The sequence below is a fragment of the Cyclobacteriaceae bacterium genome (genome assembly GCA_030584025.1).
In the GTDB taxonomy this organism is placed as follows: domain Bacteria; phylum Bacteroidota; class Bacteroidia; order Cytophagales; family Cyclobacteriaceae; genus UBA2336.
This window is the reverse complement of sequence record CP129487.1, coordinates 57,672-288,357: the sequence shown is the minus strand read 5'-3', so window position 1 is coordinate 288,357 and position 230,686 is coordinate 57,672. Positions and strand designations below refer to the sequence as shown.

Below are 230,686 nucleotides of genomic sequence, written 5' to 3'. Positions count from 1 at the left end.
GGGCGACACCACACAGGCCAAAGCCGGTTTTAGTAGATTGGCTCATTATAATCCATTTTTTGAAGATGGTGTAATAGCTGCAGCAAATTTCTTTCGCAAACAAAACCCTGATGCGTTCACTGCCTATAATATTCTTGCAGAAGCCGTTCAGATAAACACGACTTCGTACAAACTTTGGATGGCATACGCTGAAGAAGCTACGCGGGTCGGCTTTGATAATTATGCAGTAGTTGCCTTTGAAGAGGCTGAATCCTTAAAGCGAAGAAGGTAAACAAGCTTAGTGCACGTGTGTGTCCACACGCTTGGCAGTTTTTCGCTTGTAGTGCTTTTTGGTTTTGCCTTTGCTCTTCTTTTCAACGCGCTTTTCTTTCTTTGCCAGATTGATATTCTCACGGATGGTCTTCCAATAATCCGGACCATAATCCACAAAAATCTCTGCCCCCTTTGGTATATCGCGCTTGGATTCAATATAGGCTTTGAGGCCATCGGTTATATAATCGCAGTTGTTGCGCAAACCCTTTACCTTGGAAAGGCCCTTGGCATCATTGGCATAACGCGCCAGGTGTTGCGGGGTTTTCCAGGCATCAATAACATGGTAGCGCTTTACATAAAAGATATATCCGTTTTTGCCGTCATCATCTTTCACCTCTTTCCAGGTGGTAATTTTGCCCTTGTACTCCACAATGCGTGTTCCCTTGGGAATTGCTACTTTAGTGAATAATCCTTTACCGGCATTGGGTAGTGTAGACTTCTTTATGTACAGGTGTTTTTCGAGTAGTGCCATTTCGTTTAAAAAATCGGGCGTGAAGATAGAGGAATTTTAACTGGCAGAAAATTTATTGTGTATGTATCTCACTTTTCTTTTCTCAAATCAAGATTATGAAATACAAAAACACGTACTGCGTGTGCATTTGTGAATGTATAAGGAACCGGTTGCGCCACAAATACATTCAGGTAGCCTATTTGTGCGTTTAGTGATTTGGTAAACTGGTACCCTACACCCGCAAAGAATCGGTTTTGATCAAAATAATTATTCAAAACTTCCTTTCCGGCATTGATGAGAATTTCATTGTTGACAAAGGCAAAAGGCGTTTTGGGTTGCACTCCTCCCGCTTTAAGCGGGATGGTGAATGCGATGTTGTAACGGAAACGATAGGTGAACAAGTAATCATCCAACAACTCAGTTCCATTTGATTTACGCCTGAAACGCTCCTCCAGACGTACATACTGCATCATACTAAAATGCTTGCGCTTGTCGAACCACTGTATCTGTTGCCATGGGCGGTGCTCAGGTATGTTGGGTACCTCATCCGAACCGGAATAGGCGGTGATGTACCCATATCCGGCAGTTAGTCGCACATTGTCATTCAAAAAATAAATATAGCCGGCACGAAGAATGGAAATACCGGCACGATCAACAAAATTATCCGTAAGGCGAAGTTGTGGATCAAGCCAGATTCCGGAGCGGTCAGTGAGGCGGGTTTGGTTAAAATACCCCAACCAGGCTTGTTCAACGGCACTTACCGTCTTCACCTGCGCCTGTACACTGAGAAATAAAATATGGAAACAAAAACCTAAAACTATCTTTCGCATGAGCTCTTATTAAGTGAATCATTAATAAGCTGCGAAAGATAGTCATTGAGTAATTTTTGTCAAGTATTTATATTTAACTGGTTAAGGTTTCCGTAAATACACCTTTCCGTATTTAGACTCCAGCATGTAACGCGGACCGCTTCCGGGCTTTACAGATATTTGTGTCCATTTGTTGTAGTTGGAATCTCCATCTTTCGATGAGTCAAATGGCAGATCAAGGTTGGTTAGTATTTCACCATAATGTGTCCGTGCAACCAACTCGCCCGTAGCTCGTGCGTTAATGGTGGCATCCACACCTCCATATTTTGCTTCAACCGTAAGCGGAGCATTGAACCCCAATACTTCAACCAATCCATACTTGGCCAGTATGGAGGTTTCCATGCCAACCGGCACGAAAATTTCCAATTGAATCTCTTTGATGACTCCCGAAGACATATACGTATAGTTTCCACCATGCTCTTCCAGGAATTTTTTCACTTCAGGGTCTTTATAGTCCTTGCCCTTAAAAACGTATTCGGTATCACCCTTCTTAATCACAATCCGTTTAGGAAGATTATCCATGTCTTTTATAGTAGACGACACATTAACCGAATTGCCATTGGTTTGTGTAACCAGTTCAAAAGCCTCATCATTCTCACCTTTGTTTATACTCACCGTGCCCTTGATCAATACTTCCTTTCTATCCCAGGTTTGAATTTTAATTAATTCAGGATAATCAAAATCAAACGCAAGTTTTTGTCCTGCTTGTACAGGAACAACTTTTTCAATCTTAGTTTGAGCAAAAACCGTCACGCCCAGGACGATCAGTCCCAGTATTAGTTTTGTTTTCATACCGTTAGGGATTATGTAGTCCAGATCATCCAGTAAATTTTATCAGGATGATCTGGACGACTGGTTACTTCTTACGTAAGTAGATGTTGTTGTGAGTAGATGACAGTTGCATTTCCAGGCCTCCACCATTCAGTTTGCCATTCACTTTGTTGGAGCCGTATTTCTTCCATTCACCCTGACCATCAAATTCAATTTTTATGGCCGGGTCAACAAACATCTCTCCCCAGCTTGTACTCATAGCCAGGTTGGCCTTGGTAGTAGCAGGCAGCGTTACGTCTACTGCACCGTGAACCGACACAATTGAAATGGGGTTGTTGATGGTAACCCCAAAGATCACATCAATGCTTCCGTGTACGGTTTTCACCATCAACGGACCGGTCACGTTATCCAGGTGAACACTGTTGTGCAACGTAGAGATTTCAATTTCGTTAGCTACATTCTTGAACTTTACACTGTTTCCGTAAGGCGATGAATGCGAATACAAAATGGATACGCCTTTAGGAACAAGTATTTTTACTTTAGGGCCATCCATTTTTTTCATTTGATACACCTCAACGGTGTTTCCATTATCCTTCACTGACAAACCTATACCGGTGTTATCTTCCAGGCCCATGGCGCTGATGGCACGCAGGCCTTCAGCACGCTTGTCTTTTTCCTTTACTCCGTCCATAGACGAAAACACGATTTCCTTTCCGTCATACCCTTCAATGGTTACGTTGTTCACTTCACTGATCATCAGTTTGCCTGATGTTTTGGCCAACTTGTACTCCTGGGCAAAAACCCCGGTGGCTACAAGTAGTAATGCTATTGCTAAAATTTGCTTTTTCATTTTTTTAAAGAGTTAAATAGTAATCAAACATTTATATATACATCGCGAATGTTTCTAGGATAGTTTAAAAATTCCTGCGTGCGCTTCATCTTTTACCGCGGGTAACACCTGTTCATCATCAATAATCTGTTCAAAAGATTTTACAGCTCCTTTCTCTTTCATCTGCACCAACAATTGAATCAACGCAATCTGAACTACAGGGTCCTTTTGTACCGACAAGGATTGAACCAATGCTTTTCGAACATTCTCTTCGCCCGTAAACTTGCTCAACGCTTCAATCGCTGCCAGCCGCACATTGCTGTTACCGTCATTATTCATAGTGGTTACAAGTGCCTCCACAATTTCATCGTCCGGCTTATTGGCTTGTACTGATTCATATGCCGCCATAACTCCCAACATGCGTTGGCTGGCCGACTGATTATTATTCATTTGTGCAAGAACAAGTCTGCGTGTTTCTTGCATTTCCAATTGTAATGCCGCTAACTCGCTCCGCTGCTGATTTTGCTGGCTGATCCAATACCCTACCCCACCCCCAACAATGAGCAACGCTGCAGCAGCAGCTGCGCGATACCAGGCCGGTGTAAAGAATACAGTTTTTGATTTTTGTTCCTCATTAATTTCAACTTGCAAGGCCGCTTCAAATTTCTGCATGAGTTTTTCAGAAGGCTCAAGTTTTTCTGATTTATCCATTACCTGCATCACTTCCTTCAACTGCTCATACAGCTTGTAAGCATCAGCATTTTTCACAAGCTCCTGCTCGATCACCTGTTTATCCACCTCGTTTAGCTTCCCATCGATGTAATCGATGATCATGCCCAATAATGTTTCCTGATCCATATTCATATCCTTTCCAGTTGAAAGTAATGCTCCCTTAATTTTTGAATGGCTCTATGCACTTTCACTTTTATGTTGGCCACGGTAGTATCCATAATCACAGCCACCTCTTCGTACTTCATTTGCTGAAACCGGGTAAGCACCAAAAGTTCACGTTGTTCATCGTTAAGCATCGCCAATGATTTATGTAATAACTTTTCACGTTCATCCTGTTCATGGCTTTCGTACGAATCCATTATTGTTTCACCTATTTTTTCTACATCTACAAAACCCGAAGTTTTGTTTTTCGCTGCCTGGTAATGATCCGAAAATACATTGCGGGCCACCTGGTAAATCCACGATTGAAACCGCATACCATCGCGGTAACTCCCGCGGTATTTGATGATGCGCAGAAACACATTCTGCGTAAGGTCTTCTGCCAGCTCACGGTCCATAGTCATGCGGGCCAGGAAGTTGAAAATCCGCTTGTTATAGCGGTCAAAAAGCACAGATGCTTGCTGCAGGTTGCCGTTTTTTACAGCCTCCATGAGGGTTTCGTCACTCATCAAATCAATGCTTTTTGTCAAGTTTCGTGTTAGTTACTGGATAATAGTTGAAAGGTTACAATGTTGAATTAAGCCAATTTTGGTCTTTTTATTTATATTTGACTATTGACAGTAAATAGTCAAATATCAAATGACTATAAAATTTGCGCTAATTGAGCTCTTTAAGCACAACAGGGAACTCACCATAAGGAGATAACTGCCCGACTTCAGGTCTCCAAGCAAATGGTTCACATTGCCATCAATCAACTTGTTGATGAGAGGCATCTGGAAAAATTAGGTCGTGCCCCAAACGCCAGAGGGTATATGAAGTTAGATTATATCCACAGTAAGGATTCTTAAATTTCATTTTACTTCAAATGTAAATGTGGCACTTGCTGGCAATCCTTGTGATGACAATCCTTCAAGTAATATCCTGTAAAGGCCAGGTAAATCTGAAGTATAGAATGATAGTTTTTCCGGAGCTTCGCCATGCAGGGTTACATTTGGAGACCAGAAAAGAAGGTTACGTTGATCGGGTAAATGGTTTTTCCGAGATTTTTCATCACTGTAGATCGGTGAATAAAACTGACGGCTGAATTGCAGACCTTCATAATTTGTAACATGTAAAGCAGGATCAAGGGTAAATCCTGCAAGATCTCCAGTATAGGAAGTAAAGCTAACAATGCCCTGGGTTACCATAGAACCAATGTGAAATTGCCTATTCAGTATTTCGAGTTTTTTAATTTTCAACGGATCTAAAATCATGACCTTATTCACATCAAATACTAATAGACCGTCTAGGAGGACAAGAGGATGATCTGGCAACACACTATTTCGTACTCGATCCGGGAGAATAAACTGAAAATTATCTTTCCGTTTTCGAATGAATACACCCTTTACATATTCTCGCATCACCTCTTCCATAACCGGAAACCTAGTATAGCTATCAAGTGAATAAGTTTCGTCTGCTATTCCATAGAATGCACTACTGTCGATTCCTGAATACCTATTCTTATTTGAATCGCTTGGATAATAAATATCCTGCACCTGCATGCTAATACTTTTTTGGATTAATGTATTTTGATTCAAAGACAAAAAATCGGTTGGTGGAAGTAAACGTGACACATAGTCTTTAGAAAATGGATTTTGTATATGTATCTCATTCAAACCACTGCTTTCTTGAGAATTTTGAATAATTACTTTCTGAGGTCCATAAAAATCATTCATTTCGTAAACCGTAGTTCCATCAGCTGAACTGGTGGCGGCTTTAAACTTTATTAATTTACCCAGAGCAGATAAATATGTTTGAACTCCACCAATGTTATTCCCAGTATGATCTGATACGGATGCCTGAATGATATGGCCTCTGGTCTCAGGGATAAACTTCTTTTGTTCTTGGCGCCCAAGTACATCTGACCACAAAAATCTTCTCCAACCATGTGTCAGCATTAAATTATCGGTTGCTATTTTAGATATGGAGTCACTTGCAGTAAGATAATATTCCGGTGATTCAATTTCGCCCTTCAGATCAGAACTTAGCCATAGAAAGTCTTTAAGGCTGATCCGAATCGGTTCTGCCAAAGAATCTATTCGATGTACAGCAATTGAGGCATCAAGAATATCTGTAGAAAGCCCCTTACAAATCAGTTCAAGGTCAACTTTTCTGCGGGTACCATAAGTAAGATGGTCTACCTGGACTTTCAAATCCAAATCCTGTTGAGGTCTCTTAAAATACAAACGCTCAGCTACAGGATGAAGATTTTGATCAAGTACAGTAATATGAGAAATGCCATCTGCGAAAGCAGAGTCATCCAAAAGGAGGGAAGCCACTCTGTTTTGTAAGAATTGAACCTGAATTTTTTTTATGATTTGTCGAGTATGGATAAAAACATAAACATAGGATGCGTCATTTAATGTCGTCTCTATTTTTATTTGAATTGGTTTATTCCCCAATACCGATAGAGCATAGCCAGCGGATTGTGCGATTGGTAAATTAAAAGTATAAATTGCTCCAGATTCATCCTTGAGCTGCGCGCGGTACGTACTTCCTGGTTGGGGAGTAAATTGAAAACTCCCAATACCAAATTTTAGGGTACTGAATGATGAGACCTTTTGATCGTTTTGATCAAGAATTTCACCGGTTAACGTAACTCCTTTCCCCAAATTGTCGGTTATTTGAAAGGCTACCTTCGTTAAAATACCTTCTATCAAATTACCTCCTTCTGGAAAGAATTGAATCATAGGAATCTTGCTATTCTCAGATACCGCTGGAGTTTCGGGTGAGGTGAATGGATTGATAATGGTAATCGTGGAATAAAAAAAGAAATCTGGACTAAAGTTTTTCATCCAGCGTGTGTACGCCCTTAAGGTAAAGCTTCCTGAATTAATGGTAGCAGGAATAAACAATGATCCACTTCGATCATTATTTCGAAGGTCGATCTTTGTTTGAATGACGGGATTGTTCTTACTATCTAGAATCTCAACATAGCAAACACTGCTCAAGTCAAGCGGTTGGTGGTGATAAGCATCTGAATAATAAATTTTGAACCAAATTGTTTCACCCGTTAGGTAAAGGGTTCTATCGTGATGTACATAAATTTTTTCTTGTAGAGATTGAAATCGATAATCATTAAATTTTTCATATAGTCTATCTAGACCCGCTTGTTGTCCAACAACTAAAGAACCGCTAATAATCACGAACAATAAACTGAATATAATTCTCACGGTAATACAGGTTATATCTTATTCTTGCCAAAATAGAGGTTTACTAGTCACTCCGCCAAGCGCTGTGCAATCCACACATTGCCTCGATGAAACAAAGTAGCCAATAGGATCAGGAGAGGTTTCGCTTGCATACGTATCAATCAAATATCCCGGAGCATAGAGTCCTTCACTAAGAGGTACTGAATCCAATTTACAACTTGCCATGCCCTGATACTTTGGATAATCCTCTTGTAATTCGCTTTGATCAATATAAATTCTGTGCTCCCTAACTGAAACGATATTGAAATACCCAAGAACAGGATATTGAGGTTCTGTTATACAAGTTATGTTACCCCTTACCTGCCCTGGCAAGGGATCAAATAAGCCTCCGAGATCTTCTGTAGTCTTTTGAATTTGTGTCCAATAGGTAAAAGCTTCCTCAGTTAATACTTTCTGTTTAACGAGGATGCTATATCTGGATGTCATTTTGATCGAACCAGGCTCAATCTTTATTAATTCAAAATCTTGAACAACATCTGTACTTAAGTGCGAAGTTGTATTCAAAAGAACACTTTTAGATGAAGTGGTGCGCCAACATGCATCAATCATTTCAGAAGGCTCCCTTTCGCGAACAATATTGGCAAGTTTGTCTGCAATGAAAACGGATCTATAATTGGAACGATAATGCCATGTTTCTTCAAAGCTCCATTGATAAAATCTACTTTCACCACTCTCGTCATGTGTATTTACAAAAATGGTCACACCATCTTGACCGGCACGCCAGGTGACGCTGTCAATAGCTGGACTTTGTTTAGGCCGAACAAAATCAGATTGATAAATTTTACCATTCATAATTTGGACTATGAGTCTGTATTGCGAACTGAAATCAATATCCAAATTATCGGCTTCATAATTCCCAGACATTGACTCCGTTAAAAACTGGGAGTTACCGAATTCATCCTCAATGAAAACCAAGGCGCCTGTTTCTGGTGCCGGGGGTTCAACAGACGTAAGTGAAACAGCATGTGTAATCTTTATGCGAGCTGATTCAGTAGTAGCATCAACTTCTCCATCAATGACAAGTATATCAGGAGCATCAAGTGTAACGCTAGGTGTATATGGCTCAACACACCCAACAAGCTGAAAAACCATCTGAGCAAAAACGAGCATCAACCCCAAGTTTTTCATCATTGTTAAAATTTTAAATTATACGTAAGTGTTGGAACTGGATACGCAAAAATGGAAAGTTGATAGCCCTTGATAACTCCAGTGACTGAATTAAAGTAAACTGAATAAGGATTATTTCTTCCAAAAAGATTGTAAACCGCCAACGTCCACGATCCATGAGCTAGTTTTTCTATTCTGTGATTTCCTTCAATATTGATAGAAACATCCGTTCTAAAATAATCAGGAATTCTACCCTCATTCCGATCTGAATAATAAACTCGCTGAACACCCCCAATATCATATTTAAGAAGGGGTACCGTAATAGGACGGCCAGTGCTATACACAACATTGATAGAAAAATTAAATCTTCTGCTAATCTTATAATTCCCTATAAAATTAACAGCATGCGGCTTATCATAATTGGTAGGATAAAATTCCCCATCATTAACATTCTCACTTTTATAGGGGCTAGAAGTTTTTATCCACGATCTCGAGTAAGTGTAGCTCACCCAGCCATTAAGCTTTCCTGAGTTCTTCTTTATAAGAAATTCAATACCGTAAGCCTTTCCCTGCGCATCAAGAATTTCAGTTTCAAGGTGATCATTTAATAGAAGCTCAGCTCCATCCTTATAATCAATCGTTTCCTGTGTAATTCTGTAATATGCTTCAATTGAGGTTTCAATCTTCTTTAAATTTTTGTAGAACCCGACTGCATATTGATCACCAACTTGAGGTTTGAAATAAACATCACTCAACTTCCAAGTATCAGTTGGTGCTATTGCTGTATTATTCGTTAACATTTGAATATATTGTCTCATCCGGTTATAACTTGCTTTTATAGAAGTGGATTTAGCAAGTAAATACCGGATTGAAAACCTGGGTTCTATTCCGTGGTAATTTTTAATGACTCCCCCTTTATGCAGCACAGTATCAATAATAGAACTTACCCGCAGTGGTTGGTCAGGTGCATACTTGTAAAATTCATTGGAGCCAAGTAAAAAATAGAGTGAATACCGAAACCCTCCATAAATTGATAACTTGGGTGTTGCATCAAAACTGTCACCTACATAGATAGCACTTTCAAGCCCTTGTTCTTTATTAATCGTTCTATTCACAACTAAGGATTCTTCATGGGCTGGGCTAATTTTTCCTGGCGCTAACGAATATCGAGTGAATCCTAAACCGGCTGTAATCGTGTGTTTGTTATTCAAAAAAAAATTAATGTCCTCATAAAGACCCAACTGCCTTATCCCAAAACTCATAACAAAAGCCTCAGTAGGAGTTTTAGAATTAGTAAATTCATTCACGTATTCGCTGAACGTTCCTTTTAATACGCTATACAATTTATTGTTTATATCATGTTTCCATTTAACAGACATATTGCGGTCTGAGTAAGCATAAGTGGTATCCTTACTAAATCCAAATTTATCCTTACTTAAATACCCTGAGAAATAAAGATTATTTTTATCATCTATTTTGTGTGTCACCCCAAGATTGACATCGTAAAAGGAAGCCGTACTGTTTTGTAAATCTTTATATTTTACTTTGTTTAGTAGCCAATCGGAATACGTTGAACGAAAACCAACCAGAAAGGAAGTGATATCTTTCTTTATAGGTCCCTCCACCACAAGCCTCATTGTAATGGGGCTAATTCCCGCAGAACCGGAAAATTTCTTTGCATTCCCTTCTCGCATGTGAACATCTAGGATGGAGGATAATCTCCCTCCAAAATCAGCCGTGATGCCACTTTTGTAGAGTTCAACGCTTTTGATAACATCAGGATTAAAAGTTGAGAAGAACCCAAATAAATGAGAGGGGTTGTAAACAACCGCATCGTTATATAAGATTAGGTTTTGATCGGTGGCACCACCCCGGACATTAAGTCCAACGGTACCTTCTCCAACAGTTTGTACTCCGGGAAGTGTAAGTATTGCTTTGATAATGTCAGTTTCTCCAAGCGCAAGCGGAATCTGCCTCATGGTTTTAATATCAAGACGGTCTAAACCAATCTGAAGGCCGTCAACATTCAAATCCCTCCCCGATTGAATGGTCACTTCTTTTAGTGGTGTAACCTCTTGCTCAAGTTCAACATTTAATTTCCCATCGCTGTAAAGCATGATTTGACGTTTAGTTGATTTCATGCCAAGGCTTTTGATCTGGATCTCATGCCGCCCTTTCACCAACGCGAGGGAGAAGACCCCAAACTCATTAGTAAATGCTCCGGTAGAAGAGTTTTTCGTCATCACCATTGCTCCAATGACCGGCTCACCAGAATCAACTTCACTAATTTTTCCGGAAAGGATCGAATAGCCAGTTCGATCACCCGTGTCAGACCCGATGTAGAATATTTTTTCCTCTGCAGATTTTTGTTTTCGATCTCGGCTTTCATAATCACTGTAGTCAAAGAAATTAGAGTTTCCTGTAACTTGCTCTTCTTTCTTACCTAATCCTGGAGGCAACTCTGTTAGTATTTCCCTGCCAGAAGTCAGATAAACAGCTAATTGCTTTTCAATAATGAAATACCGAAGTTTTGTACCTGTGACGAGTTTATCGAGTACGTCATAAAGTAGTTTGCGCTCGACTGAAAATACAATGGATGTGGTGTCAACCCATTCAAGATTATAATAAAATTGATAACCAGAAGCAGACTCAAGTTGAATGATGACCTCTTCAAAAGAACCAGAAAATGTACCGGTAATAAGTTTACCATCCTGAGCAAAGCTTAAATAGGGCAATGTTATTATTAAACAAACGATATAGATTTTTATCGATCGCTTCATGAACATGATTTACTGTTTCTGTGAATCATAAAACTGCAGGATATTACGTATCGCTTCTTCTCTATGATGATTAAAATGTATATCGGATGCTCGGATATACTTCTTTAAATTTTGTTCTTGATCAAGCAAAGCAGATAAAACTGATTTCTTTGATTGAACCTTGTAAAAAGAATCACCCTTTACAATAAAGAAAATATCCCTTTGACTATAATTAACTTTGACACCCCCTCGTTCAACTATTTCTTTGGATACCTTCACACGTTTTGCTAAAAATTTTGTTTCTCCATCATATAGGATTTCGTAAAACCCAACTTGATTTTTTCTTTCTGCTAAATTTGAAAAACGCTTAAACTTATGTCCGTTAAAACTGAATGCGCTTACACTTTGACTTACTAGTTCAATTAGAAAACCTTCATAGTGTTGAATGATTAGCTTATCTCGGTGGACATCATACAAAAGGGACACATCATACCGTTCGCCTTGATATATAATTTCTCCTTTGCTTAAACTACTTGTTAAAAAGTAGGGAAAGGTTTCATCAGAAGTAGCCCTCGCCAAATAATGACTGCCTGTATACAAGCCCCATTCTCGGTAGGTGACTTCATCATTGAGCTTCCTAGCATAGTTAATAGCAGAGCGAATAAATAAAGTGTCAGCAGAATTGTTCTGGGCAAAAACCGTGGATGTTGCCCCAGCAAAAAGAAAATGAATCAATAAGAACTTCCTCAGCATGAAGCTTAAACTATCTATAAAAAATTCATCAATGATAGTGATTTTGATGATAACTATTCAGCAAAAAGTTCGCTTGGCCTTCTCATGAAAGAAAAAAAGCCCTACCAAAATGGTCAGGCTTTTTAATTTTTGTCGGGGCGACTGGATTCGAACCAGCGACCTCTTCGTCCCGAACGAAGCGCGCTACCGGGCTGCGCTACGCCCCGATCAATTAAGGAGGCAAAATTAATCAGTCTTATATAATTTTTCCACAGGGCGGCAATTCAAAACCTCATTTCTTATCAGATTTCGATACATTTGACCTTTCTTTAAAACTACTATGGACATCAAACAAATTCCGCTAAACGATTTACACGTAAAATTAGGTGCCAAAATGGTTCCCTTTGCAGGATTCAACATGCCGGTGCGTTACTCCTCTGATATTGAAGAGCACATGACCGTTCGAAACGGAGTGGGCGTTTTCGATGTATCGCACATGGGTGAATTTACTGTAAAAGGTCCAAAGGCACTTGATTTAATTCAGCGCGTTACGAGCAATGATGCATCCAAACTAATAGATGGCCAGGCACAATACTCCTGCCTGCCAAACGACAAGGGCGGTGTTGTGGATGACCTGATCGTATATAAAATCAAGGATGAAGATTACCTGCTGGTGGTAAATGCCGGTAACATTGATAAGGACTGGAACTGGATCAGCCAGCACAACACACAGGGCGCTGATCTCAAAAATATTTCAGAAGACATCTGTTTGTTCGCTGTACAGGGACCCAAGGCTGTAAGCACATTACAAAAATTAACCTCAACTGATCTAAGCGCCATCAAATACTATCATTTTACCCAAGGTGAGTTTGCCGGAGTGCCGGATGTGATTATGTCGAACACGGGATATACCGGTGCAGGAGGTTTTGAAATCTATGTACACAAGAACCACGCTGAAAAAGTATGGCATGCCATTTTTGAAGCCGGAAAAGAGTTTGACATCAAGCCCATAGGTTTGGGTGCCCGCGATACCTTGCGCCTGGAGATGGGTTTCTGCCTGTACGGCAACGACATTGATGATACAACTTCTCCATTAGAAGCAGGCCTGGGATGGATTACCAAGTTCACCAAAGACTTCACCAATTCTTCCAATATCAAAAAGCAAAAGGAAGAAGGCGTTAAGAAAAAATTGATTGGTTTTAAAATGATTGATAAAGGCATTCCCCGCCACGATTATTTGATTAAAGATGCCGCAGGAAACACCATCGGAAAAGTAACATCAGGAACCATGTCGCCCATGCTGGGAATTGGTATTGGGTTGGGATACGTTGCAACTGAATTATCATCACCTGGAAGTGAGATATTTATTGATGTAAGAGGTCGTGCATTAAAAGCTGAAGTAAGTAAACCACCCTTCGTCTGAACCATGATTGGTGTGATACCTTTTATCTTTCATGATTAAACCCGAATGGAGGCGTATAATCTGGAAGTAGGTTTACTTATCAATTTCGGTAACACAAAACTTGAATTTCATCGCCTTCAGAATAAGAAATTTAATCCATCATGAATATCACAAATATCAATCAAATCAAAGTTCTGACAGTATGAAGACCATTGACGTTTGCCTTAGTCCGGATTTGATGCATCTGTACCCTGTACATGATCGGGTTGTGGTAGTAGTAGATATTCTTCGTGCTACATCTTGTATGGTTACGGCACTGGCACATGGCGTACAAAGCATACGGCCATTTGCCGATTTGGAAGCTTGTCGCGCGATGAAGGCTCACGGATACTTTACGGCAGGCGAACGTAATGGCGAAAAAGTAGAAGGATTCGATTTTGGTAACTCACCTTTTGAGTACATGATCGAAAAACTGAAGGGTCAGAAAATAGCATTCACGACTACCAACGGTACGCAAGCGATTGCCAAATCGCAAGGCGCAAAAGAAATTATCATCGGTTCTTTTCTTAATCTCACTGCAGTAACTGAATATTTAAAAAGAGGTAACGATAGTGTACTGGTTGTCTGTGCAGCATGGAAAGGAAAAGTAAATTTAGAAGACACGCTTTTTGCTGGTGCCTTGGTCGAGAACCTGAAAGATCACATTGAACCAGATTGTGATGCACCTTTGGCTGCACAGCGTCTATACAATCTTGCTAAGAAAGACATGGTTGATTTTTTAAAAGACTCCAGTCATGTGAAGCGTTTGAACCGGCTTCATGTTCACAAAGACATTGCGTTTTGTGTTACACCTGATCAGTATCCCGTTGTTCCGCGACTTGTTAACGATGAACTGATCCTTACTCAATAGCACTCGTTGGTGGCTTCAGCATAATACCGGTTTCCGTTCAGGTAAATTCCGGTTCCTTTGTTTCCCTGGCCATATTCGATTCTAAATTCTGCTTGCGATCCATCCTGACTAGTAAGCGTTAACGTTCCTACATCACCCTGACCTTGTGCCTTCCATCGTCCATAATCGGTAGAATTTAATGAGCCCGTTCCGGTAACGCCACCAGAATATGTCCGCTTCTTTCGGGCGTATGAACCATCTGAGCAAAGCGTTATAAAATCAGAATCGCTGAAATCACCTTGCGTATAATAGTATTTTAACGACTTGTGCTTCAAATACTCATTCCACGGTTGTGTAATTCCAGCTGCTTGTGTATTCGTAGTGGGTACAATCGGTTTTGCAAAAGTCAAGCTCTGCAATAACTGACTTGCTCCTTGCTTGCCACGCTCTAACGCACCCGGTAAAGCAACTACAATGCACCCCACACCAACCCCGTGATCACCCAGACGCGCCTCTACATAGCCCTTCATTTCCTGTGCAACACCATCCACACGGTAATTTCCCCACCAGCGTTTTCCTTCCTTCTTTACCAATCCAATTGGTGAAATGGAGATACCACCATCAATCGGAATTTGCTTTTGTAATTCGCCAAAAACACTTTGCTCATCCATTTCACTTGCAGTCACAATCAGGGTGATTTCATTGGACGCTTCTGCCAGCACCATGACAGATGAACCTTGAGGCACGCCACCCATCCAGCCAGAGGGAATGGTAAAAGAAATACCGAGTGATGAAATTTTTAGCTGCCTATTGCCTTCGTACTGTACATTTTCACTGAGTTCAGTTTGAGCAACTGAAACGAATGATACGCAAAGCAGGGCAAGAAGTATGTTTTGCTTCATGAGTTGAAGGTACAAAACATGAAAAGGTGAGCCAATAAAAATTTAATTTTTAAGCTTTGGATTTTGACGATGCCGGTCTTTATCGCGTGTATTCTTCTTTTCAAGATTTTTTTGAAACGCTTCCGTAAGGTTAACACCGGTTTGATTGGCCAAACAGATCAACACCCACAGCACATCAGCCATTTCATCCCCAAGGTCTTTATTCTTATCACTTTCTTTTTCAGATTGTTCGCCATACCTGCGCGCGATGATGCGCGCCAACTCACCCACTTCTTCCGTGAGCATGGCCATGTTGGTGAGTTCATTGAAGTATCGCACCCCTACGGTTCTAATCCATTGATCGACTTGTTGTTGAGCTTGTTCGATGGTCATGTAATTCAGTAAATTTCCAGGATTCCTATTTCTCTGTTCTCCACCAGTTCATGAATTGATTGATGATTGTCTATTAATTTAGATAAAACAACCTCCGTGGAAGTATTTCCGGTTCGTAGCCAAATAATTTTTGGTGGAAATCCATTTATGGATTGTAGTTCACGAAAATCTTCGTCAAACGTAACAATAAGATAATTCTGCTTCCGAGCGTAATAAAATATTGCCAAATCATCTTTTAGCTTTGGCCTAACACTGGTTACATGTAAACTGTTTGGAAATGCTTCAAGAGACTTTTTAACAATGCGGTAGGATATATTTTCATCAAACAAAAGTTTCATGAATCAAGAAGTAACCACCTTTACTTTTCTCTCCTTATCAGCAGCATAAGCTAAACAAGCCAGAATATGTTCCTGTTTAAGCTGAGGAAAATCGGCAAGAATTTCTTCGTATGTCATGCCTGAAGCCAGCCATCCTAATACATCGTATACAGATATTCGAGTACCCTTAACACAAGGTCTGCCAAATCGAATGGCCGGGTTAATCTCAATGTATTCCCTATAGTCCATAATCAAAATTAAACATTTTTATTCAAGAAAACTGATCGAAAAACCGCTGAATAGGCACTATTCAAGTTCTTCAAAATCAATATCCATTACCTCAAATTTCTGCCATCCGTTAAAATCGAAATGCCACCATTCGGAAGGATTTACTTTAAACCCATGCTTGTGCATAACAGAAATAATCAGGTCACGATTTTTTCTAATCAGTGGATCTTTCACCGGTGTGGTTGGCCAGGCTTCATTCTTAAACGAATCATACTCAGTTGGCATCTTTAACTCTTCACCGGTTTTTAAATCGATTAATGTCATGTCGATAGCACAGCCACGATTATGTCGTGACCCTTTGTAGGGTGATGCCACATAGGTCGTATCGCGATACACTTCATAAAATTTAACGGTAGCCGAATACGGCCGATAGGCATCGTAGACTTTTATACCAACACCATGTTTTGAAAATTCCTCCTGTGCCTTTTTCAGCGTTTCGGCAACAGGTTTACGGGCATAAGCTCTTGGGAGATTATAGATTACTTCTCCGGTAAAATTATTTGTAGTGGCGTATCGGATATCTAAAACTATTCCGGGAATGGCTGTTGCCAGGTTTACCAATTCCTTTTCAGAATCACCCTTTACTTGTTGCTGATATTGCTGCAGCGTAACCGGAGTGAGTCCGTATTTATACTGGGCTTGTAGTAGCGCAGGAAAAAAAATCAAAAAGAACAGAATGTATTTCATACTCTATTTTTTGTGTCGATAACTATTGTAACCGGTCCGTCATTAACCAAAGCAACTTTCATGTCCGCCCCGAACGACCCGGTGTGTACAGGTTTTTCAAGTACCTCACCGATTACACGAACAAACTTCTCATACATCGGAATGGCAAAGTCGGGTTTGGATGCTTTAATGTAAGAAGGTCGGTTGCCTTTTTTTGTACTGGCATGCAACGTAAACTGGCTTACCACCAGAATATCGCCACCATCGTCCTTTACGCTTACATTCATCACGCCATCAGCATCGTTAAAAATGCGCAGGTTTACAATTTTAGTAGCCAGCCAGTCGATGTCTTCATCCGTATCAGCATCTTCAATGCCTAACAGTACCAGCAAACCTTTTTGAATGGAGGATTTAACAGACTTCTCAATTTCAACTGAACAGGAAGAAACGCGTTGGATAACGGCAATCATTAGCTTAAAATGAAAACCTTAAAATACAGAAATTTCTCTGTGCCTCTATGAAATACGTTAGTGACCTTCGTAGTTAGTGTACTTTTACCACAAAGAACACGAAAGTCAGCACAAAGTATACAAAGGAGTTATCGCGCTTTTTTATTGCCCAATTGTTGTTGAAGTCGAAGTACCTGTAAGGCCAGTTGTTCGGTTAAAGGTGTGGCTGTGCTATCTCCTTCAGGAAGTTTAGCAGAGTAGTAGCCACGCACACTCCACATTTCGAGCACATCAGCAGCTGCAATGGCATAGGGCTCATACTGTCGGTTATCCGAAACAAGCAGCAGTTTACTGTCATCATCATCAAACCGGAACACGCGTTTAAATACAATACCCTCCTGTTGCGTGACCAGCACATAGGACTTCCCATTTTTTACTGCGTCCAGACTTTCCACATATTCACCAAACAAAACGGAGCCGGGTTGTATGGGCAGCATGGAATCGCCCTGAATTTCAAAAGCACGATACGTTTTGTTTTTAGGCAGAACTGGCAAATTAATTTTTGGAAGTTCGGCTATGAATTCCGGATCCTGGTAGCCGGCCAGGTAACCGGCTGATGCCTTTTGCGAAACAAGCTCCACGTTTTCACTTCCGGAAGCATCAACGGTAATGGCCAACACTTCTTTTGAAGGCGATGAGCCCTTCCATTCCTTTTCAGAAAGTTTACTTAAGTCTTTTCGCGTCAGCACATCCATACTCACTTTATACAGATTAGACACATCCAGCAGAACAGCCAGTGGCGGTGTGGCACGCTCTTCTTCGTAGGCACCGATAACGGATTGTTTCAACCCCAGTTTTTCAGCGAACTGCTTTTGGGTGAGTTCATGTTTGAGGCGGAGATACTTAAGATTTCTATTTACGATAGTCATACGTTATAATGATTTAGAGTTACAACTACCCGAAACTCGGGCAATTATACACAGTGAAGTCCTTCGGACTCATTGATTCACAAGGATAAGCAGAAGCCCGAAGGGCTTCAATGTTCCCAACCACGAGTGTAACTCGTGGTTAAAAAAGAAAAGTCTGCCCAACCCCGAAGGGGTTGAATGTACCACCCTACAATAAATATCGCTCATCAAATTCTATTTCGTGTTCAGTCAACAAATTCTTATACTCATCAATAAACGATTTCTTTTTATGATGTTCCTTTTGGTTTTTAATGTAGTTAATAATCCGATCACGACTGCGTACTGAGCACGTAAATGCTCCATACCCCTCCGCGCTGGCGATCAGGGGGCACGCCCAACTTAAATCACTCACAACGCACCCATAACTACAAAGGAATGTGAAGGTAGTCCCGTGTAACCGGGATTACCCACAATTCCAGCGCGCTATGGCAAGCACATCACAAAACTAAAATATTTAGTTTAATAGTAAAACTTATTACTAAAATTTTTAGTTAATATCGCACTGTGGACAGAAACATTATACACCTTGATTTGGATGCCTTTTTTGTGGCTGTAGAGTGCAAAAAGCATAAGGCGTTAAAAGGAAAACCTTTAATTATTGGCGGCCAAAGCCGCAGGGGTGTTGTGGCTGCGTGCAGCTACGAGGCCCGCAGGTTTGGGGTGCATTCGGCCATGCCCATGTACCTAGCCATGCAACTGTGCCCCGATGCATTAGTGATTTCGGGCGACATGGAGGCGTACAGTAAAAACTCACACCTGGTTACCGAAATCATTGCCGACTCGGTGCCGATGTTTGAAAAATCATCTATTGATGAGTTTTACATTGATGCCAGCGGCATGGATAAATTTTTTGGCGCATTTAAATGGGCGAAAGAGCTGCGCAAGAAGATTATAGACAACAGTGGGCTTCCGATTTCGCTGGGTATGTCGGTGAATAAACTGGTATCGAAGGTTACGACCAATGAGTTTAAGCCGGATGCTGAGAAACAAATTCCGGCCGGTGAAGAAAAAGAATTTCTGGCTCCACTGGCGGTAGAAAAAATTCCGATGATCGGGAAACAGACTTCTGCCTTCTTATATGATATGGGTGTGCGCACGGTAGCCACGCTGCGCGAAATGCCATTGAAATTTTTAGTAAGTGCATTTGGTAAGAATGGCATTTCGTTATGGAATAAAGCACACGGCATTGACGACTCGCCTGTGGTGCCGTACAGCGAACAGAAATCCATTTCAACAGAATGCACCTTTGAGAACGATACGATTGATGTAAAAAAACTCAAATCGATTTTGATTGCCATGGTGGAGAAGGTGGCGTTTCAGTTGCGCGAGCAGAAAAAACTCACTTCGTGCATTACGGTAAAAATCCGCTACGCCAACTTTGATACAGAAACCAAACAAATCCAAATTCCTTACACTTCGTCCGACCATGTGCTGCTGCACACCGTAACACAACTCTTTGATAAACTTTACAACCGCAGAATGCTGATACGCCTGGTGGGGGTGCGCTTAAGCGGCCTGGTGCACGGCAATCACCAAATCAGTCTGTTTGATGATACAGCCGAAGGCATCCGGTTATATGAAGCCATTGATAAGATCAAACACAAGCACGGATCGGAAAAACTGGTACGGGCCACTACCATTGGCGTAAGCCGCAGGGTTAGAATGGAGATGAACATGTTTAAAGGGAATTTACGATGAAACCAAGAATGACACAAATTGTCAAAAACCGGGATTATGTTCGTAGTATGAAAACAACACGAACCATGAGAACAGCAGCGATTAAAACCCAGAGCCCTGTACAGGAATTATTCTTTATGATTGCTCCGCCCCGGCACATTGCCAGCGATGTGGCCGTATTGAAAGATGATGTGCATTACCTGATCGGGCACGACTTTGAAGACCGGTTTTCGAAAGCACACATCTCATTATTTAAATATACAGGCGAACACACAGAGGACATGATTCAATTTGTAGAAGAAAAAGCATCTTCGTTTGAAGCCTTTAATGTGTTTCTGAAAGATTTCAATGTATTCCATAACGGTTCAAAGCGTACCATTTATATGGATATTGTAAATAAGTACCCAATCCGTGAATTGTTCGAAAACCTGGTGAAAGAAGACCGTGATTTCACACCACACATTACCATTGCCAAAAATCTTTCTTCTGAAGATTTCTTAAAGTGCTGGCCATACCTGAAAGAACTGAACTACAGCAACCAACATTTTCTATGCGACCGCATTACCGTGCTGACGCGCAATGGTAAGAAGTGGATGCATTATAAGGATATCTGTTTTGGGAGGTAAGCGAATAACTACAATCAACCCGGTCACTGGCAACCGGCAACCTGTTTATTATGTTCCTCAACTGCCATACCGCCTACAGTTTCAAATACGGCACCCTGCCGGTAGAAAAACTTTTTGAGGAAGCACGCAGGTGTGGTGTGCATAAACTCATCCTCACCGAAATCAACAACACCGCTTCCTACATTGAAATGCTGAGGCTGTGTGAAGAGCGAAAACCCGGCTCACCATTGGCCGGAAATAACCCTTACGATCTGGAGATTGCAGTAGGCATCGAGTTCCGGCAAGGACACGACTTACTCTATATCATCATTGCACAGAATAACAACGGCTTCGAAAAAATCAACCGGTTTCTCTCCCATCACAATCGTGAAAATAAAAAATTACCGGAGCGTGCTCCCGAAATTGAAGATACGCTTGTCATCTATTCATTTGGAAAAGCAGAACCCGAACGGTTACGTTCAAATGAATTTATTGGCATTCGCAAACACCAACTCAATCAATTTGCGCTATACACTTCCCGAAAAGAATTTCCTGAAAAATTCGTCATTCTTCATCCGGTAACGTTTGCTTCCAAAACCGATTTCAACACACACCGGTTGTTGCGCGCCATCGATAACAATACATTGTTAAGTAAACTTCCTGCACACGAACAGGCTCACCCCGAAGAAGTGATGATGAAGGAAGAAGAACTGGAATACCATTTTCGTGCTTACCCGGAGCTGATCCGGAACACCAGGAAAATCATGGATCAGTGCTCCATCCACTTTAATCTGAAAGAAGATAAAAACAAAAAAACAGTACTGGGCTCAACGCGGGCCGATTGGGATTTTCTGGTTACACATGCGTGGGAAGGTTTTCAAAGTCGCTATGATGTGGGCAATCCTGATTTGCGCGAACGCTTTGAACGGGAACTGAACATCATCAAGCGTAAGGGTTTTGGCGCCTACTACCTCATCGCCTATGATCTCATTCGGTTTGCCAAAGAACGTGGTTTCGAATACGTAGGCCGTGGCAGTGGAGCCAATAGCGTAGTGGCGCATTGCCTGGGCATCACCAACGTTGATCCCATTGAACTTGATCTTTATTTCGAGCGGTTTTTAAATGTGGAGCGCTCTTCTCCCCCGGATTTCGACCTGGATTTTTCATGGGACAACCGCGATGAGGTGTACAATTACCTTTTTCGAACGTACAGCCAAGATCATGTTTGCCTGCTGGGCACACACGTTACCTATCAAAAACGATCGGTACTGCGCGAGCTTGGAAAGGTATTTGGTTTACCGAAAGCAGAAATTGATGCGATCGTTGAAGAGCCGCATAAATTCAAAAACCGTGATCACATCACCGAATTGATTTTTCGATACGCAGATAAAATGAAAGACCTACCCGCCAACATCTCGATCCATGCAGGCGGAGTGTTGATCACGGAAAAACCCATTTACGCCTACACGGCTCTTGAACTCCCACCCAAAGGCTACCCGGTTTCACATTTTGAAATGCACAATGCTGAAGACATGGGCATTTACAAATTTGATATTCTTAGTCAGCGGGGATTGGGACACTTAAAGGAAACCGTAAAACATGTAAAACGAAATCAAGACATTGATATAGATATTCATCGCTTCAATGATTTTAAAAAAGATGAAAAAATCAAAGACCTGATGCGTCACAGCAAGGCCATGGGTTGCTTTTATGTGGAGTCACCCGCCATGCGCATGCTGTTGGGGAAGCTGCGTTGCGATGATTACCTCACCTTAGTGGCTGCCAGTTCCATCATCCGCCCCGGTGTAGCCCGATCCGGAATGATGCGCGCTTACATTGAACGTTTTCATGCCGTGCGAAATGGTGGAATGTATGAAGCCATTCATCCCTTAATGGATAAACTCATGAAGGAAACGTATGGCGTAATGGTATATCAGGAAGATGTGATTAAGGTGGCACATCACTTTGCCGGGTTAACCTTAACCGAAGCTGATGTACTGCGCAGGGGCATGTCGGGTAAGTACCGATCACGCGAAGAATTTAAACGCGTGCAGGATAAATTTTTTGAGAACTGTCGTGCACGCAACTACCCCGAACACATCATTGAACGGGTGTGGTATGAGATCGAAAGCTTCTCCGGATATTCGTTTGCCAAAGGTCACTCGGCCAGTTACGCGGTTGAAAGCTACCAAAGCCTGTACCTGAAAGCACACTATCCGTTAGAGTTCATGGTAGGTGTGATCAACAACTTTGGCGGCTTCTATAAAACGGAATTTTACTTTCACGAGGCCCGCATGAATGGCGCCATCATTAAAGCACCTTGTGTCAATAAAAGTGAATACCTGACGACTATCTATGGAAAAGAAATCTACATCGGGTTTATTCATTTGAAAAGTCTGGAGACAAAAGTGGCCCAGCAAATTGCTATAGAACGAAAACACGGTGCTTACCGCAGCCTGAATGATTTCATGCGCAGAATACCCATTGGATTGGAACAAATACGCCTGCTCATTCGCATAGGCGCCTTCCGGTTTACCGGAAAATCGAAACAAAAATTATTATGGGAGGCCATGCTGTATTGCAGTAATACAAAAACCAAAAACAGGAATACATCGGAATTATTTGATACCGAACCCAGCGAATATCCACTGCCTGTTCTTCAACGAAACGAATTGGAAGATGCCTTTGATGAAATCGAGCTGCTGGGCTTCCCGCTGTGCGATCCATTTAAACTGGTAGCTACTTCTAACTTCGGTGATACCAAAGCCCTGGAACTACTGACTAAACTCGGAAAGATAGTAACCATACTGGGATACGTAGTAACCACGAAAAATACAGGTACTATAAAGGGGGAACTCATGCATTTCGGTACGTTCTACGACCAGCAAGGTGAAGTATTCGATACGGTGCATTTTCCGGATGTTGCTAAAAAGTTTCCCTTCCGGGGAAGAGGTTTTTATTTCATTAAAGGAAAAGTGGTGGAAGATTTTGGAATCGCTACGATTGAAGTGAGCTCTATGGAGAAGATTCCCTTATTGAATAAAAAGGAACTGCCTTATGAGCCGCTACATCATACGCAACCTAAAACTGCTGAAGTTCCTTCGACTCGTGGATAAACTTACCTTTCGAATTTTGTTTTGCGAAATGGAGCATCGCTTTGGCTACTTTTATTGAATCAATCGCCTTATACTTGAGCGGAATCAAGAATCCTAATGCTTTATACACCACGGTTGCCGCACCTTCTCCTGCGCGTTTCTCCGTGCGCTCACCCAACAACAACGAGGGTCTGAAAATGTGATACGAATCAAATCCAACCGCATCAATGGCTTGCTCAATTTCACCTTTTACTTGATTGTAAAAAATTCCGGATTTCGGATCGGAGCCCAACGCAGTAATGAGCAGGTATTGTGTTGCTCCCTGGTTCTTTGTTAACTTGCCCAACTCAAGCGGATACTCAAAATCCACTTTTCGAAATGCGGCCTGACTGCCAGCTTGCTTGATGGTTGTTCCCAGACAACAAAACACATCATCTGCCTTCAACTGATCATGATGTTTGGTAAGTGTGTCGAGGTCGGCTACAATGTTCTGAAGTTTGGCGTGTTGAATGGCCAGTGGTTTTCGACTGATGGCCTTAACAACCGTATAATGCGGATCATCCAGCAACAATTCAAGCAGTTGCTTTCCAATCAATCCGGTAGAACCGGCCAACAAGGCTGTTCTCATGAAAGTTTAAGATTGGATTCCTCCCAGATCAGAAACTTATCAATTTCAGTTTGAACAGAGCTGTACACCCATACTAAAATTGAAAAATCATCGGTTAACCCAACCACAGGAGCAAGATCAGGAATAAGATCGAACGGGTTTACGAAATAAATGATGGCCGCTAAAATCATGGCGATGGTTTTCCACGGAATGTTCCGGTAACTGCCCTTCGTATATGATTTCACAAGCCTTACCAATACATCGAGTTTGGACTTTACTTTCCGAAAACTCAAATCATTTTTATTCATGCGACCTACCTTAATGGCCAACTGCGAAAGCAGCATGGCAATGCGCCCATGGCGACCGAAGAAGCCGGAAGCTTTGTGTAAGGCCGATTGATAAAAAATATTGGTCATGTTAAAAGGTCTGTTGTATCTCCCGCTTTATTTCCACCAGCGCATGCGCAATGGAGTCGTGTTTGTTAATGATCTTTTCAAAAATCTTTTTCGACAAATCCAGACTGGTAGCCTCCTGCCCCACTTCCGATGCCGCCTCGTTAATCGTTACCACCAAATCTTCCTTCGCATTACGAACAAGTTCCCAGCTGTTTTCGCTCATAAAAATCTGCTGCGAAACGTTATGGTTATACTCATTGCGTATTTCGCTGAGCAACACCTGGTGAAACTCGCGAGCTGGTATAGCACCCGGATTCAGGCGTACTAACAAATTTTGCGGACTGATTCGTTCCAGAAACAGGCACATTCTTTCATAGGCCTGTAAACGCAACGGCAACACCGTTTCAATGCTGCGACTGCGAATTTCAAGCTTTTTCAGTTCAATTTCTTTGGCCAGAAACGACCGTACCAACAAGTATGCCGCATACAACACTAACGAAGCGGGGATCAAAATCTTGCCAAAATCAATAAGAGCATCCATACGAAATCAATTTCAATCTAATTGTGTTTGAAATTTAGATAATTTTGGCCGACATAACCGCGAATACTTGCAGATGATTGATTTTCAACCCGTAACACTTACCCCAAAAGCTGCTGAAGAAGTACGCAAAATCATGCAGACAAAAAACATTCCTGCCGATTACGGCTTGCGGGTTGGGGTTCGTGGTGGGGGTTGTGGCGTTTCCCTGCTCATTGGGTTCGACAAAAAGAAAGAAAACGATCAAAGCTATACGATTGAGGGTATACCCGTTTTGGTAGACAAGCGCCATACCATGTACGTGGTGGGCAAAGAAATTGATTTTTATGAAGGCGATGAGGGTCGCGGCTTCATGTTCACCGATCCAAAAGCAGCTACTTCAGAGGCTTAAACTCAGCAAGTTTCAGGTTTTACACCCCATACGAACCCACGATTTTTACAGCATAATCAAACAACTACCTTTATGCTGTTGATCAGTCAGGAAAACCATATTAATTACCAGCGCATTGCGCAGGCCATCGAATACCTGGAAAAAAATGTTCATCGCCAGCCCGAACTGGATGAAGTGGCGGAACAGGTCCACCTCTCGCCTTTTCATTTTCAGCGCATGTTTACCGAATGGGCAGGGATAAGTCCGAAGCGGTTTTTGCAATTTTTAACCACCGATTTTCTGAAAGGCAAATTACAGGAAACCAAAAACCTGGAAGAGTTGGCGCAAACTGCCGGCTTATCAGGCCAGTCGCGGGTGTACGATTTGTTTACCACCCTTGAAGCTGTTACCCCGCAAAAGTATAAGTTACGCGGATCGGGCATTCAGATTGAATTTGGATTTCATCAAACACCTTTTGGCAACTGCCTGATTGGTGTTACGGAACGCGGGGTTTGCTGGCTTTCATTTTTTAATGTGGATGATGATGGACGGCATGAGTTGGAAAGCATGAAAGCACATTGGCATAATTCTGTTTTTCATCAGGATCAGGGCTTAACGAAAAATTTTGTTGAATCGATTTTTAATCGTAATAACGCAGGCCTGCCTGCCGGCAAAGCAGGGGCGCAAAGAAAACTCCACTTATTTGTAAAAGGAACAAATTTTCAGATCAAGGTTTGGGAGGCGTTGCTGAGAATACCGATGGGCGATGTAACTACGTACCAACAGATTGCTGAAAAAATTTCAAACCCGAAAGCGATGCAAGCGGTAGGCTCTGCAGTAGGATCGAATCACATTGCCTACCTTATCCCTTGTCACCGGGTAATACGCAAAGATGGCATCCTGGGTGAGTACCGTTGGGAAGCCACACGCAAGAAAAGCATCATCGGTTGGGAGATGGCCAAAGCATCGGGTTTTTGAAACCTGGTGAATTTTGCTCCGCTTAGTAAAGTCAACCAAGACCCTATGAAGTACAGCATTGATACACCAACAAAACACGACTATCCTGAACTCATTGATGTATGGGAAAAATCCGTTCGGGCTACGCATCACTTCCTGCCGGAAGAATATATTCAATACCTCAGGCCACTAATTCTTGATAAATATTTTGATGCCGTTTCGCTACTCACCGTCCGGGATAAGCAGAAAAAAATTATGGGATTTATGGGTACATCCAACGACAAAGTGGAGATGTTGTTTATTGATCCAGTATATCGTGGAAAAGGAATCGGAAAATTATTGATGGACCATGCCATTCAGGAATTGCATATTCGCAAAGTGGATGTTAACGAGCAAAATGAGCAAGCCGTTGGCTTCTATGAGAAACTTGGATATACCGTAATCAAACGCCTGGAGGTTGATAGCTTAGGGAAGCCCTACCCTATTTTGGAGATGGAACTACTCTGAAATATGGTATGGCAGGCAAAAAGTCTTTAAATTAGGGACTATGAAAGCTAAAGTGCATGAAATGAATATCGAAAAAGACAAGCTTGAAATTATCAAGTGGGTGACAACTTTAAAGGACGAGACCTCAATAGAAAGACTCAAAATGTTAAAGGACAGCCGTTCCAAAACAGACTGGTGGGATCAGATTTCAGACGAAGAAAAAAATGCGATTGAAAAAGGGTTAGCAGATATTAAAGCTGGCAGACTAAAACCGCATAAAGAAGTTAGAAAACTCTATGAGAAGTGGCTATAGGATTCAATGGACGGAAAGGGCGATATTCGACCTGCAAAACATCATAGACTATCTTCTATACAAATGGACAGAAAAGGAAGTCAAGAATTTTGTACGAAAACTAGATAAGCGACTCGAATTAATTTCCATCAACCCAAGACTTTTTCCTAAGACTAAAAAGAGAAGGAATGTAAGGCGATCTGTACTGACAAAACATACAGTAATTTACTACGAGACATCCACAGACACGATTAGAATAGTGACGTTGTTCGATCCAAGACAAGACCCCAGGAAATTAAAGATTTAGCAAAACCGCGTTGCCCAACACGGTTTGTTTATCTCTGGCGAATCATCCATAACAAGTAATCACCCCGTCTCATCTATCACCTTCACATACGCATCCCGGTAATGCTTAATCAGATTCTGCCAGTCGAACTCGGCTGAGTGGTTCTCCACATTGTTACGCTGCATGATGCGCTCGCGCCTGGTCTGTTTTAAAAAAGCATACAACGCATCTGCCAATTGGTTGGCCGACCACTCAAAGGTTCGCTTGCCGCGTTCAATTACGTACAACCCGTATTGTGCTGGATCGGTGGAGTGGCGCAGAATATAATCGCCAAAGCCGGATAAATCGCTGGTAACAGCCGGCACACCACTGGCCATACACTCCAACGGGGTATACCCCCACGGCTCATAATAACTCGGGAAAATCCCTAAATGACAACCGCGAACAAACTGGCTGTATTCAATACCGAACAACGGATTAGAAGTGTTGATAAAATCGGGGTGGTACACAATCTTAACTTTGTCCGACTGATGGTTTAACAAATTGTGCTGATGTACATATTGTAAAATCTCATCGCCTTGTTCATCTACCAGTTTGTGCGTGTACACCAGCGGTGGTTTATTGCTCTTCCACGATTGTATCGTTCTGCGGTAGCGCAGCTTCCAGTATTCGTCCACAAAATCATTTAAGTTGGGCAACCGGTTATCCTGACTGGTGGTGCTGGCGTAAAACAGTCGCCTGCCCACTTGTTTTTGAATCGCATCACACGTTTGCCGCACTTCTTCCATCACCCCACGCGATTGCAGTACTTCTGGTTTAATGCTGTAGTAATCCCGCTTGGTTACAAAAAACATCACCACTGTTACATCAACCTGGTCTTTCTTCAAGCGTTCGTTGAGTAAGCGCAGTGCCTGAAGGGTTAAATCAAATCCTTTGTTCTTATACTCGTAACGGCCCGAGGTAAAAAAGTAAATGGTCTTGTCCAGGTCAAACGAATAGGATTGAAAGAAATGTCCCATCACAAACTGGTGAATTTCTTCCTTGTATTGCGCATGCAGGTTTTGGAATTCGTGCAGCGCAACAAACCGCTCAATGTTCAGTCCGTTGGGTAGAATAACTTCAGGAATACGTTTTAGCAGGTGCTTGCATTCCCGTGCGGTAACATCACTTACCGTAGTTAAAACATCGGCATGGTTGGCGCAGTTAAATTCAATTCGGGCTTCCGTTTCAATGCCGAATTTTTTTGCTTCTGTTTCCCACTTAAAAAACGGGAGATGCGCATAGAACTGTGGTGAGTTAATGGCCAGATGCCTGCCCAGTTGTGTAGCATGGGTAGTGAATATGGTGCGTACCGGTAATTTCTTCTTCTTGATGTCCAAAATAGGAAGCCCAGCCATCCACTCATGAAAATGTGCAATGATCGGTTCTTCCTTATCAGCAAACTGAATGAAGGTTTCGATGAACAACGAAGTTAAATAACTAAAAGCCACCACACGGTTAATCAGCTCGTTATTTTCAGGCATGCCAATGCCGAAATCTTTCCACCAGGTGTAACGAATCTCCCGAACCTGATCAGTCGTAAGGCTATCCGGATTTAATAAGATTACTTTTGGTCTTCCCGTAACCAACCATTCGGCATAATATGCTTCAATACCTTGCTCGCGTAAATGTTGAACGGCCAATCCAAAAGCATCACTTAAATTTTCCAATGGTTCAATTTCCGCCAATATGTTTTTCGATAGGTACGGGCCAATCAAACAATACGGCCCGTTTTTGTGCTCCATCATGGCTGGCACCTTCGATCGGATTACCGTGTAAATCCCTCCCACCTGGTTGCACACTTCCCAGGCTACTTCCAGCACCGTGGCTTTCGGAAAATCGCTTGTTTCGGCTTGCTTTCTTTTTGGCATAAAAGGCTGTTGTATTAAGTCAAAATGACCGTAACAGGTTTCTAAATCTAAAAATTTAATGACAAAAATTCCTGAAAGTTGATCAAACTTTCAATGGATTGTGTTTTGTGGAAAGAGCGTGAGAGAACACATTTATGAACTTCGAGAAATTCACCATTAAATCGCAGGAAGCGTTACAGAAGTCGGCAGAGATTGCCATGGGTTTGCAGCAACAAGCCATTGAACCCGGGCACGTATTGAAAGCCATTTTTGAAACGGATGAAAACGTTACTGCCTACCTGATTAAAAAGTTAGCCATCAACACTGGGGTTTTTCAAACCCGACTGGAAGAGTTGTTGAATTCCTATCCGAAAGTATCCGGCCAACAACCGTATTTATCATCTGCAACCAACACGCTTTTACAACAAGCAGAAAAAGAACTTCGCGAATTCAAAGATCAATACATTGCCGTTGAACATTTGCTGTTGGCACTGCTTGCAGGAAAAGACAAGGCCGCGCAGGTAATGCGTGATGTGGGTTTTGAACGATCAACATTGTTAAAAGCCATTAAAGAATTGCGTGGTGGATCATCGGTAACGGATCAAAATGCCGAAGCGAAATACAAATCGCTGGAGCGTTACTCCAAAAACCTGAACGAGTTGGCTAAGAAGGGTAAAATCGATCCGGTAATTGGTCGCGATGAAGAGATCAGACGGGTATTACAAATCCTCTCACGCAGAACCAAAAACAACCCAATCCTTTTAGGTGAACCAGGTGTAGGTAAAACCGCTATTGTTGAGGGCATGGCGCAACGTATCGTAGATGGTGATGTGCCTGAAAATCTAAAAACTAAAATTATTGTTTCGCTGGATATGGGCTTGCTGGTAGCAGGTGCCAAATACAAGGGCGAGTTTGAAGAACGATTGAAAGCCGTTATCAAAGAAGTTACCGATTCGAACGGACAGATCATTTTGTTTATTGATGAAATTCACACGCTTATTGGTGCCGGAGGTGGTGGTGAAGGGGCGATGGATGCGGCCAACTTACTGAAGCCAGCATTGGCGCGGGGCGAATTGCATGCCATCGGTGCCACTACGTTAAAAGAATATCAAAAGTATATTGAGAAAGATAAAGCGCTGGAACGCAGGTTCCAGTCGGTAATGGTTGATGAGCCTTCGGTGGAGGATTCGATTTCCATCCTTCGCGGAATAAAAGACAAGTACGAACTGCATCACGGTGTGCGTATTAAAGACGATGCGGTAATTTCTGCAGTAGAACTTTCGAGTCGCTATATCAGTGACCGTTTCTTACCAGATAAGGCCATCGACCTGATGGATGAAGCTGCCTCCAAACTTCGGTTGTCGATGGACTCGTTGCCGGAAGAACTGGATGAGCTCAACCGAAGAATTATGCAATTGGAAATTGAGCGCGAGGCCATCCGTAGGGAAAAAGACAAAGAGAAGGAAACCACACTCAGCAAGGAAATTGCTGACCTGTCGGAAGAACGCAATACCCTGAAAGCAAAATGGGAAAGCGAGAAGGAAGTGGTGCAGGGAATCCAAAAAACCAAGGAGGCGATTGATAAACTAAAGTTTGAGGCCGAACAAGCTGAAAAAGCTGGCGATTATGGAAAAGTTGCTGAAATCCGCTACGGTAAAATAACGGAAGCAGAAAAACGTCTTAATGAATATCAGCAACAGATGAAAGAAATGCAGGGCGAAAAATCCCTGTTGAAGGAAGAAGTGGATAGTGAAGACATTGCTGAAGTAGTGGCCCGCTGGACCGGCATACCGGTTTCGAAAATGTTGCAGAGTGAGCGCGAGAAATTATTGAGTCTGGAAAAGGAGTTAAGCAAGCGCGTTGCCGGACAGGAAGAAGCCATTCAGGCACTAAGCGATGCTGTACGGAGAAGTCGTGCGGGTTTGCAAGACCCCAAACGCCCGATTGGTTCGTTCATCTTTATGGGAACAACCGGTGTAGGAAAAACAGAGTTATCGAAAGCGTTGGCTGAATACCTGTTCAACGATGAGCATGCGATGGTGCGCATCGACATGAGTGAGTATCAGGAGCGCCACAGCGTGAGCCGATTAATTGGTGCGCCTCCGGGCTATGTGGGTTACGATGAAGGCGGGCAGCTTACCGAGGCCATTCGCAGAAAACCATATTCAGTAATTCTGTTGGATGAAATTGAAAAAGCGCATCCGGATGTGTTCAACATTTTGTTGCAAGTATTGGATGATGGAAGGTTAACGGATAATAAAGGTCGTGTAGCCAACTTTAAGAATACCATCATCATCATGACCACCAACATTGGTTCGCACATCATCCAGGAAAACTTCGAAAAAATAACGGACGAAAACTATTTCGAAGTAATCGAGGGTACGAAAGAAGAAGTGCTGACGTTATTAAGGAAATCCGTTCGGCCGGAATTTGTGAACCGCATTGATGAGATCATCATGTTCCGTCCGTTGAGCCGAAAAGACATCCGCAAGATTGTAGATATCCAGGTTGACCTGGTACGCAAGCGGCTGGAGGAAGCCGGAATTAAAATAGAAATTTCGGATGCAGCGCGTGACCGGCTGGCGAAAATCGGGTACGACCCGCAGTTTGGCGCCCGGCCGTTGAAACGCGTTATGCAGCGCGAGGTGCTGAATGAGCTCTCGAAACAGATATTGGCCGGAAAAGTTCACAAGGACTCGGTTATTTTCATCGATATCAAAAACGAAAATGAATTCGTTTTCGAGAACCTTGAGGCGGCCACCATTGTTAATGAATTGAGTTAAGGATTGACATTCTCCGTAGCCGGCCTGTCCGGCATTCCCCTCGCGGAGAAATTCTGCGAAAGCAAGGATTGAGGGTTTGGTTAGAGGGGTTTGGTTGAATACCCCGCTTGGGAAACTGAGCGGGGTTTCTTTTTATAGCTGATCAAAGTTTTGGCATCTTTGAGAGATATTTAAACCATGCGCTCCTACATAAAAGTCTTTTTCATCGGGTCGTTTTTTTTCATAAACACCCTTACCGCCTTTGGACAGGCCGAAATTTCTCCTTCACCTTATTTTACCTACGGCAGCGGACTGGGTATGATTTCTCCCGACAGCCTGTTTATGCTGAATATCCGCTTCCGGATGCAAAACCGGGCGGCCTTTACCACGGTTGACGAAAATGACTTTTCCATTGACCAGGTTGAGGCGCGTGTAAGGCGATTGAGACTTCGTTTTGAGGGGTTTATTTATACACCCAAATTATACTACCTGATTCAGCTTGCCTTTTCCCGGGCAGATATGGATTACGATGATACCGGGTTCCCGAATGTAATTCGTGATGCTATGGTGATCTATCGATTCAACGAACACTTTGCCATTGGCCTTGGCCAGACCAAACTTCCTGGAAATCGTCAGCGGGTAAACTCATCGGGCGATCTTCAATTACCCGATCGGTCCATAGTGAATTCAACGTTTAACATCGATCGTGATTTTGGCGCACAGGTTTACTATAACAACAACATTCAGGGTTTTCACTATGTAGTCCGTGGCGCTATCTCTTCGGGTGATGGACGAAACATTACCGCATCTGATCGCGGCCTTGCCTATACAGGCCGATTGGAATTGCTGCCGCTAGGTCGCTTTACCAATGGTGGCGATTATTTTGAAGGCGACCTGGTACGTGAACCCAAGCCAAAAATTTCGGTGGGGCTAACACTCACATCCAACCAGGATGCCATTCGTACAGGCGGCCAACTCGGAACATTTTTGTACGAACCACGCGACATCGAAACACGCATGATCGATTTTCTTTACAAACATAACGGTTGGTCGTTGTCCACTGAATTTTTGAAACGCACTTCTCCAAATCCGCTAACGCAAAACACGGATGGTGACATCCGTTACGTTTATGCGGGTCATGGCGAGAATTACCAGGCCAGTTATCTGTTCAAGAAAAACTATGAATTAACCGGAAGGTTTTCGCGGGTTCGTCCGGATGTACCCATTCAATTATTTGAGGAAGAAGTGAAGCAATACACCTTAGGTGCTACCAAATATATTCGTGGGCACCGGTTAAAATTGCAGGCCGATGTTACCTATGAACAAAACCATTGGCTTCAGGATACGAATACTGATTTAAACCGCTGGCAGCTTCGCTTGCAGATTGAAGCGGGTATCTGAAACTGTTAACCGATTTTTTCTACGCCCAACCCGGGTTTATCGGAGCAATACATGATTCCGTCCTTCAGGATAAAGCCGCCTTTCACAACATCGTTGCCTAGGTCAAGACTTCCATCCAGGTCGATGTATTTTGTATTGGAGCAGGCAAATGCTGCGTGTAAAGCAGCTGTAATGCTTACAATGCTTTCATCGTTACAACCCCAGAATAAATCAATGCCCTCATGAAGAGCGATGTCGGCAATTTTTAAGCCTTGCGAAACACCGCCACATTTCATCAACTTAATATTAAATATACCGCAGGCCCGTGGAGGCTTAACCAACTCAAGAGCATGCACAGGTGAAATCAACGATTCATCGGCAGCAATTACTTCACGAACTTCATCGGGCAGCGCTTTCATTTCCGAAATCGCTTTAGCTGGGAGTGGCTGTTCAATCAACTCAATTTTTAAATGCTTAGTCTGTTGATAAAAGGCAATGGTTTGCGCTGAATCATACCCCTGGTTGGCATCAATGCGAATGGCATAATCATACCCGAATTGCTCACGCATTTTAACCATGCGTTCAATATCTTCTTCCAGGTCTTTACCCAACTTTACTTTAATGGCCTTAAATCCTTGTTTCAAATAATCATCAGTCTCTTTAAGTGTTTCCATTACGTTCTTAATGCCGATTGTGTTTGATGTTGGCATTGACTGAATTTTCTGCCCAAGGTATTTTACCAACGGAATGCCCAGAAATTTGGTAAACGCATCGTGTAAGGCAATATCCAATGCGGCTCGTGCAGCCGGGTTTTTTGGAAACTTCTGCCAAACCTCAAACGCGAGTTGCTTCATTTCCCGAATATCACGACCAACCAAAAACTCAAGATTTCTTTCCTGAAGCGCATCCAAGGTTTGAGTCAGGTTCTCTCCCACTACATATTCGCTTGGATTGCCCGAGCCAATACCGGTAGTGCCATCTGCCAATGTAATTTCCACAAAGGCATTGCGCACTTCATCCACAGTTTTAAAAGCAATGGTATATGGCTTTGTGTTGCCCAGGTCTGCACTCCAGATTTTTATATCCTTGATTTTCATGATTGCGATTTGAGTTTGTAGTTCGGATTAACCTTTACGCTGCTTCAACAGATTTGCGAAAACCGTTACCAGCTTGTCAACACCATCTTCAAGCGGAAGTACCACCGGAATGTTCAGTTCTGCTTCCGTTTGTTTCGCCCACTCGCGTGCTTCTTCGGTTTTCATTTTCATGGTGTTTACGGTAATACCAACCGTGTTGGCTCCGTAAATTTTTATCAGATCAATTTCATCTTTCACAGCAGGAATGTATGCCGGATAGTATTCCATGTCTTTGTATTGCTTACGTGCTGGATTGTGTTGCAGAATAACCACATCTGCATCAGCCGATACAATCCATTCGGCACCAGCTGGTCCGCTTGGGTTGCGCAAAGAAGACTGACCTTCAATAAACATAATATCGGGTTTTACATCCTGATAGCATTGCCAGATGGCATGCTCCATCTCGCCTGAGATAAAATCATTCAGCGTTGAATCGAAAATGAAACCATACTTCGCACCTTGCATCCATCCGGTTTGACCGGTGTAAATCATTTCCGCTTTATAACCCGCTTTGGTCATCGCTTCGGTAAGAATACGCGAAGTGGTTCGCTTGCCTAAAGCACAGTCGGTGCCGAGTACTGCCACCTTGAGTGATTTCACTTCCTTGATCTTCCCGTTCCAGAAATGGAGATCTTTGAATTTTTTCGGCTTACGAACATCTATAATTTCAAGGCCCTTTGCTTTCGCCAATGCAGCCAGCTCTTCATGATCAGACACATAATCATGCAGACCGTTGACTATACTCAGGTTGTTTTCAAGGGCTTCTTTCAGCATCGCCATGAGCGACTCCGGTATTACCCCTCCTTTTGTAGCCACACCAATAACACAGTATTGTGCCTTCTCAGGAGATTTTTTTACAAATTCAGAAATCGACTCATAAATAGGCATGTTCCGGTTTTTGCCATCCAGCACCTCACCGGCATCCTTTCCAGTCAATTTATGATCGATAAAGCCAAGAAGATTGAAACGCTCCGTTCCACGAATAAGGCCGTGTGCGGTTTTTGCGTTGCTGCTATCCAGATAGCCGCCTGTAATAACAATTGCGTTGGTTTTCATAGGGTTTGGAAAAAGGCGAAAATCAGGGATAAATAAGAGTTTTCAAAGGGCAGCGCGGGCTATTTTCACTAATTTTGCAGAAAGGAAAGGAGGCCTTATGAAAGGACTAATTACGGTGTTGGTGTTGCTTGTTTCGCTTTGCGGATACACCCAACAAATTACCGGAACATGGCAGGTAAGCCAACAGGCTAACTGCATGAGTGGCGAACTGGGCGAAGTCTCTGAAACCGAGGAAGAGCTTCTTGGAGAGATGGCTTCACGCTCAGGCAATACCCCAAAAACCTTCACCTTCAATAGCGATGGTACCGGAACGGAGAACTGGCGCACATACGGCAAGCGAAAACCTTCCGCTAAAGAAAAATTCCTCTATCGTTATTCAGAGGGTATGCTGTACCTGCTCGACAAAAAATCGCGGTTGATTACGGGAACCTATATCATTGAAGAAATAACCGCTTCTTCATTGGTCATTATCAACAAAGATCGCACGTGTGAGCGCGTGGAGTTTGTGCGAATTCAATAACATGACCGTCAGCACCGAAAAAAGAGATATCCGCAAGCTTACACTTGACGAGCTGAAAACCTTCTTTATTGAGAAAGGAGAAAAAGCCTTTCGGGCGCAGCAGGTGTACGAATGGCTATGGAAAAAATCTGCCAAGGATTTTAACCAGATGACCAACCTATCGGTGCAAACCCGCGACATGCTCAATGAGCATTTCACCATCAACCACATCCGGGTGGATAACATGCAACGCAGCGAAGACGGCACCATAAAAAATGCAGTAAAGCTGTATGATGGTTTGGTGGTTGAGTCGGTTTTAATTCCCACCAAAGACCGGATAACCGCATGTGTGTCATCACAAGTGGGGTGCAGCCTCGATTGTAAATTTTGTGCCACTGCCAGACTGAAACGCATGCGTAATCTTTCACCTGATGAAATTTATGATCAGGTGGTGGCCATTAAACAACAAGCCGAATTATTTTTCAATCGCCCGCTCACCAATATTGTGTTTATGGGCATGGGTGAGCCGTTACTGAATTACGCGAACGTGATCGAAGCCATCAATAAAATCACGTCACCTGAAGGACTGAACATGGCTTCTAAACGCATTACCCTCTCAACGGTAGGCATTGCCAAGATGATCAAAAAAATGGCTGATGATGGTGTGAAGTTTAACCTGGCCGTTTCGCTTCATGATGCCATAAATGAAACACGCTCGGCTATTATGCCCATTAACGAAACCAACCCGCTGGAAGAATTGGCAGAGGCTTTGAAGTATTGGTATAAAAAAACAAAACGAAAAGTTACCTACGAGTACGTAGTGTGGAGAGGGATCAATGATACCATTGAGCATGTTCAGGCCTTGGTAAAATTCTGTAAGCACATTCCCTGTAAAGTAAACCTGATCGAATACAACCCGATTGATGACGGTGAGTTTCAGCAGGCCTCACCCGAAGCCATCCAGCTATACCAGACAACGTTGGAAAGAAATGGTATCATCGCACGCATTCGAAAAAGCAGAGGTAAAGATATTGATGCCGCGTGTGGGCAGTTAGCGAATAAATCCTAATAGCTATTGCTTCTTACTCGCATTAAAAAGCTTCTCTTTCTCCTCCTTGGTCAGGCTCTCGTAACCGTGATCTGAAATCTTATCCAGAATGGCATCAATTTCTTCCTGAGAAGTTTTAGCAGCCTTTTTAGCGCTGCTTTTTTTTGGTTCTTCGCTTCGGTAGGTAACTTTTACTTTTGGTTTCTCCTTAAAGAGATCTTTAAACCAATCCAACGTTACGGTTATCCAACCACCCCAGTTTACACCGGCCTGTAGTTGCTTGATGTAAATGAAACCCATCAATGCTCCGCCCAAGTGGGCAATGTTACCACCTAGGTTTACACCCTGACGAACATAGAGCAATGAAAGTACCACATAGAACATGGCGATATATTTGATCTTAACCGGACCAAAGAACAAGAGAAAGAACGTGTAGTTCGGAAGTAAAACTGCCGTGCCGACTACAATAGCATAAATCGCACCTGATGCACCAACCATCCCGGCATTACCAAAAAATTCAGGATTTAGATTATAAATCAGCAAATACGCAATGCCACCAGTAAGCCCGCCTAGTATATACAACGCAATCAGTTTATCACTTCCCAGGTATTCAACAAACACACGCCCGAACCAATACAACACCAACATGTTAAACAGAATGTGAAAAATATCCCACATGCTGTGTGCAAACATGTAGGTAATGAGCGTCCATGGCCGAGTAATAAATTCAGAAAGACCGGAAGGGATGGTGAACTGTTTATAGATAAATTCAAAAACAAACTCAGTACCGGGAATTCCACTAATTAAAAACAGCACCACCAGGAACAGGTAGATCACCACGTTCACAATGATCAACTGAACGTGAGCGTTGTTGTACCGGTTAAAAGCGCTTTTGAAATCGTCAAACATACTTGCTTACTTAATAGTATGAGCCCCCTCGTCCGCCCCAGAATTTGATAAAAAGAAATGCTACCACTATTCCACCTAAGTGTGCAAAATGCGCCACACTTCCGCTTCTGTCCATGATAAACGTCAACCCAAACAAAAAGAATACAAGGTACTTGGCCTTTATCGGAATCGGGGGGATCAGCAATTGAACTTCCATATTCGGAAACAGCATACCAAAGCCCATCAAAACTCCATAAATCGCACCAGAAGCACCCAGCATCCCACTACCTCCTCCTGTGTAGAGATCAATCAACACACTAAAAATTGCAGCCCCTACCCCAGTAACAATATAGAAAAGTAAAAACCGCTTTGACCCCCAAAAGGTTTCGAGTATTGGGCCGGTAAATGCCAACATTAGCATATTAAAAAAGATATGCATGAAGCCCCCATGAATAAACATATAAGTAAAGAGCTGATATGGCTTAAAGTATTCACTGTTTACAGTATGTAGTAATAAATAAGATGTTAATACGTCTTTTGTTAATACTTGTCCGAGAAAGACAATCGCATTAATCATCAGCAAATTTCGAACAACAGGGGTAAGATTAAACATGAATTATCAACGGTTACTTTTGTCTAAAGTACATTCCAATTTTAGCCAAATCAAAAATAAAATACGTGGTTTCTCCATCTGGCGAATACCCGGGCGCTTTGCAGGCCATCAGGTTAGTAACAAGGGCCTGCATGGCTTCAGGTGTAAGCTTTTCACCTGCTTTAATGGATGCCCGCTTTGCTAACGACCGGGCCAGGTTTTCCTTTACCGGCAACGCCAATTCGGCCTGATTTAGCTTAAACTGGTCCATTAACCCCTCAAATAATTTCTTCGTTTGATTGTCATCAATACCAGCGGGTATACCCTGAACCACAACGGTATTTTTTCCGAAAGGTTCAAACCGAAAACCCAGTGCTGTAATTTCCCTTTCCATCTCCATTAACATGGCAAAATCCCCGGCAGTAAAGGATATGGTTTGTGGAAACAGGCTCTGTTGGCTCTCGCCTGCATTCCGATTTAATCGATCCATGAATTTTTCAAACAACACACGTTCATGCGCAGCTTGCTGGTGAATAATCATCAAGCCGGCTTTTACCTGGCGTACAATGTATTGGTTGTGCAACTGAAATAATTGTTCACTTGCTGATGAAGTAAGTTCGTGCTGCTCTTTTGATTCCAAAAATTCCAATTCCTTCGCTGAAAGCTGCTGACTTACCTCTTTACCTCCGCCTACCTCACCATCAAACAATTTTTCCCACTCCTGCTGACTTGATCGCTTGAATGATGTTTGGAAGCGCTCTTCAAAATACACTTCACGTGCAGCTTCTTTAGATGTACCCGATAGTTTGGTAATGATGTTTACATCTTCTGCAAAATCCAATGCGGGTGCCAGGTTGTGCGAGCCCAATGCCTGCCGTACGGCTGAACGCACCACTGCATAAACTGCGCGTTCATCATCAAACTTAATTTCTGTTTTTGTGGGATGAACGTTTACATCAATGTGCTTCGGATCGATTTCAATGAACAACACATAAAACGGAAATGAATTTTCAGGCATCAACCCTTCAAATGCATTCATCACCGCGTGGTTCAGGTAATTGCTACGAATAAACCGGTTGTTCACAAACAGAAATTGTTCACCACGTGTTTTCCGGGCAAATTCAGGCCGGCCAATGTATCCGCTCACTTTAACGTAATCCGTTTCTTCCGTGCAGGACGCCAATTGTTCCTGGTATGATTTTCCAAAAAGATTAACAATGCGGTGACTGAGCTTACCCGGTGGCAAATCAAATACTACCTCATCACCTTGAATAAAAGAAAATGAAATAGCTGCATGTGCTAATGCCAGACGCTGAAACTCATCAATGATATGCTTAAGCTCAACTGGATTTGATTTTAAAAAATTTCTGCGGGCCGGAATATTATAAAAAAGATTCTTCACGCTGATGCTCGTGCCCTTGTCACATGCAACAGGCTCTTGCCTTTTCACTTCCGATCCCTCCACTACCAGCAACGTTCCCAACTCTCTGTCGGCCAACCGCGTTTTCATTTCCAGTTGTGAAACAGCGGCAATGGAGGCCAGGGCTTCACCACGAAAACCCATGGTACGGAGTTTAAACAAATCTTCCGCTGAGCGAATTTTCGATGTGGCATGTCTCTCCAAACTCATGCGGGCATCGGTTTCCGACATGCCCATGCCGTTATCAATTACCTGGATTAAACTTTTGCCTGCATCTTTTACAATCAGTCGAATATTCGTAGCGCCCGAATCAATTGAGTTTTCCATCAACTCTTTCACGGCCGAAGCAGGACGCTGCACCACTTCACCGGCAGCAATCTGATTGGCTATAGAATCGGGCAAGAGTTGAATGATATCGGGCATCTTTGGAATTTATTTGCGTACAAATCGTATCCAAAGATAAACCGGAATGATCAGCGCCAGAAAATAAATGGAAACGTTACCGTAATGCAGGTAAGCAATAACAAACAACACCAATATCATGATAATCACCAGGCGCAGAATATTCGCTGACGGATCAAAGTTTTTAGTCTGCTTACCTCTCGCTGTGCGGAATGACCCGGATATCCGTGCACGGTATGCCCTTAATTTTTCCTCATCCTCATCAGCTCCATTTACCTCCTTTTGAATACGCTCTTCACGAGCTCTTCGTTCTTCTTCCTGCGGATCGTAATGCCGGGGAGTAAAATTAAACCGCTTATGTCTCGGTGTTTTTGTAAACAGGGTAGGAAACTTCATGGTAGATAAATTTGGTTGCCTTCCTTATAATGCAACTTTTTATGCTGCGTCACCATTGTTACCTTAGGCACTGAAATAATGTATAAAAGGCTCACAAAAATGCCTCTATTCAACTGGAATTACAAAAAAGCAAACGGTCTCACAGGTAAAAAAGTTTGCGCAGTCATATTTCTTCTGTTTACCGCCTATTTTGAACTTTTTGGGCAAAATGACAGAGAAAAATGGATCGACAGTGTTTATAACCAGCTCACCCCTGAGGCAAGGATTGGTCAACTGATTATACTGCCTGTGGATGGTGCCTCTGAAAGTTCTGTTGAGCGCGCCCGAGACCTTATTCACGAATACAACATCGGAGGAATTGTATTTACAGGAGGCGGACCGAAGCGGATTAGTTCTTTGGTTAGCCAGCTAAAGCACACAGCCCTATTACCCGTTTTGGTAGGACTTAATGCAGAAGAAGGTCTGGGCTCTACACTGGACAGTACCATGACATTTCCAAACTCATTGATGATGGGTGCCATTCAGCAGGATAGCCTGGTGTATCACATGGGATATGAAATTGGTAAGCAGTTAAAATCATTAGGCATACACATCACTTTCGCACCTACGGTGGATTTGAGCACTGCCTTTCAATCTGAAAATTTAACAAACCACACTTTTGGTGATAACCCACAGCGTGTGGCTGCACTGGCCACGCTTTATATGAAAGGATTTCAGCATGCCGGAATAATTCCGGTGGCCAAGCATTACCCGCATTATGACCTGCGGGTGAACGGATACGCAAAAGGAAAACCGGTGATGATGGTTGCCTCAGATGACGATCAAGCCTTGCTTCCGCTGAATGAAATTATAAAACAAGACTGCCCTGCTATTCTATCGTCATACCAGCACGATCCCATTTTTCCGGATAAGCGCAGTATCCTGAAAAAGAAAACTAAGATAATTTCCGAAGCGCTGCCAACACTGTACACAGCTGATTATTTAAAGCAGAGCTTAAAATTCAAGGGATTAGTTTTCAGTTATGTCCCTGATATAAAATCACTTCTTCGTAAAAATCAACCCGGTGATTCGGAGATGTACGCCTTTATGGCGGGTAATGATGTGTTGCTGTTTCCCGAAAATGTACCTGCTACGGTGCGTAAACTGCGCAAACAACTCAAACGCAATTCATCGTTACAGGCACAGTTTACGGTAAGCGTAAAAAAAGTTTTGGGCTTAAAATATGATGCAGGACTCTATCATGCCAACACTACCCCTGCAGATCATTCGGATCAGCTTCATCCCATTGAAGCCCGGGTACTCAAACACACCTTGTATGAAAATGCGGTAACGATTGTCAAGAATGACCAATCACTACTTCCCATAAAAACATTGGAAAACAAAACCTTCGCGTCATTATCCATCGGGCAACCTACAGAAAATGAATTCAGTGAGTTTCTTTCAAAGTATACAACTGTTGATCACTATGCACTTCCCTACCCGGGGAAAAATGCAGGCGAACTAATCAATCAACTAAAAAATTACGATGTGATTCTTGCGGGAGTTTTTCTTACAGCGGGAGGACTGGAGGAAACCTATCCTGCTCTACTTGATTCACTGGCATCGTATACCCAGGTAGTGGTAACTAATTTTGGACCACCCAACAAACTCAGCTTAGTTGATAAGGCTCCTCATTTGATCCAGGCATATGTGGATGACCCCTTAATGCGACAGGTTGTACCCCAAATAATTTTTGGCGGGTTACCGACAGTCGGGAAATTACCACTGAAAGTAACAGAGGCATTACCCGAAGCCACAGGCATACATGCGCCTTCATTAGGCCGATTGTCATATGCCTTACCAGAAGCAGCGGGCTTGAACAGTCAATCGCTCGAAAAAATTTCGGCTATTGCGCGCGAAGCGATTGATGGACAATCAACTCCAGGATGCCAGGTGTTGGTAATCAAAAACGGAAAGGTTGTATACGATCGCGCATTTGGTTGGCATACTTACGAGAATCAGGTTCCGGTTACTTCAGAAACCATTTACGACCTAGCCTCGCTAACCAAAGTGATGGCCACATTACAGACGATTATGTTTCTGTATGATCGGGGACTCATTGACATTCACAAAAAAGCTTCGGTTTATCTGCCGGAGTTGGCTGCAACCAATAAACGCGACATTACACTTAAGGATATCCTTACACATCAATCCGGATTGGTGCCTTTCATCCCCTTATGGGAGCAAACCTTAGTTGATAAAAAGTTTTCTCCACAATTCTATAACGATACAGAGTCTGAAAATTTTCCATTCCTGGTCTCTCCGGGATTATATGGCTCACAGGCACTCAAAGATTCCTTATGGAAATGGACATTCGATTCAAAGCTATTGGAGAAACCGGCCCGAACACCGCATACCTTGCGGTACAGCGATATCGGGTTTTGGATTTTGCATCGTCTTGCTGAACACATGTTGAATCAGCCGATGGAAGATTTTCTGAACCAAAACTTATATGAACCACTGGGCGCTTCAACAACCGGCTACCTGCCCTTGAAAAGATTTGGCGCGTCACAAATTGCACCCACAGAAATCGATACCCTTTTCAGAAAATCATTGTTGGTGGGAACCGTACATGATGAACGGGCCGCCATGCTGGGCGGTGTTGCAGGCCATGCCGGACTTTTTAGTAAGGCGCTTGATATCGGAAAACTGGGGCAAATGCTTTTACAAAAAGGCGCTTACGGAGGCTATCAGTACCTGAAACCTGAAACCATTGAGCTATTTACCACCAAACAGTTCGACAATAGCCGCAGGGGACTAGGTTGGGATAAACCCGTACAAAGCGATTGGGCTACACCCACCTCCTTATTTTCATCACCCAAAACCTTTGGCCACACCGGCTTTACCGGCACCTGCATCTGGATAGACCCGGAATTTGACCTGGTTTATGTATTTTTATCAAACCGGGTACATCCCGTGCGGAACGGTAAACTTATTTCCACCAATATCCGTTCTCGCATACAAGACATTATTTATCAATCGATATTCGATTATTGCCAATACCAAACCGAATTTTTGTGGAGCAGATCAAAATAGGCATCGTATGTTACCCCACTTTTGGTGGTAGCGGTGTAGTAGCTACTGAGTTAGGAAAAGCCCTTGCTCAGGAAGGCCACCAGGTTCATTTTATCACGTATTCACAACCGAGCCGGTTAGACTTCTTAAACGAAAATATTTTCTACCATGAGGTGGAGTTCAGGTCATACCCCCTGTTTGAATATCCACCCTATGAATTGGCACTTGCCAGCAAAATGGTGAGCGTGGCCATGAATGAACGTTTGGACCTACTCCACGTGCATTATGCCATACCACATGCTTCTGCGGCTTACATGGCCAAACAAATTTTAAAAACGCAAGGCATCGTTATTCCGGTAGTCACTACCCTACATGGTACAGATATTACGCTGGTGGGAAAAGACGCTTCGTATGAGCCCGTTGTAACATTCAGCATCAATCAGTCCGATGGGGTTACAGCCGTTTCGGAAGACTTGAAGCGTGAAACCTATGAGTACTTTAAGATTACCAACGAGATTCAGGTAATCCCCAACTTTATTGACCTGGAGAAATTTAAAAAGCAAAAGAAAGATCACTTCAAAAAAGCCATTTGCCCGGAAGGTGAAATGTTAATTGTACACACATCAAACTTCCGAAAAGTAAAGCGCATTCAGGATGTGATTCAGGTGTTCTATAATATTCAAAAGGAAATTCCTGCCAAATTATTACTCATTGGCGATGGGCCCGAGCGTGTTCATGCCGAACAGCAATGCCGTGATCTGAACATCTGTCATAACACACGCTTTTTGGGAAAACTGGAGGCTGTTGAAGAAGTCCTTTCTGTAGCCGATCTGTTTCTGATGCCTTCCGAAAAAGAAAGCTTTGGATTGGCGGCCCTGGAAGCCATGGCCTGCGAAGTTCCAGTAATTTCGTCCAATACAGGAGGTATTCCTGAACTCAATATCCAGGGAGTAACCGGATTTATGAGCAACGTGGGCGATGTGGAAGATATGACCCGCAACGCGCTGTTCGTTCTTGACAAAAACAACCTGCCCAAATTCAAGGCTAACGCCCTTAATCGGGCTAAAGAATTCGACATTAGTCGCATTTTACCCCAGTACGAATCCTATTATACCAAAGTAATCGAAAAAACGAGAGTTAAAGCGCTGGGATAGTGCATAGAGTGGTAAGCAATTATTATTTTTGTTTTGGTAAAAAATCCTTCTTTAAGTTATGGCAGAGGTAATTCCTAAAAACAAGGGTACAAAACAGTTATTCAAAAACCCGATCTTGGAAAGATTGACCCGGACGCACATTGCCGTTCCGATTACCATCTTTTTCGTATACGCTGGCGCGCTACTTTATTGGAGCGTTATCAACACGTCACTAAGTCCGCTGTTAACAGTTACACTTTTCTTTGCCGGATGGTTGGTTTTTACATGGGTTGAGTATAATGTGCACCGCTATTTGTTTCACATGGCTACTTACACCAAGGCTCGTGAAAAGTTTCAATACACCATGCACGGTGTACATCATGAATTTCCGAAAGACAAAGACCGGCTGGCGATGCCTCCGCTTTTAAGCGTAACCGTATCCACCATTCTATTGCTCCTGCTCAGGTTAGTAATGGGCGATTTCGTTTTTGCTTTCTTGCCCGGTTTCCTGGTGGGGTACGCGTGTTACCTTGGTGTACACTACATGGTGCATGCTTACCAGCCTCCTAAAAATTTCCTGAAAGCACTTTGGGTAAACCACGGCATCCATCATTATAAAGATGGTGAAATTATTTTTGGTGTTTCGTCTCCGTTATGGGATTACATCTATGGCACCATGCGCGATAAAACAAAGTCAGTTGCTTAATAAGCTGAGCACGAATTGAAATAAAAAACCCCGCCATTAAGACGGGGTTTTATTTTATATACTGTGTTCCTGATCACATCTTCTTGCCAGGGAAGTAAGCTACTTCGCCCAATTCCTCTTCAATGCGAATCAACTGATTGTATTTTGCCATGCGGTCAGAACGCGAGGCCGAGCCAGTCTTAATCTGACCCGTATTCAAAGCAACCGCCAAATCTGCAATGGTGCTATCTTCTGTTTCACCTGAACGGTGCGACATCACACTCTTATACGCATTGCGTTTAGCCAGGTTAACCGCATCAATCGTTTCAGTAAGCGAACCAATCTGATTTACTTTAATCAGGATGGCGTTTCCTACTCCTTCATCTATCCCTTTTTGCAAACGCTTCACATTGGTTACAAACAAATCATCACCAACAAGCTGAACCTTGTCTCCGATTTTCTCGGTCAATGCTTTCCAACCTGCCCAGTCATCCTCAGCCATACCATCCTCCAGGGAAATGATTGGATATTTCTTAGCCCAGTTGGTCCAATACTCGGCCATTTCCAAAGGCTTCAGTTTTTTACCAGATGATTTTTTGAAGTGATAAACTTTTGCCTTGCTATCGTAAAATTCAGAAGCTGCCGGATCAAGGGCGATGAAAATGTCAGAACCCGGTTTGTAGCCTGCTTTTTCAATCGCCTTTAATACCACTTCAATCGCCTCTTCGTTTGATTTAATGTTAGGAGCAAATCCACCTTCATCACCAACGTTTGTAGAGAGTCCTTTATCGTGCAATACCTTCTTCAGGGTATGAAATACTTCCGCACCCATCTGTAACGCTTCAGAAAATGTATCAGCACCAACGGGCATCACCATAAATTCCTGAAAATCGATGGCATTATCAGCGTGACTACCTCCATTTAAAATATTCATCATCGGAACAGGCAACGTATTGGCATTTACCCCACCGATGTAACGATACAAAGGAAGACCTGCTTCCATGGCAGCTGCTTTGGCAATAGCGAGTGACACGCCTAAAATTGCGTTCGCTCCCATTTTGCCTTTGTTGGCTGTACCATCCAGTTCGAGCATAATTTTATCCAACAGGTTTTGCTCGAATACGGAAAAGCCAACTACTTCAGCTGCAATTTTGTTATTGACGTTATCAACTGCTTTCAATACGCCCTTGCCGAGGTATTTCTTTTTGTCGCCATCACGCAGTTCAACAGCTTCATGGGTTCCGGTTGAGGCTCCGGATGGAACTGCAGCACGGCCATACGCGCCACTGCTGGTCACCACATCAACTTCAACAGTAGGGTTACCACGGCTATCCAAAATCTGGCGGGCGTGAATACTTTCAATCAATGACATAGGTAAATGGATTTATGATTAGGTTCTGATTACTTACTAACTGTACTCAATTGCTCTTCACGGATCATCGCAACAAACTCATCAAACAGGTAGCGCGAGTCGTGAGGGCCAGGTGAAGCCTCAGGGTGATATTGCACGGAAAATGCCTTTTTATCTTTTACCCGTATGCCCATAATGGTATTATCATTCAAATGCACGTGAGTCACCTCCACATTGGCATTCCCTTCAATGTCTTTCTCACCTACAGCAAAGCCGTGGTTTTGCGAAGTCATTTCACCCAAGCCGGTAATCAGGTTCTTCACAGGATGATTTAACCCACGATGACCGTGGTGCATTTTGTATGTAGAGATGCCATTTGCCAGAGCGAGCAATTGATGCCCGAGGCAAATACCAAAGGTGGGTTTACCCGTCTCTAAAATTTGCTTCACCGTTTTAACAGCGTATTCCATCACAGCCGGATCACCAGGGCCATTCGAGAGGAAGTAACCGTTCGGTTCCCATGCTTCCAACACATCAAACGAAGTTTTGGCTGGAAATACCTTAATGAAACAACCGCGGTCAGCCAGGTTGGTGAGAATGCTTTTCTTTATTCCAAAATCCAATGCCGCAACACGGAAGGGCGCATCTTCATTTCCAACTGTATATTCCTTTTTGGTAGTGACTACCGAAGAAAGTTCAAGGCCGTTCATAGACGGAACATTCTTAATCTCCTTCTTCATTTCATCCGGAGTAAGCTCGGATGAAATGAGCGCATTCATGGCACCTTTACTACGGATGTACCGCACCAGCATGCGGGTATCAACCTGCGCGATGCCTGTGATACCGTGCTTCTCCAAATAGTCTTGCAGACTTTGGTTAGATGTTTTACGGCTGAATTCAGATGAAAACTCGTTTACCACCAATCCGCTTATTTTCGGGGTTTCGGATTCCTGCTCCGTGTCCACGGTTCCATAGTTTCCGATGTGCGCGGTAGTGTTAACGATAATCTGGCCGAAATACGATGGATCGGTATAGATCTCCTGGTACCCAGTCATACCCGTGTTAAAACAGATTTCGCCACCGGTAGTGCCCGGTTTACCGATCAAGATGCCCTCCAGCAGAAGGCCGTCTTCCAATAATAAGTAGGCTTTTTTGCTCACGTGATTTAGTGGTTTTACAAAAATAACTTCAAAGCGTAAATCCGAGGGCTAAACGCTTAACTTTTTCGCATCAAACGTTTTAAATGCTCCAGATCAACTTTTTACACAATAAAAAAGGGATTGAATTAGCTTCAATCCCTTTCGATATAGTTTTAAATACATCACTATCCTTCTGCCTCGCTATCAGCTTCAGCCTTTTTCGAACGCTTCTTAGCCGGCTTTTCAGCCTTCTCTTCCACTGCTGCCTCTGCTACAACCTCAGCACCTTCAGCTTTTTTACCTTTGGCGGCTGTACGGCTTCTGCGGGTCTTCGCCTTTTTAACTGCGCCTTCTTTCTTATAGATGTCGTTGAAATCTACCAGTTCAATCAAGCACATTTCTGCATTATCACCCAAGCGAACATCTCCCATTTTAATGATACGGGTATATCCACCCGGACGCTCAGCTGTTCTTGACGCCACGGTACTGAACAGTTCTTTCACCGACTCCTTATTCTGGAGGTAAGAGAATACTGTTCTGCGAGAATGCATGGTGTCATTCTTGGCCTTGGTAATCAAGGGCTCAACATATTTACGCAAAGCCTTTGCCTTTGCCACTGTGGTGGTAATGCGTTTGCTAAGAATGAGCGAAGAGGCCATGTTCGACAGCAATGCGCTGCGGTGACTGGCGGTTCTTCCTAAATGATTTACTTTCTTACCGTGTCTCATTTCTATTAATCTTCTTCCAGTTTATACTTAACCAGGTCCATACCGAAGGTAAGTCCTTTTTCGGCAACCAGTTGCTCCAATTCAGCCAGCGACTTCTTACCGAAGTTTCTGAACTTCATCATATCAGAGATTTCAAGTTCTACCAGGTCACCCAGTGTTTTCACATCAGCAGCCTTGAGGCAGTTGTACGCGCGTACAGACAAATCAAGATCGTGAAGCGGAGTTTTCAGAAGCTTGCGCATGTGCAGCAATTCTTCATCTACCTGCTCAACCTCAGCATCTTTTCCGGTTTCAAGCTCCATCGACTTATCCGAGAATAAGGCGAAATGCTTGATCAGGATATAAGCTGCACCTTCCAATGCCTTCTCAGGGTGAATTGAACCGTCTGTTTGGATTTCAAGAACCAACTTTTCGTAGTCAGTCTTCTGCTCCACACGGGTATTCTCCACGCTAAACTTCACATTCTTGATCGGGGTGAAGATGGCGTCAATTGGAATAAAACCAAATACTTGCTCTGCTGGCTTATTTTCTTCTGCAGGAAGGTAGCCTCTTCCCTTTTCAATTGTCAATTCAATTTCAAAGTTCGCTGACTCATCCAGGTTACAGATAACGTGCTCAGGGTTCAACACTTCAAATGCTGAAGTGAACTTGGTGATGTCACCAGCCTTAAATTGCTTCTGCTTCTTGATGTTGATCGTAACTTTCGTATCGAAACCATCAGTTATTTTCTTAAAGCGAACCATTTTCAGGTTCAGGATGATTTCTGCCACATCTTCTACTACACCTTCGATGGTAGAGAACTCGTGCAATACACCAGGGATTTTAATACCGGTGATCGCATAGCCTTCCAACGAAGACAACAGGATTCTGCGCAGAGCATTACCAATGGTAACACCGTAGCCCTTTTCCAACGGCTTAAAGGTGAAGGTGCCGTGAAAATCATCGGCCTTTTCCATTACAACTTTATCCGGGATCTGAAATGCTAATATTGACATAATGCGTTCTGATTAATGGTTAGAATTACTTCGAGTACAATTCAACGATCAATTGCTCATTGATGTTCTCGGGGATATCCTGACGAACCGGAATGTGAATAAGTTTTCCTTCCAGCTCCGAACCATCCCACTCCAGCCAAGGGTATTTTTTAACACCCTGGATAGACAAGCTATTTGTAATGGATTCCAAAGACTTTGATTTCTCACGAACGGCAACTTTATCGCCAGCACGTAACGTAAATGACGGAATGTTCACCACCTCGCCATTCACCAGAATGTGCTTATGCGAAACCAATTGACGTGCGGCACGTCTTGTAGGGGCAATGCCCAAACGATATACAGTGTTGTCCAAACGAGCCTCCAGCAATTGAAGGAGAACCTCACCGGTAATACCCTTCTTACGGGATGCCTTATCGAACAACTTTGCAAACTGACGTTCCAGCAAGCCGTAGATATACTTCGCCTTCTGCTTTTCAGCTAACTGCGTAGCATATTCAGATTGCTTTCTCTTTTTGCCACGACCGTGCATACCGGGCGCATAGTTCTTCTTTTGGACGGCCTTATTCTCACCTAAGATAGGCTCTCCAAATCGTCTTGAAATTCTGGCTTTTGGGCCTGTGTATCTTGCCATGTTACTTTATTCTCAATAGTTTATACTCTTCTCTTCTTGGGCGGACGGCATCCGTTGTGCGGAAGTGGCGTCATATCCTTGATGGAAGTAATCTCAATTCCAGCAATCTGAATGGTACGGATAGCCGACTCGCGTCCGGCACCTGGACCTTTCACAAAAACTTCAACCTTGCGCAAGCCAAGTTCAAAGGCACGCGAAGCACAATCCTGGGCAGCTACCTGAGCAGCATACGGGGTGTTCTTCTTGGAACCTTTAAAGCCCATTTTACCGGCTGAAGACCATGTAATAACCTGACCGGTTGAGTTGGTCATAGAGATTACGATGTTGTTAAACGTAGCGTGAATATGGGCCTGACCCATAGCTTCAACCTGTACTACGCGCTTCTTGGCTTTATCTTTTCTTTTTTCAGAGGACATTACTCTTAGTTATTTATATCCTGTCAATGATTATCCTTTCGTAGCCTTCTTCTTGTTCGCTACAGTCTTACGCTTTCCTTTACGGGTACGGGCGTTGTTCTTGGTTGTTTGACCACGAACAGGCAGTCCCTTACGGTGGCGAAGGCCGCGGTAACAGCCAATGTCCATAAGACGCTTGATGCTCAGCTGAACTTCAGAACGCAATGCACCTTCTACGCGAATGCCTTCGGAGATGATGGAACGAATTGCGTTTGACTCTTCGTCCGTCCAGTCTTTCGCCTTCTTACTCCAGTCTACACCGGCATTGGTTAAGATTTTCTGTGCGGTTCTTCTGCCAATACCATAGATGTACGTAAGGCTGATTTCGCCTCGCTTGTTATCTGGAATATCAACACCTTGTATCCTTGCCATGTTGTTTTATTATCAGTTTCTGTTCAAAATCTCAATTAAAGATTAACCCTGTCTTTGCTTGTAACGAGGGTTCTTCTTGTTAATCACATACAATTTGCCTTTACGCCTGATGATCTTACAATCCGCGCTACGCTTTTTTATGGATGCTTTTACTTTCATTTCCCTAATCGTTTGTGAGACTTCTTATCTCCGTCTCTCTATTTATATCTAAATACAATTCTTCCTTTTGTCAAATCGTAAGGCGACATCTCCAACCTTACTTTATCACCCGGTAAGATTCGGATGTAGTGCATCCGCATTTTACCGGAGATGTGTGCCAACACTTCGTGGCCGTTTTCCAACTGAACACGAAACATGGCATTTGATAACGCTTCCGTTATCGTTCCATCCTGTTCTATCGACTTTTGCTTCGCCACTTAAATGAATAATTTTCTTCTATATACTTATGTGTTGTTAACACTTCAGTTTTTTCCTTCTTTATGGCCACCATGTGCTCAAAATGAGCGGATGGCCGTCTGTCGGCTGTGCGAATTGTCCATCCATCCCGCTCCTGAACCACATTCCGTGTGCCCTGGTTAATCATGGGTTCAATCGCGAACACCATACCGGGAACCAACTTCACGCCCTTACCCCGCTTTCCGTAGTTCGGCACTTCCGGATCTTCGTGCAGGTTTTTACCAACACCATGACCAACCAACTCGCGAACAACTCCATAACCAAAGCTCTCCACGTAGCTTTGAATGGCGTGGCTCACATCGCCCATCCGGTTACCGGCTTTTGCCTGTTCAATACCCCGGTAGAGCGATTCGTAGGTTCTTTCCAACAACAACAAAGTCTCTGCTTTTGCCCCCTCCAACGGATAGGTATAAGCCGAGTCGCTGTGGTAACCTTTGTAATACACTCCGCAGTCAACAGCAATGATGTCCGCTTCGCGTAGCTCATAGTTACCTGGAAATCCATGAACCACAACTTCGTTCACTGAAATACAAAGCGATGCCGGAAAGCTTCCGTTGTAATTCTTGAAGGAAGGAACTCCTCCATGATCACGGATAAACTCTTCAGCCACTTTGTCCAACGAGGACGTTTTAACTCCCGGTTTTACGAGCCGGGCCACTTCACCATGAGCTTTGCCCAAAATCTGGGCGCCCTCTTTGATGATTTCTATTTCCTCGTCAGTCTTTAAGTGAACCATCTAGCACTTAAGCCGCAGCAAATTGAGAACGACCTTTCACACGACCGGACTTCATCATTCCCTCATAGTGGCGCATCAACAGGTAGCTTTCAATTTGCTGTAATGTGTCGAGGATAACCCCAACCATAATCAGCAAGGAAGTACCACCATAGAATTGCGCAAAATTCTGACCGACACCGGCCCGCACTGCAAACGCAGGAAGGATGGCTACGATCACCAGGAACAACGCACCCGGAAGTGTAATTCGTGATAAAACTGTATCAATAAATTCAGCTGTTTGCTTACCAGGCTTAATACCCGGAACAAACCCACCGTTACGTTTCAGGTTATCTGCGATATCATTCGAGTTAATGGTAATTGCAGTATAAAAGAACGTAAAGATCAAAATCAAAGAACCAAAAAGCAGGTTGTACTGCCACGTGGTGAAATCAGAAAACGTTGAACCAATGTAGGCTCCAATGTCACTGTCTCTCCAGATACCCGCCAACAAGGCCGGGATGAACATCAGCGCTTGCGCAAAAATGATTGGCATTACACCGGCTGAGTTTAGCTTAAGCGGAATGAAATCACGCTTACCACCATACAATTTATTTCCAATCACCTGTTTAGCGTACTGTATCGGAATTCTGCGCGTGGCTTGTGTTAACAAGATCACACCCATCACTACAGCAAACAAGGCGAGTAATTCAATAATAAATAACAACGCGCCATCCAACCCACGCTGGTTCACGGCCTCATCAATGATAGCACCCGGGAAACGAGATACGATACCAATCATGATCAACATGGAGATACCGTTACCAATACCTTTGTCGGTAATGCGCTCACCCAACCACATACAGAACATTGTTCCGGCAATCAGGATAATGATTGAAGATGCATAGAAGAATAATCCCGGATTGGTGATTGCCTCTGTAGGTATTGTACCGCGGATATATCCGTATGATTGAAAGCCCGTGATGAAAATGGTCAATACACGCGTAATCTGATTCAAACGCTTACGGCCAGACTCGCCTTCTTTCTGCATTTTCTGGAAATACGGAACGGCAAATCCCAACAACTGCACAATAATAGAGGCAGAAATGTAAGGCATGATACCCAATGCAAAAATGGAAGCTCTGCTGAACGATCCACCCAGAAATGTGTTCAACAAATCAAAAATACCACCTGATACTGCGTTTTGCTCCAGGATTACCGGATCAACGCCAGGCAATACAATAAAAGAACCTAGTCTGAAGATGATCAGGAATCCGATGGTGTTCAGAATCCGAACCCGTAGGTCTTCAATTGAAAAAATATTCCGTATGGTGGTAAAGAAACGCTTCATTATTATTTCACAGGGGTTGCTGATCCGCCAACTTTTTCAATAGCCTTTACAGCTGTATCAGAAAAAGCATGAGCCTGAACGTTCACTTTTGATTTTATCTCTCCTCTTCCGAGAACTTTAATCTTATCTTTTTTACCCACGATACCGTTATCGATGAGCACCTGCACACTGATGTCGGCTGAGTTAAGCTTAGCTGCCAGGTTCTCAAGAACATCAAGGTTTACCGCTTTGAAGTAAACTTTGTCGTTGTTCTTAAAACCAAACTTAGGAACCCTGCGCTGCAACGGCATCTGACCTCCTTCGAAACCGAATTTCTTGGAGTAACCAGAGCGGGATTTTGCACCCTTATGACCGCGACCTGCAGTTGTTCCACCTGAGCCCTGACCACGGCCAAGACGCTTGTTGGTTTTAACGGAACCTTCGGCAGGTTTTAATGTATGTAACTTCATCGTATTAAAGTTCTTGTACCGTAATCAAATGATTCACTTTGTTGATCATACCGGCAATCTGGGGAGTCAACTCCACCTCTACCGATTTGTTCACTTTACCAAGACCCAACGCACGCAACGTACGCTGCTGTGTTTCTGGTCTTTTAATATCGCTTCTCGACTGTGTAATCTTTACTTTACCCATGGCATTAACCATTAAACACTTTAGATAATGATACACCTCTGTTCTTAGCAACCGTTGCCGCATCACGCATGTTAGTTAAAGCATTGAAAGTTGCTTTCACCACGTTGTGCGGGTTTGAAGAACCTTTTGACTTAGCCAATACATTGTGGATACCGGCACTTTCCAAAACGGCACGCATCGCACCACCGGCAATTACACCTGTACCAGGCGCAGCAGGCTTAAGCAACACTAAACCACCACCAAATTTTCCGATGGCTTCGTGCGGAACAGTACCTTTTGAAATCGGCACCTTTACCAGGTGCTTCTTGGCATCGTCAACGCCTTTGGTAATGGCATCGGTTACTTCGTTGGCCTTACCCAATCCATATCCAACCACACCATTGCCATCTCCCACCACCACAATAGCAGCAAAGCTGAATCTACGTCCACCTTTTACCACCTTGGCTACACGTTCAATGGCAACGACCTTTTCTTTCAAATCGATTTCGCTGGCCTTAACTGTACTGATGTTGCTAACTGACATATTTCTTTTCTTAGAATTTCAATCCACCTTCCCGTGCACCTTCGGCCAGGGCTTTAATATTTCCGTGGTACAGGTACCCGTTACGATCAAATACAATTGAATTGATGCCGGATGCAACTGCCTTTTCAGCAATTTTCTTACCCACGTTCTTAGAGTTCTCCATGTTCAGGGATGCATCCTTTGCGATTTCAACTGAAGAAGCTGAAACCAGGGTTACACCTTTCTGATCATCGATGATCTGTGCATATATACCGCGGTTGCTCCGGAATACGGATAACCTTGGTCTGTCAGTCGTTCCTGAAATCTTCTTCCGAACGCCTTTCTTAATTCTTTCTCTTCTTTCTGTGTTCTTGCCTGCCATAGAGGTAGTTGTTTTCTATGATGCTTAATTATTTAGCAGCAGCCTTACCAGCTTTTCTGCGTACATGTTCACCGGTGAAGCGGATACCTTTTCCTTTGTAAGGTTCAACTTTACGCAGCGACTTTATCTTAGCGGCCACCTGGCCAATCAATTGCTTATCAATACCTTCCAGGATGATGGTTGGGTTAGAACCTTTCTCCTGAACAGCCTGCACCTTCAACTCTTTCGGCACCGCCAAAAAGATGTTGTGTGAATAGCCTAAGCTCAGTTCAAGTACGTTTGCCTGGGCACTCGCCTTGTAACCAACACCTACCAATTCAAGCTGGTGCTTATATCCTTTATTCACGCCTTCAATCATGTTGGCAATCAATGCGCGGTAAAGTCCGTGCATAGCCTTATGACGCTTTTGCTCAGTTGGGCGCTCAACAATCAGTTCATCGTTTTCCTGCTTCACTGTAAAGTCAGCATCAATAACCTGTGTAAGCTCACCTTTCGGGCCTTTCACTGAAACCGTGTGACTATCCTTATTGAAGTTAACCGTAACTCCCTGAGGTAATTCAATTGGTAATTTTCCTATTCGTGACATGGCTTCAGTCGGTTAATACACGTAACACAATACTTCACCACCCACATTCAATTTGCGGGCTTCCTTATCGGTAACTACACCACGTGAGGTTGAGATAATCGCCACACCAAGTCCGTTCATCACGCGAGGAAGGGTACCTGTATTGACATACTTTCTCAAGCCGGGTGTACTTACACGCTGCAATCGGGTTATGGCCGACTCACGCGTTTCAGGATTGTACTTCAAGGCAATCTTGATTGTACCCTGTGGCGTGGGGCCTTCCTCAAACTTGTAGTTAAGGATATAACCTTTGTCAAATAACACCTTGGTTATTTCTTTCTTCAGGTTGGACGCAGGAATCTCTACCACTTTGTGGTTGGATTTGATTGCGTTACGCAACCTGGTCAAATAGTCTGAAATAGGATCAGTCATTTTCTATTTCTTTACGCTCATTAAAAAAGCAAACCCGTTCTTTTAAACGGGCTGCAAAGATACCTAACAATTTTTGTTATGCAAACTGTTACCTGGTTTCGTCCCAAAACTATTGGGAGACCTTGATACTCAGCAACCTAATATGTCTTTTTCGAGCTGTTTTACCAGCTAGCCTTGGTTAAACCCGGGATTTTACCCGCAGAGGCCATTTCACGGAAAACGTTACGGCAAACGCCAAACTTTCCCATATACCCCTTCGGACGACCCGTAAGTTTACACCTGTTTTTCAGGCGCACCGGAGAGGCGTTACGTGGAAGCTTATCCAGCGCCAGGTAGTCACCGGCTTCTTTCAAAGCCTTGCGCTTGGCTGCGTGAACCGCTACCAACTTCTCTCTTTTGGTTTGCCTTGCAATTACAGATAATTTAGCCATAGCAAATTTTTAATTCTTATTAGCATTAGCGAACGGCATCCCGAAAGCTTTCAGGAGCTCGTAACTTTCTTCATCAGTTTTAGCAGTCGTCACAAATGTGATATCCATACCGCTGATCTTATTCACCTTGTCGATGGAAATCTCAGGGAAAATGATCTGTTCTTTTACACCAAGCGTGTAGTTACCACGGCCATCAAATCCTTTAGGATTCACACCGCGGAAGTCACGTACACGGGGAAGCGCAATGTTCATGAGTCTGTCGAGGAACTCATACATTTTGCTGCCGCGAAGGGTAACTTTCACACCAATCGGCATGTCTTCACGTAACTTGAAGTTAGAAATCGCCTTCTTTGACTTGGTAGCCACGGCCTTCTGACCGGTAATGGCGGTAATTTCTTCAAGCGCTACATCAATCAACTTCTTATCGGTTACGGCAATACCCATACCCTTGTTGATGCTGATCTTTTCAATTTTAGGAACCTGCATTACCGAGCTGTACTGAAACTTATCTTTCAGTGCCGGAACGATTTCCTTAACGTACTTTTCTTTTAATCTTGGAGTAGCCATTATTTTATCAATTCTCCGGTTTTCTTCGAATATCGTTGCAGCTTACCCTTTTCGTTTAGCTTTCGGCCAACGCGGGTAGGATTACCACTGGCAGGATCAAGGAGCATCAGGTTGCTGATGTGAACACCTGCTTCAGTCTTCTTAATTCCTCCTTCAGGTTTACCTGCTGAAGGTTTCTCATGCTTCGTAACAATGTTGATACCCTCAACGATGGCACGATTCTTTGCGGTTACAACTTCCAATACCTTACCGGTTTTGCCTTTATCGTCTCCGGCAATAACCTTCACCATATCGCCTTTGCGAATGTGCAGCTTGGGTTGCTTGTTAAACTTTCTGTTCATGGTATTAAATCACTTCAGGTGCCAATGACACTATTTTCATAAACTGCTTCTCTCTTAACTCACGAGCAACTGGACCAAAAATACGGGTTCCGCGAGGTTCATCTTGAGCGTTCAAAAGAACGGCAGCGTTATCTTCAAAGCGAATGTAAGAGCCGTCTTTTCTTCTTACTTCCTTGGTGGTTCTTACCACAACAGCGCGTGACACGGTACCTTTCTTTACCTGGCTGCTCGGCATAGCCGACTTAACCGTCACCACAATTTTATCGCCTACTGTTGCATAGCGCTTGCTGCTTCCACCTAAAACGTGAACACAAAGCACTTCTTTGGCACCGCTGTTATCTGCAACAGAAAGTCTTGATTCGGTTTGTATCATGATTACTTCGCTTTTTCGATAATCTCAACTAATCTCCAACGCTTGCTTTTGCTCAACGGACGTGTTTCTGAAATCAGCACGGTATCACCAATGCCCGCTTCGTTCTTCTCATCGTGAGCCATGAATTTGGTGGTTTTGTGAACGAACTTACCATAGATCGGGTGCTTAACCTTACGGTCGACCGCTACGGTTATGCTCTTCGTCATTTTGTTGCTCACCACTTTACCAATTCTCTCTTTTCTAAGGTTCCTTTCCATAGGAATTATTTTTGACGTTCTTTAGCGCTCAACTCCGTGTTCAGGCGGGCAATGAGCTTTCTTGTTTCTCTGATCTTCATCGGGTTTTCAACAGCTGAAACCTGATGCGCAAATTTCATTTTGCGAAGTGTTTCCTTCTCACTGGTGATTTTCTCACGCAGCTCGGTCACATTTAATTCTTTTATTTCGTTGCTCTTCATGGCTCGATTATTCTACGTAGTCGCGTCTTACTGTAAACTTGGTTTTAATAGGCAGCTTACCTTCGGCAAGGCGCAAAGCTTCTTTTGCTGTAGCCATGTTCACACCACCTGCTTCAAACAAAATGGTACCCGGCTTAATTACTGCTACCCAATATTCAGGCGCACCCTTACCCTTACCCATACGAACCTCTGCAGGCTTCTGTGTGATGGGCTTATCTGGGAAAATGCGAATCCAAACCTGACCTTCACGCTTCATCGCACGCGTTACGGCAATACGAGCAGCTTCTAATTGGCGGGAGGTTATCCAGCCACCTTCCAGGCTTTTCAGACCAAATGAACCGAATGCAATAGTATGTCCGCGTGTGGCAATACCTTTCACACGGCCTTTCTGCATTTTTCTGAACTTGGTACGTTTCGGTTGTAACATTGCTACCTAACTTTAATAAGTCTCTTTATCTTAACGTTTTTCTCTGCGATTTTCACCACCACGACCGGTGCGACCTCCACGGCCCTCCTGTCTTCTTCTTCCGCCACGATCACCACCGCGCTCAGCACCAGCACCCTGGCCTGCACCTGCGTTGCTTACCACACCCACATTAGGTGACAGATCGCGCTTGCCATATACTTCACCTTTGAAGATCCATACTTTGATACCGATCTTACCGTAAACAGTCTGTGCCTCTGAAATGGCATAATCAATGTCAGCGCGCAGGGTGTGCAAAGGAATACGTCCTTCTTTATATTGTTCTGTGCGGGCCATATCGGCACCGGCCAAACGACCAGAAACTTTAATCTTGATTCCTTCTGCGCCTACACGGATAGCAGAGGCAATCGCCTGCTTCATGGCACGCTTGTATGAAATACGCGCTTCAATTTGTTGTGCTATTGATTCGCCGACAAGTTTAGCATCCAATTCAGGACGTTTGATTTCGAAGATGTTGATCTGAACATCCTTACCGGTGATCTTTTTCAACTCCTCTTTAATCTTATCTACTTCTGTTCCGCCTTTACCGATAACCACACCCGGACGAGCCGTGTGAATGGTAAGGGTGATGCGCTTTAACGTGCGTTCAATAACAACTTTGGCGATACCACCTTTTGGGATACGGGCATCGATGTACTTTCTGATCTTCTGATCTTCAACCAACTTGTCGGAGAATGTATTTCCGCCATACCAGTTGGAATCCCAACCGCGAACGATACCCAGACGAAGTCCTATAGGGTTAATTTTTTGTCCCATCTATTCCTTAGTTTCTTGTTCAGTTGCTACGCTTTCATTTTTCTTCAGGCTATCCAACACCAGCGTTACGTGGTTGGAACGCTTACGGACGCGGTGTGCTCTTCCCTGGGGAGCCGGACGGAGTCTCTTTAAAATACGACCACCATCAACCCAAACATCCTTTACATATAAGTCTGCTTCTTCAAGCTTGGCTTCCTGGTTCTTGTTCTCCCAGTTTGCAATAGCAGAAAGAAGAAGTTTCTCCAATTTGAATGAACCCACTTTAGGTTCATACTTAAGTATATTGAGGGCTTTGTTCACGCGCTCACCACGGATCAAATCGGCAACCAGCCTCATTTTACGTGGCGATGTGGGGACATTCTTCAACTTGGCTACAACCTCTCCGGTTTTAGCTGCTTCTTTGCGTGCATCACGCTTCTCTCTTTTTACGACAGACCTTTTAGTCTTTTTCTCTACAGCTTCCATGACTTACTAAGCTTCTTTTCTGTTACCGGAGTGACCTTTGAACGTGCGGGTGGGTGCAAATTCACCTAACTTATGTCCCACCATGTTTTCGGTTACGTAAACCGGAATGAATTTATTTCCATTGTGAACCGCAAACGTGTGGCCGATCATCTCAGGGGTAATTGTTGATCTGCGTGACCATGTTTTGATCACCGATTTTTTACCTGACTTCTCGGTTGCCTCTACTTTCTTAAGCAGACGGAAATCGCAATACGGTCCTTTTTTAATCGAGCGTCCCATTATTTTTTCCTCCTGGATATGATTAATCGATCAGAATACTTTTTAGGATGACGGGTTTTCTTACCCTTGGCAATCAAGCCCTTGCGCGAGCGCGGGTGACCACCTGAAGCACGTCCTTCACCACCACCCATCGGGTGATCAACAGGGTTCATAGAAACACCACGGTTACGAGGTCTTCTTCCTTTCCAACGGGTGCGACCAGCCTTACCCACACTTTCGTTCATGTGATCAGCATTGGAAACCGCACCTACAGTAGCCATACATACTTCCAGTACGTTACGCATTTCTCCGGAAGGCATCTTCAATGTTGCCAAACCGTTTTCACGAGCCAACAATTGAACAAAAGAACCGGCACTGCGTGCAATTGCACCACCTTTGCCAGGCTTCAGTTCAACGTTGTGAACAATAGTACCTAACGGAATTTTTGCAAGCGGCAGTGCATTTCCTACTTCAGGAGCAACTTCAGCACCTGAAACAACCTGCTGGCCGGATTTTAATCCGTTCGGAGCAAGTATGTATGCCTTTGCACCATCTGCATAGTGCAACAAAGCAATACGCGCAGAGCGTGTAGGATCATACTCAATCGACTTCACCGTAGCCGGAACACCAGCTTTTTCACGCTTGAAGTCAATGATTCTTATCTTCTGCTTATGACCACCACCAATGTAGCGCATGGTCATCTTACCGTTATTGTTTCTTCCCCCGGTTTTCTTACGCGTAGTAACCAGCGACTTCTCAGGAGCTGAGGCCGAAATGTCTTCAAAAGACGGGGCCAACCTGTGTCGTGTGCCTGGTGTTACCGGTTTTAATTTCTTCAACGCCATTGTTCAATAATTATACGTTGCTATAAAAGTCTATTACTTCACCTGCGGCCAATGTTACAATGGCCTTCTTGTAGTTGGGCTTGCGGCCGGTTAGCACACCTGCTTTGGTGTAGCGGGATTTTTGCTTACCCATTACACGCATGGTGTTCACCTTCTCAACCGTTACGCCATACTGCTTTTCAACAGCCTGCTTGATCTCTACTTTGTTTGCTTCAATATCTACAATGAAGCCGTACTTACCCTTTTCATTCAGGGCAGATACTTTTTCTGTTACCAGGGGCTTCTTCAGTACGCTCATGACTCTTTATTTAAAATGTTCTCCACTTTGCTTACTGAGCTCTCAACAAAAATGACGTTATCGGCATTCATCACATCATATGTGTTGATCTGATCGGCAGTGGTAATTTTTGCCTGCTTCAGGTTTCTTCCTGAAAGCACCACACCCTTATTGCTTTCCGGCAATACCAACAAAGTCTTCTTATCAGCTAATGATAATGCCGACAACATGTTGAGGTACTGCTTGGTTTTGGGTGCTTCGAAATTGAAATCTTCAATAACGGCAATGGCGTTATCCTTTGCCTTATAAGTAAGAGCCGACTTACGCGCCAGATCCTTTACTTTCTTGTTCAATTTGAAAGAATAATCGCGGGGTTGAGGACCAAATACACGTCCACCACCTTTGAACTGAGGGTTCTTGATGTTACCCGCACGTGCTCCTCCGGTACCTTTCTGCTTCTTGATTTTCTTGCTGGAGCCCGAAATTTCGTTACGCTGCTTCGACTTGTGCGTACCCTGACGCTGATTGGCCAGGTAACTTTTCACGTCCAGGTAAATGGCGTGGTCGTTTGGCTCGATGGCAAATACGGCATCGGAAAGACTCACTTTCTTACCGGTTTGCTCTCCGCTATATTTTACTACACTTACTTCCATTACTTCTGCAGAATTACAGTTGAGTTTTTAGCTCCCGGAACAGAGCCACTTACAATGATCAGGTTTTGATCCGCCATGATTTTCACCACACGCAGGTTGGTTACTTTCACACGATCGTTACCCATACGGCCCGCCAGGCGTTTGCCCTTTGGTACACGGGAAGCAAATGAAGCGTTACCCATAGAACCGGGTGCACGCAAACGGTTATGCTGACCGTGGGTGGCTTCACCCACACCGCTAAAGCCGTGGCGCTTAACAACACCCTGGAAACCGCGACCTTTGGAGGTGCCTACGGCATCCAACCAATCGCCTTCCTTAAATACGTCTTGCACACGAACCTCCTTACCTAATTCAATGATGCCATCGAACTCTGCACGGAAATCGCGAAACTCAACGGTGTTGCGCTTAGGGGTGGTGCTTGCTTTTTTGAAATGCCCGATAAGAGCTTTCGGTGTGTTTTTCTCTTTGGCCTCGCCAAATGATAACTGAACTGCACGGTAACCGTCAGTGTCAGCGTTTTTTACTTGAGTGACTACGCAGGGACCAGCTTCGATCACCGTGCAGGCGATGTTCTCACCTTCAGGGCCATAAACGCTCGTCATTCCTACTTTTCGTCCTATAATTCCAGGCATGGTTGAAACCTTTTTATGCTGTTTTTCAGGATTTTGCGCCTTCTTGACGCAAAAAGGACTGCAAAGATATGACATAAAGGATAGTTAGCAAACCCGCCTTTTAAAATTTTTAGGGCCTTACAGGGCTTTAGGAAAAAACTGGCTTGCCAAACCAGTCGGCCCTTTCCTTAATGTTGCTGAAGTGCTTATCATTGCCGGGGCGCTGAACCATGAAAAAAACCCTTAAAAAACATCCCTGGCTCATTCTTTCGGCACTTTTGGCCGGGCTTATCGTCCTGAACCTGTCGCAGGGAAGCGTGCAGATTTCGGTTTCAGATTGGCTGGGGTTGGCAGGTTTGGCGCCAAATTCAAATCCGGTTATTCGTGATATAATTGTTGATTTCAGGCTAACCAAAACCCTGACTTGCATCCTGGCCGGGGGTGCCCTCGCTTTAGGCGGGTTAATGATGCAGACCCTTTTCAGAAATCCGTTGGCAGGTCCCGATGTATTGGGACTGAGTTCTGGCGCAAGCCTGGCGGTGGCTCTTTTGGTAATGGTCGGCAATCCCTTCATCCATAACCTGGGTGGATCATTTGTAATTTCTTTGGGCGCAACCGTAGGTTCTGCATCCATTCTGCTTCTGATTCTGGCGGTAGCCAATAGAATAAAGGACAACACTTCACTTTTATTAATCGGACTGATGGTTGGGGCTACCACGGCTTCATTAGTGAGTGTCTTGCAGTTTGTTAGTCGAACGGAAGATCAACACTACTTCCTTATCTGGACTTTCGGCAGTATGGGGGGGCTGAATTGGAGCGAATTGATGGTGCTGGGTGGTGTTCTTTTAACAGGCATCGTACTGGCATTTTATGTATCCAAACCGCTAAATGCCTGGCTCTTGGGCGACAATTACGCCCGCAGCCTCGGTGTTAACCTCGCCTCTTTACGTTTTTTGATCATCCTGGCCACCAGTCTGCTGGCCGGATCGGTTACAGCCTTTTGTGGCCCGATTGCCTTTATCGGTCTTGCCGTCCCCCACCTTACCCGGCTCCTTATTAACACAACTAACCACAGAATATTGATACCCGGTGTACTGGTAATGGGCGCAAGCGTGATGTTGTTTTGCGATACCGTTGCCCAACTTCCCGGAAACGCTTATGTATTACCGATTAATGCCATCACTGCGTTGATTGGGGCACCGGTGGTTATTTGGGTAATTGTGCGGGCTAAGAAAGTTGTGGTATAAATTATTGATTCTGAACCCAGACTTGAAATAGTTCGATCTTCTCCTGGTTTGCTTCCACCCACTTTATTGGGATTTCATTTTTGGAGGCAACGGCAGCCTGGTAACATAATACCTCTGTGAACCCGGCCTTACCCAATTCATAAAAAAAATCAACATAATAATTCCAAAGATCAGCTGATTGGGCTTGTTCTTTATCTTTCTTCTTGTTCTTTTTCTTTTTGGATTCCTTCTCTTTTAGCTCGCCCAGTATTTGAAAGAAGCTGTGGGTATCAGCCGCAAATCGCTCAAATTCGTTTTTGTCCTTATGCTTGTCCAACGAAGCAGCTGCAATTACCGAGAGCATAAGCTCACCCGAATCAAAACCTCCTTTGTCATTTGCACTCAGATTAATAGTAATGTTATTAGGATTTTCCGCATCACGTTTAACACCTTTATAGAAAAGATTGACCAATTGGCTGTATGCTTCAGCGGCACGCTCCGTGTTGTTTTCCAGCATCATGAAAAAATACAAACTTAGTAGAGCCTTAATGCGATCTCCCTTCTCCTTCTGAATATAACCCAAACGCAAATGACTACTGGCATGGCCCAAGTTAACACTGATACCGCGAATCAATGCTTGTTCAGCTTCATCACGCTGGTTTAGTCTGAGGCTACTGATGGCATAATTAAACAGAAGCAAATATTCGTTGGGGTATTTCTCCAATGCCTCTTTATATAACTCAACGGATTCCCGGGTTCTACCCGAATCATCAAGTGCAGAACCCATTACAATAATAGCCGACAGCGTGATATTATCGTTTTGATCGATTGCAGTCTTCGCATGAAAAATTACTTTTTCGTATTCTTTCATGTGGTAATAAGTTAGCGCCATTTCATAATGAACTAATGATGACGCTGAATCCAGCTTAAGCGCTTCCTGATATTTGGCAATAGCTTCCTCGTAGTTATGTGCATCATGAAGGGCAATGCCCTCACGTACGATGTCCTTTACAGCATCCGACTGTGCAAAGGATGAAAACGAAAAGAGAAGAAAAAAAACAGCGGCAGTTGCTCGGGCCATAGTAAAAAGTTAAGTTCCAAAAGCAAAGACACCATCTTTCAAAGTAATTTGCAAACCAAAACAGCCAGAATACCTGCAATCGTGTACGAACCTGAAAAAATATTACTGACCACCCGGAATCTCAGTATCGGGTATTCTGCTGCACAACCCTTGTTTAGTGAATTGAATCTCTCTTTGTTGGCGGGCGAATTGGTTTGCTTCATGGGCCCGAATGGCATTGGAAAATCAACCTTAATAAAAACGCTGGCGAGACTTCAGCAACCACTGCAGGGAACCATTACCATTGGATCCGCTTCCGTGGAAATTGAAAAAAAACTGTCGGTTGTACTTACGGATCGCATTACGGCTACCAACATGACCGTGAAAGAACTGGTAGCCTATGGCCGATATCCGTACATGAACTGGTCGGCCAAACTTACCAAACAAGATGAAGAGGCGATGGATCAGGCGATTGCCTTGACGCGCACTCATCAGTTGGTGAACAAACAAATCGGCCAGCTTAGTGACGGGCAGATGCAAATGGTGATGATTGCACGTGCACTGGCGCAGCAAACGCCTCTATTATTATTGGATGAACCCACTGCCCACCTTGACTTGAATAATCGGGTGGAGATTATGAATTTACTTCGGGAACTGGCACATACCACCGGCAAAGGAATTTTAATTGCCACGCATGAGCTTGACCTCGCGCTTCAAACAGCCGACCGCATTTGGCTAACCGGAAAAGAACAAAACCTGCTGACGGGAATTCCGGAAGATTTGGTGCTTGACGGATCATTCGATGAGATTTTTCGGTTTAAAGGATTTGATTTGAAAACCGGAAAAGTGTTTCACAAACCCTGGCGAGGTGTCTCCATTAAAGTAGAGGGAAGTGGCTACGAACTGCTCTGGACAAAAAATGCGTTGGAACGGAATGGATTCATTGTTCATGATCATGCAGATTATCAAATTGAAATTATTTCTGACGCCCAGCACGTAAACTGGCGCTTTCAAGACAAATCATATGCAACGCTTTATGATTTATTGGACTCGCTCTCGCAGCTAACCTGATTTCTTTTTAGGTTCAAACGATTGCAATAATCCCTTCAAAAACTTCTCAATCATTTCGCGGTTGATTTAGTAGCTTCGCACCTTTACTATTCAACCTATGTTTGACCTGAACAGTCTGTTTCCTTACAAAATCAATAAGAAGTATTCAAAACCCGTGGCGTATTTCTCTATGGAGTTTGCCATCGACCAACCTTTAAAAATCTATTCGGGCGGATTGGGATTTTTAGCCGGCTCGCACATGCGTAGTGCATACGAGTTAAAACAAAATATGATCGGCATTGGCATATTGTGGAAGAAGGGATACTACGATCAGGAGCGCAACGAAGACCAGAGCATGCGGGCGGCTTTTCGAAATAAGGAATATTCTTTTCTTACCGATACCGGAATTTTATTTCCCATTACCATTCATGGCGCGCGTGTGTATGTGAAAGCCCTGCTGCTGAAACCCGAGGTTTTTAAAACGGTGCCCGTGTTTTTACTCACAACCGATATTGCAGAGAACGATCACCTGGCGCAAACCATCTCCCATCGCTTATATGATCCCAATCAAACAACGCGTATTGCGCAATCTATTTTACTAGGAATTGGAGGCGCTAAACTGCTGGAAGTGCTTGGTCGCGAAACGGAAATCTATCACATGAATGAAGGGCACTCCCTTCCGTTGTGTTTCTATTTACTCGATAAATACAAAAACCTGGATGAAGTAAAAAAGCGTGTGGTGTTTACCACGCACACACCGGAGAAAGCCGGTAATGAAGAACACAGCATTCCGTTGCTGGATCGCATGAGTTTCTTCAACGGACTTTCCGTTCAGCAAGTCAACAGCTACATCCATCCTGAAAATGGTGTGTTGAATTATTCACTCTCTGCGTTACGCATGGCGAAGAAAGCCAATGGGGTTTCACAACTACATGGTGAGGTGGCGCGCAAGATGTGGGGATCTTATTCCGGTATTTGTGCTATTGATGCCATTACCAATGCACAAAACAAAACATATTGGCGTGACTACATGCTGGAGAAAGCGCTTGCCAAAGATGATGACGAGAAGTTGGTGTTGCGAAAGAAAATGCTCAAGAAAAAATTATTCCGGGTGGTGGCCAACCAAACCGGAAAACTGTTTGATGAAAACGTGCTGACGCTGGTGTGGGCCAGAAGATTTGCTCAATACAAACGCGCCAATTTATTGTTGCGTGATTTCGACCGGTTTACCCGATTAGTTTCCAATAAGGAATTTCCGATTCAGATTATCTGGGCAGGCAAGCCGTATCCGGAAGATTTCGACAGCATCAACAACTTTAATGAAATCCATTGGAAAATTCGCGGCTTTAAAAATTGTACCATTCTTACCGGCTATGAATTGTGGTTATCCGGTCACTTAAAGCGTGGATCAGATGTTTGGTTAAATAATCCCCGCTTGTATCATGAAGCATCAGGCACTTCAGGCATGACGGCTGCCATGAATGGCTCTATTAATTTTTCCATTCCGGATGGATGGATTCCGGAGTTTGCCAAACACGGCAAAAACAGTTTTATCATTGAGCCCACAGCAGATAACCTTTCGCAGGATGAGCGTGATAAAATTGAAGCCAACCGGCTTTACGATCTATTGGAAAACGAAATCATCCCGATGTATTATAAAAATCCGACAAAGTGGGTCAAGATTATGAAAGCAGGAATGAAGGATGTTGTGCCCTTTTTCGACTCAGCCCGAATGGCGGATGAGTACTACGAGAAGATGTATAGCTAGCTCTTAATCTCTTGAAATGGGGATGAGCTTCGTTGTGAAACTCATATTGCCTGGATCACGCATATTCTTTAATTTTTTCACGCTAAGTCGCAAAGAGCGCAAAGAAAAACGCAAAGCCTTAATGAATTTCGCGTTTCATTTTACTTCTTCTCTTTGTAAAAAGTAAGTGACACCGAATTCACGCAATAGCGCTTACCGGTAATCGTGGGACCATCATCGAACACATGGCCTAAATGTCCTCCGCAATTGGCGCACATAATTTCAGTACGTGTCCAGCCATGTGATGTATCTACTTCATATTTAATTTTACCACCAGCCATAGCCTGATCAAAACTTGGCCAACCGCAATCCGAATCAAATTTCATGTCAGATGTAAACAACTCGGCATTGCAGGCCGCACAGGAGTAAACCCCCTTATCACTGGTTTTGTAATACTTTCCGGTAAAGGGGCGTTCAGTTCCCTTTTCACGCAAAATGTGATATTGCTCAGGCGTGAGGATTTTCTTCCACTCCTCTTCCGTTTTAAAAACCTTTTGCTCAGCCACCACGGGCTTTTCTTTTTCAATAATCTTTGATTTCATGTCTTGTCCGAACATACAGGAGGAAAAAATTAAGCTACTAATGAAGAAAAGAATCTTTTTCATGCTCATAATAACGTCTGCTAAGGTAAAACAATTTACGTGTCTAAAAGTTTCCCTGATGTCGTGCATATGACAACAAGGGGCTTTACTATTTTAGATTAGACAAATCGCGGATCAGAATTTTCTTCCTGTCGAAATAAATCAGGTTTTGTTCTTTTAACTCATTTAAAATGGTTGTCACCGTTTGCCGGGATGTTCCCGTAAGGGCGGCAATGTCTTTATGGGTAAGCTTTGTGGGAATCATCGTTTCAAAACCCACCTTTTTTCCTTTCCACGAGGCAGCGTCTTTTAAGAACTCAATGATTCGTGTTCGCGCGTCTTTAAATACCAGTAACTCAAGTTTCCGTTCAAGGCGCATCAGGCGCAAGCCTACCAACTTCAGCAACCGAAAACTCAACTCTTTGTCTTCTTTCATTAAGGATTTTAATTCATCAATACTCAACGGACAAATCTGCGTATCGTTATCCATCACCTGCGCGAAGTCTCTTCGCTTCTCCTCACCCGCTAAAGCGAGTTCACCAAAAATTTCTCCGGTAGTTAAAATGGCGCTCACCACCTCCTGTCCATCATCCAGGTAATGCCCTATTTTAACACGACCTTGTGCAATCATGTAGAGGTGACTAGCCTCCTCATTGGGAATATAAATGAACTGATCTTTCTTAAAGCTTCTGAATTCATGTTTCTGGTCCATCACTTTTGTTTTGTGCGGACACAACACATCAAACAGATTAACACTTTCGAAATACCATAAAGAAGCCGTGTTACTCATACCGCGTTGGTATTTTTGATAAGTTAGCAAAAAATTCAGCGCAAAAGTTCATGAGCACATTGCGGTTAAGTGAAATCTGGATCTACCCAATCAAATCCTTAAGTGGGATACGTGTGAACGAAGCCACTGTGTTGAATAAGGGCTTAACGTTTGACAGGCGTTGGATGCTGGTGGATGAACACAATCGATTTTTAACACAACGCGAATATCCGCAGATGGCTTTGTTCCAGGTAAGTCTTAACAATCAACAACTGCATATTCTACATCGAAAGAATAGTGCTGATATTGAATTCCCGGCTTTCGCCACAACCGGAACAGAATACAAAGCAACCATCTGGGACGATGAAGTGACAACCCTCGAACCAAGCCCTGAAGTAAGCACATGGTTCTCCGATCAATTGAACATGAATTGCCGGCTGGTTTATTTTCCTGAACCTAACTCACGGCCAGTTGATGAACGCTATGCTACAAACCATGAGCATGTGAGTTTGGCAGACGCCTATCCTTTTCTGGTTATCGGCCAGGCTTCTTTAGATGACCTGAATACGCGATTGTCATCTCCCGTTCCAATGAAACGATTCCGGCCCAACTTTGTATTTACCGGAGGCAAGCCGTACGAAGAAGATCAATGGAGGGATTTTTCGATTGGTGAAATGAACTTTACCGGTGTTAAAAACTGCGCCCGCTGCGTGCTTACTACAGTTGATCCGGAAACCGGAACAAAAGGCAAAGAACCCCTCGCCACGCTGAGTCAATATCGAAACCAGGGAAATAAGATTCTCTTTGGACAAAATGCTGTAGCCCGATCTACCGGAACGGTTCGGGTGAATGATCCTATCTCAGTTTATCCCATTTAAAACATTTAAATTTTTCGGTATTCCCCTCAACCATATCTTTGCGCAACCTGTTATGTGTTTGCCAAGATGTATCGCGCTATGAAGAAAATTCTAATTCTATCTGCACTTGCTTTATTGCTTCTGAATTGTACGCCTAAAAAGCAAAATGAAAAACTCCCAATTCTCGGTTACCGCGAAGTGGTGGCCAAAGAAGTGGAGGGCAAAAAAGTGATCGATACAGTTTATCATTCCATTGCTGATTTTCAATTTGTAAATCAGGACAGCGCCCTGGTGACCAACGAAACCTTTGCCGGAAAAATTTACGTGGCCGATTTCTTCTTTACTTCATGCCGTACCATTTGCCCGGTTATGAAAACACAGATGCTTCGCGTATACGAAGCCACCCAGGATATGCCCGATGTGGCCATTCTTTCACACACCATCGATCCGGAACATGACACGGTTGCCCTGCTTCATGATTTTGCGGATCGCTTAGGCGTTTCCAGCAGCAAGTGGCATTTCGTTACCGGAGAGCAAGATAACATTTACGACATCGCCCAAACGAGTTACTTCGCCACCGCTATGGTCGACAAAACCGAACCCGATGGTTTTATTCATAGCGGTGCTTTTTTGCTGATTGATAAAGAGCGAAGAATTCGTGGAAAATATGATGGCACCCTGGAGGAAGATGTTGACCGGTTGATAAAAGACATTGAGCGATTAAGACGGGAGTATGATCAATGATTTACGATTTCGAATTTGGGAATTTAGATTTTGTATTGTCTCCTGCTTCCTGCTTTTAGTTTTCATGCTGAGTTGCAATCAACCTAAAACCAGAGACTCCAATAAATTCACGAATTACTTTCGTCAAGGCGAACTGCTTTACACCAAACATTGCAGCAATTGTCATCAGGCTGATGGAAGCGGATTGGGAAGACTTTATCCACCACTCAAGCAATCTGATTACATGAACGACAACTTTGAGCAGGTGCTTTGTCTCATGCGCAATGGCATTCAAGGAGAATTAACAGTTAATGGTGTGCAGTATAATCAGGCCATGCCAGGCGTTCCCACGCTAACCGATTTAGAGATCGCGGAAATTGCCACATACATTTACAATGCCTGGGATAATGAACGCGGGTTGGTTGATGTGAAGGAAGCTGAAAGAATTTTGAACACATGTGCGGTAGAATAAAGCTGTTGATTGTTTTTGTGGTGATTTTATCACCACTTATCGATGTGCATGCACAATACGGTGATGCATTTGAAGAAGGTCTTGCACTGGGGAAAGCATTTAAAACGGAATCCGCCCTGCAAAAATTTGAAGCGGCCATCAAAGAAAATCCAAAACACCCGAAAGCCTATACCCATGCCAGTCGCATGTTATCCAATGTTGGTGGGCGGTTGGCTATGGACAAACAGGAAGAAAAACGAAAGTATTTGGAAAAGGCGCGCAGCTATGCGATAAAAGCCATTGAATTAAATCCCGATGATCCTGATGCACGGTTGGCTCATATTATAGCATTAGGATTGCTTTCAGAAATCTCGCGCAACCCACGCGAAAAAGTACTGGATGCCAAACTCATTCATGCGGAAGCAAAAAAAATTATTGAATTGGACTCACTTTATGAAGAGGCCTGGTTCGTACTTGGAAAATGGCAATTGGAATTATCGCGGTTAAGCTGGATTGAGTTGTTGGCGTGTAAACTCCTCTTTGGTGGATTACCGGAAGAAATTTCGAAACAGAAGGCGCTCGAATACTTTAATAAAGGTCTTGCACTAAATCCTAACAGCATCTTGTTCCTGTTCGGCCAAGCTTCTGTTTATGCCGATCTGGACGAAAAAGAAAAAGCCATTGCTGCACTGGAAAAAGCGCTTAAACTTCCACTGGCCGAACCCGATGACGAACAGCGAAAAGACCGGTGCAAAAATCTGTTGCGCCAGTTGAAAGAAACCAATTGATCCCCTCCTCCCGCACGCCCGAACGACCGCTCACATACAATTTCGGGCACATTTCACCCGTCAAAACTTTTAACAAAATATTCATGGAAGGTGCCTTGGATAATTCGTACCTTACTTCATAAACTTTTTGCTTATGGCGTCATTCAATTTAAAAATCAACAAGAAAAAATACACGGTTGAAGCGGACCCGAACATGCCCTTGCTGTGGGCGTTGCGCGATGTCATCGGCTTAACCGGTACCAAGTTTGGCTGTGGCATTGCCCAATGTGGTGCCTGCACCGTTCACCTGAATGGCGATGCGGTTAGGTCTTGTTCACTTCCCATTTCGGCCGTAGGCGATGGTGAGGTGGTAACCATTGAAGGCCTGTCCGAGAATGGAGATCATCCCGTGCAAAAAGCCTGGGAAGAAGTTGATGTGATGCAATGCGGTTACTGCCAGGCCGGACAGATCATGTCGGCAGCAGCCTTATTGGAGAAAAATCCGAATCCGAGTGATGAAGAAATCTCCTCGGCCATGAACGGCAACATCTGCCGGTGCGGTACCTATGTGCGCATTCGCGAAGCCGTAAAAAAGGCTGCAACATTAAAGTGATTTGTTCCCGATTAATTCATAAAGAACAACCAACATGGAAATCATTAAAACACATTATAACAGAAGATCATTTTTAAAAGTATCTGCAGCGGCCGGTGGTGGCCTGATGATCGGCTTCAACTGGCTGATGTCGTGTGCGCCTTCGGATGAAAAAGGAACGTTGGCCATGCCCGATGAATGGTTCGACATTAACGCGTACCTGAAAATTGGCAATAACGGTGTAGTTACTATTTATTCACCCAACCCGGAAATCGGACAAAATGTGAAAACAGCCATGCCGATGATTGTAGCGGAAGAATTGGATGTGGATTGGGCAAATGTGTTAGTGGAGCAAGCACCACTGAATACAATAAAGTATAAGCGACAATTAGCTGGTGGAAGCCAATCCATCCGGCAGGAATGGAAAACCTTACGCATAGCCGGAGCAACTGCAAGACGCATGTTGATGGAAGCCGCTGCCCAAAAATGGGAAGTGCCTGTTTCAGAATTAACAGTTGATAAAGGAATTATTAAAAATGCATCAGGCAAAACACTGGGCTTTGGTGATGTGGCTACACTGGCTGTTTCCGTTGAAGTTCCAGAAGAAGTTCAACTGAAGGATCCAAAAGATTTCAAGATCATCGGCAAGCCCACAAAAAATGTTGACGGTAAAAAAGTTATTAAAGGTGAGCCCTTATTCGGTCTTGATATTAAACGTGAAGGCATGTTGATCGCGATGATTGCACATGCACCAGCATTTGGCATGCGACCGAAATCTGTGGATGATTCAGCGGCACGCAGTATGCCCGGCATTAAAGATGTGTTCACTATTACCACTTTGCCCGATGGTATAGAGCCACAGTGGTCGGATGTAAATGCGTTTAAAGAACTTGTTGTTGTGGTGGGCGACAACACATGGAATGTTATACAGGCCAAGAAAGCCTTAAAGATTGAATGGGAGGCCACTTCGGAATTAATGAGCACGGAAGGTTACGACAAGGCCCTCTCGGATTTGTTGGAAAAGAAAGCTGATGAGCCTGCCCGAAAAGATGGAAATCCAGATGAAATATTTAAAAAGGCAGCCAAGATTGTTGAGCGCACCTATTCTGCTCCGTTCCTCGCACACAACACGATGGAGCCGATGAACTTCTTCGCGCACGTTACAGCCGATGGTGCTGAACTTCTGGGGCCTATTCAAACCCCTGAACAATTACGAACAACTACTGCAGCTGTACTGGGTTTACCTGAAGATAAAGTCACCGTTGGCATGACTCGTCAGGGAGGTGGTTTCGGTCGCAGGCTGTACGGACATTTTGGTGTTGAGGCTGCGGTGATTTCCAAACATGTAAACGCACCGGTTAAACTGGTGTACACCCGCGAGGATGACATGACACAGGGCACGTACCGACCTGCCTACAAAGTGAAGTACCAGGCAGCGATTGATAAAGACAATAATTTATTGGGCATAAAAATTCGCGGAGCGGGTATACATGAAAGTCCGGTGTTTGCACATCGCTTTCCGGCTGGTGCGGTTGATCATTACCTGGTTGAAAATCATTCGCTCGATTCAAACATCAGTACAGGTGCGTGGCGCGCACCACGCTCAAACTTCATGGCGATTGCCGAACAAAGTTTTTTAGATGAAGTTGCGGAAGTTGTGGGTAAAGACCCGATCGATTTCCGATTGGAATTACTTGACCGTGCTGCTACCAATCCGGTTGGTGAACGTAACGATTACGATGCTGCACGCTATGCTGGTGTGTTAAAACTGGTAAAAGAAAAATCAGGCTGGGGCGAAAAGAAAGAGGGTGTGCATCGGGGTGTATCGGCCTACTTCTGCCATAACAGCTATGTGGCTCAGGTGATGGATGTGGTGGTGAAAAATTCCAAGCCCGTTGTTCAGAAAGTGTGGTGTGCTGTTGATTGCGGCATTGTGGTTAATCCGGAAGGAGCTAAAAACCAATTGGAGGGCGGCATTGTAGATGGTATTGGACACACCTTATACAGCGAAATGACTTTCAAAGATGGAAAGCCCGACCAAACCAACTTCCATAACTATCGATTGATCCGGAACAGTGAAGCTCCGCTTGAAGTTGAATGCTTCTTTGTAGATAATGGCATAGACCCAACCGGGTTAGGCGAACCGGGCTTACCCCCGGCAGGCGCTGCACTAGCCAATGCATTATATGCGGCAACCGGTAAGCGCTTAACTACACAACCTTTCGCCAAATCAGAACTGGCCATCACACCTATGTAATAGGATTAACTCCCAGGAAATAAATACCTATAAAAGGAATTTATTTCCTGGAAATACCTCAATCGGTTTTACAAAACCTTCATTTTGTTTTGCCTTTTGCGATAGACTCAAAATTTTTTATTGTCTATTAACCTGAGTGTATTTTTTCATTCGGTAAAAAGTTTATCTTCACTGCACCTAAAACCATTAAAACCTATGAAGAAAAAACTCTTAGCATTGGCCACCATATTTGGGGCCGTGATCCTCGTTTCATGTGAACTGAATGAGGCACCTCAACAAGAACTGGTTAGCGAAGCCACGTTATCCAAAATCAGCGCCATGGGCTTCAGTACAGAAAATGTACAACGTACCGATGGCGGCTACCTGGTAGAAGGTGACATTATTCTCCACGATCATGATTTGACAGGCAACCATGATCATAAAGACTTGCGCATCGCGGAAGTTGAACAGTATCGCACTTTTAATCTGGTTACTGGCTTACCCAGAACAATTGTTGTTACCACCAGCGGACGTAACATTACTCAGCGACTCTCTGATGGTATAAATGCTGCCATTGCCCGGTACAATGCCCAAAACCTTGGAATTACCTTTGTGCGCGGAGGTTCATCCGGTGGCGGAAATATTAATATCAGGGTTGTAAACACCAACCAATACATTGCTTCTGCAGGTTTTCCAAGCAATGGCAATCCTTATAACACAGTTAGTTATGCTCGCAACTATACCAACTACTCACTTGGATTTGTAACGACTGTTATCGCCCACGAAATCGGGCATTGCATTGGTTTCCGTCATACCGATTACATGAACCGCGCCTATAGCTGTGGATCAGGTGGTAACGAAGGCCAGGCAACTTCAGGCGTGGGTGCCATTCATATTCCAGGCACTCCTACAGGTCCTGATTCAGGTTCATGGATGTTGGCTTGCTTGAGCAGCACAACCGACCGTCCGTTTAACAACAACGATAGAGTTGCCTTAGATTACTTGTATTAAGATTTTAATATCTCACGCAAATAAATGCCGGGGCTCACTCCGGCATTTTTTTTATTCGGTGATCACTACCCGTGAGGTTAAGAAAGTACCAGTATCAAGTTTGATTTTTAAAATATAAATGCCGGTCTGAATCGAACGCACTTCGGAAATATCCAACACCTTCACATCCCCTGAAATCTCCTGCCGCAGAACCACTTTTCCCAAAGGATCAATCAATTCGGCTTGCACAGTTCCCTGATCGTTACTGATCACACTCAGTACATCCTGCTTGTTTAATAGGTTTGGAAACACATATAAATCGGCAGGACGAACAAATAAGATTTCTTCCTCTTCGCTGAGAATATTTTCTTGAGCAGTCGTGACCAGTCTTGCACGATAAATGTTAATGCCAGCCCGAGGCGAAGCATCTGTCAGTAAAAAATTGTTGGATTCAAGTACCGTTAGGGATTGCACCGGTTCAAACGTTGATCCGTTCAATCGCTCCAACACGACCGATTGCAGATTAAAGGTTGTTCCAAGTGACACGTCAAATTCAGCCTTTTCATTCACCACGTAATTGCGGGCAACAAACGACCGGAAATAACAACCGGTTCCCTGGGTATTATAATCAATCGTAAACTCGCGACTTCCTTCCACCGCACCAAACACAGGCGCTACGGTAAAGTAAGCCGTTTCTAATTCCGATTTCTGAAAAATTGCAAATGTATCCGTTGTAGTAAGAATCGGCTCCAGGTACTTTTCACCAACCTCATAAAGCCGATATTCATCGGCTGCTTCTTCACGATTCCAGGTGAACATTACTGCCTCCTCACAATTAAACCCGACTGAAAGCCGGTCGGGTTTTGAAATCGAAAAAATTTCAGAATCAAAATAATTCGCTCCAACAACCATCCGAAGGCGATACAAACCAATAACAGGCGGAGTATTCCATTCAAAAGCCTGATCGGTTAAGTCAACATTACCTATGGTTTGCCAGGAAACGTCATTAACGGATTGGTATTGCAACAGGCCTGTTTCAGCAGAACCATACCAACGCCAACGGATAAAATTAGCAACATCGGTTTGAAGCGGGTCAGTGGTAAATGGATAACGCCACTCAAATCCGGAATTGATTTCATACGCGATGCTGAACGGTTGTGTATTCTGCACTTCATAACCATGTATCCTAATTTCATACTCCCCTTCTGAAGGAAATGACACGGTAATCTGCTCCACATTATTCAGTCGATCTTTTCCTCGTTGCGCCAGACTTTGCAAGTTCGTGACAGTTGGAGCACTGTTTAATACCCATGGCTCCCAAATTTCATTTGCCGTAATATTTCTGATTGTTAGGTCCAAATCGTTAACCAAGGCTTTTTCAGAAAATGGATCAGCGGGGAGATCATTCCACGCCACGGTTACTTTCAGTTCTTCGGCTTGTGCCGGAACAACTATCGAAAAAAGCTTAGAATCCTCATCCCCAACTTCATCCAGAAAAAAATTTTCAGTTTCAATTGTACGAATCGCATTCAAAGCATCTACATTTCCAAAGCCTGTTTCAAAATCCACCTGCGGCCTGCCCACATCGCGGGCGCTATTAATCAATACTGCCTTTACCAGAGAAGCATCCGGAAGTACTCCGAATTTTTGTTTATACGCATCCTGAATCACCAAAGCCGCACCGGAAACTACAGCAGCAGCTTCAGACGAACCGGCATCACCAAAAGCAATCAGCTCGGGTTTTACCCGTCCATCATGGGCCGGACCTTTTGAACTTAACGAAACATAATTTCCAAAACGATCGGCCGAACCCACCGTAAGTACATTTTTGGCAACCTTGAACTGCCCGGTAAGATTGGCAAATCCACTTACACCGTTATATGCCCCCTCCACCGGAGTATCAGTTCCCCTGTTTCCCGAAGAAAAAACGTGGAGAATTTCCGGATGGGTAATGCCAGCCTGATCATAGGCACTCGATTCTATTCCATAATAATTTTCAAGCCCTACACCATAAGAATGATTTTGAACAGAGACGCCAGCCTGTGTAAGTTCGTCTCCATCATCCGGCAGCAACTGATCAAAATCGGAAGTGGTTACGCTTGCTTGCCACGCTACCCCTTTGGCAAACGGAGAGGTGTTGCCCGCCCCGACTGCTATAGTAGCCATAAACGTAGCATGAAAAGTAGAGGCTTCGTCAAACTGATCATTCAGCACAATACGTCCTTTTAAATCGATATCCTGTTGATCGAATGGTTTTTCTTTAATGGAAACCAGCGACCCACTACCGGCAGCATCGGGAAATAAGGCATGTACTGCTGTTATTCCATTTACAGAAAGATCGAAATCACCCAACACAACTTCCTCCTTTGCTTTTCGGATTCCGCGGTCAATAAACTTCACACCCGGTACTTTCTTTAATAGGTCGAGCTTTTGATTATTGAGGTTGGAAACCAGGAAATAGTGGTCGGAAACTTTCTTATAATGCATTGAATGTGTTGCCAACCATTGTGTAAACAACTCCTGATTATCAGTGTATACGGTTACACTAAACCCATTACTTTTCTCCAGTTTCAACGGGCCAACCTTGGCCGGTAAGGTATCCATAGCGGGCACGTTCTGACCAAAAGCCCGCATCACCACGACCAGCATAAAACAGAAAAGGATCTTAACCCGCCACATGCTACTGAAAAATATTCACCCTGAAATTCACCCTATGCAAAGTAACACTTTGGCATCATTCCCCGATGGTGGAATCGGCATAGGATATTTTTTGATTCATTAGTACATTCACCGATCGGTATTATGAAGGAACTCAAAACCATACTGGCTACATTCAACAACGTTGATTTTTCGCAACGCAAGGCGGCCTTGGCTACCGTGGTAAATGTCAGGGGCTCCTCGTACCGAAGTCCCGGGGCGCGCATGCTCATTACCGATGATGGAAAATGGGTGGGCTCCATCAGTGGTGGATGCTTGGAAGGGGATGCCCTTCGAAAAGCACGCCAGGTGATGACGGACAATAAAGCCATGACCATCACCTACGATACGCGGGAAGAAAGCAACCAAAACCTCGGAATCGGGTTGGGGTGTAACGGGGTGATTGATGTGCTGATTGAACCGGTTTACGAAGGATCAGATACAATTTCATTGATTCAAAAAATCGTAACCCAAAACGAGCCGGTGGCATTGGCCACACGAGTTCGTGGAGAATTTGCGGGAGAAAAATTTTTATTAGATCATCATCTTCAACCTCAATCCGAATTTTCTGATAGCCAATTAAACTCATCGGTGCTTCAGGCATTGACTGCGGTTTTCACGCATCACCGCAGTGAAACCAAAACCATTCTTGGTGAAGAAATTTTTATTGAGTTGATTCAACCCGTTGTTTCCCTTATCATTTTTGGTGGAGGTTTTGACGCACGACCAGTCAGTACACTGGCTAAATCGCTGGGTTGGGATGTTCAGGTAACCGATGAATGTGTGTCGCACATTGCTCCAGTCTTTTTCCCATCAGCTGATAAACTATCACTTTGCCAACGCGAATTTATCGATCGGGATTTTGTGATTACCCCTCACACCGCTTGCGTGCTTATGTCACACAATTATGAGTACGACCGGGATGTATTGAAGAAACTTATCCAAACAACTACACCGTATATTGGCATACTCGGGCCGCGTAAGCGATTTGATAAGATGGTAGCAGAGTTTGAGACACAAAATATTGTCTTAACTCCTGAAGACCTCCAACGAATTCACTCCCCCATTGGCCTGGACATAGGTGCAGAAACACCAGACGAAATTGCGTTATCCATCCTTGCAGAAATCCAAAGCAAGTTTGCCAATCGTTCGGGCGGGTTCCTGAAATACAGAAGCGGACCCATTCATGAACGAAAAGGTGATCAGGTTTTCAAACAGGTATACCTTCACAACGAAACCGAGAATAAATCCGTTAACGGATAAAAATTTACACGCATGAAGAAACTAATATACCTGTGCCTGGTGGGGCTTACAACAACTGTGTTTGCCCAAACACCACAACAGGAAATCAACGAACAGGTTTGGAAACCGTTTACCAAAGCCATCATGAATCAGGATGTGGCCACATTTGCCTCCCTGCACTCAACCGATCTGGTAAGAGCGGAGCGAAATTCAGGAAAAATTCTCGACCTCACCGAGTATCAAAAAAATATGGAAGCGGGTTGGCCGGGATGGAAAGAGTCGTTAGCTAAGAATAAAATAGATTATACTTTTGAGCTTCGCTTCACAGAAAGAATCAGCAATGGAAACCTGGCATACGAAGTAGGGTACTTCAAAAATGAATCAGTTAGCGCAACTGGAGAAAAACGAATTGGCTATGGCCAGTTTCACGTTACTCTTCGAAAAGAAAATGGTATTTGGAAAATTCTGGTCGACTCGGACTCTAATCTGGGTGGAACCATTACGGAAGAAATGTTTCAGGCAGCCAAACCGCTGGAATGAGTTCAGGGAATGAACTTCAGCAAAAGCATGCGGATAAAATCATCATGCTTATCCTGGCGGCAGGCTCCTCCTCCCGCTTAGGGCAATCCAAACAACTTATCAAGGTAAATGGTGTACCCTTGTTACGAAAAACAGTTTTAACCGCACTTGAAACTGATTCGCAACACGTTACGGTTGTACTTGGGCATAATTTCGAACAACACCAGGAAGTCATTCAGGACTTGAACATTGATGTGCTGCATCATGTTGACTGGCAAAACGGAATGGGCAGTTCCATCAAAGCAGGTGTATCACACATTTTAAAAACACGTGGCGATACACAAGCCATAGTCATTCTGGTTTGTGATCAGCCTTATTTAACAGCCGAGCATTTGAATTTGCTCATTACAACGCACAGAACTTCCAAGGCGACAATCGTTGCATCCGCTTATGCTTCTACAACCGGAGTACCCGCTCTATTTGACAAAAGTATGTTTGCGGAATTGCTCGAACTAAAAGATGACCAAGGCGCTAAAAAGATATTGGAAAAACATGCCGGAAGCATTGTTGAAATTAAGTTTCCGTCAGGTGAAATAGATATCGATACACCTTCAGACTACGCCAGGCTTACGCGTTAGTTATCAAAATCCTGATCAAAGCCATTGCGTTCGCCATCACCTTCCTCTTCCTTTTCACCAAACTGCCTCTGATTTATTCTAAACACCAGACTAGCGGTAATGGTGGTGAAAGCACGTTGGAACCGGTTACGGAAATAAAAGTCGTCACCTTCATTAACGGATCGGAAGATGCGGGTATTAAACACATCACGAACATTAAGCGAGAAGGTCGCCTTATTCTTCCAGATGTCCTTAGTGAACCCGAGATCAAGGGTGTAGAATGCTTCTCTGCGCCCCTGAGTAGTTTGCTGTGGCGCACGGTAAAAAACAGTTGCCTGCAAATTGGTTCGCTTACCCAAGGTAAACCGGTTACTCACCCGTGAATTCCAGGTATATGTGTCCCGATCAAATGATTCTCCCTCGTACTCACCCTCAGTAATAGCCCTGAAAAAATTTGCATTGCCATTAATGGTCCACCATTTTGTGAAATCCTTACTAACATTAAATTCAAATCCATAAAATTGTTCCACGCCCAGGTTAGTGGGTATAATAAATGTTGTATCACGAATCGGTGGACGAGTAACTGTAATACGCTCAGTGACATCTGTTGTATAGCGGTAATAAATTCCACCGTAAAAAGAATACGTATCACCATTCGCTAGATATCCGGTTTCATACGAATCGGTGAATTCAGGATCAAGATCCGGATTACCGATTCGGATATTTCGTGCATCGGAGAATGAAGAGAACGGATTCAGTGACCAAAAGCCCGGACGACTCACCCTGCGGCTATAACTTACCTGAACTGAATTGTTATTGTTGATGTGATAATTGGCGTGAATGCTGGGAAAGAAATTTGCGTACGACTTGTTATTAACAGGTTCATTCCCACCAATCAATTCTGAGAAGTTCGATAACTCAGTCCGTATGTCGGTATATTCCATGCGCAATCCTAACTCGTAAGAAATTTTACCAACATGATTCCCCATCAATACATACAGCGCCTGAATATTCTCATCATATTGAAAGGTATTTGAGAAGTTCCCAAAGTTTACCCACTCACTATCATTGATGAATTCCTCTATCAAATAATCCGTATTGATTTCCCTAATCGTTCCGCGATATCCTGTTTCAAACTTTCCTTTTCCGCCATTAAACGGATGAATGTAATCCAATTGCAACAGTGTATTTTGTTCCGACTCTTTGTTATAAGAGCGCTGAGGGTTCTCTAATTCTCCATCTGGATAGAGATTTAAAATAACGCGTTGCCTAATGGATGATTTTTCGGTTTCCGCATTATTCCGGTATTGACCGTAGAACGTAAGCTTCCTTCCTTCCTGATCAAACAACTTCTCATAGCTGAGGGTATATTCCATGTTTTTTTCATCCTCAGCTTCGCGATCATTTCGAACAAATTCCCGGCCTAGTTCATCGAATAAATCATAATCGCGGTAGGTGATATCGGTAAGGTTCATGTTATCGCCAACATTCACCAGAAAAGCAGCTGTGAATGTATTCTTGTCGTTGATCATGATGTCGGTTCCTGCCCGAAAATTATGCGACCACCCTGTTCGAAGAAAATCACGGGTTGAGCGCGTGAAATACGTTGTATCGTTTGGTGTGAATTCCTGATAAAGGCTTGCACGTCCGGGGCGCTCACGGTAATTGGAACTGTAGTTCAGAAAGTAATTCATTTTCTTCTTTCTGAAATTCATGGTGGTGCTGATTCCTGTATTAAGCGGGTGTGCAATGGTTCCTTCAATCACCGCATTCAGTCCATCCTGACGTTCTTTCTTTAAGATGATGTTGATGATGCCGGCATTTCCCTCAGCTTCATACCGCACTGACGGATTGGTCACGACTTCAATGCGTTCAATCATGCTTCCTTGGAGAGCCTGTAACGCATCGGTACTGGAGATGCCCGCTAACCCGGAAGGCTTGCCGTCAATAAGTATCCGCACATTCTGACTACCGCGCAGCGAAACCCCTCCATCCTGATCGACAACAATAGAAGGAAGGTTATCCAGAATTTCAACTGCATTTCGCCCAACATTACTCAAATCTTCAGAAACATTGAAAATGCGCTTATCCAGATCCATCTGCATGAGTGATCGTTCCGCGCTCACCACTACTTCGTTTAAGGTTTGAACATTAGCAACCAGTTCTATTTTACCCAGGTCAGTTACCGCTTGTGAATACTGCCGCAAAGGAACAAACTGGTTTCGATAGGATACCACCTGAACTAAACCATAGTAAGACCCCGGCTTCGTGCTAACTTCAAATGCACCATTCATATCGGCTATTCCTCCGGTAATCAGCGATGAGTCAGCCGAGTACAACGAAAACGTGGCAAAGGGAATAGGCTCTGATGTTTCTTTATCTAAAATGCGACCCTTGATGCTGATGCTTTGACTCCATGCACTGGTAACAAAGCCTAAGGCCGTCACAAAGGTTAATATAAACAGGTTTTTCTTCATTTGAACTGCAAAGATACCTTTTAACACTGCCGGAACATAAATGGTTTTTCACTTTCTGATAAGCGGCACTATACCTCCATTAAGTGTTTGATACCAAATACTATATTTGGGACCGATGAAGAATTTTCTTTTGGTGATTTTGGTGCTCGCAACATCCGCTTCGGCATATGCGGAGTCTTACAAAAAATTTGAAGAGGGCGGAAAGTTTGGCGTAAAAAATGAAAAAGAAGAGATTCTTATTCCAGCAATTTACGATGCCGTTGGGTGGAGCAATGAAACGTTCACCGTTATCAACCAGGTAACAGGCTACAAACTTGGCGACCAATGGGGCATCATCAGCATAACAAATAAGCGAATAACAGATCCGGAATACTTTTCTTTACTGCCTGCCAAAAACAACTTATTGATTGTTACCAGGCGCTCACCATTGTCGTTCAGAATTACCACAGGCTGCCTGGATACAAAAGGCAAGGTAATCATACCATTGGAGTATGCAGGTTTAAGAATCGCTGGACTTCGTGCCATCGTTTATACCCTACACGAAAATCAATTTCGCTATGGCTTGATTGACCTTGAAAACAAATTGCTCATTCCGCAAGTCTATAAAAACATTTATCCGCTCGGCAGTTTGCGATATGCCGTACAAAATCGTGAAAACAAAACCGCCTTGTTCACGGAAAACGGAAGACAGGTAACACCTTTTTCCATCGACAGCCTGTCGCAACTCAATAATAATATCGCCATTATCTATCAGGATGGAAAGCAAGGTTTGATTAACCGCGATGGAAACATCCTGAAAGAACCCGTGTTTCGTGAAATAACAATTGAAAACAAAACGGTAAAAGCACGCTTACCCGATACATGGAAAATTCTTGATGCACAAAATAAACTCATTCGTGAAATTGAAGCCGACTCATTGTTGCCCCTCGGAAATGACAGGTTGAAAATGACCAATGCTTTTGGTAGCCAGTTGTGGAACACACAGTTTGCCCCGATAGCACAAACTTATTTCACGCGTCTAAATCAATTTCAAAATGATCAAACGCTTTTCAGTGTAGGAGAAAGATGGGGCGTACTCAATCGTGATGGAACTATAATACTTCCTGCCGAATACGATCAAATTATTATGGATGATGATCACTTTCTCGCTTCGAAACACCTTCCGGGAAAACAATGGTGGATTCTGTTTGATAAAAACGGAAAGGCACTGACAACCAAAGCCTACGAACAGATAGATAAATTTAACGGAACATTTTTTCCCGTTCGGAAGAATGGTTTCTATGGTGGCGTGAATTTATACGGTCAAGAAATAATCGCATGTGTGTTTGATAGTATTTCAGGAACGAATCAAAACCTGGTAGCCGTAAAGTTCAGAGGTCAGTATGGAATTATGGATACCGATGAACGATGGGTTGTTACCCCACAGCCCAATCCAATCTCATTGTTAAATGCTGAGCGATATTTTGAAAAGTCGGGCAACATTACCTTCCTAAAATCAATCACCGGAGAAATTATCTATTTCACCACCAACCCACTTACCATTCAGGATGATAAGCTATTCGAAACCATTTCATCAGGCGGAAAATGGACGATCAACTTTGATGGACAAATTATTCATCGGGAACAACCTCATAGTGAGCGCTCAGAGGAAATTTATCCGTCAAGCGAAGGGTATCGCGGGCTTAAGAAAAACGGACGTTATGGATTTATTGATGACCAGGGGCGTTTACGCATTGCCAACCGGTATGAGGGCATTCAACCTTTCAGCGAAGGACTGGCTGCAGTAAAAATCAGGGGAAAGTGGGGATACCTGAACAAAGAAGATAAAATTGTGGTACAGCCCGTTTATGAAGAAGTCTACCCCTTTAATAAAGGTTACGCGGTGGTTAAGCAAAATGGCAAATACGGACTCATCTACAGTAATGGAAAAATTGCACTGGATGTACGCTATAATAAAATAGAACTTCAGGAGAATGGTCGTATAAAAATTTTCATCGGAGATCAGATCGGTTTGGCTGATGATGGTGGCAATATCTTACTGCAACCGAAATATGAATCCGTTGAAGACCTGAACAACGGTTATGCAATCGTAAAGCAACATGAAAAATTTGGATTGGTAACTTTGCAGGGCATCAGTACCATTCCTATTCAATATGATAAGTTGTTGTTTGAAAAAAATCGGCAGCTCTACCTGGCGCTTAAGAAAAATGAATTTCAGGAATTGAAATTTTGAAATAAGGATTCAAATAAAAATGCCGGACATTGCCCGGCATTTTTTATATACAGATTTATTCAAATCAATCTTTCTTCGGAGCATTGCTCGGACCTGATCCTTTTCCGGAATCAGAAATCGATTGGCGCATGCCTGTATCAGCCTGAATGTTTTGCATGCGGTAATAATCCATTACGCCCAGGTTTCCTTTTACAAAGGATTCCGCAATGGCTTTAGGAATTTCCGCTTCAGCTAAAATTACTTTGGCCCGTGCCTCCTGTGCCTTTGCTTTCATTTCCTGTTCTTCTGCTACCGCCATCGCTCTGCGCTCTTCCGCTTTTGCTTCCGCCACTTTTAAATCGGCTGATGCCTGATCGATTTGCAGTTTGGCACCAATGTTTGCGCCAACATCTACATCGGCAATATCAATGGAAAGAATCTGAAACGCTGTACCGGCATCCAAACCGCGTGACAACACAACTTTTGAAATTTTATCCGGGTTCTCCAATACTTCTTTGTGCGATTTTGCTGAACCAATGGCGGTAACAATACCTTCTCCCACACGGGCAAGAATGGTATCTTCACCGGCACCACCAACCAACTGCTGTATAGCTGCCCGCACCGTTACCCGCGCAATGGCGATAAGCTGAATACCATCAGCGGCAACCGCAGCCACCTTAGGTGTAGTAATCACTTTTGGATTTACCGAAATTTGTACGGCCTGAAACACATCGCGACCAGCGAGGTCAATCGCAGTAGCTTGTTTAAAATCAAGGTGAATGTTTGCTTTTTCTGCGGAGATAAGTGCACGAATTACATTGGGTACATTACCACCGGCCAAGTAGTGCGTTTCCAGTTCGGTGGAAGTCAGCTTTAAACCTGCCTTTGTTGCCGTAATTAACGACTCAACAATAACGCGTGGCGGAACTTTACGAATGCGCATGAATACCAGTTCGAACAAACCCACGCGAACACCGCTGAAGAGTGCGGTAATCCAGAGGTTGATTGGTACGAAGTAAAGGAAAACAAAAAATAGAATTATAGATGCAAAAACAACTATAAGGAGCATGGTACCACTCAGTTCTGCCATATTGATTTATGTTTAAGTAACGGGTTCTACTAAAATATCGTTGGGTTGAACGTGAACAACTTTCACGGCTGTACCTGCCGCAAGATAATCGCCCGAGGTTTTAACTTCAACCATTTTACCCTCGAATTCGGCTGTGCCCATGGGCCGCAAAGCCGATACGGCTACGCCCTCCATTCCCACTTTCAAATCGGCATTAGCGCCTTCATTTACCCTACTGTCAATGCTGGTTTTAAGTGAAAATTTTTTCCAGGCTCCTTTTCGAAAACTATAGTATAAGGCTGCCGCGAGAAACAAGCCGGTACCCAACAGCACATACGATCCACCTTCACGGCCAAATTCACCATAACTCACCACCACGCCAATAACGGTAAACGCCAATCCCAATAACCCAACCACGGTGGTACCCGGTATAAACACCACTTCAACAATTATCAGTACAACACCTGCCAGAATTAAGGCAGCAATGGCTAACCACATGATCATTCAGTAAATTCGAAAGGAATCAAAAGTACAAAAGAAAGGGTGACCTCCGTGCGGAAATCACCCGATTAATTTATTGACTAATTTCTTTAATAAGCGCGGGCAAACAACACCCTGCGGGAAGAAGGCTTGCCGCTGTAAACACAAGCACCCTGTTCTTCGGTTGCATCCAATGGAATGCAACGGATGGTAGCCTTGGTTTGCTCCTTGATAGCCGCTTCTGTTTCTTTTGTGCCATCCCAATGCGCTTGCACAAACCCTCCTTTTTCATCCAGCACACGCTTAAAATCTTCAAAAGAATCCGCCTTAGTAATTAAGCTGTCGCGGAACGACTTAGCTTTTTGAAAAATATTATTTTGAATATCCTCCAACAAGGCAGGGATTTTCGTCTCTACTTCCTCCAGCTTCATCACTTGCTTTTCCTTCGTATCGCGTCTGGCCACTTCAACGGTTCCGTTTTCCAAATCACGCGGCCCAATCGCCAGGCGAACTGGCACACCTTTCAATTCCCACTCGGCAAACTTAAACCCGGGTTTGTGCGTATCGCGGTTATCGAACTTCACAGAAAGACCTTGCTTGCGTAGTGCCGCAGACAGCTCATCTACTTTCGAAGTAATTTTTGCTAGTTCTTCTTCGCTTCTGAAAATCGGAACGATCACCACATGTATAGGTGCCAGTTTAGGCGGAAGTACCAATCCATCGTCATCCGAATGCGCCATAATCAGCGCGCCCATCAAACGCGTGCTCACACCCCACGATGTTCCCCACACGTAATCAAGCTTGCCATCTTTACCAGTAAACTGAACATTGAAGGCATTGGCAAAATTTTGTCCGAGGAAGTGTGATGTTCCAGCCTGCAGCGCTTTTCCATCCTGCATCATCGCCTCAATGCAATACGTATCAACGGCACCCGGAAATTTCTCGCCTTCTGACTTTTTACCTTTAATTACAGGCATCGCCATAAACTCTTCCGCGAAAGCGGCATAAACACCTAACATCTGAATAGTTTCTTTCACAGCTTCATCGGCTGTGGCATGAGCGGTGTGGCCCTCCTGCCAAAGAAATTCTGCCGTGCGTAAAAACAAACGCGTGCGCATTTCCCAACGCACCACGTTAGCCCATTGATTGATCAATATGGGTAAGTCGCGATACGATTGAATCCATTTTTTATATGTATTCCAGATGATGGCTTCACTGGTTGGACGCACCACCAGTTCCTCCTCCAGTTTTGCCTCCGGATCAACAATCAGCTTTCCTTTTGTATTCGGATCATTCTTTAACCGATAGTGCGTTACAATGGCACATTCCTTGGCAAAACCTTCCGCATTTTGCTCTTCCGCTTCGAACATGCTCTTCGGTACGAACAACGGAAAATACGCATTTACGTGCCCGGTGTCTTTAAACATCTTGTCGAGTGCTTGTTGCATTTTTTCCCAAATGCTGTAGCCATACGGCTTAATCACCATACACCCGCGAACATCGGAATGCTCTGCCAGATCGGCCTTTTTTACTAACTCATTGTACCACAGCGAGTAATCTTCACTGCGCGATGGAATTTCCTTTCCCATGTTGGTATAATTCTTGTTCTAATTTAAGGAGCAAATATACGGCAGATAAGACCCTGAAGATGCCGCCAACGCATTTTTAACGGAATTAATGCCCGGAAATTCGTACTTTTAGTGAATACTTTTGCCGCTTTTAAACGTTAGTTAAATAAACGGATCTAAACACCACGATTATGAAAACGAAACTGATTTTAGGGTTGACCATGCTAACGGGTGTGGCGGCTATCGCTCAGGAGAATGATGATCTGTACTTTCGTTCGAAAGATCGTGAGAAGCTTGAGGCTAAGCGGGCAACCGAGCAGACTTACGTTTCCAATTACGATACCTTCAAGAAGAAACATTTTAACGAGCCAACCGAGTTGGATGAGTACACCAATCCAACCGACAGCTATTCGGCTCGTAACGTAAACCCGGAATACATTTCGCGTTCGTATTCTGATCAGGTAAGCGAAGATGAAGCAAACTATTTTGTGGAAGGCTACGCACCCGCCACAAATAATTTCAATTATAATTCAGGCTACTACTATAACGGTTTCAATAATAACGCTGGCTGGAACAGCTGGTACGGACCTCAATATTACAACACATGGGGCTCACCGTATGGTTGGAATGATCCCTGGATGAATGCGGGTTGGGGTGGTAATCGTTGGATGAACGCGTACTGGGGCAATCGTTGGGGAAGCGGATGGTCACTTTCGGCCAGTTACTTCTGGGGTAATTCCTGGGGAAATAATTGGGGCAATAACTGGGGTTGGGGATGGAATGATCCGTTCTGGAATCCTTACAACAGTTGGGGATCGTCCTGGTCAAATTGGAACAATGGCTGGTACCGCCCTACAACGGTTGTTGTAGTGGGTGATGACAACCGCCCGAATTACGGCAAACGTCCTACCCGCAGCTCTGCCGGTGTTACTGAAGTAACCAATGCTTATGTTCGCCCGAGCCGTTCAAACAGCAATGTGGATTCGGGTAACGGTGATGCCGGTGGTCGAAATAAAACTTCGAATGATTACTATGTTCGTCCGAGCCGCAGAACAACAACGAATACATCCGGATACAGCAACTCCAATTCTTCATCGAACTGGAATAATTCGAACTCCACTATACGTCAGAGTCGTTCATCCACCTTTGACAATTCGGGATATTCGCCTTCAAGAAGTTCGGGCAACAATAACAGTGGCTATTCTCCGAGCCGTAGCTCCGGAAACAGCAACAGTTATTCACCTTCCCGCAGTTCCGGAAGCAGCAGTGGGTCACCAAGTCGAAGCTCTGGCTCTAGCGGAAGTAGTGGATCTTCATCCAGACCATCTAGAGGCGGGAATTAATTAACCATAACATTTGGGTATGAAATTCAGGGTTTTTATACAACTCACAGGCATCGTGTTGTCTCTTTCAACTGAACTGGCTGCCCAAAGCTTTGTGGAAAATGCCTTACTGTTCAGTCGCACGCGACCTAATGGAAGCGCCCGCATGCAGGCAATAGGCGGAGCCCAAATTGCGTTGGGTGGCGATTTTAGTTCAGCGCTTTCCAACCCGGCAGGATTGGGTATGTATAACCGATCCGAGTTCACTATTTCTCCTGGATTAAATTTTTATAATACCGAAGCTGATCACCTCGGAACATCTCAAAAAGAAGCCACCAGTAAGTTTACGATTCCAGGCTTGAGTTACGTTTTTAATTCGCCAAACAACAAAGATGGTTTTTGGGGCGGATCGTTTGGGATAAGCATGACACGTACCAATGATTTTAACTCATTCATGCGGTACAGTGGTGACGATAATGTTTCATCTATTGTTGATTGGTTTATTCAGGATGCACAAGGATTGAGCGAAAATGATTTATTAAGTAGTGACTTCCCAACAGGACTCGCTTACAGCAATTTTCTTTTCGAAGATTCAACTTTCTACGATGGACCACAGGGATACTACTTCTCTGTGCTTGGTCTGTATCCTGATCCTGAAGACATTCGCCACCTGAGAAGACAAGGGTCTATTAAAAATAAAGGTGCTCAATACCAATGGTCACTTGCCTATGGTGGAAACTATAAAGACAAATTCTTTTTTGGCGCCAATGTTGGAATCTCCACATTGAGGTATACGTTTTCCTCTACGTATTCCGAATCAAACTTCTTCTTTGAACTTGATCCGGATTTCAACCCATTAGACAATCTTTTGCTGGAAGAAACGATCGACATTGAAGGAACGGGTGTAAACCTCACACTGGGTGTAATTTTCAGGCCTGTAGACTTCCTTCAGGTGGGTGCTTCTTTTGCAACGCCAACATATTATCAAATTACTGATAGCTATTTCGCAAGGTTTAGCACGTTGTGGAATAATTATGATTACCTGGGAACCGGAACAATCCTTAACTCCGAAAGTTTTGAATCATTTGAACCCGTGATTGCTGAGTACAACTTTACCACCCCCATGAAACTTAGTTTAGGCACCGCATTCTTTATTACGAACTACGGTTTTATTTCCGGTGATGTTGAATTTGTGAATTACAGAAAAGCCAAATACGAATCCGATATCAGTGGTATTTCGTTCGATGGTGACAACGATGCTATTCTGGCATCCTATCAAAACACCATCAACTACCGTATTGGTGCGGAGTTCCGCTATGAGGCTTTGAGATTCCGTGCAGGTTATCAGGTTCAAAGCAATCCGTACAACACTTCCACCATTGATACGGATCGGAGTATCCAAACCCTTAGTGGAGGATTGGGACTGCGTTTAACTAAATTCTTTATCGACTTTGCGCTGATGCGTTCAGCCGGAACAAGTGAATACAGTCCCTATGTATTTCAAAATAATACTGGTCCGCGGGTTGATCTGAACAATGCCCTTACAACCGGCATGGTTACCGTAGGCTTTACGTTTTAACGCACAAGCCTGGTTATGATCGTCATCACATCGGGATTGTCTTCGTGAATAACAATGCGTGCCTGCTCATAAAATGATATCCGCGCTTCGCGCAAGGCGTTTAATGTTTCCGTAATTGATTTTGATCCTGCCAGTAAAGGTCGACTTTGTTTTTGCTCTGTTTGCAGGCGTTTCTCAAGTTCATAAACCGGAACGTCCAGAAAAACAGTTACCCCTGCCTGATTCATTATACCGATCCCGTTATGAAAGCAGGGTGCACCGCCACCTGTTGCCATTACAAAATCGTTGTGATCAGTGATGATTTTCTGCAGTGTGACGGATTCTATTTTACGAAAAGCAGCTTCGCCTTCATCAGCAAAAATTTCAGGAACGCGCTTGCCGGCCGAGCGTTCTATCACTTCATCTAAATCAAAAAATGGAAGTTGCAGATATGTGGCTACCTTCTTTCCGAGTGTAGTTTTTCCGGAACCGGGTAAACCAATTAAAAATATTCTCACGAACCTGAAATTAATTTCTTAAGCTCATCCGCTTCAGGCACGTCATTGTAATGCCACATGCCTTTTACCGTGCCATCAACCCAAAGGGTAAGGCCGGGGTTTGACCGAATGATAGTCTTTAACACCGTGGCATCAGCAAAGTAATACGGAGCTGCCCATTGATGTTCATGCCGGAAGGCCTCTACTTCGGACGAAGAAGACGAGGTAAGAATAATTGATTCGGCAGCGCCCTCCATGTCCTTAATCAATTTGGAAATACGATCAGCATTTTTTTTGGAAGCATGCTGCGCGTTGTCCATCACAATTAAAAGTTTGGCACCTTGAAAGGTTTGTTGCGTGTAATCCTCCCCTTCCGGACTTTCAATCCGGTAATCGATAATTTTAGGACGATCGCCTTCACGAATCACCTTATCCACCCGATCAATGAATGTATAAGTGGAGTCAACCTGACTGAGTTGATCCATGGTAAACTCCTTGCGCACACCTGCCTGTTCATAAATAAAAGTCATCACCACACTGTCGCGCTTGGCATCGGGTGGCAATTTCATTTGCTCCGGAATGTTATTCCCGATTTTGTAGGCACGGAAATCAATAAAAGGCAAATGGCGAATCGCATAGATGCCCAGGAAAAAACTGATCAAGGTAACGCCAAGAATCACGGCATGCCCCTCACGGGTACGCAATACCGGATCATACGATTTGCGATACCAAAACAAATGCAGGATGAACACAATCAGTATGAGATCTTTATAAAATGATTGCCACGGAGTCAATTTAATAGCATCGCCAAAGCATCCGCAATCGGTTACTTTGTTAAGGATGGCCGAGTAGCCTGTTAAAAACGTGAAGAAAATAATGAGCAACAACAGCACCGTTGTGGTTAGTCGCATGCGGTAATTAATGAGTACGGCTACACCCAACACAACTTCAAGCACAACCAGCACCAACCCGATATGCAGGGCATACGGAATAAACACCTGAAAAAAAGAGCCAAAGTCTGCTGAGAATACCTCAAAATATTCTTCAAGCTTAATTTCAGTTCCAACCGGATCATTCAGCTTAATCAATCCGGAAAAAATGAATAACCCACCAACAAAAATCCGTGAAAAGATGTCAATGTATTTTCTCATACGCTCAATTTTCTTTCAGCTTGATTAAACAAAATACCGCATAGTTGATCATATCCTGGTAATTGGCTTTTACCCCCTCACTTACCAGTGTTTTACCTTCGTTATCTTCAATTTGTTTCACCCTTAACAATTTCATAAGAATAATGTCGGTCATGGATTCTACGCGCATATCGCGCCATGCCTCTCCATAATCATGGTTCTTATCTTGTTGAAGGGCAAAGGTTTCATTTATGGCTGCATCGTAAAGTGGTTCTACCTCCTCAACCGTTAATTCAGTTTTAGTTGACTCCTGAAGTTGCAATTGGAGCAAGGCAATCACGCAGTAATTGATGATGCCAATAAACTCATCGGCAACGGGGTCGCCCACGCGCTGCGCGCCCTTTTCCTGAATGCTACGGATACGTTTGGCTTTGATAAAAATCTGATCGGTAATGGCAGGCAGCCGCAAAATGCGCCAGGCCGTTCCATAATCTTTTGTCTTCTTAAGAAACAACGCTTTGCAGGTGGCGATCACCTGCTTATATTCGGTGGCAGTTTTTTCGTGTATCATGATTTCAGCGGGGCAAAATACGGCATTTTCAACAAACAAAACACTGAACATAGGCGGGCGATTACACTCCCTGAATACTCCGCTGGTTATGGGTGTTATTAACACCACTCCCGATAGTTTTTATGCCGGTAGCCGACAAATGGATGAAAAGGAAATCCTACATAACGTTGAAAAAATGTTGACGGATGGCGCTTCCATAATCGATATAGGTGGGTACTCTTCGCGACCCGGAGCCGAACACATTTCAGAACAAGATGAAGCACAGCGCACGTTACACCCTATAGCTGCAATTCGAAAAAGATTTCCGGAAATAATCATTACCGTTGACACCTTCCGATCGGCCATTGCCCGAAAAGCTGTGGATGCCGGGGCGGATATGATCAACGACATTTCGGGTGGTGAACTTGACCACGAAATGCACCACACGGTTGCCCAACTTCAGGTGCCGTATATCTGCATGCACATGAAAGGCACACCCGAAACCATGAACAGTCTGGCAAACTATTCAAACCTGGAGCATGAAATCATCGCGTACTTTCATCAGAAAATTGCTACCCTGCAAAAAGCTGGCGTGAAAGATATCATCATCGATCCCGGATTTGGCTTTGCCAAAACCATTGAGCAGAATTTTCAATTGATGAATAACCTGAACCTGTTAAGCCTGCTAGGTAAACCTTTGTTGATTGGCATCTCCCGTAAATCCATGATCTGGAAAACCCTGCAAACTTCGCCCGAAGAAGCACTGAACGGAACCACTGCACTGAATATGGTGGCGTTGATGAAGGGTGCATCCATTCTGCGCGTGCATGATGTGAAAGAAGCCGTTGAAACCGTGAAACTTTTTACACACCTCACCCAAGCTGTAGGCAGAGTTTAGTACCTTTACCTCAATGATCTTTCTGTTCAAAATCGGCTTTCTGGATGTTACATGGGTTGACCTGGTGGATATTGGCCTGGTGAGCATTTTGTTGTACCAGGTGTACAAGCTGATTCGCGGAAGTATTGCCGTAAACATCTTCTTAGGCATACTAGCGCTTTACCTCATTTACCTGATTGTGCGTGCCGCGCAAATGGAACTGCTGGCCACCATTCTCGGTCAGTTTATGGGTGTAGGTGTGCTGGCCATGATCATTCTCTTTCAACCGGAAATACGAAAATTTCTGTTGGTGATCGGAAGAGGAACAGAATTCAGGGAAAATTTTTTAAAGACATTGGCGAACTGGCGGGGTGAATCCAACGATGAAACGGATGTGCACCAGATTATAGAAGCCGCTAAAACATTGAAAGGCACCAAAACCGGAGCATTGATTGTGTTTACACGCGATACCGCACTGAAGTTCTATGCAGAAACCGGAGATCCGTTGGACGCTGAAATCACCAAATCGCTTCTTCTTTCCATCTTTAATAAAACCAGCCCGCTGCATGATGGTGCTGTTATCATCTACAAAGGCAGAATAAAAGCAGCACGATGTGTGCTACCAGTTAGTGAAAACGATCACCTGCCATCGCATTTTGGAATGCGCCACCGTGCAGCAGTGGGCATGTCGGAAAGCACCGACACATTGGTGATGGCCATTTCAGAAGAAACAGGAAGATTAATTCTTGCCCGAAATGGAAAATATTTAAAAGCGCTCAGGCTAAAACAGGTTGAGCAGAAAATAATGGAATACCTCAATAATAGCGAGCCTTCAAACTGGGATCAGACTATTGTTGAGGAAGAAGCACCTGCTACAAAGAATGGTGTGAAAGCGTAGATTCATTATCTCCTTAAAATAAGTTTTATTATGAAAAGTATTTTTACCGCATGCACCTTGCTGTGTGTGAGTACACTGGTGCATAGTCAGCAACTGGAAACAATCATTCAAAAAGGACACGAACTGGCCGTGGTTTCCGTTGCCATCAGTGCCGACAGTAACTTTATTGTTACCGGAAGCAAAGATAAATCAGCAAAACTTTGGGATGTACGTAATGGCCGCGAAGTAAGAAGTTTCCTGGGGCATGAGCACACCGTTACCGCCCTTGATCTTTCGCACGATGGAAAGTATTTGATAACCGGTAGCTATGATAAAACTACCCGGCTTTGGGAAATCGCCACCGGAAAAGAAATTGCTGTTATTCCAAATGTTGACAATGGCATTGTTACCGATGTGGCTTTCGATCCGTTACAACGATTCTTTGTAATTGCCGCCAATAGCACCTCGGGTTATGGCGATACGGCCCGTGTTTATGATTTCAAAACAAGACGAGTGATTGCCAAACTCCGCATCAATCCGGATAAAGGATTAGGGCGCGGGATTGATATTGCCATTAGCCCCGATGGAAACCTGATAGCGATGGGTGAAGACAATCGCGTGGCTAATGTTTATAAAACTTCCGATTGGACAAAGGCGCATACCTTCGAGATCAAGGAAGGATTTTGTGGTGGATGCGCCACGAAAGTAGCGTTCAGTCCAGATAATGCATTTCTCTATACAGCGGCTCATCGCGGTGCCGTAAAAAAAATTCGCTTATCGGATGAAACAGTTGTCAAGCAATACGAAGAAGATCCGGATAACGAATTAACCTCATTGGCGGTAAGTGGTGATGGAAAAAAAATTGCCCGTGCTACAGAAAAAGACATTCGCATATGGGATACAGAATCAGGTGCAGAATTGGCCCAACTAACAGCCGAACGTCAGGCGGATTTTCATCACATTGCTTTTTCACTTAACAGCAATTCGCTGATCATCACCAGCGACAACAACACGGCCTTTGTTTGGGATTTCGTTGCAAAAAAAACGGTTCAGGAATTTACTGGCCTGCTCAATCAACGTGATAAAGGTGGTTTGAACTACGATGCGAATTTTGTCTGGCAGTCGGCCATAGCCAAATATGTACGCTTTAAAAATCACCTGATGATCACCAACGATGGCAAACAGCTCATCAAAGGGAAATTCGGAACAAAAGTAAAACGATGGGACATCGCCAGTGGACAAACCGCTATGGAGTACAGCGGCCATGCTAAAGCCGTGCTATGTTACGACCTGTCGAAAGACGGAAGATTTATGCTCACCGGTGGCGGTGATGGGAAAGTGATTTTATGGGATATTGCCCGTGGTGATTCAATAAAAGTATTCAAACCTCATCGGGAACCGATTTTTGATATTCAGTTCAGCCATGATGAAACCATGTTTGCCTGCTCGAGTTGGGATGCCACCATGCGCGTTTATGATTTGAACCTTGACAAAACGATTCAGTACTGGGATTATCAAAACAACTCGGTGTATAACCTGGCGTTTCATCCAAACGACTTGTACCTATTCACCGCGCAGTTGGATAACAGTCTTCAGATGACGGAGTTGGACACCCGCACCTCCGTACGCTCCTTTGTTGGGCATACCGATGTAATTGCCTCAATACAGGTAAGCCCAGATCAGCAACAACTGCTTAGTGCCAGTTGGGATGGTACCGTTCGCCTTTGGGACATTGCCACAGGGCTCATGACAAAAAAATTCAGAGATCATCGTGCCGCAGTTCATGTGGCCATCTTTAGTACTGATGGAAAATTTATTTATTCGGCCGGTGCCGATCGAACCATCCGAATGTGGGACATTAATACCACGAAAATTGTACGGAAGTTTGAAGGGCACAATGCCGAGATCACCTCACTTCTGATCAGCCCTGATCAGAAAATGCTGATCAGCCACAGCGTAGATGGCGTTACGAAATTCTGGGACTTAACTACCGGTAAGGAATTTTTCGAGCACATTCACCTGGGTGAACGCGACTGGATGGCAAAAACACCGGAAGGATATTTTAGCGGCACACAGGATGCGCGTAAGTACATCCATTTTGTTAGCGGCATGACTACCTATTCGGTTGATCAGTTTTTTGAGGAATTCTATCGGCCTGATTTATTGCCGCGATTATTTCAAACACGTGGATCAGGAAACCTTCAGGGCATTCAAGGAAAACTCAACAAATCACCATTACCAACAGTACGGCTGGCCACACTGCCTGCTTCTGACCCTTCTCAAATAGAAGTGTACGTAAAACTAACTGACAATGGCGGTGGCGTTGAAAATTTTCGATTATTCCACAATGGAAAAAACATTGCAATCAACCGCACAGAACTGAAGTTACCCTCCGGTAAAGATGCATCCACCACGTATAAACAAGTAATTAACCTGGTGGGAGGATCAAATACATTTACGGCCATTGCCGCTAACCGTAGTCGTGTTGATTCTGAACCGGCCACGGCAGAGCTTATTTCCGATATCGTAACACGAAACAGCGTGTGCTACATTCTGGCTGTGGGCATCAATCAATACAAAAATCCACGACTTAACCTGAACTACGCCAAGCCGGATGCACAATCGTTCATTGAGGTTATGGATGAGCGTTCTAAAAATCTGTTCAACCACATTGAACTTCACACCCTATATGATGATGAAGCCTCACGTGCTAACATATTGAAAAGCCTGGAGGATTTGTCGAAAAAAATTCATCCGGAAGATGTTTTCATTTTCTATTACGCGGGTCACGGTAGCATGGTTGAGGATCGGTTCTTTCTTATACCAACTGAAAGTTTACGTTTATACGATTTAGCTGCCTTGCAAAAAGAAGCATTGGAAGCATCTGTGCTTCAGGAAAAATTCAAATCCATTAAGGCATTGAAACAATTGATTGTGATGGACGCATGTCAATCCGGTGGCTCGGTTGAATTGTTGGCTAACCGCGGTGCGGCTGAAGAAAAAGCCATTGCACAACTTTCACGAAGTGCGGGCATCCATGTAATGGCCTCGGCTGGCAGCGAACAATTTGCTACGGAGTTTGCTGAGCTCGGGCACGGATTGTTTACGTATGTATTGATTCAGGCGTTGAGTGGTGAAGCCGATGGTGCTCCTCGCGATGGGAAAGTGACCATTTACGAATTGAAATCGTACATCGATGATCAGGTTCCGGAAATGACTAAAAAATTAAAAGGAAAGCCCCAATACCCCTACACGTTTTCGCGCGGGCAGGACTTTCCAATTATTTTAGAGGAGAAGTAACCTAAAACGGAATTTCAAAAATTCTCCATGTCAGCCTGAGCTTGTCGAAGGCTGACTTTTATTCCTTCCAGATCGCTCCAACACCAGCTGCCCAAAACTTCTGATTCATAGTCGGGATGTCTTTCTCCAGCAACTCCTTTGCCCGAGTGTGCAATGCATTCCATTCTTTGGTAAGCTCATCCAATCTGTCTAATGAAGGTTTGTTAACACGCGGAATATCGCTCTCTGTTTGGTTAATCATAAACAAGTAGTTGGCTGTAAACTTGTTGGGAAAGTTCTCCACATCATCGTACGCCTTTGATTTGCGTTGCACCATATCGTCATCCCACGCCTTCAATTTTTCTATCAATGCTCTCCCTTCACTTTTTAGTGCATTGAATTTCTCATCAGCAGGAAGGGATGATACCAATTGATTTAGTTGATTTTGTTTTTCAAAAAGGGTATTTACCAGATTGTGCATGGTGAAAACTTCTTTTTCCATTTTGCTCATTAAAACATGGTATTCCTGATAGGTGGCGGCATCTGTTGGATATAATGGATTCGGAAGAATCTGAAAGTCGACCGTAGATGTTTGACCTCCTGCATTTAGTGTAGCTGAATATTTTCCAGGAATGGCTTTGTGGCCACGGAAGCTGCTTTCAATGTAAACACCATGCGCACCCGGCATAGTAGGATAACGCATATTCCAAACAAAGCGGTTAAGTCCTTTCGCCTTTGTCATGACCGGCTCTGGCGAGGGACCACCATCATAACTTTTAAACGTTGAATCTTTAACAGAAGTATACGAACGAACCAGATTGCCTTGCGCATCCTTTATTTCCAACGAGATATGCTCACCCGCTTTCATCTCAGGAAGATTATAATACAACACCACACCGGTTGAAGGATTAACACCATAATACGGATGTGTTCCGTCAAATTCCGGATCGTTTCGATCCAACTGACTTGAGCCATTCACCAAAACAGCATCAGCAGGTTTAAACAAGGCAAATGCGTTTGTTTCGTTCTTGAACTGCCGTAACAGACTTAAATCGTCAAGAATCCAAAATGATCTTCCTGATGTTGCCGCAATCAAATTACCCTGATGAACTTTCAAATCGGTAATGGGTGTAATCGGTAAATTAAGTTGGAAGGGATGCCAATCTGCGCCACCATTCCATGAAATAAACACACCTAATTCCGTACCGGCAAAAAGTAATCCTTTACGCACATCATCTTCACGTACTACGCGTGTGAATGCATTGTTGGGAATTCCCTTCGAAATGTTCGTCCAGGTTTTTCCATAATCTGTTGTTTTATAAAGACCAGGTGTATGGTCGTTAAACTTGTAGCGCGTAGTGGCGATGTAAGCCGTTGCCGGATCATGGGGAGAAACATCAATGGCGTTGATCAAACATTCTTTTAATCCGATTGGCGTAACATTTTTCCAGCTAGCACCTCCATCGCGCGTCAGGTGAACTAAACCATCATCGCTGCCTGTCCAGATCACACCCTTCTCATGAGGTGACTCGATCACATAACTTAATGTACCATAATTTTCAGCACCAACCGCTTCGTTTGTATAAGGTCCACCCATTTTTCCTTGCTTCTCTTTTTCGTTACGGGTTAAATCAGGTGAAACTTCCGACCAGGTTTTACCCATGTCGGTTGTCTTCAACAATACTTGTGCTCCGTGGTAATACGTGTTCGGTTCATGCTTTGACCAGATGATGGGTGCATTCCAGTTGTAGCGATACTTCATATCTTTTGAATCGCGACCTAAATATTGAATGGGTGCAGCCATGATGTTGGTACCGGCTTTGGCCTTCGTATCCAACACTTCAATAGTACCTAAGTAACTACCTCCCAACACATAGCGCGGATCATCCGGATTGAATGCCAGGAAGGCGCTTTCTCCTCCAGCCGAGGCTGTCCAGCTTTCGCGGGAAATACCACTGCTGCCCAACTCACGGCTGGCTATGGCTACCGAAGAGTTGTCTTGTTGGCCAGCATAAATGCGATAAGGAAATGCGTTATCCACATTGATGCGATACAACTGTGCCGTTGGCATGGTACTTTGAAACGACCATGTTTTAGCATAATTGAAACTAACCGTGGCTCCACCATCATCTGCCATCACCATATTTTTTGGATTGTTGGGATTAATCCATAAATCGTGATAATCACCATGAACACCTGGCAGATCCTCCCACGTTATGCCACCATCCAATGAGCGAAGTGAAGGAGCACTAAGCACATAAACAGTAAGTTCATCTTTAGGATCAATGTATAACTCAATATAATACCACGCGCGTTGTATTAATCGGTGATCATTCGTTACCCTTCTCCAGTTTTTTCCGGCATTATCGGATACGAACAAACCGCCTAGTTCACGATCAGAATCGCTTTCTATTAATGCATACACTTTTTCTGAATTCGACCGACTTACTGCAATGGACATCTTCCCCAATTCTTTCGGAAGACCTTCATGAATTTTTGACCAAGTTTCACCACCATCAACGGATTTATACAAACCACTTCCAGGACCTCCGCTGATTACTTTCCATGGCTTCCGACCATGTTCCCACATGGCCGCATACAATACCTGCGGATTATTAAAATCGATGGAAAGTTCAGCAGAACCGGTTTTATCATCTACATACAAAACTTTTTTCCATGATTTACCACCATCGGTAGTCTTATAAATTCCGCGTTCTGTGGAAGAACTGTACAACGCCCCTTGCGCTGCTACCCACACGATGTCGGGATTTTTTGGATGGATGACCACACGCGCAATGTGCTGTGTAGCTTCCAACCCAAGTTTGATCCAGGTTTTACCTGCATCATGCGATTTATACATGCCATCGCCATGATGCGTCATCACACCCCGAATGGCGTGCTCGCCCATACCTACGTACACGATGTTCGGATCACTTTCAGAAACGGCTATCGCTCCCACCGAGCCGGTTTTCATGTATCCATCTGAAATATTTTTCCAGGTAGTTCCGGCATCATCCGTTTTCCAAACGCCTCCACCGGTAGTACCCATGTAATAGGTTGCCGGATCACCCACAACACCGCTAACCGCATTGGAACGGCCTCCACGAAATGGACCGATGCTTCGCCATTTCATGGCTTTGAAGTATTCGTTAAAGTCTGTTGAAGGTGCTACCGGAGCAGGCTGTGATTTTGTGCGCTGCGCTTCTGTTGAAAAACAGAAAACAATAAGCACTAAGAATAATGTTGCAAACTTTCTCATGATTTAGGTTTTGTGCCATTCAAGATAAGCACTTTCAATAACCTAAACCATGAACTTTGATAAGTGGAATAAATTATTTTAAAAACTTTACGACACGGCCTGAATCTCACCTACCGGTTGCGCATCATGAACTTAAATTAACACTATTTCAAAACACCCAACTCCTTACCTACTTCGGTAAACGCTGCAATGGCTTTGTCAAGGTGGTGCTTTTCGTGAGCTGCAGAAAGCTGTACGCGAATACGGGCCTTTCCTTTTGGTACTACCGGAAAGAAGAAACCGATTACATAGATGCCCTTCTCCAATAATTTTTCAGCAAACTTTTGCGCCAGTGGCGCTTCATACAACATGATTGGAACGATTGGGTGTTCACCTGGTTTTATATCGAAACCGGCTTTTGTCATTTCACTGCGGAAATATGTTGTGTTTTGCTCAAGCCTATCACGCAATGCCGTTGTTTCCGAAAGCATGTTAAACACTTCAATGGAAGCACCTACAATAGAAGGAGCCAGCGTATTGGAAAATAAATACGGACGCGAACGCTGACGCAGCATTTCTATAATTTCCTTCTTACCTGAAGTAAAGCCACCGGAAGCTCCACCTAAGGCTTTGCCCAACGTTCCGGTAATGATATCCACCCGATCCATCACCCCACAATATTCGGGAACACCTCGGCCAGTTTTGCCCAAAAAACCAGTCGAATGACATTCATCGGTCATCACCAATGCTTCATACTTATCGGCCAGATCACAAATTTTATCCAGTTGAGCAATCGTGCCATCCATTGAAAAGGCACCATCGGTTACAATGAGTATTTGTTTTGCGCCCGCAGCCTTTGCATCCTGAAGTTGCTTTTCCAGATCGGCCATGTCGTTGTGCTTGTAGCGATAGCGCATGGCTTTACACAAGCGAACACCATCAATAATGGAAGCATGGTTCAGTTCATCAGAAATGATCGCATCTTCAGCGCCCAGCAACGGTTCAAACACACCACCGTTTGCATCAAAAGCCGCAGCGTATAAAATGGTATCTTCCATGTGCAGGAATTCCGAAATCTTACGCTCCAGTTCTTTGTGAATATCCTGCGTGCCGCAAATAAATCGCACGGAAGACATGCCAAAACCATGCGTATCGATAGCACGTTTGGCTGCTTCTATTACCCGCGGATGCGAAGAAAGTCCGAGGTAATTGTTGGCACAGAAGTTAATGACTTCTTTGCCACCCTCAATTTTTATATCTGCCCCTTGCGGAGAGATGATGATGCGCTCTTTCTTAAACAATCCAGCTTCTTTAATAGAAGCCAATTCCTTTTCTAGTACGGGTTTTAATTTCTTGTACATAACTGAATTAATTGTCAGCCTGAGCCTGTCGAAGGCTGACGTTAGCTAACATGCCAGGTTTCGACAGGCTCAACCTGACATTAGTTGTGAGGTCGCAAAGTTAATCGCTTCCCCGAAAACTGGGCCTAACAACCGATAGGAAAAAAGTAAAATTCTGTAACTTTCGGCCCCAATCACTACCATGAAGAAGCACAAGATTTTAATTATAGGCGCAGGCGGACAATTAGGCTCTGAACTTACACAAGGACTTTGGAACCTGTACGGAAAAGAAAATGTAATTGCCACGGATATAAAAGACCCTCAGGGTATTCTCACCCAGGGAAATTTTGAAATCCTGGATGTGTTGAAGCAAAAACCACTGTTTGATTTCATTAAGAAAAATGAAATCACGCAGGTATATCACCTCGCTGCTGTGCTTTCAGCTACAGGTGAAAAGAACCCGAAATTTGCCTGGCATTTAAATATGGATGGATTGGTTCACGTGTTGGATGCGGCTGTAGAATATAAACTCGACCGCGTGTATTGGCCCAGCTCCATTGCAGCCTTTGGCCCTACAACACCCAAAAAGAATACACCACAGGACACGATCATGGATCCTACTACGATTTACGGCATCAGTAAATTTGCCGGTGAACGTTGGTGCGATTGGTACTTCAGAAACAAAGGCGTAGATGTTCGCAGTTTGCGTTACCCCGGACTGATTGGCTACAAAACAAAACCCGGTGGTGGAACAACGGATTATGCGGTTGATATTTATTTCAAGGCTTTGACAGATAAAACGTTTGAGTGCTTCTTAAAAGAAGATACCTACCTGCCCATGATGTACATGGATGATGCGGTTAAAGCCACGCTTGATTTGATGGAAGCTCCAGCCGAAAAAGTTAAAATCCGATCCAGCTACAACATTTCTTCTATGAGCTTCTCGCCAAAAGAGATTGCAGCCGAAATAAAAAAACACATTCCTGAATTTACGATTAGCTACAACCCTGATTTTCGCCAGGCTATTGCCGACAGCTGGCCTCAATCCATTGATGATTCAGCAGCACGTAAAGATTGGGGTTGGCAACATCAGTTTGGATTGGCTGAAATGACGGAAGAGATTTTAACAAAACTTCCTGAGCTGTTGGCCCAGGAAGCTTAATAAAACCAACTATCTTTTACGATTAATTAATTACGTACCAGCAAGCGCTCAGTATGCTTAAAGCCTTGTGCATAATAGGTTACCAGGTATATACCGGGCTTCAATTGTGTTGAAAACTCAACCTCAACCTCAATACCGGATACAATCGTTTCGGCCACTACCGTTCCGGTTAAGTCACTCACCTGAATTTTTGCGTGATTCAATGGTTCAAAGTTCAACTGGGTTGTTATTCTTCTTCCATCAGAAGGATTCGGATAAATGTTCAGTTGCTTATCCGCTTTTATTTGAGCAAAAACAATATTGAAGTATTCAAACGATCCATCTAAATCAACTGCCTTAAGGCGGTAATAGTTTGAACCGCTGATCGGGTTTACATCAGTAAAGCTATATTGTTGCAGACTCTCGGTATTATAACCTGCACCTGCTTGGGTTCCGATTGCTGCAAAGTCGCTTCCGTTGGTTGAGCGCTCAATTTCAAAATAATCGAAATCCTGCTCCATTGATGTTGCCCAAATCAGTTCAACCTTGTTGTTATCCTTAACCTCAAGTTGAAAATAAACCAACGTTACCGGCATGGGGCTGTTAGGTTGAGACGCAACCCATGTAAAGAAATCCGGGTTAGTATCCTCCATGGTTTGTTGATCGCCCATGTTTGCAGTTACTGATCCTCCACCACCGGTTGAGGTTGCTGTTCCATTCACATATAAACCGTATGGGTTTGTTGTGTTATTATTCTGAATGTTACTACCGCCACCAGAATATGTAATATCGCCATGTACATATGCTTGCCCACCGTTGTTAACTCGTATAAAAGTTCCTCCTCCTCCACTATCGGTTACATCACCAAATACGGCAAGCCTTCCGTTTCGATTAATGGTCACATCACCACTGCCTTGTTGAATGAGGTTTTGATATATTATCATGTCCGCATATGGAGGTGGAGCTACAGCGGTTCCAATCGTTAAATAAGTTGAACTTACTACGGTTACGCTTCCTTCCACAACTACCTTTCCTCCCGGATGTACACGCAGGTTTGCATTGAGTTGAGCATTACCAGAAATGATAAGCGTACCATACACATTTACAGTGGCACCACCGCTTATGACCAGGTTGCCGGTAGCCGTTACGGTTCCGTTAATATTGGTTGTTCCGTTAGAGGCCGTAAAGTTTCCGGTTACGTTCAAATTGCCATTTATATTGGCTGTACCATTTGAAATAGTAAAGTTGGCATTTGCGGTAATAGTAGCGCCCGAGGCAACATTAAAACCAGATCCACCAAAAGAGGCTGCACTGGCAATGGTCATGTTATGGTTAACATTGATAGTACCTGAAGTGTACGACAAAGAAGGTGTGGCTCCACCCCCGCCTGATGTATTGTTCCAATTTGCAGCGGTAGTCCATGCACCGCTGGCAACAGACGTATAGTTTTGGCTATATGAAACCTGTACAGCTAACAGAAGCAGGACCGTCCAGCCGATATTTTTAGCACTAATTTTATTCAACATATTTTTCATTTCTGTGGGATTGTTTGGAATGGGAAGTCCGAAAACAATGCCACGGAAACAGGCTGAAATGAACTAGTGTGGTTTGAGGGTTATTTAGAATATTATTCTATCAATATTGATTATTGCAGAATAATAATTCGAATTAATTAATACGTATCAACAAAGCTTTCCCAATATTCTGAGAATAATTCCAATATTGGGATATGGTGAGTGTCTAATTCACAATGAATTTTCGAATCTCGGTTAGCTCTCGGGACGTGAATTTGAGCATATACATACCGGGTCTAAGTGCGTTCAATGCAATGTGATTGCTCGGACCTATACCCGTCATGTTCATCACCTCAACACCCTGACTATTCAAAATGGCCAGTCGTGATCCTTCAGAAGGATTGAAGTTCAGGTCGACATTAATAAAATCATCAGTTGTGGGATTCGGGTAAACCTTCACCCTACGTGCACCAGAGAAAACCTGGGCGATCGGTCCGAAGTATTCATAGGAGCCATCCAGATCAACTGCCTTTAAACGGTAGTAGTTGGTACCCACAACCGGGTTGTTGTGTTCATACAAATATTCCTTATACGTGTCGGTATCGTAACCAGCCCCAGGCAACATGGCCAGGTCAGAAAAATTGTTTCCGTCATTTGAATGCTGAATCAGGAAGTAATCAAATCCCTCTTCTTTTGAGGTTGCCCAGACTAATTGAACAGCGTTAAGAGAAATTTTCGAAATAAAGTATAACAATTCAATTGGTAAGAGAACTTGGCCTCCGTTGTTAATGAATTCATAAACATCAGGTAGATCATTTAAAAGATCAGAGCCTGTATTCTTCTGATCTGCTGGTGGTACCCAGTTATCTCCATTTGGCAAATCAAAACTGCCGGCATAAATATTCCCCCCTCCTGTATAGCTTCCTTGATTATTTGCTCCTGTCTTTTCAAAGGTTCCAGTAACGACAATATTACCACCAGAACTGACTTCCATTTGATTACCCAGAGTAAGATCACCAAAAACAATTAGTAATCCACCACTGGCTATTACAAGATTCATCGACTTGTTAGCCATTGTGAAATCCCCGAAAATAACAAGGGTATCTGTTACAGTAAAAGAATACGCATCTTTGTTATTGGCAAATGTAACATTAGTGGGTGCGGCCGGAGCAGGGCTGCCCAAAGTAATATAACCTTGAATATTAAAATTAACATTTGTACTTCCAATATTGGTAAATGCCGGGGCTGAGTTATCTACCCAAGAGTTATTGACAGTCCATGAACCTGTGTAATTGTTTTTGGAGGTTTCCTGAGCTAAAAGGAAAAAAGGAAAAGAAGTGCAAAAAACAATAAGTAAAAATCGTCTGATAATTATAAAACTTCTTTTTGCAGCATTTTGCTGATCAATTGTATTCAATCTCTTAGGTAATTTCATAAGCTCAAATGCCTCAAAAATAGGACTTTCTCCTATTTATGTGACAATAATGGCTCCAATCTTTCTCGTGTACGATTCATGTACAATAAGGCCTGTTTGACTTTTTATTGTGGTGGAATGGTGTGTAAAATTGCCAAATTTGGACAATTAATTACCAATTTGGGATGTAATGAGTAACCTTAAAAAGCTCGCAGGCGATACCATAATTTACGGAGCAAGCAGTATTCTTGGCCGGTTACTCAACTACCTGTTGGTACCCTATTACACCTATGTTTTTGCCACTGGCGAATACGGTGTAGTAACCGAAATCTATGCGTATGCCGCGTTTTTCAATGTTTTATACACCTACGGACTGGAAACCGCCTATTTCCGTTTTGCTACCCTGAACAAGGAAGAAGAGCCCCACATTTTTAACCTCACCACCAGTTGCATTCTCTTCTCCAGCTTGCTTTTGTCGGGTGCGCTTATGCTGTTAGCCACGCCTATTGTTACCTACCTGCAATATCCAGGCAAGGAAAATTTCATAATCTGGTTTGCTTTTATTCTGGCCATTGATGCTATACTGGCCATTCCGTTTGCCAAACTTCGGCTGGAAGGAAAATCCAAACAGTTTGCTATTGCCAAATTCGCCAACATTGGGTTGAACATCGGGTTCAATCTTTTCTTTCTAAGCCTTTGTCCGGCCATTTCACGGGGCGATGTATTTGCTTTCCTTAAACCGTACATCCATACATTCTATGATGCGTCACTTGGCGTGGATTACGTGTTTCTCTCCAACCTGTTGGCCAATGCCGCGCTGATCTTCTTTTTGTGGAGCGTATTGCGGAAACTGAAAATCACATTTCAATGGGATAAACTCAAACCTTTGCTGGTGTACGCCTACCCTATTCTGTTTGCTGGTTTGGCGTGGGTTACCAATGAAATGCTTTCGCGTACAACTCTACGCCATTGGTTACCCACTGATTTTTATCCAGGTTATACGAGTGAAGAAGTGGTCGGGATTTTTGGAGCTGTTTATAAATTCTCCGTATTCATGACGCTGGCCGTTCAAGCTTTTCGGTATGCTGCCGAGCCCTTTTTCTTTTCGCGTGCAGCTGATAAAAACTCACCCGAATTGTTCAGCAGAGTTTCGCATGGTTTCATTCTGTTTGGTTGTATCATTTTGTTAGCCGTAAGCATCAACCTAGATGTGCTGGAACACATCCTCAGGCGACCGGAATACCGAACCGGTATGCATGTTGTGCCCATACTATTATTGGCTAATCTTTTTCTCGGCATCTATTACAACGTATCCATATGGTATAAGCTTACCGATAAAACACACTTCAGTACGTGGATTGCCGGAGGTGGAGCGTTGCTCACTATTGTGTTAAACTACATACTCATACCCATAGCGGGCTACGAAGGCAGCAGTTGGGTTACGCTCATCGTTTATTTTTTAATGGCCGCTGTTTGTTATGCTTTGGGGCAACGGCATTATCCGATTCCATACCCAGTGCTGAAAGACCTCACCTACATTGCCGTAACCATTTTGCTTATTTACGTTTCGACCTTGATCTCTACCGGCAGTTTTTGGTTAAACATGCTCCTGCGTTTTGTACTGATCGTAGTATTCTGCGGAAGCATTTACCTGCTTGAACGAAAGCAGTTTTTGCCCGGAAAGGCCTGATTTTTGTCCTGTTAAATAACGATGCGGGCAGTCATCACGAATACGCGGTCGCTGCCGAAAAATGATTAATTTTACAGGCTGATTTTTATCCAATTTATACGTGATCTTCCGAAAACTTCATATCGCGCTTACCCTTCTGTTTTTAGTGACAACATTTGCCGCTGTTGCGCAAAAGAAAAAGAAGGCAGACCCGGGAACACCCGGAAGTTTAAAGGCACGGGAAGCTGAATTTTATTTCACGGAAGGCGAGAAATATTTCATCCTGGAAGATTTTGCCAAAGCCCTGGTGTATTATCAAAAAGCATTGGACATCCTTCCGGAAAATGGAACCCTGCATTACAAAGTTGCCGAAGTACTTTCCATGGGGAGCAAGGAGGATGACATGATCCGCGCATCCCTGAGCATTGAACAGGCCTTGAAGTACGAGCGCAAAAACAAATTTTTTTATTTGTTGGGTGCTTCCATCTACTCCAACCTCTCGCGATACGATCGTGCTGCACAGTTATACGAAACCATGCTGGCCGAAGTGCCCGGCACGGAAGAATACCTGTATGAGCTTGCCGCCATGTATCAATATGCCGGTAAACCGGCTGAGGCGATCAACGTGTACAATCGGGCAGAAAAGTTTTTTGGTGTGAATGAAACCTCATCTACCCAAAAGCAACGCATTTTCTGGGAGATGAATAAAATGGAGGAGGCCATTGAAGAGGGTGAAAAACTGGTGAACACCTTTCCGGACGAAGAGCGATATGCCGTTGGCTTTGCCGAATTTCTTTCGCAGAATAAAGAGATGGAAAAGGCGGTAGCCGTTCTGGAAAAATTTATTCGCGAAAACGCATCCGCGCCTAATGCTTCCATGTTATTGGCTGGTGTTTATCGCGACCTGAACCAGGAAGAAAAAGCTCGACAACTTTTACTGAGCATTTTCGATAACCCCGAAGTGGAGTTTAACAGTAAACTTATTGTGTTGAGCACATACAATGCGGAACTCAATCAGGCCAAAGCAAAGCAAACATCAGACACCAATAAAGAAAACTTTGCTATCGAATTGTTCACCAGGCTTGTGTCACAATTTCCCAACGAAGTTAACACCCACATCCTGGGTGGCGATCTGTATTTATCCTTATCCAAAAACACGGAGGCTGAACGTCACTACCTAAAAGCCATTGAATTGGGTGAAGTGAATTTTGAGGTTTGGCAAAACCTGCTTTACCTGCAGATACAACGCGAAGCCTTTGATGCGGTAATTGACAACTCTGAAAAAGCACTTGAATATTATCCCAACCAAAGTATGTTGTACTACTTCAATGGCACAGCACATCTTCGGCAAAAGCGCTACAAAGCTGCGAGCGCTTCGCTTGAGCAGGGCAAGAAGCTGGCCGCTTCAAACCCGGGCATGACCAGCGAGTTAAACGCCATGCTGGGCGAAGCGTACAACGGCACACGCGAATATGAAAAATCGGACAAAGCCTTTGATGAGGCACTCTCATTTAATCCAAACAATGCGATTGTTCTGAACAACTACAGTTATTATCTGGCGTTGCGTAAAGCATCGCTCGATAAGGCAGAAAAAATGGCAACATTGTTAATCAAAAATAATCCTGATAACGCCACGTTTCTGGACACCTACGCGTGGGTACTCTACACAAGGGAAAAATATCGGGAGGCCAGAAAAATTATGGAGCGTGCCATTGCTACCGGAAATGCCAATGCCACGCACATTGAACATTATGGTGATATCCTTTTTAAATTGAATGAGGTTGATCTTGCTGTGGAGCAATGGGAGAAAGCCAAGGGCATGCTGAATGCCAGTAATGAAAACCTGAACAAGAAAATTGCGAACCGGAAAATCTATGAATAAGCACCTTTGGCTTTTGCTCGGTATTGTTTGCTTCGTGCTGGCTGCGTGCAGCAAGAAGACAACGCCTACCACCGAACGAACTACTCCCAAATCATCATTGGCCATTGAAGAAATCGACTTTGAATACTTCCAGGGCAGAGCCCGGATGTTGTTGAAAGATGGCACCAAAGAACGCGATGTGAAGGCGGTTATTCGCGTACGCAAAGACAGTGTTATATGGATGAACTTCACGGTAATTGGGGTGCAAGGTGGTCGCGCACTGATTAATAAAGATTCCATTACCATCATCAGCAATGTAGATAAAGAGTATTACGTGTTCGACTACAAAGAACTTTCGCAGCGCTTCAACTTTGAAATTAACTACAACGTAATCCAATCTGCATTCTTAGGAAATACATTGATGCCCAGAAAAGAATCTGATGAGGTGGAGGAAAAGAGTCTTACCTTTCTGTTAAAGCAATCTTCCGGCACGGTTGACGTTATGAACTACATCAGCGCCAATACGATGAAGATTCAGAAAGTGGAGTTGAAGGAAAGTGATACACACAACTCTCTGACTATTAACTATGGCAATTTTCAGCCCGTTGGCGGAAAGAATTTTCCGTACAATGCCACCATCTCCTTGTTGTACAAAACAGCAGCCGGATTATTGAATACCTCCATTATATTTGAATACAATAAAGCCGAAGTAGGCGATAAGGAATTGAAATTCCCGTTCAATATCCCTAAAAAATATGACCGCAGGTAAGACAATACTTCTACTCGTTATACTTGCACTCGCCTCTCTTTCTGCCTCTGCGCAGAAAACAAAGGCTCAACTTCAAAAAGAAAAGCAACAGAATCTTGAGAAGATCAAAGAAGTTGAAAAAATTCTGGGGGAAACCACCGCACGCAAAAAGAATTCACTGGGTGAGCTGGCTGCCGTGAATCAACGCATTCGCGTTCAGGAAAACCTGATTCAATCCATCAAATCCGAAATTTCACTCCTGGATAAGGACATCAGTGAAAACAACGGGATTATTAAAGCCCTCGAAGATGATTTGGAGAAATTGAAAAAAGAATATGCGGCCATGTTATTTGCCGCACAAAAAGCCAACAATGGTGCCACCCGACTCACCTTTCTGTTTTCTGCTCAATCATTCGATCAACTGGCTATGCGCCTTCGCTACATGCAGCAGTATGCCGAACGAAGAAAATTACAAGTTGCGGCCATTACCAGTGTTCAGGCAGAGCTTGGGCACCAGGTAAAAGAAATTGAAGTGAAACGTTCGGAGAAAAATACCTTGTTAGATCAGGAAGTTGCTGAAAACAACAGTTTGGTGAACCTGAAGAAAAAACAAAACGACCTGGTGAGAACATTAGCAAAACAGGAAAAATCTCTTCGAAAGGATTTGGAAGACACGAAAAAAGCACTGGCTACACTCGATAAAAAAATCAACGAAATCATAAAAGAAGAAATGGAGCGGGCCGCGCGTGAAGCAAAGGCTAAAACCAGTACCAGCACTGCCGCGGTTGCTCTGTCCAGTTCATTTGAGGGTAACAAATCAAAATTTCCGTGGCCGGCATCTGGGTTCGTTTCCCAGCGGTTTGGTAAACAAAATCACCCGGTTATCAAAAGTGTCATTATTCAGAATGACGGCATCAACATCCAAACCAAAGAAAACGAAAAAGTGAAGAGCATTTTTGAAGGCGAAGTGCGATCCGTTTCCTTTTTTCAGATTCTGGGATACGCTATTATCATCGGCCATGGTGAGTACTTTACCGTGTATTCCGGCTTGAAGGAGGTGTACGTGAAAAAGGGCCAAAAAGTGAGCACCAACCAGGAAATCGGGCAGGTGCTTTCCAATGCCGATGGGATCTCGGAATTACGCTTTCAATTGCGCAAAAACACCACGGCACTCGATCCGCAGGCCTGGTTGAGGAATTGATTCTGAGGCTGTTAACCGCTTATCCCCTTTATTTTTTTGATTCAGATACTAAGTTCTATCTTTACCGGACAATTACATTAAAAACATGAATTCAATTTTTTTGCTTGGAATGCCGGGTGGGATGGAATGGGTACTCATTGCACTTGCCGTTTTGATTTTCTTTGGAGCGAAAAAAATTCCTGAATTCGCACGCGGTGTTGGCCGTGGCATACGGGAATTCAAAGACGCTGTGAAGGATGTGAAAAAGGAAGTGGATGAGGCCGGAAAGGAAGTTCCGAAAAAAATAGAAGACTGATATTGAATGCTTACGCAACACTCCGCGAAATACAACATGATCTCTTCCGCGGCACCATCACTTGCGAAGATTTAGTCAGGCACCACCTCTCCGTTATTAAACACCACGAACACCTCAATGCTTTTTTGAGTGTGTATGAAACCGATGCGCTCGCATCTGCTTCAGCCATTGATCAGAAAATTTCCAAAGGAACAGCTGGGAAACTGGCCGGCCTTGTTGTTGGGCTAAAAGATGTACTTGCCTACAAGGATCATCCCCTTCAGGCCAGCAGTAAAATGCTGGATGGTTTTCATTCGGTATATAATGCCACGGCCGTTCAACGCTTGTTGGATGAAGATGCCATCATCATCGGGCGGCAAAATTGCGATGAATTTGGCATGGGGTCGTCCAATGAAAACTCGGCCTTTGGTACCGTGAAAAATGGCACCAACCCGGATCGTGTGCCCGGTGGATCTTCAGGCGGTTCGGCTGTTGCTGTTCAGATGGGCATGTGCCGCATCTCGCTTGGATCAGATACAGGCGGATCGGTTCGGCAGCCGGCAGCATTTTGTGGCGTTATCGGACTTAAACCAACCTACTCGCGCATTTCGCGATACGGATTAATCGCCTACGCCTCATCATTTGATTGCATTGGAATACTGGGTACATCTACCGAAGATGTGGCACGCGTGTTGGAAGTGATTGCTGGTGCTGATGCATACGACAGCACTGTTTCAACTCTACCCGTTCCAAAATTTTCAGATGACCTACAATCAGCTTCAGAAAAAAAATACCGCATTGCGTACATCCGCGAAACAATAGAATCGGATGGGTTGCAGCCGGAAATAAAAGAAGCGCTGCAGCATAAACTCAAGCGACTAAAACAGGAAGGACATACCCTTGAAGCAATCGACTTTCCTTTATTAGAATACAGTTTGCCCACCTACTACATTCTGGCCACTGCCGAAGCAAGTTCAAACCTTTCGCGTTACGATGGGGTTCGGTATGGCCACCGAAGCGCCAACACCACCAACCTGGATTCACTGTACAAGAAATCACGTACCGAAGCGCTTGGCAAAGAAGTACAGCGAAGAATTTTACTCGGAACCTTTGTGTTAAGCGCCAGCTATTACGATGCCTATTACACGCGTGCACAAAAAGTACGGCAATTGATCCGGCAGCGCATGCTTGAAATTTTCAAGCAACACGATTTCATTTTGTTGCCCACTGCCCCAACAACCGCCTTTGCATTGGGAGCAAAAACCACCGACCCGCTGCAAATGTACCTGGCCGACCTCTACTCCGTGGTGGCTAATGTTTCGGGCATTCCGGGTATTTCCGTACCTTGCGGTAAGGATAATATGGGTTTACCCATTGGTTTGCAGGTTTTGGCCGAAGATTTTCAGGAATCGGCCTTATTAAAGTTTTCCGACCTGCTGTTGAAACTGGATTGATATGAAAAAACTTCTTGTACTGCTGTTAATCGTTTGCGCGCTCAACACCTGGGCTCAAGAGGAAGAATCTGTTCCGGATTCAGTTGAAGTGGCAATGGCTGAAGAGGAGATGTTATTCAAAGAAGATTCCACCAGCTTTGCTTTTTACTCCCTGCTCTCCGATGTTGAATTTATTCCGGGTGATGATCGTCCGGACATTATTCAGGATCGATTGAGTTGTTTAGAGAAAGAAATTCCGTTACACTATAATCCTCGTATTCACTCCTTTATTAATTACTTTACTGTACGCGACCGTGAATACACACGCATGGTCATTCGCAGAAAACATCTCTACTTCCCCATTTTCGAAAAATACCTGAAGCAATACGGATTGCCCGATGAACTCAAATATTTATCCATTATTGAATCGGGTTTAAACCCAAAAGCGATTTCACGTGCACGTGCCGTTGGGTTATGGCAGTTTATGTACGCAACCGGCAGGCATTATAAACTGCACATCGATTGGTACACCGATGATCGTATGGATTTTGAAAAATCTACCGATGCCGCTTGCCGTTACTTACGCGATTTATACGGCATGTTCAATGATTGGGAACTGGCACTTGCTGCCTACAATGCCGGGCCAGGTAATGTAAAAAAGGCAATCCGCAGATCAGGCTATAAAAAAACATTTTGGGAAATTTACAATTACCTGCCCCGCGAAACCCGTTCGTACGTGCCGCAATTTGTGGCCATGATCTACACCATGAACTACCTGCCAGAACATAATTTTATTGAACATGAGCAGGAAATGCTGATGCCGTACGATACGGTAATGGTGAACAAGTACGTTCACTTCAATACGCTGGCAAACCTTACCGGCATTTGTTTGGATGACCTGCAACTTCTCAATCCGGGCATGTTACGCAATGCCGTTCCGGATGCTACAAAATATTACGCGATCCGAATCCCTGTCATCGCAAAAGAAGTTCTCAGTCAAAACAGATTAGCCATTCTTGACTCCGCTTCAAAAGTTGGAAAAAAAGAAATGGAGTTGTTGGCTAAAAATACGGAAGGCAGCACCTATGGCCGCGACCGCATTGTGTACCGCGTAAAGAGTGGTGATGTACTTGGTTCCATTGCCATGCGGTATAAAGTTCGGGTAGATGACATTAAACGCTGGAACAATCTTTCGGGAAATACCATACGGATCGGTCAGCAACTTACCATCTGGATAAAGGAGCCAGCAAACCATGAAGTTACCACGGCTGCTGCCAAGCCAAAGCCAGTATCGCCCATTCAAATTCCGGCATCCAAAACCTATGTGGTGCAACCAGGCGATACCCTGTGGGACATTTCACGAAAATTTGAGGGACTCACCATCGAAAAGATAAAATCACTTAACAACCTGACGGGTAATAACATCAAGCCCGGTCAAACGCTGGTCATTGCGTTATAATTTCGTTCGGATAAAAAATCCGTGACGAAAGTAGAGGTTCTTGGATTATAGATTTAAACTTGCGCTATGAGGAATCTGCTTTTAATCCTTATCATCATTATACTGGTTGTTGCATGCAATACATCGGAGAAAACCCGTGTGGAGAATCTTCCTTCCATGTCGGGTAAGTCGGGTGACATGATTTTAATTATGGACTCCGTGCAATGGAACGGTGAAGTGGGCGAACAACTGCGCGATATGTTTCGTGCAGAAGTACCGGGGCTTCCGCGCGAAGAGCCGCTATTCAACCTGATTTATGTTCACCCACGAAAGGGCTATACCTTGCTAACGCAAATTCGTAACCTCGTTTTTGTTTTTACGCTGGATCAGCAAACCGCAGGTTCAAAAATTTTAAAAGAAAGTTTCTCTGAAGAAACCCTGGAGCGCATCCGTACCGATTCTTCCTTTTTCCTGGTAACTACCAAAAATGAATACTCACGCGGGCAGGAAGTGATGTACCTGTTCAGTGATACACAGGAAAACCTGTTAAAAAAAATTAAGAGCAACAGTCGGGCGATTGTAAACTTCTTTAACGAAGTTGAAAAGAAGCGCTTGTTTGAAAACCTGAATAAAGTCACCACCACAAAAGAATTGACGGATGCCTTGCGCAAGGAAAATGGAGTTGAAATAAAAATTCCATTTGGCTTTAAACTTGCTGATAAGCAAAAAGACTTTATCTGGTTGCGGTTAATGGATGCCCGCGTGGATAAAAATATCTTCATCAGTTGGAAACCGTATGAAAGCGAATACCAGCTTCTGCCCGATAGCTTAATCGCCTTTCGAAATGACATCGCCCGCAAATACCTGTTTGATGATCCGATTAATCCGGAAAGTTATGTCGTAACCGAAACGTCTATTCCGTTTAAACCATTAAAAGCAACACAGGTAAATTTCAACGGAAAGTTTGCCATGGAACTGCGGTGGTTGTGGAAGACGAATAACAATACCATGGGTGGGCCCTTCATCAGCTACGGATTAGTTGACGAAGAACAACAACGCCTGTACTACATTGAAGGCTTTTGCTACAGTCCGGGTAAAGATCAACGCGAAACCATTCGCGAATTGGAAGCCATTTTGTGGACGTTTAAATCGGGTGTAACCTCCCCCGCAAAATAAGTACGAATCTTCATCAGCAGACGTGTGCATATTTTTATGCCCGGTAGGTCATTTACCTGATAGTATACTATCTTTGGTGGCTTAAGTTTTTCCTATGTCATTGAAGATTCGCAAACAAGATGCCCTGAATTATCACACCCAGGGACAACCCGGTAAAATTGAAGTTGTACCCACCAAAGTACTCAGCTCACAACTTGACCTGGCGCTGGCGTACTCACCCGGTGTAGCCGAACCCTGCAAGGAAATTGCCGCCAACAAAGAAGATGTGTACAAGTACACTTCGAAAGGAAACCTGGTGGCCGTAATCTCAAACGGAACAGCCGTACTCGGTTTAGGCAACATCGGCCCGGAGGCATCCAAACCCGTGATGGAAGGAAAGGGCGTACTCTTTAAAAAGTTTGCGGGCATTGATGTGTTCGATATTGAAATTGCAGAAGAAGACCCGGATAAATTTATTGAGATCGTAAAATCCCTGGAGCCTACGTTTGGTGGAATAAACCTGGAAGACATAAAGGCACCGGAGTGTTTCAAAATTGAAACAGCCTTGCGCGAAAAGATGAACATTCCGCTGATGCACGATGATCAGCATGGAACCGCCATCATTTCAGGTGCTGCATTGCTGAACGCCTTGGAGTTGGTCGGAAAAAAAATTGGAGATATAAAGGTAGTGGTGAACGGTGCGGGTGCTGCAGCCGTAAGTTGCACGCGACTTTACCTGCACCTGGGCGTGAAGAAAGAAAACATTGTGATGTGCGACAGCAAAGGTGTTATTCGCAAAGACCGGAAAGGACTGGATGACATTAAAAAAGAATTTGCTACCGATCGTGATCTTACTACGCTAAGTGAAGCGTTGAAAGGTGCCGACTTCTTTATCGGGTTATCGGTAGCTGATATTTTAACACCAGAGGATATTTTATCGATGGCCAAAGATCCGATTGTGTTCGCGTTGGCTAACCCCAATCCGGAAATTGCTTACGACCTGGCAAAGAAAACGCGGCCCGACCTAGTGATGGCCACTGGTCGTTCTGATCATCCCAACCAGGTGAATAACGTGTTGGGCTTTCCATACATTTTCCGTGGCGCACTTGACGTTCGCGCAAAAGAAATTGATGAACCCATGAAGCTGGCGGCTGTGCGGGCTTTGGCTGAACTGGCAAAAGAACCCGTACCGGAAATGGTGGTGAAGGCTTACGGCTCCGATAAGATTACGTTTGGAAGAGAATACCTGATTCCGAAACCGCTTGATCCGCGTTTGATCACCACGATCTCTCCTGCTGTGGCCAAAGCTGCTATGGAATCGGGCATGGCTACGCGGCCCATTGAGGACTGGTCGGCTTACCACCAGGAATTGTTGAACCGCATTGGCATCGATCAAAAACTAATGACGCGTATCATCGATCGCGCCAAGCAAAACCCGAAACGAGTGGTGTTTGCCGAAGCGCATCATATCAAAATTCTGAAGGCTGCTCAACAACTCATCGATCAACACATTGCACAACCCATTTTGCTGGGCGATAAAGATGAAATTGAACGTTTGATTCAGGAACACAAACTTGAGCTGGATTGCCCGATCATCTATCCACGCAGGGAACACCAGCGTGTAAATGAATACGCAGAAATCTTGTACAAAAAACGCCAACGTAAAGGACTTACCTACCGCGATTGCCAGCAATTGATGCGCGACCGGAATTACTATGCCGCCATGATGGTGGAAGTGGGTGATGCGGATGCTGTGGTTTCGGGATTGACAAAAGATTATCCGAAAACCATTTTACCCTCGCTGCAAATCATCGGAATGGCCGAAGGTGTTGAACGGGTGGCCGGTATGTACATCATTATGAATAAGAAAGGCATTTACTTTTTTGCCGATACAACCGTTAACCTGAATCCGAATGCTAATGAGTTGGTGGATATTATTTCGCTGACCGCACGTGGCGTTCGCTTCTTCGATATGGAGCCACGAATTGCTGTGCTCTCCTACTCCAACTTTGGTTCATCGCGTGGAGAAGTTCCGGAGAAAACCCGTGAAGCCGTTCGATTAGCAAAACTGAAACATCCTGATCTGATTATTGATGGAGAAATTCAAGCCAACGTAGCCTTGAATACCGAGATACAAAAAGAAACCTATCCGTTTAGCGCATTGGCAGATGGCGGTGCAAATACGCTCATCTTCCCTAACCTGGCATCTGGAAATATTGCCTACAAGTTGCTGATGGAAATAGGCGGAGCGGAAGCCATCGGACCGATTTTGTTGGGTATGAAAAAACCGGTGCATGTGCTTCAATTGGGAAGCTCCGTTCGTGAAATTGTGAACATGGCTGCCATTGCCGTGGTGGATGCACAGTTGCATGAGCAGAATGACCACTTGTAGCATTTACGATTTCGGATTTTAGATATTTGATTTATCAGCGTTCACCCGAGTAATCAAAATCCGAAATCTAAAATCACAAATCCAAAATCATCATGATTTCATTTCTCAAAGGAAGGCTGGTCCAAAAAGATCCCACGCATGTGGTGATTGATGTGAATGGTGTAGGTTATCATGTGAACATTTCCCTGCAAACCTTCAGCGGTATTAAAGATCAGGAGAATACCCTGATCTATACCCACCTGGCCATTCGTGAAGATGCGCACGTGTTGTACGGCTTCAGCACGGAAGCTGAGAAAAAACTTTTTCAACAACTGATTTCTGTGAATGGCGTTGGGCCCGGTACGGCCATCGTTATGCTTTCCTATCTTTCTTCTGAAGAATTAAAGGCGGCCATTGTTCAGGAAGATGCCACTACCCTGCAACGCATAAAAGGCATTGGTGGTAAAACGGCTTTACGGGTAATCATTGAACTCAAAGACAAGCTTCGGAAAGACCTTGCCGAAGACAGCGTTTCAACAATTCCGGGCCTCAAACACAATACCCTCCGGAGCGAGGCGTTATCTGCTCTAATCACCCTTGGCATAACCAAAAGTGCTGCGGAGAAAAGTGTGGATGCCGTCCTGAAAAAGTCGGGAAATACCGTTACTTTGGAGGATTTAGTTAAACAAGCTTTGAAAAACGCCTAAGCCTGCGTGACGCTGAAGACTTTATCGTTTCTTACCGTTACAGCCATTACCCTGCTTTTAACCGGGCAGCCCATTGCTGAGGTTCATGCTGACATACTTTTTCAGCAGCAGGATACGGTGCGTACCAACCGGGCTGATACCGCACGGCAACAACCCTACCGCCCAAGCTTCAGGCCAACGTTTCAATTGCGCGACCGATACGGTGATCCATTTTCGAACACCACTTCCAAATCACCACTCTTCTTAAAAGACCCAACCAAAGTCGGCTATGAAATCCAGCTCGACAGCAGTCTGAATTATACCATTTATGAAAAAGTAGGCGACCTGAACTACCGCCCGGTAACATCCATGTCGTTTGAGGAATTTAAAGCGTACCAGGACAGGCAAATGCTGAAAAGCTATTGGCAGGGAAAATCCAGAAGCCTGGATGGCGAAAGTGCGGTAAGCGGAAGAAGCCTGATTCCAAAATTGTATGTGAGCCCGATACTTGACCGCATTTTTGGTGGAAGTTACGTGGAGTTGGTACCACGTGGTTTCGTTACCCTTGATTTCGGTGTGGCTTTTCAGCGCATAGATAACCCGAACATTCCCATTCGCCAGCAACGCAACGGAGGTTTTGAATTTGATCAGCAGATCAACATGAGCGTAATCGGTAAAGTAGGTGAGAAACTTGCCGTAAGTGCCAACTTCGATAACAACAACTCCTTCGATTTTCAAAACAACATGAAGGTGGAGTACACCGGTTTCAAGGAAGATATTTTAAAGAAGTTGGAAATCGGTAACGTGAGCTTGCCGTTGAACAACACGTTGATACAAGGCTCGCAAAACCTGTTTGGTGTAAAGGCTCAACTTCAATTCGGAAAATTATTTGTGACCACCGTAGCCTCCACACAACGTGGTAAAGTTGCTTCCATTGAATTGCCGGGTGGTAACAGCGGACAAGGCAGGCCGTTTGAGTTGGTAGCTTCCGGGTATGATGAAAACCGCCATTTCTTTTTGGGGCATTTCTTCCGCGATAATTTTGAGCGATGGTTGGGAAACCCACCACAAATTTATTCCGGCATTAACATCACACGCGTTGAGGTCTATATCCTGAACCGCAATAACGATACACGTACCCTTCGTAATGTAGTAGGCCTGATGGATTTAGGTGAACCACGCAGGGTTTACAACAGCTCCGTTACCGGTTTAAATGCGTCCTCACCAAATGCCAATGAGGCTAATGAGCTTTTTAATGATGTGCGCAACTTTACTAGTGGTCCAAACGGTCGTGATGCAGATGGCATAAACGCATTACTCGATAATTACTTTGATGGAGAAGGCAACAACGGCACCGACTACGAAAAAATTACAGGAGCGCGTATTCTTAATCCAACCGAATATACTTTTCACAAACAACTGGGCTACATCACACTTACGCGAAAATTGCAAAATGATGAAGCGCTTGCGGTGGCCTATGAATTTACATACAATGGAAGAAGCTATAAAGTTGGCGAACTCTCCGAAGATTACGCCAGCCGACCAGACAACGAAGTGCTATTCTTAAAACTCTTGCGTCCGCGTAAAGTAAGTATCCGCGATCAGCAACTCAGAATCATACCCACCTGGGATTTGATGATGAAGAATATTTATTCATTAAATGTTTCCCAATTAACACCCGAAAATTTTCAGCTGCGCATCATCTACCGCGATGACCGGTCGGGTATTGATAACCCACAACTTCAGGAGGGACAGGATGTGCGCAACCGCCAACTCATTGAAGTGTTTGGCCTGGATAAACTCAATCCGGTTAACGATCCGCAACGGGATGGCAATTTCGATTTTGTGGAAGGCGTTACCATCAACACCCAAGCCGGAATAATTATTTTTCCATTTCTCGAACCATTCAGCAAAGCCTTGCGCGATGCATTTGAAAATGATCCACAGGAAAGTTTTTTAATTCAGAAGTATGCGTTCGATACATTGTATCGTACCACACGGGCCGATGCCGAGCTCATCGCTACCAAAAATAAATTCTGGCTGGTGGGCACATACTCGGCCGGATCATCAAAAGAAATTCTGATTCCGGGTTTTGGTGTTTCTCAAGGATCGGTGCGGGTATATGCGGGTGGCACTCCGCTAATGGAAGGAACTGATTACACAGTCGACTACACCTTTGGGCGTGTAACCATTTTAAGTGATGCCATTCTAAGTTCCGGTAAAAACATCAGCATACAATACGAACAGTCCGATCCGTTCGCCTTTCAAACCCGATCGTTGTTGGGTACACGGTTCGACTACCAGGTGAACGAGAACCTGAGCCTGGGCTCAACCGTACTCTATTATAATGAGCGGCCACTGATCACCCGTAACGCTATTGGTACTGAGCCTGCACGAAATCTTCAATATGGGCTCGACTTCAACTACCGCAAAGACAGCAGGTTAATTACCAAACTGATTGATGCGATACCGGGTGTTCAAACGAAAGAATTATCCTCCATCAATTGGAGTGGCGAGTTTGCACAATTGCTACCGGGTACTTCAAATATTGTAGACGATGAGGGGACCGGATATATCGATGATTTTGAGAACACGGCAACACCTTATTCATTGATGAGTCCTCAAGCGTGGAAACTGGCGGCCACACCAAAAGATCCAGATTTCGATCTTAGTGATGGAATCCAAAACGATTTACGTGCTGGATTCAGACGTGCCAAACTCGCCTGGTACATAGTAGATAACCAGTTTTACCGCGATGGTGGCCAGTTTAAGCCCGCGAATATTTCAAGCAGCGATTTAGAAAATCATTATGTGCGTGCCGTTCAACCCACTGAAATTTTTCCCAACCGCATTCCACCACAAGGAAATTTTTGGGAGCCGGTTTTGGATATTGCATACTATCCTACCGAACGAGGACCCTATAATTACGACACACTTAGATTGGGTAGTGGAAAAACCGAATACACCCCACTAGAAGCTCCAGATAATTGGGCGGGATTGACAACTGCAATTCGAACCGAAGTAGATTTCGATAAAGCAAACATTGAATATGTAGAGTTTTGGATGTTGGATCCCTTTATCAACAATTCCGATAGAGGAAGAATTATCGATGGAAAGTTTAACAACTTCAATACTACTGGAGGAAAACTGATTTTTCACTTGGGAAGTATTTCGGAAGATGTTATACGCGATGGTAAACATGGGTTCGAAAATGGTTTACCCCCAGACGGTAACCTGGCTGAAGCTACACAAACCCCATGGGGATATGTAACCAATCGCCAATACATTACTAACGCATTTGATAATTCTGCTACAGCCAGAGCAAACCAGGATGTGGGTTGGGATGGTATCGGAAATGAAAATGAACGTACAAAGTACAGTAGCTTTGTCAATCTTGATCCAGAGTTTGCGCTAGATCCATCCGCAGATGATTTTCAATTTTATTTTGGTAATGAGCTTGATGCCCGTGATGCACAAATTCTGGAACGCTATAAAAATTATAACGGCCTTGAGAACAATACACCCATCAACACCGGTAGTGATATTCCACGCTCAAACGGTTTTCTTCCGGATAACGAAGACCTGAACGCGGATAATACCTTAAATGAACTGGAAGAATATTACCAGTATAGCATTGAGCTGGAGCCGGGCGATCTGGATATTGGTAAACATTATATCGTAGATAAAATTACACCAGCACGACTATCCGAAACAAACAATAACCCGGATGGCGCGACCTGGTATCTGTTCCGCATACCGGTACGAAATTTTGAAGAACGTGTAGGCAACATTGAAGGATTCAAGTCCATTCGCTATGTGCGCATGATCCTCACTGAATTTCAGCAACCCGTGGTGCTGCGCATGGCCAACTTCCGCCTGATCGGTAGCCGATGGAGACGCTACCTGGAAAACCTGGAAGCAGGCGGACTGGTACCTGATCCGGAACCAGACTTTGACAACTTCACTTTATCGGTGGTAAACATTGAAGAAAACTCCGCACCCGATCCGGCCAGTGGTAAACCTCCCTACGTGTTACCTCCCGGGTTCATCCGCGACCGCGATAATACGTCTTCGGTTTACCGCGAACTGAATGAGCAATCCGTTCAGGTGTGCATTGAAAATTTAAAAGATGGTGATGCGCGTGCCATCTATAAAAACGTGACCATGGATTTTTTCAACTATGGCCGCATTAAAATGTTTGTACACGCCAACAGCATCAACGCACAAGATGATGACTTAACCGTATTCATGCGTCTCGGTACGGATTTCAATGAAAATTTTTACGAAGTAGAATTACCTTTGAAGATTACACCAGGTTCTGCCTCAGCAGCAAGCGACATCTGGCCGTCAGCCAACGAGTTTGATTTTGCCTTGAAGGATTTGTACGGGCTGAAAGCCAGGCGCGATCGCGAGGGGGCTTCGTTGGATATCCCTTTCCCCGCAGAAGGCCCCAGCATGGTGGGCAGGCACGGTTTACGTGTGGTGGGACGGCCCGATCTGAGTCAAGTGCAATTAATCATGATTGGTGTGCGTAATCCAAGAACCAATGATGTACGCTCCTATTCTGTCTGTGTTTGGGCCAATGAATTGCGCCTTACTGATTTTGATCGCACGGCTGGTTATGCCTTTAATACAAGCTTCAACGCCAAGCTTGCCGACTTCGCCACGGTATCGGGTTCGATGCGGTACATGACTTACGGCTTTGGAAGCGTGAGTTCCAAAATCAGCGAACGTACACGTGAAGAAACATTTGCCTATGACGTAACAGCCAATGTAAACATCGATAAACTCTTACCGGGAAATCACGGTATAAAAATTCCGATGCTGGTGAGTTACCAAAACACTACCATCAATCCGAATTACGACCCGGCTAACCCCGACCAGAAACTGGATGCCGCCCTGGCTTCGTTCAACACCCAACAGGAAAAAGATGACTACGTAAAACTTATCCGCGACCGGGAAGTACGCAGAAGTTTAAATTTTACTAACGTTCGAAAAATCAAAGTCAACCCTGAAGCCAACTCACACTTATGGGATATTGAAAACCTATCTTTCAGCTACCGCTACAGCGATAACGTGCGCAGAAGTTTTACCATTGCTGAATCCTTACGAAAAGACATTGGCGGTTCTGTAGCGTATAATTTTTCACCCAAAGGTGCAGGTTTTGAACCATTTAAAAACAGTGACGGATTCAAATCGCCCTGGTTCAAATTCATCAAAGACTTCAACTTTAGTTTACTCCCATCTAGCATAATGGTGCGGGGCGATCTGGATCGCTCCTTCTCAAAAATCATTTATCGCAACTCGCTTTCCAATTCTGAATCAAACTACCTGAAGTACTTTACTTTCAATCGTACCTACAATGTTCAGTGGAACCTGACCAAGAGTTTGACTTTAAATTACAGCTCGCGCGCCAACGCCATCATTGACGAACCTGAAGGTGATATTGATACACAAGAGAAACGTGATAGTGTGATGAACAACCTGAAACGCTTTGGCCGGATGAAAAATTTCGATCAGACCATTACGGCTAACTACGTTGTACCGCTGGATAAATTTCCACTCACCGATTGGGTGGGTGCCGAATATCGCTACCAGGTGAACTACAATTGGAAGGCCGGCCCAATTGATCAACTGGATTTACCCGGTGAAGTAAGGGGCATACCCGATAGCTTGAATTTCAGAAACACCATACAAAACAGTCGTGATCAAACCTTATCCGGTCGGTTGGATCTGGTGAAACTGTATAACAAGATTGGCTTCCTGAAAAATATTAACAGTCCGCCCCGGCCTGCCACCACACGTCCGCAGCCCAACCAAAAAGCAGATACGGTGAAAACGCCCACCACACCTCCTCTTGTAAAAGGATTATTACGGCTGTTGATGTCTGTTCGATCCATAAACGGAACCTATACCGTTACGGAAGGCACCATGCTTCCCGGCTTTGAACCAACGCCTCATCTGTTTGGGTTAACGAAGGGATTTGATGCTCCGGGATGGGATTTTGTGTTGGGAGGGCAAAGTCCGGGTATTCGTACAAAGGCTGCAGAAAATAATTGGCTGGTTCGTTCTACTTCGCTGACAATACCATTTACCCAAACCTCAACGAAATCACTGACCGGCCGCGCCAACATTGAGCCATCTCCGGATTTGAAAGTTCAACTTGATATCAAAAAGGATGTGACTGATGGCTATCAGGAAATTTTCAGATTCGATGATATGCAGAATGATTACATATCATTAAACCCAAGCCGTTACGGCAGTTATAAAATATCTACTCTATCAATCAATACTGCCTTTCGTTCTGATAATGACGAACTGGTTTCATCTGTGTTCCAACAATTTGAAGAGAACCTGTTAACGGTGCAACAAAGATTTGCAGCGGTAAACCCTGGTTTCGAGTACGATTCAATCAGTCAGGATGTAGTCATACCAGCCTTCATTTCAGCTTACACCGGAAAAAGTGCCGAACAGATAAGCCTGAGTCCGTTCCCGCGCACACCGTTTCCATCCTGGCGTGTGGATTACAATGGCTTGAATAAAATTGAAGCCTTCAAGGATATTTTTCAGTCGATTACCATTACACACGGATACTCGTCCACGTATTCGGTGTTGAATTTCTCAAACTCTTTACAATATGAAAATCCGGGAGATGTAGGGTTTAACGTGCCCATTGAAAAATATAACAACGGCATATTCTCTAACCTGACCAACGATAACGGCAGGCCAATACCTATTTACGTGATCAGCCAGGTATTGATTGCCGAACAATTCTCGCCTTTAATCGGTGTAAACCTCCGCACCAAAAACCGCTTAACCGCACGAGCCGAATACAAAACCAAACGCGAACTGGCATTGAACATTGCCAATGCACAGGTAACCGAAGTAAGCAGCAAAGATGTTACCGTTGAAATCGGATATACCAAAAACAACATGAAACTGCCAATCAAGTCGCAGGGACGAACCATTGTGTTGAAAAATGATGTCACGTTCCGCATGAACATGACCATCAGCAACCAGTCCACCATCCAGCGAAAAATTGAAGAATTGAACGTACTCACCAATGGAAACATCAACTTCCAGTTGAGGCCTAACATTAGCTACGTGGTTAACCAAAAGTTGAACGTGCAGGCGTACTTTGAGCGCACCATTAACGATCCACAGGTTTCCAACTCCTTCCGCAGGGCCACTACCCGCTTCGGATTCCAGGTGCGGTTTAGTTTGGCGCAATAGGTACTGAGGCACAGCCCTTTTACCTCGGTATTTAAGGGCAAACTTTTCCTTCGATTCTTGAATTAACTCCTTATTTTTGGGCACTAAAAATCAAACACCAGCTATGAATATTCCTGCCGACCTCAAGTACACCAAAGACCACGAATGGGTAAAAATTGATGGAAATACCGCCACCATAGGCATTACCGATTTCGCGCAAAGCGAATTGGGCGACATTGTTTATGTGGATATAAACACGGTTGGACAGGAGGTAAACCAACACGATGTGTTTGGTACCGTTGAGGCGGTTAAGACCGTATCTGATCTGTATATGCCTGTAAGCGGAAAAGTAGTAGAGTTTAACTCAGCCCTGGATGGCAGCCCTGAAAAAGTAAATGCCGATCCGTACGGTGAAGGCTGGATGGTAAAGGTGGAAGTAAAAAATGCCGGTGAGGTTGATGGCTTGTTAACAGCCGACCAATACAAGGAACTTATCGGTAAGTGATTTGTTTATAATACGTGATTGAACTGCCTACCATATCGCCCGAGCAAACTAAACCACGCAAACCCAATTGGCTGCGTGTAAAATTGCCGGTTGGCCCGGAATATGCCAAAGTGCGCAGGCTGGTGGATGAACACAAGCTGCACACCATCTGCGAAAGCGGCAATTGCCCCAACATGGGCGAATGCTGGGGTGCCGGTACGGCCACATTCATGATTCTTGGAAATGTATGTACACGTAGTTGTACGTTCTGTGCCGTAGCAACAGGCCGGCCACCGGAATACGATACAGACGAACCAAGGCGTGTAGCCGAAGCCATCAAACTGATGGGCGTGAAACATGCTGTCATCACTTCTGTAAATCGCGATGAACTGAAAGACCGCGGTGCAGAAATCTGGTATCAAACCGTGGTTCAAACCAAACAGGTAAGCCCTGAAACTACAATTGAAACACTCATTCCGGATACAAAAGGAAACTGGGATGCCTTACACCGCATGATAGAAGGCGGACAGGAAGTAGTGAGTCACAACATGGAAACGGTTGGCCGTTTGTATCGCATTGTGCGCCCGCAAGCTAAATACGAACGCAGCCTGGAGCAGATCAAGCGCACACGCGAAGCCGGTAAACGCACCAAGTCGGGCATTATGCTTGGGTTGGGCGAAACCAAAGAAGAAGTGTTTAAGGCCATGGACGATCTGGCCGAAAACGGATTAATGATTCTTACGCTCGGTCAATATTTACAGCCAACCAAAATGCACATTGAAGTGGCCGAATTCATCCATCCCGAAACCTTCGACATGTATCGTGAAGAAGGATTGAAGCGCGGACTGAAATACGTGGAGTCTGGTCCACTGGTGCGCTCCTCCTATCATGCCGAACGGCATGTGAATGTGCCAATGGATTGATTTTTTAACTTTGCACCAATAGCGATTAGCTATTAATATTTGATTCTAATATTTCAGTAGCGTAAGTTACTTGATGTAAGTATCAGGAGTTGAACTCAAGCATGATTGCGAAAACAACCACGGAAAACAATCCATTTAAAAAAGCATAAAATGAAAAATTCGATCTTCACTCTATTAATTTTAGCTCCGCTATACCTATTTGCCCAAGGTTCCGATTATAACGTTTACTCCTATCTTACTCAGGGCACAAAGGCACCAAATACCCATTACATCGGGGAGGCATGGTTAAATGCCATAATCCGTAATGATGCTGATTTGGGTTATAACATTACAAAAGCAACCTTTAAAGCCAACTCCACCTTGGATTGGCATAAACATAGTTCTGTGCAGGTTTTAATAATTGTAGATGGCGAAGCCTATTATCAGGAGAAAGGAAAAGAGCCAGTAATTCTAAAAGAAGGTGACATAATTAAATGTGCGAAAGATATCGAGCATTGGCATTCCTCTACTAAGGATAAAGATGTAACCTACCTGGCTTTCTACGGTGGTGAACAGCCCACTATTTGGACAGAGGTACTAACACAAGAATATTATGATAGGGTGGCTGAAAAGCTAAAAAGTAAATAATTAGCATTAAAAATTATCAAGCAGCCAAAAAAATAGAAAAAGATTAACTTCACCTAACATAATGCATAGTTCACTGCTGTGATTTTGTATTCAATAATTTATTTCACGACCAGTGATTGCACAGGTGAGAAAACGGCCCTTGTATCGTTTGTCCATAGCGAATATCTTAGTCGCAGTAAAAATCCATTTATCAAATTAAACCTTCTCGTATGAACCGTTTTATTCGTTCTTTTCTGGTACTGATTACGCTGGTTTTGATTTCCTGTGGTGGTAAGCAGGAATCGACTGGCGAAACAACCACTGCTTCAAAAGAAGTGGATACAGAAACCCTGAAAGCAAATCTGAAATCTCAGATTTGTGATTTTCTCACTACCGATGAAGTAAAAGGAATCGCAGGTATTGCGGAAGAAATGGAAAGTGTTTCCGGGTATGATGGTACAACCGGGCATTATTGCTCATACAACTGGAACGACTTCGGAAAGGAGATAAAATTCGCGTACGTATTCAGCACCGTTGGCAACGCGGAAAAAGTAGCCGAGTCGCTGGCCATGTTCAAGGCTAGTGATTCACTTGAACCGGTGACCTTACATGTTGGTGAGGTTGCTGCCTTTTGGGGCGAAGGCAACTCCCGTCTGAGCATATTTTACAACGATGTACAATTGTATATCGATATGCGCAAAACAGATTTTGCCGACAAGAAATCCATCGCCATAAAAATGGTAGAGCAGGCGCTTGACTAGCGCCTACTTCACTTTTTTGCCGGGCATAGCCCTGCCGCCCTGGAACAAGGTCATGTGTGTAACTTCACCTTGCTCATTGCGACTGAATTCAATCTGAGCGTCCACCACTTTCAAGAAGAATTTGGTTGCACTCTCCGGAAACATATCAAATGAAGGTTGACCGGTAGCCTGTGCCTTGTAATTGCTTTCCTCGCGCCATACCTTGATCAGAAAACCAGGAGCCAGTTCATATTCACCCACAAACACATCGAAGTCAGTTGGGTTTAAATTGAAAACTGTACGCTCAGCCGGAATCGGCTTATTTGTTTTCACCGCACGTGAAGGTACAAACGAACGATCCTGCATTTCCATTTCGGATACGTTACCTGATGCATCGCGCGTGAACTTTATTTTTGTGTTTGATTCCGTAAAGGCAAATTGATCAGCGGCATATGGATAAATCTCAAACTTGGTTCCACCTGCGCGTTGGGAAAAATATTGATTCCCATTTCGCGTAATCACCCGATCTTCACGATCATTGATTTTGTAAACACCCACATATTGGTCACCTGCCTCTGCTGCTAAGGTAATTGCTTCTGGCTTATCCCCCCGAATACCAGCCACTTCTTCCGCCAAGGTATAGGCAATATCTTCCGGGTTTATGGATGTTGTGTTCGCCAACAGTGCTACATATATTTTCTTTTCAGGAACATACAACTCAAACGACAGGAACCCATCAATACCGCCACCATGACCAATGGCCTTGGCATCACCAACTTTTCCCAATTGCCAGCCATATCCATAGCTTTCAACAGAACCATCGGTGGTTTTGGTTGGCTCCCATGCTTTTTCAAGAAGCTCCTTCTTTACCAACTTATAGCTGAACACAGCCTGGTTCCATTTCCATAAATCATCCACGGTTGAAAAAATTGAACCAGCCGAATATGGAATAGAAGGATGAACGTAATCGGCCATTACAAATGCATCACCTGAGCCTTTGGTGTAACCTGCTGCCTGCTTCGCAATGGGCTTACTGTCATCCGGATAGGAAGCTGTCATCTTTAATGGCTTGAAAAAAGTCTGGTTGATGTAATCGCCATAGGTTTTGCCTGTAACTTTTTCAATTACTGCACCTAGGAGAAAATAAGCTGAGTTATTGTACAGCCACTGCTCACCGGGTTTGAAATCAATGGGATAGCCTTGAATATAACCCATCATCTCGGCTACACTTACTTTAGTTTTCTTTGCTTCGGTAGTCATGCGTTCCGGTACACTGGTATAACTTTTTATACCGGATGTATGGTTTAGCAACTGTTCAATGGTGATGGGGTTTTGCGTTTTAAAATCCGGAAGGTATTTGTTCACATTATCTTGTAAAGAAAGCTTTCCCTCTTCAATCAATTTTAAAATAGCCGTTGAAGTAAATTGCTTGGTGATGGATCCAATCCGAAAAACCATATCAGGTGATACCGGAACTTTACGGTTGATCTCGGCAATGCCGTATCCTTTGCGCAACAATACCTTATCGTTTTGCACAACTAAAACCGCTGCACCGGGATCGGTGGCAGAAAAACGTTCATTCAGGATTTTATCCAGGTTATCAACCGTGCTTTGTGCAAGAGCAGCACATGAATAAAGAACGAAAACAAGTGACAGGATTTTACGGATCATAATGTTTGTGGGTTTGGGGGTTAGACGCAATAAGCGCTACAAAGGTTTCAGATTTATAACTCAACGAGCAGGCTTCAACACCACCCCATTTCGAACACCCGTATGTTTGCCCTGTTCCGCTGTAATTTGTCCGTTAACAATAATGTATTCAAATCCTTCCGAATAGGCATGGGGTTTATCAAACGTGGCACGATCGCCTACTTTGGTTTCATCAAAAATCACCACATCCGCTGCCATGCCCTCACGCAACAATCCACGATCGCGAATATTAAACCGCGAAGCAGGTAATGATGTCATTCTGCGAATGGCTTCTTCCAATCGGATAATTTTCAAATCGCGCACGTACTGACCAAGCACACGCGCATTGGTTCCATAAGCGCGTGGGTGCGGCATACCTGTTCCATAGCGACTGATGCCGGCATCGGAAGCAAACATGTTAAAGGGGTATTGTAAAATTCTGCGAAGATCTGATTCTTCCATGCTGAAGTATACCATCTGTACACGCTCGGTAGAAGCGATCAGCTCCAGAATGGTTTCTGCTTCCAGCATGGGTTTGGTTTTTCTTCCTTTCAGCTTATTGACTTCAGTAATGGTTTTTCCATTGTATGTACTGTCGGGCGCATAACGCGCAACCAGTGCGTAGTTATAGTTTTTAAGTTTTTTACTTTTTAGCGTTTCCACCATTTCTTTCTTGATCTGCTGCCGGGTGGACTTATCATTCAATCGCCACTGCAGGGAATCTCTGCCTCCAGAAAACACCCAGCTTGGTACGGTGGTGCTTAATGTTGTACTGCTCGCCACATACGGATATTGATCTATTGTAACATCAACTCCCCGAAGCCTTGCCCCTTCAACTTGCGCCAGCGTGTGTACCGACCGACCCCAATTAGGTTTGTAGGTTACTTTAAAGTGTGAAATTTCCACGGGCATGTTTGCCACTTCACCAATGGAGATGGCTTCGTCAATGGCTTCGGTTACGTTGTCGCCTTCACTGCGGATGTGTGAGGCATATACCCCTCCAAATTTTGATGCCGCTTTGGCCAGCCCAACAACTTCTTCTGTTTTGGAATAGGTTCCGGGCACATAAATCAATCCGGTAGATAACCCTACAGCACCATCCTGCATGGCTTTCTCCACCAACTGTTCCATTTGAAGTTGTTCTTCAGGTGTGGGGTCGCGTTGGTATTCACCCAACACTGCTCTTCGCACGGTGTTATGCCCGATGAGCGTTGCTACATTAATGGATGTTTTTACACTGTCTATTTTTCGGAAGTACTCAGCAATATCCAATGAAGAACCTCCGCAGTTGCCTGTTATTACAGACGTAACCCCATCCAATATGAAATTACCGGCTGTTGGGATGCGTATTTCACTTCCTTCAATGTGCGTGTGCACATCCACAAATCCAGGAGCCACAACCAATCCTTTTGCATCGATTACTTTTTCTGCAGTGGCCTCACCAAGATTTCCGACTCTGACAATTTTACCATCTTTAATGGCTACATCGGCTATAAACCACGGGTTGCCCGAACCATCCACAATCTTTCCATTGCGGATGATGATGTCATAAAACGATTGTGCCATGCCCACAATCGGGAGCAGGGCAACAATCAGGATTATCAGATAATGTTTGTTACTGCTTAAACGCATAGCGCTTATTTAGCATCTGGCGCAATGCGCTTGTCGCGGTTGGCGATTTCCCAAGCCGTATAAAATACGCACTGTGCACGCTGGGTCAGTAAATCAAATTCAATTTTATCTACTTCATCACTTGGCTGGTGATAGTCTTCATGAATTCCATCAAAATAGAAAATAATCGGAATATCATTCTTGGCGAAGTTCCAGTGATCAGAACGATAGTACAAACGATCGGGGTGATTCTGATCGTTGTAGGTATAATCAAAAATCAACTTAGTTGTGTTCTTGTTCACTTCCTCGCTCAGGTTGTGCAACTCTGTAGAAAGTTTATCAGAACCAATCACATATACATAAGGGGCGCTGTCTTTATGCTGGGGATCGCGTCTGCCCACCATGTCGATGTTCAGGTTAACCACCGTTTTATCCAATGGATAAACCGGACTGATGTCAGCATAATACTGTGAACCCAACAATCCCTTTTCTTCACCGGTAACCAACATAAACAAAATGCTTCTGCGTGGGCCTTTGCCTTCATTCTTCGCTTTTACAAAAGCGTTGGCAAGAGCCATCACCGCTACGGTTCCGGAGCCATCATCATCCGCACCGTTGTTGATCAAATCGCCTTCGCCACTATCACGCTTACCGATGTGGTCGTAATGCGCAGTGATTACAATCACTTCATCCTTCTTATCCGTTCCTTCCAAAAAGCCCAACACGTTGGATGTTTTTACCTCAGTGTGTTTTGGCGTGATGGTAAAACCAACTGTAGTGGGCTTAACCTTGGCAAGTTTTTTACCTTCAGCGGCCTGCTTCAATTTTTCCGGTGTAGATTTGAAAATCTTTCCGGCAGCAGCGGGCGTAATCAGGAATATACCCAGGTTGTTGGAGGCTCCTCCTTTCTTCAGGCTCATTCTTCCTCCGCCAAACATGCGGATTTGACCCGCTGTGGTTTTGAAATCATCTTCGCTGTTCATGGCTAAAATCACCAGCTTGGCTTCCTTCTCGCGAAGTTTGCCCATAGCAGGGTTGTTGCGCAGAGAAGCAACCGCATCCATCATAATGACAACGGCTTTTCCTTTTACATCAACCTGAGCGAGGTCGGCATCAGAGCCGGTTCCGCCAAAAACCAAAGGCAGTTCCATCAGTCCGGACGTTTCTCCTGAACCAAAATAGATGTACTCCTCATTTGTAAGAGCAACACCACCGGCATTCAGGCTCACCTCAGGCGTGCTGGATGCGTATAGGGTTACGGGCTGGTAGTAACTTCCGTTTACCGGAGGCTGTAAACCCAATTCTTCAAAATGCGAAGCGATAAATGCGGCTGCCATGCGCTGGCCGCGGGTTCCGGTTTCACGTCCCTCAAGGGCATCAGAAGCTAAAATGGTGAGGTATTCTTTCAAATCAGATGTTTTCACCTCATCGCCATACTTTTTAACGCTGGCATCCTGGGCAAAAACACCTGTGGCAAGCACCATCAGTGCCAGCACCAATAATCTGTTTTTCATGGGTATTTAAGAGTTAAGATTCAGTCAAATATAAGGATCGTAAAACAATACAAAAGCCTTAAAATCTGATGGAAACAAACGGTAACGTAAGCGGTTAAACAAGGTGACAGAAATCATGGCAGGCGGTGTAGAATTGTGTGCTTCCTGATTTACCTTTGTGGCCGAAAATTCCTTCCTAAAAGCGATTTAGATACTTACTGACTATGACGATTAATCCACTGTATTCCGAAAAATTTGAAAACCGACATAACGGACCTGATGCAGCGCAAATTGCCGAAATGCTTAAAACGGTAAAGGCCTCATCAGTAGATGAACTGATTGACCAGACTGTTCCCGCCAATATCCGCCTGAAAAAGCCATTGAACCTGCCGCCAGCCCAAACCGAGCAGGCGTTTCTAAAAACCTTTAAAGCCCTGGCATCAAAAAACAAGGTGTACAAATCCTTCATTGGCATGGGGTATTACAATAATTATACTCCGGGAGTAATCCTGCGTAACATTCTGGAAAACCCGGGATGGTACACGGCCTATACGCCTTACCAGGCTGAAATTGCACAAGGCCGGTTGGAAGCACTGATTAATTACCAGACCATGGTGATTGATTTAACCGGAATGGAAATCGCCAACGCTTCGTTGCTGGATGAAGGAACGGCTGCTGCAGAAGCCATGCACTTGCTTCACGCATCGTTAAAGCCAGCCAAGAAAAACGCTTCGAAATTTTTTGTTGATAAAAATACATTTCCACAAACCATTGATGTGCTGAAAACGCGCTCAGCCCCGTTGGGCATTACGTTGGTGGTGGATGACCTGGCCAAGCTGGATGTTACCGATCCGGATTTATTCGCGGTATTCATTCAATACCCGGATAGCAACGGTGCCATTGCCGATCACGCAGCATTTATTCAAGCTGCGCATGAGAACAATGTATTTGTCGCGATGGCTGCCGATTTGCTTGCGCTTACGTTATTAAAGTCGCCTGGTGAAATGGGTGCCGATGTTGTGGTCGGTTCAAGTCAGCGTTTAGGTGTGCCGATGGGTTTCGGTGGACCGCATGCTGCCTACTTTGCTACGAAAGAAGAATTCAAACGCCAGATGCCAGGCCGTATTATCGGTGCATCGATTGATGCGCAGGGAAAGCCTGCGTATCGTATGGCTTTGCAAACACGCGAGCAACACATCCGTAGAGAAAAGGCAACCTCCAACATTTGTACCGCACAAGTATTGTTGGCGGTAATGGCTGGCATGTACGGAGTGTATCACGGTCCGGAAGGATTGAAAAAAATTGCTGGTCGTGTGCATGGCCTTGCCGTTATGTTAAATGACGGACTGAAAGCCAAAGGTCTGAAACAAGTAAACGAACATTTCTTTGATACGCTTAAAGTTGAAGTAAGCGATAAAGTTTCCATTAAACGCGAAGCCGAAAAGCGTGAGCTCAACTTGCGCTACTTTGAAAGTAACCATGTGGGCATTTCATTGGATGAAACCACCACACCGGAAGATGTAAACACATTGCTCGAAGTTTTTGGAGCTAAAGCGGGACAACCAAAAGTTGTGGCTGCCATTCCTTCTTCGTTGCAGCGTATGTCATCCTTTATGACGCACCCCGTGTTCAACAGTTACCATGCTGAGCACGAAATGCTGCGGTATATCAAGAAATTAGAGAATAAAGATTTGTCGATGGTGCACTCGATGATTTCATTGGGATCATGCACGATGAAACTGAATGCCACTACCGAAATGATTCCGGTAACGTGGCCTGAGTTGGGCGGCATTCATCCGTTCGCTCCGGCTGATCAGGCAACAGGTTATGCAGGCATGACCCAAAACCTGGAAGCATGGCTGGCAGAAATTACAGGGTTCACTGGAGTTTCTTTACAACCAAACAGTGGTGCGCAAGGCGAATATGCCGGACTTATGGTGATTCGTGCATACCATCAGCATCGCGGTGATCATCACCGAAACATTTCATTGATCCCGGCATCGGCACATGGCACCAACCCGGCCAGTGCAGTAATGGCTGGCATGGAAGTGGTGATTGTAAAATCAGATGCCGAAGGAAAAATTGATGTAGCCGATCTGAAAGCAAAAGCGGAACAGCATAAAGAAAAACTTTCGTGCTTGATGGTGACCTATCCATCCACACATGGAGTGTTTGAAGAAGCCATTACAGAAATCTGTGAAACCATTCACGCCAATGGCGGATTGGTGTACATGGATGGTGCCAACATGAATGCACAGGTTGGTTTAACTTCACCCGCCAACATTGGTGCCGATGTGTGTCACCTGAACCTTCATAAAACATTTTGCATTCCGCATGGCGGTGGCGGCCCCGGCATGGGCCCGATTTGCGTGAATGATAAACTAAAACCTTTCTTACCCGGACATGCCGTGGTAAAAACCGGGGGCGAACATGCGATTAACGCAGTGTCGGCTGCCCCATGGGGAAGTGCCAGTATACTGGCCATCTCCTATGCATACATTGCCATGATGGGTGGTGAAGGATTAATGAATGCCACAAAGCTGGCAATTCTCAATGCCAACTATATTAAAGAGCGACTGGAAGGCCATTATAAAATATTGTACACCGGAACCAACGGTCGCTGCGCACACGAAATGATTGTTGATTGTCGTGATTTCAAAAAGGCGGGTATTGAAGTGGAGGACATTGCCAAGCGCTTGATGGATTATGGATTCCATGCACCAACGGTTTCATTCCCTGTTGCCGGAACACTGATGATTGAGCCTACCGAAAGTGAAACCAAGGAAGAGCTTGATCGTTTCTGCGATGCGCTAATTGAAATCAGAAATGAAATTCGTGAAGTGGAGGAAGGAAAAGCTGACAAAGAAGACAACGTGTTGAAGCACGCACCGCATACCGCTTCGGTAATCACTGCTGATGTTTGGGAGCGTCCGTACAGCAGGCAGAAGGCCGCTTATCCACTTCCTTATGTACGCGATGCGAAATTCTGGCCAAGTGTTAGTCGTGTTGACAACGCCTATGGCGATCGCAACTTAGTGTGCAGTTGTTTGCCGCTTGAGCTTTATGAGAAGGCTGAAGCAACGGTAGCTTAAGAAATTCGTTTATTTGTCTACAAGTTTAACCACAAAGGGACACAAAGAAGGCACAAAGTACACAAAGAAAAAGCTCAATCAGATCTTTGTGTTCTTTGTGAAAAACTTTGTGCTCTTTGTGGTTTGAAATATCAGCTTTAAAGAAATTATCAAGTCGACATGAAAAAACTTTTGTTCATTTTGGTGTGCTTACAAGTGAGCGGATTTGTTCAAGCTCAAGGTAAAAATAAATACCAGGGCTTTCCATCTCTCGTGTGGCCAAAGCTGTACGACATCCAATATGAAAAAGCACACGATGACAATGGCGAATACGAAAAACCCATCTTTAGCGCGGCAGTAAAATCCTTAGCGGGAAAATCGGTGGTGTTGCCCGGCTATATGGTTCCCTTTGATAGTGGAACCAAGGGCACGATGTTTATGCTCACTTCCCTTCCGTTAAATGCCTGTTTCTTTTGTGGTGTAGGCGGACCGGAATCAGTCGTGCAGGTGTTTCTGAAAAAGCCAATCACCTATACAGAAAAACCAATTGAAGTAAAGGGAGTACTTTTATTGAACGATAAAAATCCAGATCAGATGATGTATATCCTGGAACAAGCTGAATTTCTTGGTGAGATTGATTACTAATTCACCTGACACAAAGCAGCCACTTCAGAGAAATAAGTAATAGCTGGCCAGGAATACAATCAAGGCCAGCAATGTTCCGATAATCACCTTAACTACCAACGAATCTGCCCGTTCAGATGAGCGCACAATGCGTTTGATCCGCTCCTGTACTAATTTTCGTTTCGCTCCGGTTTCTTCACTCATACTGATACATGAATAATTGTAGGCTGTTTCTGGTAACCTTTTTCAAGGTACACGCAAACAACTACTCAATCAAGTCCATAACGGTCAATGAGATAAATTATTGCCGCCATGGCCGCAGCGCCTAACTCCAGTTCACGTTTATCTACCTTGTCAAAGGTATCTTCAGCGGTGTGATGGAAATTAAAATACCGTTGCGAATCCGGTAAGTAACCCATAAGCGGAACACCTTGTGACGCCAACGGACTGATATCGGCACCACCACCTTCCTGACTGAAATCAGAAAGACCGTAAGGTTCTAACAGTGGTTTCCAACTTTGCACTTTTGCTTTTGCCTTTGGTTGTGTGGGCACGGTAAATCCGCGAGGCGTAAAACCTCCCCGATCGGATTCGATGGCTGCGATGTGTTTTTCATTTTTAAGTTTGGCCTGATTGGCATACTCCACTCCACCACGCAATCCGTTTTCTTCATTCATAAACATAACTGCACGAATGGTGCGTTTGGGTTTGTAGCCTATGGCTTTGAAAATGCGTAGCACTTCAATCGACTGCACACAACCCGCGCCATCATCATGCGCGCCTTGTCCGAGATCCCAACTATCCAGGTGTCCACCAACTACAACAATCTCCTCCGGTCGTTCTGTTCCCTTCAGCTCACCGATCACATTAAAAGAAGGCGCATCGGGTAAAGTTTCGCAATGCGTCTCAAAATAAAACTTCAGGTCTTTATCATCTTTTAATAATTCACTCAGCACCACGGCATGACGAGTAGCAATGGCTACTGCCGGAATTTTCGGAACATTTAACGCATAACGTAATGAACCGGTGTGTGGGTAATCTTCCAGGTTCACGCCCATCGAACGAACGATTACACCAATTGCACCAAGTTTGGCTGCTTCTGAAGCTCCGTTGGCACGCTGATCAACCGCCCCGCCATACGAACTGAACATCGGTATCAGTTTCGGATCCATGGGGCGATTAAAAAAAACGATCTTTCCTTTCACACCTTTTTCTCCCAATAGCTTCAGTTCGTCCCACGTTTTCACTTCAACCACGTTGGCCAGTACACCACTTGCACCGGTTCCTACCGAACCACCCAACGCGCAAATGTTCACCGCTTCCGATCCTAACTTCTTTGAATTAACAATGCGACCGATTTCCTTTTTGCCGCGCACCCAATGCGGCACCATAACCGGTTGCAACCACACCGAATCAAAGCCATACGCCTGCATCACCTGCCTGCTCCACTCAACCGCAGCCGCTGCACCCGGTGAACCACTCAGGCGTGGACCAATCTTCGTGCACAGGTGCTCCAGCATTTCATACGACTGCCCCTTTGCCAGCGCCTCATCATAAATTTTGCGAATGAATTGCTCATCAGTCGACTGAGCTCCTGACACCAGAAAAGCGAACATTAAAACACCAAGCAAAAAGTATCTCATAAAATCTTCAAAATTTCAAATCAATCCATTTTCAAATTAACCCATTTTCAAATCTTCAAATTAACTCATCAACGAATAACCGAATCAACACATCATTCGATCAATTTCGCATCTTTAATTATATACATATGATGATCCGGATCGGATTCATTCAAAAACAAAATCCCCTCCATCACAATCTGCCGTGTAACAAATTTTATATTCTGTTTGGTTTGCACTTCAACCACGGTTTCAGGCCCGGCACCTCCGCAGAAATAACACTGGTTGAACGGAAGCGATGACAGCATGTATTCATTTCGTCCACCAAGTTCAGCCATGGGTATCAAATAACCCTTTACGCGAACTACCTTGCCGTTATAACTCCACAACCGCTTGCTGAATTTTGGTGATTCAATTTCAAAGCCCGTCTCCCGACTAGGTTTGCTTTCATACCCCACTTCTGCAAGTACCTGCCACACATCGGGTTCCTGGGCAAAAACAAGTGATGTGCAGAAAAGGAAAAGAAAAGTAAGTTTATACATCTGATGGTTTTAACTTTGGAAATATACTCGCTTTCTCTCGTTCGATGATAGAAAATTTACTTCTGGGCATAGCCGGATTGATTGGCGGCTTCATTGCGGGACTAACCGGAATTGGTACAGGCTTTATCATGCTCAGCATTATTCCGTTGGTGCTCACACACTACGGGGTACCCGAAAGTTATGCCGTAAGCGTAACCATCGCCAACTCCATCTTTGCCACCATGGTGTCATCTTTCGCCAACATGGCCACCACCATCCGGCAACGCGCATTTTATCCGAAAGAATTGCTCTGGACTTCCCTCAGTGCGGTGATTATCTCATTCATTGTTTTTGAACTGGTGGCCAAGAGTGAACTCTACTCTAAAGATTTTTTCAATGCCGTAGTGGTGCTCTTTATGTTCATCATCATCTTTCAAACGTTTAAAAAACTCAGGCTATCAAACCCGAAAGATGAACACGTTACTACCGTAAAATTATTGGTTACCGGGGGCACTGCCGGTGCTGCTGCAGCCCTTACCGGCTTGGGTGGCGGCACATTGATCATTCCACTATTAAATCTCTGGCAACGAGTAGATATCCTAAAAGCCAAGTCCATTTCCTTCGGAACCATTTTCGCTATTGCCTTGTGGCTATCCATCAACAATTTATTTCTGGAACCGGTCAACACCATTCCGCATAGCAAAGGCTTGATTGTATTGCCCATGATCCTTCCCCTTTCCATAGGTGTACTCATTGGCTCACCATTAGGCGTACTTTCCAGTCATAAAATTTCTTCACGTGCCGTAACCATTTTATTCCTGGTCATCATCAGCCTGGTGGCCATTCAAAAAATTGCCGAACTGGTGTGGTTGGAGAATTGAAAATTCTACCTTTTCAAATATGTTTGTAAGAAGTCTAATGCACTTCCCAACCTATGAAATTCCGATTCCCTACGATAAAAACTGAAGTGGCCGTTGCCTTTGCAGCCATCTTTGTGAGCACCGCCACCTTGTTTGTATACATCTACCAGGCGCGCATTATGCAAACGCAACAACAAGTAGCGGTGTGGCCGTATGTAGAATGGCTGCCTTCCTGGGGAGATCACGGCCTTTACATAGAAGTATCGAACAAGGGAATAGGGCCCGCGTTGGTGAAGAAGGTAACGATCAGGTTGGATGGTCAAGAATTACAGAGTCTTTCCGAAATGTTCAACATGCTGACCGACTCTACTTTCCGAGAGTATGGTTACAGCACCATTCAAGGTCGGGTAATTGCTGCAGGTGAACAGATGAGGGTATTTGAAATTGGGGATAAAGCTATTGCCGACCGTATTCGGGCGGAGCTTATGAAAAGAAATTTCGAATACGAAATATGCTATTGTTCCGTGTTTAACGACTGCTGGACCTCCACAGGAATGGAGATTACCGAAAGCACCTGCGACTGATTTTTTCTTTCGTACATTTGAAATGGTTAACGGCTTAAACCCGATACTATGGCCTTCTTTTTCGATTCATTCGCCAACTGGAAAAAATACGCAACCGATAACAACCTGTCGCTGGTACAGGTAGTATTGGAGTATGAGCAGTCTCAAAAGAATCGCACCGAACAACAAATTTGGGATGGCCTGGAAAAAGCATGGACGGTGATGAAGGAAGCCGTAGTTACCGGACTTACTGAAGACATGACCTCGCGCTCGGGCATGGTGAACAATGGAGCGAAGAAAGTATACAACCATCCACAAACGGTTCTATCCAGAGAATTTCAAAATCTGATTTCGCGCGCGTTGGCCGCGAAAGAAGTAAACTCGTGCATGGGGCGCGTGGTGGCTGCACCAACAGCGGGCGCCAGCGGCATTATGCCTGGCGTACTATACACGCTACAGGAAATTCACCACGTTGACGATAAAAAAATTCTCGAAGCCATGTTGCTTGCTGCCGGTGTGGCGCTGATCATGGAACAGAAAGCCAGCATTGCAGGTGCTGTAGGCGGTTGCCAGGCCGAAACCGGTACGGCTGCCGCCATGGGCGCTGCCGCCATTGTGTTTTGTTTGGGTGGCAACACCGACCAGATTTTTAACGCGGTGGCCATTACCGTTCAGTGCATGCTTGGGTTGGTGTGTGACCCCGTAGCCGGACTGGTTGAAGTACCCTGCATTGTGCGCAACGCCAGTGCGGCAGCCATTGCTTTTAGCTCTGCACAAATAGGGTTAGCCAACGTAAGCAGCGTGATACCCGTTGATGAAGTAATTGAAGCCATGGGCGAGATTGGTGCCAGCATGGAAACACGCTACAAAGAAACAGCGTTAGGTGGCTTGGCCGCCACCAAAACCGGACAAGCCATTGCAAAAAAAGTATTGATTCACGATATTGAGATGTTGCCGGATGAGGAGGTGAAATAGTTAAACCCAACTCGCATGAATTCCTGGATTATACCTACAAAAAAGCAAGTTCTTTTCGTTTGTGGACTAACGGTATTGCTGTTTTTAAGGATAATGTCAACCACGGATCTTCTTTCCAGTGAAAAATATTCTAATAGGCAATATTTAATTTTTGGGGTGCTAATGGCATTGGCGTTTTTAACTTCGATTGTCGCGATTGTACTTTATAAGACAAGGAGAGTTAACAACGTAAAATGAATTTCCATCTCCTCAACGCAATTTTATAACAATCGAAGAGTCCCGAAACGGAGACTCTGTAAAGAAAAAATCATGATAAACAATTCAGCAACCGGCTACTAATTTCAATGGTAATGAAAATCAAAACTTACAATCTCTTCAACAATATCTTTACAGGCAGGTATCTGCTGGCAATACTCTCAATTCTTTTCATTGCATCTTGCGAAAATGAAGATGAATATCTAAAAGAGAGCTTTTATTTTCAGGACTATTCTTTCTCCGGGAATATTGAATGTTACGATACCCTTGGCAACAGATTTGATTCTTTGTCCTACAGGTATTCGCAGAATCAGTTCATTTTTTCCGATGACTTTAAACTTCCGTATGAAAAAGCTGAGATTTACTGGAATAAGACGATGACCTTATTTTACAAAGATGGCGATATAAGAAAGGGTAGGATTTTACAAAAAAATGATACGCTGTATTTCTATTTAAATGATTCAGATACTGACCATCCCTTTTTGAAAGGGTTACTTGATAACAATCAACTAAGAATACCGGGCTACGGCCGTATATACTATACATCTTTGAGCAATCGCTTTATCAAAGAGACACATGAGGACAAATTAATCAGGCTTGGGATTCCTGATTTAGAGATTTTAATCCAGGATTTTCCCACAAATTTCATGAATGATGTCGAAATGGATGCTCAGAATTTGTATCTCCAAAGATTTGACTTGGTGTATACGAGGAGGGTTGATTAAAATCACTCATTCTCCGCAGGACTCCCGTGAGATTAAGATTGCAAGGTGACAGGGACTCTGCACTAAACGTAATTCTTTCAAACAATCACAGAGGGCGACCGAGAGTAATCATTTTGTCACTTTCGTGTAACAAACCAAAGACTTAAAAGTCTTGGGTTAAAAGTTTACTCCATGTTTCGGAAACTGTTCAACTCCTTCTCACTCGCCTTTGCCAACATCCGGTCGAACGTACTGCATACCTTTCTCTCCGTATTGGGTATTGTCATTGGCGTGGCTGCGCTGGTTTCCATCCTTTCACTGATTGACGGCATGGAAGAATTTGCCCGCGACCAGATTTCACAAACCACTTCCCTCAACGCCATCATCATCCAAACGGAAGCCTACAAGCGGGTAAATGAAGTGCGCATTCGCAAAGACAGCATCCGTGTGATTGACTACGAACGTTTCAAACAACTCACCGAAAATTTAAGTAAGGCGGCTAAACCCTTTATTCGCTCTACGACTTCCGGTGAAGCAGAGCTCGCATCAGGTAAAAAAATCGGGGCGTTGATGCTGGCCACCAGTACAACGCTTGAACCCACCTGTGTGGTCTCAACAGGTTCGACCTTTACAGAAGAAGACTTAAATGAAAAAAGAAATTATGCCGTGGTGAATCATGCTTTTTTAAAAGCTGCTGAGTTGAATGAAACCACTGCATTAGAAACTATCATCACCGTTAACAACAAACCGCACATTATAACAGGCATACTCCAGGAAGATGTGGTAAACACACCCAAAATTTATTTTCCAATAACCACGCTGAGCCAAACCGAACTGCAAGGCGCACCACCGGAAATTATCCTGGAAGCTGAAAAGACGGAAGAAATTCCTGCACTTTCAGCCTTTGTTGGTGTTCTTCACCAACAAAGCATCTACAACACTACATCTTGTTGGAGAAGATTCTGTCCGCTGCAAGCTGGCTCCACTAAGGCGAGGTAATTAGGTAAGAAGTTTTTGAAGAGCAAAGTCACAGATGATTATCTCCTTCTCTGTATCCAAATACGCCACCACATACTTTTTTCTGAAATTCGCACATCGGTAACCCTCCTCGCGCCATGCCGTGAAGCTACAAGGTCTATGCTTCATCCTGCTGTTTCCAAGCTTTTGGAAAAATGAGAAAGCTTCATTTACAAATTTTTTAGCGGTTGCAGGAAGCCCTTTCGATTCTATAAAATAAGCAACATAGGCAACCTCCTCAGCGGCTTTGTCAAGGATGCTTACTTTTCTGTGTGCCATTTGTCAATAAGCTTGTAAGCCAGCTTTTTGCCTTCAGCAAGGCTCAATTTTCGGGCTGTCTGCTTTTTTGATGCGGCTTTTTCTAAAAGTTTTTCGTACTCGCGTTGTGCTACCAGTACATATTTTTTCTTGTCAATAACCAGCGTGTTCATATTTCCCGAATTATACTTCAAATGTAACGAATGGAAAGAAAACGTTCAACTCCTTCTGAGTATACAACAGAGTGTGCTGCAGAATTTAAGCCTTTGATTTCTATTTTCACAACAAAGCATTTTCATAACAAACCTTATTGGTGAAGTACTCCTACGCAACAAAATTCAATTGCTTACTTTCGTGTAACAAACTAAAGACTTAAAAGTCTTGGGTTAAAATAAGCATCCATGTTTCGCAAGCTGTTCAACTCCTTCGCCCTGGCCTTTGCCAATATCCGGTCGAACGTACTGCATACCTTTCTCTCCGTTTTGGGTATAGTCATTGGCGTAGCCGCGTTGGTTTCCATCCTTTCGCTTATTGACGGCATGGAGGAATTTGCCCGCGACCAGATTTCGCAAACTACCTCGCTTAACGCCATCATCATTCAAACGGAAGCCTACAAGCGGGTAAACGAAGTGCGCATCCGCAAAGACAGCATCAGCGTAATTGACTATGCACGTTTCAAGCAACTTACTGAAAACCTGAGCAAGCCGGCTAAACCTCATATACGTTCCACATCTTCCGGTGAAGCTGAACTTATATCGGGTAAAAAAATCGGGGCGCTCTTACTGGCCACCAGCGCAACGCTTGAACCCACCTGTGTGGTCTCAACAGGTTCAACCTTTACAGAAGAAGATTTAAATGAAAAAAGAAATTATGCCGTGGTGAATCATGCTTTTTTAAAAGCTGCTGAGTTGAATGAAACCACTGCATTAGAAACTATCATCACCGTTAACAACAAACCGCACATTATAACAGGCATACTTCAGGAAGATGTGGTAAACACACCCAAAATTTATTTTCCAATAACCACGCTGAGCCAAACCGAACTGCAAGGCGCACCACCGGAAATTATTCTGGAAGCTGAAAAGACGGAAGAAATTCCTGCACTGAAAACCGACATCAACACCTGGCTGGAAAAACACGACAAGGATGCCAAAGAAAACTTCCGCATCATCACCAACGAGTTTCGCATTGAACAAGCCACCAAAGGCTTTTTGCTTTTCCGGGTAATCATGGGATTAATTGTGGGAATTTCCGTTTTGGTGGGCGGTATTGGCGTAATGAATGTGCTGCTCATTTCCGTAACCGAACGCACAGCCGAAATTGGCATTCGCAAAGCCACAGGCGCAAACAGGCGCGACATCATGTTGTTATTTCTTTCTGAGTCGATTACCGTTTCGGCATTTGGCAGTTTTTTAGGGTTGGTGTTGGGCGTGCTCGGCACCATGGTCATCATTCCCATCATTAAAGCGATTACCGAAGTACCCTTTCAGGCCGCATACACCTGGAATACGTTTTTGGTAATTACGGTGCTTTCCATTTTAGTGGGCATCGTCTTTGGCACCTACCCGGCCATACGCGCTTCGCGGTTAAATCCGGTGGAGGCGATACGGCATGAGTAAATTCATCTTAATAAATTCTAATCATATTCTAATCTGATTATTCCAACACGCACAACAGGCTTGCGTATACAACATAGATCTATTTTAAATCTATTCGTATGCGACTTATACTGTATGTAACCTTGATGGTCATGCTAGGTTCATGTGCCGTCATCAGGCAAGGTGAAGTGGGTGTTAAACGAAAGTTCGGCAAACTCGAAACCCAAAGTCTGGGGCCGGGCATGTACTCGGTTAATCCGTTTTTTGCACGCATGCTGAAAACCAGCGTGCAAACAGAAAACCTGGAAGTGCGATTGCGTTTGCCCAGCAAAGAGGGCCTCACCATCAATTCAGAAATTTCCATTCTGTATAGTGTACAGAAAGATAAAGTGCCGCAAATTTTTACAGAGATCGGATTGGATTATGAAAACACCGCCATCCTTCCGGTGTTTCGTTCTGCCGCTGCGGATGTATCAGCCAATTTCATGGCCAAGGATATGCACTCTGGTCAGCGCTCGGTAATTGAAACGCAGATTAAAAAACGAATGGAAGAAGTATTGGCGGGTCGTGGCTTTATAATTGAACAGGTGTTGATGAAGAGCATTGAGCTGCCCACGGAACTTTCGCGCGCGATAGAACGCAAACTGGAAGCCGAACAGGAATCGCAGCGCATGGAGTTTGTGCTGGACCGTGAACGCAGGGAAGCTGAGCGTAGAAAAATTGAAGCTGAAGGAACACGCGATGCACAACAAATTCTTTCGCAAGGCTTAAGCAAGGAGATTATTGAGTTACGCAGCATTGAAGCGTTTCGGGAGTTGGCCAATTCGCCCAACACAAAAATTATCATTACTGATGGCAAAACGCCTTACCTGATACAACCGAAAGAGTAATTAAATAGAAAGTTTGCGGATGCCGGCCTAAACAGTCGGCATTCTTTTTTATTCCGGACGGACAAAATCAGGTATAACGGCTTCACCAAAACTGTACACGGCCACCGAAAACAACACGGCAAAAAACGAGGCGCTGATAAACATGTAAAACAGTATTTTTTCTTTCGGTGCCCCGAAACTCACGGCAATGATGGTGCCGCCAATGGGTGTAAACAACAAAGGTGTAAGCACCGCAACGCCAGCCAAACCAAACCGTTGCCAAATGCGAATGGCCCTGCGGTTTCCGGGCGTAAATTTTTTTCGGTTGCGCATCCAGCGACTCAATAGTTTAGTGCGCAGCCAATCGCCAAAATAGGTAAACGCCACCACGCTGGTCATCATACCCAGCACGGTAGTAAAAATGGTGGTCATGATGTGCAGCCCTACCCCGTACCCTGCAATCGGGCCAACGGCAAATTTCAACAAGCATGAAAAATAAATCGGCAACGCCTTCAGCAGTTCTTCAATCATAAAACGTTTACCCCCGTTGACATGGAATTATAATTTTTCACCAAAACACAAATCTCCTGCATCGCCCAACCCGGGCACAATGTACGATTGGGCATTCAACTTTTCATCGAGGGCGCAAGTATATACAGAATAAGGCAACTGAAGTTTCTCCTTTAAAAAAGCAATCCCTTCCGGTGCAGCTACTAACGCGGCAATATGCACATGCGCGGGCTTGCCATGCGATAACAAGGCTTCGATTGATTTCACAAACGATTTTCCCGTAGCCAACATGGGATCAATCATAATTAAGTGCTTACCGGTGAGATCGGGCGCTGCCAGGTACTCCAGGTTAATGGCAATGTCTTCTCCGTTTTCTTTCCGGTACGCCCCGATAAATCCGCTATCGGCTTTATCAAAAAAATATTGAAAACCCTGAAAGAACGGCAGGCCTGCACGCAACACCGTAACCAACACCGGTTGCTCCGACAAAACCGGAATAGTTGAAATACCCAAAGGCGTTTCAATGCGCTCAGCAACATAAGGCAATTGCTTTGAAATTTCATAGGCCAGTATGGAACCCAGCTTCTCTACGTTTTGCCTGAATCGGGCGCGATCCTGTTGAAGGCTTTTATCTCGCAATTCTTTTAACATGCCATTGGCAACGGAATTAACCTGATTTAAAATGAATGTCATGGCGCTGTGCTTTTATATCAAAATTTACTTCTACTTTAACAGAATAGGAAATCTAAGCAGTAAACATCAAACTTAATTTTCTACTTCAAATATTTTCAGTGTGCTTGGGCTACGCCTATTTCTATCTTTGGCCTGGCAGTGGGATGCGCGGATAGAAATCAGCGTTGACCAAGCACACGGGGCCATGCGGCCCTGGAGCAAATATTTTGTCACTCAAAATCGTAAGTTGCATACCGAATACTATGCCGCGGAATAAAAAAACAGAAACTACTGCCGGAAGCGAATACCGGCTGCTCAAGCAACTGTGCGAAGTGCACGCCCCATCGGGTGAAGAGTTCGCATTAAAAGACTTTTTATTGAAGTACATCAGCAAAGCAAAAAAATCATGGAAAACGCAACCGGTAATTATTCACGGTGAAGATGAATTTCAGGATTGTTTGTTATTGAAATTTGGTAAACCCCGCACAGCCATTTTCGCCCACATGGACAGCATTGGGTTTACGGTGCGGTATTTCAATCAACTCTTACCCATTGGAAGCCCCGAAGCCGACATGGGCACCAAACTGGTTGGCCACGACAGCAAAGGACCGATTGAGTGTGAGCTTGAATACGATAAAGAAAATCATGCCTTTTATCGTTTCGGGCGTTCCATCGATCGCGGCACTTCGCTCACCTATAAAATCGATTTCCGCGAAACAAAGCAATACATTCAAACTGCCTATTTAGATAATAGACTTGGCATTTATGTAGCACTAAAAATTGCAGAGACATTAAAAGATGGTGTTATCGCCTTTAGTTGTTGGGAAGAACATGGCGGAGGCTCCGTTCCGTATCTCGCCAAATACATGCACGAGCAATGGGGTGTACGCCAGGCACTCATTGCCGACATCACCTGGGTTTCGGATGGTGTAGAGCCTGGTAAAGGTGTGGCTATTTCCATGCGCGACCGGAACATTCCGCGAAAAAAATTTGTGAATCGGATTATTGACATCGCCCAGAAACATAAACTTGAGCACCAACTGGAAGTGGAAGGCATGGGCTCCAGCGATGGACGCGAATTACAAACGTCACCCTATCCATTCGACTGGTGTTTTGTAGGTGCGCCTCAACAAAATCCGCACACTCCGCATGAGCGCGTGCATAAACATGACATTAAAAGTATGATTGCCTTGTATGAGAAGTTGATGAAAGACTTATAGCCATGAAAACCAATCGCAGAAAATTCCTTCAAACCACAGCCCTGGCTGGTGCAGCATTTTCCATCCTTCCTTCCTCTTCATTGTTTGCCCAAGATAAAACACAAAAAGTAAGGCTTGGATTTATTGGTGTTGGCTTACGCGGACAAAATCACCTTGATCTCGCATTACGCAGAAACGATGTGGACGTAGTGGCCCTATGCGACATACAACAACGCATGATGGACATGAGCCTGAGCCTGGTGCAAAAAGCAGGAAAGCCGAAACCACAGGTAATTCTGGAAGGACCATACGGGTACAGAAAATTGTTGGAGAACAAAAACATTGATGCGGTCATTATCTCCACACCGTGGGAATGGCACACCATACAATGCCTCGATGCCATGAACGCTAAAAAAATTGTAGGATGTGAAGTAATTACTGGCAGTACAGTCGAAGAATGTTGGGAACTGGTGCAAACATCCGAACGAACCGGTATGCCTTTGATGATGCTGGAAAACGTTTGCTACAGGCGCGATGTGATGGCGGTGATGAACATGGTGCGACAAAATATTTTTGGCGAGTTGATTCACCTGCAAGGCGGCTATCAACATGATTTGCGCGAAGTGAAATTCAACGATGGCGTAAAACCCTATGGTGGTGGCGTGGAGTTTGGTGAGAAAGGATTTTCGGAAGCACAATGGCGAACGGAACATTCTATTCACCGCGATGGTGACTTGTATCCTACGCACGGCATCGGTCCCATTGCCATGATGCTCAACATCAATCGCGGCAACCGGTTTACCGAATTGGTTTCGTATTCATCAAAGGCACGCGGACTACATGATTACATCGTAAAAACCGCTGGCGAAGATCATCCGAATGCAAAAGTGAATTTCAAGTTGGGCGATGTAGTCACCACCATGATCAAGTGTGCGAACGATGAAACCATTTTGTTGCAGCACGATACCAATTTGCCACGACCTTATTCATTAGGCTTTCGTGTTCAGGGCACGAATGGCCTGTGGATGGATTTGAATAAATCCATTTACATTGAAGGCAAGAGCAAACAGCCACACCGGTGGGAAGAAGCGCAACCGTGGCTCGATCAATATGATCATCCGCTGTGGAAAAAATATGCGAACGATGCAGCCGGTGCCGGCCATGGCGGCATGGACTGGTTTGTGTTGAATGCATTTATTGAGTCCATCAAACGCAAAACACCACCACCGATGGATGTATATGATGCCGTAACGTGGAGCGCCATTACACCTTTATCAGAAACCTCCATACGAATGGGTGGCGAAACTGTAGCCTTCCCCGATTTCACCAAAGGTCAATGGATGTTTCGAAAAAATACGTTTGCAATCGATGACGCTTACTGATAAAAATTGAAAAAACAGAATCCGCAAATTTCTTCTATTTTTGCGCCCCTATGAAGATCAAGGATCTGACCTTTAAAAAGTTTATTTCCGCTGAAAAAATTGATGCGAAAGTAAAGGAAGTGGCGCAACAACTTCGTGAAGACTACCACGACAAAACACCTTTGTTTTTACCCATTCTCAACGGTTCATTCATTTTCGCTGCCGATTTAATCCGGCATGTTGACTTGCCCTGTCGGGTTTCGTTTGTAAAACATTCTTCCTACCAGGGTACCGCCAGCACCGGTCAGTTGAAAACATTAATCGGCTTGAATGAAAGCATCTTCAACCAGGATATCATCATTGTTGAAGACATCATGGATACAGGCCTTACGTTAAGTAAAGTAGTGGAAGAACTCCGAAGTTTAGGTACGCGCTCCGTTGAAATTGCAACGCTTATCCGAAAGGCACCTGCTCGTGAACACGCGATTCAGCCCAAATATGTTGGCTTTGATATTGACGATGAGTTTGTGCTCGGCTACGGCCTCGATTATGAAGGGCTTGGCCGCAACTTGCGCGATATTTATAAACAATCCGTATAGCGGGGTCAGACTCACCGGCACTGATTATCCGGTTTAATTGCCAATTCATCACTATCTTGCACGCTTTACAATTACGATAACCTCATGATTAACCTTGTACTCTTTGGCCCTCCAGGTGCCGGCAAAGGCACGCAAAGCGCTAAACTCATCGAAAAGTATCAGCTCATTCACATCTCTACAGGTGATTTATTCCGCAAACACCTCAAAGAAGGAACACCTCTTGGTAAGCTTGCGCAGGAATATATGAGCAAAGGAAACCTGGTACCCGATCAGGTAGTGATTGATATGGTGGATGATAAAATCAAAAACAGTGGTAACATCAGCGGTATCATTTTCGATGGGTTTCCACGCACGGTAAAACAAGCCGAAGCACTGGATGCTTTACTGAAGAAGAAAAATACAGGCATCACCACACTGGTTGAGTTGATGGTGAACGAAGATGAGTTGAAGAAACGCCTGGCTGAACGGGCACACAAAGAAAACCGGCCCGATGATGCCAAACCGGAAGTAATTGAAAACCGGATTGCCGTGTACAAAGCAGAGACAGTTCCGGTAGCGGAGCACTATAAAAAACTTGGTAAGTATTCGGCTGTGGTAGGTGTGGGTGATATTGAACAGATTTTTACAAACCTGTGTCGCGAAATTGATAATCACCTTTTGTCATAACATCACGTGTCATCTCCAAACTTTATTGATCACGTAAAATTCTGCTCCCGGTCAGGAGCTGGCGGTGCTGGCTGTTTGCACTTTCATCGCGAAAAGTTTGTACCAAAAGGCGGGCCGGATGGTGGCGATGGAGGCCGCGGTGGTCATATCATTTTAAGGGGCAACAAACAAATGTGGACGTTGCTCCACTTAAAATACCGCAAACACATTATTGCTGAATCGGGTAAACCGGGCGAATCACAAAACTGTACTGGCGCAGAAGGAAAAGATGAAATTATTGACGTGCCCCTCGGCACCGTAGCACGCGATGCCGAAACCGGTGAAGTGCGTGTAGAAATTACAGAAGACGGACAGGAATACATTCTTACCCCTGGTGGTCGTGGGGGAAGAGGAAATTTATTTTTTGCAACCTCCACGCGGCAGGCACCCAATTTTGCACAACCCGGAGAGCCCGGCAAAGAAGAGTGGATTGTTCTCGAACTGAAATTATTAGCCGATGTCGGACTGGTAGGTTTCCCGAATGCGGGTAAGTCAACACTGCTCTCCGTTGTATCGGCAGCCAAACCAAAAATTGCCGATTATCCGTTCACTACACTCACACCAAATCTGGGTGTGGTTTCTTATCGCGATGAAAAATCGTTTGTGATGGCCGACATTCCCGGCATCATTGAAGGCGCTGCAGAAGGTCGCGGGCTAGGAATTCGTTTTCTCCGCCACATCGAACGCAATTCGTTATTGTTGTTTCTGGTGCCAGCCGATTCAAAAGACATCCGACAGGAATATGAAGTGCTGTTGAATGAATTAAAGAAGTACAATCCCGAGCTGCTTGATAAAAAGCGTCTGCTCGCCATTTCCAAATCCGATATGCTGGATGAAGAGTTGATGGAAGCCATCAAAAAAGAACTTCCCACTGATCTGCCCACCGTGTTCATTTCATCGGTTACAAACAAAGGCCTGACCGAACTGAAAGACCTGATCTGGAGAAATCTCCACTAAAAGTTATAGTCAATGGAAGGTCAGTCGATAATCCATAGTCGGATCATTGTTCATTTTTAAACTATCGACTATTGACCAATTGTGCCACTCTGGCACCAATGCGGCAATTGGCAGAATTATTGACAAATTGCAGGCTAAACGTAACGTTAAGCACTGTTGATCATGGAAAACAACCCGCAAACTGAACAGGATTTGCAGAAAGAGACTATGCCCGAGGGGCCTGAAGGTGTAACCCCTGAGGATTCACCCGAGTCGTTTGAAACGCTGAATGGTGGGGATGAGTCTAAATTTCAGTCAGAAATCAAAAAACTACAGGACGAATTGGCAGAGGCGAAGGATAAATATTTACGCTTGTATTCTGAGTTTGAAAACTTCAGGCGCAGAACCTCAAAGGAAAAACTGGAGATGATTCAGGTAGCCAACGAGCAACTGGTGGTTTCGTTATTGCCGGTTATGGATGATTTTGAGCGCGCGGAAAAAGCATTCCAGGGAACCGAAAGTAAAGAACTGGAAGGTTTCATGCTTATCTATAACAAGTTCAAAAAAACGTTGGAGCAAAGCGGTGTTAAGCCGATGGATATAAAACCCGGTGCCGATTTTGATGCTGATGTGCACGAGGCCATCACACAGGTACCCGCCCCGGAAGAAAAACTAAAGGGAAAAATTGTTGACGTGGTTGAACGCGGCTATGTATTGAACGATAAAGTTATTCGCTACGCCAAAGTAGTGGTTGGTCAATAAGGTTATGGCAAAAAGAGATTATTACGAAATACTGGGCGTAAGCAAAGGCGCAACTCCTGAAGAAATCAAAAAAGCCTACCGCAAGGTGGCCATTCAATTTCACCCCGATAAAAATCCGGGCAACAAGGAAGCCGAAGAAAAATTCAAGGAAGCTGCTGAAGCGTATGAAGTATTAAGCGATGCCGATAAGCGTGCGCAGTACGATCGCTTTGGTCACGCACGTGGCAACGGTGGCTTTGGCGGTGGCCACACCATGGACATGGAAGATATCTTCAGCCAGTTTGGCGATATCTTCGGTGGCGGAAGTCCGTTCGACAGTTTCTTTGGGGGAGGTGGTGGCCGCAGGCGCCAGCGCAAAGGATCGAATCTGCGCATCAAGCTCAAACTTTCGTTGGATGAAATTGCCAACGGTGCAGAGAAAAAAATAAAAGTAAACCGGCTTGTTCAGGCCGAAGGGGTAACCTTTAAAACCTGTACTACCTGCCAAGGCACCGGCCAAATGCGCAAAGTGGTAAACACCATGCTCGGCCAGATGGTCTCCACAACAACTTGTCCGCAGTGTAATGGTAATGGCCAAACCATTGATAAGCGGCCTGCAGGTGTTGACAGTTCGGGGTTAACATCCAAAGAAGAAATCATCTCCGTAAAAATTCCTGCTGGCGTAAGCGATGGCATGCAACTCTCCATGTCAGGCAAAGGAAATGAAGCGCCCGGTGGTGGCATAGCAGGCGATCTTTTGATCTTGATTGAAGAGCAGGAAGACAAAGTACTAAAGCGCGATGGCAACAACCTGATTTACGATCTGCACATCAGTTTTATTGATGCTGCATTGGGAACTTCGGTTGAAGTGCCTTCCATTAGTGGAAAGGTTAAAATCAAGATTGATCCGGGAACACAAAGCGGCAAAATTTTACGCTTGCGCGGAAAGGGGATTAAAGACATCAACGGCTATGAAACCGGGGATCAGCTCATTTATGTAAATGTGTGGACCCCAAAACGGTTAAGTCCCGAAGAAAAGACCATTCTCGAAAACCTTCGAAATTCTCCCAATTTCACCCCTCATCCGGATGCCTCCGACAAGGGATTTTTTGAGAAAATGAAGGAATTTTTCCATTGATTTTCGGAACCCTGCCCCAAATTGCACCGTATAAACAAGGTTAAAGGGAGTTTTTTTAACTATTTTCTAAATAATCTTACAAGCCGCAACCCTGTGGGCTGTGGCTCGTTTTATTCGGCATGCAGAGAGTTTTAGGCCTTACAGGGGTTTGTTTACTATTTTCCGGCTTGGCCATTGGCCAGATCAAGAATCAATTTACGGTAGAAGATAATACCGCATGCGAAAGCATTAAGCTTCAGATCAAAGCCAATAGCGGAAACTGCTTTATCAAGCCAAGCCATAATCCCGAGGTACTGAACGTGTTCAGCAATCAGCAGCCGGGTGCTTACTCTCACCAATTCCGCAAAGAAGTTAAAGGTAAAGTTTGTGAAGTCTTTTTGGCGTTGGAAGATGCTGCCAACCAGGGTTTCAGCCAATCCATTTCATACAAAGTATTCAGCTCAGAAAAACCCACGTACGACAAGCTGTGGAAAATGTACCTGACTGATAATAAGCCCTACGACCTTGAACTGTTTTATGGTTTGGGTATGGCCAACATCGACCTGTCAGGGCTTTCCGTAAAGAATTTAAAAATCAATACGGCAAGTGCTGATGTAACCATTGGCTACTACAACCAGATTGAAAACCTGATTCAGATGGACACCCTTGCCCTGAAAGTTGATTTAGGTTCTGTGAACGCCAAGAACATTAGCCTCGCGAAAAGCAAATACATCCTGGCCGATGTGGGTTTCGGCAACATCATGCTCGACTTTAGTACAACACCGGTTGCAGGAAATACAATCAAAGGAAGTGTTGGAGCAGGCAATTTAGTGATCATTCTGCCAACAAATAACCAGGCTCCCGTTTCAGTTAAGATTAAAGAGTCGTGGTTGTGCAGTGTGAAAATGCCTAAAGCATTCACCAAGATGAGTGACGGCTCATATGCCAACGATGCCTACCAGAAAGATTCGAAAAATGCCCTCAATTTTGACTTAGATGTTTCCATGGGCAACATCGTTTTCAAGCAAATCAGTCAGTAATCCCTGCGGCTTTTTGTAATTCCTCCCTATCTTTTGGCACTAATTAGTGTCAAAAAAGATAAAACTCTGTGGAAGCCTTAACCGCCAAAAGCGTTACCAAACGCTACACGCAACACACTGCGCTCGATGATGTATCCATCACCATCCCTGAAAAAAGTATTTACGGCCTTTTAGGACCCAATGGTGCAGGAAAAACAACCCTGATCCGGATAATCAACCAGATTATTGATTCCGACAGCGGTGACATTTCCATCTTCAACGAAAAACTTAGCCCGAAGCACATAGGTACCATTGGCTACCTGCCGGAAGAACGCGGCTTATATAAAAAGCTGAAGGTAGGTGAACAGTTGTTGTACCTGGCACAGCTTAAAGGCATGACGAAAGCCGAAGCGTTAGACAAACTGAAAGTGTGGCTCACCAAGTTTGAAATCAAAGATTGGTGGAACAAAAAAGTGGAAGACCTGAGTAAGGGTATGGCACAAAAAGTTCAGTTTGTAAGCACGGTGCTGCATGAACCAAAGCTTATCATTTTGGATGAGCCTTTCTCAGGATTCGATCCGATAAATGCCCAATTAATCACGAACGAAATTCTCGAGTTGCGCGATAAGGGTTCTACCATCATTTTTTCCACGCACCGCATGGAAACGGTTGAGGCTTTGTGTGATCACATTGCGTTGATCAATAAGTCGAAGAAAATTCTGGAAGGACCCAAGAAGCAGATCAAAGATGCCTACAAAACCAACACGTTTTTAGTTGAACATATCGGAAATAATTTTAGCCTGCCGGCTGATCAATACGATTTACTCGAGCAACATCAGGTAGAAGATAATTATCATCATTCCACCATTCGCGTACGGGGTGCAGGCAGCCCCAACCAATTAATTCGCGACCTGGTAGATCGGACCGAAGTGCACAGCTTTGTAGAAAAAATTCCAACCATGAGCGAAATTTTTATCAGTCTGGTAAAAGAAGATCCATCCCTGTAAACCTTTCAATACTAAATACCTATGAACAAGATATGGCTTATCATGCAGCGTGAATTTCTGAATCGGGTTCAGAAAAAATCGTTTCTCGTTGCCACCATTTTAGTACCGCTGATTTTTCCGGCTGTTATAGCCATCATGGCTTTTATTTTAATGAAGCAGGAAAAAAGTGCAGGCGTATCCGTAATTGAGGTGTTGGATGAAAGTGGAAAAATGAGCTTTGAAAATTCATCGAAGTTTGAATTTGTTCCGATTTCCGGTACACTCGAAAGCGCCAAAGTTACATACAACGAATCTTCGCACTTCGCCTTGCTATATATCCCCGCTTTTGATCTTACCAAGCCAGAGGGAATGGTACTGTACACCAAAGAAAACCCCAGCGTTCGAAAAATCGGTGACCTCGAAAATATATTGGAAGGAAAAATCCATGATTTGAAACTCGAACAATTTAACATCGATAAGGAGACACTTAAAGGGTTGAAAACTTCCGTTAGCCTGAAGTCGATAAGCTTGAGTGAATCAGGAGAGGAGAAAGACAGCAATACGGGTATGCTATACATTCTCGGTTTTATACTGGGTGTGCTCATTTACATGTTTGTATTGATTTATGGCATGCAGATTATGCTAGGTGTGATCGAAGAAAAGACAAGCAAAATTGTTGAAGTGATCGTTTCTTCCGTTAAGCCTTTTCAATTAATGATGGGTAAAATACTCGGTATTGCCTCTGTGGGATTGCTTCAGTTTTTCATTTGGGCGCTACTCATCAGCGTACTTTCTACCGCAGCGATGAGTTTGTTCGGCTTAAACATGCCGCAACAACAAGCCATGGAACAAGTAATGAATCAGGTCGATGACCCGGAAGTGGCGGAAGCCATGCAATCCAATGAAAAGATAATGAACGTTATGAAGTCGGTTAGTGAAATACCGTACACCTACATTGTGTTCAACTTTGCATTTTATTTCTTAGGCGGTTATTTACTATACGGTGCATTGTTCGCGGCCGTTGGTTCAGCGGTTGATTCACAACAAGAGGCTCAACAATTTACGTTCCCCATTACGTTGCCATTGATTATCGCCTACTTTGGGTTGTTCATGTTTATCCTGAATGATCCGCACAGTACGGCTAGTTTCTGGTTTTCCATAATACCCTTTACCTCACCGGTTGCTATGGTAGGCCGTTTGGGTTACGATCCGCCACTGTGGCAATTGATACTTTCTCAAGTACTCCTGATTGGCGGTTTCATTTTTACCACCTGGATTGCCGGAAGAATTTACCGCGTGGGTATTTTAATGCACGGCACCAAAGTAAACTACAAGGTGCTGGCCAAGTGGTTTATGATGAAAGGATAAACTTCAATCAAGAACAGTTAGCAAATAGCGGATGCAGTCATCCGCTATTTTTGTTTAATTTCATACCGAATGAGCAACCGCACACCGGCACCTTCAACAGAATTTTATGAAAGCAACACCAACGTAAAGTGGGTGGTGCTGATTGCATCGGTATTAATCAGTGTGGGCTCCATCTATTATACCAACGTACTGGTTGATCAGCTGAAGGAGCGCGAACGCCAGCAAGTGGAGTTGTTTGCTCGTGCGCTGGAGTATATACCCAATTCAACATCCGAATCTTCAAGCGATATAAATTTCATCGCCCAGGAAATTTTATACCAAAACACTACCATCCCTATTATCCTGCTTGACTCTACAGGCGCCATCATAAACCATAGAAATATTCAGGTCAATAAAACCTGGAAACAATCGCGCAAAGATGAGTTTCTACAAAAAGAATTAACACGCATGCGCAATACGTACGATCCAATTGAAGTGCCGCTGCGTGATCCGGAAACAGGTGAGAATTTTGGCTTAAACTACGTCTACTACCGAAACTCCTTTTTGCTCACCCAGCTTACCACCTATCCCTACATTCAGCTTTCTGTAATTGCCATTTTTGCCTTTATCGCCTACCTGGCCTTCAACTATTCGAAAGTTGCTGAACAAAATCGGGTGTGGGTTGGTCTGGCAAAAGAAACGGCACACCAATTGGGTACGCCTTTATCATCGCTGATGGCCTGGGTAGAAGTATTGCGCGATGACCCGAACATCAAAAACAAAGAGATTGTCTCCGAACTGGAGAAAGACATCACCAAACTGACCACGGTTACCGAACGCTTCTCCAGCATTGGTTCGGTGCCTTCATTAAAACCTGAAAATGTAGTTACACTGGTGAACAATGTGGTTCACTACTTGCGTCCAAGAATATCTTCCAAAATCAAAATTGAAGTCTTCACCCTATCCGATAACATTCAGGCCATGATTCATGCACCCTTGTTTGAGTGGGTACTGGAAAACCTGTGCAAGAATGCCGTGGATGCCATCGGGACTTCCGGCACCATTGCCATCAAAATTCTACGGGGCAGTGACAGCAAGGTGTACATTGATGTTTCGGATACCGGAAAGGGCATACCCCGATCGAAAGTCAACATGGTTTTCAGACCCGGGTTTACCACCAAAAAGCGGGGCTGGGGTCTGGGCCTGGCTCTGGCCAAACGCATCATTGAAGCTTACCATAGTGGACGAATTTTTGTGAAGGCCTCCGAGGAAAATCAGGGTACCACGTTTCGCATCATGCTTAACGCCATTTCAGCCGAAAAACTGCAAGCGAATTGATGCTTAAAAAGGCCTTTTGCGCAATAAAAATGGGCTTTTTTTCGATTCACCTTTATTCTTAATCGGGTGGAATAATTCAGGATAGGAGTTTTGTACTTCCTCCCTAAAATTCTACTTTTGCGGTCGAATTTTTAAGCATCAAATACTCAATTAAATCAATCATACAACATGGCAAATATTGGTAAGGTAACCCAGGTAATCGGCCCCGTGGTAGACGTTGCATTCGATGAACCGGGTTCAAAAGTTCCTAACATCCTTGATTCATTGGAAGTAACCAAAGCTGACGGCACCAAAATCGTTTTGGAATGTCAGCAACACCTTGGCGAAGACCGGGTGAGAACCATTGCCATGGATGGTACTGAAGGGCTGGTTCGCGGCATGAAGGTAATTGATACCGGCTCGCCCATTCAAATGCCCATTGGCGAAGACATCAAAGGCCGTTTGTTCAACGTGGTTGGCGAAGCCATTGACGGTATCAAACAACCTAAAGGCAATAAATCACTTCCCATTCACCGCCCTGCCCCCGCTTACGAAGATTTGTCAACCTCAACGGAGGTACTTTATACTGGTATTAAAGTAATTGACCTGATTGAGCCATACGCAAAAGGTGGTAAGATCGGGTTGTTCGGTGGTGCCGGTGTGGGTAAAACCGTATTGATCCAGGAATTGATTAACAACATCGCGAAAGCATACTCGGGCCTTTCTGTGTTTGCTGGTGTGGGTGAACGTACTCGTGAAGGAAACGACTTGCTGCGCGAAATGATTGAAGCCGGAATCGTAAACTACGGTGAAGAATTTCTGAAATCACTTCATGCTGGTGGTTGGGATCTTTCAAAAGTAAAAGAAGAAGAGCTGAAAGAATCAAAGGCAACCTTCGTGTTTGGTCAGATGAATGAACCTCCCGGAGCACGTGCCCGTGTGGCGTTGTCTGGTCTTACCGTTGCAGAATATTTCCGCGATGGTGATGGCACCGGCAAAGGCCGCGACATTCTGTTCTTTATCGATAACATTTTCCGTTTTACACAGGCAGGTTCAGAAGTATCAGCCCTTTTGGGCCGTATGCCTTCTGCCGTAGGTTACCAGCCTACCTTGGCAACTGAAATGGGTGCCATGCAGGAACGCATTACCTCAACGAAGAACGGTTCAATCACTTCGGTACAGGCGGTTTACGTACCTGCCGATGACTTGACTGACCCTGCTCCGGCTACCACATTTGCTCACTTAGACGCTACTACCGTATTGAGCCGTAAGATTGCCGAGCTTGGAATTTACCCGGCTGTGGATCCGTTGGATTCAACTTCACGTATTCTCCGTGCCGACATCGTGGGTGATGAGCATTACAACTGTGCGCAGCGTGTGAAAAACATTTTACAGCGCTACAAGGAACTTCAGGATATCATCGCCATTTTGGGTATGGATGAACTTTCTGACGAAGACAAGCAGGTGGTACACCGCGCAAGACGCGTACAGCGCTTCTTGTCGCAACCATTCCACGTGGCCGAAGCCTTTACCGGTTTGAAAGGCCAGTTGGTAGACATCAAGGATACCATCAAAGGCTTTAACATGATTATGGATGGTGAATTGGATCACCTGCCTGAAATGGCCTTTAACCTGGTAGGTACCATTGAACAAGCCATTGAGAAGGGTGAGAAGATGATGGCGGAAGCAAAAGGATAATTAATTTGTTAATGTGCTGATGGTTTAATTCGTTATTCATCAGCCCATTAACGAATCAATAAAATAACGAATCAGCCCTATGCATTTAGAAATATTAACACCTGAAAAGAAAATTTTTGAAGGAGATGTAAACATTGCCACCTTTCCGGGTGCTGATGGTTCTTTTCAGATTATGGACAACCACGCCCCGTTGATCAGTTTACTGAAGGAAGGCACCGTGGAGTACAAAGACAAAGGCACTGCCCAAAATATTCGTATCACAGGTGGTGTTGTGGAAGTACTCGGTAATAAAGTGATTTTACTCGCTGATGGGATTGTGGAATAAACTTTCCCGTTAACAGCAAAGAAAAAGGTTGTTCATATTGAGCAACCTTTTTTGTTTTCAATCCTTTCGTCCTCCGAAAATCCGTTTGAAAAACTTCTTCTCAAATTCCCAGAAAAATTTGAATTGCCCGAACACAAATCCGTAAAACAACAGAAACACATTGTACACAGGAAGGATCAAAATGAAATAGGTAATGGAGGCCCACAACGGCTTTTCACCATCCGGAAACCAATAGGCAAACAACGGCCGTTTGATCAGCAACACGGTGGTTCCCGTACAGGCAAAAACAATCAACACAATAATCACCTGTGTAGTGCTTTTCAAATTCCACCGATTTTTCAGCTTTTCAATCCACTGTGCCATAGTTACTATTCAGAAGCCGCAAAGTTAGCCCATAAGCCTGTATCCGGAAGGGCTGCCACAATTTTCAGCGACTCTTTTTTTACCGGATGAACAAACGTGAGGGAACGTGCGTGAAGATTAATATTGCCATCATCATTGGGCAACGGGTAACCGTATTTCACATCCCCCACAATCGGACAACCCATGCTGGCCAACTGTACGCGAATCTGGTGCGGACGACCCGTTACCGGTTTTACCTCCAGTAAATAATAATCGCCCTGCTGGCCAATGATGCTATATGACAACTCCGACCGAAGGGCATTTTCCGTTTCGCGTGAAAACGCGGTGGTTTTGTTTTTCTTTTCATCCTTACGAAGCCAATGAATGAGGGTGCTCTCGTGCTTGGGTGGTTTGGAGCTTACAATTGCCCAATACACCTTTTCCGTTTCGCGATCTCTGAAGAGGGCATTCATGCGCTCAAGTGCCTTTGAGGTGCGGGCAAAAACAACCACCCCACTCACCGGCCTATCCAGTCGGTGCACTACACCTAAAAAAACAGCTCCCGGTTTTTGATACTTATTTTTAATGTAGTCCTTGCCCCATTCAACCAACGGCTTATCGCCCGTAGAATCGCCTTGTACCAATATTCCTGCGGGTTTATTGACGATCAGCAGGTGATTGTCTTCGTATAAAATTTCAGCAACCGGCATTTCAATCAAAGATATTCAATTGAAGAAAGGAATGATTAACCGGAATGGCTATTTTCGGAAAATCATTAAACCAGGTAACACCATGCGATTCATTTTTCTTTTACTGATTCCAATTTTAGTTGGCTGCACCAAACCCTCAGCACTCGAAACCCTGAAGCTTGAAATTGATAAAGAGCTATCCAAAAACGAAGGTACTTTTGCCGTAGCGTTTAAAGATTTGCAAACCGGTGATACCCTGTTTATCAACGCGCGTGAAACGTTTCATGCCGCCAGCACCATGAAAACCCCGGTCATGATTGAGGTGTACAAACAAGCCCAAGAAGGCGTGTGGTCGCTTGCCGATTCTGTTGATGTTAAAAATGAATTCAAAAGTATTGTGGATGGAAGTTTATACAGCCTGGACAGCACCGATGATAGTGAGCATGAGCTATACAAAATGGTAGGTAAAAAAAGGACTGTCGCTGATCTCACGTACGACATGATTATTGTAAGCTCAAACCTGGCTACGAACCTGGTTATTGAATATGTAGACGCAAAAAAAGTAACGCAAACGATGCGCGATTTAGGCGCAAATGACATTCAGGTGTTGCGCGGTGTGGAAGACAACAAAGCCTACCAACAGGGATTGAACAACACCACCACCGCGTTCGACCTGATGCTTATTTTTGAACACCTCACAAAAGGCGAATTGGTGAGCAAGGAGGCTTGTGATGACATGATCCGGATTTTGCTCGACCAGAAATTCAAGGAAATCATTCCGGCAAAATTACCCGAAGATGTGAAGGTTGCGCACAAGACCGGATCCATCACGGGTGTTCGTCATGATTCAGGCATTGTCTTTCTGCCGGATGGAAGAAAGTACGTGCTTGTATTGCTTTCCAAAGAAATGAAAAACGCTGATGTCGGCATTAAATCAATGGCAACAGTATCGCGTATGATTTATGATTACGTTACCCGCGATTAATCTTTGAACTCAGAAGTAAAGTGGAAGTGAATGTCAGGAAAATTTTCCTGAACCATTTGCAACCATCCTTTTGACTCGGCCATAAACACCAGCTTGCCATCCTTATCGCGTGCAATGTGGCGTTGCTTCGAAGCGATGAATTCATCCAGCTTCTTTGGGTCTTTACTGCTGATCCAACAGGCCTTATAAATATTTTGCGGTGAGAACTGTACCGTAGCGCTGTATTCATTTTTCAATCGAAATTGAATCACCTCAAACTGCAGTGCACCTACCACGCCAACTACTTTTCTATTGCCGAGCTCATACGTAAAAAGCTGCGCTACGCCTTCCTCCATTAACTGTACCAAGCCTTTTTCCAACTGCTTGGTCTTCATGGCATCGAGGTTCTGAACCTCTTTAAAAATCTCAGGCGAGAAACTGGGGATACCCGTATAGATCATCTTTTCTCCTTCTGTAAGCGTATCGCCAATTTTTAAGTTGCCGGTATCATAAATACCTACAATATCTCCAGGCCAGGCCTCCTCAACCGTCTCACGATCTTGCGCCATAAAAGCAGTGGCATTTGAAAAGCGAATGCTCTTGTCCTGCCGCACATGATAGTAGTTGCTGCCCCGTTCAAACTTACCGGAGCACACGCGTAAAAACGCTATACGGTTGCGGTGCTTCGGATCCATGTTCGCGTGTATCTTGAAAATGAATCCAGTGAATTTATTTTCATCCGGTTCCACAATACGCAACGTAGTTTCGCGGTGAATGGGCGGTGGTGCAATGCGAATAAACGTGTCGAGCAATTCTTTAACACCAAAATTATTTACCGCACTACCAAAGAAAACCGGAGCAACTTTTCCGCTTAGGTAATCCTTCACATTAAAATCAGGATAAACACCTTCGATCAACTCCACATCGTGGCGCAGTTGTTTGGCGTTGTTTTCACCAATCAGCCTATCCACTTCTTCGTTGTTGATGTCTTTGATTTCAATGCCTTCTTCAACGGTAATTTTACTGGGTGTAAACAAGTGCAGGCTTTTCTCATACAAGCTATACACCCCTTTAAATGTTTTACCCATGCTGATGGGCCAGCTGAGTGGCCGCACCTTGATGCTTAGTTTTTCTTCAATCTCATCCAGCAGATCAAACGGATCGCGGCCTTCACGATCAAGCTTGTTGATAAAACAAATTACCGGGGTGTTGCGCATGCGGCAAACCTCCATCAGTTTTTCAGTTTGTATCTCCACCCCTTTCACGCAATCGATCACCATGATGACACTATCCACAGCTGTAAGTGTACGGTAGGTGTCTTCAGCAAAATCCTGGTGACCGGGCGTATCGAGCAGGTTGATTTTTACATCTTTATAATTGAAGCCCATTACGGAAGTGGCCACGGAAATACCGCGCTGCTTTTCAATCTCCATCCAGTCGCTGCGGGCATGGTCTTTTATTTTCGATGACTTAACAGCGCCCGCTTTTTGGATAGCGCCCCCGAATAACAGAAGTTTTTCCGTAAGCGTGGTTTTTCCGGCATCCGGGTGGCTGATAATACCAAAGGTTCTGCGTTTTGCTATTTCTTGGTCCAATGTCATAACAGGGCGCAAAACTACTTAATTCTGGCATCCCTGAAAGAAAGATAAACTGACATTTATGCCATTGTGTCACCTAAAAGGGTCTTAAATCCCCATGGCATACCCATTGATAAGCCTTTTTAGGTTTTAGAAATCTGAATCTATAAATACAGCATATCATGGGAAAAATTATTGGAATTGACCTGGGTACGACCAACTCCTGCGTAGCCGTAATGGAGGGAAACGAGCCCGTTGTTATACCGAACAGCGAAGGTCGCAGAACAACGCCATCCATCGTGGCTTTTTTAGATGGTGGAAAAGGGGAACGCAAAGTGGGTGATCCGGCCAAACGCCAGGCCATTACCAACCCCAAAAACACCGTTATGTCCATCAAGCGTTTTATGGGCAAAAAGTTTAACGATGTTGGTGAGGAGAAAAAAATTGTAACCTACCAGGTTGAAAGTGGCAACAACGACACCGTGCGCGTGCGCATTGGCGATCGTCTTTATACTCCTCAGGAAATTTCTGCTATGATTCTTCAGAAAATGAAGAGCACAGCCGAAGACTACCTGGGCACTACCGTAAACGAAGCCGTTATTACTGTACCGGCTTACTTCAACGATGCTGAACGCCAGGCCACCAAAGAAGCCGGCCAGATTGCCGGGCTGGACGTGAAGCGCATCATCAACGAACCTACTGCTGCTGCGTTGGCGTATGGTCTTGATAAGAAAAACAAAGACATGAAAATTGCCGTGTACGATCTGGGTGGTGGTACATTCGATATTTCCATTCTTGAACTGGGTGATGGTGTATTTGAAGTGAAATCAACCAACGGTGATGTACACCTGGGTGGTGATGACTTCGATATGAAAATCATTAACTGGCTAGCTGATGAATTCAAATCTGAACGCAACATCGACTTGCGTAAAGATCCGATGGCACTTCAGCGTTTGAAGGAAGCTGCTGAAAAAGCTAAGATTGAATTGTCAAGCTCACAGGAAACAGAAATCAACCTGCCGTACATTACTTCTATCGATGGAGTGCCTGAGCACTTAGTGAAGAAGCTTACCCGTTCAAAATTTGAACAATTGGTGGATGACCTCGTACGCAGAACATTGGAGCCTTGTCGTAAGGCGGTTGAAGATGCGGGCGTTTCCATAAATGATATTGATGAAGTAATTCTGGTGGGTGGTTCAACCCGTATCCCACGCATACAGGAAGAGGTAGAGAAGTTCTTTGGCAAGAAGCCTTCAAAAGGCGTTAACCCGGATGAGGTAGTAGCCGTTGGTGCTGCCATTCAAGGCGGTGTGTTAACCGGAGAAGTGAAGGATGTATTGTTATTGGATGTTACTCCGCTGTCGTTGGGTATTGAAACCCTTGGTGGTGTGTTCACCAAGTTGATTGAGAGCAACACGACCATTCCTTCTAAAAAATCAGAAGTGTTTTCAACAGCGGCTGATAACCAGCCTTCGGTAGAAATACATGTGTTGCAAGGCGAGCGCCCGATGGCGAAAGACAACCGCACCATTGGTCGCTTCCACCTCGATGGTATTCCACCGGCACCGCGTGGCATTCCTCAGGTTGAAGTAACGTTTGATATTGATGCCAACGGTATCCTGCACGTTTCTGCAAAAGATAAAGGAACCGGCAAGGAACAGAAGATTCGCATTGAAGCTTCCAGCGGATTAACCGATGCTGAAATCGAAAAGATGAAGCAGGAAGCACAGGCGAATGCGGAAGCAGATAAGCAAGCAAAAGACACTGCCGAGAAAATCAACCAGGCTGATTCGCTGATTTTCCAAACAGAAAAACAGTTGAAGGAATTTGGCGACAAACTCTCCGATGGCAACAAGTCGGCCATAAACAGTGCGCTTGAAAAACTGAAGGAAGCCCACAAGAACCGCGACCTCACCGCTATTGAGGCCGGTATGGCTGCCCTAAATGGCGCATGGCAAGCGGCTTCTCAGGAGATTTACCAGGCACAGCAAAATGCCGGTGGTCAGCCGGGTGGTAATGCCGGAGCAAGCAACAACGGTTCTGGTGCCGATAATGTATCGGATGTAGAGTATGAAGAGGTGAACGATAACAAGAAATAAGGTTCACTTGACTTATAAAAAAAGCCCTGACGAAATTGGTCAGGGCTTTTTTATTAGTAACAAACGGCATCAAAAAATTCTAATCATCATACCGAATAAAATCACCTGTACTGCTAAACACGATTTCAAGACCGCCTATTAAGTACACTTCGTAGTTTCCTCGATCAATCTCCAGTTTTGTTATTAGTTGAGTTGAATGATTATCAGACACATATGCAAGAATAGAGGGTGGAAGTTCATCTTGAATCGTTAAAGGTATCTCTATACCAAAACCTTCAATTTCTCTCCATTCTCCTGCGCTGTTAAATTCAAGTTTAAAGCCGTTACTTAGCCGAACGTCATATTCGGTTTTGCCTTCCGTATCCTTCACCGCGCGAGTAATGGATTCTCCAGGGAAGTGAGTACTTATAAATGCTTGTGCCGCCTGAGGCAAGTCACTCCCACCAATAACTTTTTCATCATCGCATGATGTAATAAAAAAGAATAAGCATGATGCTACAACTAATTTTAACTTGTTCATGATTCTAAAGGTTTATTTTCCACCAAGACGAAGCCCTTGACATGAAGGTTGGAACCAGCTAAAACTATTTCAACCGATATTTAATAGCAAGCGAAAGACCAACTGAAGCCGTGTGGGTCTTGTTGAATTCTGACGGAGAATCAACAGATCCCGAATAAATGTTTCGCGCACCATAAGAACCTCTAATACCAGGGATTAACCACAAGTTTGGTCGAAGTAATATCTCCGTATCAACACCCATTACAAGTCCATAGTCCCACGGTGTATATTGCTGCGTTATTTTTACATCATCACTCCCGATGCTCGTATGGGCGCTGTTAAGCCTCGAAAAATGAATTCCGCTTAACCCATAGATGGGCAAATTGCGTATAGCAAATGCTTTAGTGCGATAAATCAATTGAAGTTTAAGGTACTTTAGTTCAGTATCTCGTCTTTGATATAAAACATTAATGTACTCTTGATAGCCTTGATTTATTTCAGAATAAAAATAAAGTTCACCTTGCAGTGATGAGTGATCTCCAAGTTGTCGTTGCACGAAAACACCAAATTCTTTACCATAGGAAAGCTGAGTATTAATCAGACTGTATGATTTTAAGCCATTTTTAGTTTGATTGTTAACCAGCCAGGTATTATTGATAGAGCCTATGGCACCAATGCTCCATCCAGCATTTTTCTTTTGATTCTCAGAATTGTTGACAGTTTCTGAGAATTGCTGATTTGCAGAATCCTTTTTAACAGCTTTATGCTCTACCAATTGGGGGATAGTATCCAGCGTCTGTGAAACAATTGGTGACTGAGTAAGGTGTCTGGGCTCTTGAGTTAATTGGTCATTACGGGAAGTTTCATTAGCACGAATTGCTGCCACCCCAGAAGTCTTATTCTTATTCTTCTCCTTTTCAATTAAAGGAACAGGAACAGCATGTGAATGCTTTAATGTTGAGGTTGTGGATACTTCATCTTCTTTGTGATCAGATCTATGATCAGAAGTTGTCACTAGCTCCTGGTTCGAAATTTTAGTATGAATCGGCTTTGCATTTTCAGTTTCCGGAACAGGAGTCGTCAAAGTAAGCAAAATAACAATAGCCACCAGCCAGTAGAATTTTGAGAACCGAAGTGGCGTATGGTCAGTAATCATAACAGGTCCCACAGGTAACTCCTGTTGCACGTTACCCCAAACCTCTTCCAAATCAAGCTCTTGCTGAATAGCATCCCAGGTTTGGTCAATGTCCAGTTGATCCGCAATAGCGTCCCAGGCTCCGTCAGGAGCTGACTCATTTAACCCATTGAGCCATTCTTTATATGCTATGGAAATTCTATCATTCATGTTTACGATAGAGATAGCCACTCCTGCAGTAAAGTGCGTGCACGATTAAACTGTGATTTGGATGTTCCTTCACTTATACTAAGCTTCCCGGCAATTTCTTTGTGCGAATATCCTTCAACAGCGAACATATGGAACACCAGTCGAGCACCTTCTGGCAATCGCTTTAAATGATGCAATATATTTTCAGTACTGAACGCTGTTAATTGATTAGCAGGTGTAGAAATGGACTCTATAGAATCGCTTGACTCGCTCTGAAAAAACCTGATTCGCTTTTCCTTCCTATAAAAATCAATTGCTGTATTGGTAACAATGCGCCTCATCCATCCTTCCAGCGATTTTTCTCCACTGAACGTATGAATACCCTTGAATATTTTCACGAAAGATTCCTGAAGTATATCTTTTGCTGAATCTCTATCGGCTGTATATGACAAGCAAATGTGAAACATCTTTGCAGCATATTTCCGGTATAAGATTTCCTGAGCTTGTCGATTATTATCACGACACGCCTGTAAGATTTCACTTTCAGAGGAACCCTGTGCAATCATAAAGCTTCAAAGGTTACAGAAGCGGATCCCTCTAGTCTACCGGCTATCAGATTATGGAGATTTTCATTATAGTCCTCACTAATCACCACTGCATCCTCTCCGTTTAATGGAAAGGTGACAGCATTCTCAAGCATTGTAGTAGTGATAGCCGTAAACCAGTAAGCTGGATCAATCAAAACAGTAGCCTGAGAAACCATCTCCTTCCTAAGTACCACAGTCGATGAACCTGCCTGACTTACTTCAAGTGCAAATCTGCGGATATCGTCATTCAACGAAATAATAACTGGAAAACTTACCGAACCATTGGTATATCGGGCAACTACGAGTACACCTGGTTTTGCATTTAACAGGTACTCAGCTAAATCCCCGGTTTCGTCATCTTCTCCTACACTGCCGTACTCAAATTCATAATCCTCTTCGTTGGGAGTCAAATAAAAAACCAATGATTCATAGGTTCCCTGCGGAATTTGCAGTCGTGTTGAGGAGGCTTCGGTTTGAAGTAATTGAAAATTGCCTGACAGCTTGTCGAACTTCCGAGAAAAAAACATGTCATTTTCCCCTGATCTCCTTCCGCTAATGTCAAGCCTGGAAAGATTAAGATCAATCCGCTCAAAAACCAAAGCCCCGCCCATTGGAATTTGGCTCTCAACCTGAAAGGTACAAACAACCGTTGCCGGCTCCGTGAGTTCATCTTTGCCACAGGAAACCAATAAGCAACACCCAAGTACCAAAATACATGCCGTATAGATTAATTTCACTGGTTTCATAAAAATGGAAGGATAGCCCCCGCAAGACGTAAAGAACACAAGATAGGTTGGAATGGTTATAAATTATTTTTACCCAGCTATCCTTTTGCCAAAATCTCATACCTAAATTTGCCGCCTTAACAAAAGCATATGCTGGTATTGAAATTTGGCGGCACTTCGGTTGGCAAGCCGGAGCGGATGAAAAAGATTGCAAACCTGGTAACGGAAACACCCGGACGAAAAATTGTTGTCCTGTCCGCTTTGTCGGGTACCACCAACGCGTTGGTAGCCATTGGCGATCACTTACTGAAAAATGATCTGGCTGCTGCTGAGAAGGAAATTTCAACACTTGAAAAGCATTACCAGGCATTCATTGCTGAGCTTTATGCCTCCGAAAACTTTAAGGCCATCGGCCAGGAAATTGTAAGCCGCTTTTTCATTTTCATGCGGCTGCTGGCTGCCGGTCAGTTTGATGACAAAAGCTACCGTGAACTACTGGCGCAAGGCGAATTAATTTCTACCGAATTATTTTACCAACACCTGCAAGAACGAAAAATCAATGCGCGCTTGCTCCCTGCGCTCTACTTCATGTCGATTGATGAAAATGAAGAGCCGGAGTTGGAAAAAATTGCGCAACGCTTAAAGCCGCTATTGAAATCACTGGAGCACGTTGATATCATCATCACACAAGGCTACATCTGTCGGAACCATAAAAACGAAATCGACAACCTGAAGCGCGGAGGCAGTGACTACACGGCTTCGTTAATGGGTGCAGCCATCAAAGCCGATGAGATCCAAATCTGGACTGATATTGACGGCATGCACAACAATGACCCGCGCGTGGTAAAGAAAACCTATCCAATCTCTGAACTTACGTTCGATGAAGCTTCGGAGCTTGCCTACTTCGGGGCAAAAATTCTTCACCCGTCTACTATTGTACCCGCACAGAAGTACAGTGTTCCGGTTCGGCTCAAAAACACCATGGATGAAAAAGCGCCTGGTACAATTATCAGCAACAAGGAAACAGAAAGCATATTCAAAGCGGTGGCCGCTAAGGATGGCATCACGGCCATTAAAATCAAATCATCGCGCATGTTGATGGCCTATGGCTTTTTAAGAAAGGTGTTCGAGATTTTTGAACAGTACAAAACACCCATTGATATGATCTCTACCTCCGAGGTCGCTGTATCGCTCACCATCGATCAGGATGCGAACCTGGATAAAATTGTAAATGAACTGAACGCCTTCAGCAACGTTGAAATTGATCGCAACCAAACAATTGTATGTATTGTTGGGCATCGGATCGGCAACCAAAAAGGGGTGCTCGATAAAATTTTTCATGCCCTTGCTGAAATTCCTATTCGGATGGTATCCGTAGGCGGCAGCTATAACAACATATCCATTCTGGTCGACACGCAGTACAAAGAACAGACGCTTATTCAGTTGAACAAAGGAATTTTTAACCTGGGCTAAAAGCATAAACCGCTTAAAACATTCTCAAAATTTCTTTCAGAAGGGCAATTTTTTGCCCATCTTCCGTTAATCACAATTTAATTTGGTGATACTGCCCTGATGGCGTAATATTATTGCCAACTGAGACTAAACCTATTGGATTTAATGGAACTGGTTATTGTTGTCATCTTCATTCTCGGGTACCTGGCCATTGCCTTTGAGCATCCCATCAAAATCAACAAAACGGCCTCCGCCCTGCTTACGGGTGTAATTTGCTGGACACTTTTTATGGTGGCCGATTCGCCTGACACGCTGCTGCAAAGTTCACATTACCAACACTTTATTGATGAGCTTAAACGTACAGTTGCCGACTTCTCAGCGCTTTCCGTAACGGACATACATCGCGAGTATGTGGGTGAACAATTGGGAGAACACCTGGATGAAATTGCCCAGATTTTATTTTTCCTAATGGGCGCTATGACCATTGTTGAGTTGGTAGATGCCCATCACGGTTTTAAATTCATTACCGATCGTATTCGTACCAAGAGTCCGAAAAAACTATTGTGGATTGTTTGCGGAGTAACGTTTTTCCTCTCCGCTATTCTGGATAACCTCACCACTACCATTGTTATGGTTTCGCTTATCCGCAAGCTCATACCAAACAAGGAGATGCGACTCTTTTTTGCCGGTATGATTGTGGTTTCTGCCAACGCAGGTGGCGCGTGGTCGCCCATTGGTGATGTTACCACCACCATGCTCTGGATTGGCGGACAGATAACGGCTTTCAACATTATTAAAACCTTGCTGCTTCCCAGTATCGTTTGTGCCATTATTCCCCTTATCTATTTAACGTTTAAAATGAAGGGTGAACTCGGCATCGCTGAAGCAAAATCAAAATCCGAAGAAGAGACCAGTGGTGGAGGTACCATTATGCTCATCGTAGGTGTGAGTGCATTAATTTCTGTTCCCATTTTCAAAACCGTTACACACCTGCCCCCTTACCTCGGCATGATGCTTGGCTTGGGTGTGCTTTGGGTGGTGTCTGAATTGATCAATCCGGATATGGATGAATCGGTTAAGAAAAAATACACAGCAGCGCATGCCCTTACACGCATCGATATGCCCAGCGTACTTTTCTTCTTAGGCATTTTGTTGGCCGTAGGTTCACTGGAGGCGATGGGCACACTGCACAATTTTGCCGCATACCTTTCGGACACACTCGGTGATGATCGCGTGATCATTACGTTAATCGGTATCCTGTCATCCATTGTTGATAACGTGCCCTTGGTTGCCGCCAGCATGGGTATGTACGATTTAACAACCTATCCACCCGACAGCATGATTTGGGAATACCTGGCTTACTGTGCCGGTACCGGAGGCAGCATGTTGATTATCGGATCAGCTGCCGGTGTTGCTGCCATGGGTATGGAGAAAATCGATTTCATCTGGTACCTGAAGCGCATTACGCTGCTCGCGTTGATGGGTTACTTTGCAGGCGCCATTGTGTACCTGTTAACCTGGCCGTTCTTCGCGGTACACTAAGCTTGTATTATACGAGTTGTTGCAAGGCAATTTCAAATGATGCCTGGGCTATTCCGGTTTTATCGGGGTTAACTGCTTTCGTTTTTTCCAACGCTTTGCGGATGGTGTGTGAGATGTCGTCAAAAATAGATTGATCATCCATGGACACCTCGCGCTCCATAAAGTGTGCAAACACGCGGGCCATGCCGCAGTTGGCAATGAAATCCGGGATAACCGAAAATTTCTGGTCGGCATATAAGCCGGTAGCACCAAAAAAGATTTCCGGATCGGCAAACGGAACATTGGCACCACATGAAAATACTTCCAGACCTGATGCCATCATCCGGTCAACCTGTTCGCGCGTTACCAGACGCGAGGCTGCTGCCGGAATAAAAATTTCAAATGACTGATCCCAGATTTTTTCATTCACTTCTTCAAACGAAAGCAATCCCGGTGCATGTAATTTGTTTTGAACCCGGTTTACCACCAGTTCAGCAATCTCCTCCACCGAAAAACCCTGATCATTCAACAACCCGCCTTCCCGCGAAATTATACCCACAATCTTTACCCCCATCTTAGCGAGATAAAAACCAGCTGCCGCGCCCACATTGCCCCAGCCTTGCACTACGGCACGCTTTCCTTTTACATCGCCTCCCCACAAATTATAAAAGTGTTTCACGGCTTCAGCCACACCATAACCGGTGCACATATCGGCAATGGTATATTTTTTTGAAAGTGATGGCGTAAAGCGTTCATCTTCAATAACCTTTATAACGCCTTGCCTTAACTGACCAATGCGATTTACTTTTTGTGCTTCGGTAGGTTTATAGTGCCCGGTAAATACACCTTCCTGTGGATGCCAGATGCCCACATCTTCCGTGATGGGAATTACTTCATGAATTTCATCGACATTCAAATCACCACCGGTACCATAATAATATTTGAGCAAAGGCATAACAGCCGCGTACCACCGTTGCAATACACCTGCTTTGCGCGGATCGTTTGGATCGAAATTGATACCTGATTTTGCGCCACCAATCGGAGGACCCGAAACGGTAAATTTCACCTCCATGGTTTTGGCCAGTGATTCCACTTCGCGCTTATCTAATCCTGCACGCATGCGTGTTCCTCCACCAGCTGCTCCACCGCGTAGCGAGTTGATCACCACCCAGCCTTCCGCTTCGGTTTCAGCATCTTTCCATTCAAATACAATTTCGGGGCGTTTATTCTCAAACTTTTTAAGCAGTTCGCGCATGGTTTTGGAATTATGGCGGCAAAGATGGTAAAACCCTTAGAAACCTACCAACACACCACTGCTGCTATCACGCGATGCACGCGTTACTGATTTCAGGCAATTGATTTCGTTTCGCACACGCCTGATCCCCAGAAAAGCAAAAACGAGGGCTTCCTTAAACTTAACTACATCTGCATCGGGCACAACCAAATCAGCCCGGTCGCCACAATGCTCAATCATTCTGTACAACAGGTAAGCGTTAAATGCACCTCCACCGGTACACAACACCGTAATACGCTTTTTTGAATATTGAAGCGAGGACGCGACCGCAATCGCGATGGATTCAGTGAACGTGTGCAGCCGATCGGACAAAGAAATTTCTTCCCGATCAAGTATGGGCTTTATTTTCTGTTCAAAAAATTCGCGGCCTAACGAAGGTCTTTCCATATTGATTTTGCTGTACACTTTCCCTAGCGCAGAAAGCATACGCGAATCCAACTCACCATCAGCAGCCATTTTGCCTCCCGCATCATATTCCTTACCTGCTTTTGATGCCAGGTAATTCAAACCCATGTTGGCAAAACAAACATCAAAAGCCATTCGCTTGCCTTTAACTTGTTGCGAGATGTTGGCAATACCGCCAAGATTCAGGCAAACATCATACTCTTGAAAAAGCAACTGATCGCCAATGGGTACTAACGGAGCACCCTGCCCGCCTAAAGCAACATCCAGGCTTCTGAAATCAGAAACTACGGGTTTACCCGATGCCACATGCTGCGCATGAAGATCGCCCAACTGAAACGTAAACTGTTTATCGGGCTGATGAAAAATGGTATGCCCATGAGACGCGATAAAATCAACTTGCCTGATGCCATAAAGCTGCATGAATTTTTTGCAGCGCTCACCCAGGTACGTACCATAAGCAGCATGCAATTCAAGTAACTGCTCACCCGATAACAAATGTGCAGTTGATAGTTTTGCTATCCATGAGGACGTGTAGGGAATGGTAACAGCCTTCTCAATTTTAAATTGCCATTGTGCTGATTTGAGTTGAAATGTACAACAAGCAATATCAACCCCATCCAAAGATGTGCCCGACATCAGCCCCAATACTTTATATTTCTGTTTCGAATCCATACTTTTATCCGTTCCAATTTACGCATACCATGAACCTGGTAATTGATTCCGGCAATACATCAACGAAGGTAGCCATTTTCGATCAGGAAAATCTTGTTGAAAAAAGAGTGTTGTCATCTGTTGGTGAGTTGGAAAATTATCTTCAACAAACAAAAGCAGAAAACCTGATTGTGAGTTCTGTGAATGCGGATGCAGATCACCTGATAAACCTGGCGACACACGTCAGAAAAAAAATCAAACTCACCTCAACGTTGCCATTGCCCGTCAATAACCTTTACCAAACGCCCAACACATTGGGTGTCGACCGAATTGCCGGAGCATGCGGAGCGATACAACTTTTTCCCTCAAAAAATACTCTTGTCATAGATGCAGGCACGTGTATCACGTACGATTTTGTGGATAGCAAGCATAACTACCATGGCGGTGGCATCTCGCCCGGATTAGCTATGCGCTTTAAGGCTGTGCATACGTTTACTGCTAAACTGCCGTTAGTAGTGCCTAAAGCTGATCCGGAGTTGATCGGAAATAGCACCGAAAGCTGTATTCAGAGTGGCATAACCTTGGGTATGGTTGATGAAATTGATGGTATAATTGACCGATATCGGGCAAAATATCCCGAATTACAGGTGATTTTATGTGGTGGAGATGTACCCTTTTTTGAAAACCAACTGAAAGCGGCCATATTTGCGTGCCCAAATCTGGTGCTGATAGGTTTAAACCGAATTTTATTACATAATGTCGTTAACTAAGTCGTTTTTCCTTTTTCTGATTTTATCGGTTTTATCCTTCTCTGTCTTCAGTCAGGCCACGCGCTCACCCTTCTCAACATTTGGCATTGGTGAGCCTTACGGAAATGCGCTCATACAAAATCAGGCTATGGGTGGAACAGGTGTTAGTCAGCCCCAGTTCTGGTTTGCCAACAATCAAAATCCAGCCTTGCTTGTTTTTAACTATTATACAGTATTCCAGGCTGGTGCACTGCTGGAATCGAAAACCATCTCCGGTGACACCATTAACTCGCAGAACACAAATGGTAATTTGAATTACCTCGTTACTGCATTTCCGGTTAAGCCCGGCAAGTGGTCTACTTCGGTAGGATTAATGCCATTAACCAATGTGAATTACCGGTTGGAATATTTACAGACTGTTGAGGGTTCCAATGATCAGGATACGGTTTCCATAACCGAGCAGGGAAGTGGCGGACTCTCACAATTATATTGGTCGAACGGTGTGCGTATACACGATAACTGGTCGGTAGGTATAAAAGCCGCTTACTTATTCGGATCCGTAATCAATGACTTTACCAATACGCTGGCTGATGTATCGCAACCGGTTGGATACACCGTTGCGGTGAATGAACAAACGTACATTAAAGATTTTCAGTTTACCGGTGGCTTGTCATTCTCACAAGACTCAATCGGTAAACGAGATGAGTACCGGATCAGTGCTGGTTTAACCTACAGCCTGAGCACCGACATGCGTGCACGAAAAAGAACTGTGTTTCAACGCAGATTTGTAAGCGGCACACCTACTACCTCTGATACGCTGGTGGAAACACGCGGAACCATTAAGTATCCCTCATCACTCACAGCAGGTTTTGCCATCAGCAAAGGCACCAAGTGGTCGGCCGGAGCAGAATATACGATTCAGAACTGGTCTGATTTCAGCAGTTTAAATGACGAGGACACCCAGAATTTGGGTGAGTATTGGCGATTCTCCACAGGAGGCGAGTTTACTCCCGACCCGTTGTCCGATAATTATCTGAAAAGAATCACCTATAGAGCGGGTATTCACTACGAAAACGCACCTTTTTTGATAAATAACAATCAGCTTAGGGATTTTGGCATTAATTTTGGGTTTTCCATGCCAGCTGGCCGTTCAAGTCTTGATTTTGCCTTTAGCACAGGCAAACGAGGCGATAGATCAGAAAACGTTTTAGAAGAGTCGTATTACCGAGTTTACTTTGGCATCACGTTTAACGACCAGTGGTTTATTAGAAGAAGATTTGATTAGAAACTAAAAGATGATGAAAAAGTTAGTAGCGCCCATTTTTCTGTTTGTAGCTCTGTTTGTGAGCCTTACCCCTGCATTTTCACAATGCAAGGAGTGGAAATTCCCGGAAGATCCCGAGATGAAGGCCAAAGCAGAGGAGAAAATTTCACTGTATGATGATTATCGTAAGAACAAAGAATTTGCAAAGGCCAAGCCACACCTGGATTGGCTGTTGAAGAACACACCTGATTTAAATACCAGCATCTATATCAATGGCGCTGAGATTTATCAAAACCTGGCCCGTGCCGAAAAAGACAATGCGAAGCAAAACGTGTTGGTTGATTCCCTGCTTTTGATTCATGATTTACGTATCAAATATTGCGGTGAAGAAGCAAACGTGATTAACAGAAAAGCTTTAGCTGCAGTTATTTTCTGGGCAAACGAAAGTGGTAAAGAAAGATTTGTTCTTGATCTAATGGATCAGGCCTTCAAGCTTAACGGCAACGACATTCTTGATGGAACACTCATTCCATATATGCAGGTTGTGAGAATCAATAAGCTTAAATTGAAAAACCTGACAGATGATGAAGTGCTTGAACGTTATGACGTAATTCAAAGTATTCTTGATACGAAAATTAAATTGGCCTCAAGCCAAGGAAAGAACGAACTTGTTACCCGTTACAGAACATGGAAAGAAGAAGTTGATAAAATCTTATTTGGTTTGATTGAGATTAATTGCGATTTCGCAAGAACCAAATTGGGTCCAAAATTCAAACAAAATCCTTCTGACCTTGGTCTTGCAAAAAAAATATTCGTATTCATGCTGCAGGACAAGTGTACAGATGATCCATTGTGGTTAGAAGCAGCTGAAAGAATCATTCAAGAAGAAAAGGATTATGGAATCTTGAAAAATGTCGGTATTCGTTACATGGCAATGGAGAATTTCTCCAAGGCATCTGAGAAGTTTAAGCAAGCACTGGAAGTAGCACCCGGTAACTCTGAAAAAGCTGATATCTTAATATACCAAGGAACCATCGAATCCCGAAACGGCTCAAAATCAGCAGCCCGCGATTTGTTTCGTCAAGCATTGGCCGCAGATCCTTCCAAGAAGGAAGCGTACGAAAGAATTGGCGACCTGTACTACGGAAGCTTTAATGACTGTGCCAAGAAGGAAAGCATGGCAGAAGATCGTTTGGTGTATTTAGCTGCTTACGATATGTACCAGCGTGCGGGTGAAGCCAAGAAAATGGCCATGGCTAAAGACCAATTTCCTTCGAAAGAAGATATCTTTTTGGTGAACTGGTCGGCAGGCGATACCCAACGCGTAGGCTGCTGGATTGGTGAATCGGTAACCATTCGTACAAGAGACTAACCACATTCGATATTATCAAAAGGCCATAGTTCAGCTATGGCCTTTTTCATTTATGCTTAGAAAAATTTACATAGCGTTTGCACTGCTTTACCTTTTCGGTTGTGGAAAAGGAGAATTGACGCAGCCCGTAGAATATGACGGTCCGTATCGTGAAGCTGAGAATGTAGAATTATTCTATAGCGAAAATCAAGCGGTTAAAGTAAAAATGCTGGCCGATAGGGTATACGAATACCAGAGTGGTGATCGGGAATTCCCGAAAGGTATCTACCTGGAGTTCTTTGGCGAAGATGGCACGCTCACCTCTACGTTGCGCGCAAACTTTGCCTACTACACCAAGAAAGACAACCTCTGGAAAGCTACCGGTAAAGTTGAAGTGATAAACCTGGATAAGAACGAACAGCTTAACACCGAAGAGCTCTTTTGGAAACCTGAGAAAGAAGAGATTTACACCGACAAGTTTGTAACCATACGCATGCAAACGGAGGTGATTTATGGTGAAGGCCTGGAAGCCAAGCAAGACATGTCGGCTTACACCATCAAAAAGCCTCAAGGTGAATTTACCATTGAAGAAGGCGAGCCAGCAACCATACAACGGCAATAGCGCTTCAAATTCACTATCTTTGCATAGGTTATGAAGTTACCGGATATATTGTTGCTGTCCCTTTCTGTTGTGTTTCTGATCATCGGCATTCATCAGATTATGACGCTTGGACTTGGCCACGCCTACTGGGCGATTATGCTCTCCATTATTTTCTTTTTTGTACTTACTTATCGTAAACGGAAGTAGTATGGATCCGCTGCTGATCACGTTGATCCTCATTTCATTGGTTTTTTCCTTCTTCTTTTCAGGAATAGAAATCGCCTTTATTTCGGCCAATAAGCTTCAGTTAGAACTGCAAGGAAAACAAGGCATTCTTTCGGGCAAAATCTTTTCGAAATTCATTAAGAAGCCTTCGATGTTTATCGGCACAACGCTGATCGGTAACACCATCGCCCTTGTGTTGTATGGAATTTTTATGGCCCAATTGCTGGAACCGCAACTTCAGTTCGTGCTTCCGGATGATGTGCAGAATGATGCAACCATCATGATTATACAAACCATGCTGGCAACCGTAATTGTTCTTTTTACAGCTGAGTTTCTCCCGAAGAGTTTATTCCTGATCAATCCGAATTTCATGCTTACGGCTTTGGCCGTTCCTTTCAACATCATGTATTACGCACTGTTTCCAGTGGTGATCTTCATCGTATCCCTATCCAAATTTGTCATCACTAAAATTTTCAGAACAGAATATTCCGATGAAAAGCCGGTGTTTGGTTTAACCGATTTGAATCATTACCTCAAAAACATGCAACGTGTAAAGCATGAGGATGAAGACATTGAACTGGATAAAAAGATTTTTCACAACGCCTTGGAATTTAAGTCGGTGCGTGTGCGCGAATGCATGATACCCCGAACAGAGATCGTAGCGGTTGACGTACAGGATGGAATTGAAAAACTTCGTCAGGCTTTTGTGGAAAGCGGGCACTCAAAAATTCTTATTTACAAAGAAAGTATTGACGATGTAATCGGGTATTGCCACTCTTCAGAGTTGTTCAAAAAACCAGAAAAAATTGAAGACATCCTCACGTCCATCATCATCGTGCCCGAAACCATTCTCGCCAACGAGCTGATGATTCGTTTCATCAACGAGCAAAAAAGCCTGGCGGTTGTGGTAGATGAATTTGGAGGCACTTCCGGCTTGGTGAGCATGGAAGATGTGATTGAAGAAATTTTTGGGGAGATTGAAGACGAACACGATGAGGATGACCTGACTGAGCAACAACTGGATAAAAATACGTGGCTGCTGAGTGCGCGCCTCGAAATTGATTACCTAAATGATGCTTATGGCTGGTCCCTTCCAGTTGGGGAATACGAAACCTTGGGAGGGCTTATTCTCAATTACACCGAGAATCTTCCGGATGCCGGAGAAACCATTTACATACCCCCGTTTACGTTTACCGTGCAATCTACCCTCGACAATCGCATCGATACGGTGTTGATGACTTACCAAGCCGAGGATTAGCTTTTAAAAGCCTCATTTTCAGCGAATTACTACTACAATAATTCTCCGTTTATTTTCAAAAACCTGTTTTTCTAATCCATAAAGCGGGTTAAATTTGCGGTCTTTAAAATTTGACTTATGGCATTTATTGGAACGTTGAGAAGTAAGATGGGCACCTGGGTGGTGGTTTTTGTATTTGTAGCCATCTCAGCCTTCGTTTTAGGCGATCTTTTCAGCAACAACTCTTTTCTCTTCGATGATGATTCTGTTGGCGAAATTGCTGGCCACACCGTTACCTTGAACGAATACCAGCAGGCAGTGCGCGAACGCGAGGCCAACTACATGATGTACTTCAACCGGCAGCCGGGCGATGCTGAAATGCCAACCCTGCGTGAGCAGGCTTGGGAAATGCTGATTCTCCGCCATGCCATTGAACCACAGTTCGAAAAATTGGGTGTAACCGTTACCGATGATGAAATGGTGGACATGATCACCGGTAAAAACATTAACGAAGGCATTAAGCAATCGTTTACCAATCCGGAAACCGGTCAGTTTGATCGTAGTCTATTGAGCAATTACATCTCCAACATCAAGCTGGCTCCGGAAGCTTCGCCTGAGCGCATGCAATGGGAAATCTTCCAACGTGATTTACAACCTGGTCGTCAGCGTATCAAATATGAAAACCTGTTAATCAAGAGTGCATACATCACCTCGGCAGAAGCCGAAAAAGAATATCACCTGCAAAACGATGTAGCTGAAATTAAATACCTGTATGTTCCTTACTTTTCAGTAAGCGATACCGCAGTAACGGTTAGTGATGCTGACTTGAAAGCCTATTACAACAAGAACAAAGAAAAATACAAGAGCGAGCACACCCGCGACATGAAAGTGGTAAACTTTGAAGTGGTACCCTCTGCTGAAGATTCGCTTTCTTTCCGCGAGGAATTGTCTCGTCTAGCTGCCGACTTCAAAACAGCAGAAAATGATTCCATTTTCGCATTGATCAATGCCGATAATGCGGAAAGTGCTTACACCCGCTATACCGCTTCTTCACTTCCTGAGAGCATCAGCTTAGCTGAATTCACCGTTGGAGAAGTGAAAGGTCCGCTTTTGGATGGGGGTTCATATAAGCTGATCAAGCTATCGGAAATAGGAAAAGACACCATTTTCAATGCACGCGCAAGTCACATCCTTATTCGTTGGGATGATGACAGTGAAGCCTCCAAAAAAGCAGCAAAGGAAAAAGCACGTGAAATTCTGAAAGACATTAAAGCAGGTGCCGATTTTGCAGACAAAGCACGCGAGTTCGGAACAGACGGTACAGCTACCCGCGGTGGTGACTTAGGTTGGTTCAGCAGCGGTGCTATGGTTAAACCCTTTGAAGAAGCTGTTTTTGCTGCTACGAAAAAAGGTGTGTTAAATGATGTTGTTGAAACCGATTTTGGATACCACATCATTGATGTAACGGAAACCAAGGACAACAACTATTATGAAGTTGCGGTTATTGATCGCGACATCATACCCAGTGATGCGTCCATCAACAATGCCATTCGCAAAGCCGAAATGTTCGCCAGCGAACTCGGCAGTGAGAAAGAATTTGTTGAACGCGCACAACAAGAAGGCTACGTGGTTTTTGAAGCTAAGAATGTAAAGCCGGCAGATCGCAGGGTAAGCAATTTGGGCGAAGCACGTGCCTTGGTACAATGGCTGTTCCGTGATGCAGAAGTTGACAAGGTTTCAGAAGTATTTGACCTTCAGGATCAGTATGCTGTAGCCGTAATGACTGGTGAAATTGAGAAAGGTTATAAGCCGCTTGAGGTTGTTAAAGAGGAAATTACACCGGCTGTTAAAAATGAGTTGAAAGGAAAAATTATTACCGATAAGCTTAACAAGCTTCAGGGAACCCTGGATGAAATGGCTGCAGCTTATGGCAAAGATGCTACGGTATACACCAATAGCAGCTTGAAGTTGAACACCAATACCCTCACCTCAGCTGGGTTCGATCCGGTAGCGGTAGGCATGGCATTTTCTCTTGAGGATGGTAAGCGCGCAGCACCTTATGCCGGTGAGAGTGGTGTACTACTGATTGAGACGCAAACCAAGACATCAGCTCCCGCTGTTGGCGACTACACCTTATTCAAAACCCAATTGCAGCAAAGCGCGGTGAATAGAAATACCAGCAGCATTGCAGAAGCAATAAAGCAAAACGCACAGATCGTTGATAAACGTTATAAGTTTTATTAATTTAAGTTAACACCTTAGGGAACGTCCGGGGTGAACCTCCGGACGTTTTTATTTTATGGACCACTCAGTTGAATCTTTCCGTACAAAACTTGACCAACACTATAGCTGGCCATCGTTGTATATGTTTAAATTCATTGTTCCAAAAGGCAAGGAGATCGAAGTAAGAAACATTTTCCCAACACACGATATTACCGAAAAGGCGTCCAGCCAGGGTAATTATACCAGTATTACCGTTCAGATTATGGCCCCCTCCAGTGATGTCGTTATCGAAATCTACCAGAAAGCTGCCACCATTGAAGGATTGATTGCCCTCTAGGCCTGTATTGGCAGTCAAATTTTGTAATTTCGTCTCTAATCAAAATAGGATAAGGAAATGTGGAAGACGGAAAACAATAAATTGATTAAGAAATTCGTATTCAAAGACTTTACTGAGGCCTTCGGATTTATGACGAAAGTGGCATTGGTAGCTGAAAAAATGAATCACCACCCCACCTGGTCGAACACCTGGAATACCGTAAGCTTTGAACTATGTACCCATGATGCCGGTAACACCGTAACCGAAAAAGATTTAAAACTGGCTGAAGCCATTGATGCATTGGCTTCATGACCGCACTTGCATCATCGCTATATATTATTCCAACTCCCATTGGCAATTTAGGGGATATTACCCTTCGCGCGTTGGAGGTGCTCAAAGCTGTTGATTTGATTTTGGCTGAAGATACACGCACCTCCGGAAAGTTGTTAAAGCATTACAGCATTAGCCGGCCGCTTCAAAGCTTTCATAATTTTAACGAACATAAAGTTGTTGAAGGACTGGTAAAGCGTTTGCAGCAAGGTGAAACAATGGCGCTGGTAAGTGATGCGGGAACACCGGGAATTTCCGATCCGGGCTTTTTGATTGTTCGGGCAGCCCTTCAGGCAGATATAAAAGTGGAATGCCTGCCAGGGGCGACAGCTTTTGTTCCGGCCCTTGTTAAATCTGGACTGCCCTGCGATCGTTTTGTGTTCGAAGGATTTTTACCACACAAGAAAGGCCGGCAAACGTTGCTAAAAAAATTGGCAGAAGAAGAGCGAACCATGGTGTTCTACGAATCACCACACCGGTTGGTAAAAACGTTGGATCAATTTAAAGAATATTTCGGGGCCGATCGGCCCGCATCCGTTTCGCGGGAATTGACGAAACTCTATGAAGAGACAAAAAACGGAAGCCTGGAGGAAGTTCATGCGTGGTTTTCGGCCAAAGAAGTAAAAGGAGAAATTGTAATTGTTGTAGGTGGAAAGCCTTAAAACATTTTGGGTAGTACTGTGTTCCAATTTTATATACGTCTATGATACCGTTGGCTGCTTTAGAAAAAGATGTAATTCAACTTTGTCGCGAGGTGGGCGCTTTCATCCGCAAAGAGGCTGCTGAATTTGATCGTTCAAAAATTGAATTTAAAGAGGGCTTTAACAACCTGGTTTCTTATGTAGATAAGGAAGCAGAATTCCGCCTGGTAGAGGCCTTGAAAAAATTTATTCCAGCCAGTGGTTTTGTTACGGAAGAAGGAACGGCTGATGCATCGAAAGATCAGGAATACATCTGGATCATTGATCCGTTAGACGGAACAACCAACTTTATGCATGGTTTACCGGTATTTGCCATTAGCATTGCCTTGGCCTACAAGAACAAAGTAGTATTGGGTGTAGTGTATGATGTTTCGAATAATGATTGTTACCATGCGATTGAAAATCAACCGGCCTTTTGTAACGATCTTCAAATTCATGTTTCATCTGTTAACACCTTGCGCGAAAGTTTGCTGGCAACGGGCTTCCCATATTACCACTTCGATAAGCGCGATGTATACCTGGATATCATAAAATTATTTCTGGAAGAAACGCACGGCATACGCAGGTTGGGCAGTGCCGCTATGGACCTGGCATATGTGGCCAGCGGAAAAATGGATGGTTTCTTTGAATATAACCTTAATGCATGGGATGTTGCCGCAGGTGCATTCCTTGTTCAACAAGCCGGTGGAAAAGTTACAGACTTTTCAGGCGGTGATAATTTTTTGTATGGTGGAGAGTTAATTGCTGCAGGAGGTGTGCACGCCCAGATGCAGGAAGTGATTCAATCGCGGTGGTTTAAGAAGTAACCCCTGGTAATCCGAAAGCCTCGCAGAGAGATGAGGCTTCCAGACCACCAAAGGAAATGTTATTCATAGCGCAAAGAGTCTACCGGATTAACCGTAGCCGCTTTAAACGATTTATACCCAACTGTCAGCAACGCAATAATCAAGGTAATGCCAATACCCACAAGAAAAATTACGGGGCCTAATTCAATTCGGTACGCAAACTGATTCAGGTATTCACGCATTAAAAGCCACGCTGCTGGGGCCGCCAATACAAACCCCAAACCAATCAGTAAAACAAATTCGCGTGAAAATTTGAGGATAATGCTATTCACAGAGGCACCCAATATTTTTCGTATACCAATTTCTTTTGTTTTCTGCGTGGCCATGAAGGTGGCTAAACCGAACAAGCCCAGGCAACCTATAAAAATAGCCATGGAGGTAAAGATGGTTAGCAGTATTGAAATTCTTCGTTGACCATCATAGAAGGATCGGATTTGCTCATCTAAAAATTCATAGCTGAAAATATGATCCGGATAAGTTGCTTCCCACTTTTTTTGAATTGTGGCAATGGTCTCCTGAAAATCCGCTCCATTCAACTTAACAGATAAATTTCCATAGTTCGATATCCGGTTAAACATCACAACAGGCTCTATAGGTTGCGATAAGGACACCGTATTGAAATCCTTCACTACACCAATTACCGGAAGTGTGTTGCCCCATACGCTCAGTTCTTTTCCGATAATTTCGTGAATGTCGTTGATGCCAACCGTCTGTACCAACTTCTCATTAACGATAAAACCTGTTGCCGTATCGCCATCTGCCAGTTTGGTGCCGGCTAATAATTCAAGTTGAAATAAATCGAGGTAATTGCCGTCCACCAACTTGAGTTGTGTCCCATAATTTTCGTCACTGCCCGCTATGGTAAAACCGGTACCAGAAACACTACCAGAAGCCGGTGGTGTATTGTTCAGGCTTACCAGATTTATGCCCGCAAGTGCTGCCAATTCATTTCTTAACGTTCGCATCTTGCTGGAGCCATCATTGTCCTCAGGATTCTCCCGCTCGGGAATAGGAACCGAAATAATGGCCTCCTTTGCAAATCCCAAATCGCGTTGCTGAATGAAATCCATTTGCCGGATCAGCACAATCGTACCTATAATAAAGAACTGTGAAATGAAGAATTGAAAAACTACCAGGCTTCTGCGAAGATTATAACCTGAGGAATTTTTATTACTGATCAGATTTTTCAACGCCAATGCCGGGTTATACCCCGAAACAACAAAGGAAGGATACAAACCCGACAGCAAGGATACCACAACGGTAATGGTGGTTAAGAATACCCATACATAAGGATCAGTGCTGAGGTTTAAGGCCAGGTTCTTTTCCATAAATGGATTTAAGAAACTCAGCGCCACCTGGGTAAAGGCAAGCGAAAATAAAACGGAAGTCAGCGTGAGCAAGGTTGTTTCACCCAAAAATTGCATAACCAGCTGAAGTCTTGTGCCGCCCAACGATTTACGTATACCCACTTCTTTTGAACGCTTTATTGCTTCTGCTGTTGACAGGTTAATGAAATTTATACACGCTGTTAGGATCAGAAACACGGCAATGAGGCTTAATGCAATAAGTACCGGACGCGGTGTGGTGTTATAATTGTAATTTCCGAACCGATCCTCAAAATGAATTTCGCGTAGTGGTTGAAAAAGGAAAGTGCGTTGGTTGGGATTATCGTCACCCAAATGTTTTTCCACAAATGCAGGTATGCGGGCCTCCAATTGAGAAATGCTCACAGCCTCATCCAACAGGATGTAACATTGTTCATCACTCCAGGTGCTTCCCCATCCTCGCTCGTTGCTACTTTTAATTGTGCTGTATGATAGCATCACATCAAATGGAAAATCCGTGTTATCCGGATAATTTTCCATGATGGCTGTTACGCGGTATTCCTGGTTTTCAAACCTGACAACCTCTCCTATCGCATCTGCTTTTCCAAAATATTTGATGGCAGCCCGTTCTGAAAGAATTACTTCATTTGGTTCATCCAACCCTTTCTCGGCATCGCCAATCAAAATCTTGCGGTCGAAAATGCTAAAGAAATTAGGTTGCGCATATACAACCCCGCTACTCTCATCATACTTCTTTGGCTCACCATCCGGCTGCGGAATGGTAACCAAACTTCCGGCCCGATACGAGGTAAAAGTTACTTGTTTCGCCTCAGGGAAATCCGTTGCAAAGGCATCGGGTAACACCGCAGGTACTCCGGGAGTGAAATGCAACCCATCGTTTCCTTGTGATTGCGAAACAACCCGATAAATCCGATCCCGATTTGTATGAAAGGTATCAAAACTGATGGAGTGTTTTATCAAGAGGAATAAAACCAATGAACTGGTAATGCCCAGGGTAAGTCCTGAAATATTAATAAATGCGCTTCCTTTCTCACGCCAAAGATTCCGGAAAGCAGTTTTGAGGTAATTCTTTACCATAACTGGTTATCAATTCGAACCGGGTTTGCCAAATGGAGTGCCAGAGTCGAAAGCTGTTTAAAACATTCAAATCGGGCCAAAACAAAAAGCCTGATGTCCAGATACGGCATTTTTCGTCCGTAACCGGACGGTTAAAACAGTCGATTTTGTCTATTTTTGAAGCATGTTTCAAGGGATCGTTGTTGCGCTGATTTTTGTGGGTGCCACCTTTTATCTTGGTCGGGTGGTTTACCGCTCTTTTCAGGCCAGGTCATGCGCATCAGGCTGTGGCAAGTGCGGTATTGACTTCGCAACTATCGAGAAGCAAATCCAACGAAAAGGTTAATTAAGCCCAAACCTTCGTTCCTTCTGTACAATTCTTACAGATTTCGATTTCCTTTCTGGATTTAAGTAAGGTAGAACGGAATTGATTGTACTGATCGCCAAACCAGATTTCTTCAAATGCGTTTTTGTTCAGGTCGCCCAATACAAAATGAGCATCTTTATCAAAGCAGCACGGCACAACTTTACCATCCCAGGTTATCACGCAACTGTGCCACATTTTCCAACAGTGGTTATCGAGACTGTTTTTGATCTCAAATTTTCCAGTTGCTGTTTTTCGATACCGGGAATATTTATCCTGAACAGGAATTAAATCAGATCCATTTTCATAATCATAGATTTGTGCGGTCTTTAGCACCACCTCATCCACTTCCAATTGCTTCGCGAGTTTATACACTTCAGGAACCTGATGTTCATTGGGTTTCACCACCAAAAATTGAAATACAATGTGAGGTGTTTTTGATTTCAATTCTTTCTTCAAGGCAACAATTTGACGGGTTCCTTCAATTACTTTCTCCAGACTGCCGCCTACCCGATACGCCTGATACGTATCCTGTGTTGTACCATCAATGGAAATGATAAGTCTATCCAGGCCAGACGCAAGTGTACGCTTTGCATTTTCTGCTGTGAGGTAATGGGCATTGGTTGATGTGGCGGTATAGATTCCCTGCTCACTCGCATATTGCACCATATCCAGAAAGTTGGGATTTAGATAGGGTTCGCCCTGAAAATAAAAAATCAGGTAACTAAGTTTTGGAGCAAGTTGGTCAATCACATCGGTGAACAGCTTCTGCTGGAGCATACCCGTAGGGCGTGTAAAGGATCGCAATCCGCTTGGACATTCGGGGCAGCGCAAATTGCAACTGGTAGTGGGCTCAATGGAAATGCTAATGGGTAAGCCACTGATAGTCGGTTTCCCCGTTAATCTGGATCGATAATAACTCGACCAGATACGTGCCGCATTCAAAGCACGCTGTGGGGTTGTTTTCGAAATTCCATTTACTATATCGTGGAAATTTGCCATTATACCTGAAGTTGAACCGGAATGCGTACCTCAAAGGTTGTTCCCTCTCCAAACACTGAACTCACAGTAATGCTACCTTCCAGTTTTTCTACTATTTCCTTTACAATATACAACCCAAGCCCTGAACCGCCAGCCCGATCACTTGCTCTGTAAAACATATCGAAAATTTTCTCACGAGCCTCCTCCGGTATACCGATTCCGTTGTCTTTGATACGAATACACACTGTCGATTCAAGTTGGTTGGATACAATTTCTACATTCGGATTATCTTGCCGTAGGTTGTGATATTTGATTGCATTTGAAATAATGTTAGACAACACAACCTTTAACCGGCTTTTGTCAGTATGTACTTCTTCCACATTAGAACATACTGAAAATGTTATCCGGTCAGCGCCCTCCATGTATTTCAGGTTTTCAATTACTTCGTTGATCATTGGATTTAATGAGAACGATTCAAGTTTCCGCTCTGTCCGGGCATTCCGCGAGTATTCGATAATGTCGCGAATAAAATCATCTAACCTGATAACACGGTCGTTAATCAACTTAAAGTATTTCCGGTCAATCTCACTCTGCGATTCTGCAATGGCCAACTTTGAAAGACCCTGAATGGAAACCAATGGCGCACGGAGATCGTGCGAAGCACTGTAGACAAAGCGATCAAGCTCTGCATTTATCTTTTTTAGTTCCAGATTTTGCTGTGCGATAAAGGTGGCTTGCTTTTTCAGGCTTTCTTCAGCACGCTTATTGGTACGGATCAAAAAATCAACACATAGAGTAATGATTACAATGGTTACGATGATATTAATCACCATATTCTTTTGTCCCAATTCTGAAACAGACAATTGATAATCCCAAAAAAGTTTGAAGTCGGTGCTAACCAGCAACAACAACATGGTGGCAGATACTCCGATGAAAAGACGCTGGTGCGCTTTCTGATGATCTTCAAAGATCACAAATGCCATAATCAACAGTGGGAAGAAATATACAAAAGCAAGACGCTCGGGTGGTACAACCGAGCATAGGAGGCCAATTACCAGGTTCATCAATAGTAAAAAAATAACCTTTGAACTGGTTGCTCTTCCATTACGATTTAGAACAATGGAAACAAAGATGACTATTGAAAGAAAAAATACAACCAGCGGCACAAAGGCAAATCCCTGATCAATAACATCCTTTATAAGCGTAATGAAAACTGCTAATGCGGTAACCATCAGAATTCGTGTATATAGCACGGCCCGTCTGGTCGTAAAAAATATACCGGTGTCCTCCGGGTGCCTGATGCCCAGCCAATCCCCTATTGCCTTCAAACGCAACATCATTTCATAGAAAAATCAAAAAGGGCAAAATAGTAAGTTGTTTGAATTAATCTTATTTATTGGCCATCTTTCACCGCATGAAAAAGGTGTTGTTTTTTCTACTGTGGTTAATTGCGCAGGTTGCGATTGCGCGACAGCTTTCTGAGCAAGCTGAAATTTCAGTGATTACCTGTGGCCCGGGACAAGAGGCCGTATTCACGGCATTTGGTCATAGTGCCTTTCGGGTGTATGATCCGGCTAACGGGATTAATGCAGCATTCAACTACGGTGTTTTCGACTTCGAACAACCTAACTTTTACCTCAACTTTGCCCGCGGGCATAACCGCTATCGGCTGGCCGTACAAGACTATGAACGATTTGAATATGTGTACCAGTACTACAACCGGTACGTGCACGAGCAAGTGCTTAATTTAACCTACGAACAAAAACAAAAACTCTTTGATTACCTGGTGTGGAATGCCAAACCCGAAAATCAATTCTATTTTTACGATTACTTCTACGACAACTGCGCCACTAAGCTTCCGGAAATTGTTCAGAAAGTTTTTGGCGATGCGGTGGTTTTTGATGGATCACACATCACCCAACCGCTGTCCATACGCGCGCTAACCGACCTTTATCTAAAATATCAACCTTGGGGTGATTTAGGCATCGACCTCTGCCTAGGCCTGCCTATGGACAAAATGGCAACACCCTATGAACACATGTTCTTGCCCGATTATGTAGAGCAAGGATTTGATCATGCTACTATTAACGGACAACCTCTGGTAAAGGAAAAATTTATTCGCTATCAACCCGTTCCACAAGAATTCAGCAACGGTATTTTTCAACCGGTTTATGCATTCTCACTTTTTGCCTTGTTCGGTGTAGCGATTACCTTTTACAATTTTAAACGAAAGAAAACATCAGACTGGTTTGATGCGCTGGTGTTTGGTGTTACCGGTTTGGTGGGTCTACTGCTGTTTTTACTTTGGGTTGCCACCGATCACAAGGCTGCAGCCAACAATATGAACGTACTGTGGGCAATACCTACCAATTTGATTGCAGCATTTCTGATTTTTAAACCCCGTGAATGGGTAAAAAAATATTTCCTTATCGTATTTGCCATTCAGGTGCTTCTGCTCATTTCATGGGCATGGCTACCGCAGACGTTGCATTATTCGCTGATACCGTTAGTGATCATGCTTGGCCTGCGCGCGTTTGTTCAATACAAAAAATAATCAGCCAGCTATTACATATGAATTGGCCTGTTGGCTGTTGCTGCCAGGCATGCTTCTTTCACGGCCTCCATGTACGTTGGATGCGCATGACTCATGCGCGAAACATCTTCCGCTGAAGCGCGATATTCCATCGCCACAACCCCTGCGGCAATCATATCGGCAGCACGTGCACCGATAATATGCACACCTAAAATTTCATCCGTGTTTTTATCAGCCAGAATTTTTACCAGCCCATCAAGGTCCATTGATGCCCGTGCCCTGCCCAGCGCCTTGTATGGAAACGTTCCGGTTTTGTAGGCGCGACCATCTTTCTTTAGTTGTTCTTCGGTGAATCCCACACTGGCCACTTCAGGCCAGGTGTACACCACACCAGGAATTAAATTGTAATTGATGTGTGGTTTTTGTCCGGCCAATTGCTCAGCAACCATTACGCCTTCTTCCTCAGCTTTGTGCGCCAACATCGCACCGCGTACCACATCGCCAATGGCATAAATGTTATCCACTTTGGTGCGTAAATGGTTGTCCACAGGAATTTGTCCGCGCTCGGTTTCAATTCCAATCTTATCCAACCCAAGACCATCGGTATACGGTCTACGCCCAATGCTTACCAAACAATAATCGCCTTTCAATTCAATTTGCTTCCCGCTTTTGTCTTCAGCTTTCAGTAAAACCTCCTTGCCTTTGTTTTCAATCGAAGTGACTTTGTGGCCGAGGAAAAACTCCATCCCAAGTTTTTTGGTAGCCTTTTGCAGCTCTTTACCCATTGTGCCATCCATCGTTGGAATAATGCTATCCAGAAATTCCACCACCGTTACCTTAGAACCAATGCGGGCATAAACCGATCCCAACTCCATTCCAATTACGCCTCCACCCACAACAATCAGGTGCTTGGGAATTTCTTTTAACTCCAATGCTTCCGTGCTGGAGATGATGCGCTTCTTATCAAAAGGTGCGAACGGAAGAGGTGTTGGTTTTGAACCCGTTGCGATAATAATCTTTTCACCTGTTATGGTTTTTTCCTTTCCATCAGCCGGTGTGATTTTGATGGTGTTCTTATCTACAAACGAACCCACTCCTGTATGCACATCGATTTTATTTTTCTTCATGAGAAAAGCAATGCCATCGACATTGGCTTTCACCACGCCTGATTTGCGCTTGATCATTTGCGCCAGGTTGGCTTTTGGCTTAGCGATATCGATTCCATGTTCAGCAAAAGTATGCTCCGCGTTATGGAAATGTTCAGATGAATCAAGTAATGCCTTGGATGGAATACAGCCCACATTTAAACATGTACCACCAAGGGTATTGTATTTTTCAACGATGGCCGTTTTCATTCCGAGCTGTGCACAGCGAATGGCTGCCACATAACCTCCAGGACCAGAACCAATAACGATAACTTGATAATCCATAAACAGATATTTTTAGCAGGTTTTATTTAAAAATGAAATTCAGAGCGCTATACACCCAGTATCAACCTTCCCGGATCTTCCAGCATTTCTTTTACGCGATACAGGAAGCTTACCGACTCACGACCGTCAATAATGCGGTGATCGTATGAAAGTGCTACATACATTACCGGGGTGATCACCACCTGACCATTTTTCACTACAGGTCGCTCTACAATATTGTGCATACCTAAAATTGCCGATTGTGGCGGATTGATAATAGGCGTTGATAACATCGAACCAAATACACCTCCGTTGGTGATGGAGAATGTACCTCCCGTCATTTCATCAATGGAGAGTTTACCATCACGACCGCGTGCAGCCAGCCTACCGATTTCCGCTTCAATCTGATCGAATGAAAGGGCTTCTGCATTGCGGATAACCGGAACCACCAAACCGCGCGGTGTAGAAACGGCAATGGAAATGTCGCAGTAATCGTGGTAAATGATTTCATCACCATTTATTTGCGCATTAACAGCAGGCCATTCTTTCAGCGCCTGACAAACTGCTTTTGTGAAGAATGACATAAAGCCCAGGCCTACACCATACTTCTCCTTAAACTTATCCTTGTACTTCGCCCGTAAATCCATGATGGGTTTCATGTCGACCTCGTTGAACGTAGTAAGCATGGCTGTTTCGTTTTTCACCGAAACCAACCTGCGTGCGATCGTTTTGCGCAACGAAGTCATTTTTTCTTTGCGCTGATTGCGCGAAACGCCTCCGCCAATTACCGGAGGTCCGGATGCTGCTTGCTTGGCAGGCTCCTGCTTCGCGCCTTGCTGGGCCTTCATGGCATCTTCTTTTGTGATTCTTCCGCCCACACCAGAACCTTGTACCTGTGAAGCCGAAATTCCCTTTTCATCCAAAATTTTTGCTGCTGCCGGAGAAGGATGGCCGGAAGCGTATGATTTATCTGAAGCGGAAGATTGAGCAGATGAAGATGCTGACGATGAAGAAGCTTCAGACTTGACAGGCTCACCCTCCATTACTTCAATCTTGCAAATCAACCCACCAATCGGAAGGGTTTCCTTTTCCTTTGCTACAATTTTTAAAATACCACTTGCTTCTGCCGGAAGTTCAAAGGTGGCCTTGTCGGATTCTACCTCGGCAATTACTTCATCAAGTTTCACAAAATCACCATCCTTTTTCAGCCAGGTTGAAATGGTAACCTCAGTGATAGACTCCCCTACCGCTGGCACTTTCATCTCTTTTACCTCACCGGTCGATTTTGGAGCCTCCTTCTTTGATTCGGCAGCTGGTTTACTTTCCTCCTTGCTTTTAGATGCGCCCGCACCCGCAGACTCTTCAATCTCACAAATCAATTCTCCGATGGGAACGGCATCGCCTTGTTGCTTTTTAATGCGCAGCACACCGGCTGTTGGTGCCGTCAATTCAAAGGTGGCTTTGTCGGATTCCAGCTCGGCAATCACTTCATCCATCTGCACAGCTTCTCCATCTTTCTTAAGCCAGTTGGCAATCGTTACTTCGGTAATCGATTCGCCAACAGTGGGTACTTTTACTTGTATAGCCATGGTTTGATTTTACAGTTTATGGTTTGAGGGTTGATTAGATTTCAAAAGCAAGGGCAATAATTTTCTCCTGCTCAGATTTATGAACTTTGGAATATCCGGTTGCCGGAGACGCACTTGACTTGCGTGCTACCACTTTCCACTTCTCGTCCGGCATAAAGCGTTGTATGTATGCCCAGTAACCCATGTTGTAGGGTTCTTCCTGCGCCCAAATCAGTTCTGCATTCTTATACTTCTTCTGTATTTCACTCACCTGGTGTTTCGGGAATGGATAGAGTTGCTCCAACCGAACAATTGCCGTGTTCTTGATTTTTTTCTTTTGCTGATACTCCTGTAAGTCGAAGAATACTTTTCCAGTACAGAACACCACGCGCTTAACATCCTTTGCATTGGCGTTGGGATCATCCAGCACCTCGATGAACGAACCTGACGTGAACTCTTTCATGGGAGAAACAACACCCGGATGACGCAACAACGATTTTGGTGAGAACATCACACAAGGTTTGCGGAATTCCCACTTCACCTGGCGCCTTAACATGTGGAAATAATTGGCGGCTGAGGTGAGGTTAACAACAATCATGTTCAATTCAGCAGCTTGCTGCAGAAAGCGTTCAGGCCGTGCACTGGAGTGCTCCGGTCCCTGTCCCTCATAGCCATGTGGAAGCAACAACACCAATCCGTTTTGCCGCTGCCACTTTGATTCCGCGCTGGTTAAAAACTGATCGATGATTACCTGGGCTCCGTTTACAAAATCTCCAAACTGTGCTTCCCAAATAACAAGCGCATGCGGTGTAGCCATGGAATATCCATATTCAAATCCCATCACACCAAATTCAGAAAGCAGGGAATTGTACATGTGCAACTTTGCCTGTCCCTCTTCAATGTGATTCAGTCCGCAATATGATTGGTTGGTGTTTACATCCCAGAAGTAGGCATGGCGATGAGAGAACGTTCCCCGTTTCACATCCTGCCCGGACATACGCACAATAAATTTTTCTGATAGCAATGATCCGAAGGCAAGTAATTCAGCTTCGGCCCAACCCAATGCTTTTGAATCAAAGAAAGCATCTTTGCGATCTTTCAGCAGTTTTTCAATTTGCTTGATGGGTTTGAATCCATCCGGGATGGTAGTGAGTGCCTTGCCTACTTTTTCTACAACAGCAGCAGGCACACCCGTTTTAGGCGACTGATCAAAATCTTCAGCAACAGCCTTTCGCATCGTTGCCCATTCTTCTTCGCTATCCTGAAACTTATATGGCAGCGGCTTCTGTTTCACTTCATTCAATCTGTCTTGCAATTGGTTTCGGAAATTCTTGTCCATTTCCTCTGCCATGGCTGCACCATCAACACCAGTGGTGGTTAGCTTCTTCACATATACCTCCCGTGGGTTCGGATGCTTGGCGATGATATTGTAGAGTTTCGGCTGTGTGAATTTAGGCTCATCACTTTCGTTATGCCCGTGTCTGCGGTAACAGAGCAAGTCAATGAAAATGTCCTTACCAAATTTCTGACGATACTCCACCGCCAGGTTAGCGGCAAATGTCACAGCTTCTGCATCGTCACCATTTACATGCAATACTGGTGCATCAATAATCTTGGAAACATCGGTGCAATAAATTGAAGTACGCGCATCGTCATAATCGGTTGTAAAACCAACCTGGTTGTTGATTACAAAATGAACAGTTCCTCCAGTAGTGTACCCCGGCAATCCCGACATCTGTGCTACTTCATATACAATGCCCTGTCCGGCAACGGCTGCATCGCCATGAATAAGAATGGCCATTGCCTTTTTCAGATCGCCACCAAATTCATCATCAATCTGCCCGCGGGTATACCCCACCACCAACGGATTTACTGCTTCCAGGTGTGATGGGTTAGGCGTAAGCTTTACATAAATCTTTTTTCCGGATGGCGTATCGATTCGGCTGGCATACCCGAGGTGATATTTCACATCACCATCGCCCATGGTGGCATCCGGATTGATGTTCCCTTCAAACTCAGTAAAAATTTGCTCGTATGTTTTTCCCAGAATATTGGACAGCACGTTGAGTCGGCCGCGGTGCGCCATACCGATCACTACTTCCTTTACATCAAGTTCAGCTGCTTTGTTGATAATAGCCTGCAATGCTGGGATGGTGTTTTCACCACCTTCCAATGAAAATCGCTTTTGTCCTAGGAACTTGGTGTGTAAAAAGTTTTCAAAAACAACGGCCTCATTCAGCTTGGCAAGAATTCGTTTGCGTTCTTCCAGGCTTGGGTTATAACTGAAATATTCAGTCTCACATTTGTTAAAGAACCATTGGCGAACTTCATCGTTGCGGATGTAGTTGTACTCAAAACCAATCGGGCCGAGGTATACAGCCTTCAGTTTCTCTACAATTTTCTTAAGCGGAGCACGCGACATCCCAATCTCAGCGGCCACATCAAATTCTGTATCCAGGTCGGCATCGGAAAGTCCGAAAAACTTCAGGTCGAAATGAACGTTGTGGTTTCGTCTCTCCCGCACGGGGTTAGTCTTGGAGGCCAGGTGGCCAAAGGAACGATACGCAAAGATCAGGTTACGTACCTGGGTTTCTTTAATAGATTGGGTATCAGCTGTACCTGCTGCCCCACCATTTTCTCCAAATCGCTGTATGGAGAATTCGTACCCCTCAAAAAACTTTTGCCAGGTGTGGTCCACGCTGGAGGGGTCATTTTTATAATTTTGATAGAGTTGGTCGAGATAACCAACATCGGCATTGGAGATGTAGGAGTATTTATCCATGGTTTAAAAAGGGATGAGAAATCAAATGTATTGAACCCTGTTTGGATAAAAAAATTGAATAATCGCGTAAGCAAATACTTAAATCTTTAATCTCTTAAGTCTTTCTTTTTCAGTTAGATTGTTGTGCAGGCAAAATCTCCTATATTTGCAGCCCTAATTATAAACCGGACGAGTTCCACAAAAACTGAAAGAAAATGGCAGTTAAGATCAGATTGGCCCGCAGAGGCCGCAAAAAACTGGCAAGATTCGATGTAATCATAGCCGATGCCAGGGCACCACGCGATGGTCGCTTTATTGAAAAAATCGGCACGTACAATCCGCTAACCGTTCCTGCATCCATTGATTTGGATGAAGAAAAGGCCTTTCAATGGCTGATGAATGGCGCACAACCCAGCGATACCGTGAAGGCAATGCTTTCATACCGTGGTATTATGTTGCGCAAACACCTGCAAATTGGTGTTATCAAAGGTGCCATATCGCAGGAAGAGGCTGACCGTAAGCTGAACGAATGGAAACAGGCCAAAGAAGCTAAAATTCAAGGCCGCGTGGATAAGTTGGCTGGTGATAAGGAAGCCAAAGCTAAAGCCCGCAAGGAAGCTGAATCTAAAATCAAAGAGGCGCGCGCTGAGGCCATCCGCAAGAAGGCAGAAGCCGCTGCTGCAACACCTGCAGAGGCAAGTGCAGAAGCCCCTGCTGCTGAAGGTGAGGGTTCAGCTGAGCCTACGGCAGAAGCATAAAATTCTGAATTCAGATTTCATTCAAATGCCAGTGCTGAAATTCGGTACTGGCATTTTTGTTTGAAGTCGGCTGTAACCGCAGAAGGTTGTATTTTTAGTAAGATGAAAAAAGAAGACTGTTTCAAGGCTGGTTTTATTATGCGGCCTCATGGATTAAAGGGCGAGGTAACCGTATCACTTGATCCGGATTCTCCTTCGGATTGGGAAACCTTAAAGACCGTTTTCATTGATCAGCGCAATACATTGGTTCCCTATTTCATTGAATACGCCTCCGTAAAAAGCGACAAGGCTTTTGTAAAGTTTGAAGATGTTTCTACTCCGGAGGCAGCAGCCGGTTTAAAAAATCTTTCCATCTATCTTGAAAAAGCTTCAAGGCCCAAACTCCAGGCTGATGATTTTTACGATGATGAAATTATTGGCTTTCAGGTGCAAGATGATACAGCAGGATTGCTGGGCGTGGTAAAAGAAATTGAACGGGCGGGCATGAACCGGTTTATTCTTGTTGACTATGCAGAAAAAGAAGTGATGATACCCGCTCAGCCACCATTACTGAAATCCATCAACCGATCGAAAAAAGTAATATCAGTAAATCTACCTGATGGATTTTTAGATATTTGACCATGCACATCTCCATCATTACCGTTCTGCCCCGCTTGATTGAAAGTCCGTTTAATGACTCCATTCTTAAGCGTGCACAAACCAAAGGACTGGTGCAGGTTGAGATTATTGATTTACGGCAATATGCTTCCGGAAAACACAAGTCGGTTGACGACTATGCCTTTGGTGGGGGTGCCGGCATGGTGATGATGATTGAACCCATCGACCGGTGCATTTCCGAGTTGAAATCGAAACGACATTATGATGAAGTTATTTACATGAGTCCGGATGGTGAGTTATTTACCCAATCCATAGCTAACGAACTCAGCATAAAACAAAATCTCATATTGCTGTGCGGCCACTACAAAGGTGTGGATGAACGCGTACGCGAACGCTTAGTTACCCGCGAAATCAGCATTGGCGATTATGTATTATCCGGTGGTGAGTTGGCAGCCGCTGTCGTGGCGGATGCGGTCATCCGGTTGATTCCCGGTGTTCTTTCCGATGAAACCTCTGCCCTCACGGACTCCTTTCAGGATGGGCTGGTGGCACCACCCGTTTATACACGTCCAGCGGAATACAAAGGCTGGGAAGTACCGGATGTTTTGCTTTCAGGCGACCATGCCAAAATCGAGGAATGGAAACACGAAAAAGCCCTGGAAAGAACCCAAAAAAGGCGCCCTAACCTGTTGAAATAGCCCAAACGAGCCGTTTTCAATTCAAAAAACATTCTTTACCTGCTTCGAAAATCTCAATTCTTTCCCTACATTTGCAGTCCGTTTTTGAAAACACGCTATTATGGCCGATTTAATTAAAGTTGTTGAGCAGGAATATGCTGCCGCACGTGAGAAAATGCCTGCTTTTAAAGCTGGTGATACTGTTAACGTTCACGTAAAAATCAAAGAAGGAAACAAGGAACGCGTTCAGCAGTTCCAGGGAGTGGTTATCCAGCGCAGGGGCTATGGCACCAATGGTGAGACCTTTACCGTGCGTAAAATCTCCAATGGTATTGGTGTGGAGCGTATTTTCCCGGTTACTTCACCCAGCGTTGATAAGGTTGAGGTAATTAAGCAGGGCAAGGTTCGCAGAGCGAAACTTTACTACATGAAGGGCCGTCAGGGCAAATCAGCCAGAATCAAGGAAAAGATCTGATTCTCAGATAATTATATACTAAAAAAGCCACCTTTCAAGTGGCTTTTTTAGTATGCAAACGTTACCGTTAAAACCCCTTAATTGGGCGATGTTACTTTTAAATAATTGATAACTTTGCTTCCCTACTTTTTAACATAACTATGGCGAAACAAAGCATCTCTAAAATCCTTGGCAAAGACGCCAAATTCCTTCTCGATCATAAAAGCAAAACCATCGCAGCCAATCAAATTCATGCCCCCGGGCCTGACTTTGTAGACCGTGTTTTTGCACAATCCAACCGAACTCCGCAAACGCTGCGCAGCCTGCAAACCATGTTTGATCGCGGGCGCTTAGGTGGAACTGGTTTTCTTTCCATTCTTCCGATTGATCAAGGAATTGAACACAGTGCCGGTGCATCTTTTGCCAAGAACCCAGCCTACTTCGATCCGGAAAACATAGTGAAGCTTGCTATTGAAGGAGGTTGTAATGCAGTAGCGACAACCTATGGTGTATTGGCCATGATGTCGCGCAAGTATGCGCACAAGATACCCTTCATTGTAAAGATCAATCATAACGAATTGCTTACATACCCCAACAAGCATGACCAGATCATGTTTGGTTCGGTTGAAGAAGCCTGGAATCTGGGCGCAGTAGCCGTAGGTGCTACCATCTATTTCGGTTCGGATAACTCTACACGTCAGATACAGGAAGTGGCTGCAGCTTTTGAGCGTGCGCATGAATTAGGAATGGGTACAATTCTTTGGTGCTACATCCGAAACAATGCCTTCAAACAAGGCAGCAAAGATTATCACGTTTCGGCTGACCTTACCGGCCAGGCGAATCACCTGGGTGTAACCATTCAGGCAGACATCATCAAGCAGAAGCTTGCCGAAAACAATGGAGGCTACAAAGCACTCAACACGGGTGGCAGCAGCTATGGAAAACTGGATGAACGCATTTATACACACCTGACATCTGAGCACCCGATCGACTTGTGCCGCTACCAGGTAGCCAATTGTTATATGGGGCGTGCCGGTTTGATCAACTCTGGTGGTGAATCAAAAGGTGCCAGCGATTTGGCTGATGCCGTACGGACTGCAGTAATTAACAAACGTGCCGGTGGCATGGGCTTAATATCCGGAAGAAAAGCATTTCAACGTCCTTTAAAAGAAGGTGTAGAAATTTTGAATGCCATACAGGATGTTTACCTGGATAAGAATATAGACCTCGCGTAATTTAAACAACACAGCTTTGGAAGAAACTATGTCGTGGTTTAACAGAACCGATAAAGGAATTCTCACCCCAACGGAATCGAAACGCGAAGTTCCTGACGGACTTTGGTTCAAATCTCCGGGCGGAAAAATTATTCACACACGTGAACTGAAGAACAATGCCTTTGTGGTACCTGAAGAGGACTATCACGTGCGCGTAGGCTCGAAAGAGTACTTCGAAATTCTTTTTGATGACGGTGCCTTTACCGAACTGGATCCAAATATGGAGTCGGCAGACCCACTAAAGTTTAAAGACACTAAAGCTTATCCGAAGCGGATTAAAGAAACGCAGGAAAAAACCGAACTCAAAGATGCCGTGCGCACAGCCCACGGCAAAATGAGCGGTTTGGATATTGTGGTAGCTTGTATGGATTTCAGCTTTATTGGAGGATCCATGGGTTCAGTAGTAGGGGAAAAAATTGCCCGCGCTATGGATCATTCCCTGAAACACAAGAAACCCTTTTTGATGATTTCGCGCTCAGGTGGTGCACGCATGATGGAAGCTGGCTTATCGTTGATGCAGATGGCTAAAACATCCGCCAAAATTGCGCTGCTTGACCAAGCGGGTATTCCGTATATCTCATTAATGACCGATCCTACCACTGGCGGTGTAACCGCATCGTACGCCATGTTAGGCGATTTTAACATTGCAGAACCTGGTGCGCTAATCGGCTTTGCAGGCCCTCGCGTTATCCGCGAAACCATCGGCAAAGACCTGCCTAAAGGCTTTCAAAGTGCCGAGTTTGTATTAGACCACGGGTTCCTGGATTTTATTGTTGATCGGAGGAATTTGAAGAGTAAGTTGACTACGCTGCTGAAGATGTTGGAGGGATAAGGTCTTATTCTCTAAAATTTTTTGATTGTTTGATAGATAAGCCTGCAAAGTCAAACACATTGAAAAAAAGAAATGACTGCCCTGAAGCAGTCATTTCGAGAATAATGTTGATAGTCTAATCTCTGATTAATTATAACCCGAATTTTGAATCAGGTTCGGATTCACATTAATATCGCGCTGCGGTATCGGAAAAATCAGCTTGTCACTATCGTAAGGAAAAACCAAAGCTCCCTCAACAATGGATTCTTGCAGACGTTTCGCGTCATGAAGACGCTCTCCTTCATGAGCAAGCTCCAACTTTCTTTCCAATAAAATATCAGCTAATGTGATTGTTCCTATTGGAGGAAGACCAACGCGATCTCTGATAACATCGTCAATATCTTCAGCGGGCGTTGCCCCCACAGATGTACCGAGACGTTGATTACATTCTGCACGGGTCAGATACATCTCTGCCAACCGAATTACTTTTACATTTCCAAACTGGTTAGTCCACTTTCCAGAACGTGTTTCACCCGTACCTGGATCAGCAAAGAAAAAATCCAAACGATCATCATCAACCTCGTAAAGGTCAAGATGAGCTGTTTGAATTTCAATATCACCTCGTCCTCCGGATGCTGTGGGGGCAAAAAATGTCACCATATTATTTACCCCATCAACCGTGCTAACTGGAATATCAAATATATCCTCAGCAGTGGTTCCGGTATTGAAACAGTTGGCATAGGTGGGAAGTAAAGAATAATTACCCGATGTAATCACTCTATTGGCTGCATCTCTGGCATTGGCATAATCTGCCATTTGTAAATACACCCGGGACAGAAATGCAGCAGCTGCCTCTTTTGTAGCTTTTCCAGGACTTGGCCCTTCAGCAAGCTTTGTTTCAGCGCTCGTTAGGTCTGCCACAATTTGCGTATAAACCTCCTGTACGGTAGCACGAGGAACCAACGCAACACTATTTCTATCCTCTGTCAACATCAACGGTACACCAAGATTTGTGCTTACACTTCCGGCTGAATAAGGTTTTGCAAAGAATTTGATAAGCTCGAAATAGGAAACGCCTCTCAAAAATAACGCCTCACCTTCTACTTGATCGCGATCTTCCTCGTTCACAACATCAAGTGCACTTAATACGTTATTGGTAACATTAATTGTATTATATGCGTTTGTCCACAATGCAGCTACATCAGCATTCAGTGTAATCATCTCTTTACGGTAAATGTCAGCAACATCATTAAATGTTCCGGAAAATACGATTTCACCATTTGCCGCCAAAATTTCACTATTTCTAAATGTGTTTCCACCAAAGAACGCTCCGGCAGAAAGTCCGTTATATGCACCCAACAATGTGGTCTTAACATTTTTATCATTTGCCAGAGCTACTGCATCACCTGTATTGTTTGGATCAACAGGCTCTAGTTTGTCTTCACAGGAAACCCCAATGAAGAAAAACGTGATAAGGATAAGTAATCTATAATTTGTTGTCTTCATGTTCTGTAATTTTTAAAAACCAACTTTTAATCCAACAGTAAAGTTCTTAGGCTGAGGTGCAGCATAAAAATCGTTTCCAAGATTTACGTTACTGGCATTAAAGTCAGTATTCACTTCAGGATCCCAACCCTTATAATCTGTAAAAGTTAACAAATTCTGGCCTGTAACGTAAATACGGGCACTACTAAGAGACAGTCTGTTAGCTATGGAAACAGGAACATTATACGCAACGGTTAATGTCTTTAATCTCATGTATGAACCATCATACAAAAAACGACTTGACGACTGAGCTCCATTGTTTCCATAAAGTCGAGCTTGAGGTACATCTGTAATGTCGCCCGGATTTCTCCAACGCCTCATCTGATCAGCGGTTGAATTATCCTCATATCTTCCATTGGCTGACATAAAGCTACCGGCTCCATCAAAAATCTTATTACCTGTTACGCCTTGAAACAAAACAGAAAGCTCAATTCCCTTGTAAGAGACATTGGCATTAAATCCATAAATCCCCGTTGGAGTCGGGTTTCCAAGTACAATAGATTCTGCCGAATTGAATACCCGTGTAACGTAGCGATCACCATAAACACTGTTTGGAACAATAAACGCGGTTCCATTGTCAATTTCAGTTTGAGTGGGCGTTCTGTTCAGGAAGAAGAGTGCATCACCGTTAGCCGGATTTGCTCCAGCATATTCCCGTCCGTAAAATGCTCCAATGGGCTGGCCAACAATTACAGCATTTAAGAAACGTGAACCTGTTGGACCAATACGAGTTTCATCCCCATTCAAACTTAATATCTTGTTTTGGTTCGTTGCATAATTACCTCCGATACTAATTGACCAGTCTGCATTTTTTAATACAGAATAATTTAGAACAATTTCGAAGCCCTTATTCTCCAAACTACCAACGTTTCTAAATTGGGTTGTAAAGCCTGAAGTTGAGGGAACGGGAGTATTTAGCAATAAATCTGTTGTCTGTTTGTTATAATAATCTATTTCACCCGTAAGTCTATCATTGAAAAGACCAAAATCAAAACCAATATCAAATTGCGCTGTCTTTTCCCAACGTAATTCAGGATTAGGTATTTGCGAGGGGGTCAGTCCGGATTCTCCACCATAGGCAACTCCAGAGTATTGAGCCAAATATCTGTAATTCGGTATTCCTGCATTTCCAGTAAACCCATAGCTTGCTCTGAATTTAAGGAAACTGACTGTACTCTGGTTACTTAGGAAATTTTCCTGACTCAATATCCACCCTGCAGAAGCTGCCGGAAAGAAACCATATTTATAATCAGGTCCAAATTTTGATGAAGCATCCGTACGGCCACTTAAGCTTAACAGATATCTATCTTTGAACTTATAATTGGCGCGAGCAAAGAAAGAAAGAAAAGCCTCTTCCGCTAGTGTAGACGTAATAAATACAGGCTCTGCCGCAGAGGTTAGCTTCTTTAACTCGGGTAATGGAAAACCCTGACCTTGGGCATCTGTTACATCTATTGACTTCTCCTGAAGTTCTGTTCCACCAATTATCGACAAAGAGTGTTGATCGAATGTTTTGTCATAGGCTACCATTGCTCTGGCTGTATAATTGAAGGCTTGCACCCACCTTGATTGACCATAACCTCCAACTGCGCGACCGGTTTGTGTGAACTCATTTTGGTAACGATCATCATTTTGAGTAAGTAAATCAAAACCATATTCACCAATTACTCGCAAATCGTCCGTTAATTTATAAGTAGCTCCTAATGAAACGATATTTCTAAACACACTCACTAAAAAGTTTGAATTCTCCAACTCGACTGTTGCCGGATAATATGACATAGAAGGATTTATCGCATCGTCAAACAAATTTCCTTGCTTATCCCGTACTGGAGTAATTGGAGCCTGTGCTACAAGCTGAAGCGGAGTAGAAAATGCATTATCAGAAGATAAGCGATTGTTCATCGATTTTGATATAGCAATATTGGCTTGAAAACTTAGCTTATCGGTTGCTTTATGGTCAAGATTCAAGCGACCACTTACCCTTTTAAAGCTATTCCCAATTAAGATACCATCCTGATTGGTGTAACCTCCACTGAAAGCAAAAGTAGTTTTCTCATTTCCTCCGCTAGCGGTAAGATCAAATGAAGTAATATTCGCTTTTTGATATGCCTCCTTTTCCCAATCTGTATCAGTCTCAAGTGTTCGCCAATCCGTGTCTCCTCCCAAATAATCCATATATCCTTCCCAGAACTCTAACCACGAGCCCGGATAGTCGGCAGGATTATTGATCGGATCAAAGCCATCAGCTAAGTCATTATTATATGCTGACTCTCGCATCAACTCAACATATTGTTCTGAGTTCAGGAAATCTCTGTTCCTTGTAGGTTTACTACTGCCATATTGAAAATTGGCTGTAAAATTTGTCTTTCCTGCTTTTCCACGCTTTGTGGTGATTAGCACAACTCCATTAGCACCTCGAGACCCATACAATGCGGAGGCTGATGCATCTTTCAAAATTTCAATTGACTCAATATCATTAAAATTGATGTCGGCTAAAGCATTAGTGGCCGACTCATTACTGGAAAAGTTATCCGCATTTACAATCATTCCATCCACAACATAAAGCGGTTCATTGCTCGCGGAAATAGATGACGAGCCACGAATCCGTATATTCATTCCCTGACCCAGTTTTCCATTTTGTGAGGTAACCAAAACACCTGCAGCTCTTCCTTGAAGTGCTTGCTCAAACGTTGTAACCGGTACGTTCTGAATAGCATTACCACTAACCTTAGCAATATTACCGGTAAGGTCTTGCTTAATTTGAGTACCGTAACCCGTTACTACAACTTCAGAAAGCTGTGTGATATCAGAGGTCAATTGAACATCTACAACTGACCTAGATCCCACTGATACTTCAGCATTTACATAACCAATAAATGAAAATGTCAAAATTGTTTCATCTGAAGAAACGCGAATGCTGTAATTTCCATTCACATCGGTTGCTGTACCCACCGAAGTGCCTTTCACAACAACGTTAACCCCTGGTATCGGGGCACCATCTTCCTGTGAAGTTACCCTTCCGGTAACTACACGCTCTTGTGCTATTGCGGAAACGCCAAGCCCAACGAGAAATAATACTGGTAAAATTCTTCTCATACATTAAGATTTTATTTTAATAATTAAAGATACACCTTAATATTCCGTCATCAACCTAGCTAATTAATTATTTACAAAACCCTAGTACCGTTAGTGGTACCTTTTAAGAGAACGTTTACACCAGGTAATGGGGATCCGTCATCTGCGGATGTCACCTTTCCCGATACTGTTCGCTCCTGTGCCCACGTATAGGACACGAATGCGAACAAGAAGTACACAAGTACAATCTTCTTCATAATTTGGTTTAGGTTTATGTTTAAAAGATTAGGCAATTTAGGGCAATAACCCGGAGGATTAAAAGAAAATTGGTCAATTTTTGCCCTATCCAAAATAAACAACTAATAAGCTGACCATCAACCAAATGATATTCATTGGTTTTAGTGAAGTTCTAATAAATAAAAAGCCCTCAGGAGATTCCCGAGGGCTAATACTTAATAGTAAGAATAATCTTAGACTTTCTACGCCTCTGCCACCGGCTCAACCGATACAAATGAGCGATTTTCACGACCTTTTTTAAATACAACTACACCATTTGTTAAGGCAAATAGGGTGTGATCTTTGCCTAAACCCACGTTTTTGCCTGGATGGTGTTTGGTGCCGCGCTGGCGCACGATAATATTACCGGCAACCACTTTCTGGCCACCAAATACCTTAACGCCCAACCGTTTGCTTTCCGATTCGCGGCCGTTCTTTACTTTACCTTCTCCTTTTTTATGTGCCATCTTTAAATGCTTTAGGAATTAACCAATGCTTTCAATCTGAACCTTCGTGAACTGCTGGCGATGACCGTTTTTCACGGTATAGCCTTTTCTACGTTTCTTTTTAAAGACAATTACCTTATCGCCTTTTACGTGCTCCAGTATCTTACCTGATACCTTCGCGCCTTTAACAGTAGGGGCGCCAATTTCTACTTTTCCGTCACGGTCGAGCAGAAGCACCTGATCGAAGTCTACACTTGATCCGGCTTCTCCCTCCAGCTTGGGAGCGTAGATATACTGGTCTTTAGCCACTTTGAACTGTGTTCCGGCAATGTTTACAATTGCATACATAGCTTTTCAAAAATTGGACTGCAAAGGTAGAAAAAGAATTCAGATTTCAGAACCGCGGATATGGAAATTGGCCCACTAACCCCTGAAATAAGACCCTTTCGGGGATCAGAAAAAAATAAAAAAAAATTTCTGACCGGTTTTAAGTGAAAGCAGAGCATTGAAAGGCCCTACCAACCACCTAAAACACAACCATTTATAAACCTTCGAAATATGCAAATTCAGCATGAAAACCGAATTTTTGGCTGCTGAGCATCTTTTGATTTGTAGTGCTCATTTCAAATATTTGTACGCTTACACAAGCCGGAAAGAGGTGAGTCTTGTTTCCGGTTAATACAAGTAAATTTTTTTGATTTTTTAACCTGGCAACCACGGTGGTACATGCCCCAGCACACCGTCCGCGGAAGTCTGATAAATATTTAAACAACCCTAAAACCCAAGGAAAGATGAGCCATTCTTTACCAGAAGAACCCATTTTGAAGGAAAACAAAGACCGTTTTGTACTCTTCCCCATTCAACAACACGACATCTGGAAATTTTATAAACAGGCTGAAGCCAGCTTTTGGACAGCTGAAGAAATTGACCTGAGCCAGGACCTTACCGACTGGGAAAACCTGAATGACGGTGAGCGCCATTTCATTAAACACGTACTCGCTTTCTTTGCCGCCAGCGATGGTATCGTAAATGAAAACCTGGCCGAGCACTTCGTTTCAGAGGTTCAATACACAGAAGCCAAGTTTTTCTATGGTTTCCAGATTGCCATTGAAAACATTCACTCTGAGACATACTCACTATTAATAGATACGTATGTAAAAGATCCCAAAGAAAAGGACTCTTTATTTCACGCCATCGAAACGATCGACTGCGTGAAGAAAAAAGCAGATTGGGCATTGCGTTGGATATCGAACGGAAGTTTTCAGGAACGTTTGATCGCTTTTGCCGCTGTTGAGGGCATATTCTTCTCGGGCTCTTTCTGTTCTATTTTCTGGTTGAAGAAGCGCGGCCTTATGCCGGGCTTGAGCTTCTCCAACGAATTGATTTCCAGAGATGAAGGACTGCATTGCGATTTTGCTTGCCACCTCTATACACAACATGTAGTCGGTAAACTGCCGGAACAAACGGTGATTAACATTATTAAGGATGCCGTTGAAATTGAAAAAGAATTTGTGACCGATGCGCTGCCGGTAAATCTCATTGGAATGAACGCAGAGCTGATGCGTCAATATATTGAGTTTGTGGCCGACCGCTTGTTGAATGAATTAATTGGCAAGAAGGTTTATGGTGCCACCAATCCATTCGACTTTATGGATATGATTTCACTGCGCGGAAAAACAAATTTCTTTGAAAAACGCGTGGCAGAATACCAGAAAGCCGGAGTGTTGAACAGCTCGGAAAAAGATTCGTCTCCGAAGTTTTCACTCAATGAAGATTTTTAATATCTTCAAAACACTTTTCACCATTTTTTAAACTCTTTAAACAACCCTAAGAAATGCTTGTCATAAAAAGAGACGGACGCAGAGAGTCCGTAAAGTTTGACAAAATCACCGCACGCATTGAAAAGCTCTGTTACGGACTGGATACGAAGTATATCAGCCCGGTAGAGGTTGCCATGAAGGTGATTAATGGTTTGTATGATGGCGTAAGCACCGTGCAACTGGATAATCTGGCCGCTGAAACTGCCGCCACGTTAACCACGAAGCACCCCGACTACGCCAAGTTGGCTGCTCGTTTGGCTACGTCCAACCTACATAAGGTTACGAGCAAGTCTTTTTCCAACACCATGAAGCGCTTGTACACGTACGTGGATCCCAAAACGGGTGAAAACGCACCTCTCATCTCCAAGGAAACCTGGAAGATTGTGCGCGACCATGCCGCTGAATTGGATGAAGCCATCATTTACGATCGTGATTTCAGCTACGACTATTTCGGCTTTAAAACACTGGAGCGTTCGTACCTGATGAAGATTGATGGTAAGGTGGTGGAACGCCCACAACACATGTTGATGCGTGTAGCCGTTGGTATTCATGGCGAGGATATTCCCGCAGCGATTGAAACCTACAACCTGCTTTCAGAAAAATGGTTTACGCATGCAACGCCTACATTGTTCAATGCCGGTACACCTAAGCCACAATTATCGTCATGCTTCCTGCTCACCATGAAGGATGACAGCATTGATGGCATTTACGATACACTAAAGCAATGCGCAAAGATTTCTCAATCAGCCGGAGGCATCGGCTTGAGCATCCATAGCGTTCGTGCAAAAGGATCATACATTAAAGGAACAGGCGGAACATCAAACGGTATTGTACCGATGCTCCGCAACTTCGACATGACCGCACGTTATGTAGATCAGGGTGGTGGAAAACGTAAAGGAAGTTTTGCCATCTATCTCGAGCCGTGGCATGCTGATGTGTTCGATTTCCTCGACCTGAAGAAAAATCACGGTAAAGAAGAAATGCGTGCACGCGATCTGTTCTACGCCATGTGGATACCAGACCTGTTCATGCAGCGTGTGGAGAACAACGAAATGTGGTCGCTCTTCTGCCCGAATGAAGCACCCGGCCTGGCCGATGTGTGGGGTGAAGAATTTGAACGCTTGTATGATAAGTACGAAAAAGAAGGCAAGGCCCGCAAGCAAGTAAAAGCACAAGACCTGTGGTTTGAAATTCTGGAATCACAAATCGAAACCGGAACACCATATATTTTATATAAGGATTCTGCCAACAGAAAATCGAACCAGAAAAACCTGGGTACAATCAAGTCGAGCAACTTGTGCACGGAAATTATCGAGTACACTTCTAAAGATGAAGTTGCCGTATGTAACCTCGCTTCATTGGCGTTGCCGAAGTTTGTAACAGACGATGGCAAGTTTGATCACCAGAAATTATACGAGATCACCAAAGTAGTTACCCGCAACCTCAACAAGGTTATTGATGTAAACTACTACCCGGTTGAAGAAGCACGCAACTCCAATATGCGCCACCGCCCTATTGGGTTAGGCGTGCAAGGATTGGCCGATGCCTTTATCATGCTGCGCATGCCGTTCGACTCGGAAGAAGCACGCAGGCTGAATGAAGACATCTTCGAAACCATCTACTTCGGTGCCATGGAAGCATCTATGGAGCTGGCGAAAGTGCAGGGGCCATACGAAACCTTCAAAGGTTCTCCGGTATCGAAAGGCATCTTCCAGTTCGATATGTGGGGCGTGAATCCAAAGAGCGGACGCTGGAACTGGGAACAACTAAAGCAAGAAGTGAAGAAGCACGGTGTGCGCAACTCCTTGTTGCTTGCTCCGATGCCTACGGCTTCTACTTCGCAGATTCTTGGTAACAACGAATGCTTTGAGCCATACACATCAAACATCTACACCCGCAGAACACTTTCCGGTGAATTCATCATTGCCAACAAGCATTTGATGAAAGACCTGATTGATCTCGGTTTGTGGAATGAAACGATGCGCCAGAAGCTTATTGCTACTAATGGTTCGGTACAACCGATTCCGGAGATTCCGCAAAACATCAAAGACATCTACAAAACCGTTTGGGAAATTTCTCAAAAGGCCATTATTGATATGTCGGCCGATCGGGGTGCGTACATCTGCCAGTCGCAGAGTTTGAACATCCACTTGAAGGATCCGAACTTCGGCAAACTTACTTCCATGCACTTCTACGCGTGGAAGAAAGGATTGAAAACCGGCATGTATTACCTGCGCTCAACGGCAGCTGCGGATGCCATTAAGTTTACGCTTGATAAAACGGCCATGCAGCAAACCGTTACAGCCGAGGCTGCCGTTGGCGCCACGGTTGCAGCAACCAAGCCAGAACCACAAAAGGAACTGGCCTACACGCAAGTGGCCGACTACGAAAAGAAAATGTCGGACATGGCCTGCTCGCTGGATAATCCGGATGCGTGCGAGGCGTGTGGTAGCTAATTGAATTTGCTCACTAAAACAAAAGCCCCGATGAAGTTTCATCGGGGCTTTTTATTTCTGCTTTTCCTCGTGAATACGTTACCTAAAACTAAAACGGCAAATCATCGCTTGAGTTTGAATCCGGCATAAACGATTGATCCGGAGGTGGGGCCATTTCGCGTTGATCCTGCGTGCTCTTCTGAATTTTCCATGCACGCACATCGGTATACCAACGGCCATTGTACTCACGACTTTCAATATTGATGGAGGCGGTTATTCTGTCGCCTGGGTTAAGGCGGTTTTCGTCAACCTTTTCGCCCCATAACGACAAGCATACTTTTTTTGGATACTGACCGGGTGTTTCGAGGATAAACTCCTGCTTTTTCCATGTTCCGTTTTTTCCTTGTCCGCTTTGCATGGGCAAAAGCGATACTACTGTTCCTGTTATTTCCATAGTAACAATTAAAAGAATTAGAGATTACAAAAGTTTTGACAGATCAAGTTCAAAGCCAGGCAAAACAACTTCACCGCTCAACTTTGAATTGAAATTATCGATTGAGGTGACAGACTCATTTGGCCTATAGATGAACGCCTTCTTTTCAATTGGATCGATAAGCCATGCCAGACGGCAACCATTGCGGATCCAATCATCCATCTTGGATTTAAGCTGGCTAAGACTATCCGATTCTGATCGTACTTCGATAATGAAATCCGGGGTGAGAGGTGCAAATTTTTTCTGCTGTTCATCAGTCAAACTTTCCCAGCGTTGCTTCACAACAAAAGCAGCATCAGGCGCTAAAACAGATTGATCAGGAAGTTTGAATCCGGCTGAGGAATCAAAGATATAACCCGAGTGCTCATTTTTATCATACCAATTGGCTAATGACGAATAAATTCTGAAATGGATATTACCAGTTTTACTTCCTGATGGCGACATAATAATTATTTGCCCTTTGCTGTTTCGCTCGATACGCAACGGATCGTTAGCTGCGCAAAATTCAAAGAATTCATCATCACTAAACTGCGTATCAGATGGGAATTTCAAAATGAAGCTTTCCATACATCAAAGGTAACCAAAATTAGGAGGAAATGATTCTTTTAAAGCGCCCCAGCCTTGATTTCATCCACCACAGCAGGGTCGAGCAAGGTAGTAACATCTCCTAAATCCGTGGTATTTCCTTCGGCAACTTTTCGCAAAATTCTGCGCATAATTTTTCCGGAGCGTGTTTTGGGCAAGCCACTCACAAACTGAATCTTGTCGGGTTTGGCAATGGGGCCAATAATTTTGGCCACCAGCTCGCGGATTTCCAGGCGTAATTTTTCTTCCTCGTGTGGCTTATCGTAACAGATTACGTATGCATAAATACCCTGCCCTTTAATATCGTGTGGATAACCTACTACCGCTGTTTCGCATACTGCTGAATGTTCATCAACCGCACTTTCAATTTCGGCTGTACCCAAATTATGGCCCGACACAATAATCACATCATCCACACGTCCGGTGATGCGGTAGTAGCCTTCGGCATCGCGCCTGCATCCGTCTCCTGTAAAATATTTTCCAGGAAAGGTGGAGAAATACGTTTCCCGAAAACGTTGATGATCGCCATAAATGGTGCGCGCCATTCCCGGCCATGGAAAACCGATTGTCAGTCGTCCTTCGCCCGGAGAAGTAGTTACTTCTTGTCGCTTTTCGTCCATAATAACCGGCTGAACGCCAGGCAATGGAAAGGAAGCAAAAGCGGGTTTGAGTTTGGTGATGTGTGCGATTGGTGAAATCATAAACCCACCTGTTTCGGTTTGCCACCACGTATCCACAATTGGGCACTTGCCCCTGCCAATGTGTTCATGGTACCAATGCCAGGCCTCCTCATTGATGGGCTCACCAACCGTGCCCAGTACTTTTAAGTTGTGGAGATCATATTGCTTTACGAAACTCAACGGTGCTTTTTCCAACGAACGGATGGCCGTGGGTGCGGTATAAAAAATATTGACGCGATGTTTTTCAGCTACATGCCAGAAGCGCCCCATATCGGGCCAGGAAGGAACACCTTCAAACATCAAGGTAGTGGCACCTGCAGACAGCGGACCATATACGATGTAAGAATGTCCGGTTATCCAGCCTACATCGGCTGTACACCAATACACCTGGCCTTCCTGATACTGAAATACCGTGCGAAATGTGAAGTTCGTATACACCATATACCCACCAATGGTGTGTACCATGCCCTTGGGTTTTCCGGTGGAACCTGATGTGTATAAAATAAACAACAGGTCTTCCGCATCCATTTCTTCTGCGACACACACATCCGGCATATTTTTTATCGCCTCATTCCACCACACATCGCGATCGGCTTTCATAACCACCTTTGAACCCGTGCGTTTCTTTACAAGCACCCTTTCAACAGAAGGACAACTCTCCAGTGCTTCATCCACAATGGCTTTCAGGTTTATAACTTTATCTCCCCGATAAGAGCCATCGGTAGTCAGTACCAATTTACATCCGGCATCATTGATGCGATCAATCAATGATCGCGAAGAAAATCCGGCAAAGACAACTGAATGAACCGCACCGATACGCGCACAGGCCAACATGGCAAACGCTACTTCCGGAATCATCGGCATGTAAATGCAAACCTTGTCGCCTTTTCTCACACCTTGTGCTTTCAGCATGTTGGCCACCCGGCAAACCTCATGGAATAATTCCTGGTAGGTAATGTTGCGCGGCTCTTCTGAAGGATCATTCGGTTCCCAGATGATGGCTGTCTGGTTGGCGCGCTCAGGCAAGTGACGATCCAGGCAGTTCTCGGTGATATTCAGTTTTCCTCCAAGAAACCATTTCACTTCGGGTTTATGAAAATCCCATTCCAGCACCTTATTCCATTTTTTACGCCACAGAAAATCGTCTGCCACTTCAGCCCAAAAGGCTTCGGGGTTTTCAATGCTGTACTGATATTGCTTCCGGTAATCCTCTTGTGATTGAATGATCTGCATACTAAGCACTTTACCAGTTCTAAAATCTATTTGTTTTGGGAAAAATGCAAAAATCGAGTTCCTTAAAAACAGGTTGGTTAGTCTGATTTAACCTGTTTGTTACTCTTCGCGAGGAAATGAAAAATCCGTACCATAGCAACTGCCGCAAGGAAATTCAGCGGAAACCAGAGTATCCATCCCCATGGAAACGTCCGGGCTAAAACGACTTCACCAAAATTGAAAATAATAAGAACAGCAGAAGCAATCCATATCTCATTTTTCTTCCCAATTCGCCAAAGGTTTATAGCATATGGTATTCCTGAAATTGCTGGACTTATTAGCGAGCAAACCAGCACAATAATTGTGTTTGGGAACAGTATAACTTCCTCATCTTGATGCTCATGCTTAATTTCTTCCTTCGCTAATGAGTCAAGTACCTTTATTTTTGTTGTATCTTCAACAGGTAAATTTCTTCTCTCCAATTCATCAATGGCTGCCAGCACAGCCTCAGCCTGAAACAACGCTCTCCTCTCAACTATCGATTTTAGTTCATAATCCGTTTTGCCCACCATTTTTCTGCCAAAGAATTCTCTCATCCGAATTACAGAAAATATTCAACTGCCACCGCCACCAGCGCGCCCAATATGGCTACCGTAAGCTTTCGTGCGTTAAAGTGATGCTCAGGGCTGCTTTCAAAAACAATGGTTGTAGAGATATGCAGAAAGTTTCCGCTCACCAGTGCATAAAGCAATACTAATCCCGATTGGGAAAGAATTTCAGCTTCTACCAGGTATGTGGAGATTAACAACCCGATTGGTGCCGCAACCGAAAATACAATGAGGTATGGAATTGCTTTATTCTTGGAATGAAGTTGAAACGAAAGCACAGTCATTAACGCAAAAGCTGCCGGAGCCCGATGCAAGGCAATGCCTAACAACACGGCATTCACATCATATTGAATACCTGAAGCCGGTTGTGCCAACATGGCGCCCTCCAGGAATGCATGTACACACAGCGCCATCAACAACACAATTGCCGAAACTTGTTCATGATAATGCGAATGTTTGTGGTCGTGCGCATGATCATGGGTGTGAATGTGTCCGTGTTCAACACCCGATGTAAAATGTTCCAGAATCTGTTGCAGAAAAAATCCACACAAAACAAAAAGGCCAATCAGCTCAACTTCGCCATGTCCTCGATAAAGCTCCGGTAATATGTGAACCACCGTAATTCCGAAAAGATAGGCACCGGCAAATACCAGGAGTAGCCGATAGCTCCGGGTTTTACCACTTGGCAGCAAATAAACCAACAACCCCGAAAGGAGTGGTGTAAAGAAAAGTACCAGCAATTTGAGGGTCATTGTATTACTTGAGTTTAATACTGGTTTTCAATGGTTCTGATAAAAATACGTCTGTTCCTCCCTGATCATTGGAATAAATGATAAATCCTTCGATATCGGAACGGCTTTTCAATACTTCAATGGCACGCTCATGCCCCATGACCATAAAAGCTGTGGCCCACGCATCCGCTGTAATGGCATCAACCGCGAAAACAGAAGCACTCAGAATTTCTTTACGTGCAGGATAACCCGTTTCCGGATCAATGGTGTGTGAATATTTTTTACCGTCTATTTCACGATAATTGAAATAGTTGCCCGATGTGGTAAAGGATTTATCTTTCAATGAAGCATACGCTTTGAAAAAAAGATGTTCGCGCGTAGAAGCCGGATCTAAAATACCGATCTCCCAAGGCTTTTTCGTTTTCAGGTTGATACCACAGGCCATGCCCTCTCCGCCAATTTCTACAAACGCATTAACAATACCCTTGACTTTCAGAAAATCTGCAATCACATCAGCACCATAACCCTGCCCGATCCCACCAAAATCAAGTTGTGTACGGCTATCTGTTTTCCACACACTATCCGCATTGAATTGAATCTTTTCAAAACCCACCACCTCACGAATGGAATCTACCTGAAGGTTATCCGGATTCAGTGGTTCAGCCGGGCCGAAACCCCAAGCATTTACCAGTGGCATCACAGTAGGATCAAATGCTCCGGAAGAAGCATTGAAAACCTCGCGCGACTTTTTAAGCACCGGCAAAAAGTACGGGAGTGAAAACCTAAATCCATCTCCTTGATTGAATTGTGTGATCTCCGAATCAGGCAAATAGGTGTTGATGCTCTGATTCACAACTTCTAGCAACGAATCTACAGAAGGCTTGAAATTGCGACCCTGTTCGTCAAAATACGTAATGTGATAAGATGTTCCCATGGTTTTCCCTTCAATCATAATGGGAACCGGCTGGCTTTTCCGGTAGAGGTAAACCGAATACACCGTAAGGATCAATAGAATGCTGTAGATGATATTCTTGGTGCGGTTGTTCATTCGTTGAAAATTGAAGCGCAAGTTATAGAAATTGTCTAAATGCAACACTGTTGCTTTAAAACAAATCCGCACGAATTGAGTACCTTCGCGAAACATCACGACATGCGCGAGGACTATTTGCAGGGAGATTCGGATAACCAGACAGCTGCCGAAAAAGAAATCGAAAAGGCGCTCAGGCCGCTCTCTTTCCATGATTTTACGGGGCAACAAAAGGTTGTTGACAACATCAAAATATTCGTAGAAGCTGCCCGTCAACGGAACGAATCATTGGATCATGTATTACTGCACGGACCTCCGGGGTTGGGCAAAACTACCTTGTCGTACATCATTGCCAACGAACTGGAAACGAACATCAAAATCACTTCCGGCCCGGTACTGGACAAGCCGAGCGATCTGGCGGGTTTGCTTACCAACCTTGAAACAAACGATGTGCTTTTTATCGATGAGATTCACCGGCTGAATCCGATTGTGGAGGAATACTTGTATTCTGCCATGGAGGATTTCAAAATCGATATTATGCTGGATACAGGTCCGAATGCTCGCTCAATTCAGATCGGGTTGAATCCCTTTACACTGATTGGCGCCACCACGCGTGCCGGACTATTAACTTCGCCACTCCGGGCGCGCTTTGGTATTAACGCACGATTGGAATACTACGATTCAACGCTGCTCCAGAAAATCATCAATCGCTCTGCTTCAATCTTAAATACACCTATTGATACAGAAGCTGCTTTTGAAATTGCCAGGAGAAGCCGTGGTACTCCGCGTATTGCCAACAACCTGTTGCGCAGAACACGCGACTTTGCCCAGATAAAAGGTGACGGAACGATAACGCTTGCCATTGCGCAACTGGCCCTGAATGCACTTGATGTAGATGAACACGGGCTGGATGATATGGATAACCGCATTCTGCTTACCATCATTGAAAAGTTTAAAGGCGGGCCAGTGGGGATTTCCACGATTGCTACTGCTGTTGGCGAAGAGGCCGAAACGATAGAAGAGGTGTACGAACCATTTCTGATTCAGGAAGGATATATCAAACGAACATCACGCGGACGAGAGGCCACTGAACTGGCTTATCTTCATTTAAAAATCGTTCCACCGCAAAGTAAGCGGCCGGGTTTATTCGACTAGTCTTTTTCGTCTAGCACTTGTGACTCGTGAAAAATAAATTAATCCCTTACAGAAAAGATTTAAAAGAGAAAGCACGCAAGCTTCGTAAGGAAAGCACAATCTCTGAAACTACTCTGTGGCAGGAAATCAGAAGAAGAAAAATTTTAGGCTATCAATTTCACCGACAAGTTCCATTACTCGACTACATCGTTGATTTTTATTGTCATGAACTTCAACTGGTTATTGAAGTTGATGGTGCAAGCCATTCAACAAGTGAAGCGCAAAAGAGAGATCAGGTAAGGCAATCCCGAATTGAAGAGCACGGTGTTACCTTCCTGAGGTTTGATGATTTGTTCGTTAGAAATCAAACTGAAAAAGTTGTTGCTGAAATATCAAAGTGGATTAAAGAAAACGTTTTACACCCCCCTATCCCCCCTAAAGGGGGGCACATACCCAATCCCCCCCTCGAGGGGGGCCGGGGGGGTGTAAAACACTACACATCATTCATTAAGTCTACCGCAGCACAACTGGGCTTTTCATTTTGTGGCATTTCCAAAGCTGAATTTCTGGAAGAAGAGGCTCCAAAACTTGAAGCCTGGCTTAAACGCGGCTACCAGGGTAAGATGCAGTACCTTGAAAACCATTTCGACAAGCGGCTTGATCCAACCAAACTGGTACCTGGCGCAAAATCGGTGATCAGCCTGGTGTATAATTACTACCCAAAAAAAGATTTAGCGCAACCCGATAACCTTAAAATTGCCAAGTATGCGTATGGTGAGGATTATCACTTCGTAATCAAAGATAAACTCAAAGATTTTTTCCAGCGTATTCAGGATGAAATTGGTGAGGTGAACGGTCGCGTATTTGTAGACTCAGCACCGGTGATGGAACGCGCGTGGGCAAAAAAATCCGGGTTGGGATGGATCGGAAAAAATTCTTTGTTGCTGAATCGCTCTTTGGGCAGTTTTTTCTTTTTGGCCGAAATCATTCTTGACCTGGAACTGGAATACGATGGCCCCATTAAAGATTATTGCGGCACCTGCACTGCCTGTATGGATGCGTGCCCTACCGATGCCATTCCGCAACCCTACGTGGTAGATGGAAGCAAATGTATTTCGTACTTCACCATTGAATTGAAAGAAGAAATACCCAACGAAGTAAAAGGAAAATTCGAAAACTGGATTTTTGGGTGCGACATCTGCCAGGATGTGTGCCCGTGGAATCGCTTTTCACAACCGCATAATGAACCGCGCTTTCAGCCTCACCCCGATCTTGAGCACCTATCGCAAAACGACTGGAAAGAAATCACCGAAGAAGTTTTTCGAAAAGTCTTTAAGAAATCTGCTGTGAAGCGCACCGGCTTTACAGGATTGAAAAGAAATATAGAGTTTGTAGCAAAATAACTACTTCATAATGGTAGCCACTTCTTCTGCCACCTTCTGATTAAACTCGAAGGCCAACTTCTGGTGATTAACCAAATCAATAATTGTTCCGATTAAACACAGTCCACCCGTGAAGAGATAAAGTAAACCCATGCCAATCTGTCCAAGTAAAAAGCGATGTACACCGGCAACAATAATTAGCCCGAGCAAGGCTGTAATTAAAATCACTTGAGGATCCTTTCTCCGTGTACGATAAATATTTGCAAAGCTTCTTGCCTTTTCATCATCCCAATCTTTTAACAGATTTTGAACATACACCATCTCTTCGCCTGTTAGTTCAGGGAGTACATCAGTTACTTTTGCCATAGGGTTTGTTTGATTTGAGGGTAAGTGAAATTATCCGATAAGTTAAAACAATAACCGCGAATATTCCTAGCGGGTGTGCGTGCCACGACTGTACAATTTCTCCTTTAAACAACCACGCAATTGATTTGCCCAACCCACAACCAGGACAAAAATCAAAACCGAGGTTACTTAACGGACATAACGTAAAATGATTTTGAACCGCGGGCTGATAAAAAGCCAGGGCGATCAACGCTACCGTCCAGAACATAGCTTCGGGTGGAAAATACCGGAATAGCAAACGAAATTTTGAAACCACCCGTGAATATAAATTAAAACCCCCTTGTTTTGGCAAGGGGGTTGATGAAACAAAATTTAAGCTACTACAAAACAGCGATTCAGGATCGCCTCGTACTGATTCCCAAACCTGGCGTAACACCAATGTTTGAGCTCCCGGATGTCATCGCCAATCAACAGGTTGATGGCCTTTCGCAGCTCCTTTTCAAAGAGCTGAGCGTCAAAACTCACTTTGGTGAGCACTTTCTTGACATAATTTAGCATCGCAATACGTAATGAACGGTTAAAAAATTAGTTATGCTTGCAACAGTTAAATTTAACATGGAGTTAAATGAACTGAAAGAACATTTTTAGTTTTGTAACGATCATTTTGGTACAGAGATTGAGTATGAGGCCGGATTTTTCGATAATCGTTCTTTTTACCCTGCTATTAGCCCTGCTGAGCGCAACGTTCACTTACGGACAGGATATTCAGATCACCTTAGGGCCCGATGAAATCGGTCAGAACCAAGCCTGGACCATAACCGTTTCGGTTCAAAACGAGCGATTGAAGAGCATTGACAACTTTCCGGATATTGACGGATTCTCAAAAGCCGGGCAATCCACCTCCTCGCAAACCAGTATCATCAACGGGCAGATTTCCTCCTCGCAAAGTATCATCATGTCGTACTTTCCGTCACGGCAAGGCACGATAACGGTTCCGGCCTTTAAAATGAAAGTGAACGATCAGGTGATCTCCTCACCCGGAAAAAAAGTGAAAGTTGGCCCACCCGTTACGCAACAACGCCAGGTAGATCCGTTCAGAAGTTTTTTTGAACGCGACAATGTATATGGTGCGCCACCCACCGAATACATCGACATTAAAGAAGATGCCTTTCTTGCGCTCACCACCAATAAAGATGAAGTGTATATTGGCGAAGGCGTGAATGCCGTATTGGGATTTTATGTTGCTGAAGACAACAAAGCACCACTGTATTGGCACGACATCAGCAAACAGATGTCGGAGATTCTAAAAAATTTAAAACCCGCCAATTGTTGGGAAGAAAATTTCAACATAGAAAACATTGAAGGAGAACGGATAACCTTAAATGGAAAACTGTACACGCGATACAAAATGTATCAGGCAACTTTTTATCCAATCAATACTGAACCGGTTGTGTTCCCAAGCGTTCCACTGGAAATGAAAAAATATAAAGTGGCAAAAAATCCTTCCTTCTTCGGGCAAAACCGGCAGGAGGATTTGAAGACATTTTACTCGAAACCAAAAACGGTGAAAGTAAAAGAGCTGCCTCCACATCCGTTGAGCAAGCAAGTGGCCGTTGGCGATTACCGGTTGGAAGAAAAAATAAGTTCAACCGCTTTGCAGACCGGAAAAAGTTTCTCGTACGATTTTATCATTTACGGAGAAGGAAATATTTCATCCATTGAAAAGCCGAACGTAAAAAACACGATCAACTTTGATTTTTACGAACCCAACGTTCGACAAAACATCAGGCGCGATGCAAACCGGGTAATGGGAAGCAAATCGTTCAGTTACTTTATTATCCCCAAAGAACCAGGCGAATTTAAACTGGCCGATGATTTTCAATGGATTTTCTTCAATCCCGTAAAGGCAACATACGATACACTGAAAGCAACCGCTTCTGTGGTGGTGGAAGGTGAAAGCTTGAAAAATGAAGTAATTGAATCCGTTGATGGAGGTTCTTTCTACGATCGCATCAATATGGCTGACAACACCCTCCGCGCCACGGGAGATAATCGCTGGCTTACAATTTTATTGAATAGTCTTATTTTGGTGATGTTGGCCGGATCGGCTTACCTTGTGTTCAAGAAATAATTCAAAATTCAACATTCAAAGTCTTAAAACTTTGAACCCTTCCAATAAATTTTGAATATTGATTTTTGTGAGTATCCGATCAGGCCGAAAGTAATAGATTAACCGTCATTGCGAGGGATCCCGATAACGATCGGGAGGCTGAAGCAATCTCATTCTCAACATTGAAATTGGGATTGCTTCGCTAGCGCCTGCTTACCGCAGGCTGGCTCACAATGACGAAAGCATTTAGGATTGGAGCGGATTATTCATATTGATTTTTGAATGCATGAATACTTACGGTAAACTTTTTCGGATCACTACATTTGGCGAATCGCACGGCCCCGCGATTGGCGTGACTATTGACGGATGCCCGGCCAGTCTTGACATCGATGAAGCGTTTATCCAATCAGAACTGGATCGCAGAAAACCCGGCCAGTCGAAAATAACCACGCAACGTAAAGAAGCTGATACATTCAAAATTCTCAGCGGTGTTTTTGAGGGAAAAACTACCGGAGCGCCAATTGCGCTGGTCATCGAAAATCAGGATCAGCGCAGCAAAGATTACAGCCATCTTGAAAATACCTTTCGGCCGTCACATGCCGATTACACGTACGAGACAAAATACGGTTTACGCGACTACCGGGGTGGCGGAAGAAGTTCAGCACGCGAAACAGCCGCTCGCGTAGCCGCAGGCGCTATCGCCAAATTATTACTGAGAAAAAAATCCATTGATATTCAGGCTTACGTTTCGAAGGTTGGCACTATCCAGGCACCTTTCTACACACAACTTGATCTTTCCAAAACAGAAGATAACATCGTTCGTTGTCCTGATCCGGCTACAGCCGAAAAAATGATTGCGCTGATTGATGAAACCCGTTTGAACCGCGATACCATTGGTGGTGTGGTAACCTGCGTAATCAAAAACACTCCGGTTGGATTAGGCGAACCCGTGTTCGATAAACTTCATGCCGAGCTTGGCAAAGCCATGCTGAGCATCAATGCGGTGAAAGGTTTCGAGTACGGAAGTGGTTTTGAAGGAACAACGTTAACAGGCTCACAACACAACGATGAATTTGTAAACGAAGGCGGCAAGATCAGAACCAAAACAAATCACTCAGGCGGTGTACAGGGCGGCATCAGTAACGGTGAAGATATTTATTTTAACGTGGCCTTTAAGCCGGTGGCCACCATTATGCAAGATCAACAAAGTGTAGATAAAGAAGGAAACGAAGTATCGGTGAGCGGCAAGGGACGACATGACCCGTGTGTGGTGCCGCGCGCTGTACCGATTGTTGAAGCCATGGCCGCCTTGGTGCTGGCCGATTTTCTGCTGCGCGCAAAAGTTTCGCGGATATAAATGAAAAAAATTTTACTCCTGGTACTGATATGCGTTTCGCTGTCGGTGCATGCCCAGGTGTATACGGTTGAAACCGTACCCAACACCAAGCTGATTAATAACAGTTATGTCAGTGACTTAACAAAAATTCTACACGACACCACAGTAAGCCGCATCAATCAATTGCTGGGCGATCTGGAAAGAGCCGCTACGGCACAGGTTGCCGTTGTCATGCTTCCTTCCATTGGCGAAGAAGATCATGTTGATTTTGCGCAACGCCTTTTCCGCCATTGGGGAATCGGGCAAGCGAGTAACGACAATGGACTGTTGATTCTGTTTATCATGGATCAGCGCACCATCCGGTTTCATACCGGTTACGGGGTTGAGGGCGTTTTGCCCGATGCTACCTGCAAGCGCATTCAACAGCGGTTCATGGTGCCCCATTTCAGGGAAGGTGATTACAATACTGGTATGCTTCGCGGTATTGAGGCCACAGTTTCCATTCTTTCCAAACCGGAAGCCATCGAAGAGTTATTTGCGCGTGACACCTCGCAAGATCACTACGCGTATATCGTGTTTGTCGCTTTGTATAGCGTGGTCGCGCTCGTATACTTACTGATGATCGCCATGTCAGGAAAATTCAAACAAGCAAATGAATATGAAGTTCAGAAAGTGACAATTTCACTACCACGTTGGTTGCTTCTTTATCTAGCTCTACCCCTGTTGCTGTTTTTTTTAGCTTACAATTTTAAATGGCCGCTTATTTGGTTTCCCGTAGTGTTTTACGCTTTAATTGTAATCTGGTTTATTGAACGATTTGCACGAGTTTCATCTAAAGGAAAAAACTTTGTAGTCAGGGGCCAGCAACAGGATGCCTATAACTTTATGAACGGGCAGAAGACATACTGGTTATTGATGGCCATATTTTTTCCTTTACCCATGATTTTTGTGTACCAACTGTTTCGTAGCAAACGTAATAGTTTCAGGGATCATCCGCGCACATGCAGAAAATGCAACGCTAAAATGGCTAAACTCTCAGAGGCGCAGGAAGACGAGTTTTTGAAAGAAGGACAAATAGCAGAAGAGAAAATAGGCACAATTGATTACGATGTGTGGAAATGTAACTCCTGCGGATCGACTGAAATTCTTCGGTACCCAAATAAAAATTCAAAATTCACTACCTGCCCGAAGTGCAGTTTCATGACTTACCACTTTGGTGCCAGACGAACCATCGAACGCGCCTCCTACTCTGCTGAGGGATATGGTGAAGAAGAGCGTACCTGTTTGCATTGCGGGCATCACCACATCGATAAATTCATCATTCCCATGTTGGTCATGTCTTCTTCATCAGATAGTGACAGCAGTTCATCATCATCAAGCGACAGCGGAGGAAGTTGGGGTGGTGGTGACTCGGGTGGTGGTGGTGCGAGCAGCAGTTGGTGAAGTCTAGCCAATGGCCCATTAATACAAATTAAGGGGTGCATCTTTTGTAAATACTCTTATTTTTAGGCCATGAAGTTGAAACGTATTCCCCTTTACGGTAAAATTCTCATTGGCATGGCACTGGGCATGATCTGGGGCTTGAGCGCTGACGGACTTGGATTGATTGAGTTCACCAACAACTGGATCAAACCCTGGGGAACGATTTTCATCAACGGATTAAAACTCATTGCCATTCCGCTCATCATTTTTTCGTTGATTGATGGGATTTCCAACTTATCGGATGTTTCAAAACTTTCGCGCATTGGGGGACGAACCATAGGACTTTACCTGGCTACCACGGTTGTTGCTGTTACCGTAGGATTGTTGTTGGTTAATGTAATTAAGCCGGGAAAATTTCTGACTGCCGAAAAACGAGAAGAACTAAGCAATGCCTATGCATCCGATATCGGTTCACGCATTTCTTCTGCACAGGATGTTCAGGATGACGGACCCTTGCAAATTCTGGTTGATATAGTACCTGAGAATGTGTTTGGGGCCATGTCGAACAACTCAAACATGCTGCAGATTATTTTCTTCGCCATGTTGTTTGGTGTGGCCATGATTCTGGCCAAGCCTGATAAAATCAAACCGGTTAAATCCTTCTTTGATGGTGCCAACGAGGTGATCCTGAAAATTGTTGACATGATTATGCGCTTTGCGCCTATTGGTGTGTTTGCGCTTCTGGCCAGTTTAAATATTGACATCGGTTTGTTAAAGGCATTAGGGGTATACAGTTTAAATGTAGTGCTCGGCTTAGCGGTAATGGTTTTTATTACGTATCCACTAATCTTAAAAGCCTTCACCAAAATGCCTTATATGCGTTTTATCAAAGGCATTCTCCCCGCGCAAGTATTGGCGTTTTCAACCAGTTCCAGTGCGGCTACCCTTCCGGTTACCATCGATTGCGCAGAAAAAAACCTCGGCATCTCCGAAGAAGTTTCAAGCTTTGTGTTGCCGTTAGGTGCCACCATTAACATGGACGGTACCAGTATTCACCAAGGTGTTTCGGCTGTTTTTATTGCACAAGCTTTTGGGTTGGATTTAACATTGGGCCAGCAACTCACCATTTTAATGACAGCCGTACTTTCCTCCATTGGAGCGGCTGCGGTGCCGGGTGCCGGAATCATCATGCTGATTATAGTATTGGAAGCGGTTGGTCTTGATCCTACCGGATTAGCCCTTATTCTTGCTGTTGACAGACCGCTGGATATGCTTCGCACCGTTGTAAACATTACCGGAGATTCTACAGTAGCCAGCGTAATTGCAGGCACAGAGGGCGAATTGATGGAAACCCCGCCCGCAGAGCTGGATCAAGCCTAAATAAAATCCTGCGAACGGTATTTTGTTTAAGCCGCATTCCCATAAATTGCGAAGATTTGGCTATCACATTATGAAGAAAATTCCGTTACACATCCGCATTTTTATTGGGATGTTTTTGGGCATTGTGCTCGGTTTGGTTTCCATCTTTTTGCACTGGGGCCCTTTTATTTCCGATTGGGTAAAACCCTTCGGAACCATCTTCATCAACTTATTAAAGTTGATTGCCATTCCGCTGATTTTGGTTTCGCTCATCAGCGGTGTATCAAACCTGAAAGATATTTCAAAACTCTCGCGCATTGGTGGAAAGACGATAAGCTTTTACCTGATCACCACCGTAATTGCCATTATTGTTGGATTGGTGGCCGTAAATACTATTAAACCTGGAAACTTTCTTTCGAAAGAAAAACAAATTGAACTATCGGAGAAGTACGCCAAGGATGCCAATCTGAAAGTGAGCGATGCGGAAAAGCTAAAAGAATCCGGTCCGTTGCAAGTAATCGTTGACATTGTTCCCGATAACATTTTTGGTTCCATGAGTTCGAACCGAAACATGCTGCAGGTGATTTTCTTTGCCATACTATTCGGTATCGCCTTGATCATGATCCCTGAACAAAAAGGAATTTATGTAAAGGGATTTTTTGATGGCGTCAATGAGGTCATTCTAAAAATTGTGGACATCGTGATGCACTACGCCCCCATCGGTGTGTTTGCATTGATCGGTGCACTTATTGTCGACTTTGCCGGTGATGATCCGAAACAGGCGCTGGAACTATTCAGCGCATTAGGGGTGTACGCCATTACGGTGCTGTTGAGCCTCGCGCTGATGATCCTGGTGATCTATCCGTTCTTCATGCGGATGTTCACACACATTAAGTACACACAGTTTTTGAAGGGTATTATTCCTGCCCAAATTATGGCGTTCTCAACCAGTTCAAGCGCTGCTACACTACCCGTAACGATGGAATGCGCAGAAAAAAATCTGGGCATCAAGGAAGAGATCACCAGCTTTGTACTTCCATTAGGTGCAACCATCAACATGGATGGCACCAGCATTCACCAGGCGGTTACGGCTGTATTCATTGCGCAAGCTTTCGGTCACGACCTGACACTTGCTGATCAGCTTATGATCGTGCTTACGGCAACCTTATCTTCAATTGGTGCTGCCGCAGTGCCCAGTGCGGGATTGATTACCCTCGTCATCGTGCTTGGCGCAATTGGCGTTTCACCAGAAGGATTGGCGCTGATCATCGCAATCGACCGGCCACTCGATATGTGCCGAACCATCGTTAATGTTACCGGAGATACAGTTGTGGCCAGCATCGTAGCCACCACCGAAAACGGTTTTCGAAAAGAGCCTGCAATGAACTAAATTTGCAGCTGGCTGTTTTATTGACATACTAAAACGAAATTTCAGGCATGAACGTAGTTCCCAAGCATATCCATATTTATCTGGAATCAAACCCTAACCCGAATTCGCTGAAATTTGTGGTGAATGAAATGTTGATTCCGGATGGAATGAGTTTTGATTACCCCACCCGTGAAAGTGCAGCCAATGCACCCCTGGCGCAGGAGTTGTTCGATTACCCATTCGTTGACCGTGTTTTCTACATGAGCAACTTCATCACCGTAACTAAACGGGAAGATGTGGAGTGGTTGGAAATTCAGAACGTAATCAAAGATCACATTCAGAAATTCCTTGAATCGGGTCGCTTTATCATTGAAATGAGTGAGGCCGAGTCAGCTCCTGCAGAAGAAGAAACCGAAACCGTTAAAAAAATAAAAACCATTCTGGAGGAATACATCCGCCCGGCAGTGGAACAGGATGGTGGCGCCATTACGTACCACTCGTTTACAGATGGCATCGTGAAGGTAAAATTGCAAGGCTCGTGCAGCGGATGCCCTTCTTCTATGGTAACGCTGAAGGCCGGTATTGAAAACCTGTTCACCCGCATGATGCCGGGTGAGGTGAAATCTGTAGAAGCATTCTAGAAAAAGTTTGAGATGCCAGGTAGGGTTACAAAACCTGGAGCCTTATAGCCCGTAACCTGCATCCAGAAACTTATTGTGCCTGTTCTTTCAGGTGTTTATCTAAAAATTGCAGAATCGACTCAGCCGACTTAATCTGATTTTCCTTCTTCACCCAACCGTGTCCTTCATCAGGGAAGACTACGTATTCCACCGGAACGCCATTGGCTTTGGCTGCCTCCACAATCTCATCCGATTCCACCTGTAATACGCGCGGATCGTTACTTCCCTGTAAAACAATAAACGGTTTCGTAATCTTATCCGCATGAAACAAGGGCGATTTGTTATACAAGGCCACAGAGTCTTTCACGGGGTCACCCATTTCGGTGTACAATGCATCGCGGAAGGAAGTCCACCAGGGCGGAATACTCTTTAACGTACGCAACCAGTTGGTTACGCCAAACAAATTAACACCTACATCAAATTCTTCAGGAGTAAAAGCCAACGCGGCCATTACCATGTATCCACCATAGCTTCCTCCGTAAATTCCAATTTTATCGGCATCAACAAAATCGAGTGTTTGTAAATATTGCTTACCTGCTATGCAGTCTTTCAAATCCACATCGCCATGCTTCTTATCATCCGCTGCATAAAAGGTTTTTCCGTAACCGGAACTGCCCCGATTGTTCACACACAAAATGGCATATCCATGGTTTACAAAATACTGATAGCTGCTGTTGTAGTTCAGTCGGGTTTGACCTCCCGGTCCACCATGCACCTGTACCAAGGCAGGAACTTTATCGCCTTTCTTCAATCCTTTGGGTTTGTATAACAAGGCAGGTATTTCAAGGCCATCATAAGATTTAAACCGAACAACGGTTGCCTCTACTAAATCATCTCCATTGATTTCAGGCGTTAATGTGTTGGTCAACTGCTTGATCTCGTCCGTTTCCAGGTTATACAGGTATAAGTTGCTGGGCGATTTTGATGTACTCACATAAAAGGTCATCAGCTTTTCGCTGTCGGAAATATTTACCCCGGTAATATCGCCTTTCGGAACATTTTTCAACTGGACCAGTTTTCCGCCATCGGCCTCATTATACACTTTTATCTCTGTGCGGGCATCGTTGTTGATGGCGACCACCCGATACTTGCCGTTGCGCGACAAATACGTGTACATGATATCCCACGGAGCATCTTCAATTTTCGTCTTCTCTCCTGTTGCCAAATCATA

General features: G+C 44.1%; 219 protein-coding genes, 1 tRNA gene and 1 pseudogene (2 of these 221 only partly in view). 107 read left to right on the top strand and 114 right to left on the bottom strand.

The genetic code is table 11. The features are described 5' to 3' along the window. Positions 1-271 carry the 3' portion of a hypothetical protein gene (locus QY309_01405; protein WKZ60145.1) on the top strand. 2,675 nt of this gene lie to the left of the window's left edge, so 271 of the gene's 2,946 nt are visible here — the last part of the coding sequence; its start codon lies off the left edge, out of view; its stop codon occupies positions 269-271. Positions 272-277: 6 nt separating this feature from the next. On the opposite strand, the gene QY309_01400 is transcribed toward QY309_01405, so the two are convergent. The 11 genes from QY309_01400 to QY309_01350 all read right to left on the bottom strand — a co-directional run bounded on the left by QY309_01400 (position 278) and on the right by QY309_01350 (position 12,199). Then, positions 278-784 carry an SET domain-containing protein gene (locus tag QY309_01400; GenBank protein ID WKZ60144.1) on the bottom strand — a complete coding sequence of 169 codons (507 nt, stop codon included), beginning with the start codon at positions 782-784 and terminating at the stop codon, positions 278-280. 68 nt (positions 785-852) lie between these two features. Beyond that, complete coding sequence (locus QY309_01395; GenBank protein ID WKZ60143.1) at positions 853-1,593, bottom strand: DUF2490 domain-containing protein; 741 nt, start codon at positions 1,591-1,593, stop codon at positions 853-855. 81 nt (positions 1,594-1,674) lie between these two features. After that, positions 1,675-2,424, bottom strand: a complete 750-nt coding sequence (locus QY309_01390; GenBank protein WKZ60142.1) for a hypothetical protein — start codon at positions 2,422-2,424, stop codon at positions 1,675-1,677. A 64-nt stretch (positions 2,425-2,488) separates the two neighbouring features. Then, the gene (locus tag QY309_01385) at positions 2,489-3,253 is read right to left on the bottom strand and encodes a hypothetical protein (protein ID WKZ60141.1); all 765 of its coding nucleotides are present in this window, start codon (positions 3,251-3,253) and stop codon (positions 2,489-2,491) included. Positions 3,254-3,307: 54 nt separating this feature from the next. Continuing rightward, a complete protein-coding gene (locus QY309_01380; protein ID WKZ60140.1) occupies positions 3,308-4,096 on the bottom strand; it encodes a HEAT repeat domain-containing protein in 789 nt (262 codons plus the stop codon). Beyond that, positions 4,093-4,632 (bottom strand): sigma-70 family RNA polymerase sigma factor, encoded by a 540-nt coding sequence (locus tag QY309_01375; GenBank protein ID WKZ60139.1) that lies wholly within the window; start codon positions 4,630-4,632, stop codon positions 4,093-4,095. Before QY309_01375 ends, QY309_01380 begins: the two co-directional genes overlap by 4 nt. Before the next feature lie 342 nt (positions 4,633-4,974). Continuing rightward, positions 4,975-7,335, bottom strand: a complete 2,361-nt coding sequence (locus QY309_01370) for a hypothetical protein (GenBank protein ID WKZ60138.1) — start codon at positions 7,333-7,335, stop codon at positions 4,975-4,977. Positions 7,336-7,353: 18 nt separating this feature from the next. Further along, positions 7,354-8,505, bottom strand: a complete 1,152-nt coding sequence (locus tag QY309_01365) for a DUF4249 domain-containing protein (GenBank protein ID WKZ60137.1) — start codon at positions 8,503-8,505, stop codon at positions 7,354-7,356. Positions 8,506-8,507: 2 nt separating this feature from the next. After that, the gene (locus tag QY309_01360; protein WKZ60136.1) at positions 8,508-11,261 is read right to left on the bottom strand and encodes a carboxypeptidase-like regulatory domain-containing protein; all 2,754 of its coding nucleotides are present in this window, start codon (positions 11,259-11,261) and stop codon (positions 8,508-8,510) included. Positions 11,262-11,270: 9 nt separating this feature from the next. Continuing rightward, a complete protein-coding gene (locus tag QY309_01355; protein ID WKZ60135.1) occupies positions 11,271-11,993 on the bottom strand; it encodes a hypothetical protein in 723 nt (240 codons plus the stop codon). Between the two features lie 132 nt (positions 11,994-12,125). Continuing rightward, positions 12,126-12,199, bottom strand: a tRNA-Pro gene (locus tag QY309_01350). 113 nt (positions 12,200-12,312) lie between these two features. Here QY309_01350 and gcvT point away from each other — a divergent pair. After that, entirely contained in the window at positions 12,313-13,395 is a 1,083-nt protein-coding gene (gene gcvT / locus QY309_01345; protein WKZ60134.1) for a glycine cleavage system aminomethyltransferase GcvT, read from the top strand. 181 nt (positions 13,396-13,576) lie between these two features. Beyond that, the gene (locus QY309_01340; GenBank protein WKZ60133.1) at positions 13,577-14,284 is read left to right on the top strand and encodes a 2-phosphosulfolactate phosphatase; all 708 of its coding nucleotides are present in this window, start codon (positions 13,577-13,579) and stop codon (positions 14,282-14,284) included. On the opposite strand, the gene QY309_01335 is transcribed toward QY309_01340, so the two are convergent. From QY309_01335 to QY309_01300, 8 genes are all read right to left on the bottom strand, one after another. Beyond that, the gene (locus tag QY309_01335) at positions 14,278-15,165 is read right to left on the bottom strand and encodes a hypothetical protein (protein ID WKZ60132.1); all 888 of its coding nucleotides are present in this window, start codon (positions 15,163-15,165) and stop codon (positions 14,278-14,280) included. The genes QY309_01340 and QY309_01335 overlap by 7 nt on opposite strands. Before the next feature lie 42 nt (positions 15,166-15,207). After that, positions 15,208-15,537 (bottom strand): nucleotide pyrophosphohydrolase, encoded by a 330-nt coding sequence (locus tag QY309_01330; GenBank protein WKZ60131.1) that lies wholly within the window; start codon positions 15,535-15,537, stop codon positions 15,208-15,210. Between the two features lie 5 nt (positions 15,538-15,542). Beyond that, on the bottom strand, positions 15,543-15,875 hold the full coding sequence (locus QY309_01325; GenBank protein WKZ60130.1) for a DUF5615 family PIN-like protein: 333 nt from the start codon (positions 15,873-15,875) through the stop codon (positions 15,543-15,545). A gap of 3 nt (positions 15,876-15,878) precedes the next feature. Next, complete coding sequence (locus QY309_01320) at positions 15,879-16,103, bottom strand: DUF433 domain-containing protein (protein WKZ60129.1); 225 nt, start codon at positions 16,101-16,103, stop codon at positions 15,879-15,881. 57 nt (positions 16,104-16,160) lie between these two features. Further along, positions 16,161-16,829 (bottom strand): M15 family metallopeptidase, encoded by a 669-nt coding sequence (locus QY309_01315; GenBank protein WKZ60128.1) that lies wholly within the window; start codon positions 16,827-16,829, stop codon positions 16,161-16,163. Then, entirely contained in the window at positions 16,826-17,278 is a 453-nt protein-coding gene (gene dtd, locus QY309_01310) for a D-aminoacyl-tRNA deacylase (protein WKZ60127.1), read from the bottom strand. Before dtd ends, QY309_01315 begins: the two co-directional genes overlap by 4 nt. A gap of 128 nt (positions 17,279-17,406) precedes the next feature. Beyond that, positions 17,407-18,186 (bottom strand): LexA family transcriptional regulator, encoded by a 780-nt coding sequence (locus tag QY309_01305; protein WKZ60126.1) that lies wholly within the window; start codon positions 18,184-18,186, stop codon positions 17,407-17,409. A 187-nt stretch (positions 18,187-18,373) separates the two neighbouring features. After that, positions 18,374-18,577, bottom strand: a complete 204-nt coding sequence (locus QY309_01300) for a hypothetical protein (protein WKZ60125.1) — start codon at positions 18,575-18,577, stop codon at positions 18,374-18,376. 152 nt (positions 18,578-18,729) lie between these two features. On the opposite strand from QY309_01300, the gene dinB reads away from it, so the two are divergent. The 3 genes from dinB to dnaE all read left to right on the top strand — a co-directional run bounded on the left by dinB (position 18,730) and on the right by dnaE (position 23,623). Then, a complete protein-coding gene (gene dinB / locus QY309_01295; GenBank protein WKZ60124.1) occupies positions 18,730-19,923 on the top strand; it encodes a DNA polymerase IV in 1,194 nt (397 codons plus the stop codon). A 65-nt stretch (positions 19,924-19,988) separates the two neighbouring features. Next, on the top strand, positions 19,989-20,528 hold the full coding sequence (locus QY309_01290) for a 2'-5' RNA ligase family protein (GenBank protein ID WKZ60123.1): 540 nt from the start codon (positions 19,989-19,991) through the stop codon (positions 20,526-20,528). Between the two features lie 50 nt (positions 20,529-20,578). Then, on the top strand, positions 20,579-23,623 hold the full coding sequence (gene dnaE, locus QY309_01285; protein WKZ60122.1) for a DNA polymerase III subunit alpha: 3,045 nt from the start codon (positions 20,579-20,581) through the stop codon (positions 23,621-23,623). On the opposite strand, the gene QY309_01280 is transcribed toward dnaE, so the two are convergent. The 3 genes from QY309_01280 to QY309_01270 are packed head-to-tail and all read right to left on the bottom strand — an operon-like array spanning position 23,589 to position 25,145. Then, a complete protein-coding gene (locus QY309_01280) occupies positions 23,589-24,230 on the bottom strand; it encodes an oxidoreductase (protein ID WKZ60121.1) in 642 nt (213 codons plus the stop codon). The two genes, dnaE and QY309_01280, sit on opposite strands and share 35 nt — an antisense overlap. Further along, complete coding sequence (locus tag QY309_01275; GenBank protein ID WKZ60120.1) at positions 24,227-24,625, bottom strand: DUF1232 domain-containing protein; 399 nt, start codon at positions 24,623-24,625, stop codon at positions 24,227-24,229. The genes QY309_01280 and QY309_01275 overlap by 4 nt, the downstream gene beginning before the upstream one ends. A 1-nt stretch (position 24,626) precedes the next feature. Continuing rightward, positions 24,627-25,145 (bottom strand): hypothetical protein, encoded by a 519-nt coding sequence (locus QY309_01270; protein WKZ60119.1) that lies wholly within the window; start codon positions 25,143-25,145, stop codon positions 24,627-24,629. Between the two features lie 73 nt (positions 25,146-25,218). Between QY309_01270 and QY309_01265 the strand changes: the two genes are divergently transcribed. The 4 genes from QY309_01265 (at position 25,219) to QY309_01250 (ending at position 27,268) form a co-directional block, all read left to right on the top strand. Further along, the gene (locus QY309_01265) at positions 25,219-25,533 is read left to right on the top strand and encodes an iron-sulfur cluster assembly accessory protein (GenBank protein WKZ60118.1); all 315 of its coding nucleotides are present in this window, start codon (positions 25,219-25,221) and stop codon (positions 25,531-25,533) included. A 72-nt stretch (positions 25,534-25,605) separates the two neighbouring features. Next, positions 25,606-26,490 (top strand): methylated-DNA--[protein]-cysteine S-methyltransferase, encoded by an 885-nt coding sequence (locus tag QY309_01260; GenBank protein WKZ60117.1) that lies wholly within the window; start codon positions 25,606-25,608, stop codon positions 26,488-26,490. Between the two features lie 45 nt (positions 26,491-26,535). Beyond that, positions 26,536-26,976 (top strand): acetyltransferase, encoded by a 441-nt coding sequence (locus QY309_01255; GenBank protein ID WKZ60116.1) that lies wholly within the window; start codon positions 26,536-26,538, stop codon positions 26,974-26,976. A gap of 40 nt (positions 26,977-27,016) precedes the next feature. Beyond that, positions 27,017-27,268 (top strand): hypothetical protein, encoded by a 252-nt coding sequence (locus QY309_01250; GenBank protein WKZ60115.1) that lies wholly within the window; start codon positions 27,017-27,019, stop codon positions 27,266-27,268. 345 nt (positions 27,269-27,613) lie between these two features. Here QY309_01250 and QY309_01245 read toward each other — a convergent pair whose 3' ends face one another. Next, the gene (locus QY309_01245) at positions 27,614-29,443 is read right to left on the bottom strand and encodes a glycosyltransferase (protein ID WKZ60114.1); all 1,830 of its coding nucleotides are present in this window, start codon (positions 29,441-29,443) and stop codon (positions 27,614-27,616) included. Positions 29,444-29,577: 134 nt separating this feature from the next. Here QY309_01245 and clpB point away from each other — a divergent pair, with 134 nt between their 5' ends. Both clpB and QY309_01235 read left to right on the top strand, forming a co-directional pair. After that, positions 29,578-32,205 (top strand): ATP-dependent chaperone ClpB, encoded by a 2,628-nt coding sequence (gene clpB, locus QY309_01240; protein WKZ60113.1) that lies wholly within the window; start codon positions 29,578-29,580, stop codon positions 32,203-32,205. 177 nt (positions 32,206-32,382) lie between these two features. Beyond that, the gene (locus QY309_01235; protein WKZ60112.1) at positions 32,383-33,585 is read left to right on the top strand and encodes a porin; all 1,203 of its coding nucleotides are present in this window, start codon (positions 32,383-32,385) and stop codon (positions 33,583-33,585) included. 5 nt (positions 33,586-33,590) lie between these two features. On the opposite strand, the gene QY309_01230 is transcribed toward QY309_01235, so the two are convergent. Both QY309_01230 and QY309_01225 read right to left on the bottom strand, forming a co-directional pair. Beyond that, a complete protein-coding gene (locus QY309_01230; GenBank protein WKZ60111.1) occupies positions 33,591-34,661 on the bottom strand; it encodes a dipeptide epimerase in 1,071 nt (356 codons plus the stop codon). A gap of 27 nt (positions 34,662-34,688) precedes the next feature. Then, positions 34,689-35,756 (bottom strand): DUF1611 domain-containing protein, encoded by a 1,068-nt coding sequence (locus tag QY309_01225; GenBank protein ID WKZ60110.1) that lies wholly within the window; start codon positions 35,754-35,756, stop codon positions 34,689-34,691. Between the two features lie 97 nt (positions 35,757-35,853). Between QY309_01225 and QY309_01220 the strand changes: the two genes are divergently transcribed. Both QY309_01220 and rlmN read left to right on the top strand, forming a co-directional pair. Then, positions 35,854-36,276: a lipocalin family protein gene (locus tag QY309_01220; GenBank protein WKZ60109.1), complete on the top strand. Its 423-nt coding sequence runs from the start codon at positions 35,854-35,856 to the stop codon at positions 36,274-36,276. A 1-nt stretch (position 36,277) separates the two neighbouring features. Then, on the top strand, positions 36,278-37,324 hold the full coding sequence (rlmN, locus tag QY309_01215) for a 23S rRNA (adenine(2503)-C(2))-methyltransferase RlmN (GenBank protein WKZ60108.1): 1,047 nt from the start codon (positions 36,278-36,280) through the stop codon (positions 37,322-37,324). Positions 37,325-37,327: 3 nt separating this feature from the next. Here the strand turns inward: rlmN and QY309_01210 are convergent, their stop codons facing one another. Genes QY309_01210 through QY309_01195 form a run of 4 tightly spaced genes read right to left on the bottom strand, consistent with a single transcriptional unit; the run spans position 37,328 to position 41,001 of the window. Continuing rightward, a complete protein-coding gene (locus tag QY309_01210) occupies positions 37,328-38,212 on the bottom strand; it encodes a rhomboid family intramembrane serine protease (protein ID WKZ60107.1) in 885 nt (294 codons plus the stop codon). A 10-nt stretch (positions 38,213-38,222) separates the two neighbouring features. Further along, positions 38,223-38,804 (bottom strand): rhomboid family intramembrane serine protease, encoded by a 582-nt coding sequence (locus QY309_01205; GenBank protein ID WKZ60106.1) that lies wholly within the window; start codon positions 38,802-38,804, stop codon positions 38,223-38,225. Positions 38,805-38,817: 13 nt separating this feature from the next. Beyond that, positions 38,818-40,626 carry a DNA mismatch repair endonuclease MutL gene (mutL, locus tag QY309_01200; GenBank protein ID WKZ60105.1) on the bottom strand — a complete coding sequence of 603 codons (1,809 nt, stop codon included), beginning with the start codon at positions 40,624-40,626 and terminating at the stop codon, positions 38,818-38,820. A gap of 9 nt (positions 40,627-40,635) precedes the next feature. Then, positions 40,636-41,001 carry a hypothetical protein gene (locus tag QY309_01195; GenBank protein ID WKZ60104.1) on the bottom strand — a complete coding sequence of 122 codons (366 nt, stop codon included), beginning with the start codon at positions 40,999-41,001 and terminating at the stop codon, positions 40,636-40,638. Between the two features lie 78 nt (positions 41,002-41,079). On the opposite strand from QY309_01195, the gene QY309_01190 reads away from it, so the two are divergent. Genes QY309_01190 through QY309_01180 form a run of 3 tightly spaced genes read left to right on the top strand, consistent with a single transcriptional unit; the run spans position 41,080 to position 45,894 of the window. Further along, on the top strand, positions 41,080-44,076 hold the full coding sequence (locus tag QY309_01190) for a serine hydrolase (GenBank protein ID WKZ60103.1): 2,997 nt from the start codon (positions 41,080-41,082) through the stop codon (positions 44,074-44,076). Beyond that, positions 44,067-45,209 carry an N-acetyl-alpha-D-glucosaminyl L-malate synthase BshA gene (gene bshA, locus QY309_01185; GenBank protein ID WKZ61670.1) on the top strand — a complete coding sequence of 381 codons (1,143 nt, stop codon included), beginning with the start codon at positions 44,067-44,069 and terminating at the stop codon, positions 45,207-45,209. Before QY309_01190 ends, bshA begins: the two co-directional genes overlap by 10 nt. 58 nt (positions 45,210-45,267) lie before the next feature. Next, entirely contained in the window at positions 45,268-45,894 is a 627-nt protein-coding gene (locus QY309_01180; GenBank protein WKZ60102.1) for a sterol desaturase family protein, read from the top strand. Between the two features lie 73 nt (positions 45,895-45,967). Here the strand turns inward: QY309_01180 and eno are convergent, their stop codons facing one another. The 31 genes from eno to rplC form a co-directional block, all read right to left on the bottom strand. Then, complete coding sequence (eno, locus tag QY309_01175; GenBank protein WKZ60101.1) at positions 45,968-47,245, bottom strand: phosphopyruvate hydratase; 1,278 nt, start codon at positions 47,243-47,245, stop codon at positions 45,968-45,970. A gap of 29 nt (positions 47,246-47,274) precedes the next feature. Next, the gene (gene carA, locus QY309_01170) at positions 47,275-48,384 is read right to left on the bottom strand and encodes a glutamine-hydrolyzing carbamoyl-phosphate synthase small subunit (protein ID WKZ60100.1); all 1,110 of its coding nucleotides are present in this window, start codon (positions 48,382-48,384) and stop codon (positions 47,275-47,277) included. A gap of 164 nt (positions 48,385-48,548) precedes the next feature. Continuing rightward, positions 48,549-49,091: a 50S ribosomal protein L17 gene (rplQ, locus tag QY309_01165; protein ID WKZ60099.1), complete on the bottom strand. Its 543-nt coding sequence runs from the start codon at positions 49,089-49,091 to the stop codon at positions 48,549-48,551. A gap of 5 nt (positions 49,092-49,096) precedes the next feature. Then, positions 49,097-50,086, bottom strand: coding sequence for a DNA-directed RNA polymerase subunit alpha (locus tag QY309_01160; protein WKZ60098.1), 990 nt, complete (start codon positions 50,084-50,086; stop codon positions 49,097-49,099). 25 nt (positions 50,087-50,111) lie between these two features. Continuing rightward, positions 50,112-50,717, bottom strand: a complete 606-nt coding sequence (gene rpsD, locus QY309_01155; protein WKZ60097.1) for a 30S ribosomal protein S4 — start codon at positions 50,715-50,717, stop codon at positions 50,112-50,114. Positions 50,718-50,737: 20 nt separating this feature from the next. Next, positions 50,738-51,133: a 30S ribosomal protein S11 gene (rpsK, locus tag QY309_01150; GenBank protein WKZ60096.1), complete on the bottom strand. Its 396-nt coding sequence runs from the start codon at positions 51,131-51,133 to the stop codon at positions 50,738-50,740. A gap of 30 nt (positions 51,134-51,163) precedes the next feature. Next, entirely contained in the window at positions 51,164-51,544 is a 381-nt protein-coding gene (gene rpsM / locus QY309_01145; GenBank protein WKZ60095.1) for a 30S ribosomal protein S13, read from the bottom strand. A 42-nt stretch (positions 51,545-51,586) separates the two neighbouring features. Continuing rightward, complete coding sequence (gene ykgO / locus QY309_01140; protein ID WKZ60094.1) at positions 51,587-51,703, bottom strand: type B 50S ribosomal protein L36; 117 nt, start codon at positions 51,701-51,703, stop codon at positions 51,587-51,589. Positions 51,704-51,741: 38 nt separating this feature from the next. Then, positions 51,742-51,960, bottom strand: coding sequence for a translation initiation factor IF-1 (gene infA, locus QY309_01135; GenBank protein WKZ60093.1), 219 nt, complete (start codon positions 51,958-51,960; stop codon positions 51,742-51,744). Next, positions 51,939-52,736: a type I methionyl aminopeptidase gene (map, locus tag QY309_01130; protein WKZ60092.1), complete on the bottom strand. Its 798-nt coding sequence runs from the start codon at positions 52,734-52,736 to the stop codon at positions 51,939-51,941. The genes infA and map overlap by 22 nt, the downstream gene beginning before the upstream one ends. A gap of 7 nt (positions 52,737-52,743) precedes the next feature. Continuing rightward, on the bottom strand, positions 52,744-54,063 hold the full coding sequence (gene secY, locus QY309_01125; GenBank protein ID WKZ60091.1) for a preprotein translocase subunit SecY: 1,320 nt from the start codon (positions 54,061-54,063) through the stop codon (positions 52,744-52,746). A 2-nt stretch (positions 54,064-54,065) separates the two neighbouring features. Beyond that, positions 54,066-54,512 (bottom strand): 50S ribosomal protein L15, encoded by a 447-nt coding sequence (rplO, locus tag QY309_01120; GenBank protein WKZ60090.1) that lies wholly within the window; start codon positions 54,510-54,512, stop codon positions 54,066-54,068. 4 nt (positions 54,513-54,516) lie between these two features. Continuing rightward, positions 54,517-54,696 (bottom strand): 50S ribosomal protein L30, encoded by a 180-nt coding sequence (gene rpmD, locus QY309_01115; protein WKZ60089.1) that lies wholly within the window; start codon positions 54,694-54,696, stop codon positions 54,517-54,519. Positions 54,697-54,700: 4 nt separating this feature from the next. After that, entirely contained in the window at positions 54,701-55,219 is a 519-nt protein-coding gene (gene rpsE, locus QY309_01110) for a 30S ribosomal protein S5 (protein WKZ60088.1), read from the bottom strand. Positions 55,220-55,229: 10 nt separating this feature from the next. After that, a complete protein-coding gene (gene rplR / locus QY309_01105) occupies positions 55,230-55,580 on the bottom strand; it encodes a 50S ribosomal protein L18 (GenBank protein WKZ60087.1) in 351 nt (116 codons plus the stop codon). 28 nt (positions 55,581-55,608) lie between these two features. Further along, positions 55,609-56,166: a 50S ribosomal protein L6 gene (gene rplF / locus QY309_01100; protein WKZ60086.1), complete on the bottom strand. Its 558-nt coding sequence runs from the start codon at positions 56,164-56,166 to the stop codon at positions 55,609-55,611. Positions 56,167-56,178: 12 nt separating this feature from the next. Continuing rightward, positions 56,179-56,577, bottom strand: a complete 399-nt coding sequence (gene rpsH / locus QY309_01095; GenBank protein ID WKZ60085.1) for a 30S ribosomal protein S8 — start codon at positions 56,575-56,577, stop codon at positions 56,179-56,181. Positions 56,578-56,738: 161 nt separating this feature from the next. Then, positions 56,739-57,008, bottom strand: coding sequence for a 30S ribosomal protein S14 (gene rpsN, locus QY309_01090; GenBank protein WKZ60084.1), 270 nt, complete (start codon positions 57,006-57,008; stop codon positions 56,739-56,741). Positions 57,009-57,017: 9 nt separating this feature from the next. After that, positions 57,018-57,575: a 50S ribosomal protein L5 gene (gene rplE, locus QY309_01085; GenBank protein ID WKZ60083.1), complete on the bottom strand. Its 558-nt coding sequence runs from the start codon at positions 57,573-57,575 to the stop codon at positions 57,018-57,020. Next, on the bottom strand, positions 57,575-57,916 hold the full coding sequence (rplX, locus tag QY309_01080) for a 50S ribosomal protein L24 (GenBank protein WKZ60082.1): 342 nt from the start codon (positions 57,914-57,916) through the stop codon (positions 57,575-57,577). The genes rplE and rplX overlap by 1 nt, the downstream gene beginning before the upstream one ends. A gap of 4 nt (positions 57,917-57,920) precedes the next feature. Further along, on the bottom strand, positions 57,921-58,289 hold the full coding sequence (gene rplN / locus QY309_01075; protein WKZ60081.1) for a 50S ribosomal protein L14: 369 nt from the start codon (positions 58,287-58,289) through the stop codon (positions 57,921-57,923). A 2-nt stretch (positions 58,290-58,291) separates the two neighbouring features. Continuing rightward, positions 58,292-58,546, bottom strand: a complete 255-nt coding sequence (rpsQ, locus tag QY309_01070) for a 30S ribosomal protein S17 (GenBank protein ID WKZ60080.1) — start codon at positions 58,544-58,546, stop codon at positions 58,292-58,294. 5 nt (positions 58,547-58,551) lie between these two features. Further along, positions 58,552-58,746 (bottom strand): 50S ribosomal protein L29, encoded by a 195-nt coding sequence (gene rpmC, locus QY309_01065; protein WKZ60079.1) that lies wholly within the window; start codon positions 58,744-58,746, stop codon positions 58,552-58,554. Between the two features lie 7 nt (positions 58,747-58,753). After that, the gene (gene rplP, locus QY309_01060; protein WKZ60078.1) at positions 58,754-59,173 is read right to left on the bottom strand and encodes a 50S ribosomal protein L16; all 420 of its coding nucleotides are present in this window, start codon (positions 59,171-59,173) and stop codon (positions 58,754-58,756) included. Positions 59,174-59,203: 30 nt separating this feature from the next. Next, a complete protein-coding gene (gene rpsC / locus QY309_01055) occupies positions 59,204-59,986 on the bottom strand; it encodes a 30S ribosomal protein S3 (GenBank protein WKZ60077.1) in 783 nt (260 codons plus the stop codon). Next, positions 59,987-60,451: a 50S ribosomal protein L22 gene (gene rplV / locus QY309_01050; protein WKZ60076.1), complete on the bottom strand. Its 465-nt coding sequence runs from the start codon at positions 60,449-60,451 to the stop codon at positions 59,987-59,989. Positions 60,452-60,457: 6 nt separating this feature from the next. Then, positions 60,458-60,730: a 30S ribosomal protein S19 gene (rpsS, locus tag QY309_01045; protein WKZ60075.1), complete on the bottom strand. Its 273-nt coding sequence runs from the start codon at positions 60,728-60,730 to the stop codon at positions 60,458-60,460. After that, complete coding sequence (gene rplB / locus QY309_01040) at positions 60,730-61,554, bottom strand: 50S ribosomal protein L2 (protein WKZ60074.1); 825 nt, start codon at positions 61,552-61,554, stop codon at positions 60,730-60,732. Before rplB ends, rpsS begins: the two co-directional genes overlap by 1 nt. 10 nt (positions 61,555-61,564) lie before the next feature. Continuing rightward, a complete protein-coding gene (gene rplW, locus QY309_01035; protein ID WKZ60073.1) occupies positions 61,565-61,852 on the bottom strand; it encodes a 50S ribosomal protein L23 in 288 nt (95 codons plus the stop codon). After that, positions 61,849-62,484 carry a 50S ribosomal protein L4 gene (gene rplD, locus QY309_01030; protein WKZ60072.1) on the bottom strand — a complete coding sequence of 212 codons (636 nt, stop codon included), beginning with the start codon at positions 62,482-62,484 and terminating at the stop codon, positions 61,849-61,851. The genes rplW and rplD overlap by 4 nt, the downstream gene beginning before the upstream one ends. Beyond that, complete coding sequence (gene rplC, locus QY309_01025) at positions 62,484-63,116, bottom strand: 50S ribosomal protein L3 (GenBank protein ID WKZ60071.1); 633 nt, start codon at positions 63,114-63,116, stop codon at positions 62,484-62,486. Before rplC ends, rplD begins: the two co-directional genes overlap by 1 nt. A 209-nt stretch (positions 63,117-63,325) precedes the next feature. Here rplC and QY309_01020 point away from each other — a divergent pair, with 209 nt between their 5' ends. Beyond that, positions 63,326-64,342, top strand: a complete 1,017-nt coding sequence (locus QY309_01020) for an iron ABC transporter permease (GenBank protein WKZ60070.1) — start codon at positions 63,326-63,328, stop codon at positions 64,340-64,342. 1 nt (position 64,343) lies between these two features. On the opposite strand, the gene QY309_01015 is transcribed toward QY309_01020, so the two are convergent. Further along, positions 64,344-65,402, bottom strand: coding sequence for a tetratricopeptide repeat protein (locus QY309_01015; protein ID WKZ60069.1), 1,059 nt, complete (start codon positions 65,400-65,402; stop codon positions 64,344-64,346). 48 nt (positions 65,403-65,450) lie between these two features. Between QY309_01015 and QY309_01010 the strand changes: the two genes are divergently transcribed. Next, positions 65,451-66,452 carry an ABC transporter ATP-binding protein gene (locus QY309_01010; GenBank protein ID WKZ60068.1) on the top strand — a complete coding sequence of 334 codons (1,002 nt, stop codon included), beginning with the start codon at positions 65,451-65,453 and terminating at the stop codon, positions 66,450-66,452. A gap of 97 nt (positions 66,453-66,549) precedes the next feature. Further along, positions 66,550-68,199 carry an alpha-glucan family phosphorylase gene (gene glgP, locus QY309_01005; GenBank protein ID WKZ60067.1) on the top strand — a complete coding sequence of 550 codons (1,650 nt, stop codon included), beginning with the start codon at positions 66,550-66,552 and terminating at the stop codon, positions 68,197-68,199. Positions 68,200-68,339: 140 nt separating this feature from the next. On the opposite strand, the gene msrB is transcribed toward glgP, so the two are convergent. Both msrB and QY309_00995 read right to left on the bottom strand, forming a co-directional pair. After that, positions 68,340-68,780: a peptide-methionine (R)-S-oxide reductase MsrB gene (msrB, locus tag QY309_01000; protein ID WKZ60066.1), complete on the bottom strand. Its 441-nt coding sequence runs from the start codon at positions 68,778-68,780 to the stop codon at positions 68,340-68,342. A gap of 148 nt (positions 68,781-68,928) precedes the next feature. Then, positions 68,929-69,609, bottom strand: a complete 681-nt coding sequence (locus QY309_00995; protein WKZ60065.1) for a Crp/Fnr family transcriptional regulator — start codon at positions 69,607-69,609, stop codon at positions 68,929-68,931. A 50-nt stretch (positions 69,610-69,659) separates the two neighbouring features. Here QY309_00995 and QY309_00990 point away from each other — a divergent pair, with 50 nt between their 5' ends. The 7 genes from QY309_00990 to QY309_00960 all read left to right on the top strand — a co-directional run bounded on the left by QY309_00990 (position 69,660) and on the right by QY309_00960 (position 76,225). Next, complete coding sequence (locus QY309_00990; protein WKZ60064.1) at positions 69,660-70,466, top strand: MOSC domain-containing protein; 807 nt, start codon at positions 69,660-69,662, stop codon at positions 70,464-70,466. A 78-nt stretch (positions 70,467-70,544) separates the two neighbouring features. Further along, a complete protein-coding gene (locus QY309_00985) occupies positions 70,545-71,189 on the top strand; it encodes an SCO family protein (GenBank protein WKZ60063.1) in 645 nt (214 codons plus the stop codon). A 64-nt stretch (positions 71,190-71,253) separates the two neighbouring features. Further along, on the top strand, positions 71,254-71,640 hold the full coding sequence (locus QY309_00980) for a cytochrome c (GenBank protein WKZ60062.1): 387 nt from the start codon (positions 71,254-71,256) through the stop codon (positions 71,638-71,640). Then, positions 71,625-72,407 carry a hypothetical protein gene (locus QY309_00975; protein WKZ60061.1) on the top strand — a complete coding sequence of 261 codons (783 nt, stop codon included), beginning with the start codon at positions 71,625-71,627 and terminating at the stop codon, positions 72,405-72,407. The genes QY309_00980 and QY309_00975 overlap by 16 nt, the downstream gene beginning before the upstream one ends. A gap of 133 nt (positions 72,408-72,540) precedes the next feature. Further along, positions 72,541-72,999, top strand: coding sequence for a (2Fe-2S)-binding protein (locus QY309_00970; protein ID WKZ60060.1), 459 nt, complete (start codon positions 72,541-72,543; stop codon positions 72,997-72,999). 34 nt (positions 73,000-73,033) lie between these two features. Then, positions 73,034-75,235 carry a molybdopterin-dependent oxidoreductase gene (locus QY309_00965; GenBank protein WKZ60059.1) on the top strand — a complete coding sequence of 734 codons (2,202 nt, stop codon included), beginning with the start codon at positions 73,034-73,036 and terminating at the stop codon, positions 75,233-75,235. 195 nt (positions 75,236-75,430) lie between these two features. Next, on the top strand, positions 75,431-76,225 hold the full coding sequence (locus tag QY309_00960) for a M57 family metalloprotease (protein ID WKZ60058.1): 795 nt from the start codon (positions 75,431-75,433) through the stop codon (positions 76,223-76,225). Positions 76,226-76,276: 51 nt separating this feature from the next. Here the strand turns inward: QY309_00960 and QY309_00955 are convergent, their stop codons facing one another. Next, complete coding sequence (locus QY309_00955) at positions 76,277-78,883, bottom strand: S8 family serine peptidase (protein ID WKZ60057.1); 2,607 nt, start codon at positions 78,881-78,883, stop codon at positions 76,277-76,279. Positions 78,884-79,006: 123 nt separating this feature from the next. Here QY309_00955 and QY309_00950 point away from each other — a divergent pair, with 123 nt between their 5' ends. Genes QY309_00950 through QY309_00940 form a run of 3 tightly spaced genes read left to right on the top strand, consistent with a single transcriptional unit; the run spans position 79,007 to position 81,300 of the window. Then, positions 79,007-80,164: an XdhC family protein gene (locus tag QY309_00950; GenBank protein ID WKZ60056.1), complete on the top strand. Its 1,158-nt coding sequence runs from the start codon at positions 79,007-79,009 to the stop codon at positions 80,162-80,164. A gap of 12 nt (positions 80,165-80,176) precedes the next feature. Then, a complete protein-coding gene (locus QY309_00945; protein ID WKZ60055.1) occupies positions 80,177-80,683 on the top strand; it encodes a nuclear transport factor 2 family protein in 507 nt (168 codons plus the stop codon). Beyond that, on the top strand, positions 80,680-81,300 hold the full coding sequence (locus tag QY309_00940) for a nucleotidyltransferase family protein (GenBank protein ID WKZ60054.1): 621 nt from the start codon (positions 80,680-80,682) through the stop codon (positions 81,298-81,300). Before QY309_00945 ends, QY309_00940 begins: the two co-directional genes overlap by 4 nt. Here the strand turns inward: QY309_00940 and QY309_00935 are convergent. Further along, positions 81,297-83,756 (bottom strand): outer membrane beta-barrel family protein, encoded by a 2,460-nt coding sequence (locus QY309_00935; GenBank protein ID WKZ60053.1) that lies wholly within the window; start codon positions 83,754-83,756, stop codon positions 81,297-81,299. The genes QY309_00940 and QY309_00935 overlap by 4 nt on opposite strands. Positions 83,757-83,871: 115 nt before the next feature. Here QY309_00935 and QY309_00930 point away from each other — a divergent pair, with 115 nt between their 5' ends. Then, the gene (locus QY309_00930; protein ID WKZ60052.1) at positions 83,872-85,989 is read left to right on the top strand and encodes a WG repeat-containing protein; all 2,118 of its coding nucleotides are present in this window, start codon (positions 83,872-83,874) and stop codon (positions 85,987-85,989) included. Positions 85,990-86,053: 64 nt separating this feature from the next. On the opposite strand, the gene floA is transcribed toward QY309_00930, so the two are convergent. The 3 genes from floA to proS form a co-directional block, all read right to left on the bottom strand. After that, positions 86,054-87,058, bottom strand: coding sequence for a flotillin-like protein FloA (gene floA / locus QY309_00925; protein ID WKZ60051.1), 1,005 nt, complete (start codon positions 87,056-87,058; stop codon positions 86,054-86,056). Between the two features lie 12 nt (positions 87,059-87,070). Then, entirely contained in the window at positions 87,071-87,535 is a 465-nt protein-coding gene (locus QY309_00920; GenBank protein WKZ60050.1) for an NfeD family protein, read from the bottom strand. 92 nt (positions 87,536-87,627) lie between these two features. Further along, the gene (gene proS, locus QY309_00915) at positions 87,628-89,106 is read right to left on the bottom strand and encodes a proline--tRNA ligase (GenBank protein WKZ60049.1); all 1,479 of its coding nucleotides are present in this window, start codon (positions 89,104-89,106) and stop codon (positions 87,628-87,630) included. Between the two features lie 170 nt (positions 89,107-89,276). On the opposite strand from proS, the gene QY309_00910 reads away from it, so the two are divergent. Then, positions 89,277-90,428, top strand: coding sequence for a hypothetical protein (locus QY309_00910; protein WKZ60048.1), 1,152 nt, complete (start codon positions 89,277-89,279; stop codon positions 90,426-90,428). Between the two features lie 19 nt (positions 90,429-90,447). Continuing rightward, complete coding sequence (locus tag QY309_00905) at positions 90,448-91,986, top strand: hypothetical protein (protein ID WKZ60047.1); 1,539 nt, start codon at positions 90,448-90,450, stop codon at positions 91,984-91,986. On the opposite strand, the gene QY309_00900 is transcribed toward QY309_00905, so the two are convergent. Genes QY309_00900 through QY309_00890 form a run of 3 tightly spaced genes read right to left on the bottom strand, consistent with a single transcriptional unit; the run spans position 91,983 to position 94,160 of the window. Beyond that, entirely contained in the window at positions 91,983-92,483 is a 501-nt protein-coding gene (locus QY309_00900) for a shikimate kinase (GenBank protein ID WKZ60046.1), read from the bottom strand. The genes QY309_00905 and QY309_00900 overlap by 4 nt on opposite strands. Next, entirely contained in the window at positions 92,480-93,613 is a 1,134-nt protein-coding gene (locus QY309_00895; protein ID WKZ60045.1) for a DoxX family membrane protein, read from the bottom strand. Before QY309_00895 ends, QY309_00900 begins: the two co-directional genes overlap by 4 nt. A 4-nt stretch (positions 93,614-93,617) precedes the next feature. Further along, positions 93,618-94,160 carry a DUF1599 domain-containing protein gene (locus tag QY309_00890; protein ID WKZ61669.1) on the bottom strand — a complete coding sequence of 181 codons (543 nt, stop codon included), beginning with the start codon at positions 94,158-94,160 and terminating at the stop codon, positions 93,618-93,620. Positions 94,161-94,251: 91 nt separating this feature from the next. Between QY309_00890 and folP the strand changes: the two genes are divergently transcribed. From folP to QY309_00875, 3 genes are read left to right on the top strand one after another with little or no spacing between them, the layout of a single operon-like run. Next, on the top strand, positions 94,252-95,040 hold the full coding sequence (folP, locus tag QY309_00885) for a dihydropteroate synthase (protein ID WKZ60044.1): 789 nt from the start codon (positions 94,252-94,254) through the stop codon (positions 95,038-95,040). Positions 95,041-95,053: 13 nt separating this feature from the next. Beyond that, positions 95,054-95,917 (top strand): diadenylate cyclase CdaA, encoded by an 864-nt coding sequence (cdaA, locus tag QY309_00880; GenBank protein ID WKZ60043.1) that lies wholly within the window; start codon positions 95,054-95,056, stop codon positions 95,915-95,917. 30 nt (positions 95,918-95,947) lie between these two features. After that, positions 95,948-99,196, top strand: coding sequence for a caspase family protein (locus tag QY309_00875; protein ID WKZ60042.1), 3,249 nt, complete (start codon positions 95,948-95,950; stop codon positions 99,194-99,196). 58 nt (positions 99,197-99,254) lie between these two features. Here QY309_00875 and QY309_00870 read toward each other — a convergent pair whose 3' ends face one another. Continuing rightward, positions 99,255-102,434, bottom strand: a complete 3,180-nt coding sequence (locus QY309_00870) for a glycosyl hydrolase (protein WKZ60041.1) — start codon at positions 102,432-102,434, stop codon at positions 99,255-99,257. A 143-nt stretch (positions 102,435-102,577) separates the two neighbouring features. Further along, the gene (kbl, locus tag QY309_00865) at positions 102,578-103,774 is read right to left on the bottom strand and encodes a glycine C-acetyltransferase (protein WKZ60040.1); all 1,197 of its coding nucleotides are present in this window, start codon (positions 103,772-103,774) and stop codon (positions 102,578-102,580) included. A 181-nt stretch (positions 103,775-103,955) separates the two neighbouring features. On the opposite strand from kbl, the gene QY309_00860 reads away from it, so the two are divergent. Next, on the top strand, positions 103,956-104,915 hold the full coding sequence (locus tag QY309_00860) for an NAD-dependent epimerase/dehydratase family protein (protein WKZ60039.1): 960 nt from the start codon (positions 103,956-103,958) through the stop codon (positions 104,913-104,915). Between the two features lie 26 nt (positions 104,916-104,941). Here the strand turns inward: QY309_00860 and QY309_00855 are convergent, their stop codons facing one another. Together QY309_00855 and QY309_00850 are read right to left on the bottom strand one after the other, a co-directional pair. Beyond that, positions 104,942-106,429, bottom strand: a complete 1,488-nt coding sequence (locus QY309_00855; GenBank protein WKZ60038.1) for a T9SS type A sorting domain-containing protein — start codon at positions 106,427-106,429, stop codon at positions 104,942-104,944. Between the two features lie 205 nt (positions 106,430-106,634). Further along, positions 106,635-107,468 (bottom strand): T9SS type A sorting domain-containing protein, encoded by an 834-nt coding sequence (locus tag QY309_00850; GenBank protein WKZ60037.1) that lies wholly within the window; start codon positions 107,466-107,468, stop codon positions 106,635-106,637. A 544-nt stretch (positions 107,469-108,012) separates the two neighbouring features. Here QY309_00850 and QY309_00845 point away from each other — a divergent pair. The 15 genes from QY309_00845 to QY309_00775 all read left to right on the top strand — a co-directional run bounded on the left by QY309_00845 (position 108,013) and on the right by QY309_00775 (position 130,644). Beyond that, positions 108,013-109,512 (top strand): polysaccharide biosynthesis C-terminal domain-containing protein, encoded by a 1,500-nt coding sequence (locus tag QY309_00845; GenBank protein WKZ60036.1) that lies wholly within the window; start codon positions 108,013-108,015, stop codon positions 109,510-109,512. Between the two features lie 100 nt (positions 109,513-109,612). Next, positions 109,613-111,373, top strand: a complete 1,761-nt coding sequence (locus QY309_00840; protein ID WKZ60035.1) for a tetratricopeptide repeat protein — start codon at positions 109,613-109,615, stop codon at positions 111,371-111,373. Beyond that, positions 111,366-112,121 carry a DUF4292 domain-containing protein gene (locus QY309_00835; protein ID WKZ60034.1) on the top strand — a complete coding sequence of 252 codons (756 nt, stop codon included), beginning with the start codon at positions 111,366-111,368 and terminating at the stop codon, positions 112,119-112,121. Before QY309_00840 ends, QY309_00835 begins: the two co-directional genes overlap by 8 nt. Further along, positions 112,108-113,301, top strand: coding sequence for a peptidoglycan DD-metalloendopeptidase family protein (locus QY309_00830; protein WKZ60033.1), 1,194 nt, complete (start codon positions 112,108-112,110; stop codon positions 113,299-113,301). The genes QY309_00835 and QY309_00830 overlap by 14 nt, the downstream gene beginning before the upstream one ends. Before the next feature lie 85 nt (positions 113,302-113,386). After that, entirely contained in the window at positions 113,387-113,596 is a 210-nt protein-coding gene (locus QY309_00825; GenBank protein WKZ60032.1) for a twin-arginine translocase TatA/TatE family subunit, read from the top strand. 2 nt (positions 113,597-113,598) lie between these two features. Next, complete coding sequence (gatA, locus tag QY309_00820; protein ID WKZ60031.1) at positions 113,599-115,029, top strand: Asp-tRNA(Asn)/Glu-tRNA(Gln) amidotransferase subunit GatA; 1,431 nt, start codon at positions 113,599-113,601, stop codon at positions 115,027-115,029. 1 nt (position 115,030) lies between these two features. Next, positions 115,031-116,467 (top strand): LysM peptidoglycan-binding domain-containing protein, encoded by a 1,437-nt coding sequence (locus QY309_00815; protein WKZ60030.1) that lies wholly within the window; start codon positions 115,031-115,033, stop codon positions 116,465-116,467. Between the two features lie 66 nt (positions 116,468-116,533). Continuing rightward, the gene (locus QY309_00810) at positions 116,534-117,622 is read left to right on the top strand and encodes a DUF4837 family protein (GenBank protein ID WKZ60029.1); all 1,089 of its coding nucleotides are present in this window, start codon (positions 116,534-116,536) and stop codon (positions 117,620-117,622) included. Positions 117,623-117,716: 94 nt separating this feature from the next. Continuing rightward, positions 117,717-119,993 (top strand): NADP-dependent malic enzyme, encoded by a 2,277-nt coding sequence (locus tag QY309_00805; protein WKZ60028.1) that lies wholly within the window; start codon positions 117,717-117,719, stop codon positions 119,991-119,993. A 92-nt stretch (positions 119,994-120,085) separates the two neighbouring features. Continuing rightward, complete coding sequence (gene ruvA / locus QY309_00800; protein ID WKZ60027.1) at positions 120,086-120,679, top strand: Holliday junction branch migration protein RuvA; 594 nt, start codon at positions 120,086-120,088, stop codon at positions 120,677-120,679. A gap of 6 nt (positions 120,680-120,685) precedes the next feature. Further along, positions 120,686-127,891, top strand: coding sequence for a cell surface protein SprA (sprA, locus tag QY309_00795; protein WKZ60026.1), 7,206 nt, complete (start codon positions 120,686-120,688; stop codon positions 127,889-127,891). Between the two features lie 103 nt (positions 127,892-127,994). Beyond that, positions 127,995-128,375, top strand: coding sequence for a glycine cleavage system protein GcvH (gcvH, locus tag QY309_00790; protein WKZ60025.1), 381 nt, complete (start codon positions 127,995-127,997; stop codon positions 128,373-128,375). A 14-nt stretch (positions 128,376-128,389) separates the two neighbouring features. Continuing rightward, positions 128,390-129,277, top strand: a complete 888-nt coding sequence (gene lipA, locus QY309_00785; protein WKZ60024.1) for a lipoyl synthase — start codon at positions 128,390-128,392, stop codon at positions 129,275-129,277. Positions 129,278-129,427: 150 nt separating this feature from the next. Further along, entirely contained in the window at positions 129,428-129,904 is a 477-nt protein-coding gene (locus QY309_00780; GenBank protein ID WKZ60023.1) for a cupin domain-containing protein, read from the top strand. 209 nt (positions 129,905-130,113) lie between these two features. Further along, positions 130,114-130,644 (top strand): hypothetical protein, encoded by a 531-nt coding sequence (locus QY309_00775; protein WKZ60022.1) that lies wholly within the window; start codon positions 130,114-130,116, stop codon positions 130,642-130,644. A gap of 3 nt (positions 130,645-130,647) precedes the next feature. Here QY309_00775 and QY309_00770 read toward each other — a convergent pair whose 3' ends face one another. Genes QY309_00770 through QY309_00760 form a run of 3 tightly spaced genes read right to left on the bottom strand, consistent with a single transcriptional unit; the run spans position 130,648 to position 135,437 of the window. After that, positions 130,648-132,294 carry a serine hydrolase gene (locus QY309_00770; protein ID WKZ60021.1) on the bottom strand — a complete coding sequence of 549 codons (1,647 nt, stop codon included), beginning with the start codon at positions 132,292-132,294 and terminating at the stop codon, positions 130,648-130,650. A gap of 60 nt (positions 132,295-132,354) precedes the next feature. Next, positions 132,355-133,944 (bottom strand): D-aminoacylase, encoded by a 1,590-nt coding sequence (locus QY309_00765; protein WKZ60020.1) that lies wholly within the window; start codon positions 133,942-133,944, stop codon positions 132,355-132,357. Positions 133,945-133,949: 5 nt separating this feature from the next. Continuing rightward, positions 133,950-135,437 carry a M28 family peptidase gene (locus tag QY309_00760; protein ID WKZ60019.1) on the bottom strand — a complete coding sequence of 496 codons (1,488 nt, stop codon included), beginning with the start codon at positions 135,435-135,437 and terminating at the stop codon, positions 133,950-133,952. A gap of 203 nt (positions 135,438-135,640) precedes the next feature. Between QY309_00760 and gcvP the strand changes: the two genes are divergently transcribed. Next, positions 135,641-138,508 (top strand): aminomethyl-transferring glycine dehydrogenase, encoded by a 2,868-nt coding sequence (gcvP, locus tag QY309_00755; protein ID WKZ60018.1) that lies wholly within the window; start codon positions 135,641-135,643, stop codon positions 138,506-138,508. Positions 138,509-138,667: 159 nt separating this feature from the next. Continuing rightward, the gene (locus tag QY309_00750; protein ID WKZ60017.1) at positions 138,668-139,132 is read left to right on the top strand and encodes a DUF3299 domain-containing protein; all 465 of its coding nucleotides are present in this window, start codon (positions 138,668-138,670) and stop codon (positions 139,130-139,132) included. A 24-nt stretch (positions 139,133-139,156) separates the two neighbouring features. Here QY309_00750 and QY309_00745 read toward each other — a convergent pair whose 3' ends face one another. From QY309_00745 to QY309_00735, 3 genes are all read right to left on the bottom strand, one after another. Next, positions 139,157-139,315: a hypothetical protein gene (locus tag QY309_00745; protein WKZ60016.1), complete on the bottom strand. Its 159-nt coding sequence runs from the start codon at positions 139,313-139,315 to the stop codon at positions 139,157-139,159. Between the two features lie 65 nt (positions 139,316-139,380). Continuing rightward, positions 139,381-140,754 carry a M20/M25/M40 family metallo-hydrolase gene (locus QY309_00740; GenBank protein WKZ60015.1) on the bottom strand — a complete coding sequence of 458 codons (1,374 nt, stop codon included), beginning with the start codon at positions 140,752-140,754 and terminating at the stop codon, positions 139,381-139,383. Positions 140,755-140,846: 92 nt separating this feature from the next. Further along, on the bottom strand, positions 140,847-141,275 hold the full coding sequence (locus tag QY309_00735) for a hypothetical protein (GenBank protein WKZ60014.1): 429 nt from the start codon (positions 141,273-141,275) through the stop codon (positions 140,847-140,849). Positions 141,276-141,319: 44 nt separating this feature from the next. Here QY309_00735 and QY309_00730 point away from each other — a divergent pair, with 44 nt between their 5' ends. The 5 genes from QY309_00730 (at position 141,320) to QY309_00710 (ending at position 145,610) form a co-directional block, all read left to right on the top strand. Then, positions 141,320-142,135, top strand: coding sequence for a sulfite exporter TauE/SafE family protein (locus QY309_00730; protein WKZ60013.1), 816 nt, complete (start codon positions 141,320-141,322; stop codon positions 142,133-142,135). Positions 142,136-142,188: 53 nt separating this feature from the next. Beyond that, the gene (locus QY309_00725; protein WKZ60012.1) at positions 142,189-142,698 is read left to right on the top strand and encodes a hypothetical protein; all 510 of its coding nucleotides are present in this window, start codon (positions 142,189-142,191) and stop codon (positions 142,696-142,698) included. A gap of 48 nt (positions 142,699-142,746) precedes the next feature. Beyond that, positions 142,747-143,652 (top strand): L-serine ammonia-lyase, iron-sulfur-dependent, subunit alpha, encoded by a 906-nt coding sequence (sdaAA, locus tag QY309_00720; protein ID WKZ60011.1) that lies wholly within the window; start codon positions 142,747-142,749, stop codon positions 143,650-143,652. A gap of 350 nt (positions 143,653-144,002) precedes the next feature. Next, entirely contained in the window at positions 144,003-144,632 is a 630-nt protein-coding gene (locus QY309_00715; protein ID WKZ60010.1) for a hypothetical protein, read from the top strand. 171 nt (positions 144,633-144,803) lie between these two features. Next, a complete protein-coding gene (locus tag QY309_00710; protein ID WKZ60009.1) occupies positions 144,804-145,610 on the top strand; it encodes an ABC transporter permease in 807 nt (268 codons plus the stop codon). Here the strand turns inward: QY309_00710 and QY309_00705 are convergent, their stop codons facing one another. Together QY309_00705 and QY309_00700 are read right to left on the bottom strand one after the other, a co-directional pair. Further along, entirely contained in the window at positions 145,611-145,907 is a 297-nt protein-coding gene (locus tag QY309_00705; GenBank protein ID WKZ60008.1) for a hypothetical protein, read from the bottom strand. Beyond that, a complete protein-coding gene (locus tag QY309_00700; protein WKZ60007.1) occupies positions 145,889-146,059 on the bottom strand; it encodes a hypothetical protein in 171 nt (56 codons plus the stop codon). The genes QY309_00705 and QY309_00700 overlap by 19 nt, the downstream gene beginning before the upstream one ends. Positions 146,060-146,287: 228 nt before the next feature. Between QY309_00700 and QY309_00695 the strand changes: the two genes are divergently transcribed. Together QY309_00695 and QY309_00690 are read left to right on the top strand one after the other, a co-directional pair. After that, entirely contained in the window at positions 146,288-147,505 is a 1,218-nt protein-coding gene (locus QY309_00695) for an ABC transporter permease (protein WKZ60006.1), read from the top strand. A 98-nt stretch (positions 147,506-147,603) separates the two neighbouring features. Beyond that, positions 147,604-148,374, top strand: a complete 771-nt coding sequence (locus QY309_00690) for a prohibitin family protein (protein WKZ60005.1) — start codon at positions 147,604-147,606, stop codon at positions 148,372-148,374. 48 nt (positions 148,375-148,422) lie between these two features. Here QY309_00690 and QY309_00685 read toward each other — a convergent pair whose 3' ends face one another. Both QY309_00685 and upp read right to left on the bottom strand, forming a co-directional pair. Then, positions 148,423-148,884, bottom strand: coding sequence for a hypothetical protein (locus QY309_00685; GenBank protein ID WKZ60004.1), 462 nt, complete (start codon positions 148,882-148,884; stop codon positions 148,423-148,425). 27 nt (positions 148,885-148,911) lie between these two features. Further along, positions 148,912-149,556 carry a uracil phosphoribosyltransferase gene (gene upp, locus QY309_00680; GenBank protein WKZ60003.1) on the bottom strand — a complete coding sequence of 215 codons (645 nt, stop codon included), beginning with the start codon at positions 149,554-149,556 and terminating at the stop codon, positions 148,912-148,914. Positions 149,557-149,798: 242 nt separating this feature from the next. On the opposite strand from upp, the gene QY309_00675 reads away from it, so the two are divergent. From QY309_00675 to atpC, 13 genes are all read left to right on the top strand, one after another. Beyond that, positions 149,799-150,755: a M20/M25/M40 family metallo-hydrolase gene (locus tag QY309_00675; protein ID WKZ60002.1), complete on the top strand. Its 957-nt coding sequence runs from the start codon at positions 149,799-149,801 to the stop codon at positions 150,753-150,755. Positions 150,756-150,757: 2 nt separating this feature from the next. Continuing rightward, entirely contained in the window at positions 150,758-152,116 is a 1,359-nt protein-coding gene (locus tag QY309_00670) for a Gfo/Idh/MocA family oxidoreductase (GenBank protein WKZ60001.1), read from the top strand. A 50-nt stretch (positions 152,117-152,166) separates the two neighbouring features. Beyond that, entirely contained in the window at positions 152,167-152,694 is a 528-nt protein-coding gene (gene hpt / locus QY309_00665) for a hypoxanthine phosphoribosyltransferase (GenBank protein WKZ60000.1), read from the top strand. Positions 152,695-152,778: 84 nt separating this feature from the next. Beyond that, positions 152,779-153,360 carry an adenylate kinase gene (locus QY309_00660; protein ID WKZ59999.1) on the top strand — a complete coding sequence of 194 codons (582 nt, stop codon included), beginning with the start codon at positions 152,779-152,781 and terminating at the stop codon, positions 153,358-153,360. 6 nt (positions 153,361-153,366) lie between these two features. Further along, a complete protein-coding gene (gene obgE, locus QY309_00655; GenBank protein ID WKZ59998.1) occupies positions 153,367-154,356 on the top strand; it encodes a GTPase ObgE in 990 nt (329 codons plus the stop codon). 162 nt (positions 154,357-154,518) lie between these two features. Then, positions 154,519-155,097: a nucleotide exchange factor GrpE gene (locus tag QY309_00650; GenBank protein WKZ59997.1), complete on the top strand. Its 579-nt coding sequence runs from the start codon at positions 154,519-154,521 to the stop codon at positions 155,095-155,097. Positions 155,098-155,101: 4 nt separating this feature from the next. Further along, the gene (gene dnaJ / locus QY309_00645; GenBank protein WKZ59996.1) at positions 155,102-156,214 is read left to right on the top strand and encodes a molecular chaperone DnaJ; all 1,113 of its coding nucleotides are present in this window, start codon (positions 155,102-155,104) and stop codon (positions 156,212-156,214) included. A gap of 119 nt (positions 156,215-156,333) precedes the next feature. Beyond that, positions 156,334-157,233 (top strand): hypothetical protein, encoded by a 900-nt coding sequence (locus tag QY309_00640; GenBank protein ID WKZ59995.1) that lies wholly within the window; start codon positions 156,334-156,336, stop codon positions 157,231-157,233. A 68-nt stretch (positions 157,234-157,301) separates the two neighbouring features. Beyond that, the gene (locus QY309_00635; protein WKZ59994.1) at positions 157,302-158,219 is read left to right on the top strand and encodes an ATP-binding cassette domain-containing protein; all 918 of its coding nucleotides are present in this window, start codon (positions 157,302-157,304) and stop codon (positions 158,217-158,219) included. 21 nt (positions 158,220-158,240) lie between these two features. Beyond that, complete coding sequence (locus QY309_00630) at positions 158,241-159,566, top strand: ABC transporter permease (GenBank protein ID WKZ59993.1); 1,326 nt, start codon at positions 158,241-158,243, stop codon at positions 159,564-159,566. Between the two features lie 69 nt (positions 159,567-159,635). Continuing rightward, positions 159,636-160,883 carry an ATP-binding protein gene (locus QY309_00625; protein ID WKZ59992.1) on the top strand — a complete coding sequence of 416 codons (1,248 nt, stop codon included), beginning with the start codon at positions 159,636-159,638 and terminating at the stop codon, positions 160,881-160,883. Between the two features lie 168 nt (positions 160,884-161,051). Beyond that, on the top strand, positions 161,052-162,560 hold the full coding sequence (gene atpD, locus QY309_00620) for a F0F1 ATP synthase subunit beta (GenBank protein WKZ59991.1): 1,509 nt from the start codon (positions 161,052-161,054) through the stop codon (positions 162,558-162,560). 79 nt (positions 162,561-162,639) lie between these two features. Continuing rightward, a complete protein-coding gene (gene atpC, locus QY309_00615) occupies positions 162,640-162,885 on the top strand; it encodes an ATP synthase F1 subunit epsilon (GenBank protein WKZ59990.1) in 246 nt (81 codons plus the stop codon). A 57-nt stretch (positions 162,886-162,942) separates the two neighbouring features. Here the strand turns inward: atpC and QY309_00610 are convergent, their stop codons facing one another. Together QY309_00610 and QY309_00605 are read right to left on the bottom strand one after the other, a co-directional pair. Beyond that, on the bottom strand, positions 162,943-163,248 hold the full coding sequence (locus tag QY309_00610) for a prolipoprotein diacylglyceryl transferase (GenBank protein ID WKZ59989.1): 306 nt from the start codon (positions 163,246-163,248) through the stop codon (positions 162,943-162,945). Positions 163,249-163,253: 5 nt separating this feature from the next. Then, positions 163,254-163,937 carry an RluA family pseudouridine synthase gene (locus tag QY309_00605; GenBank protein WKZ59988.1) on the bottom strand — a complete coding sequence of 228 codons (684 nt, stop codon included), beginning with the start codon at positions 163,935-163,937 and terminating at the stop codon, positions 163,254-163,256. An 82-nt stretch (positions 163,938-164,019) separates the two neighbouring features. On the opposite strand from QY309_00605, the gene QY309_00600 reads away from it, so the two are divergent. After that, a complete protein-coding gene (locus QY309_00600) occupies positions 164,020-164,901 on the top strand; it encodes a serine hydrolase (protein WKZ59987.1) in 882 nt (293 codons plus the stop codon). On the opposite strand, the gene QY309_00595 is transcribed toward QY309_00600, so the two are convergent. Continuing rightward, positions 164,898-166,481, bottom strand: a complete 1,584-nt coding sequence (locus tag QY309_00595) for a peptide chain release factor 3 (protein ID WKZ59986.1) — start codon at positions 166,479-166,481, stop codon at positions 164,898-164,900. The two genes, QY309_00600 and QY309_00595, sit on opposite strands and share 4 nt — an antisense overlap. Before the next feature lie 158 nt (positions 166,482-166,639). Here QY309_00595 and dnaK point away from each other — a divergent pair, with 158 nt between their 5' ends. After that, entirely contained in the window at positions 166,640-168,556 is a 1,917-nt protein-coding gene (dnaK, locus tag QY309_00590; GenBank protein WKZ59985.1) for a molecular chaperone DnaK, read from the top strand. A gap of 79 nt (positions 168,557-168,635) precedes the next feature. On the opposite strand, the gene QY309_00585 is transcribed toward dnaK, so the two are convergent. From QY309_00585 to QY309_00570, 4 genes are all read right to left on the bottom strand, one after another. Then, positions 168,636-169,076 (bottom strand): PepSY-like domain-containing protein, encoded by a 441-nt coding sequence (locus QY309_00585; GenBank protein ID WKZ59984.1) that lies wholly within the window; start codon positions 169,074-169,076, stop codon positions 168,636-168,638. Positions 169,077-169,140: 64 nt separating this feature from the next. Next, positions 169,141-170,400, bottom strand: coding sequence for a porin family protein (locus QY309_00580; protein ID WKZ59983.1), 1,260 nt, complete (start codon positions 170,398-170,400; stop codon positions 169,141-169,143). A gap of 2 nt (positions 170,401-170,402) precedes the next feature. Further along, positions 170,403-170,945, bottom strand: a complete 543-nt coding sequence (locus tag QY309_00575) for an RNA polymerase sigma factor (GenBank protein WKZ59982.1) — start codon at positions 170,943-170,945, stop codon at positions 170,403-170,405. Then, on the bottom strand, positions 170,942-171,712 hold the full coding sequence (locus QY309_00570; protein WKZ59981.1) for a hypothetical protein: 771 nt from the start codon (positions 171,710-171,712) through the stop codon (positions 170,942-170,944). Before QY309_00570 ends, QY309_00575 begins: the two co-directional genes overlap by 4 nt. 129 nt (positions 171,713-171,841) lie before the next feature. Between QY309_00570 and QY309_00565 the strand changes: the two genes are divergently transcribed. Next, positions 171,842-173,164, top strand: coding sequence for an aspartate kinase (locus tag QY309_00565; GenBank protein ID WKZ59980.1), 1,323 nt, complete (start codon positions 171,842-171,844; stop codon positions 173,162-173,164). Positions 173,165-173,308: 144 nt separating this feature from the next. Continuing rightward, the gene (gene nhaD / locus QY309_00560) at positions 173,309-174,685 is read left to right on the top strand and encodes a sodium:proton antiporter NhaD (GenBank protein WKZ59979.1); all 1,377 of its coding nucleotides are present in this window, start codon (positions 173,309-173,311) and stop codon (positions 174,683-174,685) included. A 7-nt stretch (positions 174,686-174,692) separates the two neighbouring features. Here the strand turns inward: nhaD and QY309_00555 are convergent, their stop codons facing one another. Further along, on the bottom strand, positions 174,693-175,919 hold the full coding sequence (locus QY309_00555; protein ID WKZ59978.1) for a Glu/Leu/Phe/Val dehydrogenase dimerization domain-containing protein: 1,227 nt from the start codon (positions 175,917-175,919) through the stop codon (positions 174,693-174,695). A 36-nt stretch (positions 175,920-175,955) separates the two neighbouring features. Beyond that, on the bottom strand, positions 175,956-177,035 hold the full coding sequence (locus QY309_00550) for an anhydro-N-acetylmuramic acid kinase (protein ID WKZ59977.1): 1,080 nt from the start codon (positions 177,033-177,035) through the stop codon (positions 175,956-175,958). 29 nt (positions 177,036-177,064) lie between these two features. Between QY309_00550 and QY309_00545 the strand changes: the two genes are divergently transcribed. From QY309_00545 to QY309_00495, 11 genes are all read left to right on the top strand, one after another. Further along, positions 177,065-177,784 carry a type III pantothenate kinase gene (locus tag QY309_00545; protein WKZ59976.1) on the top strand — a complete coding sequence of 240 codons (720 nt, stop codon included), beginning with the start codon at positions 177,065-177,067 and terminating at the stop codon, positions 177,782-177,784. Beyond that, on the top strand, positions 177,771-179,048 hold the full coding sequence (locus QY309_00540) for a hypothetical protein (protein WKZ59975.1): 1,278 nt from the start codon (positions 177,771-177,773) through the stop codon (positions 179,046-179,048). Before QY309_00545 ends, QY309_00540 begins: the two co-directional genes overlap by 14 nt. A gap of 10 nt (positions 179,049-179,058) precedes the next feature. Next, the gene (locus QY309_00535; GenBank protein ID WKZ59974.1) at positions 179,059-180,399 is read left to right on the top strand and encodes a tetratricopeptide repeat protein; all 1,341 of its coding nucleotides are present in this window, start codon (positions 179,059-179,061) and stop codon (positions 180,397-180,399) included. Between the two features lie 52 nt (positions 180,400-180,451). After that, the gene (gene lptC, locus QY309_00530) at positions 180,452-181,000 is read left to right on the top strand and encodes an LPS export ABC transporter periplasmic protein LptC (GenBank protein ID WKZ59973.1); all 549 of its coding nucleotides are present in this window, start codon (positions 180,452-180,454) and stop codon (positions 180,998-181,000) included. A 30-nt stretch (positions 181,001-181,030) separates the two neighbouring features. Then, the gene (locus tag QY309_00525; protein WKZ59972.1) at positions 181,031-181,186 is read left to right on the top strand and encodes a hypothetical protein; all 156 of its coding nucleotides are present in this window, start codon (positions 181,031-181,033) and stop codon (positions 181,184-181,186) included. A gap of 1 nt (position 181,187) precedes the next feature. Then, positions 181,188-182,462 (top strand): hemolysin family protein, encoded by a 1,275-nt coding sequence (locus QY309_00520; GenBank protein ID WKZ59971.1) that lies wholly within the window; start codon positions 181,188-181,190, stop codon positions 182,460-182,462. 117 nt (positions 182,463-182,579) lie between these two features. Further along, entirely contained in the window at positions 182,580-184,685 is a 2,106-nt protein-coding gene (locus tag QY309_00515; protein ID WKZ59970.1) for a SurA N-terminal domain-containing protein, read from the top strand. 55 nt (positions 184,686-184,740) lie between these two features. Then, positions 184,741-185,001 (top strand): DUF493 family protein, encoded by a 261-nt coding sequence (locus QY309_00510; protein ID WKZ59969.1) that lies wholly within the window; start codon positions 184,741-184,743, stop codon positions 184,999-185,001. Between the two features lie 57 nt (positions 185,002-185,058). Further along, positions 185,059-185,292 carry a 4a-hydroxytetrahydrobiopterin dehydratase gene (locus QY309_00505; protein WKZ59968.1) on the top strand — a complete coding sequence of 78 codons (234 nt, stop codon included), beginning with the start codon at positions 185,059-185,061 and terminating at the stop codon, positions 185,290-185,292. After that, entirely contained in the window at positions 185,289-185,972 is a 684-nt protein-coding gene (rsmI, locus tag QY309_00500) for a 16S rRNA (cytidine(1402)-2'-O)-methyltransferase (protein WKZ59967.1), read from the top strand. The genes QY309_00505 and rsmI overlap by 4 nt, the downstream gene beginning before the upstream one ends. A 41-nt stretch (positions 185,973-186,013) precedes the next feature. After that, entirely contained in the window at positions 186,014-186,817 is an 804-nt protein-coding gene (locus tag QY309_00495) for an inositol monophosphatase family protein (protein WKZ59966.1), read from the top strand. 59 nt (positions 186,818-186,876) lie between these two features. Here QY309_00495 and QY309_00490 read toward each other — a convergent pair whose 3' ends face one another. The 3 genes from QY309_00490 to QY309_00480 form a co-directional block, all read right to left on the bottom strand. Next, positions 186,877-189,279 (bottom strand): ABC transporter permease, encoded by a 2,403-nt coding sequence (locus QY309_00490; GenBank protein ID WKZ59965.1) that lies wholly within the window; start codon positions 189,277-189,279, stop codon positions 186,877-186,879. 325 nt (positions 189,280-189,604) lie between these two features. Next, a complete protein-coding gene (locus tag QY309_00485; GenBank protein WKZ59964.1) occupies positions 189,605-190,624 on the bottom strand; it encodes an SPASM domain-containing protein in 1,020 nt (339 codons plus the stop codon). Then, complete coding sequence (locus QY309_00480; protein ID WKZ59963.1) at positions 190,624-191,943, bottom strand: ATP-binding protein; 1,320 nt, start codon at positions 191,941-191,943, stop codon at positions 190,624-190,626. The genes QY309_00485 and QY309_00480 overlap by 1 nt, the downstream gene beginning before the upstream one ends. A gap of 56 nt (positions 191,944-191,999) precedes the next feature. On the opposite strand from QY309_00480, the gene QY309_00475 reads away from it, so the two are divergent. Beyond that, positions 192,000-193,157, top strand: coding sequence for a DUF4105 domain-containing protein (locus tag QY309_00475; GenBank protein ID WKZ59962.1), 1,158 nt, complete (start codon positions 192,000-192,002; stop codon positions 193,155-193,157). 11 nt (positions 193,158-193,168) lie between these two features. Here the strand turns inward: QY309_00475 and lpdA are convergent, their stop codons facing one another. The 3 genes from lpdA to QY309_00460 are packed head-to-tail and all read right to left on the bottom strand — an operon-like array spanning position 193,169 to position 198,895. After that, the gene (gene lpdA, locus QY309_00470; protein WKZ59961.1) at positions 193,169-194,566 is read right to left on the bottom strand and encodes a dihydrolipoyl dehydrogenase; all 1,398 of its coding nucleotides are present in this window, start codon (positions 194,564-194,566) and stop codon (positions 193,169-193,171) included. A 47-nt stretch (positions 194,567-194,613) separates the two neighbouring features. Beyond that, complete coding sequence (gene odhB / locus QY309_00465) at positions 194,614-196,134, bottom strand: 2-oxoglutarate dehydrogenase complex dihydrolipoyllysine-residue succinyltransferase (GenBank protein WKZ59960.1); 1,521 nt, start codon at positions 196,132-196,134, stop codon at positions 194,614-194,616. A 34-nt stretch (positions 196,135-196,168) separates the two neighbouring features. Next, positions 196,169-198,895: a 2-oxoglutarate dehydrogenase E1 component gene (locus QY309_00460; protein WKZ59959.1), complete on the bottom strand. Its 2,727-nt coding sequence runs from the start codon at positions 198,893-198,895 to the stop codon at positions 196,169-196,171. A gap of 194 nt (positions 198,896-199,089) precedes the next feature. Here QY309_00460 and QY309_00455 point away from each other — a divergent pair, with 194 nt between their 5' ends. The 6 genes from QY309_00455 to accD all read left to right on the top strand — a co-directional run bounded on the left by QY309_00455 (position 199,090) and on the right by accD (position 203,466). Further along, complete coding sequence (locus QY309_00455; GenBank protein WKZ59958.1) at positions 199,090-199,632, top strand: 30S ribosomal protein S16; 543 nt, start codon at positions 199,090-199,092, stop codon at positions 199,630-199,632. A gap of 102 nt (positions 199,633-199,734) precedes the next feature. Then, positions 199,735-200,250: a ribosome maturation factor RimM gene (gene rimM, locus QY309_00450; protein WKZ59957.1), complete on the top strand. Its 516-nt coding sequence runs from the start codon at positions 199,735-199,737 to the stop codon at positions 200,248-200,250. Positions 200,251-200,252: 2 nt separating this feature from the next. After that, on the top strand, positions 200,253-200,927 hold the full coding sequence (gene trmD, locus QY309_00445; protein ID WKZ59956.1) for a tRNA (guanosine(37)-N1)-methyltransferase TrmD: 675 nt from the start codon (positions 200,253-200,255) through the stop codon (positions 200,925-200,927). Between the two features lie 100 nt (positions 200,928-201,027). Further along, positions 201,028-201,381 carry a 50S ribosomal protein L19 gene (gene rplS, locus QY309_00440; GenBank protein ID WKZ59955.1) on the top strand — a complete coding sequence of 118 codons (354 nt, stop codon included), beginning with the start codon at positions 201,028-201,030 and terminating at the stop codon, positions 201,379-201,381. A gap of 140 nt (positions 201,382-201,521) precedes the next feature. After that, complete coding sequence (locus QY309_00435) at positions 201,522-202,595, top strand: class I fructose-bisphosphate aldolase (protein ID WKZ59954.1); 1,074 nt, start codon at positions 201,522-201,524, stop codon at positions 202,593-202,595. Positions 202,596-202,623: 28 nt separating this feature from the next. Next, positions 202,624-203,466: an acetyl-CoA carboxylase, carboxyltransferase subunit beta gene (gene accD, locus QY309_00430; GenBank protein WKZ61668.1), complete on the top strand. Its 843-nt coding sequence runs from the start codon at positions 202,624-202,626 to the stop codon at positions 203,464-203,466. A gap of 126 nt (positions 203,467-203,592) precedes the next feature. Here the strand turns inward: accD and QY309_00425 are convergent, their stop codons facing one another. From QY309_00425 to rplU, 4 genes are all read right to left on the bottom strand, one after another. Further along, complete coding sequence (locus tag QY309_00425) at positions 203,593-204,951, bottom strand: RagB/SusD family nutrient uptake outer membrane protein (GenBank protein ID WKZ59953.1); 1,359 nt, start codon at positions 204,949-204,951, stop codon at positions 203,593-203,595. 12 nt (positions 204,952-204,963) lie between these two features. Continuing rightward, positions 204,964-208,086, bottom strand: a complete 3,123-nt coding sequence (locus QY309_00420) for a TonB-dependent receptor (GenBank protein WKZ59952.1) — start codon at positions 208,084-208,086, stop codon at positions 204,964-204,966. 458 nt (positions 208,087-208,544) lie between these two features. Further along, entirely contained in the window at positions 208,545-208,808 is a 264-nt protein-coding gene (gene rpmA, locus QY309_00415) for a 50S ribosomal protein L27 (protein ID WKZ59951.1), read from the bottom strand. A gap of 18 nt (positions 208,809-208,826) precedes the next feature. After that, positions 208,827-209,135, bottom strand: coding sequence for a 50S ribosomal protein L21 (gene rplU, locus QY309_00410; GenBank protein WKZ59950.1), 309 nt, complete (start codon positions 209,133-209,135; stop codon positions 208,827-208,829). 443 nt (positions 209,136-209,578) lie between these two features. Between rplU and QY309_00405 the strand changes: the two genes are divergently transcribed. Further along, on the top strand, positions 209,579-210,568 hold the full coding sequence (locus tag QY309_00405) for a ribonucleotide-diphosphate reductase subunit beta (GenBank protein WKZ59949.1): 990 nt from the start codon (positions 209,579-209,581) through the stop codon (positions 210,566-210,568). A 53-nt stretch (positions 210,569-210,621) separates the two neighbouring features. Next, positions 210,622-213,063, top strand: coding sequence for a ribonucleoside-diphosphate reductase subunit alpha (locus QY309_00400; GenBank protein WKZ59948.1), 2,442 nt, complete (start codon positions 210,622-210,624; stop codon positions 213,061-213,063). Between the two features lie 88 nt (positions 213,064-213,151). Here the strand turns inward: QY309_00400 and QY309_00395 are convergent, their stop codons facing one another. The 6 genes from QY309_00395 to QY309_00370 form a co-directional block, all read right to left on the bottom strand. After that, positions 213,152-213,496 carry a DUF3127 domain-containing protein gene (locus QY309_00395; GenBank protein ID WKZ59947.1) on the bottom strand — a complete coding sequence of 115 codons (345 nt, stop codon included), beginning with the start codon at positions 213,494-213,496 and terminating at the stop codon, positions 213,152-213,154. 24 nt (positions 213,497-213,520) lie between these two features. Further along, on the bottom strand, positions 213,521-214,102 hold the full coding sequence (locus tag QY309_00390; protein ID WKZ59946.1) for a Uma2 family endonuclease: 582 nt from the start codon (positions 214,100-214,102) through the stop codon (positions 213,521-213,523). Between the two features lie 38 nt (positions 214,103-214,140). Continuing rightward, entirely contained in the window at positions 214,141-216,033 is a 1,893-nt protein-coding gene (gene acs / locus QY309_00385) for an acetate--CoA ligase (GenBank protein WKZ59945.1), read from the bottom strand. A gap of 77 nt (positions 216,034-216,110) precedes the next feature. Then, positions 216,111-216,608 carry a hypothetical protein gene (locus tag QY309_00380; protein ID WKZ59944.1) on the bottom strand — a complete coding sequence of 166 codons (498 nt, stop codon included), beginning with the start codon at positions 216,606-216,608 and terminating at the stop codon, positions 216,111-216,113. A gap of 5 nt (positions 216,609-216,613) precedes the next feature. Next, positions 216,614-217,372: a ZIP family metal transporter gene (locus QY309_00375; GenBank protein WKZ59943.1), complete on the bottom strand. Its 759-nt coding sequence runs from the start codon at positions 217,370-217,372 to the stop codon at positions 216,614-216,616. Positions 217,373-217,376: 4 nt separating this feature from the next. Beyond that, a complete protein-coding gene (locus QY309_00370; GenBank protein WKZ59942.1) occupies positions 217,377-218,399 on the bottom strand; it encodes an FAD:protein FMN transferase in 1,023 nt (340 codons plus the stop codon). 102 nt (positions 218,400-218,501) lie between these two features. Between QY309_00370 and ruvB the strand changes: the two genes are divergently transcribed. The 3 genes and pseudogenes from ruvB (at position 218,502) to queG (ending at position 220,915) form a co-directional block, all read left to right on the top strand. Further along, positions 218,502-219,533: a Holliday junction branch migration DNA helicase RuvB gene (ruvB, locus tag QY309_00365; GenBank protein WKZ61667.1), complete on the top strand. Its 1,032-nt coding sequence runs from the start codon at positions 218,502-218,504 to the stop codon at positions 219,531-219,533. Between the two features lie 26 nt (positions 219,534-219,559). After that, positions 219,560-219,904: pseudogene (locus QY309_00360) on the top strand (endonuclease domain-containing protein). A 114-nt stretch (positions 219,905-220,018) separates the two neighbouring features. Next, entirely contained in the window at positions 220,019-220,915 is an 897-nt protein-coding gene (queG, locus tag QY309_00355) for a tRNA epoxyqueuosine(34) reductase QueG (protein WKZ61666.1), read from the top strand. Here the strand turns inward: queG and QY309_00350 are convergent, their stop codons facing one another. From QY309_00350 to QY309_00340, 3 genes are all read right to left on the bottom strand, one after another. Next, on the bottom strand, positions 220,916-221,260 hold the full coding sequence (locus QY309_00350) for a TM2 domain-containing protein (GenBank protein WKZ59941.1): 345 nt from the start codon (positions 221,258-221,260) through the stop codon (positions 220,916-220,918). Then, positions 221,244-221,507: a DUF2752 domain-containing protein gene (locus QY309_00345; GenBank protein WKZ61665.1), complete on the bottom strand. Its 264-nt coding sequence runs from the start codon at positions 221,505-221,507 to the stop codon at positions 221,244-221,246. Before QY309_00345 ends, QY309_00350 begins: the two co-directional genes overlap by 17 nt. Positions 221,508-221,611: 104 nt before the next feature. After that, positions 221,612-221,797, bottom strand: a complete 186-nt coding sequence (locus tag QY309_00340) for a hypothetical protein (GenBank protein WKZ59940.1) — start codon at positions 221,795-221,797, stop codon at positions 221,612-221,614. Positions 221,798-221,921: 124 nt separating this feature from the next. On the opposite strand from QY309_00340, the gene QY309_00335 reads away from it, so the two are divergent. From QY309_00335 to QY309_00310, 6 genes are all read left to right on the top strand, one after another. Further along, positions 221,922-223,370, top strand: a complete 1,449-nt coding sequence (locus tag QY309_00335) for a BatD family protein (GenBank protein ID WKZ59939.1) — start codon at positions 221,922-221,924, stop codon at positions 223,368-223,370. A gap of 265 nt (positions 223,371-223,635) precedes the next feature. Further along, positions 223,636-224,706: a chorismate synthase gene (aroC, locus tag QY309_00330; GenBank protein WKZ59938.1), complete on the top strand. Its 1,071-nt coding sequence runs from the start codon at positions 223,636-223,638 to the stop codon at positions 224,704-224,706. Further along, on the top strand, positions 224,707-226,128 hold the full coding sequence (locus tag QY309_00325; protein WKZ59937.1) for a TPM domain-containing protein: 1,422 nt from the start codon (positions 224,707-224,709) through the stop codon (positions 226,126-226,128). It abuts the gene before it with no gap. A gap of 69 nt (positions 226,129-226,197) precedes the next feature. Then, complete coding sequence (locus tag QY309_00320) at positions 226,198-227,487, top strand: dicarboxylate/amino acid:cation symporter (GenBank protein WKZ59936.1); 1,290 nt, start codon at positions 226,198-226,200, stop codon at positions 227,485-227,487. Between the two features lie 70 nt (positions 227,488-227,557). Continuing rightward, entirely contained in the window at positions 227,558-228,856 is a 1,299-nt protein-coding gene (locus QY309_00315; GenBank protein ID WKZ59935.1) for a dicarboxylate/amino acid:cation symporter, read from the top strand. A gap of 47 nt (positions 228,857-228,903) precedes the next feature. Next, positions 228,904-229,476 (top strand): NifU family protein, encoded by a 573-nt coding sequence (locus tag QY309_00310; protein WKZ59934.1) that lies wholly within the window; start codon positions 228,904-228,906, stop codon positions 229,474-229,476. Between the two features lie 70 nt (positions 229,477-229,546). Here the strand turns inward: QY309_00310 and QY309_00305 are convergent, their stop codons facing one another. Further along, positions 229,547-230,686, bottom strand: partial view of a prolyl oligopeptidase family serine peptidase gene (locus QY309_00305; protein WKZ59933.1) — the 3' portion only. Its footprint extends 780 nt past the window's final position; 1,140 of the gene's 1,920 nt are visible here — the last part of the coding sequence; its start codon lies off the right edge, out of view; the stop codon is at positions 229,547-229,549.

Bases quoted from the DNA above. Each gene is read 5' to 3' on its own strand.
- QY309_00595 (WKZ59986.1), bottom strand. From the start codon at position 166,481: ATGACATTGGACCAAGAAATAGCAAAACGCAGAACCTTTGGTATTATC.
- QY309_01320 (WKZ60129.1), bottom strand. From the start codon at position 16,103: ATGGACTATAGGGAATACATTGAGATTAACCCGGCCATTCGATTTGGC.
- QY309_00945 (WKZ60055.1), top strand. From the start codon at position 80,177: ATGAAGAAACTAATATACCTGTGCCTGGTGGGGCTTACAACAACTGTG.
- dtd (WKZ60127.1), bottom strand. From the start codon at position 17,278: ATGATTGCCGTTATCCAACGCGTTTCTTCCTGTTCAGTTGAAATTGAG.
- QY309_01395 (WKZ60143.1), bottom strand. From the start codon at position 1,593: ATGCGAAAGATAGTTTTAGGTTTTTGTTTCCATATTTTATTTCTCAGT.
- QY309_00920 (WKZ60050.1), bottom strand. From the start codon at position 87,535: ATGTGGTTAGCCATTGCTGCCTTAATTCTGGCAGGTGTTGTACTGATA.
- QY309_00505 (WKZ59968.1), top strand. From the start codon at position 185,059: ATGTGGAAGACGGAAAACAATAAATTGATTAAGAAATTCGTATTCAAA.
- QY309_01235 (WKZ60112.1), top strand. From the start codon at position 32,383: ATGCGCTCCTACATAAAAGTCTTTTTCATCGGGTCGTTTTTTTTCATA.
- QY309_00400 (WKZ59948.1), top strand. From the start codon at position 210,622: ATGCTTGTCATAAAAAGAGACGGACGCAGAGAGTCCGTAAAGTTTGAC.
- QY309_00735 (WKZ60014.1), bottom strand. From the start codon at position 141,275: ATGTATAAACTTACTTTTCTTTTCCTTTTCTGCACATCACTTGTTTTT.
- rplB (WKZ60074.1), bottom strand. From the start codon at position 61,554: ATGGCGTTGAAGAAATTAAAACCGGTAACACCAGGCACACGACACAGG.
- atpC (WKZ59990.1), top strand. From the start codon at position 162,640: ATGCATTTAGAAATATTAACACCTGAAAAGAAAATTTTTGAAGGAGAT.
- QY309_00860 (WKZ60039.1), top strand. From the start codon at position 103,956: ATGAAGAAGCACAAGATTTTAATTATAGGCGCAGGCGGACAATTAGGC.
- QY309_00930 (WKZ60052.1), top strand. From the start codon at position 83,872: ATGAAGAATTTTCTTTTGGTGATTTTGGTGCTCGCAACATCCGCTTCG.
- QY309_01290 (WKZ60123.1), top strand. From the start codon at position 19,989: ATGAGAACAGCAGCGATTAAAACCCAGAGCCCTGTACAGGAATTATTC.
- QY309_00705 (WKZ60008.1), bottom strand. From the start codon at position 145,907: ATGGCACACAGAAAAGTAAGCATCCTTGACAAAGCCGCTGAGGAGGTT.
- QY309_01255 (WKZ60116.1), top strand. From the start codon at position 26,536: ATGAAGTACAGCATTGATACACCAACAAAACACGACTATCCTGAACTC.
- QY309_00715 (WKZ60010.1), top strand. From the start codon at position 144,003: ATGAAAATCAAAACTTACAATCTCTTCAACAATATCTTTACAGGCAGG.
- QY309_00640 (WKZ59995.1), top strand. From the start codon at position 156,334: ATGCAGAGAGTTTTAGGCCTTACAGGGGTTTGTTTACTATTTTCCGGC.
- QY309_00405 (WKZ59949.1), top strand. From the start codon at position 209,579: ATGAGCCATTCTTTACCAGAAGAACCCATTTTGAAGGAAAACAAAGAC.
- QY309_01250 (WKZ60115.1), top strand. From the start codon at position 27,017: ATGAAAGCTAAAGTGCATGAAATGAATATCGAAAAAGACAAGCTTGAA.
- QY309_00390 (WKZ59946.1), bottom strand. From the start codon at position 214,102: ATGGAAAGCTTCATTTTGAAATTCCCATCTGATACGCAGTTTAGTGAT.
- QY309_00750 (WKZ60017.1), top strand. From the start codon at position 138,668: ATGAAAAAACTTTTGTTCATTTTGGTGTGCTTACAAGTGAGCGGATTT.
- QY309_00950 (WKZ60056.1), top strand. From the start codon at position 79,007: ATGAAGGAACTCAAAACCATACTGGCTACATTCAACAACGTTGATTTT.
- QY309_00625 (WKZ59992.1), top strand. From the start codon at position 159,636: ATGAGCAACCGCACACCGGCACCTTCAACAGAATTTTATGAAAGCAAC.
- QY309_00990 (WKZ60064.1), top strand. From the start codon at position 69,660: ATGAGCACATTGCGGTTAAGTGAAATCTGGATCTACCCAATCAAATCC.
- ykgO (WKZ60094.1), bottom strand. From the start codon at position 51,703: ATGAAAGTAAAAGCATCCATAAAAAAGCGTAGCGCGGATTGTAAGATC.
- QY309_00335 (WKZ59939.1), top strand. From the start codon at position 221,922: ATGAGGCCGGATTTTTCGATAATCGTTCTTTTTACCCTGCTATTAGCC.
- rplN (WKZ60081.1), bottom strand. From the start codon at position 58,289: ATGATACAAACCGAATCAAGACTTTCTGTTGCAGATAACAGCGGTGCC.
- rplW (WKZ60073.1), bottom strand. From the start codon at position 61,852: ATGAGCGTACTGAAGAAGCCCCTGGTAACAGAAAAAGTATCTGCCCTG.
- QY309_00905 (WKZ60047.1), top strand. From the start codon at position 90,448: ATGAAATTCAGGGTTTTTATACAACTCACAGGCATCGTGTTGTCTCTT.
- rplX (WKZ60082.1), bottom strand. From the start codon at position 57,916: ATGAACAGAAAGTTTAACAAGCAACCCAAGCTGCACATTCGCAAAGGC.
- rpsD (WKZ60097.1), bottom strand. From the start codon at position 50,717: ATGGCAAGATACACAGGCCCAAAAGCCAGAATTTCAAGACGATTTGGA.
- QY309_01325 (WKZ60130.1), bottom strand. From the start codon at position 15,875: ATGAAACTTTTGTTTGATGAAAATATATCCTACCGCATTGTTAAAAAG.
- QY309_00815 (WKZ60030.1), top strand. From the start codon at position 115,031: ATGAAAAAACTTCTTGTACTGCTGTTAATCGTTTGCGCGCTCAACACC.
- QY309_00455 (WKZ59958.1), top strand. From the start codon at position 199,090: ATGGCAGTTAAGATCAGATTGGCCCGCAGAGGCCGCAAAAAACTGGCA.
- rplE (WKZ60083.1), bottom strand. From the start codon at position 57,575: ATGGCTACTCCAAGATTAAAAGAAAAGTACGTTAAGGAAATCGTTCCG.
- QY309_01380 (WKZ60140.1), bottom strand. From the start codon at position 4,096: ATGAATATGGATCAGGAAACATTATTGGGCATGATCATCGATTACATC.
- eno (WKZ60101.1), bottom strand. From the start codon at position 47,245: ATGTCATTGATTGAAAGTATTCACGCCCGCCAGATTTTGGATAGCCGT.
- rpmA (WKZ59951.1), bottom strand. From the start codon at position 208,808: ATGGCACATAAAAAAGGAGAAGGTAAAGTAAAGAACGGCCGCGAATCG.
- rpsN (WKZ60084.1), bottom strand. From the start codon at position 57,008: ATGGCTAAATTATCTGTAATTGCAAGGCAAACCAAAAGAGAGAAGTTG.
- QY309_01225 (WKZ60110.1), bottom strand. From the start codon at position 35,756: ATGAAAACCAACGCAATTGTTATTACAGGCGGCTATCTGGATAGCAGC.
- QY309_00895 (WKZ60045.1), bottom strand. From the start codon at position 93,613: ATGAGAAAATACATTGACATCTTTTCACGGATTTTTGTTGGTGGGTTA.
- atpD (WKZ59991.1), top strand. From the start codon at position 161,052: ATGGCAAATATTGGTAAGGTAACCCAGGTAATCGGCCCCGTGGTAGAC.
- QY309_01210 (WKZ60107.1), bottom strand. From the start codon at position 38,212: ATGTTTGACGATTTCAAAAGCGCTTTTAACCGGTACAACAACGCTCAC.
- rplU (WKZ59950.1), bottom strand. From the start codon at position 209,135: ATGTATGCAATTGTAAACATTGCCGGAACACAGTTCAAAGTGGCTAAA.
- QY309_00605 (WKZ59988.1), bottom strand. From the start codon at position 163,937: ATGCCGGTTGCTGAAATTTTATACGAAGACAATCACCTGCTGATCGTC.
- QY309_00690 (WKZ60005.1), top strand. From the start codon at position 147,604: ATGCGACTTATACTGTATGTAACCTTGATGGTCATGCTAGGTTCATGT.
- QY309_00870 (WKZ60041.1), bottom strand. From the start codon at position 102,434: ATGAGAAAGTTTGCAACATTATTCTTAGTGCTTATTGTTTTCTGTTTT.
- dnaE (WKZ60122.1), top strand. From the start codon at position 20,579: ATGTTCCTCAACTGCCATACCGCCTACAGTTTCAAATACGGCACCCTG.
- QY309_01265 (WKZ60118.1), top strand. From the start codon at position 25,219: ATGATTGATTTTCAACCCGTAACACTTACCCCAAAAGCTGCTGAAGAA.
- QY309_01195 (WKZ60104.1), bottom strand. From the start codon at position 41,001: ATGAAGTTTCCTACCCTGTTTACAAAAACACCGAGACATAAGCGGTTT.
- lpdA (WKZ59961.1), bottom strand. From the start codon at position 194,566: ATGGATTATCAAGTTATCGTTATTGGTTCTGGTCCTGGAGGTTATGTG.
- QY309_01330 (WKZ60131.1), bottom strand. From the start codon at position 15,537: ATGACCATCGAACAAGCTCAACAACAAGTCGATCAATGGATTAGAACC.
- QY309_00345 (WKZ61665.1), bottom strand. From the start codon at position 221,507: ATGTTCTGGACGGTAGCGTTGATCGCCCTGGCTTTTTATCAGCCCGCG.
- gcvP (WKZ60018.1), top strand. From the start codon at position 135,641: ATGACGATTAATCCACTGTATTCCGAAAAATTTGAAAACCGACATAAC.
- kbl (WKZ60040.1), bottom strand. From the start codon at position 103,774: ATGTACAAGAAATTAAAACCCGTACTAGAAAAGGAATTGGCTTCTATT.
- QY309_00830 (WKZ60033.1), top strand. From the start codon at position 112,108: ATGACCGCAGGTAAGACAATACTTCTACTCGTTATACTTGCACTCGCC.
- QY309_01245 (WKZ60114.1), bottom strand. From the start codon at position 29,443: ATGCCAAAAAGAAAGCAAGCCGAAACAAGCGATTTTCCGAAAGCCACG.
- rlmN (WKZ60108.1), top strand. From the start codon at position 36,278: ATGACCGTCAGCACCGAAAAAAGAGATATCCGCAAGCTTACACTTGAC.
- QY309_00970 (WKZ60060.1), top strand. From the start codon at position 72,541: ATGGCGTCATTCAATTTAAAAATCAACAAGAAAAAATACACGGTTGAA.
- QY309_00935 (WKZ60053.1), bottom strand. From the start codon at position 83,756: ATGAAGAAAAACCTGTTTATATTAACCTTTGTGACGGCCTTAGGCTTT.
- QY309_01270 (WKZ60119.1), bottom strand. From the start codon at position 25,145: ATGGATGCTCTTATTGATTTTGGCAAGATTTTGATCCCCGCTTCGTTA.
- QY309_01015 (WKZ60069.1), bottom strand. From the start codon at position 65,402: ATGGCCCGAGCAACTGCCGCTGTTTTTTTTCTTCTCTTTTCGTTTTCA.
- QY309_00845 (WKZ60036.1), top strand. From the start codon at position 108,013: ATGAGTAACCTTAAAAAGCTCGCAGGCGATACCATAATTTACGGAGCA.
- QY309_00370 (WKZ59942.1), bottom strand. From the start codon at position 218,399: ATGAACAACCGCACCAAGAATATCATCTACAGCATTCTATTGATCCTT.
- QY309_01305 (WKZ60126.1), bottom strand. From the start codon at position 18,186: ATGACTATCGTAAATAGAAATCTTAAGTATCTCCGCCTCAAACATGAA.
- QY309_00695 (WKZ60006.1), top strand. From the start codon at position 146,288: ATGTTTCGCAAGCTGTTCAACTCCTTCGCCCTGGCCTTTGCCAATATC.
- QY309_00485 (WKZ59964.1), bottom strand. From the start codon at position 190,624: ATGGCAAATTTCCACGATATAGTAAATGGAATTTCGAAAACAACCCCA.
- QY309_00670 (WKZ60001.1), top strand. From the start codon at position 150,758: ATGAAAACCAATCGCAGAAAATTCCTTCAAACCACAGCCCTGGCTGGT.
- QY309_00510 (WKZ59969.1), top strand. From the start codon at position 184,741: ATGGACCACTCAGTTGAATCTTTCCGTACAAAACTTGACCAACACTAT.
- QY309_00940 (WKZ60054.1), top strand. From the start codon at position 80,680: ATGAGTTCAGGGAATGAACTTCAGCAAAAGCATGCGGATAAAATCATC.
- QY309_00975 (WKZ60061.1), top strand. From the start codon at position 71,625: ATGTGCGGTAGAATAAAGCTGTTGATTGTTTTTGTGGTGATTTTATCA.
- ruvA (WKZ60027.1), top strand. From the start codon at position 120,086: ATGATTTCATTTCTCAAAGGAAGGCTGGTCCAAAAAGATCCCACGCAT.
- QY309_01355 (WKZ60135.1), bottom strand. From the start codon at position 11,993: ATGCTGAGGAAGTTCTTATTGATTCATTTTCTTTTTGCTGGGGCAACA.
- QY309_01220 (WKZ60109.1), top strand. From the start codon at position 35,854: ATGAAAGGACTAATTACGGTGTTGGTGTTGCTTGTTTCGCTTTGCGGA.
- QY309_00955 (WKZ60057.1), bottom strand. From the start codon at position 78,883: ATGTGGCGGGTTAAGATCCTTTTCTGTTTTATGCTGGTCGTGGTGATG.
- QY309_00540 (WKZ59975.1), top strand. From the start codon at position 177,771: ATGTCGTTAACTAAGTCGTTTTTCCTTTTTCTGATTTTATCGGTTTTA.
- cdaA (WKZ60043.1), top strand. From the start codon at position 95,054: ATGATCTTTCTGTTCAAAATCGGCTTTCTGGATGTTACATGGGTTGAC.
- QY309_00765 (WKZ60020.1), bottom strand. From the start codon at position 133,944: ATGCGTTTAAGCAGTAACAAACATTATCTGATAATCCTGATTGTTGCC.
- QY309_00380 (WKZ59944.1), bottom strand. From the start codon at position 216,608: ATGAGAGAATTCTTTGGCAGAAAAATGGTGGGCAAAACGGATTATGAA.
- rplR (WKZ60087.1), bottom strand. From the start codon at position 55,580: ATGGCAGGCAAGAACACAGAAAGAAGAGAAAGAATTAAGAAAGGCGTT.
- QY309_01360 (WKZ60136.1), bottom strand. From the start codon at position 11,261: ATGAAGCGATCGATAAAAATCTATATCGTTTGTTTAATAATAACATTG.
- rsmI (WKZ59967.1), top strand. From the start codon at position 185,289: ATGACCGCACTTGCATCATCGCTATATATTATTCCAACTCCCATTGGC.
- QY309_00810 (WKZ60029.1), top strand. From the start codon at position 116,534: ATGAGGAATCTGCTTTTAATCCTTATCATCATTATACTGGTTGTTGCA.
- rpsQ (WKZ60080.1), bottom strand. From the start codon at position 58,546: ATGGAAAGGAACCTTAGAAAAGAGAGAATTGGTAAAGTGGTGAGCAAC.
- lptC (WKZ59973.1), top strand. From the start codon at position 180,452: ATGCTTAGAAAAATTTACATAGCGTTTGCACTGCTTTACCTTTTCGGT.
- QY309_00495 (WKZ59966.1), top strand. From the start codon at position 186,014: ATGATACCGTTGGCTGCTTTAGAAAAAGATGTAATTCAACTTTGTCGC.
- QY309_00480 (WKZ59963.1), bottom strand. From the start codon at position 191,943: ATGATGTTGCGTTTGAAGGCAATAGGGGATTGGCTGGGCATCAGGCAC.
- QY309_00745 (WKZ60016.1), bottom strand. From the start codon at position 139,315: ATGAGTGAAGAAACCGGAGCGAAACGAAAATTAGTACAGGAGCGGATC.
- QY309_01335 (WKZ60132.1), bottom strand. From the start codon at position 15,165: ATGAAGCAAAACATACTTCTTGCCCTGCTTTGCGTATCATTCGTTTCA.
- QY309_01390 (WKZ60142.1), bottom strand. From the start codon at position 2,424: ATGAAAACAAAACTAATACTGGGACTGATCGTCCTGGGCGTGACGGTT.
- QY309_00730 (WKZ60013.1), top strand. From the start codon at position 141,320: ATGATAGAAAATTTACTTCTGGGCATAGCCGGATTGATTGGCGGCTTC.
- QY309_00700 (WKZ60007.1), bottom strand. From the start codon at position 146,059: ATGAACACGCTGGTTATTGACAAGAAAAAATATGTACTGGTAGCACAA.
- QY309_00740 (WKZ60015.1), bottom strand. From the start codon at position 140,754: ATGAGATACTTTTTGCTTGGTGTTTTAATGTTCGCTTTTCTGGTGTCA.
- QY309_01230 (WKZ60111.1), bottom strand. From the start codon at position 34,661: ATGAAAATCAAGGATATAAAAATCTGGAGTGCAGACCTGGGCAACACA.
- QY309_00565 (WKZ59980.1), top strand. From the start codon at position 171,842: ATGCTGGTATTGAAATTTGGCGGCACTTCGGTTGGCAAGCCGGAGCGG.
- QY309_00320 (WKZ59936.1), top strand. From the start codon at position 226,198: ATGAAGTTGAAACGTATTCCCCTTTACGGTAAAATTCTCATTGGCATG.
- hpt (WKZ60000.1), top strand. From the start codon at position 152,167: ATGAAGATCAAGGATCTGACCTTTAAAAAGTTTATTTCCGCTGAAAAA.
- QY309_01160 (WKZ60098.1), bottom strand. From the start codon at position 50,086: ATGTCAATATTAGCATTTCAGATCCCGGATAAAGTTGTAATGGAAAAG.
- QY309_00325 (WKZ59937.1), top strand. From the start codon at position 224,707: ATGAAAAAAATTTTACTCCTGGTACTGATATGCGTTTCGCTGTCGGTG.
- rplO (WKZ60090.1), bottom strand. From the start codon at position 54,512: ATGAAGTTACATACATTAAAACCTGCCGAAGGTTCCGTTAAAACCAAC.
- QY309_00585 (WKZ59984.1), bottom strand. From the start codon at position 169,076: ATGAACAAGTTAAAATTAGTTGTAGCATCATGCTTATTCTTTTTTATT.
- QY309_00855 (WKZ60038.1), bottom strand. From the start codon at position 106,429: ATGAAAAATATGTTGAATAAAATTAGTGCTAAAAATATCGGCTGGACG.
- QY309_01275 (WKZ60120.1), bottom strand. From the start codon at position 24,625: ATGACCAATATTTTTTATCAATCGGCCTTACACAAAGCTTCCGGCTTC.
- QY309_00570 (WKZ59981.1), bottom strand. From the start codon at position 171,712: ATGAAACCAGTGAAATTAATCTATACGGCATGTATTTTGGTACTTGGG.
- QY309_00600 (WKZ59987.1), top strand. From the start codon at position 164,020: ATGCGATTCATTTTTCTTTTACTGATTCCAATTTTAGTTGGCTGCACC.
- QY309_00375 (WKZ59943.1), bottom strand. From the start codon at position 217,372: ATGACCCTCAAATTGCTGGTACTTTTCTTTACACCACTCCTTTCGGGG.
- QY309_00350 (WKZ59941.1), bottom strand. From the start codon at position 221,260: ATGGCAAAAGTAACTGATGTACTCCCTGAACTAACAGGCGAAGAGATG.
- QY309_00425 (WKZ59953.1), bottom strand. From the start codon at position 204,951: ATGAAGACAACAAATTATAGATTACTTATCCTTATCACGTTTTTCTTC.
- rpsC (WKZ60077.1), bottom strand. From the start codon at position 59,986: ATGGGACAAAAAATTAACCCTATAGGACTTCGTCTGGGTATCGTTCGC.
- QY309_00980 (WKZ60062.1), top strand. From the start codon at position 71,254: ATGCTGAGTTGCAATCAACCTAAAACCAGAGACTCCAATAAATTCACG.
- odhB (WKZ59960.1), bottom strand. From the start codon at position 196,134: ATGGCTATACAAGTAAAAGTACCCACTGTTGGCGAATCGATTACCGAA.
- rpsH (WKZ60085.1), bottom strand. From the start codon at position 56,577: ATGACTGATCCTATTTCAGACTATTTGACCAGGTTGCGTAACGCAATC.
- QY309_00545 (WKZ59976.1), top strand. From the start codon at position 177,065: ATGAACCTGGTAATTGATTCCGGCAATACATCAACGAAGGTAGCCATT.
- nhaD (WKZ59979.1), top strand. From the start codon at position 173,309: ATGGAACTGGTTATTGTTGTCATCTTCATTCTCGGGTACCTGGCCATT.
- QY309_00535 (WKZ59974.1), top strand. From the start codon at position 179,059: ATGATGAAAAAGTTAGTAGCGCCCATTTTTCTGTTTGTAGCTCTGTTT.
- QY309_00660 (WKZ59999.1), top strand. From the start codon at position 152,779: ATGATTAACCTTGTACTCTTTGGCCCTCCAGGTGCCGGCAAAGGCACG.
- sdaAA (WKZ60011.1), top strand. From the start codon at position 142,747: ATGGCCTTCTTTTTCGATTCATTCGCCAACTGGAAAAAATACGCAACC.
- rimM (WKZ59957.1), top strand. From the start codon at position 199,735: ATGAAAAAAGAAGACTGTTTCAAGGCTGGTTTTATTATGCGGCCTCAT.
- upp (WKZ60003.1), bottom strand. From the start codon at position 149,556: ATGACATTCATTTTAAATCAGGTTAATTCCGTTGCCAATGGCATGTTA.
- proS (WKZ60049.1), bottom strand. From the start codon at position 89,106: ATGGGAAAGGAAATTCCATCGCGCAGTGAAGATTACTCGCTGTGGTAC.
- rplF (WKZ60086.1), bottom strand. From the start codon at position 56,166: ATGTCACGAATAGGAAAATTACCAATTGAATTACCTCAGGGAGTTACG.
- QY309_00340 (WKZ59940.1), bottom strand. From the start codon at position 221,797: ATGCTAAATTATGTCAAGAAAGTGCTCACCAAAGTGAGTTTTGACGCT.
- QY309_00910 (WKZ60048.1), top strand. From the start codon at position 89,277: ATGAAAACGAAACTGATTTTAGGGTTGACCATGCTAACGGGTGTGGCG.
- acs (WKZ59945.1), bottom strand. From the start codon at position 216,033: ATGCAGATCATTCAATCACAAGAGGATTACCGGAAGCAATATCAGTAC.
- QY309_01375 (WKZ60139.1), bottom strand. From the start codon at position 4,632: ATGAGTGACGAAACCCTCATGGAGGCTGTAAAAAACGGCAACCTGCAG.
- QY309_00395 (WKZ59947.1), bottom strand. From the start codon at position 213,496: ATGGAAATAACAGGAACAGTAGTATCGCTTTTGCCCATGCAAAGCGGA.
- QY309_01340 (WKZ60133.1), top strand. From the start codon at position 13,577: ATGAAGACCATTGACGTTTGCCTTAGTCCGGATTTGATGCATCTGTAC.
- rpmD (WKZ60089.1), bottom strand. From the start codon at position 54,696: ATGGGTAAAGTAAAGATTACACAGTCGAGAAGCGATATTAAAAGACCA.
- QY309_01020 (WKZ60070.1), top strand. From the start codon at position 63,326: ATGAAAAAAACCCTTAAAAAACATCCCTGGCTCATTCTTTCGGCACTT.
- QY309_00420 (WKZ59952.1), bottom strand. From the start codon at position 208,086: ATGAGAAGAATTTTACCAGTATTATTTCTCGTTGGGCTTGGCGTTTCC.
- QY309_00995 (WKZ60065.1), bottom strand. From the start codon at position 69,609: ATGAGTAACACGGCTTCTTTATGGTATTTCGAAAGTGTTAATCTGTTT.
- QY309_01180 (WKZ60102.1), top strand. From the start codon at position 45,268: ATGGCAGAGGTAATTCCTAAAAACAAGGGTACAAAACAGTTATTCAAA.
- QY309_00805 (WKZ60028.1), top strand. From the start codon at position 117,717: ATGTCATTGAAGATTCGCAAACAAGATGCCCTGAATTATCACACCCAG.
- QY309_00725 (WKZ60012.1), top strand. From the start codon at position 142,189: ATGAAATTCCGATTCCCTACGATAAAAACTGAAGTGGCCGTTGCCTTT.
- QY309_00675 (WKZ60002.1), top strand. From the start codon at position 149,799: ATGCCGCGGAATAAAAAAACAGAAACTACTGCCGGAAGCGAATACCGG.
- rplC (WKZ60071.1), bottom strand. From the start codon at position 63,116: ATGCCTGGAATTATAGGACGAAAAGTAGGAATGACGAGCGTTTATGGC.
- rplQ (WKZ60099.1), bottom strand. From the start codon at position 49,091: ATGAGACACGGTAAGAAAGTAAATCATTTAGGAAGAACCGCCAGTCAC.
- trmD (WKZ59956.1), top strand. From the start codon at position 200,253: ATGCACATCTCCATCATTACCGTTCTGCCCCGCTTGATTGAAAGTCCG.
- glgP (WKZ60067.1), top strand. From the start codon at position 66,550: ATGTTTGACCTGAACAGTCTGTTTCCTTACAAAATCAATAAGAAGTAT.
- map (WKZ60092.1), bottom strand. From the start codon at position 52,736: ATGGTTCACTTAAAGACTGACGAGGAAATAGAAATCATCAAAGAGGGC.
- QY309_00575 (WKZ59982.1), bottom strand. From the start codon at position 170,945: ATGATTGCACAGGGTTCCTCTGAAAGTGAAATCTTACAGGCGTGTCGT.
- rplP (WKZ60078.1), bottom strand. From the start codon at position 59,173: ATGTTACAACCGAAACGTACCAAGTTCAGAAAAATGCAGAAAGGCCGT.
- rplS (WKZ59955.1), top strand. From the start codon at position 201,028: ATGGCCGATTTAATTAAAGTTGTTGAGCAGGAATATGCTGCCGCACGT.
- QY309_00835 (WKZ60034.1), top strand. From the start codon at position 111,366: ATGAATAAGCACCTTTGGCTTTTGCTCGGTATTGTTTGCTTCGTGCTG.
- ruvB (WKZ61667.1), top strand. From the start codon at position 218,502: ATGCGCGAGGACTATTTGCAGGGAGATTCGGATAACCAGACAGCTGCC.
- floA (WKZ60051.1), bottom strand. From the start codon at position 87,058: ATGGCAGAACTGAGTGGTACCATGCTCCTTATAGTTGTTTTTGCATCT.
- QY309_00780 (WKZ60023.1), top strand. From the start codon at position 129,428: ATGAAAAATTCGATCTTCACTCTATTAATTTTAGCTCCGCTATACCTA.
- QY309_00685 (WKZ60004.1), bottom strand. From the start codon at position 148,884: ATGATTGAAGAACTGCTGAAGGCGTTGCCGATTTATTTTTCATGCTTG.
- rpsE (WKZ60088.1), bottom strand. From the start codon at position 55,219: ATGTCAGTTAGCAACATCAGTACAGTTAAGGCCAGCGAAATCGATTTG.
- QY309_00520 (WKZ59971.1), top strand. From the start codon at position 181,188: ATGGATCCGCTGCTGATCACGTTGATCCTCATTTCATTGGTTTTTTCC.
- QY309_00710 (WKZ60009.1), top strand. From the start codon at position 144,804: ATGTTTCGGAAACTGTTCAACTCCTTCTCACTCGCCTTTGCCAACATC.
- rplD (WKZ60072.1), bottom strand. From the start codon at position 62,484: ATGGAAGTAAGTGTAGTAAAATATAGCGGAGAGCAAACCGGTAAGAAA.
- QY309_00525 (WKZ59972.1), top strand. From the start codon at position 181,031: ATGAAGTTACCGGATATATTGTTGCTGTCCCTTTCTGTTGTGTTTCTG.
- QY309_00770 (WKZ60021.1), bottom strand. From the start codon at position 132,294: ATGATCCGTAAAATCCTGTCACTTGTTTTCGTTCTTTATTCATGTGCT.
- accD (WKZ61668.1), top strand. From the start codon at position 202,624: ATGTCGTGGTTTAACAGAACCGATAAAGGAATTCTCACCCCAACGGAA.
- rpsK (WKZ60096.1), bottom strand. From the start codon at position 51,133: ATGTCCTCTGAAAAAAGAAAAGATAAAGCCAAGAAGCGCGTAGTACAG.
- QY309_00960 (WKZ60058.1), top strand. From the start codon at position 75,431: ATGAAGAAAAAACTCTTAGCATTGGCCACCATATTTGGGGCCGTGATC.
- QY309_00760 (WKZ60019.1), bottom strand. From the start codon at position 135,437: ATGAAAAACAGATTATTGGTGCTGGCACTGATGGTGCTTGCCACAGGT.
- aroC (WKZ59938.1), top strand. From the start codon at position 223,636: ATGAATACTTACGGTAAACTTTTTCGGATCACTACATTTGGCGAATCG.
- QY309_00550 (WKZ59977.1), bottom strand. From the start codon at position 177,035: ATGGATTCGAAACAGAAATATAAAGTATTGGGGCTGATGTCGGGCACA.
- QY309_00850 (WKZ60037.1), bottom strand. From the start codon at position 107,468: ATGAATCTTGTAATAGCCAGTGGTGGATTACTAATTGTTTTTGGTGAT.
- gcvH (WKZ60025.1), top strand. From the start codon at position 127,995: ATGAATATTCCTGCCGACCTCAAGTACACCAAAGACCACGAATGGGTA.
- gcvT (WKZ60134.1), top strand. From the start codon at position 12,313: ATGGACATCAAACAAATTCCGCTAAACGATTTACACGTAAAATTAGGT.
- QY309_00310 (WKZ59934.1), top strand. From the start codon at position 228,904: ATGAACGTAGTTCCCAAGCATATCCATATTTATCTGGAATCAAACCCT.
- QY309_00965 (WKZ60059.1), top strand. From the start codon at position 73,034: ATGGAAATCATTAAAACACATTATAACAGAAGATCATTTTTAAAAGTA.
- QY309_00555 (WKZ59978.1), bottom strand. From the start codon at position 175,919: ATGCGCGAACTGCTTAAAAAGTTTGAGAATAAACGCCCCGAAATTGTA.
- rpsM (WKZ60095.1), bottom strand. From the start codon at position 51,544: ATGGCAAGGATACAAGGTGTTGATATTCCAGATAACAAGCGAGGCGAA.
- secY (WKZ60091.1), bottom strand. From the start codon at position 54,063: ATGAAGCGTTTCTTTACCACCATACGGAATATTTTTTCAATTGAAGAC.
- QY309_00775 (WKZ60022.1), top strand. From the start codon at position 130,114: ATGAACCGTTTTATTCGTTCTTTTCTGGTACTGATTACGCTGGTTTTG.
- QY309_01385 (WKZ60141.1), bottom strand. From the start codon at position 3,253: ATGAAAAAGCAAATTTTAGCAATAGCATTACTACTTGTAGCCACCGGG.
- rpsS (WKZ60075.1), bottom strand. From the start codon at position 60,730: ATGGGACGCTCGATTAAAAAAGGACCGTATTGCGATTTCCGTCTGCTT.
- QY309_01280 (WKZ60121.1), bottom strand. From the start codon at position 24,230: ATGAGAACAGCCTTGTTGGCCGGTTCTACCGGATTGATTGGAAAGCAA.
- QY309_00580 (WKZ59983.1), bottom strand. From the start codon at position 170,400: ATGAATGATAGAATTTCCATAGCATATAAAGAATGGCTCAATGGGTTA.
- rplV (WKZ60076.1), bottom strand. From the start codon at position 60,451: ATGGAAGCTGTAGAGAAAAAGACTAAAAGGTCTGTCGTAAAAAGAGAG.
- QY309_01400 (WKZ60144.1), bottom strand. From the start codon at position 784: ATGGCACTACTCGAAAAACACCTGTACATAAAGAAGTCTACACTACCC.
- dnaJ (WKZ59996.1), top strand. From the start codon at position 155,102: ATGGCAAAAAGAGATTATTACGAAATACTGGGCGTAAGCAAAGGCGCA.
- QY309_00610 (WKZ59989.1), bottom strand. From the start codon at position 163,248: ATGGCACAGTGGATTGAAAAGCTGAAAAATCGGTGGAATTTGAAAAGC.
- QY309_00650 (WKZ59997.1), top strand. From the start codon at position 154,519: ATGGAAAACAACCCGCAAACTGAACAGGATTTGCAGAAAGAGACTATG.
- QY309_01190 (WKZ60103.1), top strand. From the start codon at position 41,080: ATGTATAAAAGGCTCACAAAAATGCCTCTATTCAACTGGAATTACAAA.
- QY309_01365 (WKZ60137.1), bottom strand. From the start codon at position 8,505: ATGATGAAAAACTTGGGGTTGATGCTCGTTTTTGCTCAGATGGTTTTT.
- folP (WKZ60044.1), top strand. From the start codon at position 94,252: ATGGGTGTTATTAACACCACTCCCGATAGTTTTTATGCCGGTAGCCGA.
- QY309_01315 (WKZ60128.1), bottom strand. From the start codon at position 16,829: ATGAAATACATTCTGTTCTTTTTGATTTTTTTTCCTGCGCTACTACAA.
- QY309_00985 (WKZ60063.1), top strand. From the start codon at position 70,545: ATGAAGAAAATTCTAATTCTATCTGCACTTGCTTTATTGCTTCTGAAT.
- msrB (WKZ60066.1), bottom strand. From the start codon at position 68,780: ATGAAATCAAAGATTATTGAAAAAGAAAAGCCCGTGGTGGCTGAGCAA.
- QY309_00490 (WKZ59965.1), bottom strand. From the start codon at position 189,279: ATGGTAAAGAATTACCTCAAAACTGCTTTCCGGAATCTTTGGCGTGAG.
- QY309_00315 (WKZ59935.1), top strand. From the start codon at position 227,558: ATGAAGAAAATTCCGTTACACATCCGCATTTTTATTGGGATGTTTTTG.
- mutL (WKZ60105.1), bottom strand. From the start codon at position 40,626: ATGCCCGATATCATTCAACTCTTGCCCGATTCTATAGCCAATCAGATT.
- QY309_00460 (WKZ59959.1), bottom strand. From the start codon at position 198,895: ATGGATAAATACTCCTACATCTCCAATGCCGATGTTGGTTATCTCGAC.
- QY309_01260 (WKZ60117.1), top strand. From the start codon at position 25,606: ATGCTGTTGATCAGTCAGGAAAACCATATTAATTACCAGCGCATTGCG.
- rpmC (WKZ60079.1), bottom strand. From the start codon at position 58,746: ATGAAGAGCAACGAAATAAAAGAATTAAATGTGACCGAGCTGCGTGAG.
- clpB (WKZ60113.1), top strand. From the start codon at position 29,578: ATGAACTTCGAGAAATTCACCATTAAATCGCAGGAAGCGTTACAGAAG.
- QY309_00825 (WKZ60032.1), top strand. From the start codon at position 113,387: ATGAATTCAATTTTTTTGCTTGGAATGCCGGGTGGGATGGAATGGGTA.
- QY309_00515 (WKZ59970.1), top strand. From the start codon at position 182,580: ATGGCATTTATTGGAACGTTGAGAAGTAAGATGGGCACCTGGGTGGTG.
- QY309_01205 (WKZ60106.1), bottom strand. From the start codon at position 38,804: ATGTTTAATCTTACCCCTGTTGTTCGAAATTTGCTGATGATTAATGCG.
- QY309_00630 (WKZ59993.1), top strand. From the start codon at position 158,241: ATGAACAAGATATGGCTTATCATGCAGCGTGAATTTCTGAATCGGGTT.
- QY309_00875 (WKZ60042.1), top strand. From the start codon at position 95,948: ATGAAAAGTATTTTTACCGCATGCACCTTGCTGTGTGTGAGTACACTG.
- dnaK (WKZ59985.1), top strand. From the start codon at position 166,640: ATGGGAAAAATTATTGGAATTGACCTGGGTACGACCAACTCCTGCGTA.
- QY309_00435 (WKZ59954.1), top strand. From the start codon at position 201,522: ATGGCGAAACAAAGCATCTCTAAAATCCTTGGCAAAGACGCCAAATTC.